The 230686-nt window shown below is 65.6% G+C and carries 192 protein-coding genes, 5 tRNA genes and 3 pseudogenes (1 of these 200 cut by a window edge); 140 read left to right on the top strand and 60 right to left on the bottom strand.

Annotation, left to right across the window (positions count from 1 at the left end):
* Positions 1-612, bottom strand: a 612-nt coding sequence (locus BLIN9172_RS00005; RefSeq protein ID WP_145997904.1) for a transposase, incomplete at its 3' end; no start/stop codon positions are given.
* A gap of 152 nt (positions 613-764) precedes the next feature.
* Here BLIN9172_RS00005 and BLIN9172_RS00010 point away from each other — a divergent pair.
* Positions 765-2570: a BCCT family transporter gene (locus BLIN9172_RS00010; protein WP_101553301.1), complete on the top strand. Its 1806-nt coding sequence runs from the start codon at positions 765-767 to the stop codon at positions 2568-2570.
* 124 nt (positions 2571-2694) lie between these two features.
* Here BLIN9172_RS00010 and BLIN9172_RS00015 read toward each other — a convergent pair whose 3' ends face one another.
* The 3 genes from BLIN9172_RS00015 to BLIN9172_RS00025 all read right to left on the bottom strand — a co-directional run bounded on the left by BLIN9172_RS00015 (position 2695) and on the right by BLIN9172_RS00025 (position 7166).
* Positions 2695-4257 (bottom strand): GMC family oxidoreductase, encoded by a 1563-nt coding sequence (locus BLIN9172_RS00015; RefSeq protein ID WP_101553302.1) that lies wholly within the window; start codon positions 4255-4257, stop codon positions 2695-2697.
* Between the two features lie 46 nt (positions 4258-4303).
* The gene (locus BLIN9172_RS00020) at positions 4304-5782 is read right to left on the bottom strand and encodes an aldehyde dehydrogenase family protein (RefSeq protein WP_101553303.1); all 1479 of its coding nucleotides are present in this window, start codon (positions 5780-5782) and stop codon (positions 4304-4306) included.
* A gap of 682 nt (positions 5783-6464) precedes the next feature.
* Positions 6465-7166: a hypothetical protein gene (locus BLIN9172_RS00025; RefSeq protein ID WP_101553304.1), complete on the bottom strand. Its 702-nt coding sequence runs from the start codon at positions 7164-7166 to the stop codon at positions 6465-6467.
* On the opposite strand from BLIN9172_RS00025, the gene BLIN9172_RS00030 reads away from it, so the two are divergent.
* From BLIN9172_RS00030 to BLIN9172_RS00145, 24 genes are all read left to right on the top strand, one after another.
* Complete coding sequence (locus BLIN9172_RS00030) at positions 7152-8162, top strand: hypothetical protein (RefSeq protein WP_145997905.1); 1011 nt, start codon at positions 7152-7154, stop codon at positions 8160-8162. The two genes, BLIN9172_RS00025 and BLIN9172_RS00030, sit on opposite strands and share 15 nt — an antisense overlap.
* On the top strand, positions 8159-9136 hold the full coding sequence (locus BLIN9172_RS00035; RefSeq protein WP_101553305.1) for an HAD-IIA family hydrolase: 978 nt from the start codon (positions 8159-8161) through the stop codon (positions 9134-9136). The genes BLIN9172_RS00030 and BLIN9172_RS00035 overlap by 4 nt, the downstream gene beginning before the upstream one ends.
* The gene (locus BLIN9172_RS00040; protein WP_101553540.1) at positions 9133-9351 is read left to right on the top strand and encodes a hypothetical protein; all 219 of its coding nucleotides are present in this window, start codon (positions 9133-9135) and stop codon (positions 9349-9351) included. Before BLIN9172_RS00035 ends, BLIN9172_RS00040 begins: the two co-directional genes overlap by 4 nt.
* Positions 9348-10154: a TlyA family RNA methyltransferase gene (locus BLIN9172_RS00045; protein ID WP_240811938.1), complete on the top strand. Its 807-nt coding sequence runs from the start codon at positions 9348-9350 to the stop codon at positions 10152-10154. Before BLIN9172_RS00040 ends, BLIN9172_RS00045 begins: the two co-directional genes overlap by 4 nt.
* Positions 10151-11092: an NAD kinase gene (locus tag BLIN9172_RS00050; RefSeq protein ID WP_174521230.1), complete on the top strand. Its 942-nt coding sequence runs from the start codon at positions 10151-10153 to the stop codon at positions 11090-11092. The genes BLIN9172_RS00045 and BLIN9172_RS00050 overlap by 4 nt, the downstream gene beginning before the upstream one ends.
* Complete coding sequence (gene recN / locus BLIN9172_RS00055) at positions 11093-12796, top strand: DNA repair protein RecN (RefSeq protein WP_101553306.1); 1704 nt, start codon at positions 11093-11095, stop codon at positions 12794-12796.
* Between the two features lie 15 nt (positions 12797-12811).
* A complete protein-coding gene (gene steA, locus BLIN9172_RS00060; RefSeq protein WP_101553307.1) occupies positions 12812-14047 on the top strand; it encodes a putative cytokinetic ring protein SteA in 1236 nt (411 codons plus the stop codon).
* A complete protein-coding gene (locus BLIN9172_RS00065; protein ID WP_101553308.1) occupies positions 14044-15036 on the top strand; it encodes a copper transporter in 993 nt (330 codons plus the stop codon). The genes steA and BLIN9172_RS00065 overlap by 4 nt, the downstream gene beginning before the upstream one ends.
* Positions 15033-15899, top strand: a complete 867-nt coding sequence (locus BLIN9172_RS00070) for a hypothetical protein (protein ID WP_101553309.1) — start codon at positions 15033-15035, stop codon at positions 15897-15899. The genes BLIN9172_RS00065 and BLIN9172_RS00070 overlap by 4 nt, the downstream gene beginning before the upstream one ends.
* Complete coding sequence (gene murJ / locus BLIN9172_RS00075) at positions 15896-17677, top strand: murein biosynthesis integral membrane protein MurJ (protein WP_101553310.1); 1782 nt, start codon at positions 15896-15898, stop codon at positions 17675-17677. Before BLIN9172_RS00070 ends, murJ begins: the two co-directional genes overlap by 4 nt.
* Positions 17674-18822, top strand: coding sequence for a glycosyltransferase family 4 protein (locus BLIN9172_RS00080; RefSeq protein ID WP_101553311.1), 1149 nt, complete (start codon positions 17674-17676; stop codon positions 18820-18822). Before murJ ends, BLIN9172_RS00080 begins: the two co-directional genes overlap by 4 nt.
* A gap of 33 nt (positions 18823-18855) precedes the next feature.
* Positions 18856-19992 (top strand): glycosyltransferase family protein, encoded by a 1137-nt coding sequence (locus BLIN9172_RS00085; protein ID WP_101553312.1) that lies wholly within the window; start codon positions 18856-18858, stop codon positions 19990-19992.
* Positions 19989-21680 carry a CTP synthase gene (pyrG, locus tag BLIN9172_RS00090; RefSeq protein ID WP_101553313.1) on the top strand — a complete coding sequence of 564 codons (1692 nt, stop codon included), beginning with the start codon at positions 19989-19991 and terminating at the stop codon, positions 21678-21680. Before BLIN9172_RS00085 ends, pyrG begins: the two co-directional genes overlap by 4 nt.
* Before the next feature lie 118 nt (positions 21681-21798).
* Entirely contained in the window at positions 21799-22581 is a 783-nt protein-coding gene (locus BLIN9172_RS00095; RefSeq protein WP_240811939.1) for an NUDIX domain-containing protein, read from the top strand.
* Between the two features lie 6 nt (positions 22582-22587).
* Positions 22588-23538 carry a site-specific tyrosine recombinase XerD gene (gene xerD / locus BLIN9172_RS00100; protein ID WP_101553315.1) on the top strand — a complete coding sequence of 317 codons (951 nt, stop codon included), beginning with the start codon at positions 22588-22590 and terminating at the stop codon, positions 23536-23538.
* A gap of 38 nt (positions 23539-23576) precedes the next feature.
* The gene (locus BLIN9172_RS00105) at positions 23577-24446 is read left to right on the top strand and encodes a ParA family protein (RefSeq protein ID WP_025780119.1); all 870 of its coding nucleotides are present in this window, start codon (positions 23577-23579) and stop codon (positions 24444-24446) included.
* A gap of 83 nt (positions 24447-24529) precedes the next feature.
* Positions 24530-25333, top strand: coding sequence for a segregation and condensation protein A (locus BLIN9172_RS00110; RefSeq protein WP_101553316.1), 804 nt, complete (start codon positions 24530-24532; stop codon positions 25331-25333).
* The gene (gene scpB / locus BLIN9172_RS00115; protein ID WP_101553317.1) at positions 25330-25995 is read left to right on the top strand and encodes an SMC-Scp complex subunit ScpB; all 666 of its coding nucleotides are present in this window, start codon (positions 25330-25332) and stop codon (positions 25993-25995) included. The genes BLIN9172_RS00110 and scpB overlap by 4 nt, the downstream gene beginning before the upstream one ends.
* Before the next feature lie 17 nt (positions 25996-26012).
* On the top strand, positions 26013-26873 hold the full coding sequence (locus BLIN9172_RS00120) for a pseudouridine synthase (protein WP_101553318.1): 861 nt from the start codon (positions 26013-26015) through the stop codon (positions 26871-26873).
* Positions 26870-27958, top strand: coding sequence for a prephenate dehydrogenase (locus BLIN9172_RS00125; RefSeq protein ID WP_101553319.1), 1089 nt, complete (start codon positions 26870-26872; stop codon positions 27956-27958). The genes BLIN9172_RS00120 and BLIN9172_RS00125 overlap by 4 nt, the downstream gene beginning before the upstream one ends.
* Complete coding sequence (gene cmk / locus BLIN9172_RS00130) at positions 27955-28614, top strand: (d)CMP kinase (protein ID WP_101553320.1); 660 nt, start codon at positions 27955-27957, stop codon at positions 28612-28614. The genes BLIN9172_RS00125 and cmk overlap by 4 nt, the downstream gene beginning before the upstream one ends.
* On the top strand, positions 28611-30122 hold the full coding sequence (gene der, locus BLIN9172_RS00135) for a ribosome biogenesis GTPase Der (protein ID WP_101553321.1): 1512 nt from the start codon (positions 28611-28613) through the stop codon (positions 30120-30122). The genes cmk and der overlap by 4 nt, the downstream gene beginning before the upstream one ends.
* Positions 30123-31574: an AI-2E family transporter gene (locus BLIN9172_RS00140; protein ID WP_257904144.1), complete on the top strand. Its 1452-nt coding sequence runs from the start codon at positions 30123-30125 to the stop codon at positions 31572-31574.
* 141 nt (positions 31575-31715) lie between these two features.
* Positions 31716-32342 (top strand): L-threonylcarbamoyladenylate synthase, encoded by a 627-nt coding sequence (locus tag BLIN9172_RS00145; RefSeq protein ID WP_101553322.1) that lies wholly within the window; start codon positions 31716-31718, stop codon positions 32340-32342.
* 184 nt (positions 32343-32526) lie between these two features.
* Here the strand turns inward: BLIN9172_RS00145 and BLIN9172_RS00150 are convergent, their stop codons facing one another.
* Together BLIN9172_RS00150 and BLIN9172_RS00155 are read right to left on the bottom strand one after the other, a co-directional pair.
* On the bottom strand, positions 32527-32874 hold the full coding sequence (locus BLIN9172_RS00150) for an ABC transporter ATP-binding protein (protein WP_276608123.1): 348 nt from the start codon (positions 32872-32874) through the stop codon (positions 32527-32529).
* A 16-nt stretch (positions 32875-32890) separates the two neighbouring features.
* A pseudogene (locus tag BLIN9172_RS00155) lies at positions 32891-34193 on the bottom strand (ISL3 family transposase).
* A gap of 116 nt (positions 34194-34309) precedes the next feature.
* Between BLIN9172_RS00155 and BLIN9172_RS00160 the strand changes: the two are divergent.
* From BLIN9172_RS00160 to BLIN9172_RS00185, 6 genes are all read left to right on the top strand, one after another.
* Entirely contained in the window at positions 34310-35341 is a 1032-nt protein-coding gene (locus BLIN9172_RS00160; RefSeq protein WP_101553323.1) for a recombinase zinc beta ribbon domain-containing protein, read from the top strand.
* A gap of 30 nt (positions 35342-35371) precedes the next feature.
* The gene (locus BLIN9172_RS00165; RefSeq protein ID WP_101553324.1) at positions 35372-35746 is read left to right on the top strand and encodes an Lsr2 family DNA-binding protein; all 375 of its coding nucleotides are present in this window, start codon (positions 35372-35374) and stop codon (positions 35744-35746) included.
* A gap of 161 nt (positions 35747-35907) precedes the next feature.
* The gene (locus tag BLIN9172_RS00170) at positions 35908-36429 is read left to right on the top strand and encodes a phospholipase A2 (RefSeq protein WP_101553325.1); all 522 of its coding nucleotides are present in this window, start codon (positions 35908-35910) and stop codon (positions 36427-36429) included.
* Between the two features lie 473 nt (positions 36430-36902).
* Complete coding sequence (locus BLIN9172_RS00175) at positions 36903-37319, top strand: hypothetical protein (RefSeq protein ID WP_101553326.1); 417 nt, start codon at positions 36903-36905, stop codon at positions 37317-37319.
* A 263-nt stretch (positions 37320-37582) separates the two neighbouring features.
* Positions 37583-38002, top strand: coding sequence for a transposase (locus BLIN9172_RS00180; RefSeq protein ID WP_164742806.1), 420 nt, complete (start codon positions 37583-37585; stop codon positions 38000-38002).
* The gene (locus tag BLIN9172_RS00185; RefSeq protein WP_101553328.1) at positions 37999-38430 is read left to right on the top strand and encodes an IS3 family transposase; all 432 of its coding nucleotides are present in this window, start codon (positions 37999-38001) and stop codon (positions 38428-38430) included. Before BLIN9172_RS00180 ends, BLIN9172_RS00185 begins: the two co-directional genes overlap by 4 nt.
* Here BLIN9172_RS00185 and BLIN9172_RS00190 read toward each other — a convergent pair.
* The 7 genes and pseudogenes from BLIN9172_RS00190 to BLIN9172_RS18390 form a co-directional block, all read right to left on the bottom strand.
* A pseudogene (locus BLIN9172_RS00190) lies at positions 38399-39708 on the bottom strand (ISL3 family transposase). The gene BLIN9172_RS00185 and the pseudogene BLIN9172_RS00190 sit on opposite strands and share 32 nt — an antisense overlap.
* Positions 39709-39797: 89 nt before the next feature.
* The gene (locus BLIN9172_RS00195) at positions 39798-40190 is read right to left on the bottom strand and encodes an ATP-binding cassette domain-containing protein (RefSeq protein WP_101553329.1); all 393 of its coding nucleotides are present in this window, start codon (positions 40188-40190) and stop codon (positions 39798-39800) included.
* Complete coding sequence (locus BLIN9172_RS00200) at positions 40190-40963, bottom strand: ABC transporter ATP-binding protein (RefSeq protein ID WP_197021774.1); 774 nt, start codon at positions 40961-40963, stop codon at positions 40190-40192. The genes BLIN9172_RS00195 and BLIN9172_RS00200 overlap by 1 nt, the downstream gene beginning before the upstream one ends.
* On the bottom strand, positions 40960-42066 hold the full coding sequence (locus tag BLIN9172_RS00205) for a branched-chain amino acid ABC transporter permease (protein WP_240811940.1): 1107 nt from the start codon (positions 42064-42066) through the stop codon (positions 40960-40962). The genes BLIN9172_RS00200 and BLIN9172_RS00205 overlap by 4 nt, the downstream gene beginning before the upstream one ends.
* Before the next feature lie 5 nt (positions 42067-42071).
* Positions 42072-42938 (bottom strand): branched-chain amino acid ABC transporter permease, encoded by an 867-nt coding sequence (locus tag BLIN9172_RS00210; RefSeq protein WP_025780096.1) that lies wholly within the window; start codon positions 42936-42938, stop codon positions 42072-42074.
* A gap of 87 nt (positions 42939-43025) precedes the next feature.
* On the bottom strand, positions 43026-43586 hold the full coding sequence (locus BLIN9172_RS18385; protein ID WP_257904145.1) for an ABC transporter substrate-binding protein: 561 nt from the start codon (positions 43584-43586) through the stop codon (positions 43026-43028).
* Positions 43496-44167, bottom strand: coding sequence for an ABC transporter substrate-binding protein (locus BLIN9172_RS18390; RefSeq protein WP_257904146.1), 672 nt, complete (start codon positions 44165-44167; stop codon positions 43496-43498). Before BLIN9172_RS18390 ends, BLIN9172_RS18385 begins: the two co-directional genes overlap by 91 nt.
* A 447-nt stretch (positions 44168-44614) precedes the next feature.
* On the opposite strand from BLIN9172_RS18390, the gene BLIN9172_RS00220 reads away from it, so the two are divergent.
* Together BLIN9172_RS00220 and BLIN9172_RS00225 are read left to right on the top strand one after the other, a co-directional pair.
* Positions 44615-45358, top strand: coding sequence for an SDR family oxidoreductase (locus tag BLIN9172_RS00220; protein ID WP_101553332.1), 744 nt, complete (start codon positions 44615-44617; stop codon positions 45356-45358).
* A gap of 51 nt (positions 45359-45409) precedes the next feature.
* A complete protein-coding gene (locus BLIN9172_RS00225; protein ID WP_101553333.1) occupies positions 45410-46609 on the top strand; it encodes an acetyl-CoA C-acyltransferase in 1200 nt (399 codons plus the stop codon).
* A gap of 200 nt (positions 46610-46809) precedes the next feature.
* Here BLIN9172_RS00225 and BLIN9172_RS00230 read toward each other — a convergent pair whose 3' ends face one another.
* Positions 46810-49761 (bottom strand): HNH endonuclease, encoded by a 2952-nt coding sequence (locus BLIN9172_RS00230; protein ID WP_101553334.1) that lies wholly within the window; start codon positions 49759-49761, stop codon positions 46810-46812.
* A 370-nt stretch (positions 49762-50131) separates the two neighbouring features.
* Between BLIN9172_RS00230 and BLIN9172_RS00235 the strand changes: the two genes are divergently transcribed.
* Together BLIN9172_RS00235 and BLIN9172_RS00240 are read left to right on the top strand one after the other, a co-directional pair.
* A complete protein-coding gene (locus BLIN9172_RS00235; protein ID WP_101553335.1) occupies positions 50132-51448 on the top strand; it encodes an MATE family efflux transporter in 1317 nt (438 codons plus the stop codon).
* The gene (locus tag BLIN9172_RS00240) at positions 51445-52287 is read left to right on the top strand and encodes a GNAT family N-acetyltransferase (protein WP_101553336.1); all 843 of its coding nucleotides are present in this window, start codon (positions 51445-51447) and stop codon (positions 52285-52287) included. The genes BLIN9172_RS00235 and BLIN9172_RS00240 overlap by 4 nt, the downstream gene beginning before the upstream one ends.
* 45 nt (positions 52288-52332) lie before the next feature.
* On the opposite strand, the gene BLIN9172_RS18395 is transcribed toward BLIN9172_RS00240, so the two are convergent.
* Together BLIN9172_RS18395 and BLIN9172_RS00255 are read right to left on the bottom strand one after the other, a co-directional pair.
* Entirely contained in the window at positions 52333-53787 is a 1455-nt protein-coding gene (locus BLIN9172_RS18395; RefSeq protein ID WP_257904147.1) for a M1 family metallopeptidase, read from the bottom strand.
* Positions 53780-57718, bottom strand: coding sequence for a Pls/PosA family non-ribosomal peptide synthetase (locus BLIN9172_RS00255; RefSeq protein WP_101553337.1), 3939 nt, complete (start codon positions 57716-57718; stop codon positions 53780-53782). The genes BLIN9172_RS18395 and BLIN9172_RS00255 overlap by 8 nt, the downstream gene beginning before the upstream one ends.
* Before the next feature lie 257 nt (positions 57719-57975).
* On the opposite strand from BLIN9172_RS00255, the gene BLIN9172_RS00260 reads away from it, so the two are divergent.
* From BLIN9172_RS00260 to BLIN9172_RS00275, 4 genes are all read left to right on the top strand, one after another.
* Entirely contained in the window at positions 57976-59190 is a 1215-nt protein-coding gene (locus tag BLIN9172_RS00260) for a metal-dependent hydrolase family protein (protein WP_101553338.1), read from the top strand.
* A 249-nt stretch (positions 59191-59439) separates the two neighbouring features.
* Positions 59440-59943 carry a DedA family protein gene (locus BLIN9172_RS00265; RefSeq protein WP_101553339.1) on the top strand — a complete coding sequence of 168 codons (504 nt, stop codon included), beginning with the start codon at positions 59440-59442 and terminating at the stop codon, positions 59941-59943.
* A gap of 219 nt (positions 59944-60162) precedes the next feature.
* The gene (locus BLIN9172_RS00270) at positions 60163-61554 is read left to right on the top strand and encodes a sodium:proton antiporter (protein WP_101553340.1); all 1392 of its coding nucleotides are present in this window, start codon (positions 60163-60165) and stop codon (positions 61552-61554) included.
* Positions 61551-62789 (top strand): MFS transporter, encoded by a 1239-nt coding sequence (locus BLIN9172_RS00275; protein ID WP_101553341.1) that lies wholly within the window; start codon positions 61551-61553, stop codon positions 62787-62789. Before BLIN9172_RS00270 ends, BLIN9172_RS00275 begins: the two co-directional genes overlap by 4 nt.
* A gap of 84 nt (positions 62790-62873) precedes the next feature.
* Here BLIN9172_RS00275 and BLIN9172_RS00280 read toward each other — a convergent pair.
* Positions 62874-62950: transfer RNA gene (locus tag BLIN9172_RS00280), tRNA-Pro, on the bottom strand.
* A 230-nt stretch (positions 62951-63180) separates the two neighbouring features.
* Here BLIN9172_RS00280 and gcvH point away from each other — a divergent pair.
* Genes gcvH through BLIN9172_RS00300 form a run of 4 tightly spaced genes read left to right on the top strand, consistent with a single transcriptional unit; the run spans position 63181 to position 66550 of the window.
* The gene (gene gcvH, locus BLIN9172_RS00285; protein ID WP_101553342.1) at positions 63181-63585 is read left to right on the top strand and encodes a glycine cleavage system protein GcvH; all 405 of its coding nucleotides are present in this window, start codon (positions 63181-63183) and stop codon (positions 63583-63585) included.
* On the top strand, positions 63585-64649 hold the full coding sequence (locus tag BLIN9172_RS18710; RefSeq protein ID WP_101553343.1) for an FHA domain-containing protein: 1065 nt from the start codon (positions 63585-63587) through the stop codon (positions 64647-64649). The genes gcvH and BLIN9172_RS18710 overlap by 1 nt, the downstream gene beginning before the upstream one ends.
* 10 nt (positions 64650-64659) lie before the next feature.
* A complete protein-coding gene (locus tag BLIN9172_RS00295) occupies positions 64660-65145 on the top strand; it encodes a bifunctional nuclease family protein (protein WP_025780069.1) in 486 nt (161 codons plus the stop codon).
* Between the two features lie 10 nt (positions 65146-65155).
* Positions 65156-66550: a class II 3-deoxy-7-phosphoheptulonate synthase gene (locus tag BLIN9172_RS00300; RefSeq protein WP_025780067.1), complete on the top strand. Its 1395-nt coding sequence runs from the start codon at positions 65156-65158 to the stop codon at positions 66548-66550.
* 135 nt (positions 66551-66685) lie between these two features.
* On the opposite strand, the gene BLIN9172_RS00305 is transcribed toward BLIN9172_RS00300, so the two are convergent.
* Complete coding sequence (locus BLIN9172_RS00305; RefSeq protein ID WP_101553344.1) at positions 66686-68788, bottom strand: protein kinase domain-containing protein; 2103 nt, start codon at positions 68786-68788, stop codon at positions 66686-66688.
* Positions 68785-69885 (bottom strand): lytic transglycosylase, encoded by a 1101-nt coding sequence (locus BLIN9172_RS00310; RefSeq protein ID WP_101553345.1) that lies wholly within the window; start codon positions 69883-69885, stop codon positions 68785-68787. The genes BLIN9172_RS00305 and BLIN9172_RS00310 overlap by 4 nt, the downstream gene beginning before the upstream one ends.
* A 130-nt stretch (positions 69886-70015) precedes the next feature.
* Here BLIN9172_RS00310 and BLIN9172_RS00315 point away from each other — a divergent pair, with 130 nt between their 5' ends.
* Positions 70016-70366 (top strand): Rv2175c family DNA-binding protein, encoded by a 351-nt coding sequence (locus BLIN9172_RS00315; RefSeq protein WP_025780061.1) that lies wholly within the window; start codon positions 70016-70018, stop codon positions 70364-70366.
* A 42-nt stretch (positions 70367-70408) separates the two neighbouring features.
* Here the strand turns inward: BLIN9172_RS00315 and BLIN9172_RS00320 are convergent, their stop codons facing one another.
* Together BLIN9172_RS00320 and BLIN9172_RS00325 are read right to left on the bottom strand one after the other, a co-directional pair.
* Positions 70409-71692 (bottom strand): polyprenyl synthetase family protein, encoded by a 1284-nt coding sequence (locus BLIN9172_RS00320; protein ID WP_101553346.1) that lies wholly within the window; start codon positions 71690-71692, stop codon positions 70409-70411.
* Positions 71692-72258, bottom strand: coding sequence for a hypothetical protein (locus tag BLIN9172_RS00325; protein ID WP_101553347.1), 567 nt, complete (start codon positions 72256-72258; stop codon positions 71692-71694). Before BLIN9172_RS00325 ends, BLIN9172_RS00320 begins: the two co-directional genes overlap by 1 nt.
* Positions 72259-72318: 60 nt before the next feature.
* On the opposite strand from BLIN9172_RS00325, the gene dinB reads away from it, so the two are divergent.
* The 3 genes from dinB to BLIN9172_RS00340 all read left to right on the top strand — a co-directional run bounded on the left by dinB (position 72319) and on the right by BLIN9172_RS00340 (position 74841).
* Positions 72319-73554 carry a DNA polymerase IV gene (gene dinB, locus BLIN9172_RS00330; protein WP_101553348.1) on the top strand — a complete coding sequence of 412 codons (1236 nt, stop codon included), beginning with the start codon at positions 72319-72321 and terminating at the stop codon, positions 73552-73554.
* A 131-nt stretch (positions 73555-73685) separates the two neighbouring features.
* Positions 73686-74093: a DUF3040 domain-containing protein gene (locus BLIN9172_RS00335; protein WP_101553349.1), complete on the top strand. Its 408-nt coding sequence runs from the start codon at positions 73686-73688 to the stop codon at positions 74091-74093.
* A gap of 31 nt (positions 74094-74124) precedes the next feature.
* Entirely contained in the window at positions 74125-74841 is a 717-nt protein-coding gene (locus BLIN9172_RS00340; RefSeq protein ID WP_240811942.1) for a YdcF family protein, read from the top strand.
* A 169-nt stretch (positions 74842-75010) separates the two neighbouring features.
* On the opposite strand, the gene BLIN9172_RS00345 is transcribed toward BLIN9172_RS00340, so the two are convergent.
* The 3 genes from BLIN9172_RS00345 to BLIN9172_RS00355 are packed head-to-tail and all read right to left on the bottom strand — an operon-like array spanning position 75011 to position 79804.
* Positions 75011-77533 (bottom strand): transglutaminase TgpA family protein, encoded by a 2523-nt coding sequence (locus BLIN9172_RS00345; protein WP_101553351.1) that lies wholly within the window; start codon positions 77531-77533, stop codon positions 75011-75013.
* Complete coding sequence (locus BLIN9172_RS00350) at positions 77530-78810, bottom strand: DUF58 domain-containing protein (RefSeq protein ID WP_101553352.1); 1281 nt, start codon at positions 78808-78810, stop codon at positions 77530-77532. Before BLIN9172_RS00350 ends, BLIN9172_RS00345 begins: the two co-directional genes overlap by 4 nt.
* A gap of 4 nt (positions 78811-78814) precedes the next feature.
* Positions 78815-79804 carry an AAA family ATPase gene (locus BLIN9172_RS00355; RefSeq protein WP_025777976.1) on the bottom strand — a complete coding sequence of 330 codons (990 nt, stop codon included), beginning with the start codon at positions 79802-79804 and terminating at the stop codon, positions 78815-78817.
* Positions 79805-80266: 462 nt separating this feature from the next.
* Between BLIN9172_RS00355 and mraZ the strand changes: the two genes are divergently transcribed.
* From mraZ to nrdR, 22 genes are all read left to right on the top strand, one after another.
* Complete coding sequence (gene mraZ, locus BLIN9172_RS00360; RefSeq protein WP_101553353.1) at positions 80267-80698, top strand: division/cell wall cluster transcriptional repressor MraZ; 432 nt, start codon at positions 80267-80269, stop codon at positions 80696-80698.
* Positions 80699-80870: 172 nt separating this feature from the next.
* Positions 80871-81836 (top strand): 16S rRNA (cytosine(1402)-N(4))-methyltransferase RsmH, encoded by a 966-nt coding sequence (gene rsmH / locus BLIN9172_RS00365; protein WP_101553354.1) that lies wholly within the window; start codon positions 80871-80873, stop codon positions 81834-81836.
* Positions 81833-82399, top strand: a complete 567-nt coding sequence (gene ftsL / locus BLIN9172_RS00370; protein ID WP_101553355.1) for a cell division protein FtsL — start codon at positions 81833-81835, stop codon at positions 82397-82399. The genes rsmH and ftsL overlap by 4 nt, the downstream gene beginning before the upstream one ends.
* A gap of 75 nt (positions 82400-82474) precedes the next feature.
* On the top strand, positions 82475-84256 hold the full coding sequence (locus BLIN9172_RS00375; protein ID WP_025777972.1) for a peptidoglycan D,D-transpeptidase FtsI family protein: 1782 nt from the start codon (positions 82475-82477) through the stop codon (positions 84254-84256).
* Entirely contained in the window at positions 84256-85827 is a 1572-nt protein-coding gene (locus BLIN9172_RS00380; RefSeq protein WP_101553356.1) for a UDP-N-acetylmuramoyl-L-alanyl-D-glutamate--2,6-diaminopimelate ligase, read from the top strand. The genes BLIN9172_RS00375 and BLIN9172_RS00380 overlap by 1 nt, the downstream gene beginning before the upstream one ends.
* Before the next feature lies 1 nt (position 85828).
* On the top strand, positions 85829-87292 hold the full coding sequence (locus tag BLIN9172_RS00385; RefSeq protein ID WP_101553357.1) for a UDP-N-acetylmuramoyl-tripeptide--D-alanyl-D-alanine ligase: 1464 nt from the start codon (positions 85829-85831) through the stop codon (positions 87290-87292).
* Positions 87292-88380 carry a phospho-N-acetylmuramoyl-pentapeptide-transferase gene (mraY, locus tag BLIN9172_RS00390; protein WP_101553358.1) on the top strand — a complete coding sequence of 363 codons (1089 nt, stop codon included), beginning with the start codon at positions 87292-87294 and terminating at the stop codon, positions 88378-88380. Before BLIN9172_RS00385 ends, mraY begins: the two co-directional genes overlap by 1 nt.
* Before the next feature lie 10 nt (positions 88381-88390).
* Positions 88391-89893: a UDP-N-acetylmuramoyl-L-alanine--D-glutamate ligase gene (murD, locus tag BLIN9172_RS00395; RefSeq protein WP_101553359.1), complete on the top strand. Its 1503-nt coding sequence runs from the start codon at positions 88391-88393 to the stop codon at positions 89891-89893.
* Position 89894: 1 nt separating this feature from the next.
* Positions 89895-91475, top strand: a complete 1581-nt coding sequence (gene ftsW, locus BLIN9172_RS00400) for a putative lipid II flippase FtsW (protein WP_101553360.1) — start codon at positions 89895-89897, stop codon at positions 91473-91475.
* Between the two features lies 1 nt (position 91476).
* On the top strand, positions 91477-92577 hold the full coding sequence (murG, locus tag BLIN9172_RS00405) for an undecaprenyldiphospho-muramoylpentapeptide beta-N-acetylglucosaminyltransferase (RefSeq protein WP_101553361.1): 1101 nt from the start codon (positions 91477-91479) through the stop codon (positions 92575-92577).
* Positions 92578-92579: 2 nt separating this feature from the next.
* Positions 92580-93995 carry a UDP-N-acetylmuramate--L-alanine ligase gene (murC, locus tag BLIN9172_RS00410; protein ID WP_101553362.1) on the top strand — a complete coding sequence of 472 codons (1416 nt, stop codon included), beginning with the start codon at positions 92580-92582 and terminating at the stop codon, positions 93993-93995.
* Between the two features lie 5 nt (positions 93996-94000).
* On the top strand, positions 94001-94756 hold the full coding sequence (locus BLIN9172_RS00415) for a cell division protein FtsQ/DivIB (protein ID WP_025777964.1): 756 nt from the start codon (positions 94001-94003) through the stop codon (positions 94754-94756).
* A gap of 235 nt (positions 94757-94991) precedes the next feature.
* On the top strand, positions 94992-96179 hold the full coding sequence (gene ftsZ, locus BLIN9172_RS00420; RefSeq protein WP_101553363.1) for a cell division protein FtsZ: 1188 nt from the start codon (positions 94992-94994) through the stop codon (positions 96177-96179).
* Position 96180: 1 nt separating this feature from the next.
* The gene (gene pgeF, locus BLIN9172_RS00425) at positions 96181-96939 is read left to right on the top strand and encodes a peptidoglycan editing factor PgeF (RefSeq protein ID WP_101553364.1); all 759 of its coding nucleotides are present in this window, start codon (positions 96181-96183) and stop codon (positions 96937-96939) included.
* Positions 96940-97017: 78 nt separating this feature from the next.
* Positions 97018-97539 carry a cell division protein SepF gene (locus tag BLIN9172_RS00430; RefSeq protein ID WP_101553365.1) on the top strand — a complete coding sequence of 174 codons (522 nt, stop codon included), beginning with the start codon at positions 97018-97020 and terminating at the stop codon, positions 97537-97539.
* Between the two features lie 95 nt (positions 97540-97634).
* Complete coding sequence (locus BLIN9172_RS00435; protein ID WP_101553366.1) at positions 97635-97931, top strand: YggT family protein; 297 nt, start codon at positions 97635-97637, stop codon at positions 97929-97931.
* A 329-nt stretch (positions 97932-98260) separates the two neighbouring features.
* Positions 98261-99058 (top strand): DivIVA domain-containing protein, encoded by a 798-nt coding sequence (locus tag BLIN9172_RS00440; RefSeq protein ID WP_101553367.1) that lies wholly within the window; start codon positions 98261-98263, stop codon positions 99056-99058.
* A 124-nt stretch (positions 99059-99182) separates the two neighbouring features.
* A complete protein-coding gene (locus BLIN9172_RS00445; protein ID WP_101553368.1) occupies positions 99183-99719 on the top strand; it encodes a signal peptidase II in 537 nt (178 codons plus the stop codon).
* The gene (locus BLIN9172_RS00450; protein WP_101553369.1) at positions 99712-100635 is read left to right on the top strand and encodes an RluA family pseudouridine synthase; all 924 of its coding nucleotides are present in this window, start codon (positions 99712-99714) and stop codon (positions 100633-100635) included. The genes BLIN9172_RS00445 and BLIN9172_RS00450 overlap by 8 nt, the downstream gene beginning before the upstream one ends.
* Before the next feature lie 239 nt (positions 100636-100874).
* The gene (gene dnaE, locus BLIN9172_RS00455; RefSeq protein ID WP_240811962.1) at positions 100875-104384 is read left to right on the top strand and encodes a DNA polymerase III subunit alpha; all 3510 of its coding nucleotides are present in this window, start codon (positions 100875-100877) and stop codon (positions 104382-104384) included.
* Between the two features lie 71 nt (positions 104385-104455).
* Positions 104456-105766, top strand: a complete 1311-nt coding sequence (hisD, locus tag BLIN9172_RS00460) for a histidinol dehydrogenase (RefSeq protein ID WP_101553371.1) — start codon at positions 104456-104458, stop codon at positions 105764-105766.
* A 2-nt stretch (positions 105767-105768) separates the two neighbouring features.
* Entirely contained in the window at positions 105769-106266 is a 498-nt protein-coding gene (nrdR, locus tag BLIN9172_RS00465; RefSeq protein WP_025777954.1) for a transcriptional regulator NrdR, read from the top strand.
* Positions 106267-106517: 251 nt separating this feature from the next.
* On the opposite strand, the gene BLIN9172_RS00470 is transcribed toward nrdR, so the two are convergent.
* The gene (locus BLIN9172_RS00470) at positions 106518-108749 is read right to left on the bottom strand and encodes a HelD family protein (RefSeq protein ID WP_101553372.1); all 2232 of its coding nucleotides are present in this window, start codon (positions 108747-108749) and stop codon (positions 106518-106520) included.
* 115 nt (positions 108750-108864) lie between these two features.
* On the bottom strand, positions 108865-109617 hold the full coding sequence (locus BLIN9172_RS00475; protein WP_240811943.1) for a spermidine synthase: 753 nt from the start codon (positions 109615-109617) through the stop codon (positions 108865-108867).
* Between the two features lie 293 nt (positions 109618-109910).
* Between BLIN9172_RS00475 and BLIN9172_RS00480 the strand changes: the two genes are divergently transcribed.
* Positions 109911-111083, top strand: a complete 1173-nt coding sequence (locus BLIN9172_RS00480) for a DUF4192 family protein (protein WP_164742803.1) — start codon at positions 109911-109913, stop codon at positions 111081-111083.
* Between the two features lie 198 nt (positions 111084-111281).
* Entirely contained in the window at positions 111282-112787 is a 1506-nt protein-coding gene (locus tag BLIN9172_RS00485; protein WP_240811944.1) for an RNA polymerase sigma factor, read from the top strand.
* A gap of 72 nt (positions 112788-112859) precedes the next feature.
* Here BLIN9172_RS00485 and BLIN9172_RS00490 read toward each other — a convergent pair whose 3' ends face one another.
* Positions 112860-113705, bottom strand: coding sequence for an N-acetylmuramoyl-L-alanine amidase (locus tag BLIN9172_RS00490; RefSeq protein WP_101553376.1), 846 nt, complete (start codon positions 113703-113705; stop codon positions 112860-112862).
* A 126-nt stretch (positions 113706-113831) separates the two neighbouring features.
* Here BLIN9172_RS00490 and BLIN9172_RS00495 point away from each other — a divergent pair, with 126 nt between their 5' ends.
* Complete coding sequence (locus BLIN9172_RS00495) at positions 113832-115943, top strand: DNA gyrase/topoisomerase IV subunit B (protein WP_101553377.1); 2112 nt, start codon at positions 113832-113834, stop codon at positions 115941-115943.
* A 76-nt stretch (positions 115944-116019) separates the two neighbouring features.
* On the opposite strand, the gene BLIN9172_RS00500 is transcribed toward BLIN9172_RS00495, so the two are convergent.
* Together BLIN9172_RS00500 and BLIN9172_RS00505 are read right to left on the bottom strand one after the other, a co-directional pair.
* The gene (locus BLIN9172_RS00500) at positions 116020-116913 is read right to left on the bottom strand and encodes a M56 family metallopeptidase (RefSeq protein ID WP_101553378.1); all 894 of its coding nucleotides are present in this window, start codon (positions 116911-116913) and stop codon (positions 116020-116022) included.
* Positions 116914-116931: 18 nt separating this feature from the next.
* The gene (locus BLIN9172_RS00505) at positions 116932-117294 is read right to left on the bottom strand and encodes a BlaI/MecI/CopY family transcriptional regulator (RefSeq protein WP_101553379.1); all 363 of its coding nucleotides are present in this window, start codon (positions 117292-117294) and stop codon (positions 116932-116934) included.
* A 243-nt stretch (positions 117295-117537) separates the two neighbouring features.
* On the opposite strand from BLIN9172_RS00505, the gene BLIN9172_RS00510 reads away from it, so the two are divergent.
* Genes BLIN9172_RS00510 through cydC form a run of 3 tightly spaced genes read left to right on the top strand, consistent with a single transcriptional unit; the run spans position 117538 to position 123776 of the window.
* On the top strand, positions 117538-119109 hold the full coding sequence (locus tag BLIN9172_RS00510) for a cytochrome ubiquinol oxidase subunit I (RefSeq protein WP_180956925.1): 1572 nt from the start codon (positions 117538-117540) through the stop codon (positions 119107-119109).
* A 12-nt stretch (positions 119110-119121) separates the two neighbouring features.
* Positions 119122-120144 carry a cytochrome d ubiquinol oxidase subunit II gene (gene cydB, locus BLIN9172_RS00515; RefSeq protein ID WP_101553380.1) on the top strand — a complete coding sequence of 341 codons (1023 nt, stop codon included), beginning with the start codon at positions 119122-119124 and terminating at the stop codon, positions 120142-120144.
* Positions 120141-123776 (top strand): thiol reductant ABC exporter subunit CydC, encoded by a 3636-nt coding sequence (gene cydC / locus BLIN9172_RS00520; protein ID WP_101553381.1) that lies wholly within the window; start codon positions 120141-120143, stop codon positions 123774-123776. The genes cydB and cydC overlap by 4 nt, the downstream gene beginning before the upstream one ends.
* A gap of 2 nt (positions 123777-123778) precedes the next feature.
* Here the strand turns inward: cydC and sepH are convergent, their stop codons facing one another.
* Positions 123779-124900 carry a septation protein SepH gene (gene sepH, locus BLIN9172_RS00525; RefSeq protein WP_051504960.1) on the bottom strand — a complete coding sequence of 374 codons (1122 nt, stop codon included), beginning with the start codon at positions 124898-124900 and terminating at the stop codon, positions 123779-123781.
* Between the two features lie 241 nt (positions 124901-125141).
* On the opposite strand from sepH, the gene BLIN9172_RS00530 reads away from it, so the two are divergent.
* Positions 125142-126254 (top strand): ferrochelatase, encoded by a 1113-nt coding sequence (locus BLIN9172_RS00530; protein WP_101553382.1) that lies wholly within the window; start codon positions 125142-125144, stop codon positions 126252-126254.
* Positions 126255-126321: 67 nt separating this feature from the next.
* On the opposite strand, the gene BLIN9172_RS00535 is transcribed toward BLIN9172_RS00530, so the two are convergent.
* Positions 126322-126549: a hypothetical protein gene (locus BLIN9172_RS00535; protein ID WP_025779696.1), complete on the bottom strand. Its 228-nt coding sequence runs from the start codon at positions 126547-126549 to the stop codon at positions 126322-126324.
* Positions 126550-126835: 286 nt separating this feature from the next.
* On the opposite strand from BLIN9172_RS00535, the gene BLIN9172_RS00540 reads away from it, so the two are divergent.
* Positions 126836-127135 carry a DUF4193 domain-containing protein gene (locus BLIN9172_RS00540; protein WP_025779694.1) on the top strand — a complete coding sequence of 100 codons (300 nt, stop codon included), beginning with the start codon at positions 126836-126838 and terminating at the stop codon, positions 127133-127135.
* A gap of 147 nt (positions 127136-127282) precedes the next feature.
* Here the strand turns inward: BLIN9172_RS00540 and BLIN9172_RS00545 are convergent, their stop codons facing one another.
* Positions 127283-127738: a DUF3093 family protein gene (locus BLIN9172_RS00545; protein WP_101553383.1), complete on the bottom strand. Its 456-nt coding sequence runs from the start codon at positions 127736-127738 to the stop codon at positions 127283-127285.
* Positions 127739-127802: 64 nt separating this feature from the next.
* Here BLIN9172_RS00545 and dut point away from each other — a divergent pair, with 64 nt between their 5' ends.
* The 3 genes from dut to BLIN9172_RS00560 are packed head-to-tail and all read left to right on the top strand — an operon-like array spanning position 127803 to position 129518.
* A complete protein-coding gene (gene dut, locus BLIN9172_RS00550; RefSeq protein WP_240811945.1) occupies positions 127803-128276 on the top strand; it encodes a dUTP diphosphatase in 474 nt (157 codons plus the stop codon).
* A 6-nt stretch (positions 128277-128282) separates the two neighbouring features.
* The gene (locus BLIN9172_RS00555; RefSeq protein WP_101553385.1) at positions 128283-129134 is read left to right on the top strand and encodes a DUF3710 domain-containing protein; all 852 of its coding nucleotides are present in this window, start codon (positions 128283-128285) and stop codon (positions 129132-129134) included.
* Positions 129135-129140: 6 nt separating this feature from the next.
* Positions 129141-129518 carry an OB-fold nucleic acid binding domain-containing protein gene (locus tag BLIN9172_RS00560; RefSeq protein ID WP_025780737.1) on the top strand — a complete coding sequence of 126 codons (378 nt, stop codon included), beginning with the start codon at positions 129141-129143 and terminating at the stop codon, positions 129516-129518.
* 87 nt (positions 129519-129605) lie between these two features.
* On the opposite strand, the gene BLIN9172_RS00565 is transcribed toward BLIN9172_RS00560, so the two are convergent.
* On the bottom strand, positions 129606-130292 hold the full coding sequence (locus BLIN9172_RS00565; protein ID WP_101553386.1) for a potassium channel family protein: 687 nt from the start codon (positions 130290-130292) through the stop codon (positions 129606-129608).
* On the bottom strand, positions 130289-130963 hold the full coding sequence (locus BLIN9172_RS00570) for a potassium channel family protein (RefSeq protein WP_101553387.1): 675 nt from the start codon (positions 130961-130963) through the stop codon (positions 130289-130291). The genes BLIN9172_RS00565 and BLIN9172_RS00570 overlap by 4 nt, the downstream gene beginning before the upstream one ends.
* A 136-nt stretch (positions 130964-131099) precedes the next feature.
* Here BLIN9172_RS00570 and BLIN9172_RS00575 point away from each other — a divergent pair, with 136 nt between their 5' ends.
* Positions 131100-133010, top strand: coding sequence for an APC family permease (locus BLIN9172_RS00575; RefSeq protein ID WP_025780732.1), 1911 nt, complete (start codon positions 131100-131102; stop codon positions 133008-133010).
* A gap of 7 nt (positions 133011-133017) precedes the next feature.
* Positions 133018-134403: a class I SAM-dependent RNA methyltransferase gene (locus BLIN9172_RS00580; RefSeq protein ID WP_101553388.1), complete on the top strand. Its 1386-nt coding sequence runs from the start codon at positions 133018-133020 to the stop codon at positions 134401-134403.
* 13 nt (positions 134404-134416) lie between these two features.
* On the opposite strand, the gene BLIN9172_RS00585 is transcribed toward BLIN9172_RS00580, so the two are convergent.
* A complete protein-coding gene (locus BLIN9172_RS00585) occupies positions 134417-134611 on the bottom strand; it encodes a hypothetical protein (protein WP_101553389.1) in 195 nt (64 codons plus the stop codon).
* Between the two features lie 308 nt (positions 134612-134919).
* On the opposite strand from BLIN9172_RS00585, the gene acnA reads away from it, so the two are divergent.
* Together acnA and dxs are read left to right on the top strand one after the other, a co-directional pair.
* A complete protein-coding gene (acnA, locus tag BLIN9172_RS00590; protein WP_101553390.1) occupies positions 134920-137604 on the top strand; it encodes an aconitate hydratase AcnA in 2685 nt (894 codons plus the stop codon).
* A 301-nt stretch (positions 137605-137905) separates the two neighbouring features.
* Entirely contained in the window at positions 137906-139846 is a 1941-nt protein-coding gene (dxs, locus tag BLIN9172_RS00595) for a 1-deoxy-D-xylulose-5-phosphate synthase (RefSeq protein ID WP_101553391.1), read from the top strand.
* Between the two features lie 60 nt (positions 139847-139906).
* Here the strand turns inward: dxs and BLIN9172_RS00600 are convergent, their stop codons facing one another.
* A complete protein-coding gene (locus BLIN9172_RS00600; protein WP_240811946.1) occupies positions 139907-141058 on the bottom strand; it encodes an HRDC domain-containing protein in 1152 nt (383 codons plus the stop codon).
* 17 nt (positions 141059-141075) lie between these two features.
* The gene (locus BLIN9172_RS00605) at positions 141076-141690 is read right to left on the bottom strand and encodes a DUF3000 domain-containing protein (RefSeq protein ID WP_025780724.1); all 615 of its coding nucleotides are present in this window, start codon (positions 141688-141690) and stop codon (positions 141076-141078) included.
* Positions 141691-141858: 168 nt separating this feature from the next.
* Here BLIN9172_RS00605 and hemE point away from each other — a divergent pair, with 168 nt between their 5' ends.
* From hemE to hemQ, 3 genes are read left to right on the top strand one after another with little or no spacing between them, the layout of a single operon-like run.
* Positions 141859-142905, top strand: coding sequence for a uroporphyrinogen decarboxylase (gene hemE, locus BLIN9172_RS00610; protein ID WP_101553393.1), 1047 nt, complete (start codon positions 141859-141861; stop codon positions 142903-142905).
* A 4-nt stretch (positions 142906-142909) separates the two neighbouring features.
* Positions 142910-144325, top strand: a complete 1416-nt coding sequence (gene hemG, locus BLIN9172_RS00615; protein WP_101553394.1) for a protoporphyrinogen oxidase — start codon at positions 142910-142912, stop codon at positions 144323-144325.
* 22 nt (positions 144326-144347) lie between these two features.
* Positions 144348-145058: a hydrogen peroxide-dependent heme synthase gene (gene hemQ, locus BLIN9172_RS00620; RefSeq protein WP_101553395.1), complete on the top strand. Its 711-nt coding sequence runs from the start codon at positions 144348-144350 to the stop codon at positions 145056-145058.
* Positions 145059-145204: 146 nt separating this feature from the next.
* Here the strand turns inward: hemQ and BLIN9172_RS00625 are convergent, their stop codons facing one another.
* The gene (locus BLIN9172_RS00625) at positions 145205-145480 is read right to left on the bottom strand and encodes a hypothetical protein (RefSeq protein ID WP_240811947.1); all 276 of its coding nucleotides are present in this window, start codon (positions 145478-145480) and stop codon (positions 145205-145207) included.
* Positions 145481-145622: 142 nt separating this feature from the next.
* Between BLIN9172_RS00625 and BLIN9172_RS00630 the strand changes: the two genes are divergently transcribed.
* Complete coding sequence (locus BLIN9172_RS00630; protein WP_101553396.1) at positions 145623-146099, top strand: MarR family winged helix-turn-helix transcriptional regulator; 477 nt, start codon at positions 145623-145625, stop codon at positions 146097-146099.
* Between the two features lie 4 nt (positions 146100-146103).
* On the opposite strand, the gene BLIN9172_RS00635 is transcribed toward BLIN9172_RS00630, so the two are convergent.
* Both BLIN9172_RS00635 and msrB read right to left on the bottom strand, forming a co-directional pair.
* A complete protein-coding gene (locus BLIN9172_RS00635; protein WP_240811948.1) occupies positions 146104-146646 on the bottom strand; it encodes a GNAT family N-acetyltransferase in 543 nt (180 codons plus the stop codon).
* A 1-nt stretch (position 146647) separates the two neighbouring features.
* Positions 146648-147097, bottom strand: a complete 450-nt coding sequence (msrB, locus tag BLIN9172_RS00640) for a peptide-methionine (R)-S-oxide reductase MsrB (RefSeq protein WP_101553398.1) — start codon at positions 147095-147097, stop codon at positions 146648-146650.
* A 156-nt stretch (positions 147098-147253) separates the two neighbouring features.
* Between msrB and BLIN9172_RS00645 the strand changes: the two genes are divergently transcribed.
* Positions 147254-148453: an alpha/beta hydrolase family protein gene (locus BLIN9172_RS00645; RefSeq protein ID WP_101553399.1), complete on the top strand. Its 1200-nt coding sequence runs from the start codon at positions 147254-147256 to the stop codon at positions 148451-148453.
* A 21-nt stretch (positions 148454-148474) separates the two neighbouring features.
* On the opposite strand, the gene BLIN9172_RS00650 is transcribed toward BLIN9172_RS00645, so the two are convergent.
* Both BLIN9172_RS00650 and BLIN9172_RS00655 read right to left on the bottom strand, forming a co-directional pair.
* The gene (locus tag BLIN9172_RS00650; RefSeq protein WP_101553400.1) at positions 148475-151180 is read right to left on the bottom strand and encodes a penicillin acylase family protein; all 2706 of its coding nucleotides are present in this window, start codon (positions 151178-151180) and stop codon (positions 148475-148477) included.
* A gap of 34 nt (positions 151181-151214) precedes the next feature.
* The gene (locus BLIN9172_RS00655; protein WP_101553401.1) at positions 151215-152093 is read right to left on the bottom strand and encodes a DUF817 domain-containing protein; all 879 of its coding nucleotides are present in this window, start codon (positions 152091-152093) and stop codon (positions 151215-151217) included.
* A 137-nt stretch (positions 152094-152230) separates the two neighbouring features.
* Between BLIN9172_RS00655 and BLIN9172_RS00660 the strand changes: the two genes are divergently transcribed.
* Both BLIN9172_RS00660 and BLIN9172_RS00665 read left to right on the top strand, forming a co-directional pair.
* Entirely contained in the window at positions 152231-153955 is a 1725-nt protein-coding gene (locus BLIN9172_RS00660) for an N-acetylmuramoyl-L-alanine amidase (RefSeq protein ID WP_101553402.1), read from the top strand.
* Positions 153956-154028: 73 nt separating this feature from the next.
* Positions 154029-154703 carry an NAD(P)-dependent oxidoreductase gene (locus BLIN9172_RS00665; protein WP_101553403.1) on the top strand — a complete coding sequence of 225 codons (675 nt, stop codon included), beginning with the start codon at positions 154029-154031 and terminating at the stop codon, positions 154701-154703.
* Between the two features lie 9 nt (positions 154704-154712).
* On the opposite strand, the gene BLIN9172_RS00670 is transcribed toward BLIN9172_RS00665, so the two are convergent.
* Together BLIN9172_RS00670 and BLIN9172_RS00675 are read right to left on the bottom strand one after the other, a co-directional pair.
* A complete protein-coding gene (locus BLIN9172_RS00670; protein WP_101553404.1) occupies positions 154713-155288 on the bottom strand; it encodes a hypothetical protein in 576 nt (191 codons plus the stop codon).
* A gap of 31 nt (positions 155289-155319) precedes the next feature.
* Positions 155320-156162 (bottom strand): L,D-transpeptidase family protein, encoded by an 843-nt coding sequence (locus BLIN9172_RS00675; protein ID WP_101553405.1) that lies wholly within the window; start codon positions 156160-156162, stop codon positions 155320-155322.
* A gap of 60 nt (positions 156163-156222) precedes the next feature.
* Here BLIN9172_RS00675 and BLIN9172_RS00680 point away from each other — a divergent pair, with 60 nt between their 5' ends.
* The 4 genes from BLIN9172_RS00680 (at position 156223) to BLIN9172_RS00695 (ending at position 161052) form a co-directional block, all read left to right on the top strand.
* Positions 156223-157467, top strand: coding sequence for a DUF6636 domain-containing protein (locus BLIN9172_RS00680; RefSeq protein WP_101553406.1), 1245 nt, complete (start codon positions 156223-156225; stop codon positions 157465-157467).
* 220 nt (positions 157468-157687) lie between these two features.
* On the top strand, positions 157688-159463 hold the full coding sequence (gene leuA, locus BLIN9172_RS00685; protein ID WP_101553407.1) for a 2-isopropylmalate synthase: 1776 nt from the start codon (positions 157688-157690) through the stop codon (positions 159461-159463).
* Positions 159464-159550: 87 nt separating this feature from the next.
* Positions 159551-160279, top strand: a complete 729-nt coding sequence (gene recO / locus BLIN9172_RS00690) for a DNA repair protein RecO (protein ID WP_101553408.1) — start codon at positions 159551-159553, stop codon at positions 160277-160279.
* Positions 160276-161052 (top strand): isoprenyl transferase, encoded by a 777-nt coding sequence (locus BLIN9172_RS00695; protein WP_101553409.1) that lies wholly within the window; start codon positions 160276-160278, stop codon positions 161050-161052. The genes recO and BLIN9172_RS00695 overlap by 4 nt, the downstream gene beginning before the upstream one ends.
* Positions 161053-161242: 190 nt before the next feature.
* Here the strand turns inward: BLIN9172_RS00695 and BLIN9172_RS00700 are convergent, their stop codons facing one another.
* Positions 161243-163039 carry a DEAD/DEAH box helicase gene (locus tag BLIN9172_RS00700; RefSeq protein ID WP_101553410.1) on the bottom strand — a complete coding sequence of 599 codons (1797 nt, stop codon included), beginning with the start codon at positions 163037-163039 and terminating at the stop codon, positions 161243-161245.
* Between the two features lie 383 nt (positions 163040-163422).
* Between BLIN9172_RS00700 and BLIN9172_RS00705 the strand changes: the two genes are divergently transcribed.
* Entirely contained in the window at positions 163423-164805 is a 1383-nt protein-coding gene (locus BLIN9172_RS00705) for a glycine--tRNA ligase (protein WP_101553411.1), read from the top strand.
* 100 nt (positions 164806-164905) lie between these two features.
* A complete protein-coding gene (locus tag BLIN9172_RS00710; RefSeq protein WP_101553412.1) occupies positions 164906-166201 on the top strand; it encodes a YibE/F family protein in 1296 nt (431 codons plus the stop codon).
* A 79-nt stretch (positions 166202-166280) separates the two neighbouring features.
* Here BLIN9172_RS00710 and BLIN9172_RS00715 read toward each other — a convergent pair whose 3' ends face one another.
* Complete coding sequence (locus tag BLIN9172_RS00715) at positions 166281-167675, bottom strand: aspartate aminotransferase family protein (RefSeq protein ID WP_101553413.1); 1395 nt, start codon at positions 167673-167675, stop codon at positions 166281-166283.
* Entirely contained in the window at positions 167672-168157 is a 486-nt protein-coding gene (locus BLIN9172_RS00720) for an Lrp/AsnC family transcriptional regulator (protein WP_025780565.1), read from the bottom strand. The genes BLIN9172_RS00715 and BLIN9172_RS00720 overlap by 4 nt, the downstream gene beginning before the upstream one ends.
* Before the next feature lie 427 nt (positions 168158-168584).
* Between BLIN9172_RS00720 and BLIN9172_RS00725 the strand changes: the two genes are divergently transcribed.
* Complete coding sequence (locus BLIN9172_RS00725; protein ID WP_180956927.1) at positions 168585-169913, top strand: M24 family metallopeptidase; 1329 nt, start codon at positions 168585-168587, stop codon at positions 169911-169913.
* 19 nt (positions 169914-169932) lie between these two features.
* Here BLIN9172_RS00725 and BLIN9172_RS00730 read toward each other — a convergent pair whose 3' ends face one another.
* The gene (locus BLIN9172_RS00730; protein WP_101553414.1) at positions 169933-171321 is read right to left on the bottom strand and encodes an L-lactate permease; all 1389 of its coding nucleotides are present in this window, start codon (positions 171319-171321) and stop codon (positions 169933-169935) included.
* Positions 171322-171382: 61 nt separating this feature from the next.
* Between BLIN9172_RS00730 and BLIN9172_RS00735 the strand changes: the two genes are divergently transcribed.
* The 10 genes from BLIN9172_RS00735 (at position 171383) to BLIN9172_RS00775 (ending at position 182526) form a co-directional block, all read left to right on the top strand.
* Positions 171383-171931 carry a helix-turn-helix domain-containing protein gene (locus BLIN9172_RS00735; protein WP_101553415.1) on the top strand — a complete coding sequence of 183 codons (549 nt, stop codon included), beginning with the start codon at positions 171383-171385 and terminating at the stop codon, positions 171929-171931.
* A 234-nt stretch (positions 171932-172165) separates the two neighbouring features.
* Positions 172166-172708, top strand: coding sequence for an ATP-binding cassette domain-containing protein (locus BLIN9172_RS18405; protein ID WP_240811949.1), 543 nt, complete (start codon positions 172166-172168; stop codon positions 172706-172708).
* A gap of 68 nt (positions 172709-172776) precedes the next feature.
* A complete protein-coding gene (locus BLIN9172_RS18410) occupies positions 172777-173838 on the top strand; it encodes an ATP-binding cassette domain-containing protein (RefSeq protein ID WP_240811950.1) in 1062 nt (353 codons plus the stop codon).
* Positions 173839-173948: 110 nt separating this feature from the next.
* Entirely contained in the window at positions 173949-175136 is a 1188-nt protein-coding gene (gene dusB / locus BLIN9172_RS00745; RefSeq protein ID WP_101553416.1) for a tRNA dihydrouridine synthase DusB, read from the top strand.
* Between the two features lie 2 nt (positions 175137-175138).
* A complete protein-coding gene (locus BLIN9172_RS00750; protein ID WP_101553417.1) occupies positions 175139-176446 on the top strand; it encodes a deoxyguanosinetriphosphate triphosphohydrolase in 1308 nt (435 codons plus the stop codon).
* A 3-nt stretch (positions 176447-176449) separates the two neighbouring features.
* Positions 176450-178504: a DNA primase gene (dnaG, locus tag BLIN9172_RS00755; RefSeq protein WP_101553418.1), complete on the top strand. Its 2055-nt coding sequence runs from the start codon at positions 176450-176452 to the stop codon at positions 178502-178504.
* Positions 178505-178582: 78 nt separating this feature from the next.
* Positions 178583-179227 (top strand): TetR/AcrR family transcriptional regulator, encoded by a 645-nt coding sequence (locus tag BLIN9172_RS00760; RefSeq protein WP_101553419.1) that lies wholly within the window; start codon positions 178583-178585, stop codon positions 179225-179227.
* An 11-nt stretch (positions 179228-179238) separates the two neighbouring features.
* Positions 179239-181035, top strand: coding sequence for an MDR family MFS transporter (locus BLIN9172_RS00765; RefSeq protein WP_240811951.1), 1797 nt, complete (start codon positions 179239-179241; stop codon positions 181033-181035).
* Positions 180977-181942, top strand: a complete 966-nt coding sequence (locus tag BLIN9172_RS00770; protein ID WP_101553420.1) for a D-2-hydroxyacid dehydrogenase — start codon at positions 180977-180979, stop codon at positions 181940-181942. The genes BLIN9172_RS00765 and BLIN9172_RS00770 overlap by 59 nt, the downstream gene beginning before the upstream one ends.
* Positions 181939-182526, top strand: coding sequence for a hypothetical protein (locus tag BLIN9172_RS00775; RefSeq protein WP_240811952.1), 588 nt, complete (start codon positions 181939-181941; stop codon positions 182524-182526). The genes BLIN9172_RS00770 and BLIN9172_RS00775 overlap by 4 nt, the downstream gene beginning before the upstream one ends.
* Positions 182527-182813: 287 nt before the next feature.
* Here BLIN9172_RS00775 and BLIN9172_RS00780 read toward each other — a convergent pair whose 3' ends face one another.
* The 4 genes from BLIN9172_RS00780 to BLIN9172_RS00795 form a co-directional block, all read right to left on the bottom strand.
* The gene (locus BLIN9172_RS00780) at positions 182814-184241 is read right to left on the bottom strand and encodes a glyceraldehyde-3-phosphate dehydrogenase (RefSeq protein WP_101553421.1); all 1428 of its coding nucleotides are present in this window, start codon (positions 184239-184241) and stop codon (positions 182814-182816) included.
* A 55-nt stretch (positions 184242-184296) separates the two neighbouring features.
* Positions 184297-185334: a YhjD/YihY/BrkB family envelope integrity protein gene (locus BLIN9172_RS00785; RefSeq protein WP_101553422.1), complete on the bottom strand. Its 1038-nt coding sequence runs from the start codon at positions 185332-185334 to the stop codon at positions 184297-184299.
* Positions 185335-185675: 341 nt separating this feature from the next.
* Positions 185676-186719 carry a glutathione S-transferase C-terminal domain-containing protein gene (locus BLIN9172_RS00790; protein WP_101553548.1) on the bottom strand — a complete coding sequence of 348 codons (1044 nt, stop codon included), beginning with the start codon at positions 186717-186719 and terminating at the stop codon, positions 185676-185678.
* Between the two features lie 254 nt (positions 186720-186973).
* Entirely contained in the window at positions 186974-188782 is a 1809-nt protein-coding gene (locus tag BLIN9172_RS00795; protein WP_101553423.1) for an AMP-dependent synthetase/ligase, read from the bottom strand.
* A gap of 189 nt (positions 188783-188971) precedes the next feature.
* Between BLIN9172_RS00795 and leuS the strand changes: the two genes are divergently transcribed.
* Both leuS and nadE read left to right on the top strand, forming a co-directional pair.
* Positions 188972-191887 carry a leucine--tRNA ligase gene (gene leuS, locus BLIN9172_RS00800; RefSeq protein WP_101553424.1) on the top strand — a complete coding sequence of 972 codons (2916 nt, stop codon included), beginning with the start codon at positions 188972-188974 and terminating at the stop codon, positions 191885-191887.
* 99 nt (positions 191888-191986) lie between these two features.
* Positions 191987-192820, top strand: coding sequence for an NAD(+) synthase (gene nadE / locus BLIN9172_RS00805; RefSeq protein WP_101553425.1), 834 nt, complete (start codon positions 191987-191989; stop codon positions 192818-192820).
* Between the two features lie 65 nt (positions 192821-192885).
* Here the strand turns inward: nadE and BLIN9172_RS00810 are convergent, their stop codons facing one another.
* A complete protein-coding gene (locus tag BLIN9172_RS00810; protein ID WP_101553426.1) occupies positions 192886-193602 on the bottom strand; it encodes a hypothetical protein in 717 nt (238 codons plus the stop codon).
* 95 nt (positions 193603-193697) lie between these two features.
* Between BLIN9172_RS00810 and BLIN9172_RS00815 the strand changes: the two genes are divergently transcribed.
* From BLIN9172_RS00815 to holA, 5 genes are all read left to right on the top strand, one after another.
* The gene (locus BLIN9172_RS00815; RefSeq protein WP_101553427.1) at positions 193698-195005 is read left to right on the top strand and encodes a UDP-glucose dehydrogenase family protein; all 1308 of its coding nucleotides are present in this window, start codon (positions 193698-193700) and stop codon (positions 195003-195005) included.
* A complete protein-coding gene (locus BLIN9172_RS00820; protein WP_170286860.1) occupies positions 195002-195877 on the top strand; it encodes a DegV family protein in 876 nt (291 codons plus the stop codon). Before BLIN9172_RS00815 ends, BLIN9172_RS00820 begins: the two co-directional genes overlap by 4 nt.
* A gap of 139 nt (positions 195878-196016) precedes the next feature.
* Positions 196017-196853: a ComEA family DNA-binding protein gene (locus tag BLIN9172_RS00825; RefSeq protein ID WP_101553429.1), complete on the top strand. Its 837-nt coding sequence runs from the start codon at positions 196017-196019 to the stop codon at positions 196851-196853.
* 61 nt (positions 196854-196914) lie between these two features.
* A complete protein-coding gene (locus BLIN9172_RS00830) occupies positions 196915-199170 on the top strand; it encodes a ComEC/Rec2 family competence protein (RefSeq protein ID WP_240811953.1) in 2256 nt (751 codons plus the stop codon).
* Between the two features lie 60 nt (positions 199171-199230).
* The gene (gene holA / locus BLIN9172_RS00835; RefSeq protein WP_101553550.1) at positions 199231-200214 is read left to right on the top strand and encodes a DNA polymerase III subunit delta; all 984 of its coding nucleotides are present in this window, start codon (positions 199231-199233) and stop codon (positions 200212-200214) included.
* A gap of 130 nt (positions 200215-200344) precedes the next feature.
* Here the strand turns inward: holA and rpsT are convergent, their stop codons facing one another.
* The 3 genes from rpsT to BLIN9172_RS00850 all read right to left on the bottom strand — a co-directional run bounded on the left by rpsT (position 200345) and on the right by BLIN9172_RS00850 (position 202297).
* Complete coding sequence (gene rpsT / locus BLIN9172_RS00840; RefSeq protein WP_101553430.1) at positions 200345-200605, bottom strand: 30S ribosomal protein S20; 261 nt, start codon at positions 200603-200605, stop codon at positions 200345-200347.
* 244 nt (positions 200606-200849) lie between these two features.
* Complete coding sequence (locus BLIN9172_RS00845; protein ID WP_101553431.1) at positions 200850-201455, bottom strand: type II toxin-antitoxin system PemK/MazF family toxin; 606 nt, start codon at positions 201453-201455, stop codon at positions 200850-200852.
* A gap of 77 nt (positions 201456-201532) precedes the next feature.
* Positions 201533-202297, bottom strand: coding sequence for an endonuclease/exonuclease/phosphatase family protein (locus BLIN9172_RS00850; protein ID WP_101553432.1), 765 nt, complete (start codon positions 202295-202297; stop codon positions 201533-201535).
* Positions 202298-202502: 205 nt separating this feature from the next.
* Here BLIN9172_RS00850 and lepA point away from each other — a divergent pair, with 205 nt between their 5' ends.
* On the top strand, positions 202503-204371 hold the full coding sequence (gene lepA, locus BLIN9172_RS00855; protein ID WP_101553433.1) for a translation elongation factor 4: 1869 nt from the start codon (positions 202503-202505) through the stop codon (positions 204369-204371).
* Positions 204372-205601 (top strand): radical SAM family heme chaperone HemW, encoded by a 1230-nt coding sequence (hemW, locus tag BLIN9172_RS00860; protein WP_101553434.1) that lies wholly within the window; start codon positions 204372-204374, stop codon positions 205599-205601. It begins immediately after the preceding gene.
* A gap of 86 nt (positions 205602-205687) precedes the next feature.
* Here hemW and BLIN9172_RS00865 read toward each other — a convergent pair whose 3' ends face one another.
* From BLIN9172_RS00865 to BLIN9172_RS00875, 3 genes are all read right to left on the bottom strand, one after another.
* On the bottom strand, positions 205688-206461 hold the full coding sequence (locus BLIN9172_RS00865; protein ID WP_101553435.1) for a DUF4870 domain-containing protein: 774 nt from the start codon (positions 206459-206461) through the stop codon (positions 205688-205690).
* Positions 206462-206546: 85 nt separating this feature from the next.
* Positions 206547-207239, bottom strand: coding sequence for a DUF4870 domain-containing protein (locus BLIN9172_RS00870; RefSeq protein WP_101553436.1), 693 nt, complete (start codon positions 207237-207239; stop codon positions 206547-206549).
* A 149-nt stretch (positions 207240-207388) separates the two neighbouring features.
* Positions 207389-208252: a DUF3097 family protein gene (locus BLIN9172_RS00875; protein ID WP_081770366.1), complete on the bottom strand. Its 864-nt coding sequence runs from the start codon at positions 208250-208252 to the stop codon at positions 207389-207391.
* Between the two features lie 161 nt (positions 208253-208413).
* On the opposite strand from BLIN9172_RS00875, the pseudogene hrcA reads away from it, so the two are divergent.
* The 8 genes and pseudogenes from hrcA to zapE all read left to right on the top strand — a co-directional run bounded on the left by hrcA (position 208414) and on the right by zapE (position 216494).
* Positions 208414-209455 (top strand): annotated as a pseudogene (hrcA, locus tag BLIN9172_RS00880) (heat-inducible transcriptional repressor HrcA).
* 127 nt (positions 209456-209582) lie between these two features.
* The gene (gene dnaJ, locus BLIN9172_RS00885) at positions 209583-210698 is read left to right on the top strand and encodes a molecular chaperone DnaJ (RefSeq protein ID WP_101553437.1); all 1116 of its coding nucleotides are present in this window, start codon (positions 209583-209585) and stop codon (positions 210696-210698) included.
* Positions 210695-211456, top strand: coding sequence for a 16S rRNA (uracil(1498)-N(3))-methyltransferase (locus BLIN9172_RS00890; protein WP_101553438.1), 762 nt, complete (start codon positions 210695-210697; stop codon positions 211454-211456). The genes dnaJ and BLIN9172_RS00890 overlap by 4 nt, the downstream gene beginning before the upstream one ends.
* Before the next feature lie 100 nt (positions 211457-211556).
* The gene (locus BLIN9172_RS00895) at positions 211557-212591 is read left to right on the top strand and encodes a PhoH family protein (protein ID WP_101553439.1); all 1035 of its coding nucleotides are present in this window, start codon (positions 211557-211559) and stop codon (positions 212589-212591) included.
* Entirely contained in the window at positions 212588-213076 is a 489-nt protein-coding gene (gene ybeY / locus BLIN9172_RS00900; protein ID WP_101553440.1) for an rRNA maturation RNase YbeY, read from the top strand. The genes BLIN9172_RS00895 and ybeY overlap by 4 nt, the downstream gene beginning before the upstream one ends.
* Positions 213077-213084: 8 nt before the next feature.
* Complete coding sequence (locus BLIN9172_RS00905; RefSeq protein WP_240811963.1) at positions 213085-214392, top strand: hemolysin family protein; 1308 nt, start codon at positions 213085-213087, stop codon at positions 214390-214392.
* 1 nt (position 214393) lies between these two features.
* Positions 214394-215332, top strand: a complete 939-nt coding sequence (gene era, locus BLIN9172_RS00910; protein ID WP_025777866.1) for a GTPase Era — start codon at positions 214394-214396, stop codon at positions 215330-215332.
* 154 nt (positions 215333-215486) lie between these two features.
* On the top strand, positions 215487-216494 hold the full coding sequence (zapE, locus tag BLIN9172_RS00915) for a cell division protein ZapE (protein WP_035320155.1): 1008 nt from the start codon (positions 215487-215489) through the stop codon (positions 216492-216494).
* A 97-nt stretch (positions 216495-216591) separates the two neighbouring features.
* Here zapE and BLIN9172_RS00920 read toward each other — a convergent pair whose 3' ends face one another.
* Positions 216592-217068: a TIGR02611 family protein gene (locus tag BLIN9172_RS00920; protein ID WP_240811954.1), complete on the bottom strand. Its 477-nt coding sequence runs from the start codon at positions 217066-217068 to the stop codon at positions 216592-216594.
* Positions 217069-217204: 136 nt separating this feature from the next.
* Between BLIN9172_RS00920 and BLIN9172_RS00925 the strand changes: the two genes are divergently transcribed.
* The 15 genes from BLIN9172_RS00925 to secD form a co-directional block, all read left to right on the top strand.
* Positions 217205-217277: transfer RNA gene (locus BLIN9172_RS00925), tRNA-Gly, on the top strand.
* A gap of 26 nt (positions 217278-217303) precedes the next feature.
* Positions 217304-217374 (top strand) — tRNA-Cys (locus BLIN9172_RS00930).
* Between the two features lie 30 nt (positions 217375-217404).
* Positions 217405-217476, top strand: a tRNA-Val gene (locus BLIN9172_RS00935).
* A 37-nt stretch (positions 217477-217513) separates the two neighbouring features.
* Positions 217514-217585, top strand: a tRNA-Val gene (locus BLIN9172_RS00940).
* Between the two features lie 356 nt (positions 217586-217941).
* Complete coding sequence (locus BLIN9172_RS00945; RefSeq protein ID WP_145997908.1) at positions 217942-219294, top strand: DUF4190 domain-containing protein; 1353 nt, start codon at positions 217942-217944, stop codon at positions 219292-219294.
* Between the two features lie 195 nt (positions 219295-219489).
* Complete coding sequence (gene thrS / locus BLIN9172_RS00950) at positions 219490-221496, top strand: threonine--tRNA ligase (protein WP_101553553.1); 2007 nt, start codon at positions 219490-219492, stop codon at positions 221494-221496.
* Positions 221493-222098 (top strand): HIT family protein, encoded by a 606-nt coding sequence (locus BLIN9172_RS00955; protein WP_025777862.1) that lies wholly within the window; start codon positions 221493-221495, stop codon positions 222096-222098. The genes thrS and BLIN9172_RS00955 overlap by 4 nt, the downstream gene beginning before the upstream one ends.
* A complete protein-coding gene (locus BLIN9172_RS00960) occupies positions 222095-224137 on the top strand; it encodes an alpha/beta hydrolase family protein (protein WP_101553442.1) in 2043 nt (680 codons plus the stop codon). The genes BLIN9172_RS00955 and BLIN9172_RS00960 overlap by 4 nt, the downstream gene beginning before the upstream one ends.
* Positions 224138-224267: 130 nt before the next feature.
* Positions 224268-224747, top strand: a complete 480-nt coding sequence (locus BLIN9172_RS00965) for an NUDIX hydrolase (RefSeq protein WP_101553443.1) — start codon at positions 224268-224270, stop codon at positions 224745-224747.
* 137 nt (positions 224748-224884) lie between these two features.
* Positions 224885-225637, top strand: a complete 753-nt coding sequence (locus BLIN9172_RS00970) for a YebC/PmpR family DNA-binding transcriptional regulator (RefSeq protein WP_101553444.1) — start codon at positions 224885-224887, stop codon at positions 225635-225637.
* A complete protein-coding gene (ruvC, locus tag BLIN9172_RS00975; protein WP_101553445.1) occupies positions 225637-226233 on the top strand; it encodes a crossover junction endodeoxyribonuclease RuvC in 597 nt (198 codons plus the stop codon). The genes BLIN9172_RS00970 and ruvC overlap by 1 nt, the downstream gene beginning before the upstream one ends.
* A 65-nt stretch (positions 226234-226298) precedes the next feature.
* A complete protein-coding gene (gene ruvA, locus BLIN9172_RS00980) occupies positions 226299-226895 on the top strand; it encodes a Holliday junction branch migration protein RuvA (RefSeq protein ID WP_101553446.1) in 597 nt (198 codons plus the stop codon).
* Positions 226892-227968, top strand: coding sequence for a Holliday junction branch migration DNA helicase RuvB (gene ruvB, locus BLIN9172_RS00985; RefSeq protein WP_101553447.1), 1077 nt, complete (start codon positions 226892-226894; stop codon positions 227966-227968). Before ruvA ends, ruvB begins: the two co-directional genes overlap by 4 nt.
* A gap of 81 nt (positions 227969-228049) precedes the next feature.
* Positions 228050-228604, top strand: coding sequence for a preprotein translocase subunit YajC (yajC, locus tag BLIN9172_RS00990; RefSeq protein ID WP_240811955.1), 555 nt, complete (start codon positions 228050-228052; stop codon positions 228602-228604).
* A 38-nt stretch (positions 228605-228642) separates the two neighbouring features.
* Positions 228643-230686, top strand: partial view of a protein translocase subunit SecD gene (secD, locus tag BLIN9172_RS00995; RefSeq protein ID WP_240811956.1) — the 5' portion only. The gene runs 92 nt beyond the window's last position; 2044 of the gene's 2136 nt are visible here — the first part of the coding sequence; its start codon is at positions 228643-228645; its stop codon lies beyond the right edge, outside the window.

The following is a 230686-nucleotide window of genomic DNA, read 5'->3' on the forward strand; positions in this document are numbered from 1 at the left end:
GGCGAAGACGTCGGCGGAGCGGCCGGGGGCGATGTCGAGCAGGCGTGCTGGCCGGTGGGTGAGGTCGACGATGACAGTCACCCACCTGTCGATGCCGCGGTGGGACCAGCAGTGCTCATCGACACCGATTGTGGATACACCCTCGAACCGGGTGGCATCAGCGATGAGCAGAGATCGGCCGAGGTCGAGTACAGCCGTGCACACAGTGTTCCAGGAGGTGGAGAGGTTCTTAGCGATGACGTGGATGCTCATCTTGTCGATGACCACGGACTTCAATGCCCACAAGCGTGCTGTCGTCGAGAGTTTCGATCTGCCGGCGCAGGCTCGCTGGGGTGTTTGGGACCAGCGCTGGTGGCAGGAAGGGCAGGTGTAGGTGCGGATGCGAATAGCCAAGGTCACCGCGGTCAGGCCGATCGGGGGATGAACGAGTTTGCGGATCCTGGTGGCCCGGACGAGTCCGCGTTGACGGCAGACAGGGCAGGACCTGTCGTTGTCGGTGATCAGGCACAGCACGGTCAGATGCCGACCAGTGTGGTGTTGCCCGATCGCGGTGAGTCCGAGTTCCGGCAGGGAGAGTGTGGTATCGAGGCAGGGCGGGGTAAAGTCGTACACGAGGGACCTTGGGTCGTGATGGAGTCTTGAACACCTACATCATTGCACCCAGGGTCCCGTTGTCATCGACGCCGGATTCAACTCTTCCCCACCGCCCTATCTATGAAGAGCCTCTGTAGTGTGGGCGGCAACAACCCTACGGAAGGTACGCCATGCTCGACAAACTGCACGATGCATTGAGACTCCGCACCAACCCGGCCATCTTCTTCTCCTCAGCGGCCGTGATCATCATCTTCGTCCTCGGGACGATCTTCTTCACCGATCAGATCGACGCCGGCGTCTCGGTCGCCTCCGACTGGCTGCTGACGAACCTCGGCTGGTTCTACATCCTCGGCGTCACCGTCTTCGTCGTCTTTCTCATCTACATCGCCGCCTCCCGCTATGGACGCGCGAAGCTCGGCCCCGACGACGAACCACCGGAGCACTCCAACGGCGCCTGGTTCGCCATGCTCTTCGCCGCCGGAATCGGCTCGATCCTCATGTTCTGGGGCGTGGCCGAACCCGTCAGCCACTTCGGCGACCCACCACGCGCATCCCTCGGCGTCGAACCGGGCACACCGGCCGCAGCGGTCGATGCCATGAATTTCACGTACTACCACTTCACCCTGCACACGTGGGCGATCTTCACTCTGCCCGCACTGTGCTTCGCCTACTTCATCCACAAGCGGAACCTGCCGCCGCGCGTGAGCTCGATCTTCCAGCCCATCCTCGGTGAGAAGATCCACGGACCCATCGGCAAGACAATCGATGTCGTCGCCATCATCGGCACCGTCTTCGGCATCGCCGTCTCGATCGGCCTGGGAACACTGCAGATCAACGGCGGTCTCGCCCAGGTCATCGGCATCCCCGAGAACGCCCTGTGGCAGCTGATCATCATCGGCGTCGTCTGCGGACTGGCTACGATCTCGGTGTCGCTCGGCCTCGACAAAGGCATCAAGGTCCTGTCGAACCTCAACATCGTCGTGGCGGTGCTGCTGCTCGTCTTCATCATCGCCTTCGGACCGACCCTGTTCATGGCCAAAGGCGTCTTCGAATCCCTCGGCACATACATCCAGCAGCTGCCCGAACTCGCACTGTGGAACGACACGTTCGCCGACACCGGATGGCAGAACACCTGGACGGTCTTCTATTGGGCGTGGACGATCACCTGGTCGCCGTTCGTCGGCATCTTCATCGCCCGCATCTCCCGCGGACGCACCATCCGCCAGTTCGTCATCGGCGTCCTCGCCATTCCCTCGGCGTTCTCGATCCTGTGGTTCGGCATCTTCGGCTACGCCTCATTCGACATCGAGCTCAACCAAGGCGGGGGACTGGTCGACCGAGTCGTCGACCAAGGCGACATCCCCGGTGCGCTGTTCGCGTTCCTCGACCACTACCCGCTGGCCGCACCCGTCTCGGTGGTTGCGATCGTGCTCGTGGTCATCTTCTTCGTCACCTCGGTCGACTCCGCAGCGCTCGTCGTCGACACCATGAACAACGGCCACGAAGACTTCAACCCGCTGCCGCAGCGGATCTTCTGGGCCCTTGCCGTCGCCGTCGTCACGGCGGCACTGCTTGTCTTCTCCGGCACCGGCGGACTCGAAGCCCTGCAGTCGACGATCATCCTCGTCGGGCTGCCGTTCTTCATCATCGCCTACTTCCAGATCTACGCCCTCTTGCGCGCCCTGCGTGAGGACGCCGGCATCCTGCCGCGCGTGCGCATGCGCCGCTGGAAGAAGGTCCTGCCGCCCGAAGAGGTCGAACGCCGACAGGGCGACGACGAACAGTTCGGACACGAATACGACGACGATGAGGAAGTCGTCACCGAACCCGAAGCGGTCGAACCGGCACCGAAGTTCCGGGACCCCTACGTCGAAATCGGTCGAGAGAAGAAAGGTCGGCGCGAGGGGACACTCGCCAGCCGCACCGGCAGCCGCTCGAGCAGTCGCGGACAGGGAAAGGGCGACGACACCGACTGAGGCTGACCGGTCCGGAAGCGAGCCCTGACCGTCGCGGCCGGACATGACGAAGGGGGCGCTGCACTGGCAGCGCCCCCTTCTCGTGGGCCGAGGTCAGGCGACCTGGTCGACCGACCGGCTCAGATCACTGACCGGTCTTGATCATCTCTGCGCACTTCTCACCCATCATCATCACGGTGATGTTGGGGTTGACCGTGGTGATCTCCGGCATCGCCGAGGCGTCGACGACGCGCAGACGGTTCACACCCTTGACCCGCAGCTGCGGATCCAGAGGCGACATCTCGTCATCAGGTGCTCCCATGCGCACCGTGCCGACCGGGTGGTAGACGGTGTTGTGGGTGCGGGTGATGTAATCGGCGATCTGCTCGTCGGTCTGGACGTCCTTGCCGGGGAACAGCTCCTCGCCGGCCCATTCGGACATGGCGTCCTGGGCGACGATCTCACGGGCCTTCTTGATGCCGGCGACCATGACGCGCATGTCGTGGCCCTCCGGATCGGTGAAGTAGCGGGGATCGACCTTCGGCTTGTCACGGAAGTCCTTCGAGCGCAGACGCACGGTGCCGCGCGACTTCGCATGCGTGACATTCGGAGTCAGGCAGAAGGAGTTCTCCGAGGTGTTGTAGCCCTGGCGCAGGGTGTGCATGTCGAAGGGCACCGAACCGTAGTGCATCATCAGATCGGGACGGTCGAGCCCCTCCTCGGTGGGGGAGAAGATGCCGATCTCCCACCACTGCGTGGAGTCCTCGACCATCGGCTTCTTGGCCTCCCACGAGATGACACCCTCCGGGTGATCGCCCAGGTGCTCGCCGACTCCCGGCGAGTCGACGCGGGCCTCGATGCCGACCTCGACGAGGTGGTCCTTCGGGCCGATGCCCGAGAGCATGAGCAGCTGCGGGGTGTTGATGGCGCCGGAGGAGACGATGACTTCCTTCTTCGCCTCGATCCGGTTGGTCCTGCCGAAGGCGTTGTTGACCACGAGCACTGCCGTGCAGTTGTCGTTCTCGTCGAACTCGAGCTCCTTGGCCTGAGTGTCGGTGAGGATCGTGAGGTTCTCACGGTCGAGGATCGGGTGGAGGTAGGACACCGAGGACGACGACCGGGTGCCGTCGTCCTTGCGGTTGACCTGGAAGAAGTTCGCACCGTTGATGACGGTCTGACCCTCGTTGAACTGCACGCGGGGGATGCCGGCCTGCTCGCAGGCGTCGAGGAGAGCGATGCCGCAGGGGTCGACCGGGGGCACGTTCATCAGGCTGACCGGGCCGTCGTGGCCGTGGTGGTCACCGGGCAGCTCATTGTTCTCGAGCTTCTTGTACAGGCCGAAGGTGTCCTTCGAACCCCACCCGGCTGCGCCGTGCTTCTCTTCCCACTCGTCGAGATCCTCGCGCGGGGCCCAGAAGGCGATGCACGAGTTGTGGGAGGAGCAGCCGCCGAGCACCTTGGCGCGGGCGTGGCGCATGTGCGAGTTGCCGTTCTCCTGCTCTTCGATCGGGTAGTCCCAGTCGTAGCCGGACTCGAGGAGCTCCATCCAGCGGTTGAGCTGAAGGACGACGTCCTTGTCCGTGTCGGTGGGGCCGGCTTCGAGGAGTCCGACGGTGACCTCGGGGTCCTCGCTCAGTCGGGCTGCGACCGCGGCACCGGCGGAGCCGCCGCCGACGACGACGTAGTCAAAGCTATGAGTAGTCTTCACTGTTCATCTCTCCTTGTTGAGGTAGGCGTCTTCGGAATGCGACTGATCACTTGGTGTGGTCGGGGAACCAACCGGTGACTGCCGGTTCGAGGTTCTGGTAGATGTGCTTGGCTTCCTGGTACTCGGCGAGACCCGTGGGGCCGAGCTCGCGACCGAACCCGGACTGCTTGTAGCCGCCCCATTCGGCCTGCGGCAGGTAGGGGTGGAAGTCGTTGATCCAGATGGTGCCGTGGCGCAGACGCTGAGCGACCAGCTGGGTCTTACCCGCGTCCTGACTCCACACGGCTCCGGCCAGACCGTAGTAGGTGTCGTTGGCGATCTCGACGGCCTCGTCGACGGTGGAGAAAGTCTCGACGGTGACGACCGGACCGAAGGCCTCGTCGGAGACGACGGACATTCCGCGCTTGACCTGGTCGAGCACGGTCGGCAGGTAGTAGAAGCCGTCGGCCAGATCGCCTTCGCCGAACTTGCCGCCGCAGCGCAGACGCGCACCTTCGGCCACACCCTTCTCGACATAGGCATGCACCTTGTCGCGGTGTGCCGCGGAGATCAGGGGACCGGTCTCGGCGTTGTCATCGAAGGGACCGCCGAGGCGGATCTGCTCGGCACGTTCGACGAGGCGGTTGACGAACTCCTCGGCGATGGATTCCTCGACGATGAGTCGAGCTCCGGCCGAGCACACCTGACCGGAGTGGACGAACGCGGCGTTGAGCGCATTGTCCAGGGCCGCCTCGAAGTCGGCGTCGGCGAAGACGACGTTCGGGTTCTTGCCGCCGAGTTCCAAGGCGATCTTCTTGATCGAGTCGGCAGCGTTGCGGAAAAGCAGGCGACCGGTGACGAGTCCGCCGGTGAACGAGACCATGTCGATGTCCTCGTGAGTCGACAGCGGGGCACCGGCATCGGCACCCGCACCGAGGATGAGGTTGCCGACTCCGGCCGGCAGCCCGAGCTCCTCAAGTACCTGCATGGTGAGGATCGCGGTGTGCGGGGTGAGCTCGGCGGGCTTGAGGACGAAGGCGTTGCCGGCGGCAATGGCCGGAGCGATCTTCCATGCCGCCTGCAGCAGCGGGTAGTTCCATGGGGTGATGAGCGCGCAGACGCCGAGGGGTTCGTGCACGATCTTCGAGGCCACGGTGTCGGTTCCGGCGTCGACGACGCGACCGGCATCGTTTGCGGCGAGCTTGCCGAAGTAGTCGAAGCAGTTCGCGATGTCGTCCATGTCGATCTGCGATTCGACGAAGCGCTTGCCGGTGTCCAGGGACTCGGCGCGCGCGAATTCGTCCTTGCGCTCACGCAGCACGGCGGCGAACTTCAGCAGCAGATCGCCGCGTTCGCTGGCGGGAACGGACGACCAGACGCCGGAGTCGAAGGCGCGACGAGCGGCCCTGATCGCCAGCTCGGTATCTTCGGGGCTGGCTTCGTCCACCTCGGCGACGAAGCTGCCGTCGGCCGGGTTGTGGATCTTCCGGGTTCCACCGTTGACGGCTGAAACCCACTGTCCGTCGATGAAGAGTGTGTTTGGCACGATTTCTCCTTTTCCTAGCGGGTGAACGAGTTGCAGTTCTGTGGAGTCGAGTGGTCTACGGGCCGTCTGACCTGCACGGCGACTGAGCTCTGCGGCGTCGACTCGCGTGCTTCCGGCAATCACAATAGGCGAAGTCAGGGGCCGAATGCGCAATCCGATGATGCTGGTCACATAGGCAAGTGATATTGCTCATGGCGCGGCAGGGGACTGCGGCTGAAGGGGCTGTGCTGTCGTTCGCAGAAAGCGCGACGGGCAGGTCGGTCGCAGCGGGGGAGAAGCGGGCGGTGCAGCCCGAAATTCTGATCGTGGAAAAGCGGAGACGTCCGTCATCCGCACAATGGGCTTCCACGTCAGGTGTCATTCATCTCCTGGTGTCGAGGCGGCGCGGATCTCCGCTGCCGCCGAACCTCTTCGATTGCCGTCGGCCTTTCCACTGGATTCGCCTTGATTCTAACAGAGTGCTGAGGCGGTGACCTGGGCCTCGGCGCTCACCGCAGCGAGTACGACGATGACGCGACGGCGAGCGTGAACGGAGCGCTGACGTGTTCCCGCCCACACGGCGACGAAGCAGTGAGTGGACTAGACTGGAGCGGAACACCGAAAAGACTTCATAGGGAGAATCGTGGCCCAAGGGGATTCGCGAGACAGCCAGGACAACCGCCGCGCAGATGGCGGTCGCCGCTCAGATCGCGACAACAATCGCAACCGTCGACCGGACAACCGGGACGGCCGCGAGCCACGCCAGTCCGACCGCCGAGGCGGCTACCAGGGCAATCGCCGCAATGACGACGATCGTCGGGGCGGCTTCAACCGTGACCGTCGCAATGACGATGATCGTCGAGGCGGCTTCAATCGCGATCGTCGCGACGGGGACGACCGTCGTGGCGGATACCAGGGCAACCGCCGCAACAACGATGATCGCCGAGGCGGTTACCAGGGCAATCGCCGGAACGACGAGGATCGCCGAGGCGGTTACCAGGGCAATCGCCGGAACGACGAGGATCGTCGAGGCGGCTTCAATCGCGACCGTCGCGACGGGGACGACCGTCGTGGCGGATACCAGGGCAACCGTCGCAACGACGATGACCGCCGGGGCGGCTTCAACCGTGACCGCCGTGACGGTGACGACCGTCGCGGTGGCTACCGCGGAAATCGACGGGACGACAACCGTGGAGGACGCGGCGGCCACGGTCGGGGCGACAATGATCGTCGTGCCTCTCGCAAGACCGACACCGGCGACTACGCACGCGAACAGCGCGCCCGCCGCCCACGGATCCAGGAACCCGAGATTCCCGACGGCGTCACCGGTCGCGAGCTCGACAAAGAGATCTCGTCTCAGCTGCGCACCCTCGACAAAGAGAACGCCGATATGGTCGCCAAGCACCTCGTCGCCGCCGGCGGGCTGCTCGACCTCGACCCGGAACGCGCCCACGAGCATGCCAAGGCCGCCATGGCCCGCGCCGGTCGTGTTGCCGTCGTCCGCGAAGCACTCGGCATCGCCGCGTACTACGTGGAGAACTACGACGAAGCCGTCCGCGAACTGCGCACCCACCGTCGCATCTCCGGCTCGAACGACAACATCGCGCTGATCGCCGACGCAGAACGCGGCCGCGGCAAGCCAGAGAAGGCCCTCGAGCTGCTGAAGACCTCCGCGGAGCTCGACCTCGACACGGACACCCGCACCGAACTCGTCATCGTCGCGGCCGGCGCCAAATCCGACCTCGATGACATCGTCGGTGCGCGCCGACTCATCGAAGCCGAGGACTTCACTCAGAAGCCCAGCGGCGGTCTCGTCCGACTCATGGCCGCCTACGCCGAGGTGCTGCGCATCGACGGCGAAACCGAACTCGCCGACAAATACGAAGAGCTCTCCCGCCGCACCGCCAAGGCGACCGGCACCCTGTTCGGCGACGAGATGCCGGACCTCAATGCGGGAGTCGAAATCGAAACCGTCGACGAGGTCGACGACGAACCCGCAGCTGCCGAAGCCCAGACTCCCGAAGACGCCGACGGTGACGCGGCCGCCTCCGAGGAAGCCGCCGAAGAGGCAGCAGAGGCCGAGACCGCTGAAGCTGCGACCGATTCGACGCCCGAAGCCGATGTGACCGCAGAGGCTGAGACCTCCGAAGTCGCCCACGGTGAAGCCGCTGCCGCGGACGCCGAGCCGGAGACCGACGCTCCGGCCGCAGCACCGAAGTCGAAGACGCATGTCTCGGCGAAGGAGCTGAAGTCGGTCACAGTCACCGACGATGAGATCGAAGCCGAACTCGACGAGATCCTCGCCGACGCCGACGCCGACGCCGACGCCGACGCCGACGCCGATTCCGACGCAGACACCGCGTCTGAGACAACAGCAGCCGAGGCCGACGGAGACCAGTGACACTGACCGCCGAACAGGACAGCACAGCAGATGGGCGCCCGCCCGAGTCCCCCGGCTCGCCCATCGACTGCGTACTGTTCGACCTCGACGGAGTCGTCTACCACGGCACCCACGCCATCGACGGAGCCGCCGACGGCATCAACTGGCTCCATTCCCAGTCGATCCCGGTCAGCTACGTCACGAACAACGCCACCCGCACCGCCGCCGCCACCGCCGAGAAGATCACCGGAATGGGTGTCGACGCCTCCGCGGACGAGGTGACCACCTCGGCGCAGGTGCTCGCCGAACGCCTGGCCGAACGCTTCGGACCCGGTGCGCGCGTCCACCTCCTCGGCACCACCGGACTGCGCATCGCACTCGAAGACGCCGGCCTCGACATCACGGACTCGCTCGACGCGGACCCCGTCGCCGTCGCCCAAGGACTCGACCCGGAGATCGACTACGCGAAGATCGTCCGCACCTGCGAGATCATCCGCTCCGGCGCCGAATGGTGGGCGAGCAACCCCGACTTCTCCCTCCTCACGGAGACCGGGAAGGTCCCCGGCAACGGTGCCTTCGTCGATCTCATCGCCCGACTCACCGACTCCACCCCCGTCATCGTCGGCAAACCCGCCCCGCACATGATGGACTTCGCGGCCGGCCGCCTCGGTGCGCACCGCCCGCTCATGGTCGGCGACCGCCTCAACACCGACATCGAAGGCGGCTGTGCCGCCGGAATCGACACGGCCCTCGTCCTCACCGGAATCCACGACATCCACGATGCCCTGAGCGCGGGCCCCGAGAGCCGACCGACCTTCATCTTGCCGAATCTGCGCGGACTCGAAGCCCTCATCACCGGAACCGACCGCGGTGAGTCCGCCCGGATCGAAGCCGAACTCCGGCGTGCATGGGCAGCCATCGATGCAGGGGAGACCGACGCCGAGGCGGTCCTGGCCGACGGTCGCCTGCCGCGCCGGATCGGTCAGGACTCATGAGCGAAACCCCGCGACCGACCCCGACACCCGGCACGAACTCCGGCCCGAATCCCGGCACGACTTCCGCGCCGACCCCCGCCTCGGTGAGTGGGGACGTCCCGGTGGAGACATGGCGGGCCGGCCTCGCCGCAGCCAGAGAGGCACCGGCAGCCGAGCGCCACGGACAGCTGAACTCCCTGCTCGACGACCTCGACGCCCAGGTGGGCTCCTTGTGAGCAGACTCGACCGGGCACTCGTCGACCGCGGGCTGGTGAACTCCCGCTCCCGCGCCGCCCGCGAAATCGCCGCCGGCCGCGTCAGCGTCAACGGCCGCAACGCGACCAAAGCCTCCCAGGACGTGAGAGACACCGACGACGTCACCGTCACCGAACCTGACCCCTGGGTCGCCCGCAGCGCCCACAAACTCCTCGGCGCCCTCGAGGCTTTCGACCTCACCGACCGACTTCAGGGTCTGACGGCCCTCGACGCGGGAGCCTCCACCGGCGGCTTCACCCAAGTCCTCCTCACCCACGAAGTCGCGCACGTCTGGGCCGTCGACGTCGGCCACGACCAACTCGCGCCCATCCTCCGCGACGACCCGCGCGTCCACGTCCGCGAGGGACTCAATCTGCGCGAACTCGCCGACTCCGACGTGCCCACCGTCGACCTCGTCGTCGCCGACGTCTCCTTCATCTCCCTGCGCCTGCTCATCGACCCGCTGCTGGCCGCCACCGCCGCGGGCGGGGAACTCCTCCTCATGGTCAAACCCCAGTTCGAACTCGCCCGTGCGTCGCTGGACAAACACGGCGTCGTCACCAGCCGGGACAGACGCCGCCGCGCCATCGACTCCGTCCTCGAGGCGGTGACCGACAACGGCGCCCGCGTCACCGACATCGCCCCCTCACCGCTGCCGGGCCCGAGCGGGAATCGAGAGTACTTCCTGCGTGTTCGCCCAGGCCGAACACATCACCAGTCCGATAGGCTCGACAAAGCAGACATCCCCGCCCACCTGGACGAAATGATGAGAGGAGAGTCGTGACCAGACACATCATGGTGCTGCTGCACCCCCAACGTGATGAGTCGGCCGTGGCCGCCGTCAGCGTGTTCAAGGCCCTCCTCGACGACGGCGTCACCCCCGTCGTCCTCTCCGACGAGATCGTCGGCATCCGCGCCCGCCAGGCCGAGGCCGTCGACGACGAACCCATCCTCAACCACTGCATCATCATCGATCCCTCCGAGCTGGGGGAGTGGAAGAACGCCTGCGAACTCGTCATCGTCTTAGGCGGCGACGGCACGATCCTGCGCGCCGCCGAACGCTTCCACGGCTCCGGCGCCCCGCTCATGGGCGTCAACCTCGGCCATGTCGGATTCCTCGCCGAAAGCGAGAAGGAAGACCTCGCCGAGGCGGTCCACCGCGCCTCCCAACGTGACTACTCCGTCGAGGAGAGGCTCGCCCTCGACGTGTCCGTGTGGCACGAAGGCGAGAACATCTTCAACGCCTGGGCGCTCAACGAGGCGACCATCGAGAAGACCTCGAAATCCCGGATGATCGACGTCGTCCTCGGCGTCGACGCCCGCCCCGTATCCTCCTTCGGCTGCGACGGTGTCATCCTCGCCACCCCCACCGGCTCGACCGCGTACTCGTTCTCCGCCGGCGGGCCCATCGTCTGGCCCGAGGTCGAAGCGCTCATCCTCGTGCCGATCTCCGCCCACGCCCTGTTCTCCAAACCTCTGGTCGTCAACCCGACCTCCCGCCTCGGCGTGGAGATCTCCCAGTCGAATCCCGAGTTCTCCGCCGTGCTGTGGTGCGACGGTCGCCGCGCCCTCGAACTGCCGTCCGGAGCGCGTGTGGAAGCCACGCGTTCGAAATCGCCGATCCGCCTCGCTCGCCTGCACACCGGCCCGTTCACCGACCGACTCGTCGCGAAGTTCCGCCTGCCCGTCTCCGGCTGGCGAGGACCGATCAAGGAGGCCTGAATGATCTCCGAACTGCGCATCTCCCACCTCGGCGTCATCGCCGAGGCCGCCGTCGAACTCGACACCGGCTTCACCGTCGTCACCGGTGAGACCGGTGCGGGCAAGACCATGTTCGTCTCTGCTCTGTCCCTGCTCATGGGCCGCAAGGTCGGCTCCGGAGTCGTGCGCAAAGGCGCGGAGAAGGCCGAGGTCGAAGGCATCTTCACCGGAGTTGCCGAACCCGTGCGCGAGCGCATCGAGGAAGCCGGCGGCAGCGCCGACGACGAGGCGATCATCTCCCGCACCGTGGCGCTGAAAGGCCGCGCCCGGGCGACGGCCGGCGGACGGACCGTGCCGATCTCCGTGCTCACCGACATCTCCTCGGACCTCATCACCCTCCACGGCCAGTCCGAACAGCTGCGCCTCAAGGGCGCCGCCCAACAGCGGCAGCTCCTCGACGCCGCCGGTGGTACAGCTCTGGCCGAGGTGGCCGAGCGTTACCGTGCCGCCTTCGAGACCTGGCGCGAGACCGAAGCCCGCGTCAGCCGCATCAAGGACTCCACGGCCGCCCGCCGCGAACGCATCCTGTGGCTGCGCGGCTGCCTCGAGGCCATCGACAAGGTCCGCCCCGAACCCGGCGAAGACGAGACCCTGGCCGCACAGTCGGCGAAGCTCGGCGCCGCCGCCGAGATCACCCGCGCCGTCGGCGCCGCCCACGACCTGCTGCTCGGTTCGGAGATCGACGATGCCGGAGCCGCCGTCGACCTCGTCCACCAGGCCATCAGCGCGATCACCGATGTCGAAGGCTCCGACAAGGACCTCGTCACCATCCGCGAAGCCCTCGGCGACGCCGTGCTGCGGCTGTCCGACTCCGCCGCGGAACTGTCGAACTACCTCTCCGGATTCGACGAACTCGGCGAGACCTCCCTGGAGGAGACCGAGGCCAGGCGCGCGGAACTCGGGACTCTGGCCCCCTATGGTCAGGACGTCGCCGAAGTCCTCGACTTCGAAACCCGATCGGCCGCGGAACTCGCCGAACTCGAAGCCGAGGACCGTGACCTCGACGGACTCGACGCCGAACTCGATCAGGCCCGCGAGACCATGGAGGCGGCCGCCTCGGCGCTCACCGAGATCCGCAAGTCCACCGCAGACGAATTCTCCGCCGCCGTCAGCGAGGAACTCGCCGCCCTGTCGATGCCGAAAGCATCGGTGGCCTTCGAGATCTCCGAACGCGAACCCACCACCCACGGGGCCGACGAGGTCCGACTGACCTTCGCCGCCCACGAATCCTCCCTCCCCGACGACATCGCGAAGATCGCCAGCGGCGGTGAGCTCTCCCGCGTCATGCTCGCCATCGAAGTCGTCCGCGCCGCCAGCGAATCCATCCCCACCTACGTCTTCGACGAAGTCGACGCCGGAGTCGGCGGCAAGGCGGCCGTGGAGATCGGACGCCGCCTGGCCAAGCTCGCCCGCAATGCCCAGGTCATCGTCGTCACCCACCTGCCGCAGGTCGCAGCGTGGGCCGACACCCATGTGACCATCGTCAAGGACGACGAGGCCGAGACCGTGCGTTCGGGTGTGGCGGAACTGACCGATTCCGAACGCGTCGTCGAGCTCTCCCGCATGCTGGCAGGCATGGACGACTCCGCCTCGGCGAAGGCCCACGCGGCCGAACTGCTCGACAATGCACGGCAGGTCAAGGAGGCCGGCGTTGGCAGCAGATGAGAGAATGAGCGGATCATGAAAGTGCGCAGACACCGTGAGAACCTCCCCGCACCGACCCGGTCCGGGCCCGCCCCTGCCCGTCTGGACCGACGCACAAAGGATCTGACGAAGCGCCTGCAGGCCGGCGACATCGCCGTCATCAAACACTCCGACATCGACCGCATCTCCGCCGAAGCCCTCGTCGCGTGCCGGCCGGCAGCGGTGATCAACGCCGACAAATCGATCTCCGGCCGCTACCCGAACCTGGGACCGGGCATCATCGTCGACGCCGGCATTCCCCTCATCGACGCCGCCGGAGCCGAGATCTTCGACACGGTCGACGAGAACGCCGAGATCTCCATCGACGGTGCCACCGTCTACGCGGGTGAGACCGAGGTGGCCACGGGCGTCCTGCAGACGGCCGAGACGATCGCCGAGGACATGCACGCCGCCGAGGCGGGAATGAACTCCGTGCTCGTGGACTTCATCGACAACACGGTCGAATACATCCGCAAGGACTCCGACCTGCTCTCGGCCGAACTCGTCGTGCCCGAGGTGAAGACGACGTTCACCGACCGGCATGTGCTCATCGTCGTCCGCGGATACCACTACAAGGAGGATCTGGCGATGCTGGCCTCCTATATCCGCGAATACCGGCCGCTGCTCATCGGCGTCGACGGCGGAGCCGACGCCATCATCGAAGCCGGCCACCGGCCGAACATGATCGTCGGCGACATGGACTCCGTGTCCGACACCGCCCTGACCTCGGGCGCCGAGATCGTCGTCCACGCCTACCGTGACGGCACGGCACCGGGCACCGAACGCGTCGACGCCCTCGGAGTCGACTGCGTGGCCTTCGCGGCCTCGGGCACGAGCGAAGACATCGCCATGCTCCTCGCCGATGACAAAGGGGCCGAACTCATCGTCGCCGTCGGCACCCACGACACCGTCATGGAGTTCCTCGACAAGGGCCGCAAGGGCATGGCCTCGACCTTCATCACCCGCCTGCGCGTGGGATCGAAGCTCATCGACGCCAAGGGCGTGTCCCTGCTCTATCGGCAGCGCATCTCCAGCCTGCAGCTGGCCGTGCTCGTCGTCGCCGGGCTCGTCGCCCTCGGAGTGGCGATGACCGCGACCTCGGCCGGGCAGACCTTCCTCGGCCTCATCGGCGCCCAACTCGACGGCCTCTTCGGCTGGATCGGCTCCCTCTTCGGCGGCGACCCCGCAGCATCAACCGACTCCGTCGGCCTCATCCAAGGAATAGACCCGTGATTGATTTCCGCTACCACCTCGTCTCCCTCGTCTCGGTGTTCCTGGCGCTGGCCGTCGGCATCGTCCTCGGCGCGGGACCGCTGAAGGAACCGATCGGGGAGTCCCTGCAGAGCCAGGTCGACGCCCTGCGCACCGACCGCGACAACCTGCGTTCGGACCTCGACGCGGCCAAGGGCAATATCGACAAGCAGAACGAGTTCGTCACGGCCGCGGCCCCGGAACTCATCGGCGGCATCCTCGACGGGCGGGAAGTGAGCATCATCGCCGCCCCCGACGCGGACTCCGAACAGGTCGAAGAGGTCAGCAACCGGGTCAAGGAAGCCGACGGCACCATCGCCGGTGACGTCTCGTTCGTGCCGAACACGCTCAGCCTCGAAGACTCCGCTGCGTTCCTCGAGACGCTGCGGACCCTCGTGCCCAGCCTGCCGAAGGACGATTCGACCGCGATCCGCGCCGCCCTCGTCATCGCCCTGACCGGTGATGCCTCGATGCTCGAGGACGAGGACAACCAGGCGGATGCGGGGAAGCAGGCGGCGAAGCTCTACGACGCCTTCGTCGAAGCCGACCGACTGCGCACCGACACGGACCACAAGACGACCTCGCTGTTCATCGTCATCGACGATGAGAACTCGACCCTGGCCGAGGACACCGAGCCCAGCCCGCAGAACTCCGATGACAAGGGCACCCGCACCCTCGTCACCGACTTCATCACCGCACTCACCGCCGAAGCCACCTCGGTGGTCGTCGCCGGCGACGCCGGATCGGCACAGAACGGACTCGTCAACGTGCTGCGGACGGAGAAGTCCCGCGCCAGCACGGTCGACGGACTCGGCCTCGGCGCCGGCCCCGTCATCACCGTCCGGGCCCTGGCCTCCGGAGAGGCCGGAAGCCACGGACACTTCGGATTCGCCGAGGACGCCGAAGGCATCCTGCCGGCCAAGACCGAAGAGACGTCGTCGAAGGACACGCAGAAGGGAGACGAGGAATGATCCGCTCCATCGTCAGCACCGCCGTCGCCGGGCTCGCCGGCTTCACCGCGACGAAGGCGTTGCTCGGATCGCGGCTCCGCACCCACGACTCCGTGGTGCGCACCAACCACGCCGGACACGACGTCTCACTCGCCGAAGGCCCCGCCGTCGCGACGGGACTGCTGGCCGGCAGCCTGCTCATCGAAGACGCCCGCCAGAAGGCGGCGACCCTGCTGGCCACGGCCGCGGCCGGCGGCCTCGGGGCGGTTGACGACTTCTGCGAATCCGGGTCCTCGAAGGGACTGCGCGGGCACCTGTCCGCGCTGGCCCGCGGTCAGATCACGACCGGGACGTTGAAGATCACCGGCATCCCGCTCGCGTCGATCGCGGCCGCCGCGATCCTGCGCAGCCGCACCCGCCCGACTGGGATCTTCGGGATCAGCCATAAGGACGACCGGCCCTGGTACGCGGCCGCCGCGGATGTCATCGTCACCGGGGGAGTGATCGCCGGATCGGCCAACCTGTTCAACCTCCTCGATCTGCGTCCCGGCCGGGCACTCAAGGTCGGAGCACTCACGCTGGCCTTCACCGACCACGAACGCCGCGTGTCCTGGGCACCCTCAGGTGCGATCGCCGGAGTCACGGCCGCCGCCTGGCCCGATGACCTGGCCGGTGATGCGATGCTCGGCGACACCGGAGCCAATGCCCTGGGCGCGGCGATCGGCGTGGTCCTCGCCGAAACCGCCACACCGGCGCAGCGACGCCTCATCCTTGCCGCCCTGGCCGGGCTCACCCTGGCCAGTGAGAAAGTGTCCTTCACCTCCGTCATCGAATCGACCCCGGGTCTGCGGGAGATCGACTCGTTCGGCCGCGAGGTTCAGTGAACAAGCTCGTTCGAGTCCTCGCCGCCACGGCGCTGCTCGTATCGATCATCACCCTGCTGACCCGACTGGTCGGCTTCCTACGCTGGCTGGTGTTCTCGGCGACCGTCGGCGCCGGCACCGTCGGCACCGCTTACCAGAGCGCGAACCAGGTCCCGAACATCCTCTTCGAGGTCGTCGCCGGCGGCGCCCTGGCCGGAGCGGTCATTCCGCTGCTCGCCGTCCCCCTGGCCAGATCGGACCGAGAGACCGCCGGTCGCATCGCCTCGGGGCTGCTGACCTGGGCGGTCAGCGTGACCCTGCCGCTGTCGATCCTGCTGGCCGTCTTCGCCCCGCAGATCGCGAGGATCCTCGTCGATGAGCAGACGAGCGCCGCGGGAGTGCAGGCGACCGTGGAGCTGCTGCTCATGTTCTCCCCGCAGCTCGTCCTCTACGGAATCGGCGCCGTGCTCACCGGAGTCCTGCAGGCCCACCGCAAGTTCCTGTGGCCGGCATTCGCCCCGTTGCTGTCCAGCCTCGTCGTCATCGGCAGCTATATCGCCTACAGCGTCGTGGGCGGCAGCGACGACACCTGGCAGTCCCACCTCGGCTGGCTCGGCTGGGGCACCACCGGCGGCGTCGCCGCCCTCGCCCTGCCGCTGGCACTGCCGATGGCCTCGACCGGGCTGAAGCTGCGCCCCACCTTCTCCTTCCCACCCGGCGTCGCCCACCGTGCGCTGCGCCTGGCCGGAGCCGGAATGTCCGCCCTGCTCGCCCAGCAGGCCGCGGTGCTCGCGACCCTGAGCCTGGCGAACCATTCGGGCGGGGACGGCACGCTCGTGCTCTTCAGCTACATCAACGCCGTCTACCTCCTGCCCTACGCCGTGCTCGCCGTGACCGTGGCGACCGTGATCTTCCCGACCCTGTCGACCTGGGTGGGACGATCCACCGACCCCGAGGCGTCCGCTGAGCGACGTGGACAGGCCGGGGTGCGTCTGCGCTCGGTGACCTCGACGACGACGGCTCTCATCATCGCCATCGGCGGACTCGGCGCCGTCATCCTGCTCTCGGCGGCAGGGCCGCTGCAGACCTTCTTCATCGCCATCGACGCCGAAAGCGAATCCGCCGCCCCCTTCGACTCGATGGCCACGGCGATCATGGTCATGGCCTTGGCCGTGCCGGGCTGGTCCTTCGTCGCCTGGGGCACTCGCGTCTTCTACGCCCTCGAACGCTCCCGCCACTCGGCCGCCGCCACGACGACGGGGTGGATCCTCGTCATCGTCGGCATGTGTGGCGCCATCCTGGTCGCGGGTGCGAACGGGAACCCCGGGCTGACCCTCATCTGCATCTGCAGCGGCTATGTGCTGGGCATGACCGTGGCCGGAGCGTTCCTTCTCGTGAACATGCGCCGCGTCCTCGGTCCCACCGGACTCGCCTTCGTCGGGCGGCGGTCGCTGCTCGCGCTCGGGGCCGCCGTCGTCGCCGGCACCGCCGGAGTCGTGACCTCGCAGTGGCTCGGGGGACTCTTCGACAACTCCGCGAGCTCGGCCGTCATCGCGGGAATCATCGCCGCCCTCCTCGGCTGCGTGGTCTTCGGACTCATCGTGCTCGTCATCGACCGCGGATTCCTCGGCGAAGTCCGCCGTCTGCTGGCCGACCGCAATCGGGCCGGCGTCAACGACGAGACGACCGCGCACGCGACCGGTACGCTCACCACCGACCACGGACTCAGCAGCAGCGACCATGGATCCAGCCGCAGTGACTGTGGACCCCACGACACCGACAGGGAGGAAGACTCATGAGGATCGTCTTCGCCATCGGCACCTCGACCGGGGGAGTCGGCACCCATGTGCACGCACTCGCCCGTGACCTCGCCGCCGCCGGCCACGAGATCGGCGTCATCGGACCGGCCGCCACCGACGAGCACTTCGGCTTCTCCCTGCTGCCCGGAGTCCGGTTCGGCGTCCTCGAACTCGGCACCGGAATCGGCGCCTCCGACGCCGCCCTCGTCCGCCGGCAGCGCACACTCCTGCGCAGCTTCGCCCCGCAGATCGTCCACGCCCACGGCTTCCGGGCCGGGCTCATCACCCTGCTGACCCTGCGCACACTGAAGACCCGCCCGAAGTTCGTCCTCAGCCTGCACAACCAGGCCAGCGGACAGGGACTGCGCGGTCGGGTCGAAACCCGGGTCGAGACGATGCTCGCCCGCGGAGCCGACCTCGTCCTCGGCGCCAGCACCGACCTCGTCGACCGTGCCCGCGAACTCGGCGCGCAGACCGCACGCTTCCTCCCGGCCGCCGCTCCCGAGGTGACTCAGGTGTCCGCCGAGGCGGCCGCCGCCACCCGTGCGGGACTGGCCGAGGAATTCGACTTCGACCCCGGGGCCCTCATCGTCCTCGCCGTCGGTCGCGTCGCCAGACAGAAGAACTACCCGATGCTCGTGCGTGCACTCGCCCGCCTCGGGGCGGCGGACCGGCAGGGTGAGATCGTCGCCCTCATCGCCGGTGCCGCCGACGATCAGGTGCTCGCCGACGTCCGCGCTCAGTACGCCGAGGCGGCAGCCGCCTCGGCGATTCCGGCCCTGCATTTCCTCGGACCCCGCGACAACGTCGCCGAACTCGCGGCCGCAGCGGACATCTACGCGCTCACCAGCGTCTGGGAGGCCCGGGCGCTGGTGCTCCAGGAGGCACTGATGACCGGCAAGGCGATCGTGGCCACCGCCACCGGCGGCACCGCCGAACTCGTCGGCGACGCGGGGATGCTCATCGATGATGATGACGACGCCGCCTTCGCCGCAGCCGTGGCCGAACTCGCTGTCGATCCCGCCCGCCGCGCCGAACTCGGGACGAGAGCCCGGGCACGCGGAGCGGAGCTTCCCGCTGAGAGGGAAGTCGCCGAAGAACTCGCAGGTCTTTACACGGAACTCGTGTCTGCCCAGGTAGGCTAGAACCAGCGTCGAACGAAAGAAGAGGATGAGGAAATGAGCGAATCCGGCGAGGTCAACCCACTGAGCGCAGACACCAGGATTCTGCACGTGCTCGCCGACACCACCGGTCCCGTCGTCGAAGTGGCGAAGCTCGCCGTGCTCGGTCACCTCCGGGCCGGTTTCAAGGTCGCCGTCGCCGCACACCGGTCTCTGCTGGGGACCTTTGGGGTCCCGGAGGAGCTGGCCGGCGAATTCCGCGAGATCGAGCTCACCGCCCGTCGTCGACTCACGACCGCTGACCCCGGTTCCGCCTTCACCCTTCACAAGTACTACCAGCACGTCGACATCGTCCACGCACACGGACTGCATGCGGCGACGCTCGCCGGGCTGGCCTTCACCGGTCTGCCGGCACGACTGCACCCGAAGGTCGTCGCCACCGTCGAATCCTTCGACTCCGCGAACGTCATCGAGAAGACCGGAGCCGAGATCGTCGGCCGCACGGCCACCGCGGTCCTCGGCACGACCGAACCCGTCGTCGACTACTACGGCGGCCGCGTTCCGGTCGTCGAACGCGCCGAACTCGTCCACCCGGACATCGACGTCGACCTCACCGTGCGCACACCGCGGGCCGAGGTCCGCCGCGAACTCGGGCTGAGCGAAGGCACCTGGATGGTCGCCAGCCCCATCGCGCTGCGTGACCACACGGCCCTGGCGACCGTCCTCGACGCCGCCGACCAGATCAACCAGCGCCGCCGCGACCGCAAGGTCGTCTTCGTCCTCACCGGCACCGGCAAGGACCGCTCGACGATCTCGCGGGAATTCTCCGATCGCGGAGTCCTCGTGGCGCCGGCCGGCGACCTCGTCGATGTGGCCGCCGCCGCTGATGTCGTCATCGCCAGCGAAACCATGACGGGTCTGTCCCACGAAGACCTCATGCAGCTGTCGAAGCCGGCGGTCTTCATCGGCAGCGAACGCCGCGCCGGCATCTGGGGAGAGGCCGCGCAGGCCGTTCCCGCCGACGACACGGAAGCGCTGCTGCGTGAGATCAATCATCTTCTCGATGACCCGGCCGGACGCGGAACCTCCGCCGTGGCGGCGAAGAAGCGGGTCATCGACGTCAGCAACGGGGCGGCGATCTCGGAGACGCTGCTCGATCTGTACGCCGAGGTCGACGCAGTCTCGGATTCATGAGCCGGACTTTGATAGAATCAAATTCCGTGGTGAATCGAACTGGCCCTGGCGGCACACATACGGCAAAGCACATCTTCGTCACGGGAGGCGTCGCCTCCTCGTTGGGCAAGGGTCTGACGGCATCGAGCCTCGGCCATCTGCTCACTCAGCGCGGCCTCACCGTGGCCATGCAGAAGCTGGATCCCTACCTCAACGTGGATCCCGGCACCATGAACCCCTTCCAGCACGGTGAAGTCTTCGTCACCGAAGACGGCGCCGAGACCGACCTCGACATCGGCCACTACGAGCGCTTCCTCGACAATGACCTCGACGGTGCGGCGAATGTGACCACCGGGCAGGTCTACTCCTCGGTCATCGCGAAGGAACGCCGCGGCGCATACCTCGGCGACACCGTCCAGGTCATCCCGCACATCACCGACGAGATCAAGGCGCGGATGCGTGCTCAGGCCGAACGCCCCGAGGCGGACCGTCCCGATGTCATCATCACCGAGATCGGCGGTACCGTCGGCGATATCGAATCCCAGCCCTTCCTCGAGGCGGCCCGCCAGGTCCGTCACGACATCGGCCGGGACAACGTGTTCTTCATCCATGTTTCCCTCGTGCCCTACCTCGGGCCCTCCGGAGAGCTGAAGACGAAGCCGACCCAGCATTCGGTGGCCACCCTGCGCTCCATCGGCATCCAGCCCGATGCGATCGTGCTCCGCTCCGACCGTGAGCTGCCGGATTCGATCCGGGCGAAGATCGCCGGAGCCTGCGACGTCGAGACCGACGCGGTCGTGTCCTGCGTCGACGCCCCGAGCATCTACGACATCCCGAAGGTCCTCCACGACGGCGGCCTCGACGTGTTCGTCATCCGCAGCCTCAACCTGCCCTTCCGCGACGTCGACTGGACGAAGTGGGACTGGGTACTCGAACGCGTGCACAACCCGTCCCGGGACGTCACCATCGGCATCGTCGGCAAGTACATCGACCTGCCCGACGCCTACCTCTCCGTCACCGAGGCGCTGCGCCACGGCGGCTTCGCCAACGACGCGAAGGTCAGGATCAAATGGATCCAGTCCGATGACTGCTCCACCGAAGCCGGCGCGGAAGCGGCCCTGTCCGGCCTCGACGCGATCTGCGTGCCCGGCGGCTTCGGCATCCGCGGCATCGAAGGCAAGCTCGGCGCGCTCGAGTACACCCGCACCCACGGCATTCCGACCCTGGGTCTGTGCCTGGGTCTGCAGTGCATGGTCATCGAATACGCACGCAATGTCGCCGGACTCGAGGCCGCGTCGTCGTCCGAGTTCGATCCCGAGACCACGGTTCCGGTCATCGCGACCATGGCCGAGCAGCTCTCGATCGTCGAAGGCGAAGGCGACCTGGGCGGCACCATGCGCCTGGGCACCTACGAGGCGAAGCTCACCGAAGGCAGCGTCGTGGCCGGCGTGTACGGGGAGACGACGATCAGCGAACGGCACCGTCACCGCTACGAGGTCAACAACACCTACCGCGAGCAGATCGCCGAGGCGGGGCTCGAGTTCTCCGGAACCTCACCGAACGGTGAGCTCGTCGAATTCGTCGAGCTCCCGCACGATAAGCACCCGTTCTACGTCTCCACCCAGGCGCACCCCGAGCTGAAGTCGCGGCCGACCTCACCGCACCCGCTGTTCGCGGGTCTGGTCGCCGCCGCACTCGAGCGTCAGTGACCCTTGTCCATCCTCACAGCGAATGCCGTCGGCGCCAGCGCCGGCGGCATTCGCCGTTCCACCACCGTCGAGTTCAGCACCAGTGAGTTCAGCACCGTCGATTTCAGGGAGGGCGCCGATGAGCACAGACCATGAGATGAGCACAGACCATGAACAGCCCCTCGCCGACGAACCGGTGATCCCGCCGATCACCTCCTCCGAGGTCGTCTACGAAGGCGCGGTGTGGGACATCCGCAAGGAGACCTTCGACCTGCCCGAGGCCTCCGGGCTCGTCCGCGATCTCATGGCGCACACCGGGGCCGTCGGCATCGCCGTCGTCGACGACCACCAGCGGATCCTGCTGGCCCAGCAGTACCGGCACCCCGTCCGCGCCCGACTGTGGGAGGTGCCTGCCGGTCTGCTCGACATCCCCGGCGAGGACCCGCTCGACGCGGCGAAGAGGGAACTTATTGAGGAAGCTGACCTCACGGCCGCACACTGGGACGTGCTCAGCGACTCCTGCCTGACCCCGGGCGGCAGCTCCGAGACGATGCGTCTCTACCTCGCCCGCGGGCTGTCCTCCGTGCCCGAAGCCGACCGTCACGAACGGGGCGAGGAAGAAGCGGGGTTCCGCTTCGCCTGGGTCGGCATGGACGAGGCACTCGAGGCCGTGGCCGACGGGCGGATCACCAACGCGATCGCCCAACTGGCGATCTTTCAGGTCGACCGCGTGCTGCGCGCCGAAGCAGCGGGAGCACCGGTCAAACGGCGGGCCGTCGATGCGCCGAGGCGACTCGTCGACGGTCGCCCCGACTTCGGCCGCGGTGCCACCGTCGAGACCACCGATTCGGCCACGGCGGAGACGACCGGTACCGGTGACGGGATTTCACCGTCGACACAGACCGGCGCGGGCGAGGACTGAGACCCTATGGCTCGGCACGGCGCCGAACTGCTGCCGGAGGACCTTCCCGAGGACCTGCGGAGCGCATTCGGGTCCTATCTCGCCTCCCTGCGTTTCGAACGGGGACTGTCGATGAACTCGATCGACGCCTACGCCCGTGACCTCGCCCGGTACGGCACCTGGCTGACCGACGACGGGGTGAGCCGCCTCGGCGAGGTCGATCGACAGCAGGTGGAGAACTTCGCCCTCCACCTGCTCGATTCGGGACTGGCACCGCGGACCCGGGCACGCGCACTCGTCGCGGTGCGCCGATTCCACACCTTCGCACTGGGGGAGAACCTCGCGCCCACGGATCCGGCCTCCGAGGTCAGCCCACCGCAGGAAGGACTGCGGCTGCCCAAGGCCCTGGCGCTCGACGAGATCGAAGCGATGATCGCGACCACCGACGGTGACGAACCCGTCCAGATCCGGGCCGCGGCCCTTCTCGAACTCCTCTACGCCACGGGGGCGCGCATCTCCGAAGCCGTGGGCGTCGACCTCGACGATCTCGACCTCGACTCCGGGCTCGTCCGGCTCTACGGAAAGGGCGGGAAGGAGAGGATCGTGCCCGTCGGATCCCACGCCGCCCGAGCCCTGGGGGCCTGGGTGTCGCGGGTGCGGCCGTCGATGGCGGCGAGAGCGAGATCCTCGGCTCCAGCCGGGGCCCTGTTCCTCAACGCCCGAGGCACTCGACTCTCCCGGGTCTCGGCATGGCAGATCGTCAAGGACGCCGGTGAAGCGGCGGCCATCGGTACCGAGGTGTCTCCGCATACCTTCCGGCACTCATTCGCCACGCATCTGCTCGAAGGCGGAGCGGACATCCGCGTCGTCCAGGAGCTGCTCGGCCATGCCTCGGTGACGACGACGCAGATCTATACGAAAGTCTCCGAGGACACACTGCGGGAAGTGTACGCGACCTCGCACCCTCGGGCGCGGTAGGGTTGGACGCAGAGCAACGAAAGGTGGCCATCCGAGAGATGAATACGCAAGAGGCGTTGGATATCCCCCAGCAGAAGTCGGCAGCAGGCGAGCCCCAGGACTTCCCGGAGCCGGCACCCCTGGCGTCGCACGGACCCGCCCGCATCATCGCGATGGTCAACCAGAAGGGCGGGGTCGGCAAGACCACCTCGTCGATCAACCTCGGTGCGGCCCTGGCCGCGTACGGCCGCAAGATGCTGCTCGTCGACTTCGACCCGCAGGGCGCCCTGTCCGTCGGACTGGGACTCAACCCCTATGAACTCGACATCAGCATCTACAACCTGCTGATGAACCCGCGACTGGACCCGCACGAAGTCATCGTCGGAACGGACTTCGACAACATCGACATCCTGCCGGCCAATATCGACCTCTCCGCCGCCGAAGTCCAGCTCGTCGGCGAGGTCGCCCGCGAGCAGGTGCTCGCCCGTGCCCTGTCGAAGGTCGCCGACGAATACGATGTCATCCTCATCGACTGCCAGCCCTCGCTGGGACTGCTCACCGTCAACGCTCTGACCGCCGCCCACGGCGTCGTCATCCCGCTCGAGACCGAGTTCTTCGCCCTGCGCGGTGTCGCCCTGCTCGTCGAGACCATCGAGAAGGTCCAGGACCGACTCAACCCCTCACTCGAGGTCGACGGCATCCTCGCCACGATGTTCGACTCGCGGACCCTGCACTCGAAGGAAGTCATGTCGCGCGTCACCGAAGCCTTCGGCGACAAGGTCTTCGAGACCGTCATCAACCGCACCGTGAAGTTCCCCGACGCCTCCGTGGCCGCCGAACCGATCACGAGCTTCGCCCCGAAGCACGCCGGATCCGAAGCCTACCGTCGACTGGCCCGGGAGCTCATCGCCCGCGGAGGCGCACCCTGAGCGACTCCGCAGTCCACGAGGAGGAGGCGGCCGGCGTACCGACCGAGGCCGACTCCGGCGATGACGCCGCGCAGGGTTTCCAGGTGCGGTTGGAGAACTTCACCGGCCCCTTCGATCTGCTGCTCGGTCTGATCTCGAAACGTCGCCTCGACGTCACGGAGATCGCGCTGGCCGAGGTGACCGATGAGTTCATCGCCTACACCACCGAGCTCAAGGATCAGGCGAACCTCGCCGAGATCTCCCAGTTCCTCCTCGTCGCCGCGACCCTGCTCGACCTCAAGACGGCCCGGCTGCTGCCGCACGAAGACGGTGACGAGGTCCTCGACCTCGAGCTGCTCGAGGCCCGAGACCTCCTCTTCGCCCGGCTGCTGCAATACAAGGCATACAAGTCCGTATCCGGGTATCTGGCCGAGGCGATGGCCGCCGGCTCCATCCGCGCCCCCCGCGATGTCGACCTCGAGCCCCAGTTCCAAGACGTGCTGCCGCCGCTGGAGCTGAACATCGGACCCGGCGAACTGGCCGGAATCTTCGCCACCGTGCTCCAACGCGATCACACCCCGCCCAGCGTCGCCGTCGACCATATCCACTTGCCGCTCGTGAGCGTCTCCGAGCAGCGCGGGCATATCCTGTCCCTGCTGCGCGTCGGAGACGTCGACTTCCAGGACCTGCTCGAAACGGCCGAGAACACCCTGGTCGTCGTCGCGAGATTCCTCGCCCTGCTCGAACTGTTCAAGGTCGGCCTCTGCGACTTCGACCAGCCCGAACCTCTGGGGCGGTTGCTCATCCACCGGACCGAGATGAACGAAGACGGAGTCGACCTGCGCACCGAAGGCGACTGGAGCGGCGACGAAGAAGAAGTCGAAGAAGAAGAGGGGAGTGCGGAATGATCGATGACGAGATCCTCGCCGGCATCGAGGCCGTGCTCATGATCACCGATTCGGCCGTGACCGCCGAAGACCTCGCCGGCTCCCTCGGCCTCAACGAAGACACCGTCCTCGAAGCCATCCGCATCCTCAAAGCCGACTACGACGGGGATGAGGACCACCGCCAGCGCGGGTTCGAGATCCGTCACGTCGCCGGGGGTTTCCGCATCTTCTCCCGCGGCGACTACCACGAAGTCGTCAAGGACTTCCTCACCGCCGGGCAGAGTGCGAAACTCTCCCAAGCCGCACTCGAGACGCTTGCGGTCATCGCCTACCGGCAGCCGATCTCCCGGCCCCGCATCGCCGCCATCCGCGGAGTCAGCGTCGACGGTGTCATCCGCACTCTGCTGCTGCGCGGACTCATCGTCGAAGCCGGCAAGGAGGCGACCACCTCGGCGCTGCTCTATGCCACCACACGTACGTTCCTCGACACGATGGGCATGAACGCGATCGACGATCTGCCGGACATCGCCCCTTATCTGCCCGAAGACGCCGACGTCGCCGAACTCGGCGCGCAGGACACCGAGGTGCTCGCCGAGATCGACGGCGCCCTCGACGACGATTCCGACGACGATCTCGACGCCGATTCCGATTCGACCGCTGAGATGTCACGAGTGGCTGATTGATTTGAGAGAATGGATGTATGAGTCCCTACCGTGATCACCGCGCCCCCGGCGGGCGCCAGAACCGACCCAGCCGAAAACAACGCGCAGCGACGGCCAATCACGCCTCCAGCAGCGGCGGGTCGGGTGCCGGTCAGACATCGGACGCGCACGTCAGCGGGGGTGTGCGGCTGCAGAAGGTGCTCGCCGAGGCGGGTCTGGGATCACGTCGTGCCTGTGAGCAGCTCATCGTCGACGGTCGCGTCGAGGTCGATGGCAGCATCGTCACCGAGCTGGGCACCCGGATCGACCCGGAAACGCAGTCCGTGTACGTGGACACAGTGAGAATTTCGACACAGACCAAGAAGGTCTACCTCGTGCTCAACAAGCCCGCGGGTGTCGTGTCGACCATGAGCGACCCCGAGGGCCGGCCCTGCCTGGCCGACTATGTGCGCAACAACAACGAGCGCCTCTTCCATGTCGGCCGTCTCGACACGGAGACCGAAGGCATCATCCTGCTCACCAATGACGGGGAGCTGAGCAACCGGCTGGCCCACCCGCGCTACGAGATCCCGAAGACCTACCTCGCGAAGGTCAAGGGCCAGCTGGCGAAGGACGCCGGAGCTATCCTCAAGGCGGGAATCGACCTCGAGGACGGCTTCGTCAAGGTCGATGATTTCAAGCTCGTCGATTCGACCCCCGGCAAGTCCGTCGTCGAACTCACTCTTCACTCCGGCCGCAACCGCGTCGTGCGCCGCCTGCTGGCCGAGATCGGACACCCGGTGGAGCGCCTCGTCCGGCTGAAGTTCGGACCGATCGTCCTCGACGAGCAGAAGCAGGGCAAGATCCGCCCGCTGCGCTCCGATGAGGTCGGCGCACTGTTCGAGGCCGTCGGTCTGTGAGAGTCCATATCATCGGCACCGGCCTGCTCGGTGCCAGCCTGGGGTTGGCGCTGAGCGCGCAGGGCCATCAGGTGAGTCTCGAAGACACGTCGCCGACCGCGCAGCAGCTCGCCGCGGACCTCGGTGCCGGTCAGGTCGGTGCACCCGAACACCCGGACATCGTCGTCGTGGCCACCCCGCCCGACGTCGCCGCCCGCGTCATCGCCGCAGCGCTCGGGGACTTCCCGAACGCCACGGTCACCGACGTCGCCAGCGTCAAGACCCGCCTGCTCGAAGCGGTGCGCGAACTGGTCACGGGCACTCAGCTCGATCGCTACATCGGATGCCACCCGATGGCCGGACGCGAGAAGTCCGGGGCGATCGCCGCCCAATCGGACCTGTTCACGGCCCGACCCTGGGTGATCTGCTCGGACGAGGACACCCCGGCCGACCGCCTCGGCGAGGTCATCGCCATGGCCGAGGACACCGGCGCCTCCGTGCTCCACCTGGATCCGCGCATCCACGATGCCGCGGTCGCGAAGGTCTCGCACGTGCCGCAGATCGTCTCCTCCCTGGTCGCCTCGCAGCTGCGGCATGCGCCCTTGGAGGAGATCTCGCTGGCCGGGCAGGGACTGCGCGATGTCACGCGCATCGCCGCTTCGGACCCGGGGCTGTGGACGCAGATCCTGACCGGCAACGCCGAGGAGGTCCGTTCCGTGCTCGTCGCTCTGCGCACCGAGCTCGACGAGGTCATCGGCGCTCTCGAACTCGGCCCCGGGTCGACGGGTCTGCTCGCCAAGGCGATCGCTTTGGGCAACGAAGGCCACGACCGGATTCCCGGCAAGCACGGGCAGCCGCCGACCACCTATGCTGTTGTCACGATCCTGGTTCCGGATACGCCCGGAATGCTGGCCCGGCTGTTCAAGGACATCGGCGACCTCGGCGTCAATGTCGAGGATTTCCGGATGGATCACGCCTCCGGTCGGAAACTGGGCATGGTCGACGTGTCCGTGGTCCCGGCCATCCAGCAGGAGCTGGAGATCGGATTGCTGTCGAAGGGATGGCAGATCCCCGAATCCGCCATCGAGAAAGAAGGAACTGCATGAGCGTCGTAGCCATTGACGGACCGTCCGGAGTGGGCAAGTCGAGCACCGCCAAGGAGGTGGCGCGTCGGCTGGGCTTCCAGTACCTGGACACCGGTGCGATGTACCGGGCGATGGCGTGGCTGTGCCTCAACCGCGGGGTCACCGACCCCGTCGACGTGCTCGAGCAGGTGCGCGGTGCGGATCTGGAGATCTCGCTGAGCCCCGACGAATTCTTCGTCTCCGTCGACGACATCGATGTCACCGAGGACATCCGCGGTGCGGACGTGTCCGCGAACGTGCAGACGGTCTCCGGCGTCGTCGACGCCCGCGAGGAGCTCATCGACATGCAGCGGGCCTATATCGCCGCCGCGCCCGAGGGCATCGTCGTCGAAGGCCGGGACATCACGACCGTGGTAGCCCCCGACGCCGATGTGCGCATCCTCATGACCGCCCGCGACGAGGTCCGTGTGGCCCGCCGGGCGAAGGAAGTGCACGGCAATGCCGACGCCGAGGCGATCGCCGCCACCCAAGACCTCGTCACGGGCCGTGACGCCAAGGACTCCGCCACGACGAGCTTCCTCGAGGCCGCCGACGGAGTGTACACACTCGATACCAGCGACATCGACTTCGACCAGGTGGTCGAGACGGTGCTGCAGCTGGTGAAGGACTCACAATGAGCGAATCCGGATTCCATGAGACACCCGACGACGACCTCGTCGACCGTGTCGAGAGCATCAGCGACGAGGAGGCCGAGCAGCGGGCGACCGCGCTCGAGGCCGGACTCGAAAGCTATGAGCTCGAAGACGAGGACCGGGCGCTGCTGCGCGCCTACGGCTTCGACGACGACGAAGACGAGGCCCTCGGCGCCGCACCGGTGCTGGCCGTCGTCGGTCGCCCCAACGTCGGCAAGTCGACGCTGGTCAACCGCATCCTCGGCCGCCGCGAAGCCGTCGTCGAGGACGTTCCGGGCGTCACCCGTGACCGGGTGAGCTACCGGGCGGAATGGAACACGAAGGAGTTCACCCTCGTCGACACCGGCGGGTGGGATCAGGACTCGAAGGGTATGGCCTCGCGGATTGCGATCCAGTCCGAGGTCGCCGTGGACATGGCCGATGCCGTCCTCCTCGTCGTCGATGCCACGACCGGTCCGACCTCGACCGATGAGATGGTCGTGAAGATGCTGCGCCGGAAGAAGAAGCCGGTCCTGCTGGCCGCGAACAAGGTCGACGACGAACGCGGCGAACTCATGGCCGCCGAACTCTGGGGCTTGGGCCTCGGCCAGCCGTGGACCGTCTCGGCTCTGCACGGTCGGGGAGTCGCCGACCTGCTCGACGAAGTGCTGACGATCCTGCCCGAGGTCTCGGCCGTCGACACCCGTGTCGAAGAGGGCGGACCGCGTCGGGTGGCCCTCGTCGGTCGTCCGAATGTCGGCAAATCCTCCCTGCTCAACCAGCTCATCGGTTCCGACCGGGTGCTCGTGGACAACGTCGCCGGCACCACGCGTGATCCCGTCGACGAGCTCATCGAGCTCGGTGGGAAGCAGTGGCGCTTCGTCGACACCGCCGGCATCCGTCGTCGAGCCCATCAGGCCAGCGGCGCCGACTTCTATGCCGCGCTGCGGACACAGACCGCACTGGAACGCGCCGAGGTGGCCCTCGTCCTCATGGAGGTCCAGGACCCGCTGAGTGAGCAGGACGTCCGCATCGTCACGACCGCCGTCGAGGCGGGACGCGCCGTGGTGCTGGCGTTCAACAAGTGGGATCTGCTCGATGACGAACGTCGCTTCTACCTCGAGCGGGAGATCGAACGGGACCTCGGCCATGTGGCGTGGGCGCCTCGCGTGAACATCTCGGCGAAGACCGGACGTCACGCGGAGAAGCTCGTTCCGGCGATGGAGACCGCTCTCGACGGCTGGGACACTCGCATTCCGACGGGACGGCTCAATGCGTTCCTCGGTGAGCTCGTCGCAGCCAACCCGCACCCGGTGCGCGGTGGTAAGCAGCCGCGCATCCTCTTCGGCACTCAGGCGCAGTCGCGTCCGCCGAAGTTCGTGCTCTTCACCACCGGTTTCCTCGATCCCGGTTATCGTCGGTTCATCATCCGTCGTCTGCGCGAGACCTTCGGCTTCAAGGGCACCCCCATCGAGGTGTCGATGCGCATCCGTGAGAAGCGTCGGGGACGCTGAATGAACGAGGACGAGCAGACGAGTTCGTCGGGCTCCGCTGACGGTGCGGCCGGATCGCCCGGCGATGCCGCACGCCCGGCCGAGTCTGCGCCGTCCTCACGACCGGTGCCCGGCGCAAATTCCGAGCCCGCGGGCCCTGCGGCGACCTCTGCGTCGGCCTCGAAGCCCGCAGGCGCGGACCCTGCGTCGGGGACGGCCGCACCGGCCGCCTCGGTGAGGAACGCTCCCGGTTCGGCCGCCTCGGTGGGGAACGCTCCCGGTCCGGCTGCCTCGGTGGGGAACGCTCCCGGTCCGGCCGCCTCGGTGACGGTGGGACCTGGCTTCGCACCCGGCTCCGAACCCGGCATGGCAGGCGAGCCACGACCCTGGCATGCGCGGCCGCCGGCGCGAGCGCTGATGATCGCGGTGACGCTGGCGGGGCTGGCCTATGCGCTGATGTTCTTCCGCGGACTCCAGGACATCGTGGCCCCGGTGTTCCTCGCCCTGAACTTCTATATCGTCGTCTACCCGGTGCAGCGGCTGCTCACTCGGATCAAGGTGCCGCGGGCGATCGGGGCGTGTATCTCGGTCGTACTCGTGCTGTGCATGATCTTCGCGTTCTTCGGCCTCACCGCGTGGTCGGTCGCCGAGCTCGTCATCCTCATCCCCAGCTACAGCTACGAACTCGCCGCCACGTACCAGAACGCGCTGGCGCTGCTGTCGGACATCGGAGTGACGTCCTCGGTGATCCAGCAGCAGCTCTCCGGTTTCGATGTCCGTTCCGTGCTCGACGCCATCTACCCGCTGCTGACGAATCTGTCGTCGGTGGCAGGCCTGCTGACCACGGTCATCATGGCGGTGTTCTTCGTGGCGATGGATTCGATGGGCATCGACAAGCGGATGGCGATGCTGCTCGACGTCAAGCCGTCACTGTCGGCGTCGATCGGCGACTTCGCCAGCGGCGTCCGCCGCTACTGGGTGGTGGCGACGGTCTTCGGCCTCATCGTCGCATTCCTCGACGTCATCGCCCTGGCGATCATCGACGTCCCGCTCATCTGGGTGTGGGGTGTGCTCGCGTTCCTGACGAACTACATTCCGAACATCGGTTTCGTCATCGGTCTCATCCCGCCCGCTCTGCTGGCGCTGGTCGACAGCGGTTGGCAGTCGGCGCTGTGGGTGGTCATCGCCTACAGCGTGCTCAACTTCGTCATCCAGGCGATCATCCAACCGAAGTTCACCGGCGAGTCGGTGGGTGTGACCCCGCTGATCTCGTTCCTGTCCCTGCTGTTCTGGGTGTGGATCCTCGGCTGGCTCGGCGCCCTGCTGGCGCTGCCGGCGACCCTGCTGATCAAGGCCCTGCTGGTCGACGCTGACCCGAAGGCCAGGTGGGTCAATATCCTTCTCGCCTCCGATCCGGACACCGGACGCGCCGAACTGGTCAAGGGCCTGAAGAAGCATCAGGCTGCGCACTGATGAGTCAGCGGGAGCGGCGGAAGCGCTCGGCGGCTTCGGTCTGAGACTGCCCGCGGTCCGGTGAATCCCACATTCTCGCTTTTCCGGCCGCTTGTCGCCTCGAGCCCTCGCACTGTGACGGCAGAGTGGTTAGCATGAAGTATGGCGACACTACTGAATATCCATCCGGAGAACCCGCAGGACCGACTGATCGAGAAGGCCGCTGAGTCACTCAGGAACGGTGGCCTGATCGCCTATCCCACGGATTCCTGTTATGCCCTCGGCTGCGCCTTGGACAACAAGGACGGCATCGAGCGGATCACTCGCATCCGACAACTCGGTTCGAAGCACCATTTCACACTCATGTGCCACGACTTCGCCCAGCTGGGTCAGTTCGTCATCGTCGACAATTCCGACTTCCGTGCCATCAAGTCGATGACGCCGGGACCGTACACGTTCATCATGAAGGCGACGAAGGAAGTTCCGCGCCGGATGATGCACCCGAAGAAGCATTCGGTCGGAGCTCGGATCCCGCAGAACGTCACGGCACTCGCACTCGTCGAGGCGATGGGGGAGCCGATCCTGTCCTCGACGCTGCTGCTGCCCGACGATGAGGATCCGCTGACCCACGCCGAGGATGTCATGAACCAGCTCGGCAATGACCTCGACATCGTCATCGAGTCCGGAGTCCCCGGAGTCGTGCCGACCTCGGTCATCGACTTCACCGGCAAGTACCCAGAGGTGGCTCGCGTCGGAGCCGGGGACGTCTCGCGGTTCCTCGACGAGTGAACCGGTAAGGTCGGTCGCACTGAGCTGGCTGGACTGCCGATTCACGGCTGATCACACGCCGGACCGACAGACCGGAACGAACCGGCAGACGAACTCAGCGAAATCTCGCCGAGGTGGCCGAGCCGCCTCGGCGAGATCTCATCCGCACCGGTGTCCTTCTCAACGGGTGGGCCCCGTGCGCCCGTCAGAGTCCGAGGTAGGCCGCCTGCACGTCAGGATTGTCGAGCAGCCGGGAGGCATCATCGGCGAGGACGATCCGCCCCTCGGCAAGGACGTATCCCCTGTGGGCGATTGCCAGTGATGCGTTCGCGTTCTGCTCACTGAGCAGAACTGCGATGCCGTTGCGATTGATCTGGGCGACCGACTCGAGGACCTGCCCGACGATGATGGGCGCCAGGCCCATCGACGGCTCATCCAGGATCAGCAGACTCGGATCCGACATCAGTGCTCGGCCGATCGCGACCATCTGCTGCTGCCCGCCCGACAGCGAGCCTGCCGGCTGTCTGGCCTTCTCCTTGAGGATCGGAAACATATCGGGCTCTTCGCGTTTAAGGGTGTAGCCGGGGCCTGAATCCTCCGGCTTCGAGCAGGCTCCTGGCGATGTAGTGCGTCAGATTCCGAAACCCCAACGCCGAGCCCCACAGATGCTCCAGACGCCCATTTAAAGCCTCGGTGGGGCCGTTCGAGGTTCCCGGCCGATCGAAGTACGCCACCACATCTCCTACCCTTTTCTTCAACGTGCGGCCCAACTTCCGCAACTCAATCAGACCTGCAGGTACTCCCGACGAGATCGATGCGATTACCGACTCCAGCATCCGTTTGGCCACCGTGCGGTCCGGATTCCGGTAAGCGCTCATGATGTCTTGATACACACTCCACGTCACCTCCACATCGGCATGGTCAGGGTTTGTGAACAATTCAGCGATCCTCTTCTGCTGCTTCTCGGTGAGGAACTCACACCCCGTATGCAAGGTGCGACGGGCTTGATACAACGGGTCACCCTTCTTCCCCCCGATGATCCAGTGTTTCCTGCTGGACTCGGCGGCGCACATCATCCAAACCATCGCCGGCGAGCTTGACGACGTGGAACGGATCCATCACTTCGACTGCGGTCGGCAGCTCCTCGGCGGCCGCGGTTTTGAACCCGGTGAACCCGTCCATCGCCACGACCTCGATCCCGTCCCGCCATTCCTGCGATCGCTCCGCCAGCCAGGTCTTGAACTCCGCTTTCGACCGTCCCTCGATCATGTCGAGCAACCGGGCGGGGCCCGTTTTGTCCCTGACAGGGGTGAGATCGATGATCACGGTGACGTACTTGTCCCCGCGTTGCGTGTGCCGCCACACGTGCTCGTCGACTCCGATGACGGTCACGCCGTCGAACCGGGTGGGGTCGTCGATGAGGACACGGTGACCTTCGGCCAGGATCGCGTCGTTGGCGGTGTGCCAGGACACGGCGAGCTTCTTCGCGATCACGGACACGGTGGCGTGGTCGACGACGAGGGCTCGTAGTGCCCAGGCCAGTCCGGTGCGGGAGATCTTCGCTCGGGCCGGTGCCGCGGCTGCGGTGTCGTGGCGCCAGACGTGCCCGCACTCGAGGCATTTGTAGCGGCGGAGCCGAATGTGGAGGGTGGTGGGTCGGTGGCCGAAGGGTTCGTGGGCCAGGCGGCGGGTGACGGTGTCTCGGGGCGCGCCGTGGCCGCCGCATTTTCGGCACCAGTCGTCGGTGTTCGTCGGTGTGCACAGGAGGAGCGCTTCGTGTTCGGTGAGCTGCTGGCCGACGCAGGAGAGGTTCAGTGTGTCGAGGTGGCAGAAGGTGGTGAGGTCAGGGGCGGAGAAAGTAGGCTGATCCAAGTCGAGGTCTTCCGGTTGGAGAGTGTAGGAACTTCCATCTTCGGAAGACCTCGACCTGTTTCCGGGTAGCGACGCGCACCCGGTTTTACACCCTCAACTGCGAAGAGCCGGATTACGTGGGCGGGAAATCGTTTGGTGCGATTACGGCTGAATGGAATGAGGCCGGTGTTCCGACGATTACAGACCGAACTGATGCCTGGGCATTCCCTACTCTGATCGGTCTCATGCGGAAGAAATTCCAGACCGGAGTTATCGAGTTCAAGGGAGAAGAATTCCCTGGTTCTCATGAACCGATTATCTCCAAGGAGCTATACACAGCTTTTGAGGCGCGGAGGAATCAGAATTCCAAAGCACCGGCTAGGAACAAATACCCTGAGTGGCCGCTCTCGGGTCTCATGGTCTGCGGATCGTGTGGAGGTCCGGTAGGGATGATCCAGCGAAACAAAGACGGAGCTACGCGGTTAGGTTGCCTACATCGGCGCAACAAAGGCACATGCAAACAGAAGGCAATCTATCGGCTCCAAGCGGATCATGCCTTCATGCTGTTTGTCTCTCAGTACATGGACCAGATCGTAGCGGCTCTCCCGGACGCGGAAACACAGTCACAGCTCAAGGAGGACGTAAAAGAAGCTGAGTACGCTCTCACAGCGGCTAAGAGCAAGCTTCAGGAGTTCCTTGAGACGGTCACCGTACTAGGCCTGAGTCTGGAGGAGAGCAAGGAGATTCTTGAGGCTAGACGCGAAGATGTGAAAACCGCTGAGATCAAACTGAGTGAGGCGGAAGGGGAGCTAGCTCTAGCAACTCCTCTGGAAGTCGATCAGCAAGCCTTGGAGCACAAGGAGGACACGTCTCCTTCTGAGTGGGCTTTGTACGTGCGTACCAAGCTTGTAGAGAAGTGCACGCTCAATCCGGATCAGTCCTTCTCCATCATTGGCAAAGCCGGTTACACACTGACTCAGGAAAAAATGAGTTATGACGGTTCTGCAAAGGTGGAGAAGGCAAACACTCAGGGTTTGAGTAGTGAGAAGACCAAACAGGCGAGAGCTTGGCTGAGGGCAAACGGCTATGAGGAGAAGGTCTCCGTAAGAGGAAATATTAAGTTCGAGTACCTGAAGCTTTGGATTAAAGAGGGTAAGCCTGTAGCCTGATCATGTTAGACCCCCTATTAAGGAGTACTCATGGCAATCATCACCAAGACCATTTACGTCTCAGACGTTTCCGGGGACCAGATTGAAGAGAAAGACCTGGCTCGCGCGGAGGTCACTTGGAAGGGCCGTAGCTACAACTTGGCTCTGACCAAGGACGAATACAAGCGCGTTGAAGAGTACCTGGATGATCTCGTGCAAGAGGCCGAGGTGGATGAACCTCAGGTATCGGTCACGCGCCGTTCTCGGGCCGCCAGCTCCTCAGGCTCGGGCCTGTCCTCAGAAGAGCTTGCACAGTGCCGCGCTTGGCTACAGGAGCAGGGTGAGAAGGTTGCGGACCGTGGGCGTATCGCGGCTGACCTGATTAAGAAGTGGACCGATGCCGGTAAGCCTGAAGCTCGCGGCTGAAACCAACCCGGCGAGTTCCCCGTCTCCCAGTAGGAGGCGGGGAATTTCAATTGAAAAAGAAACTACCAAATTTCATCCTTTTGTGGGATGCGGGTTCTTTGGTAGTGATGCAACCCTAGAGAAGCAACTACTTTTGATTCGCCGGAAGGAACCCCATCCCCATGAAAGTTGTAGCCCTGACCACGCGGTATCTGGTCGCACTTGTCGCTGTGTTGACGCTGACGATGACTGTCGGTGTCACCGCGTCATCAGCGACGGAGAGCGAAGACATAGACCGCGAAGCGGTCAGCCGTCTTCACGATGCTCTTGTAAAGGCTAGGGCAGACGGAATCGAAGTCGAAGGCGATATCTCGGAAGAAGCCCTAATCAGTGAGTTTGAGAACAGTGGTCTTACGGCACAGGCCGCACCAAACGGCTGTTCGACACCGAAGGCTCTTAAAAAGGCCGCGAGTAAGTGGAATAAGCTCTTTAAACCAGCTTGTGACAAGCATGATCGGTGTTACAGTAAAGATTCCAAAAAGGATCGTATTCGTTGCGATACTGATTTTCGCGCGAACATGAAGGGAATATGTAAAAAGAAGAAGAGCGGAAAAGCCTCATGCTACACAGTGGCCGTGATCTACTTTGAGGCTGTTCGAGCTGGCGGAAAGAGTCACTACAAAGGGAAAGGAAGCCCCAGGTGATGCCAAGAAATATTTTCGTTAGAGTGCTGTACATCCTACTGGTAGTCATTGCTGTGTTACTGCTGATTGCGTGCATTGGTGCATCAGTATGGGCTGGAACTGCCGAAGATGGTTGGATTACCGTCAATGCGTTCATGCTTATAGGTTGGGTAGTCAGTTCACCCTTCATTCTGGGAGCAATCGCTTGGACGATCATCCTCTTTGTTGGTGGACGCAATTCTTCAACCTCTGACAAGATGAATGTATAAAACCCGTCAATAACCGAAAGGGCCGGTCTCCTACTAAGTAGGGGGCTGGTCCTCATTTCCGGTAGAGCCGGTTAGATTTTGATATAATAGATATAGATGCATTACTTCTCGCCCTCCAGACTGGACACCTGGAGGGTTTTTTCTTTGCCAAAATCTTTCAAAACAGATTTATGTTAGAATAGTGTATGTCCGATAAACTTAGCAAAGGAAATGAATGGAGAAATAATGTCAAACGAAGAACTTGATTTCGTGAAGGTGGAATGGCGATACGAATACAAAGGAATGTTCGTCACCGTGCCGAAGAGGAGGGGAGTCTTCTCAGAGGACTACTTCATCAGGCAGACCATGATTGATCACGCCGGATACACCAATCCCCGCGTATTCGTGACCGACAGAGACCGCTTCAATCCAAGATCGTTCATCATCCCTTTTGCGTACTTTGACGTACTCCTGGAGCACTACTTCATCCCTGAGTTCGGGAAGTGCCTACTGATGAAGGAAACCAAGGTGACCGGGAAGAAGTGTACTGAGTCATGTCAGGGAGCCGATATGAGTAGCAAATGCACCTGTGCATGTGGGCGCACCAATCACGGAGGGGCCGTAGATAGGTGGCTCTTCGTAATTGAGAGTGTAGATCGGTGATTCCAGGACACGGCGAGTCGCTGCGCGGATAGACGTCGAGGTCTTCCGATGATGGAAGTTCTCACACAATCCATCCGAAAGACCTCGACGTGGCCAAGCCTACTTACTCGACCCCTGACCTCACGACATTCTGCCGACTCGACACCCTCGACCTCACCTGCACCGGCCAAGACATCACCGGGCACAAGGCCATCTTGGAATGCTGAATCGCCCCGGGGATAATAGAGGCAGGGAGATTGGAAGAAGGAGATTCTCTCTTGCCAGTGAAATACACCGACGAACTCAAGGCTCGTGCCGTCGAGCTCGTCATCCACGCCCAGGCCGACCCCGACACCGCGAACGGAGCGATCACCCGTGTCGCGAACGAACTCGGTCTGAGCAAAGAGACCTTGCGGGTCTGGGTGCGAAAGCACAAGGATTCCGGCAAAGCCACACCGGCCGAGTCGGTCGACCTGGAAGCGGAGAACCGTCGGCTCCGGGCTGAGTTGGCCGAAGCGAAGCGGGCCAACGAGATTCTGAAGAGAGCGTCGGCTTTCTTCGCGGCGGAGCTCGACCGCCCATCGAAGAGGGGGTACCTCCCGCTTGCGCGGGAATCGTCGCCTTCATCGACGACAATCGCGACGAGTTCGGAGTCGAGCCAATCGTGCGCGCCCTGTCCGGGACTGCGGCACGGATTGCTGTGAGCTCGTATTACGCCTACAAGAAGCGTCAACCATCAGCCCGGGCCCGCCGGGACCAAGCACTGATGGTGGTCATCCAGGATGTCTATGAGGCGAACTATTCCTGCTATGGAGTGCGGAAGATGTGGAAGGCGATCAACCGCGAGTACGCCGATCAATTTGGTCCGGTGGCCCGCTGCACGGTGGAACGGTTGATGCGCCAGTTGGGTATCGACGGAATCCGGCGGAAGCGGAAGCGTCCGAAGACGGCCTCAGCACGTGCTGAGGAATGTCCGGATGATCTCGTCGAACGCGAGTTCGCAGCACCGGCACCCAACTGTTTGTGGGTTGCGGACATCACGTATGTTCCGACGTCTGCTGGGTGGGTGTACACGACGTTCATCCTTGATGTTTTCCGGCTCATCGTAATTGAGAGTGTAGAACCGGCCTGAAGCCACCGGACTCGAGCAGACACCTCGCGATGTAATGCGTGAGGTTGCGGAATCCCAGCGCGGACCCACGTAGATGCTCGAGCCTGCCGTTGATCGCTTCAGTGGGACCGTTCGACGTTCCCGGTCGGGTGAAGAACGCGAGCACATCAACAGCTCGACGCTTCAACGTTCGTCCTAACCGTTTGAGCTCGACAAGTTCGGATGGCAGATTCGTTGTCAGGGCGTCGATGACCGTTTGCAAGAGTCTCTTGCCCTCTTTGCGGTCCGCGGTTCGGTAGGCGCCGACAATGTCTTGGTAGACGGCCCAGGTGACTTCGACTTCGGTGAAGTTCGGGTCAGCGAAGAGGTTCGCGATTCTTTCCTGCTGCTTGGTCGTGAGTAAGCTGCTGCCCGTGTGCAGAGTTCTTCTTGCCCGGTACAACGGGTCCTTTGCTCGTCCGCGATGGCCGGTTGTCTCTTGCTGAACTCGGCGACGTACCTCGTCGAGGGCATCACCGGCGAGTTTGACGACGTGGAAGGGGTCCATGACTTCGACAGCGTCGGGCAGTTCCTCAGCTGAGGCTGTTTTGAAGCCGGAGAATCCGTCCATCGCGACGACGTCGATGCCCTCACGCCAGTCTTTCGGTCGGGCTTTCAACCATTGTTTGAACACCTGCTTCGAACGGCCAGCCACCATGTCGAGCAGGCGTGCCGGGCCTGTTCCCTCGCTGATCGGGGTGAGGTCGATGTGACGGTGACGTACTTGTCACCACGCCGGGTATGCCGCCATACATGCTCGTCGACACCAATGACGCTGACCGCGTCGAAACGAGTCGGGTCGTTGATCAACAACCGCTGACCTTCAGCGAGGACAGCGGAGTTCGCGGTGTGCCAGGACACGGCGAGCTTGCGTGCAATGACGGACACGGTGTCGTGATCGATGACGAGGGCACGCAGCGCCCAGTCGAGGCCGGTTCGCGAGATCTTCGCTCGTGGTGGTGCCGCGGCTGTGGCGTCTTGGCGCCAGACGCGGCCACACTCGATGCATTTGTAACGGCGGAGGCGAAGATGAAGCGTAGTTGGTCGGTGGCCGAAAGGTTCGTGGGCCAGCTGGCGGACGACGGTGTCGCGAATGATCCCGTGGCCACCGCACCGTCGGCACCAGTCATCAGCAGTGTTGGGCTGGCATTCCAAGATGGCCTTGTGCCCGGTGATGTCTTGGCCGGTGCAGGTGAGGTCGAGGGTGTCGAGTCGGCAGAATGTCGTGAGGTCAGGGGTCGAGTAAGTAGGCTTGGCCACGTCGAGGTCTTTCGGATGGATTGTGTGAGAACTTCCATCATCGGAAGACCTCGACGTCTATCCGCGCAGCGACTCGCCGTGTCCTGGAATCACCGATCTACACTCTCAATTACGAAGAGCCACATATCGAGCACGTCAGAGTAGATCTCTTCGGTTCGAGAACCGTTCCGGTGAGGATATGACCCCAGACGCAGATTCTTCTCCACCGACATCTTCCCGAACAGGTGACGGCCCTCGGGGCAGTGCGCGATACCGGCCTTGACGATGGCATTCGCGCGTGCTCGATGCAGCGGCCGTCCCTCATAGGTGATCGAACCGGTACGGACCCGCATCAGTCCGCTGATGGTCTTGAAGAGAGTCGTCTTGCCTGATCCGTTCGCGCCGAGGACCACGGTGAGCTCTCCGGGCCGCGCAGTGATGCTCACGCCGTGGAGCACATCGGCGGCATCGTATCCGGTGCTGACATTGTCGAGAGTGAGCATCAGTCCTCCTCCTGTGCTGTCGAACCGAGATAGGCACGGATGACATCCGGATTCGACTGGATCTCCGCCGGTGCACCGAGCGCCAGCTTCTGCCCGTGATCGAGGACGAGGATCGTGTCCGCGAGGTCCATGATCATCGTCATCTTGTGTTCGACGAGCAGGACGGAGACCCCTCGCTGCGGCAGGGAGCGGATGAGGTTGCCGAAGTCGACGGTCTCCTCTTCGGGGATGCCGCCGGCCGGTTCGTCGAGCAGCAGCAGCTCAGGCTCCGTGGCCAGGGCCATGGCCACTGCGGTGCGCTTCTGAACCTCCTGCGGAACATTGGACGCCAGATCGTGCCGATAGTCCGCGACTCCGCAGAACTCGAGAGCTTCCATCGCCTTGTCCTCGTTGATCCGTGATTCACGACGGTGGCGAGGAGTGTGGAAGACAGCGTCGAAGACAGTGGACTTCGAACGGACGATCCGACCGGCCAGGACGTTCTCCAACAGGGTGCTGTCGTCGAACAGATTCGTCGTCTGGAATGTGCGCGCGATACCGCCGGCCACCGTACGGTGCGGGGACGAATGAGTGATGTCGTCACCCTTGAAAGTGATGGTCCCCGCGGTGGGTCGATAGAAGCCATGGACGAGGTTGAACAGCGTCGACTTGCCTGCTCCGTTGGGACCGATGACAGCGGTGATCTGGCCCGCCTCGACGTCCAGGTCGACGTCCTTGACCGCATCGAGTCCGCCGAAGCGCTTACCGAGGTCTCGTATTTCCAGCATTGTCATTTCGTCTCCTCGGACGACGGGGTGCTTCCGGTCCGGCCGACACTCGAGTCGACTCCGTCGGCGACGTTCCGTGCGCGGTGGTCGCCCGTTCCGCCGGAGGTCGAAGCATCTGTCGATTCATGATCATCATCGGCACCGCGGGCAGATTCGGCCCTGCGTCGTCGATTGCGTCTGTCGACGATACCGCCGAGGTAACCGACGATTCCCCGCGGTGCGAAGATCACGAGGGCGACGATGATGGGGCCCAGAACGATGAATCGATACGCCTGGAAGTCCTGGAACAGTTCGAACAGGAATGTCACGATCATGCTCCCGAGCAGGGGACCTGCGACAGTGCCCATTCCTCCGACGAGGATGAACATGAGGAATTCGAAGGTCTTGTCGATCGTCGCCGAATCGGGTCCGATGAAGCCGACCACGGATGCGTAGAGACCTCCGCCCATCCCTCCGAAGACAGCGGATGCCGCGAAGGCGAGCTGTTTGCTGAAGCCGACACGCACACCGATCGCATCCGCGAGATCTTCACTCGTTCTGATGGTCAGCAGCGTGCGGCCCACGCTTGAGCGCCGAATCGCGTACGTCGTGTAGACACAGACGAGCAGAACGGCGAAGACGAGGTAGAACATCGCAGTGGGGGATTCGAAGTCGATGAGTCCTCCGCCTTCGGGGAACTTCACATTGTTGACTCCGGAATGTGCATGAGTGACGGACTCCCAGCGGCTGATGACGAGGAAGATGATGAAGCCGATGGCCATGGTGAAGATGGCGAAGTATTCGTCCCTGGTCCGCAGCGCAATCAGCCCGCAGAGGTAGCCGATGACCGCGGTGCCGATCACGGACACGCAGAAGGCAGCCCAGAAGGACCAGTCGTAGTCGGTGGTGAGCAGCCCCACCCCGTAGGCGCCGATGCCGAAGAATCCGCCTTGAGCCAGATTCAGCTGACCGGTGAAGCCGAGGATGATGTTGAGACCATAGACGGCGATCGCCGCACACATGCCTACGGTGATCACCCGCATCGTGTAGTTCTCCTGCCCGAACGCCAGGGGCGTGAGGCCGAGCAGGATGATGACGGCGATGGTGCCGATGATTCGAGGATTCTTCATGGAGTTCATCGCTGCACCGCCTTCGTGAACAGTCCGTTGGGCTTGATGGCCAGCACCGCCACGAGAACGACGAATGCCACGGCCTCGCCGACCGCTGAGGAGATGTAGGTCGCTGTCATCGTCTCGGCGATCGCGAGTGCGAATCCGCCGACGATGGCCCCCGGAAGAGATCCGAGCCCGCCGAGGATGATGATGGCGAACACCTTGAGGTTGAGTGCGTCTCCCATCGTCGGTGACAGAAGATTGATCGGTGCGACGAGTCCCGCCGCGATGGTCGCGAGCACGGCGGACAGACCCAGCGTCAGCATCGCGACCATCGACGGGTTGATGCCGACGAGCGATGCACCGACGCGATCCTGTTCGATCGCTTCGATCGTCTGACCGTGGATGGATCGTTTGATGAACCACGCCAGCAGCGCCAGCACGATCACAGCGGTGACGATGATGACGATGCGCTGCGCAGAGATCTCGGCGCCGAGTATTCGCAGCTCGCCGGTGATCGGAGTGTCCATGCGGCGGAAGTCGGCGCCCCAGATCGCTTGAGCCAGAGCCTGGAAGAAGAACATCGCACCGACTGCCGCAATCATGTGGTGAGTGTGCGGGGAGTTGCGCAGGGGGTGGAACACGAGACGTTCGAGCCCGACGCCGACGACGAAGAGCACGAGCGCCGCGATGCCGATCGCCGCGATATAGGGAACACCGACAGTTGTGAGGAAGAAGTAGGTGATGTAGGCGCCGAGCATATACAGCGCACCGTGAGCCAGGTTGGGAATGCGCAGCACTCCGAACACCAAGGTCAGACCGATCGCGGCCAGGCAGTAGACGCCGCCCAGCGCAAGGCCGTTGAAGAGCTGTTGGATGAAGAGGGTCATGGTGAATCGGGTCCTCTGCAGGCATGAGTGCGGCCCGGGTGAGGCGCACGGACGCGCCTCACCCCTGGGAGATGCCGCTGACGGAGATTACTTGTCGTCGGATGCCTGTTCGATCGGCACCTTCGTGTATTCGCCGTCCTCATCGAGGAAAGTTGCCTCCAGGTCGGGGTTGAGGAGGTGCCCCTGCTCCGTGATCTCATCGGGGAAGCCATTGACTTTGTATTTGTCATCGACCTCCGGCAGTGCTTCACCGATGGCTTCCCTGATCTTCTCGGGGTCGTCCGTCGTTCCCGCAACCTCCATCGCCTTGGCGATGATCGCTATTCCTTGGTAGTTCAGTGCCGTTTCGCTGGTCGGGACCTTCTTCTCACCGGCCTTCTCGGCGAACTTCTTCAGGAAGTCTTCGGTGCCCGGATCCTGATATTCGGAGACGGGCAGAACTCCGACCGAGTTCTTGAGATTGTCGAGCTCCGTCACCGTCGCCATCTCATCCAGTTTCGCCTGGTCCATGACGAGGAAGCTGCCTTCGAAGCCCTGCTTGCGAGCTTCTTCCATGATCAGAGCGGTCGGTTGGGATGGTCCGCCGACGAAGATCGCGTCGGGCTTCTCGGCCAGGGCTTTCGAGACGGGCCCCGCGAAATCGGACACGGTGGCATAGTCGATGCTGTTGTCTCCGCCGACCTTTCCGCCGGCGTCGCTCCGTGTTCCATGGCGGTTTCGGAGAACTCCGTCGCGTAGGATTCGAAATTCGGGGGAATCATCATCGTCAGAGGATTGTCCGCCTGCACGATCGCCGGATCCGAGGTGTATGCGGAGATGAGGAAGTTCGATCTGCCGCTGTTGATCTGCTGAATCGCCTTGATCGCTCCGGCATTCGGGGAGACGACCACCGGGGCCTTGTCCTGGTCGGCCAGTCGTTGAGCATTGCTGGCGGCAGTCGACGGTGCGTATTTGTCGTCGAGGGACTTCAGCTCCAGAGTCACGGGTTCGCCATCGACCTCGACACCGTCCGCATTGAGATCGGCGATGGCCATTTCGAGGCCGATCTTCACGTTCTCACCGTACGCGGCGCCTCCTCCGCTGAGGGGTCCGGTGTAGCCGATGACGACTGAGTCGCCCTCACCCGAGCCACTACCACCGCCGCCGCACGCGGTGGCGGTCAAGGCGATGGCACCCATGATTGCGGCTGCCGATAGTCTGCGGCGGCGACTTCGCGAGACAGAGTTCATCTTTTCTCCTTTGAAAAGCTCTTGGAACACGTTTGCTCCACACGTTTCCCGAGCCGTCGTCAGTGACCGTGCTCGGAGTCGTCGTCAATCCGTAGTGGACTTCGACTGATGTGAACACTTCCAAATCACTCTGGTGAAGTCAATGGTTTTGAGCTAGATTTTTGAACGTTCGATAATCTTCGGGATCGGATGTGGCCCGGAGGGCATAAGACGAGGTCGGGCGACATGTGCGCAGAAACGTCGGGAGATGTTTCGGGTCGCTGACGCGTTCGAGGCGGCTCTCTGTCTGAAAGGTGAGCAAACAATCGTTCAGTGGCGGATCTGGTCTACAGTGGGCATAACTGCATGCGAGATCTGTGTCACATCAGGTCCGATGCGGACGCGAACCGCAGTTGATGACTCGGTTCCCTTCGGCAATGACGCAACATCATCTTTAGGAGCGTGTTCATGACTCGTACTGCAATCGTCACCGGTGGAGGCCGCGGCATCGGAGCCGCCATCGCCAAGCGGCTCGGAGCCGACGGACTCAAGGTCGCCGTCCTCGATATGGGTCCGACCGACGATACCGTCGCCGCCATCAAGGGCGCCGGCGGCGAAGCTCTCGGACTCGAGGCCGACGTCTCCGACGAGAACTCGGTCGATGCCGCGGTCAAGCAGGTCGCCGAGACCCTCGGTGCGCCGACCGTTCTGGTCAACAACGCCGGTATTCTGCGCGACAACCTCCTGTTCAAGATGACGTACGAGGAGTTCAACAAGGTCCTCTCCGTCCATCTCGGCGGAGCTTTCCTCATGGCGCGGGCCGTCCAGTCCTACATGGTCGACGAGAAGTTCGGCCGCATCATTTCGATGTCGTCGACCTCGGCGCAGGGCAATCGCGGACAGACGAACTACTCCGCCGCCAAGGCCGGTATCCAGGGCATCACGAAGACCTGGGCGATCGAGCTCGGCAAGTTCGGCATCACCGCGAACGCCATTGCCCCCGGCTTCATCGAAACCGACATGACCAAGGCCACTGCCGAGCGCGTGGGGATGGGGTTCGACGACTTCGTCGAAGCTTCGGTCAAGCAGATCCCCGTGGCCCGTTCCGGAAAGCCCGAGGATATCGCTCACACGGCATCGTTCCTCGCCTCCGAAGGCGCCGGTTTCGTCTCCGGTCAGGTCATCTACGTTGCCGGCGGTCCGAAGGACTGATCGCCGCCGTCCTCGCGACGGGTTCACGAACATCTTCGAAAGGTGAGAACTATGAGAGAAGCAGTCATTGTGTCGACGGCCCGCACGCCGATCGGCAAGGCCTACCGTGGTGCCTTCAATGACACCCAGGCTCAGGAGCTGGCCGGCCACGCGATCAAACACGCCGTGGAACGGGCCGGCCTCGAAGGAGGCGAGGTCGAAGACGTCGTCTTCGGTGCCGCTCTGCAGCAGGGCAGCCAAGGTACGAATGTCGCTCGGCAGGCGGCACTGCGAGCCGGACTTCCTGTCACGGTCCCCGGAATGTCGATCGACCGGCAGTGCTCGTCCGGGCTGATGGGCATCACCACCGCGGCGAAGCAGGTGCTCTTCGACGGCCAGGAGATCGCTGTCGGCGGTGGCGTGGAGTCGGTGTCGCTGGTCCAGAACGACAAGATGAACATGTTCCGGGCCAAGGATCCGTGGCTCGAAGAGCGCGTCCCGGGCATCTACTACCCGATGCTGGCGACCGCCGAGGTCGTTGCCGAACGCTACGGTGTCAGCCGTGAGGCTCAGGACGAGTATTCTCTGTCCTCGCAGCAGCGCACCGCCGCCGCTCAGGAAGCCGGTCGGTTCGACGACGAGATCGTGCCTCTGCCGACGACGAAGGTCGTCGTCGACAAGGAGACGAAGGAGACCTCGCGTCAGGATGTGCTGCTCGAAGCCGACGAGGGCAATCGGCCGTCGACGACGCTCGACAGCCTCGCCGGACTCAACCCGGTTCTCGAGCCCGGTGTGGCATCGAAGGTTCCGAGCATCACCGCCGGCAACGCCTCTCAGCTCTCTGATGGAGCCTCCGCTTCGGTGGTCATGTCGAGCGAAGAGGCCAGCCGTCGCGGGCTCGAACCGTTGGGGGTCTATCGCGGCATGGCCGTGGCCGGGTGCGAGCCGGACGAGATGGGCATCGGACCTGTGTTCGCCATTCCGAAGCTGCTGAAGACCCATGGTCTGTCGATCGATGACATCGGGCTGTGGGAGCTCAACGAGGCGTTCGCTGTTCAGGCGCTGTACTGCCGCGACCGGCTCGGCATCGACCCGGAGAAATACAACGTCGACGGCGGCGGCATCTCTGTGGGACACCCCTACGGAATGACCGGTGCCCGGCTTGTCGGGCACGCCCTCATCGAGGGACGTCGCCGCGGAGTGAAGTACGTCGTCGTCACGATGTGCATCGGCGGGGGACAGGGAGCTGCCGGACTGTTCGAAGTCTGCTGAGGCATTCCCTCGGCAGCTGCGCAAGAGCGAAGGGCCGACGATATTCGAGTCGATTCTGACCCGATGTCGTCGGCCCTTTCTGCGTCGACGAGCGGTGTGGATGCCGACTTCTCGCCGGTGGTGTGCCGACAGTGAGCCGTCAGCGGTGATGAAGTCGTCGTAGTCGGACGTCAACGGAGGCTCGTTGCGCAGTACACCTTTCAGAATGGTGGAGGTTCGCCGGAGTCCCAGAACCAATCGCGCAGCTCCGGGCCGTCCTCGTCGTCTGGCAGGGCGCCGGACGGTCCGCCGGTTCTGCTCGGCGAAGACACCGGTGTGAATGCGCAGAGATCCCCGGCAACGAGTTCCCTCCAGCCGGGGGTGCCTTCGGCTGCCGCTGGTTCAGGGCATTCCCGCGCCCGTTTCCGATCGCCGGGAGCCGGGTGCTTCGCATCTGCACCGCCGCTCTGGGCCGTCGATGGCTCAGTGCCAGATCCCCGCTCAGAGTCAGATCCCCGGTCAGTGTCAGATCCCCGCTCAACGTCAGAGTCACGCTCAGCGCCAGTATCACTTTCGGGCGCTCGCGCATGGCCGTGGGCGGATGGATCCTCTGTGCTCGACTGCTCCACTGTGACCGCTCGGCACTGTCGTGCGAGGCCACTGCCGAATCGTTCGAGGAACAGCCGGGCATGCTCGACGCTGATGGGGTTGTCCGGTGAGACGACCTCCACGGTCACACCCTTGCGGAAGACATACTCCAAGTGGCCGGGTTCGGTCATCCGCACGTCGAAACTGCCGTTGGTCTTCTGCTGGTGATGCGCCTTGCAGAGACAGTGGAGGTTGCCGAAGCGAGTGAGTCCGCCCTGGGTAGGGTCGGAGTGATTGAACGGGTCAATGTGATCGACCTCTGTCACCTCAGCTGGTTGAGTGCAGCCGGGGAATGTGCACGTCGCAAACTGAGCAACAAGTGTCTTGCGCACGCTGTTGGGAATCGCGTAGGACGCTGCCTTCGCGTCGACAGGTGTCCCGGTCGCCGGGTCGGTGAGCAGCCTGGTCCATGTGGTGGAGTAGCCGGCGACCCGTCGTGCCATGTCGGCAGGGATCGGCGACCCGCTTGGAAGCATACCCGCCAGATCGCACACCTCACTTGAGGTCAGCGGTACGTCAGGGCCTGTGGGCTCTGCTCTTGGAGTGATCGGGGGCGTTGGTGACTCCGTGGGAAGCGGAGGAGCTGAGGCGTCCGTCGTCGGTGGCGGTGCCGCGACGGCTGGCGGAGGAGCTGAGGATTCCCCGGTCAGTGGTAGTGCACCCGGGGGATCCGTGGGCGACAGCGGAGGACTGCCGTCTTCCGACTGGAATTGGCTGAGCAGCGTCAGCAGAGGAACGGTGATGAATGTGCTCGCCTGATTCGCCAGCCAATACTCACTGGTCGGCATATCCAGGAGGAATTCGAAGCTGATGCGGCGCTCGCCGGCATCGAGGATGGGATTGCCGAATGCGTCGACAGCGCCTGCTGATGCCGACTCGGAGCCCTCGGCGGCGGGGCGAGCTCCACTGGCACGCGAGCCGATGAGAGTCGAGAGTGATTCGGCCGCGTCAGGATCGGTCGTGCTGTTGCTGCTGAGGACGGCTTCGAGCAGCTGGGACTCGAACGTGCGTCCTGCCGGAGTGATCGGCGCATTGGGGCGGGATTCGCTCTGTGCTGAGGCTCCCGAATCGGCCGACGCGGCTTGCGTCGGTGCCTCGTAACCATTCTTGTCCATGTCGTCGAATACCCGCTCGATGTAGTCGAGCAGGGCCTCGCCTTCGTGCATCGGGGTGCCGTCGGGGCCGGCGAAGAGGCCGTCGAGAGAGAAATCGGAACTCGTCGACGAGCCGTCTGCGTCATTGGTGCTGATGATGCGCAGCTTCAGCTGAGGACGCGTGCGCGTGAGGATGTCGAACATCAGGGCAGAGATCGACCGTTCCTCATCGAAGCAGTCGCCTGCCTTGAGCTGGCTCGTGAACGCACTCGTATTGTTCTTATGCACTGCCCGGCAGAAGGTATCGAGCCTCCTGAAGCAGGCCTGAAGTTCTGGGGCGGGACCGGTCAGTGTGAGGTAGGCAGTTCCGTCGTCGCCGGTGCTGAAGTCGACCCGACGCCGCAGCGATACGCTCTTCACCGTATCCTCGGCCGGCTGAAGCGCGGCGATCTTCAGCGCGACCGAACGTTTGAACGTCTCGATCGTGATGTCGGCGCGCCTGTGAGCCAGATAGTCGTCGAGCGCAGGCAGATGCTCGAAGTGCAGGTCTCGGCACGCGCGGGTCACACAATCGACATGCTCGATCGTGAAGTCTCCATCCAGACAGCGTTTGAGGAACCGCGGAAGCCCGTGCGCCAGCGTCATCGACGACGTCATGTGCTGGAGCGATCTGCTCGTGGTCGCACCGAGCAGGGTCGAGTACACGCCCGCCTCAGTCGGCTCGATATTGCTGCGCAGCCATGCGAAGAAAGTCATTTCCGGGTCAAAGCCTGGAAAGTCAGGCAGCAGAGCAGGATCGGACAGGAACTCCTCGGCCAACTTCCGGACTCGACGGAGACGGCGACCGGCGGCACGGTCCTTCTTCGGCCCAGCGCTGATGCCGATCTTCGTACCCGATTCGGCTTCGACCTGAGCCACAGCTCGTGTCCACGCCAGATTCTCTCGGTTGGTCCAGGTCCTGCGCGTGGAGAAGAGGTCGTCGGAAGGGAGGTCGACTGCGCAGATCTTCTGGTCGATGGCATCGCAGTCGCGGCTTCGGTGCGAGCCGACGGCACCGTCGGCTGCTTGGGTCTGAGCCTTCTTCTCGCCGAGGCCGGCAAGTGTTCTGCCGGTTTCAGCCGAGGAGTGACGGGTACAGGTCTCGGTGAATGATGCGAATTCATAGACTGCGTCGGGATGGCATCCCAGGAGCCCGAGAGCATAGGCAACATCCTGTGCAACGGCACGACTGGTGGCGACCATGGAGTTGATCTGCGCGAGACTGCTCTGCGTATAGGCATCCAGCAGGTCGACGAGGTCACTGTCTTCGGCCTCTTCCATGCGACGCCCGTGCGCACGACGGAACTGGGACAGGGTCCGACTGTCTGCCTCTGCTGAGGGAGCGGCAGGCAGGAGCGACGTCCGTCCGTCGTTGTCTCCGATGTTCTTCATCGGTGTCTCACCTCTCCACGCCTCTGTGGAAGTCGCTCGTCGGGAAATCGCCTATCTCAATTATATGATCTGCAGGCATATATTAATGTCACAATACGATTACAAATAGAACAAAAGACGATTATTGATCGATCATGACTTATTCATTCTCATCCTCGGCGATGATGCTCTGTTTGTCCTCCGACTCTACAGTTCGGCACTGACACGACAGTGCGATCGAGGTGAGCCCGCCTTCCCGCAGGGGCGCTCCTCGGAACGTGTAGGCCGGCCTTCGCACAGGGGCGGTCCTCGGAACCAGTCGGCCCACCTTCGCGCAGGGGCGATCCGCGGCACTCGGGCCCAGCGAAACCGGTTCGCTAGAATCGGGGACGTGGCAGCGATCGACAAAGACATTCTCCGTTTGGCTCTTCCCGCACTCGGAGCCCTGATCGCCGAACCCATCTTCCTGCTCACGGACACGGCCATGGTCGGCCACCTCGGTGCCGGTGCATTGGGATCGCTGGCGATCGCCTCCACAATCCTGCAGACGGTGCTCGGTCTGATGATCTTCCTCGCCTATGCCACCACACCGCGTGTGGCCAAACGGATGGGATCGGGGGACCGACCGGGCGCGATCACGGCCGGGTTCGACGGAATCTGGCTGGCACTGGGCACGTCCATCCTGCTCATCATCGTCGGGCTGCCCCTGCTGAAAACTGCGATCGAGGCGTTCGACCCGGATCCGGCGATCACGGAGGGCGCACACTCCTACCTGGCGATCTCGTGGTGGGGGCTGCCATTCATGCTCATGGTCATCGCGGCCACCGGACTGCTGCGCGGACTCCAAGACACGAAGACCCCGCTGGTCGTCGCCGCTGCCGGGTGCATCGCCAATATCGGCCTCAACGCCTTCTTCATCTACGGGGTCGGTATGGGGGTCGCGGGATCGGCGATGGGCACGGTTCTTGCGCAGGCCGGAATGTGCGCGGTCTACCTCACCATCTCCGTCCACGCGGCCCGCCGCCTCCACGCCGGCATCCGCCCCGACTGGACCGGCGTGTTCACTTCGGCGAAGACGTCCGGGTGGCTGCTGGTGCGCAATGCCTCGCTGCGTGCCGCACTCATCCTGCTCGTCTTCCTGGCCACGGCGATGGGCACGACGGACCTCGCGGCGATCCAGGTCGCTCAGAGCATCTTCTTCGCGCTTGCGCTCGCCCTCGACTCGTTGGCCATCGCCGGCCAGGCGATGATCGGCCTCGAGCTGGGCGCCAAGAACACCGAGGCGGTCGCCGCGATCAACCGCCGCCTGTGCCTGTGGGGGATCGTCTTCGGCATCGTCGTCGGCGTCGTCCTGTTCGCCGGCTCCGGAGTCATCCCCCGTGCCTTCGCCTCCGACCCCGCCGTGGTGTCGGCGCTGGCCGCCCTCCTGCCGATCCTGGCACTGAGCATGCCGATCGCGGGCTTTGTCTTCGTCCTCGACGGCGTGCTGATGGGAGCCGAAGACGCGAGATACCTGGCTCTGGCACAATTGGTCGCTGTGATCGGATACGCGATTCTGCTCATTCCGATCATCAGCATCTGGCCGGGAGCACCCGGGCTCTGGGCCGGATTCTGCATCGGATTCGTCGGTTTCCGCGCCCTGACCCTGGGCTGGCGAGTACGCAACCGGGCGTGGATCGATCGCGCCGTCGAGAAAGGAATCTCATGAACGCTGCCCACACTGACGCTCATGATTCGCCGAACACCTCCGCCGAGGCGGCCGGCGCCTTGCTGCGCGGACGGATCCGTCCGCTTCCCGCCGAGACCGATGACGAGACCTTCCTGCCGTTCCTCGATCTGTGCTTCAACTGGTCGATGGACAGACCCCGGATCGAGCTCGAGGACCTCCGATACCGCAGCGATGCCGTCTTCTACTACCGCGGCTGGGGACGCGAGGGAGATATCGCCGTCGCCGCGCACGCCGAAGCCGATGCGCAGTCGCCGATCGTCGGACTTGCGTGGGTGCGTCTGGCCGATATCGACGACGTCGTCGGCAAAGCCGATGAGCGGGTGGGCGGAGACTTCGCCTCTGCCCTGGACAAGACCGGCACCGAGGTGGTCCGCAGCGAGGTCGTGCCCGACGGTGGTGCCGGGGCGACGGCTGAGGGCCAGCGCGATCCAGAGGCCCAGAACGATGCGGAGGCCGGGGCCGGCCCCGAACCCGGTCAGGGCGGTCAGGCCGACGACTCAACTGCCGAGCCGACTGGCTCCGAGCCGGCAGCCGCCGATTTGACGCCGTCGGATGAACAGACGCCGTTCACCGGCTACGGCTGGGTGGCGGCGGACATCCCCGAACTCTCGATGGCAGTGCTGCCCGACCACCAGGGGCAGGGCATCGGCGGAGCCCTCCTCGACACGGTCTGCGCGCTGGCCCGGATAAGCGGCTTCCCTGCGGTGAGTCTGTCCGTCGAAGACGGCAATGGGGCGGCGAAGCTCTACGCCGACCACGGATTCGAGCCCGTCGGACGCAACGGGGACTCGGACGTGCTCGTCCGCAAGCTCGGCTGAGGCGCAGTCGGCCCCTGACCTTTCTACGGAAGCTCCGGAACCCCTCTACGGAAGCTCGGGAAGTTCGAGCTCCTCGAGCCAAGGACGGACCACCTCGGCGATGTCACGCACTGTCGACTCGGAGAAGCAGCGGATGAACTCCTCGGTGCTCACCGACGAATGACGGTACCGCTTCGTCCACTCGCCGACGGCGGCGAAGAAGTCCGCATCGCCGAGCTCGCGGCGCAGAGCGTGCAGGCACAGGGCGCCGCGCTTGTACACGCGGTCGTCGAACATGTCCGGCCCGCCCGGGTCGCCGAGCAGAATATCCTGCGGCTGAGCGGACAGCTCCTCCCACCACTGCCTGGCACGTTCATCGGCACTCGCCCGCCCGGACTCCTCCGACCACAGCCATTCCGCGTAGCAGGCGAAGCCCTCGTTGAGCCAGATGTCGCGCCAGCGTGACGGGGTGAGCGAGTTTCCGAACCACTGGTGCGCCATCTCGTGGGCGACGAGGCGCTCGGCCTCCCACTCGGGACCCAGATGATTGGGCCCGAGCACTGACAGGGGCTGCGACTCGAGCGGAATCTCGAGCACGTCATCGGTCACGACCACGTCGTAGACGTCGAACGGGTAGGGGCCGAAGCGTTCGATGAACAGGTTCATCATTCCGTGCTGGACACCGAGGCGCTCGACGGCCACGTCCCAATGATCGTCGGCGTAGACGCCGAGGGGAACGGGGGACTCGGTCCGGCTGTGAGTCGTGCGCCTGCCCGAGGAATCGTGAACGGACACGTCCTTGCCGGCAGCACCGGCGACTCCTCGGGCGGCGCTCGACAGGGCATCGCCGGCCGATCCCGCGACGGCGTCCTTCGCAGCGCCGAGGATTGCGGCGCCGACCCCGGTGGCTCCGGAGCTCAGCGGGATCTGCCCGTACCTGTACCGGCCGATCTGCACCGTCGCCAGGTAGGTCGCCAGGGGAGTCGTCGACTCATGCGTCCACCGCGTCCGCCCGGCCTTGCGGGTCTTCTTCGTCAGGGACCCATTGGACACCACCGTGTACTCGGACTCGACGAGCACCGAGATGCGGTACTGGGATTTGTTCGAAGGATGGTCATTGCACGGGAACCATGTCGATGCGCCGACGGGCTGTCCGGCCACGAGCACTCCGTCTTCGAGCTCCTCCCAGCCGATGTCACCCCAGGTGCCGATCGCCGGTTCCGGATTGCCCGTATAGCTGATGTCGATGACCACCGGCTGGTCGCTGCCCAGCGCAGGGGTCGTCAACCGCAGCTTCTTCCCGCGGGCGGAGAAGCGGACCTTCTTGCCGTTGACGCTGGCCTTCGTCACCCGCAGCCCCGTGAGGTCGAGAACGATCGATGAGGTGTCGGAGAGCACCCGGCCCTTGAGCACCGCCCGGGCGGAGAGCCGATTCGGGCCGATGCGGTAGTCGAGGTCGAGATCGTAGTGGTCGATGCGAAGGTCAGCGTTGCCGACGCCCTGGGTATAGGAATCAAGCATGCGATCGGCCTGTCTCTTCGAGTGAGGGAAGTTCTGGGGCATCCACCCAGGGTATGACAGGATTGCCGCTGAAGTAGGCATGCGCCGGCACGAACTCACCGCGCATGACCAGAGACGTCGCTCCCACCGTGGCGTTCTCACCGAGCGTGGATGCCGGGAGGATGACGCTGTTGGGTCCCAAGGTGGCGCCGGGATCGAACTGCACGGCATCGAGGCTCATCACCCGATCATGGAACAGGTGAGTCTGGACCACACAGCCGCGGTTGACCGTCGAGTTGTCCCCGAGTTCGACGAGGTCGGCCTCCGGCAGCCAGTAGCTCTCACACCACACGCCGTGCCCGATGCTGGCGCCCATCGCCCGCAGGTACCACACGATCGCCGGCGTGCCCACGGCGTTCCTGGTGAACCAGGGGGCGGCCACGAGTTCGACGAAGCAGTCGGCGACCTCGTTGCGCCAGATGAATGACGACCACAGCGGATGCTCCCCGGGGCGGATGGGGCCGACGAGGATCCACTTCGCCGCCACGGCCAGTCCCGCCGCCACAGCACCTGCGGCCATCATCACGATGCCCGAGGTGAGCAGGGCCAGCAGCACCGAGGCGAGGAACGTCGTCGACTCTGCAGCCACCCCGCCCGACAGTCCCAGGAAGAACCAGATGGTGAGGACGACTCCGGTGATGAGCAGACCGCCGGCGATGATCGATGAGATCCGCAGCGTCTCCCAGAAGGCACGTGCGGCCCTGACCCCGAAGGTCGGGGCATAGGTGAGCGACTCGTCGGACTCCACGGCCGCGCGGCGCAGCTGCACCGGGGGAGAACCGAGCCACGACGACCCCTTCTTCGCCTTCGCCGGCGCTGCCGAGAGCACCGCGACGAGGGAGTTCTTCGGCACCCTGCGGCCGGGGGAGGCGATCCCCGAGTTGCCGAGGAAGGCGCGTTTACCGACCTTCGCCCGCCCGGCCCGCATCCAGCCGTGGCCGAGTTCGTAGCTGGCGACCATGGTGTCATCGGCGAGGAAGGCGCCGGCGGCGATCGTCGTCATCTTCGGAACGAAGACGACCGTCGAGATCTCCGTGCCCGGCCCGACCTTCGCACCGAGGAGGCGCAGCCACCACGGGGTGAGCATCGACGCGTAGAGGGGGAACAGCAGGTCCCGGGCCATGTCGAGCAGACGCTCGGTCGCCCACACCCGATAACCTCTGGCCGAACGGACGGGGAACTCGCCCTCGTCCATGCCGATCGCCAGAATCCGCACCGCGATGAGGACCAACAGGGCCGTGGTGACGAACCACAGGCACGCGACCACGGGCGACCATGCCGCCAACAGCCAGGGAGACTCGACGACCTCGATCCCGGAGACCCCGAGCATGAGGGCGATGCCCGGCACCACCGCCAGGTACGGCAGGAGCGCATTGATCTGGGAACCGACGGCATAGAACAGGAACGGCAGCCGTCGCCTCGGCGGGGGAGCCGGCCAGGACTTCTTCGCCTTCCCGACGCGCACCACCGGTGAACCCGAGTAGATCTGGTTCTTCCGCACCCGCCCGGTCACCGCCGATCCGGCTTCGACGAGGGCCCCGACCCCCACCTCGGCGCCGGGCATGAGCGTCGACCGGGCACCGATCGTGGCATTGCGACTGATGTCGATGCGTCCGATGCGCAGCAGATCACCGTCGACCCACCAGCCCTTGAGATCGACCTCGGGTTCGATCGCCGCACCCTCGCCGAGGGTGAGGAGACCGGTCACCGGCGGCACCGAATGCAGATCGGCATCGGGCCCGATCCGGTTGCCCAGCAGCTTCGCGTACCAGGTCACCCAGGGAGCGCTCGCCACCGAGACCGCCGCGGCGAGATCCGCGATGTGTTCGGCCAGCCACAGCCGCTTGTGCACCCAGCCCGAGCGCGGATAGACCCCGGGCCGGATCCCGATCATGAGCAGCCGTGCCGCTCCTGCCGAGATGAGCATCCGCCCCCATGCGGTGACGAAGACGAGGAAGAGGACGGCGACGACCGGCCACGGAGTCAGCGGCAGATCCGCGCCCAGACTCACGCCGAGGTTCGCCGCCACCATCGCCAGCACCACCCACCGGACCCCTCCGAGGATGTGCACCGGAATCCCGAGCAGCACCTGGAAGGCCTGCATCCCTCGGGAGGTCCGGGTGATCGTGCGCTTGGGTCCCGTCGGTCCGATCCCGGATCCTTCCTCGCCGAGGCAGAGCCCTGCCAGGGCGCCGAAGCGCGGATGGGCGTAGATATCGCCGACGGTGACGCTGGGATGGCGGGTGCGCAGACGGGACACGAGCTGTGCCGCACCCAGGGAGCCGCCGCCGGCCGTGAAGAAGTCCGTATCGCTGCCCGGACGGGCGCCGAGGACCGCGGCCCACTGCTGCCCCACCCACTCCGTGTCGTGGTCGAAGACCTCATCGGATCCGGCCGCCTCGGTGCCGGCGTCGAGCGGCCAGGGCAGGGCATTGCGGTCGACCTTGCCGGAGGTCTTCGTGGGCAGGTCCGCGACGAGAGCCAGACGGGGAACGAGCGCGGCAGGCAGTTCGTCGCGCAGCCGCGCCTCCCAATCGGGAAGGTCGGCCTCGCCCGCACCGGCACCGGGGGCGAGATAGCCGATGAGGACGTCCGTGCCGGCCGCGGTCTTCTTCACCGCGGCCGCGGCACCTTCGACACCGGGCAGGGCCTGCAGGGCGGCATCGATCTCGCCGAGTTCGATGCGCCTGCCGCCGAGCTTGATCTGCTCATCGGCACGGCCGACGAAGATGAGCCCGGCCGGATCGTTGACGACGAGGTCGCCGGACCGGTACGCCCGGTCCCAGCCGAGGCTCGGCATGGGGGCGAACTTCTCGGCGTCCTTCGCCGGATCGAGGTAGCGGGCCAGTCCGACCCCGCCGATGATGAGTTCGCCGGTCTCGCCTGCGGCGACGGGTACTCCCGCGGCATCGACGACGGCGAGGTCCCAGCCCTTGAGGGGCAGGCCGATGCGCACCGGCTCGGACCCGTCGAGCATGGCCGCACAGGCGACGACGGTCGCCTCGGTGGGGCCATAGGTGTTCCACACCTCGCGGTCGTCGTCGCGCAGCCGGCGGCCGAGCTCGGGCGGGCAGGCCTCTCCGCCGAAGATGAGGAGGCGGACGTTGTCGAGACTCTCTGCCGGCCACAGTGCGGCCAGGGTCGGCACGGTCGAGACGACGGTGATCTGCCGCGATGACAGCCACGGACCCAGATCCATCCCGGACTTCACCAGTGCACGCGGGGCCGGGACCAAGCACGCGCCGTGCCTCCACGCCAGCCACATCTCCTCACAGCTGGCGTCGAAGGCCACGGACAGTCCGGCCAGCACGCGATCGCCGGATCCCAGCGGCTCCTCGACACAGAACAGGGCCGCCTCCGCGTCGACGAAGGCCGCCGCCGAACGGTGAGTGACGGCAACGCCCTTCGGGGTGCCCGTCGATCCGGAGGTGAAGATCACCCAGCAGTCGTCATCGGGAGTGGGCGACCGCAGCTCCGAGCGATCGAGGGGCCCGCGGTCGGTGCGGGATTCGATGTGTGGTCCGGCGGTGATCACCCCGGTCACGGCCGCCTCGGCGAAGACGGTGCGCGCGCGTTCATCCGGGTCGTCGACATCGACGGGAACGTAGGCCGCGCCGAGCATGAGCGTGGACAGGATCGCCAGGTACAGGTCCACCGATCCCGAGGGGACACGGATGCCGACCTTGTCCCCGGGCCCGATTCCGGCAGCGGCCATCTCCAGGGCGAGATCGCGGATCGCGGTGATGAGCTCAGAGTAGCTGAGCACCCGAGCGCCGTCGTCGAGGGCAGGCTGATCGGGATGAGCAGCGGCCGACTCGAGGAGGACGTCGATGAGGGTGCGGTCCTCACGGGGACGTACGGGGGATGGGAACTGCGGTGCGTATTCTCTCACGTGTCTTCCGGGTCGATCGGGAGCTGACTGGTGCCGGGGCGACCGGCACCGCCGGTGAACGTAGCCGACGAAGGTGTCGCGGACGTGAACTCGGGTCGGGACGCCTCATGTGCGCGTTCCGGGTCCACGGCCCCATCGTATCGTCAGCGCTGTCCTGATCAGCGCGCGGATCGTCACGGCGGGGGCGTCCGTGATAGATGTGAGTAGACGACCGTCCACGGTCGACCAGCTGACTTTCAACGATGAGGAGCACGCCCATGGTCACAGTACTCACCCACGCCACAGTCTTCGACGGAACCCGCTTCCTGCCCGGCACCCGGGACGTCGTCGTCGACGGAGGTCGGATCGCCGCGGTGACCGAAGGAGGGCAGGGCTCGCACAACGCCGGAGACAACCACATCGACTGCACGGGACAGACGATCATTCCCGGAGTCATCGACTGCCACGTCCACCTCACGAGCTCCGGCGCGGCAGCCACCTCGAACTTCCACGATCCGTTCTCGCTGCAGTTCTATAACTCGGTGAAGAATATGGAAGCCACCCTCAAGGGCGGAGTGACGACCGTGCGCGACGCCGGCGGCACCGACCTCGGCGCGAAAGTCGCCGTCGAGACCGGTGTGGTGCGCGGTCCGCGACTGACGATCGCCGTGAACATCATGTCCCAGACCGGCGGGCACGGGGACTTCCACCTCGTCTCCGGAGCCGAATCCCCGTTCCTGGCCCCGCACCCGGGCCGGCCGTCGGGAGTCGCCGACGGACTCGAAGAGGTGCAGAAGAAGGCCCGGGAGCTGCTGCGGGCCGGGGCCGACCACATCAAGATCTGTTCGACCGGGGGAGTGCTGTCCCCGCGGGACGACCCGCGGCACTCGCAGTTCACAGAAGCCGAGATCTCCGTCATCGTCGCCGAGGCGGCCGCCCAAGGTGCCCATGTCATGTCCCATGCCCAGGGCGCACCGGGAATCAAGAACGCCGTGCGCGCCGGGGTGCGGTCGATCGAACACGGCATCTACCTCGACGACGAAGCCATCGACCTCATGCGTGAGCACGGCACCTACCTCGTCCCGACCCTGCAGGCTCCGCAGGCCGTCATCAAGGCCGCCGATGCCGGGGCCGGTCTGCCCGCCTCCGTCGTGGACAAGGCCCGGCGCGTCGTCGACGCCCACCAGGAGTCGATCGCCCGGGCCCACGAGGCGGGAGTCCCGATCGCCCTGGGCACCGATGCCGGAGTCGGCCCACACGGGCAGAACCTCGAAGAGATCAGCCTGCTGGCCGAGGTGGGACTGTCCACAACGGAGGCGCTCGCCGCCGGAACTTCCGTGGCCGCCCGGCTGCTCGATGACGATCGGGTTGGGCGGATCAGCGAGGGCGGGCTGGCCGACCTCGTCGTCGTGGACGGTGACCTGCGCACAGCCGACGTCCGCGGAATCGAGGACCGGGTCAACTCCGTCTACCTCGACGGTGCGCTCGTCTGAGCGGTTGACCGACGAGCCACGCCGCCGAGCCACGCCGCCGAGGAACGCCGCCGAGCAACGTCGCCGAGGCGGTACGCCCGGCTCGTCCGTCGGCGAGGGCACAGCCGCCTCGGCGAGTGAGATCGGTCTCGACCGAATGTTCAGTGAGGCAAACCTAACCTCATGAGGCTATGATGGGAGCGACCGATCCATCAGTCCGCAGCGCGCCACTGCGGCGAGAATGCCCGGAGGGAGGAGTGGCCCGCACCGATGAATCCGCTCGACTGGTCGTTCCCGATCGCCGTGACCTGGCTGATCATGTTCGGCATCATCATCTGCCGCGCCGGCGGCACCTTCCTGCTCGGTCGCTTCGCACGCAGGGGAATCCGCCGATTCGCCCGGGTCGAGAGGATCATGGCCGGGCCCAAATACCGCCGCGCCGAGGACACGATCGACCGCTTCGGGGCTCCCGTCGTGGCACTGAGCTTCCTCACCATCGGGCTGCAGACGGTGGTCAACCTCGCGGCCGGAACCACGGGGATGCGTTACCGCCGCTACATCCCGGCGCTCGTCGTGGGCGGATCGCTGTGGGCGCTCATCTACTCGACCGTCGGGTTCCTCGGCTTCACAGCGGTGGCGCGGGCCTACCGGGCCGAACCTGGACTGACCGTCGGGCTGGGACTCGTGTTCGTCATCGCGATCATCGGTCTGCTCATCGGACTGCGCAGGGACCGCGACCCCGCCGAAGAGTCGACCACCGCCTCGGCGAACTGACGGGCCTTCGCCCGCAGCCGGCGGCGAACTGGCAGGCCTTCGCCGGCAGCCGGCGGCCGACCGAAGGCCCTTGGTCCGACTGAAGGTCCGTGGTCCGCAGTTCTCGGTGTCCGTGTGGCAGGCCGTGATCCGAAACAGTGTACGAATTCAGTAAAGTGGGACAGCGTCAGGGTCGATGGGACGAGTCTGCTCGTCGACAGTGAGTGAAGGAGTCCCCGGATGGTCGTGGCCTGGTGGAGCATCATTCCGTTCGTTCTGCTTCTCGGATGCATCGCGGTGCTCCCGCTCATCCCGGCTACGGAGACGATCTGGGACCGCAACCTCGTCAAGCTCATCGTCGCCCTCGTCCTCGGCGTGCCGATCGCCGTGTGGTTCCTGCTCAGCGGGGAGTCGGCGACCGTCATCCACGCGCTGCTCGAGTACTTCCAATTCATCATGCTCATCGGCAGCCTCTTCGTCGCCTCGGGCGGGATCTTCCTCGTCGGCGACATCAAGGCGACACCGCGGAACAACACGATCTTCCTCGCCGTCGGCTGTGTGCTCGCCTCGTTCATCGGCACCACGGGCGCGGCGATGCTGCTCATCCGCCCGATCCTCAACACGAACCAGGACCGCAGGCACCGCACCCACACGGTCATCTTTACGATCTTCATCGTCGCGAACTGCGGTGGTCTGCTCACACCGCTGGGCGATCCGCCGCTGTTCCTCGGCATGCTGCGTGGGGTCCCCTTCGAATGGACGTTCGGGCTGTGGCCGTACTGGCTGTTCGTCAATGCTCTGCTGCTCATCAGCTACTTCGCCCTCGATACGAAGATGTATGCGAAGGAACCGGTCGAGGCCCTGGCCAAGGACGCCGAGCATGCGACGAAAATCGGCCTGCGCGGTGCCAGCGGTCTGCTGTTCCTGGCGATCATCATCGTCGCCGTCGCGTTCATCCCCTCGGTCGACCTGCACGCGATCGACACGGGACATGCGAGTGCTTCGGACTTCGTGCCGTGGCGCGAGCTCGTCATGCTCGTGTCCGCGGCGACATCGTTCCTCGTCGGTGATCGCGGTGCCCGGTTCAACCTCAACAAGTTCACGTGGACGCCGATCCTCGAGGTCGGAGCGCTCTTCATCGGCATCTTCCTCACGATGATGCCGGCCCTGGCCTACCTCGGCCAGGTCGCCCACAAGATCCCGCTGGGCGAGATCTCCCTATTCGTCTTCACCGGCGGTCTCTCCTCCGTCCTCGACAACGCCCCGACCTATGTCACCTTCTTCGAGATGGCCGCTCAGGTGCCGGGCGAACCGCGAGTGGCGGGAGTGTCCGAGACGCTGCTCATCGCGGTCTCGCTCGGTGCCGTCATGGGCGGGGCCATCACCTACATCGGCAACGGGCCGAACTTCATGGTCAAATCCGTCACGGATTCGGCGAACGTGGCGATGCCGAGCTTCGGCGGCTATGTGTGGTGGTCGCTGCGCCGCCTCGTCCCGATCCTCGCCTCGATGGTGCTCGTCTTCATGACCGACTCGCTGTGGTGGAGCCTGCTCGGAGTCCTTCTCGCGCTCGTGATCCTCGGACAGGCCGGGCGAGACCTGCGCGCAGCGACAATCGTCGAGACAGAATGAGGGCCGCGGCCGGAGTCGGGCTCTACTTCACCGGCAACGGGGCCGTCTTCGCGGCTCTCCTGCCGTGGTATCCGCTGCTGGTCGACCGACTCGGGCTGAGTTCCTGGCAGTTCGGCCTTGTCGTCGCCTGCTTCGCCGTCGGGTCGCTGCTGTCCTCGGCCCTGCCTGCCGCGCTCATCACCCGGTTCGGAGCCCATCGAGTCGTCATCGTCGGGACGGTGATGCTCGGTGCGGCCGCCTGCGCGACGGCATGGTCGGTCAACGGCGTGATGATGGCAATCTGCCTGCTCCTGCTGGGGTGCTGCGATGCGATCGTCGACGTCGCGCAGAACGTCGTCGGCATCTCCGTCCAGGAGCGGGCCGGCCGCTCGATCCTGTCATCGATGCATGCGCTGTGGAGCCTCGGCGGACTGCTCAGCGGAGCCGCCGCGACCGCGGCCGCCAGCGCAGGTGCCGACATGCGGGTGTGGCTGGCGATCATCGGCACCGCAGCCGTGCTCATCACGATCGTGGGTCGGCGCCTCATCGGCGGATATGCCTCGCCGAGGCGGATCGCCGGCTCCGATGCCGATTCGGCGAGTGGGAGCGAAACGGACTCCCGTACTGCCGAGCAGAGCGGCTCCGGTCCCGACGGTGGGAGACGCGGCGGAGACGGGGCGGCGGGCCGCTCGAAGCGAGCGATCATGGCGGCGGTGCTGCCCTTGGCGATCGTGGCGATCTGCGGCGCCGTGGTCGAAGACGTCGCGAACAACTGGGCAGGGCTGGCCGCGGTCGATTTCGCTGACGTTCCGGCCGCCTCGGCGGGGATCGCCTTCAGCATCGTCATCGGCAGCCAATGTCTCGGACGGTTCAGCGGGGACGTGCTCGTGACGAGGTTCGGGGCCGGTCGGGTCGCACGCCTCGGTGGCGGACTCATCGCTCTCGGCGGGATCGGGGCCATCACGGCCCAGGAGCCGATCCTGCTGCTCATCTCGATGGGAGCGTTCGGATTCGGGTCTGCGACGCTCGTGCCCGGTGCACTCGGCGCTGCTGGCCGTCTGCCCGGAGTGGGCCGGGCCGGGGGAGTGACGCTGGTGAACTGGCTGATGCGGGTCGGCTACCTCGGGACGAGCCCGCTGATCGGGGTCGTCGCCACCGGAGCCGGACTGCGATGGGGTCTGGGCATCCTCGTGCTCATCGGCATCCTGACGATGGTCTTCGCGCACCGCCTGGGCGTGAGAAGCGATGAACGATGATCTTCTCAGGCAACGAAAAATGTGCCGCTCCTTCGTATGGACGAAGTGGCGACACATTCTCTCAGAAGCGGGTGGTGACCCTGGTGGTCGGGCTAGCGGGATTTGAACCCACGACCTCTTCACCCCCAGTGAAGCGCGCTACCAAGCTGCGCCATAGCCCGTTACCGTACTCCCTCGTGGGCAACGAGAACTAGCTTATACCGATCGGGGGTCAACTGCCAAAACCGCGTTCCGTGACCTTCGAAAAACAGGTATCATCCCAGGTGGATACCGAAGAAGCGGGACATGCAGTGGCCTGTCAGGGTGACTCGGTACCATTTCCGTTTCGTGATTGTTATGAACGTGGCTCAGGCGGCTATGCTTGGTACACCGACAAACTAGAGGAGTCGACATGGCAGATCTGGATTATCCAGTATCTTTGCGGTACTCACGCGACCACGAGTGGGTTGCGACCACGGAAGACAACGCAGTAGTCCGTGTGGGTATCACTGATTTCGCCCAGGAACAGCTGGGTGACGTCGTCTATGTCGACCTGCCTGAAGCCGGGGACTCGGTCACCGCAGGGGAGTCCTGTGGCGAAGTCGAGAGCACGAAGAGCGTCTCTGACCTGATCGCACCTGTGTCGGGGACCGTCACCGAGGTCAACGACTCACTCGACGACTCACCAGAGACCGTGAACTCGTCGCCTTTCGAAGACGGGTGGATGTATCTCGTCGAACTCAGTGACCCCGCACAGCTCGAATCGCTGATGGACAGCGAGGCGTACAAAGAGCTCATTCAGAGCGAGGAGGCGTAATGTCGCAGAATCACGATCAGAATCGTCCGACCCCCTCGCAGCCCTGGTATGACAACGGACAGGTCCCGCAGTCGAAGAAGTTCCCATTCGGGGCCGGTAACGGCAACGGCGGCGACGAGTCGGCGACTCGGATGAACCCTCAGGTCGACCAGAACAGCCAGGGGAACACCCCTCCCTACGGACAGCAGCCGGCCAACGGCGCCCCACAGGCACTGCAGTACGGCAACGGCCAGAATCACGGCGGGACCCCGCAGGGCGGCCAGAATTATGGTGCGTCGCAGCCGGCCGACCAGCCCTACGCCGGAAACGGTCAGGGCGGCCAGAGCCAGCAGCAGTATCAGCCTCAGCAGAGTCAGTATCCACCGCAGAACTTCGGCCAGCCGCAGAGCGGCCAGCCTCAGTCCGGTCAGCCTCAGGGCAGCCAGGGTCAGCAGCAGTATGGTTCCAATGGCGCCGGCCAGTTTGCGCAGCCCCAGGGCAACCAAGGTCAGCAGCAGTACGGAAACCAGCCGCAGCAGGGTGGCCAGCCGCAGTACGGGTCGAACGGCGCCGGCCAGGACGATCAGTTCGATCCCAACCAGCAGCAGGGCAGCCAGCCCGGCCCCGGCCAGTACGGTCAGCCCCAGTCCGGTCAGCCACAGGGTGCGCCGGCGAGCGGCGGTCAGGATCCGATGAATGATTCGGGCAGCCAGCAGTTCCAGGGAATCCTGGACCCGCACACCGGTGAGATCCACCCGGTGCCCGACCTCGAAGGTCTGCAGGACGCCGATGCTCTGCTCGTCGTCGTCTCCGGGCCGGACTCCGGTTCGCAGATCCTGCTCGACACCGACGTGGTCACGGTGGGCCGCAGCCCGAACGCCGACATCTTCCTCGATGACGTCACCGTCTCGCGCAAGCATGCCGAGTTCATCCGTACGCCCAGCGGTTTCACGCTGCGCGACACGGGCTCGCTCAACGGCACCTATGTGGGGCGTCAGCTCATCGACTCCATCGACCTGCAGAACGGAGCCGATGTGCAGATCGGCAAGTTCCGAATGATCTTCCAGCAGCGTCCGCGCTCCTGACCGGGGGATGATGTCAAAAGTCGAAGTCGAGGTTGTCGGCGTCCGCATCGAAATGCCAGCCAACCAACCGATTCTGCTGCTCAAGGCCAGCGAACCTGCCTACTACCTGCCGATCTGGGTCGGTGCGATCGAGGCCAATGCGCTGTCGATCGCGCAGCGGGGGCTGACCCCGCCGCGCCCCATGTCGCATGCTCTGCTGCTCGACGTCCTCGAGAAGTACGACGCCGAGCTGCAGGATGTGACGATCACCGGCAAGGACGGTCAGATCTTCCTGGCCGAGCTGCACACGAACGACGGGAAGTCGATCTCCGCGCGCCCCTCGGACGCGGTGACTCTGGCGCTGACAGCGCACTGCCCCGTCTTCGTCGAAACACAACTGCTTGAAGAGTCCGGAATCGAAGCCCCCGAGGCCGATGAAGAGGAAGTCGCACAGTTCAGAGACTTCCTCGACAACGTCTCGGCCGAGGATTTCGAGACCGGTACCGAAAACCCATGAAAGTGAAACAGTGAGTCTCCACACCGATCCGGTCCTGTCCAACAGAGAAATCGCCGCTGCCGGCCACGACAATCTCCGCGGTCTCGACGACTGGCGAGAGATGGATCCGAAGCAGCAGCCGACGTATCTCGACAGTGCCGCACTCGACGAGGTGCTCACCGACCTGCGCAGCTCTCCTCCGCTGGTCTTCGCCGGTGAGGCCGATGTGCTCAAGCAGCGTATCGCCGCCGCCTCACGCGGTGAGGCATTCGTGCTGGCTGGAGGAGACTGCGCCGAATCCTTCGACGGCGCCCAGGCGGACAAGATCCGGGCCCGAGTCCAGACGGTTCTGCAGATGGCGGCCGTTCTCACCTACGGCGGTTCGATGCCCGTGGTGAAGATCGGCCGGATGGCCGGTCAGTTCGCGAAGCCGCGTTCGGCCGATACGGAGACCCGCGAGGGGGTCACCCTGCCGTCGTTCCGCGGCGATATCGTCAACGGCTACGAGTTCACCGAGGAATCCCGCCGTCACGATCCGGAGCGTCTGCTCAAGGCGTACCACATCTCCGCCTCCACGCTGAATCTCATCCGTGCGTTCACCCAGGGCGGCTTCGCCGATCTGCGGTTCGTCCACGATTGGAACCGCGGTTTCCTCGCCTCGAATCCCGGCTACCAGCGCTACGAGCAGACCGCTGCCGAGATCGATCGTGCCATCCGCTTCATGGATGCCTGCGGAGCCGACTTCGACGCGCTCAAGACCACCGAGTTCTACGCCGCCCACGAGGCGCTGCTGCTCGAATACGAGCGGGCACTGACCCGTATCGACTCGCGCACCGGTGAAGCCTACGACGTCTCCGGCCACTTCCTGTGGATCGGTGAGCGCACCCGCGAGATCGACGGTGCCCACGTCGACTTCCTGTCGAAGGTGCGCAACCCCATCGGCGTCAAACTCGGGCCGACGGCCACGGCAGACGACGCTCTGGCGCTGGCGGAGAAGCTCGATCCGGACGCCGAGCCGGGTCGCCTGACCTTCGTCACCCGCATGGGTGCCGGCCAGATCGGTGAGTCGCTGCCGGCTCTGCTGTCGGGAATCGGCGACCGCCTGCCGCACGTGACCTGGGTCTGCGACCCGATGCACGGCAATACGATCACTTCGAACACCGGGTACAAGACCCGTCGCTTCGAAGACGTCATGGCCGAGGTCGAGGGATTCTTCACCGCCCATGCCGATGCGGGCACGATCCCCGGTGGTCTGCACATCGAACTCACCGGTGATGACGTCACCGAGATCATGGGCGGAGCCACGGAGATCGACGACGAAGGTCTGCGTCGCCGCTATGAGACCCTCGTCGACCCGCGTCTCAACCACGATCAGTCGCTGGAGATGGCCTTCCAGGTCGCCGAATACCTGACTCGCCGGAAGTAACGGCCACAGCTGACACAATGCCGGGGGCTGCGCAGAGATTCTGCGCAGCCCCCGGCATCTCTGTGGCCACGCGTTCGGCCGACGGGAATCGTCGTCCGACTGATCGTCGTGCCTGACCGACGAGTCCGATGTGGCTCAGTCGTCCTTCTTCTCGTCCTCGGACTTCGTGTCCGCCGAATCGTCCTTCTTGTCATCCTTCGAATCGGAGTCGTCCGTCTTCTCCTTGCCCTTGGAAACGCGGACGATGATGAGCGAATTCGCCGGCTTCGCCTCGGTGCTCTTCGGGTACTGAGAGACGACCTTGCCCTTGGGCACGTCGTCGGAGAACACCTCGTCCTTGCCGACGCGGAATCCGCGCTTGGCCAAGGTCGCATAGGCGGCGTCGAAGGTCAGCCCCTCGACGTTGGGAACCGGGATCGGAGCGACGCCCTTGGACACGACCAGGTCGATCTTCTCGCCCTTCGACAGCTTCGTCCCGGCTTTCTGCGACGCCGAGATGACGGTGTCCTCGGCGACCGTGTCGCTGTACTCCTCCTCGACCTTGCCGACGGCGAGGTTGACCTTCTGCAGCGCGTCCTCCGCTTCGTCGCGGCTCATGCCTGGGAGCTTCGGCACAGCGAACTTCTCCTCACCTTTGGACACGACGACCGTGACGGATGAGTCGGGGGCGAGCTCTGCACCGCTGACGGGTTCTGTGCCGATGACCGTACCGGCGGGCACCTTGTCGTCGAAGACCTCCTTGGGCTCGGCCCTGAGGTCGTTGTCCTCCAACCGCGAGGTGACCTCGTCCACGGGTTTGCCGGCGAGTTCGCCGGGGACGATGGAGGTCGGTGCCGGCAGGTTCGCGATGACGAACCAGGCGACCAGAGCGAGAACCGCGACGACGGCGACGAGTCCCGTGAGCACGCGACGTCGGCGACGTCGGACAGGGGACTGACTCGCCGAGGCGGCCGCGGAGCCGGCGACGACCGCAGCCGGGCCACGCCGATCGGATTCCGAATCCTCCGATTCCTGCTCGGCCTCGGAGTCGTCTCGATCACCGGAATCGTCCGAGTCGGCAGGCTCGTCGGCAACGGCGGAGTCCGCAGAATCGGAGTCGGGGGAGTCGGCGGTGGCGCCGACTCCGGCTGCTGCCGCTGCGGCACCGCCACCGACGGCTCCGGCCGCAGTCGTGGCAGGCGCTGCGGCGGCATCGTCCGGGTCGTCGTCTCCTTCGTCGGGATCGGTGTCACCGGTGTCCGCCTCGGCGTCGTCCTCTTCTTCGCCTTCGAGATACGGGATCTCGTCGGTGCGGGAGCGCCTCTCCTTCGGCACTTCCTCGCCGAGATCGATGCTCGCGGTGAGCATGGGAGAATGCTCACCGGCCGAGACCTGCGGATCTCCGAGGTCGAGTTCGGCCTCGGTCATCTCCGCACGTGCTTCGGCCAACGCCAGTCGGAACTCGGCGGCATCGGCAGGGCGGTCCTCGGGATCTTTCGACGTCGCCCACAGCACGAGCGCGTCCAGGCGCGGGCTCAGGCGGGCAACGACCTCCGACGGCGGCGGAACCGTGTCGTGGACGTGCCGGTAGGCGACCTGGATCGGCACATCGTCGGTGTAGGGCTGAGCGCCGGTGAGCATCTCGTAGAACATGATGCCGACCGTGTACAGGTCGGTGCGGGCATCGGCTCCGGCCCGGGTGACGAGCTCAGGTGCAACATAGCCGACGGTGCCGATGAGGGTCTTCGTCGTCGTCGCCGTGGTCACGGCGCGCGCCAGACCGAAGTCGGCGAGCTTGACCTGTCCATCGGTGCCCAGCAGCACATTGTCGGGTTTGAGGTCACGGTGGATGATGCCCGTCGAGTGCACAGCCTCGAGTGCGGCGAGGATCGCGTCGAGAACGACGATCGCCTGTCTGGGGGTGAAGCTGCCGCGGTGCTTGAGCTCACGGCGCAGCGTCACCGACGGCAGGTACTCCATGACGAGGTAGACGATATCGCCGTCACGGGCCTGATCATGGATGGCCACGAGGTTCGGGTGGGTGAGACGACCGGCGTTGATGGCCTCCCGGCGGAAGCGTTCGACGAAGGTCTCATCGGAGATGAGGTGTTCGTGCATGACCTTGATCGCGATCTCACGGTCGAGACGCAGGTCGGTGCCGCGGTAGACCATGGCCATGCCGCCGCGGGCGATCTTGGCATCGATGCGGTATCGGTCGTTGAGCACCGTGCCGATGAGGGGATCTCGGCGGGCTGTCACAGGGCCTCCTGCAGACGTGCACGCTGCAGCTGGACACCGCGGACGAAGGCCTTCGTCTCCGGCAGCAGTCCGTCGGCGCGAACCGAGCGCAGGTCCTGGTAGTAGCCGGCGATGGCTTCGTTCTCCGACTCGGCGGTTTCCATCAGCCAGCCGAGGATGACGGTGCCGGCGACGATATTGTCTTCGATGTCGAGCAGATCGAGTCCGCGGCCGACGATATCGGACGCCCAGCGACCGGAACGGGGAGTGATCTGCATGATGCCGATCGCATTGCCGGCCGAGACGGTCGTGTGCTGGAACCCGGATTCGGCAGCGGCGACGGCCTGCATGAGGGCAGGATCGGCACCGAGCTCGGCGGCCAGGGAGGCGACGAGCAGCTTCGCCTGCGCCGGTGCCGGATGGCGACGGTGCAGCAGGGTGTATTTGTTCAGCCGTGCCGCGTGGAGCACCGCGGGGCGGATGCCCTCGACCTGCGCGCCGGCGGCGACGCGTGGGATGTCACGCGGGGCTTCGGGCGCGGTGCGACGCGGGCGGGCCGTCGACGGACGCAGCAGGAGGAGTTCACCGACCGTGATGAGCGAGTCATCGCCCATGGCGTTTGCCCGCCGCAGGGTCGCCGGAGAGATTCCGTGGCGCGCGGCGATTCCCTGCAGGGTCTCACCGGGGGCGACGATGTGCGAGGGATCATCATCGGGCAGATCGTTCTTCTCCGGCAGAGACAGAACCTGCCCTTGGTGAAGGTTCTGACGCGGCGAGATGCGGTTGAGTTCGGCCAGTGCGGGTACGGAGACGCCGTGTTTGCTGGCCACCGCGTAGAGGGTGTCGCCCTGCTTGACCTTGTAGGTGCGGCCGCCGTGGGTGACGGGCACGGTCGCACTCGCGGTCCCCGAGATCCACTGTGGGCCGGTGCTCGCAGCGGCTGCGTCCTCGTCAGCGGAGTCGTGGTCGGATTCGGTGGTGGGGGCCACCTCGGTGGGGGATTCGTTTTCGGGGTCGACCCGTTCGGCTCCTGGGATCGGACCGGTCGAATTCACCTTCGATGCGGCGCGGATGTCAGGAGCGGCGGTGACGGGCCTGTGCCGTCGCGGTCGTGTCATCTGTCACCTGTTGACTTCATGTCGAATGGGGGAAGCTGCGATTCCCAGCCTAACGAGTGGGCGGGCTCGACCCGAGCATTCGGCACCGCATGGCGGGGTGTTTCTGCCGAATATTGCTACGCTTGGGGGCGTGAATACCGAAGAACTCGTTCAGGACTGGGCCCCGCTGCCCGACATCGCAGAACTCACCGGGCTCGGCATCTCCCAGGTGCGGAGGCTGCTCGAAGACGGCGCCATCTGCGGAATCAAGATCGGCGATCCGAAGGTTCTGCGGGTCCCGTTGGCCTTCTTCGTCGACGGTGAGGTCGTCAAACCGCTCAAGGGCACTCTGCATACCCTCTACGACGCCGGATTCGACTACGAGGAAGCCATCGTGTGGCTCTTCACCCACGACGATTCCCTGCCGGGCCGGCCCATCGACCTGCTTCGCGCCGGCAACAAGAAGGAAGTCCGCCGCCGCGCTCAGGCGCTGGCGTTCTGATCTGCGCCGCCCGCTCGAGGTGAGCAGGCCCGTTCGTCGGGTTCAGCTGGAGCGGTAGCTCAGCGCCCTCGCGAATGCCTTGAGCCGCTCCTGTGCGGCCGGACCGATGCGCACTGGCGCCGAGGCGGCCGCCCCGGTCGCTGAATCGGTCGCCGCGCCGTCTCCTGCCCACGTATCGACGATCGTCGCCGTGTGGGCATGTTTGTCCGCGATGAAGGATTCGACGGCGGCGAGACCGCCCGAGTCCGTGATCATGCCGACGCATTCGGCCACCTCGGCGTCGGTGAGATCCGGATCGCCCAACCGTGCGGCGAGGACCTCGAGCCGGTCCGCTGGGATCCGAGAGGCCGTCTCGGCGATGAGCACGGTCCGCTTGCCCTCGCGGATGTCGTCGCCGGCGGGTTTGCCCGTGGCCTCGGGGTCACCGGCGATGCCGAGGACATCGTCGCGCAGCTGGAACGCCTGACCGAGGGGAAGACCGAAAGCGGAGATCTCCGCCAGCTGCCGATCGTCCGCTCCCGCCAGGGCCGCGCCGAGCAGGAGCGGCTGCTCGACCGAATACTTCGCGGACTTGAAGCTGAGCACCTCCCACGCGCGATCGGCGATCCGGGCGTCGCCGAGGGGGATGACCTCGGCGAGCACATCGAGGTACTGGCCGACCATGACGTCGCGGCGCACGATTCCGCGCAGTTCGCGTGCCGAGGCGCTGTCGCCCAGGCACTCCTGCGAGCGTTCGAAGAGCTCCTCGCTCAGGGCCAGGCAGATATCGCCGATGACGATGGAGGCGGAGACCCCGAAGGAGGCGCCGTCGCCGTGGAAGCCGGAGCGCTGATGGCGGGCCTCGAACTGACGGTGCAGGGCGGGCCGGCCGCGCCGGGTGTCCGAATTGTCGATGACGTCATCATGGATGAGCGCGGCGGCATGGAGCAGCTCGAGCGACCCTGCCGCCTGGGCCAGGCCCGCGATGACGTCGGCGGAGGGGCCGGTGTCCGCGCCGGCGCGGACGTCTCCGCCGGCGAGCTGGAAGCCCCACCACAGCAGGACGGGACGGATCCTCTTGCCGCCGCGGGTGAACTCGATGAGAGCGTCGCCGATCGCAGCCGCATCGGGTGAGATCGCCTCGAACTCTGCGGCCTTCTCAGCGAGGAAGGCCTCGAGCTGGGCGGACACCTCGGCGGCGATGGATTCCGGAGAGTCGAGGGACTCGACGAGGGCGGGAGGGGCACCCGTCGCCGCGGACGACGAGGGCGCGGCCGTCGACGAGGGCGCAGCGGACGGAGCGGACTCGGGGGAGTCTCCGGGCGTCACAGAACGATGTGAGGTCATCAACCGATGTTTCCGCCGACGGTGACGATCGAATTCGCCTTGTCCTCGGAATCCTCGGCGACCGTGACGACGAGGACGCTGTCATTGTCCTTGTGTTTGAAGTTGACCACACGGGCGCTCTTCGTCTTCACCTCATCCCCGAGGCGTTCGAAGTCGGCCTTGCCGAGCTCCTTCTCGTAGAACGCGAAGACGTCCTTGGCATCGGCCTCGGCGCGGAGGGTGAGGCTGACCTGTTCGGGCAGCTTCTTGTCCTTGTCGTTGTGGGCCTTGACGATCGACGCGGAGAGCACCTCGGAATCCGGGTACGGCTTGATGTACTCGGGCAGATCCTTGACATCGTTCGATGTATCAGGATCCGAACCCGTGGCCTCGGTCGACGCTTTGGCCGAAGCGGTCTCGGACTCGGACTTTGCCGAGGCTGTGGTCTCGGCCGAGGCTGCGGAGGTCGAGGTCTCCGGGGAGGCCGAAGCGGTTGATTCGGCCGTGTCTCCATCGGTTCCCGAACAGCCCGCAAGAGCGAGAGCGGCGACGATGGGCAGTGTCATGACAGCGGTGCGCGATACCATGCTTCAAGAGTACCTGGACTGTTCGGCGGAGCCGAAAGGAACGAACGCGAGGGGCAGGCGATGAGTCGGAAGCAGCTGGCACGATCCGGAGGTGATCTGAGCCGATTGGGCACGGACGACGCCGGTGCCACCATGCTCCACCTCGACATGGACTCGTTCTTCGTCTCCGTCGAGCTGCTCAGCCGTCCGCACCTCGTCGGCCGTCCCGTCATCGTCGGCGGGCGCAGCGGCCGCGGAGTCGTCGTCTCGGCCAGCTATGAAGCGCGCGAGTTCGGGGTGCACGCGGCGATGCCGATGTCGCGGGCCATGAATCTGTGTCCCATCGCCGAGGTGATCCCACCCTCCCACGGCCTGTATTCCTCCTACTCCCGTCAGGTCTTCGATCTCGTCGCCGAGGTCACTCCCGATGTTCGTCAGGTCAGTGTCGACGAAGCCTATATCGACGTCTCCGGAGCTGTGCGACGACTCGGCTCTCCGGTCGAGATCACCACCCAGCTGCGTGCCCGGATCCGGGAGCGGACGGGGCTGAGCGCCTCGGTCGGCATCGCCGTCAGCCGGGTCGTGGCCAAGCTCGCCTCGACCAGGGCGAAACCGAACGGTCAGCTGCTCGTGCCCGTGGCTGCGACCCGGGAATTCCTCGACCCGATGCCGATCGAAGCTCTGCCGGGAGTGGGGGAGAAGACCCAGGCAGGCTTCTCCCGCTACGGAATCCGTCTCATCGGCGACCTCGCCGCCGTGGACGAGGACTGGGCCGCACGCGTCTTCGGTGCCCACGGCCATCAGCTGTGGCGGGCCGCCCACGGACAGGACTCCTCCGGTTTCGACCAGCAGGCCAGAGAACACTCGATCAGTGCGGAGAACACCTTCGGCGAGGACATCTGGGACATCGCTGTGCTCGAACACGAACTGCTGCGTCTGGCCGACAAGGTCGCCTATCGGGTCCGTGCGGAGGGGAAGGTGGCCACGAGCCTCGGACTGAAGTACCGCCTCGGCGATTTCACCACCCTGTCGAGGTCGGTGACCCTGACGGCTCCGACGGATCTGGCCAGGGAGATGTACGAGGCCCTTCGCCCCGCTCTGCGCACGCTGCGCGAGCAGCGCTCTCAGGGCGTCAGACTGCTCGGGGTCAGGGCTGCCGGACTCAGCGATTTCGCCGTCACGGGACGACAGGCCACCTTGGACGAACCAGTTCATTCCGGACGCGACGCCGAGGTCGCCCTCGACGAGGTGAGACGCCGGTTCGGCAGCGAAGCGATCTCCCAGGCTTCGCTTCTGCGCAAGCCTCCCGAGGCCTGAGAGCGGGTGAGCGGGAGCACAGTCTGAAGACCCCGTGGGAATCCGGCTCCTGACAGCCTGCGGAGATGTTTTTTCGGGCCTCAGAGACTATGATTGAGTGAAAGACTTGAGAAGCGAAACGGGGGTTCGAGATGCCACTCTCCGATCACGAACAGCAGCTGTTGGATCAACTGGAGAAGCAGCTGCGCAGTGAAGACCCTCGTTTTGCGCGGAATATCTCGGAAACCCAGGCCGCTGCCACGGGTCCCGGGTTCTCCGCCAAGCGCTTCGTCCTCGGCATCATCGTCGCGCTCGCCGGGCTGGCCGCGACGATCCTCGCGATCTCGCTCGTCTCCAGCTCCGTCTGGTGGATCGCCCTCGGCGTCGTCGGGTTCGGCCTCATGGTCGCCGGGATGTACTGGGCGTTCAGCCGTCCCGGTCATGTCCACACGACTCAGACGGACTCTCGGAATTCCGGAGGCAAGGCCGGCGCCAAGGGCAGCTCCGGATTCATGAGCCGGATGGAAGACCGGTGGGAGAAGCGCCAGCGCGGCGAATGATCCCGGTCTCGGCGATCAAGGCATTCTCGATATGAGGGTGCCTTTTTCCATGCCGGTCCGCGTGCTCGTGAGTGCCGGTTCAGTCCTCGCCGTCTGTGCCGGTGTCTTCGTCTTCGCCGAGGCGGCCCACTGGCGATCGAGTCACCGCCGACTGGGAGACTGTGACGTCGCCGATCCCCGCAGGCGCCGCAGCGGTCGGTGCGCGAGTCGCCACACAGCGACCTTGCGGACGGCGGGCAGCGACCAGATCATCGTGGTCCTCGGATATGCCAACCGCGGGCAGCGGCCGAACGGAATCAATCGATTCCGGGTCCGCGCGGGTCTGCGGTCGATCGATCCGAGGGCGCGGTCGACCCTCCTCATCTTCTGCGGGGGAGCCGTCGCGGGCAGAACGTCGGAGGCGCTCATCGTGGAGAGCTTCGCCCGTGAGGAACTCGGCTTCACCGGTCGAACGGTGCGGGAGGGGCAGAGCACAACGACGTGGGAGAACATCGCCAACGCGATCCCCATCATCGATCGCGAACTCACCCCGGCCACAACGATCAGCATCGTCTCGAACTCCCATCATGCCGAGAAGGCGCGCGACCACCTGTGGCAGATGCGCCCGGACCTGGCACGACGACTGGTCCGCGGGGGAGACTACCGATTCGGAGAACATCCGCTGGTGAAGCCCATCGCCGCCGTGCGCGGCCTGCTCGCGTTGCGTGCACTCGATCGAGAGGACGCGAAACACGCGGCAGGGCACTGAGGTGCCACGCTCACGCACTGAGCTCCCAGGCTGTTAGAGCCTGCGACGAGCCGCCTCGCGGGGCGAGCCTGTCGTGGAGGATGCGGAAGCGAAGAGGCGGCCCCGCAGGACCGCCTCTTCGTTCACCGGCCAGGATCGTCAGGTATCGGCCAGGATCGTCAGCTCATCGTCATTTGGGACGACTGAACAAGCTGGCCGGCCAGATCTTCGCGGAGATCCGACCGCCCGGCGTGGCTCGCTCCGACAGGTCCGTCTTCACCTCGTCGACGAGCGCGCGCACCTCGGAGTCGTCGAGAGACTCGGTCGCGGCACCGTAGCGCTGGGCTTCGAGAGCATCGACGAACGCTCCCAGGGCCGAATCATCACGGCCCGTCTCGGTCGGCGTCGACGGAGCCGGACTGCTCAAACGTCGCAGCCGTTCATCCGAACGATCAAACGTCGAGGAGCCGGCGCCTTCTGCGCTCTGGGCGGCGGCACCGGAACCGGCGGCCGCCTCGGCGGCGGACTTTCGCGTCGGTTCGCCGGTGTCCGGATCGACCTCCGGTGCCGTGGTGCCCGCGTCTGCCTCGGTCGAGCTCGTGGCGCCCGCAGTCCCGGAGCCACCGGCAGCACCGGTTGCAGGGACTGCACCGGAGAGCACGAGCTCGTTGAAGCGCAGCGTCCGACTCGAATCCAAACTCTGCCCGTAGTCGGTCGCCAGAGCGCGGACCTCGGTCCACACCGCTTCGAGGTCGTTCGGATCCTTCGTCCGGCGCGAACGCAGGATCGAACGCCAGATCGCCGGCAGTGCGGCGAGCAGCAGCAGGACGAGCACGATCGCTGCGATGCCGAAGACCGTGCCGAGATCCGAACCGGCCGGCTCTGCGGCCTCCGTGCTCGTCTCCTCCTCGGTGGGCCCTTCGGAGCCACCGGTCGGTGAGGCGGACTCGGTCGGCTCTTCGCTCGGGCTCGCCGATTCTGTCTCGTCGCTCTCCTCCTGCTGGTCGGCGCCATTGGCGAGAGTCCACTTCGGCGGATCGCCGGCCGGCCCGCCGGGGGTGGGTTCGAAGCGCACCCAACCGGCGCCTTCGAAGTACAGCTCCGGCCAGGCATGCGAATCCTGCATGCTCACGTCGTAGCCGTCCTCGCCCTCATCCGCCCCGGCGTAGCCGACGCCGATGCGCGCCGGGATGCCCATCGTGCGGGCCATGATCGTCATGGCCGAGGAGAACTGGACGCAGTAGCCCTGTTTATCGGCCAGGAAGTCCGAGATCGCATCGCCGCTGGCGCGTTCGGGAGCATCGAGCGAATACTCGAAATCGCCGCCGCGGAAATACGCCTGCAGCATGACTGCGGCCTCCCACTGATTCTCGGCATCGGCGGTGACTCGCTCCGCCGTCTCCTTCACGCTCGTGGGCAGAGAATCGGGGACTGCGAGTTCGGTCTCGAAATCGCTCTCGGACACCGGAGTCGCCGACTGCAGATCCGCGACATCGGGATTCGGGGACAGATAGTCCATCGAATACTGCAGTCCGCCGGTCTTCTCACCGTTGCCGACGATCGTCAGCGTCTTCTCGTCGAAGATCCACCGGCGACCCAGATCCTTCGGCTGCTGCGGAGCATACGGAGACGGCAGGTACTGCTGATCGTAGTTGTCGCCGACGGCGACGCTGATCGTCTCTTCCGTGAAGTTCTTGTCCCGCGGCAGCCCTGCCGGCCACGGCATGCCGTCGCTGGCGATCGCGAAGGGATCGAGGCTGAATGGACTCGGTGCCCAGTTCTCGCCGTCGAAGTCATCGATCGAGGTCAACCGGATCGGATCCGATTCCTCGGCCGTCGTCTGATAGCGGAACAGCGTCGTGTCATCGCGATCGCCGAGGTTCTGGCGCAGGTTGAGGAACGGATTCGTCACCGTCAGATCTCCCTGGCCCTTCGATGCCCGATCGGGCAGGGTCGGCACCGGCGGCAGCAGAAGGGGCAGGCCGATGCCGATCGCCAGAGCCAGAGCGCCGGCCAGGATCGCCGTCATCCCGCCCCGCCATCGGGTCGCGGGCAGATAGGGGCTGAGCATGAGCAGCAGGAATGCCGCGAGGATGGCGACCACATGCCACCACTGCACCTCCTGAGCGGCGAAGTAGACGGGGATCATCCACAGCACGAGCAGCAGCACGCCACCGACCTTCGGCGCCTGCAGATCCGAGACGAGACCGTCGATGAGGATCGTGATGAGGGTGAAGGCGATCGTGAGCATCGCGATGAAGCCCGGTGTGCTCGCCGCCGGGGGAGCGGTCGCATAGAGGTCGCTGACCCCTTCGGAGAGCAGATCGATCACCGTCCCGAAGGACGCACCGGTCGGGATGAACCCGAGCAGCAGCGAATCCCCGGCGCAGACGACGAAGACCGCGAGGAGGCCGGCCACGCACTGGGCGATGACCGCGGTGCCGGTCGACCGCAGCACCGGCACGGTGCGGAAGACGGCACCGACGATGACGACGACTGCGACGGAGATCAGCACGGGCGACAGCCAGGCGAAGTCCTTGAACACGGCCGACACGGCGACCGCCGTCAGCGCCATGGACACGAAGACGACGATCGCTTCGAGCCAGCCTGTGCTCGGCCGCTCATCGCTCGTCGACACCGGCGCCGAGTGATCCTGTGCCGGGGGTCCGGAATCGGCTCCGCGCGGACGGGCGTCAGGAGTGTTGAGACTCATCGGCGCACCCCCTGCGGTGCCGAACTCGCGCCACCGGGAGGCGAACTCGCGCTTCCGGGCGTCGAAGAGGCGCCGCCGGCACCGGCTGTGCCCGGTCCGGGTTCGGCCGACATCCGATCGGTGCCGCTGCGAGAGCGCTTGGACTCGAAGGTCGTCCACGACTCCGGCAGATCTTCGCTGAGACCGAGCATCGTCAGATCGTCGATCTCGCTGAGCGTGCGCAGAGTCACCGGCACACGACGGGAGAAGTGCGCGGCGAGCTCCTGGCCCCGCTGATCGCCGACGGAGCAGATGACGATGTGATTCGGGTTGTCGTGCGAGGGCAGTTCGACCCTGCCCGGACGCACAAGGGCGGTCAGCAGACGCAGCTTGTCGATCTCGCGGGCTCCTTTGAATCTGATCTGGTGCCCGGGGGCGACGACATTGACCTCGTAATCGGACTTGAGGAACGCGGTTCCGGCCGCGGTCGCCGCGGCCAGCAGGAACTCGATCTCGAGATCGCTCGGCTCCTCAGCGCCTTCATCGGCGACGAGGTCGATGAGGATGAGCGCATAGAGCGTCTCCTCATCGGCTTCATGCCGGACCATGAGCTCGCCGGACTTCGCCGTCGAGGGCCAATGCACATGCCGCAGGTCATCGCCGGGCACGTACTCACGTGTGTGGAAGTCCCGGGTGGTGTGTCCGGTGCGGACCTTGCCGTCATCGAGGCGGGCGGGCCGGATCGACGAATCCTGCGGAATGCGGGCGGGCAGAATCGGCACGGACACGGCCACGGGGAAGGCCCCGTGGACCTTCTTCTTCATCGTCACCAGGCCGAAGGGCCCGAACACGGTGATGAGGACCGCGTCGATCCCGGTCACGCCGCGGCGGTTGGGGGTGAACGACGTCAGCACCGTCTGCGAAGTCCCATGGGCCAGAGCCGGAACGTCACCGGAGGTGGAGTCGCCGAAGCCCTCGGCCGGAACGAAGTCGATCGTCGCAGCCGGAATCGCGAGCTGACCGATGTTGGTCACGCGCGCCTGCACTTCGACCTCTTTGCCCTCGGCGGCCAACGGGTAGCGGTCCGACGACGGCGACAGCGCCACCTCGTGGAGGTTGGTGCTCATCGTGATCGACACCCGCCGGGTGCCCCACAGGATGAGCAGCGCCGAGAGCAGGACCAGGCCGAGCAGCAGCAGACCGGCCGGAAGCAGACCGGGCAGCGCGAAGCGGTAGGCCGTGATGATGAGGGCCGCCCCGGCCAGGACGAAGATGATTCCCGAAGTGCTCAGTCGCATGTGGTCACTGGTTCGTCGAGACGGGCACGCGGGAGAGCACCCGACCGATGAGGTCGGCAGCCAGCTCCGCGTCGTCTCCGTCGCGGGGGATGATGCGGTGAGCGAGGATGTACGGAGCCAGAGCCTGCACATCGTCGGGAGTGACGAAGGTGCGACCCGACAGGGCTGCGCGCGCCTTCGCCGCACGCAGCAGGTGGACACCGCCGCGCGGGGAGCTGCCGAGCAGGATCGCCGGATCGTTGCGGGTGGCATGGAGGATCGCCACGATGTACTCGCGCAGCGCCCGGCTCGCCGAGACGTGGCGGACGATCGTGCGCGCCTGAGTGATCTGCTCGAGGTTCGTCACCGCTGCGGCGGCCTCGAGGGGATCGTTCTGGATCTGGTTGTCCAAGAGGTCGACCTCATCGGACGTCGCCGGGTATCCCAGGGAGATGCGGGTGAGGAAGCGGTCGCGCTGCGCCTCGGGCAGAGCGTAGGTGCCCTCCATGTCGATCGGGTTCTGAGTGGCGACGACGATGAACGGAGTGGGCATCGGATAGGTCTGCCCGTCGATCGTCGCCTGGCCCTCCGCCATGCACTCGAGCATCGCCGACTGCGTCTTCGGGGACGCACGGTTGATCTCGTCGGCGATGACGATGTTCGCGAACACCGGGCCCTGCCGGAACTCGAAGTGGCGAGTCTCCTGGTTGAACAGGTTCACGCCCACGACGTCGGTGGGCAGCAGGTCCGGCGTGAACTGGATACGGCGCACGGAGCCGTCGACGACCTTGCCCATGGCACGGGCCAACAGGGTCTTGCCGACGCCGGGGACGTCTTCGAGGAGGACGTGTCCGCCGGCGAGCAGAGCGATGAGCGAGAGCCCGACGGCCTCATCCTTGCCCTCGAGGACCGCGTTCATCGCTGTGCGTGCCCGCGAGGTCAGATTCTGCACCCACTCGATGTGCTCGGCGCCGATCACGGAATTGGTCTGTGTACCTTCTTGGCTGGTCGACATACCTTCCATTGTCCCTGAAAGGCGGCACCCCAGCCACACGAGTTTCTTTCAGCTTCGCCGCTGCCCATCCCTCCGCGCCTCCATCCGCTCCCCGAGGCGACCCCCACTCCACTCCCCACCCTGCTCCCCACTTTCCTCCACGCGGACCCTCCACTTTCCTCCCCATTCGCCTCCACCTCGGTGCGGGGAAGCATCCGTGATCCGCGGATTCTCGCGGATCTCTGCCGCTTTCGCTGCTCTCGCCGAGGCGGACCACCCCTGTGCGTGAACGTACTGATTCCCGTCTGCCCGACACCCCCGCGACGCGCCTGAGGGAAATTTTCCCCACTTTCCTCCACCTATCTGACCTGGGAAAACGTTAGGTTCGACGTATCGTTGGGATCAAAAGCTGGAATCTGTGGAGGGAAGTGGAGTACTGTGGTTGCTATCGGAGCCGATTGGTTTCGAAAGGGGTGAGACGACATGTTCTTGGGCACTCATATGCAGAAGCTCGACGACAAAGGTCGCCTCATCCTGCCCGCAAAGTTCCGCGAGGAGCTGTCGCCCGGACTCGTTCTGACCCGTGGCCAGGAGAACTGCCTCACCCTGTTCCCCACCACGGAGTTCGAAGCCGAGCACGCGCGAATCCAGAACGCGCCGAAGACGAACAAGGAAGCCCGCGATTACCAGCGTGTGTTCCTGTCGGCGGCATTTGCGGACCAGCCGGACAAACAGGGGCGCATCACGGTCCCGAACATATTGCGGCAGTACGCATCACTGACCAGGGAAGTCGCAGTGATCGGCATGGGAAACCGAGTCGAGATCTGGGATGCACCGACCTGGGAGGACTACCTCGTCGGCGCTCAGCAGGCCTTCGCCGAACGCGAAGAGGAGGTGATCCCCGGAGTGATCTGATTCTGCTCGGGTTTGATCCTTGCCCGCCGTGCTCGAGTTTCGGGGAACTTCCCCGTTTCCGAAGCTCGGACGTCCTGACACACTTCCCCGGTGGCAGGGCCTCGGCGGTCAAGGTTCTGGCTCCAGCAGCGCACACGCCCCCGACACTCACACCCACACGAAGGACTCGCGCATGACATCTCAGCAGCACGTACCGGTGCTCCTGGAGCGCGTGGTCGAACTCATCGGCGTCGGCGTCGAAGCCGCTCGGACCGCCGGACTCACCCCGGTCGTCGTCGACGGCACCCTGGGGATGGGCGGGCACGCAGAAGCCGTGCTCACGGCCTTCGACGATGTCCACCTCGTCGGCATCGACCGTGACCTGCAGGCCATCGACATCGCCGGCGAACGTCTGGCCCCCTTCGCCGATCGCACCGATATCGTCCACGCCGTCGACGATGAGCTGCCCGACGTCCTCGCCGACCTCGGCATCGAAGCGATCAGCGCGATCCTGCTCGACCTGGGAGTCTCCTCCCTCCAGCTCGACGAAGACGAACGCGGCTTCTCCTATTCCCGACCGGCACCCCTGGACATGCGCATGGACCGCACTCAGGAACTCACCGCCGCGACGGTGCTGGCGACCTACTCCGAATCCGAGCTGCGCCGGATCCTGCGCGAATACGGCGAGGAGAAGCTGGCCGGCAGGATCGCGAAGATCATCGTCACCGACCGGGCCCACACCCCGTGGGAGACCTCGGACCAGCTCGCGGCCATGCTCTCGCGAGTGATTCCGCAGACGAAGAAGCGCTCCCACCCCGCCAAACGCACCTTCCAGGCCCTGCGCATCGAGGTCAACGACGAACTCGCAGTGCTGCGGACCGCGCTGCCTGCGGCCCTGGAGGCGCTGCACGTCGGGGGAGTGGCCGTCATCGAGTCCTACCAATCGCTGGAGGACACGATCGTGAAGAAGACCTTCCGGGCGGCCACGACCTCCTCGGCGCCGCCGGACCTGCCGGTCGTCCCCGAGGAGCACCAGCCCTGGCTGACAGAGATCATCAGGGGCGCCGAAATGGCCGATGAACACGAAGCAGAGACCAACCCGCGGGCGGCGAGCGTCCGCCTGCGGGCAGTGCAGAAGATCAGGGAGGCACGATCGTGAGGAATTCTCAGGCGACCGCGGGTCAGCCCCACTTCACCGAACGCTTCCGCCGGCTCGAAGAGGCCGGTGGCCAGCAGGGCGGAGCGAAGCTGCGGCTGCTCAAGTTCGAACTGCCGAAGTCTCGTCTGCCCTTCTCGATGCTGTGCGTGGGGATCCTCCTGGCCACCGTCGTGGCCGTGCTGCTGCTCAACATCTTCGTGGCCAACACCTCCTACAAGGTCGACCAGCTGACGAGTCAGAAGGAAGACCTGGCCGAACAGAAGGACCGCCTCGTCGAGGACAACTCGTACCGCGAGTCCCCGCAGAACATCGCCCTGGCCGCCGAGGAACTCGGCCTCGTCAGGGATTCCTCACCGGAATTCCTCGATGCGAAGACCGGAAAGCTCATCGACGCCCCCGGCATCGATGTCAGCGGTGAGAAAGAGCCCGCAGTCGTGCCCGGCCCGCGCGCCGATACACGTGATGACATCCGACCCAATCTACGATCGGATGAGAAGCTCCCGGTCGTCGGGGGCAGCCCGAGCCAGGACGTGGCGGCTCCGAGCCAGGAGGCACCGAAGTAGTCCGAGCTCACCGGGACCGGGGAACGGCCTGACCGAAACCTTCGCCGACCACACCAAGGACCGAGGACTCAAGCAATGGGCTCAACCACAACCCGACTGAAGAGGAAGCGCAAGGGCGATGGCCCCAATCTGCGTCTGCGGATGGGCTTCATCGCCGCAGTCTCGGTCCTCGTCCTCCTCATCACCTCCGTCCGGCTGGTGTCGATCCAGGGCATGGACTCGATGAAGCTGGCGGAGAAGGCACTGTCGAACCGGCTGGTCACCCGGACGCTGCCGGCCGAACGCGGACAGATCCTGGCCGCCGACGGCACCGTGCTCGCCGACAGCGTCTCCCGCTACCAGCTCGTCGTCGACCAGCAGAACGTCGCCCAGTACGAAGTCGACGGCGAACTCGTCGGGGCGTGGGGAGCGGCCGAAGCCCTGTCGAAACCGCTGAAGACCGATCCCGGTGTGCTCTACCCCAAACTCGTCGGCGACAAACGCTGGAACCCTGTCGCAAAGGGTCTGACCGCAGAGACCTGGCGTGAGGTCAAGAAGCTCGGAGTCCTCGGCATCTCCGCCGAGGAATACGCGGTGCGGTCGTACCCCGCCGGCGGCGTCGCAGGCAACCTCGTCGGCTTCCTCAGCTCCGACGGCACGGCCCAGGCCGGGCTCGAGATGGCCTACGACGAAGAGCTGTCGGGCACGGACGGCCAGCAGCAGTACGAGCGCGGTGCACGGGGAGAGATCATCCCGCTCGGCGACAACAATATGAAGGACGCCGTCGACGGCCAGGGTCTGCAGACGACCATCGATCCGGACCTGCAGTATTACGCACAGCAGGCGATCGAGGAGCAGCGGAAGAAGCACAAGGCCGAATCGGCATCCATCGTGATCAAGGAGGTCAAGACCGGACGCATCATCACCGCCGCGGATGCTCCCACGGTCGACCCGAACTCACCGGGCAAGGTCGACGGCGACGACCGCGGCTCACGTATCTTCACCGACATCTTCGAACCGGGTTCGACCGCGAAGATGGTCACCGCCGCGGCACTGCTCGATCAGGGGCTCGTCACGCCCGAACAGGAATTCACCGTCCCGGACACGTGGACGGCGCCGAACGACGAAGAGTTCCGCGACTCCCACGACCACCCCGATGAGAAGCTCACCTTCGCCGGGATCCTCGCCGAATCCTCGAACACCGGCACCATCCTCGCCGGAAAAGAGCTCACCGAGGCCCAGCGCTACGCATACATGAAGAAGTTCGGCTTCGGCTCCAGCTCTGGCATCGGCTTCCCCGCCGAGACCGCAGGCATCCTCCACCCGTACGAGGAATGGGACGGACGCACGAAGTACACCGTGATGTTCGGTCAGGGTGTGGCCGCGAACGCACTGCAGACCACCGACGTCATCTCCACCATCGCCAACGGGGGAGTCCACGTGCCCTCCCGACTCGTCGACGGGATGATCACCCCGAACGGCCGGACCATCTCCACCCCGGCCGGTGAGAAGGAACGGGTCGTGAGCGAGAAGGCCGCCGACGAGACCCTGCGGATGCTCGAAGGCGTCGTCGCCGAAGGCACGGGCAAGTCCGCCCAGGTCTCGGGCTACCGGGTCGCCGGAAAGACCGGTACCGCGCAGGCGCCGGCGGCCGAGGGCGGAGGCTACGACGGGTACACCGCCTCCTTCGTCGGAGTGCTGCCGGCAGAAGACCCCCAGTTGGCGATCTCCGTGACTTTGCAGCGGCCCCGAAAGGGCTACTACGGTGGGCAGGCCGCAGCCCCCGTGTTCTCCGACGTCGCGGGCTTCGCGATGCGGCACCTGAAGATTCCCCCGTCGACCGAGAAACCCGAGCTGCCTGCACGAGAATGGAAATGATGCGTCTTTCACAGCTGCTGCCGATCGCCCCCGGCACCCTCCACGGCGACCCCGAGACAGAGGTCACCGGAGTCTCCCATGACTCGCGAGCGGTCTCACCCGGCCAGCTCTACGCGGCACTGCCGGGCGCGAACGTCCACGGTGCGAAATTCGCCCCCGAACTCATCCGCGGCGGGGTCGACGCCGTCCTCACCGACGACGCGGGGTGGCAGCTCATCACCGAGGCGCTGAGCGCGGACGAGGCCGGCAGGCAGCTGCTCGGAGGCTTCACCGCTCTCATCGTCGAAAACCCTCGCGCCGTGCTCGGGTTCGTCTCCGCCGCCGTCTACGGGACCACCTCGGCGCCCGAGCTCATCGGTGTCACCGGCACGAACGGAAAGACCACGACGACCTACCTCGCCGATGGGATGCTCGAGGCGCTGGGGCACCGCACCGCCGTCATCGGCACCGTCGCCATCCTCATCGCCGGTGACACCGTGCCCAGTGTGCGCACCACACCGGAAGCTCCCGAACTGCACGCCCTGTTTTCGAAGATGCGCGCGGCCGAGGTCGACACCTGTGCGATGGAGGTCTCGTCCCACGCGCTCAGTCAGCATCGCGTCGATGGGGCGCACTTCCGGGTCGCCGGGTTCACGAACCTCTCGCAGGACCACCTCGACTTCCACAACACGATGGAGGAGTACTTCGAGGCCAAAGCGCAGCTGTTCACCCGGACCTTCTCCGATCAGGCCGTGATCGTCGTCGAGGACGAATGGGGTGAGCGGATGGTCGAGGCTGCGCAGGTGCCGGTGCGCACCCTGGGGCGCGACAACCGCAGCCAGTGGCGCATCGAACACACCCCCGGCGTTTCCGACTTCGTGCTCCACCTCGACGACGGACGAAGCATCCGTCTGCGCTCACCGCTGCCCGGTGACTTCAACGTCACGAACACGGCCCTGGCCGCTTCGATGCTCATCGAAGCCGGCGTCAGCGCCGCGGACGTCGATGCGATCGGCCGCAGCTTCGCGGCCACGGTGCCGGGACGGATGGAGGTCATCGACGTCTCCGGACCGCGGGCCCAGCGCGAATCCCACCCGGAGCTCCTGCCGCGGGCCATCGTCGACTACTCCCACACCCCTGATGCGATCGCGAAGGCGCTTGCGACCCTGCACGCCGACTCCGACGAACTCATCATCGTCTTCGGCGCCGGAGGCGACCGTGACCGCGGAAAGCGCTTCGGCATGGGACAGGCGGCGGCACGCGAGGCCGATGTGATCGTTCTCACCGACGACAATCCCCGCACCGAGGATCCCGACACGATCCGCGCCGCCATCAGGCAGGGGATCGACGCCGAGGTGGATGCGGGCCGGGCCCGTGTGAAAAAGATCATCGAGGTCCCCGACCGCGGTGCCGCCATCGACGAGGCGATCGCAGGAGCAGACGCCCGCGCGACCGTGCTGATCGCGGGGAAGGGGCACGAGACAGGCCAGACCGTGGGCACCACGGTCACCGATTTCGACGACCGGGCCAGGACACGCTCAGCGCTGTCCATGCGACTGGGCGGCGCACAACCAGGTAAAGTTCACAGATGATATGAAGCGACTGACTGCAGCCGAAATCGCAACCGCCGTGAGCGGCGAGTTGTACGGCATCGACCCCGAGACCCCATTGACCGCCGGCGTGGTGACCGACTCGAGAGAAGTCGGACCCGGCGATATCTACGTCGCCCGCCGAGGCGAGAGCTTCGACGGCATCGAATTCGCCGCCGCCGCCGTCGAGGCGGGAGCGGCCCTGATCATCGGCGAATCCGTCCCCACCATCGATGATGAGCCGCTGCCCGTCGTCGTCGTCGCCGATGCCACCGAGGCGCTCGGCCAGCTGGCCAAGCACAGCATCGAGGGCCTGCGCGCAGACGGCGAGATCACCGTCATCGCGATCACCGGCTCCGTCGGCAAGACCACCGTGAAGGACCTCGCCGCCGATCTTCTCGCGGGCGCCGCCGAGACCGTCTGGCCGCCGAACTCCTACAACAACGAGGTCGGCGTTCCGCTGACAGCTCTGCGGGCAGTCGAATCAACCCGTTTCCTCGTCCTCGAGATGGGAGCCCGGTCGATCGGCAACCTCGCCTATCTGACCAGCCTCATCCGGCCCGATATCGCCGTCGAACTCGCTGTGGGCACTGCGCATTCCGGAGTCTTCGGGTCGATCGAGAACACCGCTCGGGCCAAGGCCGAACTCGTCGAGTCTCTGACGGCCGGATCCACCGCCGTGCTCAACGCCGATGACACCCGCGTGTCCGCGATGCGCGAGGTGCTTGCTCCCGACGTGTCCACCCTGTGGTTCTCACAGCGTGAGTCCCTGCCCGAATGGGTCGGAGCCGACGACCAGGTCGTGCGCGGCACCTCCGTGTCCCCGGATTCCTCCGGCCACCCGACGTTCACCCTCACCCTGCCCGGTGAAGAGCCGCGCGATGTGCGTCTGGCGCTGATCGGCGAACACCACGTCGGCAACGCTCTGGCGGCTGCCGCCATCGCCCACGCCTGCGCAGTGCCGACGAAGTCGATCGTCACGACCCTGGCGACCTCCTCGGCGGCCAGCCGCTGGCGGATGGAGCTCATCGATTCGCCGACGGGCGTGACCGTGCTCAACGACGCCTACAACGCGAACCCCGAATCCATGCGAGCCTCCCTGAAGACCCTGGCCTCGATGGGCCGCGGTGACGAGGAGACGAGTCCGCGTCGCACCTTCGCCGTCCTCGGCGAGATGCTCGAGCTCGGTGACGAATCGGTGTCGGCGCACTCGGACATCGGCGAACTCGTCGTGCGTCTCAACATCACTCGCACCATCGTCGTCGGCGACGGCGCCAAGCCGATCTTCAACGCCGCGAACCTCGAGGGTTCCTGGGGCAACGAGGCGGCCTGGGTCGCGACCGCGGCCGAGGCGAGGGATCTCCTGAACGCCGAACTCGCACCCGGCGACATCGTCCTGTTCAAATCCTCCCGTGACGCCGGTCTGCGCTATCTGGGAGACGAAATCGCCGGAGTATCGGGGACCTGATGATTGCCGTACTGCTCGCAGCCTGCCTGGCTCTCATCTTCGCCCTGGTCGGCACCCCGCTGTTCATCCGGGTGCTCGTGAGAAAGGGGTACGGCCAGTTCGTCCGCGATGACGGTCCGACCTCGCACGCGACGAAGCGCGGGACCCCGACCATGGGCGGCGTCGTCATCATCGGCGCCGCAGTGCTCGCCTACCTGCTCGGGCATCTGTTCACCGGTTCCGTGCCCACGGCGTCGGGTCTGCTCGTGCTGTGGCTGGCTGCGGGACTGGCGGTCGTCGGGTTCCTCGACGACTTCATCAAGATCAAGAGGCAGCGGTCGTTGGGCCTGCGCCCGATGCCGAAGCTCATCGGCCAGGCCTTCGTCGGAATCTCCTTCGCCGTCCTCGCCCTGCAGTTCCCGAACTCCTTCGGCGAGACCCCGGCGTCGACGAAGGTCTCGTTCATCCGCGACACGAACCTCGACCTCGCCTTCGGCTCCGCGATCCTCGGACTCATCCTGTTCGTCATCTGGGCGAACCTCATCGTCACCGCAGTCTCGAACGCGGTCAACCTCACCGACGGTCTCGACGGTCTGGCCGCCGGTGCCTCGGTGGTCGTCTTCGCCGCCTATGTCGTCATCGGCACCTGGCAGTCGACCCAGAACTGCAACCTCATGTCCGAGGCCACGAACGCCTGCTACTACATGCGCGACCCCCGGGACCTCGCGATGGTCGCCGGGGCCATGGCCGCGGCCTGTTTCGGCTTCCTGTGGTTCAACACCTCACCGGCGAAGATCTTCATGGGCGACACCGGTTCGCTGGCCATCGGCGGCGCCTTCGCCGGACTGGCGATCATGTCGCGCACCGAGCTGCTGCTCATCGTGCTCGGCGGACTCTTCGTCATCATCACGCTGTCGGTGATCATCCAGGTCGCTTCCTTCAAGACCACCGGCAAACGTGTGTTCCGCATGGCACCGCTCCAGCACCACTTCGAGCTCAAGGGGTGGGCGGAAGTGACGATCGTGGTGAGATTCTGGATCATCGCAGCCCTGTTCGTCATCGCCGGAATCTGCCTGTTCTACGCTGACTGGGTGGCCCGCATTGGCTGATGAACCCACCATGAAGGCGATCCCGGCCGCGCTGAGCGGTCCGAGCTCATCCCTGGCCGGACTGCGCATCCTCGTCACCGGTCTCGGCGTGACGGGATTCCCCGCCGCCGTCCACCTCGGCGAACGCGGCGCCGACGTCATCGTCATCGACGGCGATGACACGGCCGATGTCAGCGAGAAGGCGCAGATCCTCGAGGTCTTCGACGTCGACATCCGACGGGGACCCGACCATGTCGAGACTCTGCCCGAGGGTGATCTCGACCTCGTCGTCACCTCACCCGGGTGGCGTCCCGACCAGCCCGTGCTGGCAGCCGCAGCCGAGGCCGGCATCCCCGTCATCGGCGAGGTCGAACTCGCCTGGCGGATCCGCGGGACGAACGATGCCAAATGGCTGGCCATCACCGGCACCAACGGCAAGACGACGACCACGACGATGCTCGAATCGATGCTGCTGGCCGCCGGGCTCAAGGCCAAGGCCTGCGGCAACATCGGCACTCCGCTGCTCGAAGCCGTGCTCGAACCCGGACTCGAGGTCCTCGCGATCGAACTCTCGAGCTTCCAGCTGCACTGGCAGGAGTCGATGAGCGCCGACGCCGCGGCCGTGCTCAACATCGCCCCCGACCACCTCGACTGGCACGGCAGCGCCGACGCCTATGCCCGGGACAAAGCGAAGATCTTCCACAATGCGAAGCTCGCCTGCGTCTACAGCTGTGCCGACGAGGCGACCCTGCACATGGTCGAGGACGCCGACGTCATCGAAGGGGCCAAGGCCATCGGCTTCACCACCGGCGTGCCGCGCCCCGGCGAACTCGGGGTCGTCGACGATCTGCTGGTCGACCGGGCCTTCATCCCGCAGCGGTACTCCTCGGCCGCCGAACTCGCCTCCCTCGACGATGTGGCGGCCGCCACCGGAGTCGCGGGGTCGCAGCCTGCCCCGCACCAGATCGCCAACGCCCTGGCCGCCGCCTGCCTGGCCCGCGCCATCGACGTGCCCGGTCAGGCGATCGCCGCGGGACTGCAGAACCATTCGCTCGGAGCTCACCGCATGGTCACCGTCGCCGAAGCGGACGGCATCCGCTGGGTCGACGATTCGAAGGCGACGAACACTCACGCCGCGAATGCCTCACTGGCAGCCTTCGACTCGATCATCTGGATCGCCGGGGGACTGCCCAAAGGTGCGGACTTCACGTCTCTCTTCGCCGACCACCGCGAACGGCTCAAGGCACTCGTGCTCATCGGCTCAGATGATTCGGCCTATCGCGAGGCCATCGCCGCGACCATCCCCGACCTCGACGTCGTCCGGATCGAACCCGCCCTGGCAGTGGACTCGGGAGTCCCGAAGCGCCGCGGCGAGGCCGTCGCCGCTGCCGCCGTCGACGCCGCCGCACGCTTGGCCGAAGCCGGCGACACCGTTCTGTTGGCCCCGGCGGCCGCGAGCATGGACCAGTTCCTCAACTACAACACGCGCGGCGAACTGTTCACCGAGGCCGTCAACACGCACCTGGAGCGCTGAGATGGGACGGCAGGCCACCGCGAAGGCGGATGAACGTCGCCGCCGCAAGCTTGCGAAGACGACTGTTGCCGCCACGGCTCCGCCGACATCGAAGCGGTCCGCAGCGTCGACCGCGACGAAGTCCCCGGACGCGACGTCCGCTGCGAAAGCCCGCGCGGGGAAGTCCGCCGCCGCGAAACCTGCCTCGAAGACCGCTGCGAGGGAAGCCTCCGGTGTGAAGAAGACGGCGAAGGCCGGCACGAAGAAGCCGGCACAGGCCCCCGGCGGGAAGGGACCTGCGAAGGCCGGCGGGAAGAAGCCGGCGCAGGCTGTCGGCGGGAAGAGCTCCGCGAAGACCGCCTCGGCGATCCGGAACGCATGGGATCATGTGCGCGGTGACGTCTCCGGCCTCTCCGCCCATCCGCTGACGACCTACTTCCTCATTCTCGTCTCCGTCGTGCTGCTCACGGGACTGGGCCTGGTCATGGTGCTCTCCGCCTCATCGATCACCTCCTACGACGGGGGAGCAGGCTCATCGTTCGCTTATTTCAACAAGCAGGCGATATTCGCCGGAGTCGGCCTCGTCCTCATGGCCATCGCGAGCCGGATGTCGCTGCAGTTCTGGAAGCGGACGGCCTGGGCCGCGATCATCGGCGGCCTCGCCATGCAGGCAGCCGTCTTCGCCCCGGGCCTCGGCAAGGAGACGAAGGGCAATGCGAACTGGATCGGCTTCAGCGGATTCCAGATCCAGCCCTCGGAGTTCCTCAAGGTCGCCCTCGCCCTGTGGCTCGGCTTCATCCTGGCCCAGAAGACCGGGAAGATGACCACCTTCGGCCACGCCATGATCCCCGTCGTTCCCGGAGTCCTCGCCGCCGCCGGACTCGTCGTCGCCGGCAACGACCTCGGCACCGGGCTGGTCATCATGGCCATGGCGATCGTCTGCCTGTGGGTCGGCGGATTCCCGATGAAGTACTTCCTGCTCCTGGGCAGTGTGCTCGCCGCGGCCGTCACCTTCTTCGTCCTCAGCTCCCAGAACCGCCTCAACCGCATCGAGGCGCTGCTCACCGGACATGCCGATCAGTCCGCAGCGGACACCATGGGACAGGCGTGGCAGTCCAACCACGGACTGTTCTCCCTGGCCTCGGGCGGATGGCTGGGAGTCGGACTCGGCGCCAGCCGTGAGAAATGGTCCTGGCTGCCCGAAGCCCACAACGACTTCATCTTCGCCATCATCGGAGAGGAACTCGGCCTCGTCGGCACCCTCGTCGTCGTCCTCATCTTCGCCGTCCTCGGATTCGGGATGGTCCGCGTGGTGATGCGCTCGAACAGCGTCATGGTCCAGGTCGCCACCGCCGGCTTCTTCGCCCTCATCATCGGACAGGCCGGAATCAATATCGGCGTCGTCACCGGAATGCTGCCGGTCATCGGTCTGCCGCTGCCGTTCGTGTCCTACGGCGGCTCCTCGATCATCGCCTCGCTGCTGGCCGTCGGTGTGGTGCTGTCGTTCGCTCGCACCGAGCCGGGCGCCGAGGCGGCCATCGCCGCCAACAGGGATCGCCTGCGATCCTCACTCGCCGTGCTCGTCCGCAAGAAAAGGAAATGAGATGACGAACATCCTCCTCGCCGGTGGAGGCACCACCGGCCATATCTCGCCGATGCTGGCGATCGGCCGTGAGCTGGCCCGGCAGCACCCCGATTGGGATGTCGTGGCGCTGGGCACCCCCGACGGGCTCGAAGCCGAGATCGTTCCCCGCGCCGGATTCGAGCTGCTCACGATCGACAAGGTGCCCATGCCTCGGTCGATCAGTCCCGCCCTGCTGAGATTCCCGTTTCGCTTCCGCGACAACATCTCCGCCGTCAAGCAGATCATCTCCACTCGCGGCATCGACGCCGTCGTCGGCGTCGGGGGCTACGTGTGCCCACCGGCGTTCCTCGCCGCCAAGCAGGCGAAGATCCCGCTGATCGTCCACGAAGCCAATGCGAAACCGGGAATGGCCAACCGCCTCGGCGCCCGACTGACGACCACCGGTCGCGTCGGCATCACGTTCCCCGACACGAAGCTGCCGGGTTCGACTCTCGTCGGCATGCCCATGCCCGCCGAGATCACCGATCTCGACCGCAGCGACGCAGGACAGCGGGCAGGATTCCGTGCCGAACTCGGGCTGCGCGATGACCGTCCTGTCCTCGTCGTGACCGGCGGCTCCTCCGGGGCCCAGAAGATCAACGAGGCCTTCCTCGCCACCGCGACCGCCTGCCAGGAGGCCGGCATCCAGGTCCTCCACATCACGGGAGCCGGAAAGGGCGAGGCTCTGCGCGAGGTCGCAGCCGAACTGAGCGACTACCACGCCGTCGACTATGTCGACGGAATGCATCGGGCCTATGCGGTGGCCGATCTGCTCGTCGCCCGCTCCGGCGCGGCCACGGTCTCCGAAGCCACGGTCGCCGGTGTCCCCGCTCTCTACGTGCCGCTGGCCATCGGCAACGGCGAACAGCGCCTCAACGCCTCCGGCAGCGTGAGCGCCGGTGCCTCCCTCATGGTCGACAATGCCGACTTCTCACCGTCGACGGTCGTCGAGACCATCCTGCCGCTGCTCGCAGACGAATCGCGACTCGCGCAGATGAGCCGAGCGGCGCTGAACCTCAACTACCCCACCGATGCCGCGGCCCGCATGGCCGCCATCGTCAACCGCGCGCTGGAAGGCTGACTATGACCTCTGCGAACACGAGTCCTGCGAACATCGTTCCCGTCGGCGAACTCGGAGCCGTCCACTTCATCGGCATCGGCGGTTCGGGAATGTCCGGAATCGCCCGGAACATGGTCATGAACGGAGTTGACGTCTCCGGCTCCGACGCGAAGGAATCCAACGTCGTCGATGTGCTCCGGACCCTGGGGGCCACGGTCACGATCGGGCACTCGGCCGACAACCTCGGTGAGGCCGACACCCTCGTCATCTCCTCGGCCATCCGCAAGGACAATCCCGAACTCGTCGAAGCACAGCGACGCGGGCTGCGGATCCTCCACCGCTCCGGGGCTCTCGCCTCGCTCATGGTCGACCGGCGAGCCGTGGCCGTGGCGGGCACCCATGGAAAGACCACAACCACCTCGATGACCACCGTGGCTCTGCAGGCGTGCGGAGTCGACCCGTCCTTCGTCATCGGGGGAGTCCTGGCGACGACGGGCACGAACGCCCACCTGGGCACCGGAGACGTCTTCGTGGCCGAGGCCGACGAATCCGACGGGTCGTTCCTCCTCTACGAACCGGCCATCGGCATCCTCACGAACGTCGAAGCCGACCACCTCGACCACTACGGGACTCCGGAGAAGGTGCGCGAAGCCTTCATCGAGTTCTGCGACGGCATCCAGACACGGGGCGGGACGATCATCGCCTGCGCCGACGACCCGGGTTCCCGGGATGTCGCCCTGCACTCCCGCAGCCAAGGCGCCGACGTCATCCTCTACGGCACCTCCGTCGATGCCGATCTCGTGCTGCGCGACCTCGACTCCGGAATCGCCTCGACCTTCGTCCTCGACCTGCCCGGCCGCGACGACGAGCTGCAGGTCGAACTGCGGCAGCCGGGGATGCACAACGCGCTCAACGCCACCGCCGCGATCGCCGTGGCCCTCAGCCTCGGCGCCGATGTCGAACGCGCGGCCGCCGGGCTCGCCGGCTACGGGGGCACCCGCCGGCGCTTCGAAGAACGCGGCATCGCGGCCGGAGTGCGCGTCATCGACGACTACGCCCACCACCCGACCGAGGTCCGCGCGGTGCTCAGCGCCGCCCGCGGAGTCGTCACCGACGGCGGACGGGTGTGGGCGATCTTCCAGCCGCACCTGTATTCGCGGACGATGGAATTCCGGGAGGAGTTCGGACAGGCCCTCGGACTGGCCGATGAGGTCGTCGTCCTCGACGTCTTCCCCGCCCGCGAAGATCCCGTGCCCGGAGTCACAGGCGCGCTCATCGCCGATCGGGTCCCGCACGGGAACGTGACCTTCTTGGAGTCCTTCGCCGAGGCGGTCCCGTTCGTGGCGGCACGTGTGCAGCCCGGTGATCTGGTGCTCACAGTCGGAGCCGGCGACGTGACGATCCTCGGGCCCGAGCTGCTGAGCGCGCTGGAGGGCTGAGGCCCATGGTGCCGCTTCCCCCGGCCCGGTCCGGTGACAACTCCACAGCCGACCTCACCGGAGTCATCCGGGCCCGCCGCCTCAAGACCTGGCGTCGACGGCTCATCGCCATCGGCATCGTGGCCGCGCTGATCGCCCTCGCCGCCGTCGCCTGGTTCTCACCCCTGCTGACACTTAAGAAGGTGCAGGTGAGCGGCAGCGAACTGATCGACACCGACACGGTGAGCGAGTTCGTGCTCGAGCGTCAGGGCGACAGGCCTCTGCCGCAGGTGCGCCCGGGTGCGGTCGAGGACTCGGTGCTGGGGGAGTTCCCGAAGGCCGAAGCGGCCTCCGTCCACTATGCCGGCCCACGCGCGCTGAAGATCGACATCACGGACCGCACCCCCGTCATCGCGATCGAAGACGATTCCGGCTTTCGTCTCTACGACTCCGAGGCCGTTGATCTCGGCACGGTCGACACAGCCCCCAAGAAGCTCACCGTGCTCAACGGAGGCGCACACCAGCCGGACAGAGAGACCGTCGCCGCGGTGATCCGCTTCATGGGCGATCTGCGACCGGAGCTGCGCCGTCAGCTGGTGACGATCGAGGCCGAGGATGCCATGAGCCTCAAGGGTCGACTCGACACCGGCAAGCAGACAGCCACGGTCGTCTTCGGCGATTCGTCCGACTCCAGCCTCAAGGTGCGCACCGCCGCCCAGCTCGCTGCCGAAGGCCGCACGGAGATCGACGTCTCAGTGCCCTCGGTGCCCGTGACCGACTGAGCCGCGGTGCGACCGAGTGCCGGCCCGCGGCGCCGTCGAGCCCCGCACGGGGCAGCCGCTGCGATTGCCTCCGTTTGGCCCCGACACACCGGGTGTGAAGTTTGGCCGAACCCCGACACTCCGGCGAGAATGGTTGCAGTGATATTGCCCCGCCCAATAGCCTCAGGGCAGAGAACACAGACCGAATGCGCACGCAGACCCTGCGGAGCGCAAGCGCTTGAGACGAGGAACCGACTTGGCTGAATTCCCACAATCCGGAGCGGACATCAAAGTTGCCGGAACCGGCGGCGGCGGTGTCAACGCTGTACAGAGGATGATCGACGTCGGCCTGCGCGGCGTGGAGTTCATCGCAATCAACACCGACGCCCAGGCTCTCGTCCTGTCCGACGCCGATGTCAAGCTCGAGATCGGCCGCGACCAGACCCGCGGACTCGGCGCCGGCGCGGATCCGGAGATCGGCAAGAAGGCAGCCGAATCCTCCGAGGACGCCATCCGCGATGCTCTCGAGGGTGCAGACATGGTCTTCGTCACCGCCGGCGAAGGCGGCGGCACGGGAACCGGTGCCGCCCCCGTCGTGGCCCGCGTGGCCCGCTCGCTCGGGGCACTGACGATCGGCGTCGTCACCCGACCGTTCACCTTCGAAGGACGCCGTCGTTCCGCGCAGGCAGAGGCCGGAATCGCGGCCCTGCGCGAAGAGGTCGACACCCTCATCGTCATCCCCAACGACCGACTGCTCTCGATCTCCGATCGCAGCGTCTCCGTCGTCGAAGCCTTCCGGTCGGCCGATGAGGTCCTGCGCTCCGGTGTGCAGGGCATCACCGACCTCATCTCGGTCCCGGGTCTGATCAACCTCGACTTCGCCGACGTCAAGTCGGTCATGCAGGACGCCGGAACCGCGCTCATGGGCATCGGTGCGGCAACCGGCGACGACCGCGCCGTGCAGGCGGCCGAATCAGCCATCGCCTCCCCGCTGCTGGAAGCCAGCATCGACGGAGCACACGGAGTGCTCTTCTGCATCACCGGCGGCGGCGACCTCGGTCTCTTCGAGGTCAACGAAGCCGCACGCCTGGTCCAGGAGGCCGCGCACCCCGAAGCGAACATCATCTTCGGCGCTGTCATCGACGACAACATCGGCGACGAATGCCGCGTGACCGTCATCGCCGCCGGGTTCGACAACACCTCGCCGAACGCGGAGACCGCCGGATCCGACCAGATTCCGACTCCGATCCCAGCGGCCGCACCAGCGGAGACCGAGACCGAGTCGCCCGTCGTCGCAGAACCCGAGACCGAGGCTCCGGAGGCCGATGAGCCGGCCGCCGCACCACGCCGCAGCGAGGAACACCAGATTCCTGCCTCCCTGCCGGGCGAACGGAGCAGCTCGAACGTCGACTCCGACCTCGATATCCCGGATTTCCTCAAGTAATATGCTGCGCTCGAGGTTCGTCATCCCGGGCGGACGCACCGCCCACGTCGCCTTCACCGATCGGCACGGCGGCTATTCGAGCGGGGACTTCTCCTCGTTCAACCTCGCCCGCCACGTCGGAGACGATGACGAACTCGTCGCAGCCAACAGGGCCGCTCTCGCTCAGGTCATCGGCCTGAGCGGAGAGCGGCTCTCGTTCGTCTCCCAAGTGCACGGCACCGACGTGCACATCATCAGCGACGAGACGCAGCTGCGGCAGGAACCGGTCGTCGCCGATGCCCAGTTGACGACGGTGGCCGGGGTAGGGCTGGCGATCATGGTCGCCGACTGCACCCCGGTCATGCTCGCCGACGCCGAAGCGGGCGTCATCGCCGCCGTCCATGCGGGACGCCCGGGAATGGCCGCGGGAGTGATCGGCACGACGATCGCCGCAATGCGCGACGCGGGCGCTCGGGACATCCATGCAGTCATCGGACCGTCCGTCTGCCCGCGCTGCTACGAGGTCCCACCGGAGCTGAGGAGCGAGGTCGCGGCGATCGAGCCGACCGCCGCCTCGGTGTCGGTGACCGGCACACCGGCCCTCGACGTCGCCGGAGCGGTGGCCGAACAGCTGCGCCGGGCGGATGTGGCCATCGATCATTTCTCACGCACCTGCACGAAGGAATCCGAAGACCTCTTCTCCTATCGCCGGCAGAAGCGGACGGGGAGGTTCGCCGGGATCATCTGGCTGCAGCAAGAAAAGACCGCGACACACCCATAGGACTCACCGGCCCGGATGCTCGCGTGCGATAGTTTGGGCGACAGGTGAGCAAGTGCCGAAGTCCGAGGAGCTTTAGACATGTCTGCAATCAAGAAGACGCTGGAATACCTGGGTTTCGTCGAAGAAGAGGACGAGACGACCACCCAGCACACCGACCGCCGTGAACCCGCTCGCCGGGACCGCGAGGTCGTCGAGACCTTCGACGACGCCGACGAGGTCGACGATCGGGCGGCAGTCGAAGAGCGGACTCCGGCCCCGGTGACACCGATCCATCCGTCACCGATCCGTCCCGTAGACACCCCGGCGCCAGGAACTTCAATGAATCGCATCAGGACCATCCACCCCCGCAGCTACAATGACGCCATGGTCATCGGCGCTGCCTTCCGCGAGGGCACCCCTGTGATCATGAATCTCTCTGAGATGGACGAGAACAACTCCAAGCGTCTCGTCGACTTCTCCGCAGGCCTGATCTTCGGCCTGCACGGGTCGATCGAACGGGTCACGAACAAGGTGTTCCTGCTCACTCCCGAGAACATCGAAGTCGCCGGCGAGAACGAAGCCGACTCTGACACCCAGGCCAGCTTCTTCAACCAGAGCTGAACGTCGCAGCGGTTCTCTCAACTCGTCCTCAGCCGGAGCCGGTAGGCTGAAGCCTCAGAACTCTCAAGCAACAACGAAAGGCGCGGGGGACCCACGTGGATATTTTGTTCGGTCTGATCAGTGTGGCGCTGAGCATCTACGTCTACGTGCTCCTGGCGCGCGTCGTACTCGACCTGGTCCAGGTGTTCTCTCGTGACTGGCGGCCCACCGGGTTCCTCCTCGTCCTCGCCGAGATCGTGTACACACTCACCGATCCGCCAGTAAGGTTGCTACGCAGGATCATTCCGCCGCTGCGCCTGGGACAGGTCTCGCTCGATCTGGGATTCATTGTTCTGCTTATTGGTGTCCAGATCCTTGCTTACGGCTTTCGTAGCCTTGCGATTGCTAGCTAAGTCGCCTTCGCACACCGCCGCCTGAAGCCCTCCGCTGCGGCGATCTCGACTGACGAATCACTGTGGATGGGCACCCGGATTCGCCTCCGGATCTGCTCGGCCGACGATCGTGAATTCCTTTCATGATCACCGAGGGAATGGTGAATGTGCTCACCATGATTGGCCGTTCGTGTGCCCGGCTTGTTAGCCTCTGATGCGGAAAACTTCGTCATTGAATGCGTGACACGCCATTACTGCGGGACAAAACTGCAGGTGTTACGCTAATGTGACGTTGAAGCCGTCCTTCGGGGCGGCAGCGTAATGAATGTAGATCGACTGAAGGTGACCTCATGGCGCTCACGCCTGAAGACGTAGTAAACAAGCGGTTCCAGCATGTGAAGTTCCGCGACGGGTACGACCAGGACGAAGTCGACGATTTCCTTGACGAGGTCGTCGTTGAGATTCGCCGTCTCTACCAGGAGAACGACGAACTGCGTCAGAAGCTCTCCACCGCCGAACAGCGTGTGAAGGAACTCGAAGCAGGCGGCGCCTCGGCAGCTCCTGCAGAGGACATCGACGCTACTCAGGCGATGCCCGCAACCGTTCCTGCAGCCGAAGAGAAGGAAGAGGCTCCGGCTCCGGCCGAAGAGCCTGCCGCTCCGGCACCGGTCGAAGAGGCCCCGGCCCCGGTCGTCAAGGATGCCGCTCCGGCCCCGGCCCCCAAGGACAGCTCTGCTGCACCTGCTGCGGCAGCCGGTGGAGCCGCGGGGGCCGGTCTCGGCGCTGCCGCAGCAGGCGACGGAGACGCTCATGGTCTCATCGCTCTGGCTCAGCGCGTCCACGACGAGCATGTTGCCGAAGGTGAGCGCAAGCGCGACGAGCTCATCAAGGGCGCCGAGAAGGAAGCCGCCGACATCGTCGGCAAAGCCGAGACCAAGCGCGACGAGACGCTCTCGGCCCTCGAATCGCAGAAGGCGGCCCTCGAGCGTTCGATCGACCAGCTCTCGAACTTCGAGCGCCAGTACCGCACTCGCCTCAAGAGCTACCTCAACGATCAGCTGCGTGAACTCGAGAACTCCACGAGCCTGGCTCCGGAGACTCTCGACGGAAACGGCCCGCTGGGCGGTTCCTCGAACCACAAGCTCTGATCTCACAGCTCGATCGACCGAGGTCCGGGAACTCTGCGGAGTGCCCGGGCCTTCGTCGTGTCCGGGCGCTTCATTGCCGGGCGCCTGGACCCTGCAGCGTCGGCAGTGGTCTAGAATGAACCAAATGAACGATCCAGCCTCACGGGTGAAACGACCTCGCGCCGCCATGATGGTCCTGCTGTTCGCAATCGCCGCATCAGTGCTCGTGATCGATCAGTTCACCAAGTTCCTCGCCGTCACCTTCCTCGAAGACCGGCCTCCGGTTCCGGTGATCGGCTCCCTGGCCGGATTCACCTTCTACCGCAACCCCGGTGCCGCGCTCGGCCTCGGGTCGAACGTGACGTGGATCTTCCCGATCATCGCCGTCGGCGTCTTCATCGCCATCCTCGTGATCTCTCGCAAGCTCGGGTCGCGGGTCTGGGCGATCGGCCTCGGTCTGCTCTTGGGCGGACTCTTCGGCAACCTCGTCGACAGGCTCTTCCGTGAACCGTCGTTCCTGCACGGCGCGGTCGTCGACTTCATCGATCTGTCGCTGTTCATCTGCAATGTCGCGGACATCGCGATCTCCGCGGCCGCAGTGACCCTCGTCATCGTCAGCCTCCGGGGCATCGACATCGACGGATCGGACTCCACACGTGTGAAAGAAGACTCTCATGACTGAACGTTCCATCCTCGTCCCCGAGGGACTCGACGGCCAGCGCGTGGATGCTGCGATGTCGAAGCTGCTCGGCCTCTCCCGCACCGCGGCCGCCGATATCTGTGCCGACGGGGGAGTGGAGATGTCCGGGCGTCCGGTCATCAAATCCGATCGCGTCGTCGCCGGTGAGCGCCTCGACATCATGATGCCCGAACCGAAGAGGCCGCTCGAGGTCGTGCCCGACCCCGTGCCGGGAATGCGCATCGTCCACGACGAGGACGCATTCGTCGTCGTCGACAAGCCCGTCGGTGTGGCAGCACACCCGGCTCTCGGCTGGACCGGACGCACCGTCGTCGGCGGTCTCGCCGCAGCGGGATTCCGCATCGCCACCTCCGGTGCACCCGAACGTCAGGGCATAGTCCAGCGCCTCGACGTCGGCACGTCGGGGCTCATGGTCGTGGCGAAGAGCGAATACGCCTACAGCGTGCTCAAACGTGCCTTCAAGGAGCGCACGGTGGCCAAGACCTACCACGCGGTCGTGCAGGGACTGCCCGATCCCGTGCTCGGCACCATCGATGCCCCGATCGCCCGGCATCCCAAGCACGACGGACTCTACGCCGTGCGCAGCGAAGGCAAGAACGCGATCACCCACTACGAGGTGATCGAAGCCCACCGTCGTGCCGCGCTCGTCGAAGTCCATCTGGAGACCGGACGCACCCATCAGATCCGCGTCCACTTCTCCGCCACCAAACATCCCTGCGTCGGCGACCTTCCCTACGGCGCCGATCCGGTGCTGGCGAAGGAACTCGGTCTGGAACGCCAATGGCTGCACGCGGTCAAACTCGGCTTCCACCACCCCGATACGCAGAAGTGGGTCGAATTCGAAAGCGGGTATCCCGAGGACCTGCAGACCGCGCTCGACCGCATCCGTCCGAACTGACGCCGGCGGTCGGCCCGGCCGTGCCCTGACTGGCCCGGAAACCGAGCGCTGAGCGACGCGCCGGCGGGACCTGCGCGAGCAGGAGCCCGGGTGCCGCGTGCCGGGAACACCATTCCCGGTGCCCCTCCTCGGAGAGTTCGATGGACTAAGCTGGAACGGCAACACCGGCAACTTCAGGAAGGCGGCGCCCAGTGCCGAACGAGGACTTCGTCCACCTCCACGTCCATACCGAATACTCCATGTTGGACGGTGCGGCGCGCCTCGCCGATCTGATGGCGGCGACGAAGGCATCGGGAATGTCCGCGATCGCCACGACCGACCACGGATACCTGTTCGGCGCCTTCGACTTCTGGTCTCAGGCGACCGCCGCCGGAATCAAACCCATCATCGGCGTCGAAGCCTATGTCACGCCCGGCACCGACCGCCGGGACAAGACGCGCGTGAAGTGGCGCACCGACGAATCGCAGAAGAGCGACGACCTCTCCGGTGGTGGTCTCTACACGCACATGACGCTGCTGTCTCGGAACAATACGGGCATGCGCAACCTGTTCAAGGCGTCGTCCTATGCCTCTCTGGACTCGGTGACCGCGAAATGGCCCCGACTGGACCAGGATCTGCTCGAGAGCTATTCCGACGGACTCATCGCCACCACCGGCTGCCCCTCGGGGGAGGTGCAGGTGCGGCTGCGGCTGGGACAGTACGAAGAGGCCAAAGCGGCTGCCGGGAAATACCGTGAAATCTTCGGCAAGGACAACTACTACGTCGAACTCATGGACCACGGCCTGTCCATCGAGAAAAGAGTGACGAAGGACCTCATCCGGCTGTCGAAGGAACTCGACATTCCGCTGGTCGCCACGAACGACCTCCACTACACGCACGAATCCGATGCGAAGGCGCACGAAGCGCTGCTGGCCATCCAATCCGGTTCCAAACTCATCGAACCGACCTACGATCAGGGCGGATCGCGCTTCGCCTTCTCCGGCTCCGGATACTATCTCAAGACCCCTGCAGAGATGCGGTCCCTGTTCCGGGAATTCCCCGAGGCCTGCGACAACACCCTCGAGATCGCCGAGAAGTGCGAAGTCTCCTTCGACACCTCGGCGAACTACATGCCGAAGTTCCCCTGCCCTCCCGGCGAGGACGAGACCTCGTGGCTGATCAAGGAAGTCGCGAAGGGACTCGACTACCGGTACCCCGACGGTGTTCCCGATGACGTCCGCAGGCAGGCCGACTACGAACTCGACATCATCATCTCGATGGGCTTCCCCGGCTACTTCCTCGTCGTCGCCGACTTCATCAACTGGTCGAAGGACAACGGCATCCGCGTCGGGCCCGGCCGTGGTTCGGGTGCCGGCTCCATGGTCGCCTACGCGATGCGCATCACCGATCTCGATCCGCTCCAGCACGGACTGTTCTTCGAGCGCTTCCTCAACCCGGACCGCGTGTCCATGCCCGACTTCGACGTCGACTTCGATGATCGTCGCCGCAGCGAGGTCATCGACTATGTGACCGAGAAGTACGGCGATGAGCGTGTGGCGATGATCGTCACCTACGGCACGATCAAGACGAAGATGGCGCTGAAGGACTCCGCTCGTGTGCTCGGCAAACCCTTCTCGATGGGTGAGCGGCTGACGAAGGCCCTGCCGCCTGCGGAGATGGCCAAGGACATTCCGCTCAAGGACATCGAGGACCCGGAGTCCAAGCGCTTCAAGGAAGCCGGGGAGTTCCGCGAACTCGTCGACACCGATCCGGAGGCCCGGGAGACCTTCGAGACCGCCAAGGGCCTGGAAGGGCTGAAGCGGCAGTGGGGCGTCCACGCCGCCGGTGTCATCATGTCCTCGGACCCGATCATCGACGTCATCCCGATCATGCGGCGGTTCCAGGACGGGCAGGTCATCACCCAGTTCGACTATCCGACCTCTGAGGGCCTTGGGCTCATCAAGATGGACTTCCTGGGGCTGCGGAATCTCACGATCATCTCCGACGCAGTGGAGAACATCAAAGCCAACCGGGACTACGAGCTCGACCTCGAGCACCTCGCCCTTGACGATCCTGCCGCGTATGAGCTGCTCACCCGGGGCGACACCCTCGGTGTGTTCCAGCTCGACGGCGGCGGCCTGCGTGCGCTGCTGCGGATGATGAAGCCGGACAACTTCGAGGATATCTCCGCGACCCTGGCGCTCTACCGACCCGGTCCGATGGGCGCCGATTCGCATACGAACTATGCCCTGCGCAAGAACGGTCTGCAGGAGGTCACTCCGATCCACCCAGAGCTCGCGGAGCCGCTCAAGGAGATCCTCGACACCACCTACGGTCTCATCATCTACCAGGAGCAGGTGATGGCGATCGCGCAGAAGGTCGCCGGCTACTCGCTGGGACAGGCAGACATCCTCCGCCGTGCGATGGGCAAGAAGAAGAAATCCGAGCTCGACAAGCAGCAGGTCGGATTCTTCGGGGGAATGAAGGAGCGCGGCTACTCCGAGGCCGCCGCTCAGGCGCTGTGGGACATCCTGCTGCCGTTCTCGGACTACGCGTTCAACAAGGCGCACTCGGCCGCCTACGGCGTCGTGTCGTACTGGACCGCCTATCTCAAGGCTCACTACACCGCCGAATACATGGCGGCCCTGCTGACCTCGGTCGGTGACAACAAGGACAAGCTCGCGATCTACCTCAACGAGTGCCGCCGGCTGGGCATCACCGTGCTGCCTCCGGACGTCAATGACTCCGCGCTCCACTTCACGCCGGTCGGCACCGATATCCGCTTCGGCATGGGGGCGGTCCGCAACGTCGGCGCACACGTCGTCGAGGGTATCGTCGAGGCCCGCGGTGAGAAGGGCGCCTACACCTCGTTCACGGACTTCCTCGACAAGGTGCCCAGCCACGTGTGCAACAAGCGCACGATCGAATCGCTCATCAAGGCCGGCGGCTTCGACTCGCTCGGCCACAGCCGTCGCTCACTCGTCGAAGTCCACGAGGAGGCCGTGGACTCGGTCATCGGCGTCAAGAGGCAGGAAGCCAACGGACAGTTCGATCTCTTCGCCGGGCTCGGCGGGGGAGACGACTCGCCGGGCTTCTCCGTGACCATCCCGGACCGTCCGGAGTGGGAGAAGAAGGAGAAGCTGTCCTTCGAGCGCGACATGATCGGCCTCTACGTCTCCGACCACCCGCTCAATGGGCTCGAAGGTGTGCTGGCCGCCGAGTCCGACGCCTCCATCGCCGAGGTGGTCGATCCGGAGTCGCACCGCCACGACGGATCCCAGATCAAGGTCTGCGGAATGATCACCCAGGTCACCCGCAAGGTGTCGAAGAACTCCGGGCGTCCCTATGCGATCGTGACCGTGGAGGATCTCGAAGCCGAGATCGAAGTGATGTTCTTCGGCGACACCTACGAGCCCGTGGCGAGCCTGTTGGCGACCGACCTCGTGATCTCCCTGACCGGTCGCATCCGCACCTCCGATGACCGTCCGACCTCGCTGATGGCGATGTCGATGACGATTCCCGATGTCACCGACCCCAACGATCGGCCGCTCAACCTCATCATGCCGATGGAGAAGGCAACCGAGGAGATGGCGTCGAAGCTCAAGCAGATCCTCGAATCGAACAAGGGGCAGACCGACGTGCACATCACCCTGTCTCAGCCGGGACGGCAGACGGTCATGCGTCTGGACAGGTCGATCCGAGTCGATCCGAATCCGAGCCTCTACGGAGACCTCAAGGCGCTGCTGGGCTCCCGCTGCTTCAGCGTCTGAGGCGCGAACGCGGAGCCTGCCCTCGTCCGCACTGCGGGCCGGGGGCCTGCGGTGCTGCCGTGGAGACTAGAATGGTGCGGGTGAACATTCTGGACTTCCGTGGTGAGACCCTCAACAAGCGATTCCTGGCACAGAAGCTGCCTCGGGCCGCCGAGACCCATGCCGACATCGAACGACGAGTCGCCGAACTGCTCGACACCGTCGCCGGCGGGGGAGCGGCCGTGGTGAAGGACTTCACCGAGCGCTTCGACGGGGTCCGTCCCGAGACGCTGCGCGTGCCGGCCTCGGCGCTGGCCGAAGCCGCAGCCGGCCTCGATCCCGCGGTCAGGGCCGCTCTCGTCGAATCCATCGCCCGAGCCCGGAAGGTCGCGGCCGATCAGCGTCCCGACGACGTCCGCACCGAACTGGCCTCCGGCGCCTACGTCACCACCCGCCACCTGCCGGTCGAACGCGTCGGACTCTACGTCCCCGGCGGACTGGCTGTGTACCCGTCGACGGTGATCATGAACGTCGTGCCCGCGCAGACAGCGGGTGCACACTCACTGGCGATCGCCAGTCCGCCGCAGAGCAATGGCCTGCCGCACCCGATCGTCCTCGCCACCGCACACATCCTCGGCGTCGACGAAGTCTGGGCGATGGGCGGAGCACAGGCGATCGGCGCCCTGGCGTACGGCTTCGACGACGGTGAGGAACTCGAGCCCGTCGATCTCATCACCGGTCCCGGAAACGCCTATGTGGCTGCGGCGAAGTCCCTGGTCCGCTCCCGCGTCGGCATCGACGCGGTCGCCGGCCCGACGGAGATCATCATTCTCGCCGACGACCAGGCCGATCCGCGCTTCGTCGCCGCCGACCTCATCAGCCAGGCCGAACACGACGAACTGGCCGCCTCGGTGCTGGTCACGGACTCCGTCGACCTCGCCGAGGCGGTGCAGAAGGAGCTGGACGTGCAGGTGCCCGACGCCTTGCACACCGAACGGATCGGGACGGCTCTGGCCGGACGGCAGTCGGCGATCGTCCTCGTCGACGATCTCGACGCCGGGATCACCGTGGTCAACGGCTATGCCGGTGAGCACGTCGAGGTCCACACTGCCGAGGCGGCAGCGGTCGGGTCACGGATCACGAACGGGGGAGCGGTCTTCCTCGGCGATTGGGCACCGGTGTCACTCGGCGACTACTGCGCCGGATCGAACCACGTGCTGCCCACGATGGGCACCGCCGCCCACGGTTCGGGTCTGGGAGTCCATTCATTCATCAAGGTCAGCCAGGTCATCGACTATGATCGACAGGCCCTGTCCGAGGTCGCCGGACACATCGGTGTACTCGCCGACGGCGAACAGCTGCCGGCGCACGGCCGCGCTGTCGACATCAGGTTCGAGGAGTAGAGATGCGCTGTCCGTTCTGCCGCGAGTCCGATTCGCGGGTCGTCGACTCGAGGACCAGCGAAGACGGCGCCGCGATCCGCCGGCGCCGGCAGTGCCGTCACTGCGGTCGCCGCTTCACCACGATGGAGGCCACGAGCCTGTCGGTGATCAAACGCTCCGGAGTCACCGAGGAGTTCTCCCGTCAGAAGATCATGTCGGGTGTGCGCAAGGCCTGCCAGGGACGTCCGGTCAGCGACGATGATCTCGCGAAGCTCGCACAGCGGGTGGAGGAGAACATCCGGTCGCGCGGAATCGCGGAGATCGACGCCGATGAAGTGGGTCTGTCGATCCTCGAACCGCTGCGGGAGCTCGACCAGGTTGCGTACCTGCGCTTCGCCAGCGTCTACCAGGGATTCGACTCGCTCGAAGACTTCGAGGCCGCGATCGACTCGCTGCGTGCCGATGCGCTGCTGCAGTCCGGTCAGACCCGCGAACCCACCCCCGACGACTTCGCCGACTGAGCGACTGACGTCGGCGCGTGACCGGATCCTGAGACTGTTGAGATTTCTGTCGGAAATCTCCGTTTCGAGTACCGCGGTCCAGAAATAGTTGTGTAGTATTGAACGTGCGCGCTACGGCGCGCGGCCGCTTGCGGTTCGGAGGGGAAGCCGAACCCAAGCGGCCTTTCACATTCACCCCTATTGCTACCTGACGGCGGCCCAGCAACCTCGCGCGAGGTTGCTGGGCCGCCGTCAGGTAGCAATAGGGGTGGTCAGCCGGCTCGGCGGACCGCCTCGGCGGAGAGGAGCTCGGTCAGTTCCGTGGACACGGACGCCAGCACACGCAGACGTTCCGTCGTCCGAGTCAACGCCACATAGAGACCGCCGACGCCTTCCTCACCGCCGACCGGGGCGATGCGGCCGGGCTCGACGATGATCACCGCATCGAACTCGAGGCCCTTGGCCTGCCGCGGGGTGATGAGGGCGATCTGATGGTCCAAGCCCGTGACCGACCGTCCGAAATCGAAGTCCGCGAGCGCCTCGGCGATGGGATCGATGAGCGCCTCATCAGCGATGACCGCGATCTTCCCACCTTCGGCGGCGGACACTTCGGCCGCGACCGCGGAAGGGAGGGCGGCAAGCAGCTCGGATTCGTCGGCGAAGGAGTCCAGCTGCGGATCCGAACCTCCCTGCCGCACCGACTCGACGAGCTCGAGCTGCGGGAAGTGCCGATGCAGGTAGCGGTTGGCCAGATCCATCACCGACTGCGGGGTGCGGTAGGAGACCGTGAGCACCTGCAGGGCGAAACGGTCGCCGACGAACTCGGTGAGGATCGATGACCACGTGCGGGCGTTGTCGACCTGCGAAGACTGGGCGAGGTCGCCGACGACGGTGGCCGACTTCGACGGCACGCGGCGGAAGAGGACCCGCCACTGCATCGGGGACAGCTCCTGGGCTTCATCGACGACGAGGTGGCCGTACGTCCACTCCCGGTCCTCGAGGGCGCGTTCGGCCAGGGTCATCGCCGGGCCCTGCTCCTCCCAGCGGGACGCGAGTGTCTCGGCCGAGACCATTCCGCCGGTCTCGGTCATATCGACGACGGCCTCGGCATATTCGCGAGCCGAGTCATCCCGTGCCTGAGTCTGCTGGGGCGCGGAACCGAGAAGCTCGGCCAGTTCGTCGAGCAGGGGCACATCGTCGACCGTGAACTCGTCCCGACGCTGCTCGAGCAGAATCGACTGTTCGGCGGGTGTGAGGAGCTTGCGAGCCGCGGCCTGGAGCTTGTGCGGTCTGCCCAGCAGTGAACGCAGAGCAGCGGCTGGGCCGATGGGGAACCACGCGAGGTTGAGGGCACGCCGGACGTCGACGGAGGACCGCAGATCCTCAAGCAGTTCGGGCAGCCGCTCGCCGGCCGCATCCATCCCCATCTCACGGGCGAGATCCTCGGCGAGGATCTTCAGCAGTCCGGTGACGAAACCGGTGCGGGCGGCATTGTGCGGATCTCCGCTGCGACGAGCCCGATCGCGCGCCGACTGCACATCCTTGCGACGCAGCACGATCGTATGCGAGCGCACCCGCATCTCGACGTCGTGGTCGGGGATGCGCTGATAGTTCGCAATATGGTTCTTCAGCACCCGAGCCATGACGGAGCGGCCCTTGATCTCGGCTGCTGCCGGTGCATCAGCGGCATCCGTGTCGAGACCCGGATACAGCTGACCCGGGGTGAGCAGGACGGCCCCTGTCTCGCCGAGGCTGGGCAGAACCTTCTCGATGTACTTGAGGAACACCGTCGACGGGCCGACGAGGAGGACACCGGACTTCGCGATGCGCTCCCGATGACGGTAGAGCAGGAACGCGGCACGGTGGAGGGCGACGGCGGTCTTGCCGGTGCCCGGCCCGCCCTGGACGACGAGGACGCCGGAGAGCGGACGGCGGATGATCGCGTCCTGTTCGGCCTGGATGGTCGCGACGATATCGCCCATCCGGCCGGTGCGGTGGGTGGTCAGTGCTGCGAGCAGAGCGCCTTCACCCTGGAGGTTCGACCGCTGAGTGTCATCGAGTGCGTCGATGTCGAGCACATCGTCTTCGATGCCGGTGACCAACCGGTTGGCGGTGACGAGGTGACGGCGGCGGGCGATGCCGTCGGGATTGGCGGCCGTCGACTGGTAGAAGCGTTCGGCGGCCGGAGCCCTCCAGTCGATGAGGATCTGCTGACGCTGATCGTCGGTGAGTCCGATGCGGCCGATATAGGTGGGGTCGTCCTCATCGACGATGTCGAGGCGACCGAAGCACAGTCCCTCCTCGGCGCCGTCGAGACGGATGAGCTGATCTTCGTACAGCGTCGCGAAGGCATCACGTTCGGTGCGGTGCTGGTGATTGCCTCCGACCTCGGAGATCCTCACCGTCCCCAGGCGGGCTGTCGTCTCCTCCCGGAGCGCATCGAGGCGGGCATAGAGCTCGTCGAGCTTGGTCTGCTCGACACGAATTTCTGAAGTTTCGGTCATCTCACCTTCTTGGGTCGGCATTCAATTATGCCGAACTTTGCCCGGTGTCTGTAGTCGCAGCGTCATTTCGGACCGGGGCGTACCTCACATTCGGACCGAGGACACGCGCGCGGCGTCACAGGCCCAGGCGGGAGCGCAGGTCGGTTCCGGCCAGGAAGGTCGCGGAGGAGGCGGCGGTGCGCAGACTCCGGTCTAGGCCGGCCGTGTCGAGTTCGGAGTGGGAGGCGAGGACGACGACGTTTCCGCGTCGACGTCCTTTGAGGATCGCCGGTTCCGTGGCGGCGGCAAGATGGGCGAAGTGCTCGCCGAGGCCGCGGAGTTCGGCCTTGAGAAGTCGGTGGTCGCCGGGGTCGGGCACATTGGCGAGGTAGATGCCGGAGTCCTTGACCGCCGCGGCGCAGGAGGCGAAGAACTTGGTCGTCTGCAGGGTTGTGGGAACCGAGTCGTGGTCGAAGGCATCCCGGACGAGAACGTCGAGGGTGTCGGCTCTGAACTTCCCGATCTCCACAGCTCCGTCGCCGGCGCGCAGGGCCAGGGCGGGGGAGCGGGGCAGATCGAACCAGTCACGGGCGAAGTCGAGCAGCTTGGCGTCGATGTCGATCGCCGTCTGCTTCGACCCCGGTCGTGCGGAGTCCAGCGCTCGGGCGAGAGCGCAGCCGGCGGCACCGATATGTGCGACCCGGAGAGTGCGGTGCGGGAGCTCGACGTCGATCATGCGTCGCATCCAGTCCAGGTACTCGAAGTCCAGACGCTGCGGATCGGACAGCGTGATCGACGACGACGGGACCCCATTGACATGGAGCACATAGGAATCGGCCTCGCCGTCGAGCTTCTCCAGCCGGGCCTGACCCGTCGAGATGTCGACCACTTGAGAACCAGGTGCTGTGTATATCCGTCGCTTCGCCACTCCTCACTTGTATGCCAGTGAGGCGATTGAGGCAATTCGGCGCAGATTCTCGTGGGGACAGCGGTCGTGACTCATCCATCTGCGGCCTGTGGACAGGATCGTCCCGTCCACAGGCGCAGGACGAGACCTGGAGGAACGGCCTCGGGATCGGGTGGAGTGGGGGTCGGACAGGAGGCCCTCTCACGGCATGGGCCTCACCGCAGCCACCGGAACCGCCGCAGCCGGCAGGTTCCGACCCCGTCAAGGAGGACGCAGTGAAGACACCGGCCCGCACGCCCGAGGACATCATCGGGATCATCCCTCACACTCTCGGCTACACCCCGCAACGCAGCCTCGTCGCCGTCATCGTCGGCACCGAGGGCAACGGGTCTCAGACCAGTTCGACGACGCTGCGCATCGACTTCGACCGGGAGAGCGCGGCACAGACGCTGTCCGAAGGCGGCGGCTGGTACGCCGACCTCATCATGCGCGCGGGTACGGTCAGCGGTGTCTTCCTCGTTCTCTACGATGACGACTACCAGCCGGTCAGCGCCTTCGGCCTCGGCGCCGACGCCGAATACGCCGAGGTCCACCGTGGTCTCATCCGGGCGGCGATCGACGAGTTGGCCATGACCTTCGCCGCCAGAGGCGTCGACACTCTCAGCGCCTGGTGGGTCAACCAGGAACACTTCGGACGCATCGACGAGGACGGCTTTGACTGCACGCCGCTGATCGACGCAACCACCTCGGCGTGTGCCACGGAGCTCGTCGCCGGCGGATCCAATCCCGTCGCCGATCCGGTGGATCTCGTCATCTCACCCATGCCCGCCGAGGCCTTCGCCGACAGCCGCCGCGGACACGCCGAGGAGTGGATGGGCACGGACGAGGCCTTCGTGGTCCTTGCCGAGGTCTATCCGCGCTTGGACGTGATGCGGTGCGAGGAGGAGGCGATCGACGAGGCGCGCATCCACGAACTGATGGACCTGCCGACCGTGATGGCGCTCGACACTCTGCTCGTCGAGATCTGGTCACGCGACGCCCTGGAGATGATCCTGAGCTTCGACCACCCGGACTTCCCGCCGTCGGTGGTCAACGGTCTCGACGGGGAGGAGCTGTGCACGATGAGTCGCCGCGTCGTCACCCATGCGCAGGCCGCGCAGCAGCTCGTCGGACTCTCCTCGCGTGCGCCGCGGCCGCGAGACATCATGCTCACCATCGCTTTCCTCAAGGACTACCTGCAGGCCGGGCACCCGCAGGCGAGAGCCAACGCCTATGCCGTCATCGCCTGGTTCGAATGGGCGCTGGGCGGGTCGACGATGGCGCTGAACTATGCTCAAGCCGCGATCGAGCTCGAGCCCGAACACGGACTGGCCGAACTCATCCTCGGCGCGGTCGACATGGGGTGCCTGCCTCGTTGGCTGACGGAGACGCAGCGCACGACCACCTGAACGAAGCTGTTTGATCGCCGCGGTCACCGAGTGAACGGCCCGGACGGATCGCCGCGGAGCCTTCGAGGTCCGATTCGCAAAGCAGGGAATAACGTGAGAAAATTAAGCGTTGACCCAGTCATTGCATGATGGGCGAGCTATGCGTGCTCGCCCCGGACCGTACGCGGACCACTTGACTTGGGTCTTCGTACTGTCCGAATGCATGGGGAAGTTTCAACGCTCGCGAAAGGTGAACACGTGCCCAGAGTCGACAAGGAATCCACAACGGTGACGGAGAAGTCGGAGGGAGCGGCCGACACGACCTCGACCGGTGGATCCAAGACCACTGCGGCGTCGAAGTCCACTGCGAAGAAGACGACCGCTGCCGGAGCCAAGAAGTCCGCGACCGCGAAGTCGACGACCGCGAAGTCGGCTGCCGCAAAGACCGAGGCGGCTGCGTCGAAGAAGACGACTGCTGCGAAGAAGACGACTGCTGCGAAATCGACGGCCGCAGCGAAGAAGACGACCGCAGCGAAATCGACGGCCGCGGCGAAGACGACCACGACGGAGTCCACCGCCGCCAAGGAAGCCACGAAGGCGACCAAGGCGAAGAAAGCCGACGACGTCATCGACACCACCGAGGAAGTCGAACCGGCCGCGGACGCTCTGGCCACAGAGGAGAGCCCCGCCGAGGCGACCGAGACGAAGAACTCGGAAGAGAAGGAGAAGAACGCCGCCGTGGCCGAGGCCGGAGGCTTCATCGTCTCCGACGCCGACGAAGAGGATGCACCTGCCCAGCAGGTCGTCTCCGCCGGTGCGACCGCGGACCCGGTCAAGGACTACCTCAAGCAGATCGGCAAGGTGGCGCTGCTCAACGCCGCCGAGGAGGTCGACCTCGCCAAGCGCATCGAGGCCGGAATGTACGCCGAGCACCTGCTCGACGGCGGAGAGGTCACCGACCCGCGCGAGACGATGGACTACAAGTGGATCATCCATGACGGTCGCATCGCGAAGAACCACCTGCTGGAGGCCAACCTCCGCCTCGTCGTGTCCCTGGCCAAGCGCTACACCGGCCGCGGAATGCTCTTCCTCGACCTCATCCAGGAAGGCAACCTCGGCCTCATCCGCGCCGTCGAGAAGTTCGACTACACGAAGGGCTTCAAGTTCTCGACCTACGCCACGTGGTGGATTCGCCAGGCCATCACCCGCGCGATGGCCGACCAGGCTCGAACGATCCGCATCCCGGTGCACATGGTCGAGGTCATCAACAAGCTCGCCCGCGTGCAGCGCCAGATGCTGCAGGACCTCGGTCGCGAACCGGCCCCGGAGGAGCTTGCGAAGGAGCTCGACATGACACCCGAGCGTGTCGTCGAGGTCCAGAAGTACGGTCGCGAGCCCATCTCGCTGCACACCCCGCTGGGTGAAGACGGCGACTCGGAATTCGGCGACCTCATCGAGGACTCCGAGGCAGTTGTGCCCTCGGACTCGGTGAGCTTCACACTCCTCCAAGAGCAGCTGCACTCCGTGCTCGACACGCTCTCGGAGCGTGAGGCGGGAGTGGTGTCCATGCGCTTCGGACTCAATGACGGTCAGCCGAAGACCCTCGACGAGATCGGCAAGGTCTACGGCGTCACCCGTGAGCGCATCCGCCAGATCGAGTCGAAGACGATGGCCAAGCTGCGTCACCCGTCTCGTTCGCAGGTACTGCGCGATTACCTGGACTGAGGCCAGTCTCGAGGTCTGCTCGAGGTGAGAAGAGCGGAACGCCCCTGGGAATTTCCCAGGGGCGTATCCGAGTCAGAACCAGTCGACGACGCCGTCGAACAGGGCATCGGCGTACTTCTCCTGCCCGGATTTCGACTCCATGAGCTTCGCCTCAGACGGGTTGCGCATCTCTCCGCATTCGACGATGACGGCGGGCACCGAAGCATTGTTCAGACCGGCCAGGTCCGGCCTCCGGCTGATCGCGTCCTGTCCATAGGCCCTGTTCGGGGTGAACTCCTCACCCATCGACTTCCCCACCGATTTCGCCAGATCCACGGAAGCCCTCTCTGTCTTCTCGTTCTCACCGGGATCGGCGACGATGATGTGGAAGCCCTTCACCGCACTGGACTCGCTGCCGTTGGCGTGAATGCTCACGAGCAGATCCGCATCGTCGGCGAATGTCCCGCGCTCGTCCACACACGGTCCGACTCCTGTGTTGTCCTCGCGGCTGAGCACGACTTCGGCCCCGGCATCCGTCAGCGACTTCTCCAGCTTCCTCGCCACGGCCCACGTGAAATCGGCTTCCGGATAGTCGGAGCTCGTCGACGTGCCCGTGGTGTTGCACGCCTTCGTGCCTCCGCGACCGTCGGGCACCTGCCGATTGATCGTCTCCGGATGGTCCGCATTGCCGCCGTTGTGCCCGGGATCGACCGCGATGACCTTCCCTGTCAGGCCCACATCGTCGGCCCGCGCCGAGGCGGTCTCCGACGTCGCGCGGTCGTCGCCGTCTGCGGCGTCGGCAGATGCGGATCGACCGGGTGTCTCGGCCGCCTGAGTGGTCCGCTCGGGAGCGGCCGAATCCTGAGAGCAGGCCGCCAGGCCGGGGAGGCAGAGAGCGGCAGAGGCGAGGAGGCTCGGCACGAGGAGACGATGGCGCATGGCTCCATTCTTCCAGCTGCGGGGCGCCCATGGCCGAGCCCGCTCGGACGGATTCCCGACACGAGGCGCAGAGAATAGGGTCCTGCGCGCGCAGCGATTAGAGTTTAATCGAACGAGAGGAATTGTGTGGAAGACGAAAGCTACGGCGCCAGGCACCTGTCCGTCCTGTCCGGTCTTGAAGCGGTACGCAAGCGACCCGGCATGTACATCGGCACGACCGACTCCCGCGGTCTCATGCACTGTCTGTGGGAGGTCATCGACAATTCCGTCGACGAGGCCCTCGGCGGGTACGGTTCCGAGATCCTCATCGAGCTCGCTGCCGACGGCTCGGTGGCGGTCACCGACAAGGGCCGCGGGATCCCCGTCGACATCGAACCGAAGACCGGACTGACCGGCGTCGAGGTCGTCATGACCAAGCTCCACGCCGGCGGCAAGTTCGGCGGCACGTCCTACGCCGCTTCGGGCGGACTGCACGGAGTCGGCGCCTCGGTCGTCAACGCCCTGTCCGCTCGCCTCGACGTCGAGGTCACCCGCGGATCGAAGGTGCACAAGATGTCCTTCCGCCGAGGCGTGCCCGGACGCTTCGACGACTCCTCCGGCACTCCGAGCCCGGACAACCCCTTCGAAGCCTTCGAGGAACCGACCGGTCTCGACATCGTCGGCAAGGCCAAGCGCGGAGCCACCGGCACCCGTGTCCAGTACTGGGCGGATCCGCAGATCTTCCTGTCCAAGGCCCAGTTCGACTACCCGCACCTGGTCGAACGTGCCCGTCAGACCGCCTTCCTCGTTCCCGGCCTCGAACTGCGCATCGTCGACCGGCGCGGCGTCGTCCGAGACGAGACCGGCGCCGTCATCGCCGAGCGCGAAGAGGTCTTCAAATTCGACGGCGGAATCACCGAATTCGTCGACCATCTCTCCATCGATCCTCCGATCACCGATACCTGGCGTCTGCAGAACACAGGGACCTTCAAGGAGACCGTCCCGGTCCTCAACTCCTCGGGTCACCTCGAATCCAAGGAAGTCGAACGCGAGGTCGGCGTCGATATCGCTCTGCGCTGGGGGACCGGTTACGACACGAAGCTGAAGTCCTTCGTCAACGTGGTCGCCACCCCGCAGGGCGGCACCCACCTCGCCGGGTTCGAGCAGGCCTGCCTGAAGGCGATGCGCAAGGCCGTCGACGCCAACGCGCGCAAACTCAAGGTCGGCAAGGACAAACTCGAGAAGGACGATGTGCTCGCCGGCATCACCGCAGTCGTCACCGTCCAGCTGGCCGAACCCCAGTTCGAGGGGCAGACGAAGGAGGTCCTCGGCACCGCCGCAGTGCGCCAGATCGTGGCGAAGACCGTCGAGACTCAGCTCGGCGAGGTGCTCGCGTCGACCAAGCGCGCGCAGAAGCAGCAGGCAGCCGTGCTCATGGAGAAGGTCGTGGCCGAGATGAAATCGCGCATCTCTGCCCGCACCCACAAGGAGAACCAGCGACGCAAGACCGCGTTGGAAGCCTCCTCGCTGCCGGCGAAACTCTACGACTGCCGCGACAACGGAGTGGAGAACACGGAGCTGTTCATCGTCGAGGGTGACTCGGCGATGGGCACGGCAAAGGCCGCCCGCAACTCCGATCACCAGGCGCTGTTCCCCATCCGCGGGAAGATCCTCAACGTCCAGAAGGCGACCTTGGCCGACATGCTCGCCAACGTCGAATGTTCGGCGCTCATCCAGGTCATCGGCGCCGGTTCGGGTCGCAGCTTCGATATCGACGCCGCCCGCTACGGGCGCGTCGTCATCATGACCGACGCCGATGTCGACGGCGCGCATATCCGCACCCTGCTGCTGACTCTGTTCTTCCGGTATATGAAACCGCTGGTCGAGGCCGGTCGCGTGTTCGCCGCCGTGCCTCCGCTGCACCGGGTCGAGGTCGTGACGAAGCGCGGAACGCCCAACGACATCATCTACACCTACACAGAAGCCGAGCTCCATACTCTGCTGAAGAAGCTCGAGAAGCAGAAGAAGACCTACAAGGAACCGATCCAGCGGTACAAGGGCCTCGGCGAGATGGACGCCGACCAGCTGGCCGAGACGACCATGGATCCGAGCATGCGCACCCTGCGTCGGGTGACGATGGCCGATGCCGAGATGGCGGAGAACACCTTCGAGCTCCTCATGGGATCATCGGTCGGACCGCGCAAGGAGTTCATCGTCTCCGGCGCCGCCGTCCTCGATGCCGAACGCATCGACAGCTGAAAGCGACTGCTGAGTCAGCACCGATGCTGAGTCAGCACCGACTCATCTGAGCCCGGGCCGAGATTCGCGCCCGGGCTCAGATGCCGAATGCCGAGGGTGTGACGATGAGCAGGGTCGGCAGGAGCAGAAGCAGAACGGCCAGTCCGATCGACATCAGGCGCACGGGGATCCGCGCCGGATCCAAGGGGCGTGACAGGCGCAGGATGCGCTGAGCGGACAAATCACTGCGATGCTCGGGGCTGATCGCTGCGGCTGATCCGACCGCCCGGGCCAGGATCTGCGGATCGACATGGTCACGCGCCTGATCATCGGCCATGAGCTCGATGAGTCGATTCACCGAGTTCAGCCCGATGGCCGTGGCCGAGAAGTAGGGCAGGGCCCGATGCCAGGCGGCAAACGGGATGACGAGCACATCGTGCCGGAAATCCAGATGGGCCCGCTCATGGGCGATGACGGCGGTGCGTTCGTCCTCGTCGAGGGCCTTGAGCAGACCGGTGGACAGGACCGCGGTGCCTTTCCGCGGTCCTTTGGGCAGACAGTAGGCGACGGCTTCATCGGTGGTGATGATGCGGGTGTCCGGGTAGGCGATCGACGGTTCGCTGAGCAGATGGAGGATCTCGTCGTGGCGCAGGCGGGTCTTCCGCGCCGAATAGAACGTGAGGACCAGGCAGCCGAGCAGCCGAGCGATGAGGACTACGGCGATGACGAGGAAGATCCACGCCAGGAGCGACAGCTGGGTGTGGTCCTTGCCCCGCATGAGATCGAAGAGTCCCTGGGGGAGGCTCGTCGTGCCCGGGGCGACGGCGAAAGCGAGAGCGGCGCCGATGAGCGACAGTCCTCCCGAGAGTCCGACGGCCTGCCACAGGACGACCTCGGAGATCGGGTCACCGCGGAATCGAGCGAGTGCCGCAGGTACAGGCCATGCCAGCAGAAAAGCCAGCACGGCCAGAATGATTCCCACGATGGTCATTGAGGTGACCGGCCTGGGTCAGGACTGCGTCGAGTGATTGCGCCCGAGCAGGTTGCGCAGCGCCTTGGTGTCGGCCTCCGAGACGGTGCCGAGGAAGCGAGCGAGCACAGCCTGACGGTCCGGTGCCTGAGACAGCATCTCGGTCATCAGCTCCGCCACGTGATCCTCACGGGTCGAGACCGCGATGTAGCGGTGCGGACGGATGCTGCGATCGCGAGTGACGAATCCCTTCTTATCGAGCCGAGACAGAACCGTATGGACCGTCGTCAGCGCGAGCTCGCGGTCCGAGAGGACTTCGCGGAGTTCGGCGGCACTCAGCCCGTCATCGTGGACCCAGATGGCGTCCATGACGCTGCGTTCGAGTTCACCCAGTGTTCCCACAGTTCTTTCGCCCTCAATTTCTTTGTCGGTCTGATCGCCCCAGTATATCTCTACAGTCTGTCGAATTCCACACAGACACCTGACCTTCGGCCCAGTCGCGGCCCTGGCCAGGTGCGCTTGACCCAGCGCATAATTGGAAGCGGGAGTCTTGAATGATGAAACCGTGACGGCGGCGTTTCTACGACCTGTAGAATTCTACGTGACGTAGAAACACTGCTCGCGTGAAACCTGAATGGAGCACCCATGGAGCTGGACCCGGTCCTCATCGGACGGTGGCAATTCGGAATCACAACGGTCTACCACTTCTGGATGGTGCCGTTGACCCTGGGGCTGGGCATGCTCGTGGCGATCCTGCAGACGATCTACCACCGCACCGGCAACGAGGTGTATCTGCGCAGCACGAAATTCTTCGGCAAGCTCTTCCTCATCAACTTCATCATGGGAGTGGCCACCGGCCTGGTCCAGGAATTCCAGTTCGGCATGGCGTGGAGCGAATACTCCCGCTTCGTCGGCGACGTCTTCGGTGCGCCCCTGGCGTTGGAGGCCCTGCTGGCCTTCTTCCTCGAATCGACGTTCCTCGGCCTGTGGATCTTCGGTTGGGGCCGACTGCCTCGCGCCGTCCACCTCGGTTCACTGTGGTTGGCCGTCATCGGCACATGGATCTCGGCCTACTTCATCATCGTCGCGAACTCCTGGATGCAGCATCCCGTCGGCGTCGAGATGGTCGACGGCCGGCCCGTGATGACCGACGTCTGGGCGGTGCTCGGCAACAACACCGCCATCGCCGCCTTCACGCACACGATCTTCGGCGCCCTGGCCGTCGGCGGTTCCTTCCTCCTCGGCATCTCCTGGTACCACCTCTACCACCGGCGCAAGGACGGAATCGACACCGTCGGAGCCGACGGCAGGGTCATCGTCGGTTCCTCGATGAAGATTCCCGGACGGGACAAGACAGACCATGCGGTGTGGATCAAGTCCCTGCGCATCGGTGCGATCGTCGGCGTCCTCGCCTTCGCCGGCGTCTCGATCACCGGTGACGTCCAAGCCAAGCTGATGTTCGAACAGCAGCCCATGAAGATGGCCTCCGCCGAGGCGGCCTGCCACGACGGCACCCAATTCTCCGTTCTCACAGTCGCCGATCCCTCGTCGAATGACTGCGACGGCGTGGAGAACATCTTCGAGATCCCCGGTCTGCTGTCGTTCCTGGCCAACGGGGACTTCGACACCCCCGTCCACGGTGTGACGACGCTGCTGCCCGAATACCAGGAGCGCTACGGCACCCACATCCCCGACGACCCGCGCTACGGCGAGCACGCCGGTGAACCGATCGACTACCAGCCGATCATGATCGTCACCTACTGGGGCTTCCGGATGATGATCGGCTTCGGCGCCCTGGCCGCCGGGGTCTGCGTCATCGGACTGTGGCTGGCCCGCAAGGGCACGGTGCCCGAGTCGAAATGGCTCAGCCGCGGCTTCGTCCTGGCCATCACGGCACCGTTCCTCGCGAACTCGGCCGGATGGATCTTCACCGAGATGGGCCGTCAGCCCTTCGTCGTCGCCCCGAACCCGGCTCAGCTCGACGGGGTGTATATGTACACCCAAGCGGCGCTGTCACCCGAGGTGACACCGGCCATGCTGCTGTTCTCACTGATCAGCCTGGCTACCGTCTACGGAATCCTGATGGTCGTCGAACTGCGATTGATCACGAAGTACGTCAAGGGCGGAGTCGCCTCGGCGATGCCCGAACTCGACCAGACGAATACGAAACCCACGATCACCGACAACGGCGACGACGTCCTGTCGTTCGCGTACTGAGGGAAGGTCACGATGGAAATCCTCGCCACAATCTGGTTCGTCCTCATCGTCGTGCTCTGGATGGGATACCTCTTCCTCGACGGCTTCGATCTCGGTGTGGGCATGATGATGCCCTTCCTCAGTCGCAGCGAACGCAGCAAACGCGTTCTGCTCAACTCGATCGGCCCGGTCTGGGAGGGCAACGAAGTCTGGCTGATCACCGCGGCCGGAGCGATGTTCGCCGCGTTCCCGCACTGGTACGCCTCACTGTTCTCCGCGCTCTACATTCCCCTGACGATCTGCCTGCTCGCACTGATCTTGCGCGCCGTGGCCATCGAATACCGCGGCAAGGGGCACTCGCAGCGGTGGAAGTCCTTCTGGACCTGGGCCGTGGCCGTGGGCTCGGCCGGAACTGCCGTCTGCATCGGAGCGATGCTGGCGCTGACGACAATCGGGCTGCCGCTCAATGATCACGGCGATATGATCGGCGGACCCTTCGCCTGGATGTCGTGGCCGGCGCTCGTCGGCGGCCTCGGCGGGCTCGGCTTCTCCCTGGCCCACGGGCTCATCTTCCTCGGACTCAAGACCCAGGGCGAAGTCCGGGCGCGGTCGCGGCGCTGGGCCGGGAGGCTCATGCTGCCGGCGGCGGTCCCGTTCCTCATCTGGTTCGCCTCCTCGATCACTCAGCGGACCTGGCTCGTCGTTCCGGTGCTCATTGCGATTGCCGCGCTCATCGCCGCGTACTTCGCGGTGCGCGCCGGAGCCGAGAAGAGAGCGTTCATTCTGCACGGGATCTATCTCATCGCAGGACTGGCAGCGGTCTTCGCCGGTGCCTTCCCGAACGTTCTGCCCTCGACGCTCGACCCGTCGAACTCGCTGACGATCGGTGCCGCCTCGTCGTCGGACTACACCCTGAACGTCATGCTCATCGTGACGATCGTGATCCTGCCGATCATCATCGCCTACCAGATCTTCAGCTACCGGATGTTTCTCGGCCGCATCGCCGAGACCCACATCCCCGAAGCGCACAAGCTGCCGGTGGCGATCCGATCGTGAGCTCGCCCCTGTCGATCCTGCTCGAACTGCCGACCGGTCGGCGGGGGCTGGCACTCTCGGTGTTCTCCGCCCTGTGCCGGGCGGTGGGGATCGTCCTCATCGCCGAAGCGCTGGTGCGCGCCATCACCGGCCATAGTGCACCCGGGGTGTGGGTGGTCATCGGCGCCCTCGGCGCACTGCTGCGCGGCGGCGGTCTCTGGCTCGACCGCAGTCTGGGCACCTCCTTGGCCGCTGAATCGAAACAGGGGCTGCGTCGCTCGATCCTTTCGGGTCTGCTCCGCGGGCGGGGACGCCCGCGGACGAATGCGGCGGTCACGGTCACCCGCGGAATCGACGATCTCGATGACTACTTCACCACGGTGGTGCCGGCCCTGACCGCGGCCGCCGTGGTGCCCATCGTCCTGCTGGTGCGCATCGTCTTCAGCGACGTCCTCTCCGCGGTCATCATCACGGTATGTCTGCCGCTGGTTCCGGTGTTCATGGTGCTGATCGGCCGCTATACGGCGGAGTCGACCTCGGCGACGCTGGCGGCTCTGGAGCGGCTGTCGGATCATCTGGCCGAACTCGCCGAAGGGCTTCCCGTGCTCATCGGCCTCGGGCGTTCACGTGATCATGCGGCTCGGCTGCGGGAACTGGGGCAGCGCTACCATGCGGCGAACCTGTCGACGCTGCGCATCGCGTTCCTCTCGAGTCTGGCGCTCGAGCTCATCGCCACGATCTCGGTGGCACTCGTCGCCGTGGTCATCGGTCTGCGCCTGGTCAACGGGACGATGGACCTCGCCGACGGCCTGCTGGTCCTGCTCATCGCACCCGAATGCTTCATCCCCCTGCGGGAGCTCGGGGCCGGATACCACGCGAGTGAGAACGGTCGCGAAGCGCGGGGGAGAGCCCAGGCGCTGGTTTCACAGACTCAGCCGGCAGCCGCCGCGCCGACGGCTGCCACCGAGGCGACGGCTGCCGCCGGGGCGACGGCCGACACCGAGGCGACGGCCGACACCGAGGCGACGGCCGCCACCGAGGCGACGGCCGACCGGGGACATGCGCTCAATACTCCCGGTCGGCCGGGTGAGCAGCACGTTCTCTATGCCGACGGCACGCTCATCACCTGGTCGGGCACCATCGACGCTCGGCCGGGCGTGACGACGATCAGCGGCCGGTCTGGGACAGGCAAGACGACTGTGCTCGGGGCGCTGGTCGGCAGCCTGCCGGCCGATGCGCACTCCACCGTCGCTCCCGTTGCCGCAGCCTATATGCCGCAGGCTCCGCGGATGTTCGCCGAGACCATCGGTGCCGAACTCGCCCTCTTCGGACTCGACGAGGACGGAGCGCGGTCGGCCCTGGCCGCCGCCGGCCTGCCCACCGATCTGCGTGTGCAGACCGCGGCACTGAGCCCCGGCCAGCAGCGCCGGCTGGCGCTGGCGCGTGTGCGGCATCGCCTCGGTGACGGGGGCGGGCTGCTCGTCCTCGACGAACCCACCGCCCACCTCGATGCCGACAATGCCGACATCGTCATCGCCATGATCGCCGAGGCGGCCGCCACCAACCGTGTGTTCCTCGCCAGCCATGACGAACAGGTTCGTGCCCTGGCCGACACCGAGATCCGCCCGGAGAAGACGCGAATCGACGGGGCCCAGGCCGCGGACATTGCGGCTGCGGCGGAGACCGCAGCCGCGGGTCAGCACTGGAACGACGCGGCCGAGGCTCCCGCCACACGGACCAGGGACGACTCCGGTCCGAAGAGTCTGCTGGGTTCGGGCAGTGGGCATCGGGATCGGATGCGTGCCGAGCCGCAGTCGCGAGACCGAACCGATGCCGAGTGGCAGTCGGGCACAGAAGCACGGACGGGAACCGCAGCCCGGACAGCCGCACTGCGCCGGCGTTGGTCTGTTCTCAACTCGAGTCTTCCGCTCTTCACTCCGACCATGCTGGTGGCAGCCCTGACCGCGTGCGCGTCCAGTCTCGCGGCCATCGCCTTGACCGCGGTTTCTGCATGGCTCATCGTCGAAGCCTCCTACCAGCCGCCCATCATGCTGCTCATGGTCGCCATCGTCGGCGTGCGCTTCTTCGGGCTCAGCCGGTCCGTGCTCCTCTATGCCAGCCGACTGAAGCTGCACTCGGCGATCTTCGCCGCCCTCACGCGACTGCGCACTCGACTGTGGGAGCACTTCGAGCGTGTGGGGATGAGTGATCGGCGGCTGCTCACCTCGGACTCGGCGCTGCGCGCCATGGTCGCCGACGCCGATGACGTCCGCGACCTGGTGCCCCGGACTCTGTTCCCGCCGCTCGTCTCCGTCCTGGTCGTCATGGGTGTGAGCATCACGGCGGCACTTCTCCATGTGGAGTCTCTGGTCTGGTTCGTCCTGCTGGGCGCTGTCAACCTCATCATCGTCCCGATCCTCGTGATCCGGGCAGAGAGCCGCCTGGCGCACGGAATCCGGGAGGGCCGCAGCCGGATTCTGTCCGTCCTCACCCGCGCTCTCAACGCGAAGGACGATCTGGCCACGAACCGTGTCGACACTGAGGTGATCGGCCTGTTGGCCGGTCTGGAGTCCGACCTCGAGAAGAAGCAGAAGGCGTCGGCCCGCAATTACGGCCTCGCCCAACTGTGGCTGCAACTGAGCACCTTCGCCACCGCAGTGATCCTGGCGGCAACCGCAGACGCTCCGACCGAGATCGTCGCCGTGCTTTCGCTCATGGCCCTGGGGCTGGGAGAGGTGTTCGCCTCGGCACTCGAGGCATTCCGCCAACTGCCGGGTTTGGCAGCGGCACTGGACTGCCTGCCCGATCCAGACAATGCGGAGGACCGCGAAGCCGAGGTGTCGGGACCCGACGCCGAGGAATCGGCTCCTGCCGCCGGAACGACGGTCGAAGAGAACGACGATTCGTCGCGCCATTCTGACCCCGCGGCCGAGCTCGTCGGCGTCGACGCCCTCGAATTCGATGAGATCACCGTCGGATGGGACGACCGGGCGGTCGTGACAGGGCTCGACCTGCGGGCCGAACGCGGACGCTGGACCGTGCTGTGCGGCGACAGCGGAACCGGAAAGACGACGAGCCTGAGCGTGCTCCTGCGGTTCCTCGATCCTTGGTCCGGAAGCTACCACGTCCGTGACCGGACCGGGGTCGGCCACGATATGCTCACGCGCTCACCGGCAGACCTGGTCGGCCGCATCGCCTGGTGCCCTCAGGAGGCACACGTCTTCCGGTCCACCGTGCGCGGCAATCTCGCCCTCGCGAGGCAGACGGTGCCCGGAGACGACGAGATGGTCAGCGCGCTGAGAGCGGCAGGGCTGGGCGACTGGGCCGACATCGCGGGTCTCGACCGGTGGGTCGGAGACCACGGTACGGAGATCTCCGGTGGTCAGCGCCAGCGATTGGCAGTGGCGAGAACTCTGCTGACCGGCGCCGATGTGATCGTCCTCGACGAGCCGACGGCACATTTGGACGATGAGACGGCACGGCTGCTCGTCGACGACCTGCGCGGGAACCTCCGCGATCGCACGGTCGTCATGGTCACTCACGACAGGCGCCTGATCGCGGATGGCGATGAGGTCGTCGACCTCGGCACAGTCCAACCGGGTGCGGCAGACCTCGGCCCACAGGTTCCCGAGGGCGCACACTCGGCAGTCTGAGGTCAGTCCCGCTTCGACCCGAACATGATCTCGTCCCAGCTCGGGATCGAGGCTCGCGAATTCTTCTTCGACTTCGGCTTCGAGTCCTTCGCCGACGCGGAGTCCTTGAAATCATCGGAGTGATCGCTCACCCCGGGCTCATTGAGCAGCGAGAGCTGATTCTCATCGTCGAAGACACCGACCTTCTCGGTCGGCTCCTGCGGCTCCTCGGCAGGGGCAGCCGCATCCTCGAAGGCGAAGACCTCGTCATCGGCGGCGGCTTCGGGCCGACCGGGAGCAGTGTGCGCTCCCTGCGGGTGAGTCTCGGGATCCTCGGTGACCGCACGCAGACGGGTCCGCGGCTCCTCTTCGGTGTGGCGACGCTTGCGCAGGTTCTCCAGAATCCGGCCGGTCTCGGCCTGGTGATCGCGGGCCTGCTGCGACGGAGCCGAACCGGCGGTGGGGCGGACCGGTCCGTCCGCGGCGATCGACGCGGACGACCGATCGGTGCGCGGGAGGACATCGACCTCCTCGGTGTTCCTCTGTCGCTCGGCACCGCTGCCGTAGTTCGGGATCGGTCCGGTGTCGGTGGGGCCAGAATCGGCGAGCCACTTCGCCTCGTCATCGATCGGGGTCAGCGAACGGCGGTAGTAGTGCCAGCTGGCGGTGCGAACACGGTCGGCGGCAGTGAAGCTGAGCTGGATGTACCAGTTGCCGTCCTGCTGCTTCCAGGAATCCCATTCCATCGTCTCGATATCGACATCGCGCATCGCCAGACGTTCCTGGCACAGCTCGATGAGCGGAGTCGGCTCACCGTTGGGATCGTGGTCGGAATAGATGGGATGACGGCTGGCGAGGTAAGCGGTGCGTTCGCGTTCGGCCATCGCCGGACCTTCATAGGTGCGCACATATTCGAGATCGGCGCCGGTGGTGGCCACGACCTCCTCGGCGTCCATGCCGCCGCGGATCATGGCCTGGATCTCCTTCGGGCGCACGGGAGCCTCGGACTTGGACTGGGAGCGGTCCCTGCGGACCGCGGCGATGAGCGCCTCATCGAGGCCGACTCGGTACTGAAGCCCGTTCTCGTCGTTCAACAGCAGATGGGTCCCGTCTGCGTTGACTCCGTTCAAGATCAGTTCACGCATTGCCTTAAGCTCCTTTGTCGCGTCTCCTGAAGATCGTGTCACGTTCGGCGCGTCGTGCCGGGCAGATTTCCGCGCGAGTCGCGAAATCACGGGCCGAATCGACCGCCGGCAGAGAGCGACTGTGAGACCGGCCACGGATGCGGCCGGCGCAGCCCGGGCCGATCCGTCTGCACCATGAGTGAGTGCGGCTCACTCTGCGGACAGCGAGCCGAGTCGAGGCGCAGTCTGTAAGATCGAAACCGTGAATACGACTGCACCCATCGACGCCCTGGTCCTCATGTCATTCGGCGGACCGGAGGCTCCAGAAGAAGTGGTTCCATTCCTGCGCAACGTCACCGCCGGACGAGGGATTCCCGAGGAGCGGCTCGAGGAGGTGGGAGAGCACTATTTCGGTTTCGGAGGCAAATCTCCGATCAACGATCAGAACAAAGCGCTGCTGGCCGCGCTGCGCGACGAACTCGATCGTCGCGGGATCGAGACTCCGCTGATCTGGGGCAACCGCAACTGGGACCCCTATCTCACCGATGAGGTCCGCACCCTGGCGGAGGACGGTGCCACACGGTTCCTCTCGATCGACACCTCCGCCTACTCGTCCTACTCGTCGTGCCGCCAATACCGTGAGGACTTCGCGAAGACGATCGACACACTCAAGGACGAAGGCTTCACCGTCGCGATCGACAAGATCCGACAGTACTACAACCACCCCGGCTACGCCGACGCCTGTGCGGACTGTCTGAACGAAGGCCTCACCGACTTCCGGAGCAGGGTCGGACAGATGGACTCGGCCAAGCACCGGATCCTCTTCGTCACCCACTCGATCCCCAACGTCATGCAGGACGCCTCCGAGGCGACGACCAACGGCTACCGTGCCCAGCACGAGGAGCTCATCGACCATCTCATGGGGCGCATCGATGAGGCCGACCGCGTTCCGGCCGAACTCGTGTACTGCTCGCGTTCCGGCTCGCCCGAGGTGCCGTGGCTCGAACCCGATGTCAACGATCGGATGACCGAACTCGCCGAGGAGGGGGTGACCGGTGTCGTGCTCGTGCCCATCGGCTTCATCTCCGATCATATGGAGGTCGCCTTCGACCTCGACACCGAGGCGAAGGAGACCGCAGCAGAGCTCGGCCTCGACTTCACCCGGGTGGCGACTGTGGGCACCCACGACGCGTTCGTCAAGGGCCTCGTCGATCTCGTGGAGGAGCGGGTCGCTCAGCTGCGTGGAGACGACATCGACGCTCCTGCCCTGCCCGGGACGAAGGCCCTGGTGCCCGGCAGCGGAGCGTGCAGCATCGATTGCTGCCGGGGCCGCATCGAGCGGGCGACCCATCCGAACTGGGCCGTGGCGAACTGAGTCCGAGAAACGAAAGAACCCTCCCTCACCGCAGCGGTGAGGGAGGGTTCTTTCTCTCGGTGTTCTCTCAGTTGTCGTCGGGGGCCGGGATGACCGGCAAGGCACCTGTCTCGGCCTGGATCACCTCGGCGATAGGGCCGGTGTCGACATCGTTGCGACCGGCGAGTTCCATGAGGTTCTGCAGGTCGTCGATGAGATTTTCGACGAGGAAGTCGTCACCGGCAGACCGGGCCTCGTGAATGCGATGACGGACATCATCGATTCGGGTGTCGAGCTGATCAGCGAATTCACTCATTGTGGATCCGTCCTTCCTCGGGCCGCCTCCACAGGGGACGAGCCCGGTAATCTACCGACAGGCAGTGCTGTCGGTGCTGTCCATCACAAGCATTCTTGCAGAGCTCTTCGTGAACTCTATGTGTGCTCTGTCCATGCAGACAAGCTGGTGACGAGAATCACCGTATCGGGTCTTCATTCCATCTTGCCAACGGCAAGCATACAGTGCACAATGCTGGGGACACATCTCGGAAGAGGAGAAAAGTTCCTCTTCGGCACCCCCTTCGGACAGAGAGCGATGAGGCCATATGGCAACAGACTACGACGCACCTCGCAAGCAAGACGATGAGATCAAAAGCGATTCGATCGAGCAGCTCAAGGCCCAGCGTTCCCAGGATCAGGCGAGCAAGATCGACGAAGACGAGACTGCGGTAGCCGAAGGCTTCGAACTCCCGGGTGCGGACCTGTCGAACGAAGAGCTCTCCGTTCGGGTTCTGCCCAAGCAGAACGATGAGTTCACCTGCATGGAGTGCTTCTTGGTCCGCCATCGTTCGCAGCTTGCGACGGAAGAGGGCGGGATCCCCATCTGCACGGACTGTGCAGGCTGAATCGCTTCTCTTCGCGAAATCCCGAAAACGGACCGCACCCTCGAAAGGGCTGCGGTCCGCTTTTATCCTCCAATTGCTACCTGACGGCGGCGCAGCAACCTCGCGCGAGGTTGCTGCGCCGCCGTCAGGTAGCAATAAGGGGAGGGGTTAGGGGGTGAGGGCGGCTGCGAGTTCGTGGGGGCGGCGTGATGAGACGAGCCAGTACGGGGTGGGGTCCGTATCATCGTCGAGATCGATGCGGACGACGGATTTCGCCCACGGGCGGATCTTGAGGAAAGCGCGCGCATCGAGATCGACACCGCGGGCCCGGCGGGCCTCCTCGCCGACGAAGGCGACCGCGCCCGGAACGAACCTGCGGTCGATATGCGCTTCGCCCACGAACAGCTGACGTTCGGTGACGATGATCGAGACCGTCAGCGAGTTGAGCCACCAGGCGAAGAGGACGAAGCTGACGACGGGAAGGACGACGGTGCCGAGCTGCCAGACGGGCATGACCATGAGCGCCGTCGATAGAGCGGCCACCACGACGAGGATCCACATGCCGATCGAGGGACGGACCTTCTCCTGAAAGACCACATGGGTTCCGGATTGAGTTGCTGCCATGGGGCCATTGTCCCATAGCGAGAAGATTGGCCACGCTCAGGCTGGAGCGTTAGAGTGCTTCTTTGTGACGGAAACCGTGAAGATCAACCTCCAGCTCCTCGACGCGGGCATGAGCGCACCCACCTACGCGCATGCGGACGATGCCGGGGCGGACCTGCGTTCGACGATCGACTTCGTCCTCGAACCCTTCGAGCGTCGTGTTGTGCCGACCGGAATCGCGATCGCCCTGCCGGAGGGCTATGCGGCCTTCGTCCACCCGCGTTCGGGGCTGTCGAGCAAGCACGGGGTCACCGTCGTCAACGCTCCTGGCACCATCGACGCCGGATATCGCGGCGAGATCAAGGTGCCGCTGATCAACCTCGATGCGAAGACCCCGCTGCGCGTCGTCCGCGGCGACCGCATCGCCCAACTCGTGATCCAATCGATCGCCCACGCCGACTTCGACATCGTCGAATCCCTTGATGACAGCGCCCGCGGCGCCGGGGGATTCGGATCCACCGGCGGAATCGACGCCGGCCTCAGCGAAAAGGAGAAGTGAGGACTCATGGGACTGTTCTCCCGGTTCAAGAAATCCACACCGACGACCGATGACGACGTCCGCACCGACGACGAACTCACCGACGACGATGAGCTCGACGCCCAGGATGCAGACACCGACACCGAGGCTGCCGAACGCGCAGACGATGACGTCGATATCGACGCGGCCGAGTCCGATGACGAGGCGACCGAGTCCGACGACATCGACGAGGAAGAGGCGCTGCTGGAGAAGTCAGCGCCCTTCGACCGGTCCGACAAGGGCCCGTTCGACATCTCCGAGGAGTATCCCGAACACGACCGCCTCGACCTCGGCGCACTCAAGGTGCCCGTCGTCGACGGAATGCAGGTGCGCCTGGACACGGACGACGATTCCCAGCGCGTGCTGGCAGTGACCCTCATCCACGACGGCGGAGGCATCCAGCTGCAGGCGTTCGCGACCCCACGGTCCGAAGGCCTGTGGAACACGGTGCGCAGCCAGCTCGCCGAATCCGTGACCAAACAGGGCGGGGAATCGACCGAGTTGCACACCTCCCTCGGCAAGGAACTGGCCATCGAAGTTCCGGCGAAGACGGAATCCGGCCGTCCCGGCAAACGCGCCATGCGCTTCGCCGGCATCGACGGACCACGCTGGTTCGTCCGCGCCGTGTTCTCCGGCAAGGCCGTGACCGATGACGAGGTGCGCGCCGAACTCTCCGCACTCTTCCGCGGAGTCGTCGTCGACCGCGGTCAGGAGGCCATGGCTCCCCGCGAACTCATCGCCCTGACCGCCCCGCAGGTCGACCAGAGCAAGACGGAGGAGAAGGACGAGGACGAGCTCAACCCCTTCGAACGCGGGCCCGAGATCACAGAGGTCCGCTGAGCGGCGATGCGGAACCTCATTCCCCGGCTCGTGCGTGAGTTCGGATCCCGTGAGGCCGAGGCACGGGCCGATCTGCGTCTGGTCAGTCAGATTCCCGGGGTCATCCCGGTCGAAGAGCTAGAGGCGCGAAAGACCTCACGCATCGCGGGAGTCGTCTCGGCGACGACCCAGTCGTGCAGCGCCGACAGCCCCAGGCTCGATGTCACCGTGGCCGACGGCACCGGCGAAGCCCGCGCCCAATTCCTCGGACGTCGGGAGATCAGCGGCATCCGTCCCGGATCCCTCATCGTCTTGGAAGGACGATTCTGCGGCAAGGACGGAGTGCTCACCGCACACAATCCCGTCTACGAACTCCTGCAGACGCGCGACGACTCCGAGGACTGACCGGTCCTCAGACACCGGTCAGTCTCCACCGCCGAGTTGCCGAGAGCTGCCGAGTCGTTCCGCACGCCCGCCGATGACTGAGCCGCCTCAGCCCTCGGCGTTTCCGTCGGCCGTCGCGGTCTCCTGCAGCAGTGCGAGCAGCGCCGGCTCCTGATCGGGGGAGGAGAGGAAGAACAGCTCGTCTCCGGCTTCGATGACGTCATCGGCGCTCGGGGCGAACGCCCGCGAATTGCGGATGATCGCCACCAGCACAGTATCGAGCGGGAAGGTGATCCCGCCGACGCGTTCGGCCACGAGCTCGGCATTCTCGTGCACGGTGAACTCGAGCAGCCCTGCCTGACCGCGTTCGAAGCTCATGAGGTGGACCAGACCGCCGACCTCCACGGCTTCCTCCACGAGCGCGGTCATCAGGCGCGGAGTCGACACCGCGACGTCGACGCCCCAGTTATCGTCGAAGAGCCATTCGTTCTTCGGGTTGTTCACGCGCGAGACGGTCCGCGGCACCCCGAATTCGGTCTTCGCCAGCAGCGAGAGCACGAGATTGGTCTTGTCGTCGCCCGTCGCGGCCACGACGACATCGGCCTCCTCCAGCCCAGCCTCGGCGAGACCGGCGAGCTCACACGCATCGGAGAGCAGCCATTCGGCGCCCGGAATGCGCTCATGACCCAGCGCCTCCTTGCTCTGATCGATGAGGAGGACCGTATGGTCCTTGTCCAGCAGCTCCCGGGCTACCGAGCGTCCGACGGAACCGGCACCGGCGATGATGACTCTCATTCTTCTTCCTCCACGGTTCGCACGGGCTGATCGAGGATCCGTTCGATCTCGCCGAGGCGGTCGACCGGAGCCATGAGATGAACGAGATCCCCGTCCTGGAGGAGCAGATCATCATGGGCGACGATGCCCTCTGACAGACGGGTGACATAGGCGACCCGCGCCTTGGTCCGTGCTTCGATCTCCTTGATCGGCCGCGCCACCCACCCCGGATCCAGATGCACCTCCGCCAGGACGAGTCTGCCCGAGGGCTCACGGTATTCGGTGATCGAGCCCTGCGGGACGAGCTTGCGCATCACCTGCTCGGCCGTCCACCGCACGGTGGGCACGGTGGGGATGCCGAGCCGTTCGAAGACCTGCGCCCGGTTCGGATCGTAGATGCGCGCGGCGACATTGCTCACGCCGAAGGTTTCGCGAGCGACACGCGCGGCGAGGATATTCGAATTGTCACCGCTCGAGACGGCGGCGAAGGCGAAGGCCTCGGCGGTCTTCGCCTGGGACAGGGTCTCCCGGTCGAATCCGACCCCAGTGATCGTCGAGCCGCTGAAATCCCGACCGAGCTTGAGGAACGAGTCGGGATTCCGGTCGACGACTGCGACGGAGTGCCCATTCGCGTCAAGGGTCTTGGCCAGGGACGCCCCGACTCGGCCGCAGCCCATAATCACGAAGTGCATGGGTAATCCTTCCCGCAGTGATCTACCATTGGTTGCCGTGGCCAGCAGTTTTTCTGATGCCGTCAAAAGACTACTCGTTGGACGGCCCTTCCGCAGTGAGGACAGGCGTGCGCCTGCGCTGAAGAAGCGCATCGCGATGCCCGTCTTCGCCTCCGACATGCTCTCATCGGTGGCCTATGCGCCCGATGAGATCCTGCTGGCACTGTCACTGACCTCACTCGTGGCCCTGACCGTGGCCCCCTGGATCGGTGTGGCCGTCGGCATCGTCATCCTCGTGATCGTCGCCTGCTACCGCATCAACGTGCGTGCCTATCCCTCCGGCGGGGGCGACTACGAGGTGGCCTCGAAGAATCTCGGCTCCGGGGCCGGTCTCGTGGTGGCCGCGGCTCTCCTCGTCGACTACGTGCTCACCCTGGCTGTGTCGATGACGGTCTTCGCCGCCTATATCACCACTGCCTTCCCGATGCTCGCGCCCTACCGTGTGCCCGTGGCCATCGTCGGCATCCTGCTCATCTGCTTCGCCGGTCTGCGCGGCTCACGAGCCACTCCGATGCTGCTGGCCGTGCCGACCTACCTGTTCCTGGGCGCGGTGTTCCTGACGATGTCGGTCGGTCTCATCCGGGTCGGACTCGGCGACACCCCGCACGCCGAGACCGCGGACTACACGGTCGTGCACAGCAATATCGGCGATCAGGCGACTCTCGGCCTGGCCACCGTCCTCATCGTCCTCCGCGCCTTCTCCTCCGGAGCAGTCGCCCTGGCCGGAGTGCAGACCGTGGCCACAGCGGTACCGGCATTCAAGAAGCCGCGCGGCAAGAATGCCGGCAACACCCTGCTGCTGTCGGGACTGCTCGCGGCTCTCATGCTCACGGGGCTGACCTATCTGGCATCGGTCACCGGCATCAAATACGTCGACGACCCGCATATCTACCTCGTCCGCGCAGACGGCAGCCCGGTCAGCGCCGAATACGAACAGGAACCCGTCCTCGCGCAGCTCGCACACGCGATCTTCGACAACGCGCCGGCGATGTTCTTCATCGTCGTGCTCATCACCGCGCTCGTGCTCATCGCTGCGGCGAACACCGCAGTCGAGGGCTTCCCCGGACTGGCCTCCCGACTGGCCCGCGACGAATTCCTGCCGCGGCAGCTGGCGACGAAGGGCGACCGCCTCACCTTCTCCAACGGCATCCTGCTGCTGGCCGCAGCCGCGATCGTCCTCGTCATCGCCACCTCCGCCTCGGCGACGGTGCTCATCCAGCTCTACCTCGTCGGAGTCTTCGTCAGCTTCGTCCTCGGCCAAGCGGGAATGGTCCTGCACTGGCGCAAACGCCTGCGCCTGGTCATCGACTCGAAGACCCGGATGCGGATGCATGTCAACCGGGTCGTCAACGCCGTCGGCTGTGTGCTCGCCGCCGGTGTCCTCATCGTCGTCATCGTCTCGAAGTTCCTCGCCGGAGCCTGGCTGGCCGTCGCCGCCATGGCCGGGCTCTACCTCGTCATGGGGGCCATCCACCGTCACTATTCGCGAGTGGCCCGCGAGCTCGCCCCCGATGCGGATGTGAACTCACGGACGATCCCGTCGAACACCCACGCCATCGTCGTCGTCAGCGAAATCGACAAACCGACGATGCGGGCCCTGTCCTACGCGCGAGTGACCCGGTCGAGCCAGCTCGAAGCCGTCACCGTGGCCGTGGACGAAGAGGCCGCGGCCGGTCTGCAGAAGAGGTGGAACGAGATGGAGCTGCCGGTGCCGCTGACCGTGCTCGGCTCGCCGTACCGCGAACTCGTCCGCCCGATGCTCGCCCATATCCTCGCCATCCGCCGCAGATCGCCCAGAGACCTCGTCATCGTCTACATCCCGCAGTTCGTCGTCGGCCGCTGGTGGGAGCACATCCTGCACAACCAGGTGGCTCTCAAACTGCGCACCCGACTGCTGCTGGTGCCCAACGTCGTCGTGGTCTCCGTGCCCTGGCGATTGAAATCCTTCTCCCGACAGTACGGCGGAGACGGCCCCGACGCCGACACCCAGCTGTACAGACAGGCATAGAACACGCATGAGCGACACCTCGGTTCCCGCCCGGGAACTCACCCTCGACATCGAGGCACCGGCGGCCGGCGGCGCCACCATCGCCCGACACGACGGCCAGGTCGTCTTCGTCACCGGAGCCCTGCCCGGTGAGAAGGTCCGAGTCCGCACCGAGGCGGGACCGCCCGCCCGATTCCTCCGCGCGACCGTCACCGAGGTGGTCGAGGCCTCTGCCCATCGCGTGCCCGACCGTCGCCTCGACTATGTCTCCACCGGACCGGCCGACGGCTCCGGTGCGGGATCCGCTGGCGGCAACGGTGGACGGCCCGTGCCGGGGCCGGCCGGATTCGGCGGCATGGAATTCGCCCATGTCGACCTCGCCCACTCCCGCACTCTCAAAGCCGAGGTGCTTCGTGACCAGCTCAAGCGCATCGGCCACATCGACGCCGACCCCGAGGTGCTGCCCGCGCCGGGCGAGACCGACGGCACCGACTGGCGCACACGTGTGCAGCTGGCCGTCGACGATGCCGGCCGGGCCGGAATGCTCGCCCCCAGATCCCACGAGGTCATCCCCGTGACCACGCCGCCCCTGGCCGCCGGGCCCCTGCACGAGCTCGACATCGCGGGGCTGCGTGCGCCGGGGGTGCGCCGGCTCGAATTCGCGTGGGCCGGTGACCGCGGTGCGCTCATCGTCCGCGGTCGGCCCACCGCGCAGGTCCTCGACGCAATCGAAGCCTGGTTGCCGACCTCCTTCTCACTCCTCGCCGAGGCGGCCGAACCGGAGAACGGCCGTGGCCGTGGCCGCGGTGGCCGTCCCCATGGGCGCAGGCGCGCCCAAGCGTCTGCGCGTCCGCTGCGAGTCCTCCGCGGTGAGCCCACCCTGACCGAAACGGTCGACGGTCGTGACTTCGCCGTCGGCGCAGACGGCTTCTGGCAGGTCCACCGGAGCGCGGCCGCACTGCTCAGCTCGGAGGTCGTCACAGCACTGCCTGCCGATGTCGATGCGATCACCGACCTCTACTGCGGGGTCGGACTCCTCGGCATTGCTGCGGCCCGGGCCACCGGTGCACCCCTGTTCGGGGTCGAAGGGGTGGAGGCGGCCATCGCGCATGCGCGCGAGAACGCCGCCGATCTCGAGGCCCGCTTCCTCGCGCTCGGCGTCGACCGGGCCCGACTGCCCGATTCGGACGTGATCATCCTCGACCCGCCGCGGGCGGGCGCCGGGAGGAAGGTCGCCTCGGCGATCATCGAATCCTCCGCCCGCACCGTCGTCTACGTCTCCTGCGACCCGGCCACGCTGGCCCGGGATCTCGCGGCTCTCACGGATGGGGGATTCGCGATCGAGAGCCTCACCGGATTCGACCTCTTCCCGCTGACCGCGCACCTGGAGACCGTCACAGTCCTCAGGCGGTGACCGGGCGGCGATCTCAGGCGGTGACCGGGCGGCGGGGGAGGAGGACGAGCGCAATGAGGGCGATGAACGTCGTGAGGAAGCCCCACAGCCCCCACCAGCCGCCCGACCGGCCCTTCTCCTTCGCGAACGAGCTGCAGACGACGGCGAAGATGATGCCGACGAGCAGTGCGCCGAAACCGAATCCGGCGCCTAGGGTGAACGGGTCCATGAGAACTCCTCGGTGGTGACACGCTGGTGCGATGCGTTCGACTGTGCGTCTCACGCTAGGCCGTCAGGCCCGGCCGCGGCCCTGGTGATGCCCGCACGAGGACGTGCGGAAAACCCGATCGACGGGCGCCGTTCGTCCGTGTGCCATGGTGGTCAAAGCCCCTCAAATACGATAGAATTTATCTTGACGTCAAGATACTTTTGGAAACATATGTGTCGCGTAAATCGGTGCGCGATGCAAGGGTGCGACCGTCGAGTCGGACGGGCCCGGTTTCGTGGATGAGTATCGGATGAAACAGGAGAATCACGATGAGCAACGTCGATACGTTCAAATCGAAGAGCACCCTGACCGTCGGCGATAAGGATTATGAGATCTATCGCCTGGATCAGGTCAAAGGGTCGGAGAAGCTTCCCTTCAGCCTCAAGGTGCTGTTGGAGAACCTGCTGCGCACGGAAGACGGCGCCAACATCACTTCGGAACATATTGAAGCCCTCGGCAGCTGGGACCCCAATGCCGAACCGGATACGGAGATCCAGTTCACTCCGGCCCGCGTGGTGATGCAGGACTTCACCGGCGTGCCCTGCATCGTCGACCTCGCCACCATGCGTGAGAAGGTCGTCGAGCTCGGCGGCAGCCCGGACCAGGTCAACCCGCTGGCTCCGGCCGAGCTGGTCATCGACCACTCGGTGCAGATCGACCGCTTCGGCACCGCCGACGCCGTCGAACTCAACATGGACATCGAATACCAGCGCAACGGTGAGCGCTACCAGTTCCTGCGCTGGGGCCAGACCGCATTCGAAGACTTCAAGGTCGTGCCTCCGGGCATGGGCATCGTCCACCAGGTCAACATCGAGCACCTGGCTCGCGTGGTCATGCCGCGCGAGGTCGACGGAGTCCTCCGGGCCTACCCGGACACCCTTGTCGGCACCGACTCGCACACCACGATGGTCAACGGCCTCGGTGTGCTCGGTTGGGGCGTCGGCGGCATCGAGGCAGAGGCCGCCATGCTCGGCCAGCCCGTGTCGATGCTCATCCCGCGCGTCGTCGGCTTCAAGCTCACCGGTGAGATCCCCTCCGGTGTCACGGCCACGGATGTTGTGCTCACGATCACCGATATGCTCCGTCAGCACGGCGCCGTCGGCAAGTTCGTCGAGTTCTACGGCAAGGGCGTCGCCGAGGTGCCGCTGGCCAACCGTGCGACCATCGGCAACATGAGCCCCGAGTTCGGTTCGACCGCCGCGATCTTCCCGATCGACGAAGTCACCATCGACTACCTCAAGCTCACCGGCCGCTCGGACGAGCAGATCCAGCTCGTCGAGGACTACGCCAAGACGCAGGGACTCTGGCACGATCCGGACAACGAAGTCGAGTACTCCGAGTACCTCGAACTCGACCTGTCCACCGTGGTGCCCTCGATCTCCGGACCGAAGCGCCCGCAGGACCGCATCGAGCTCTCCGACGCCAAGAACCAGTTCGCCAAGGACATCCACAACTACGCCGCTCCCGGCGAGGAGTCGAAGTCCGTGGACGTCAGCACCGCCGACGGACGCAACTTCGAGCTGGCCAACGGCGCTGTGGCGATCGCCTCGATCACCTCCTGCACCAACACCTCGAACCCCTCGGTGATGATGGCCGCCGGCCTGCTGGCACGCAACGCCCGCAAGCGCGGACTCAACTCGAAGCCGTGGGTCAAGACATCGATCGCACCGGGCTCGAAGGTCGTCACCGAGTACTACAACAAGGCCGGCCTCATCGAGGACCTCGAAGCGCTGAACTTCTACATCGTCGGCTACGGCTGCACCACCTGCATCGGCAACTCCGGTCCGCTGGACGCGGAGATCTCCGACAGCATCCAGGACAACGACCTCTCGGTCACCGCAGTCCTGTCGGGCAACCGCAACTTCGAGGGCCGCATCAGCCCGGACGTGAAGATGAACTACCTCGCTTCGCCTCCGCTGGTCATCGCCTACGCCCTGGCCGGAACCATGGACTTCGACTTCGAGAACCAGCCGCTGGGCAAGGACGCGCAAGGCGTCGACGTCTACCTGGCCGACCTGTGGCCCACGCCCGACGAGGTCGAGTCCGTCATCGCCGATTCGATCTCGACGGACATGTTCGACAACGAATACGGTCGCATCTTCGACGGTGACGAGCGCTGGCAGCAGCTCGACACCCCCGAAGGCAAGGTCTTCGAGTGGGACGACGAGTCGACCTACGTGCGCAAGCCCACCTTCTTCGACGGCATGGGTCTCAAGCCCGAAGCCGTCAAGGACATCAAGGGCGCCCGCGTGCTCGCGAAGCTCGGCGACTCGGTGACCACCGACCACATCTCGCCCGCAGGTTCCTTCAAGGCCGACACCCCGGCCGGCAAGTACCTCGTCGAGCACGGCGTCGAGCGCAAGGACTTCAACTCCTACGGCTCGCGTCGCGGCAACCACGAAGTGATGATCCGCGGAACGTTCGCGAACATCCGTCTGCAGAACCAGCTCCTCGACGGAGTCCAGGGTGGTTTCACCCGCGACTTCTCCCAGGAGGGCGGACCGCAGACGACGATCTACGACGCCTCCGTGAACTACCAGGCCGCCGGCACCCCGCTGGTCGTCCTCGGTGGCAAGGAGTACGGCTCGGGATCCTCACGTGACTGGGCCGCCAAGGGCACGAAGCTGCTCGGCGTCGAGGCCGTCATCACCGAGAGCTTCGAGCGCATCCACCGCTCGAACCTCATCGGCATGGGTGTTCTGCCGCTGCAGTTCCCCGCCGGCGAATCCGCTGATTCGCTCGGACTCGACGGCACCGAGACCTTCTCCATCGAAGGCGTCACGGAGCTCAACGAGGGCACGACCCCGGCGACCGTCAAGGTCACCGCCGAGAAGGAAGACGGCACGACGGTCGAATTCGACGCCGTCGTCCGCATCGACACCCCGGGCGAAGCCGACTACTACCGCAACGGCGGCATCCTGCAGTACGTTCTGCGTCAGCTCGCAGAAGCCTGATCACAGGAGACGCCGAGGCGCTGTGAGTCCCCGACTCGCGGCAGTCGGTCCGCGCTGAGGCGCTGAACCGGAACACTTCGAAGGCCGGTGGGATACGTCCCACCGGCCTTCGTCGTCCCCGGATGCATCGAGCCTGCCGTTCGCTCGACACCCGGCACCGTCCGCGGGAATCCGTGCGCTGGTGGTCGGCCGCCTCGGCGAGGGTCGGCACGCGCCCAATGGGGTGAGCGACGCGCCTGTGAGCGATAGGATGGGGCGAATGGAATCTGTCCGCCGACGATGACGTCAGAACTGAGGCCGCATGACCTTTCTCGAATCCCTCGGCTCGCCGGCCGATCTGCGTCGACTCGACGCGTCGGAATGCGACGTGCTGGCCAAAGAGATCCGCGACTACCTCATCACGACCGTGTCCGGCACGGGCGGGCATCTGGGCCCCAACCTCGGCGTCGTCGAACTGACCATGGGCATCCACCGCACCTTCGACTCGCCGCGCGACACCATCATCTTCGACGTCGGCCACCAGACATATGTGCACAAGCTGCTCACCGGCCGCCGGGAGGAATTCGCCACCCTGCGGCAGCGTGACGGACTCTCCGGCTATCCGAGCCGGTCCGAGAGCGATCATGACGTCGTCGAGAACTCCCACGCCTCGGCCTCGCTGTCCTGGGCCGACGGCATCGCCAAGGCCCGTCAGCTGAAGGGTGAGGACGACCGCCACGTCGTCGCCGTCATCGGCGACGGAGCCCTGACCGGGGGAATGGCTTGGGAAGCGCTCAACACCATCGCCGCCGACACCTCCACCCCGCCGAGGCGGCTGGTCATCATCGTCAACGACAACGGCCGCTCCTATGCCCCGACCGTCGGTGGATTCGCCGCCCACCTCGACGAACTGCGCACCACCTCGAGCTACGAGAGGCTCCTGACCTGGGGCAAGGAGACACTGCGCCAATCCGGTCGACCCGGCCGCGCCGCCTACAGTGCCATCCACGGCGTCAAACGTGGGCTCAAGGACATGGTCAGCCCACCCGAGACCGGCATGTTCGACGAACTCGGCATCAAATACCTGGGCCCCGTCGACGGACACGATCAGTCCTCGGTCGACAAGGCCCTCCAGCTGGCCAAGCAGTTCGACGGCGGTCCCATCATCGTCCACATGATCACGCAGAAGGGCCACGGATTCGACCCGGCCCTCAACGATGACGCCGACCAATTCCACTCCGTCGGCGTCATCGACCCCGTCACCGGGAGATCGACACCGTCGAAATCGACATCATGGACCTCCGTGTTCGGCACCGAGATCTGCGAACTCGCCGAAGAGCGCGAGGACATCGTCGCCATCACCGCGGCCATGCTCCTGCCCGTGGGACTGGCGAAATTCGCCGAAGAGTTTCCCGACCGCGTCTTCGACGTCGGCATCGCCGAACAGCATGCGGTCGCCTCCGCCGCAGGCCTGTCCTACGGCGGACTCCACCCCGTCGTGTGCATCTACTCCACGTTCCTCTCCCGCGCCTTCGACCAGGTGCTCATGGACGTCGCCCTCCACCGCCAGGGCGTGACCTTCGTCCTCGACCGCGCCGGAATCACCGGCCCCGACGGAGCCAGCCACCACGGAATCTGGGACATCGCGATGCTGCGCGTCGTCCCCGGACTGCGCCTGGCCGCACCCCGCGACGCCGCCCGGCTGACCGAAGAGCTGCGCGAAGCCGTCACCGTCTCGGATGCCCCGACCGTGGTGAGATTTCCCCGCGGCAGCGTCGGGGCCGACATCCCCGCGCTGAGGCGGCTCGACGACGGCGTCGACATCCTCCGTGAAGAGCCGGCCGGGTCGAGGCCCCATGTGCTCATCGTCTCCGTCGGACCCTTCGCCACGTTGGCCGGGGACGTCGCCGACCGTCTGGGCGAGCAGGGACTGAGCGCGACGATCATCGATCCCAGATGGGTGCTGCCCGTGCCCGGATCCGTCGTCGACCTCGCCGCCGACCACAGCCTCGTGGCGGTCATCGAAGACGGGGTGAAGATCGGCGGTGTGGGTTCGCAGATCCAGCACGACCTGCGCGACGCCGATTCGCGGATCGGGGTGCTCGAGCTCGGCGTGCCCGATGAGTTCCTGCCGCAGGGAACACGCGACGAGATCCTCACCGAGGTGGGCCTCGACGTCGACACGATCGTGGCCGATATTCTCAGGGCCCTGCCCGCCGAGGTGGCCGATCGAGCCGACCAGAGTTCCCGCCGCGCGGTGTGAGTCCATGCCCTCAGGGGCGACGGAGGCCCGACGCTCGACCCGCGGAACTTGAGCGTGAGTTCAGGACTGGGGGAGTCCGGCCAAGGCCTTCTGCAGCACGGGAGCACTGAGCTCGACCTGCCAGGGCCGTGCCCCCGCCTCGGCGAGGTAATCCTCGACATCGACGTTCGACTCCGCAGCCAGCGATTTCACGATTGCCGGCTGGAGGAGAATATCGTGGGGGATGGTCAGCTCCTCGGAGAGCTGTGACATCTCGGACTTGAGAGCGGCCACCCGCTCCTTGAGTTCCGCTGGATTGAACTCGCTGCGCTTCGACCGTCCGCGCTCTGACCGTCCCGGCAGCTCGTCGGCGCCCAACCGGGATGCCTTGCGGTAGGCACGGAAGAGTCGGGCCGCCTGGGCGCGGGAGAGCCTGCGCCGCTGAGCCAGGATGTCATCGCTGGACTTCACCCCTGACTGAGCGAGGGCGACGAGCTCACGGTCGCGCAGGATCTTCGTGGGAGCCAGATCGGCCTCACGCGCCATGGAATCCCGGGCCTGCCAGAGCTCACGGACCCGGGCGATGTCGCGGCGTGACCTGATCTTCGACAGTCCGTGCGTGCGTCGCCACGGCTCATCGAAATGCTTCGGCGTGAAATCGAGCAGGTGGGTGAACTCCTGCTGCGCAAACTCCCACCGGTCGGAGTCGAGAAGCTGCTGGTGGAGGATATCGCGGATCGGCAGGAGCACTTCGACGTCGAGGGCGGCATAGTTCAGCCACTCCTTCGGCAGCGGACGTGTCGACCAATCGGCGGCCGAATGCTCCTTCGCCAGCCGCACACCCAGGGTGCGTTCGGCGACCGCGGCCAGACCGAACTTCTCCCACCCGAGCAGCCTCGCGGCCAGTTCGGTGTCGAACAGAGCGGCCGGGCGCATCCCGCGCTCCTGCAGGCACGGCAGGTCCTGCGTCACCGAATGGATGACCCACTCATCGGTTCCGAGGGCCGGGTTGAGGCCGCTGAGATCCCCGAGCGTCTCGGAATCGAGGAGGAAGGTGCCCGCACCCTCACGGCGCAGCTGAACGAGGAACGCGCGCTGACCGTATCTGATCCCGGACGCGCGTTCGGCATCGATGGCGACGGGACCCTGACCGGCGGCCAGACCGGCGATCGAGGAGGAGAGGTCCTCTGGGGTGTCGACGACGTCGGGAATGCCGTTCGCGGGTGTTTCCAAAAGCGGTAGTTCAGTTGTCATCGACGGCGCCCGGGCAGGGCTGTGACTCCTTCAGGAAGTGGTGGCAGTCCGGCGACTGTGCTGAGCAGATCGATCCAGGCCTCGAAGTGATTGCCGATCAGATCCGGCTCGTCAATCACGGGTGTCCATGAGGCGCGCAGCTCCAAGTCTATCGTGGCCGGGCGATCGGCCAAGGTGCCGAAGCTCTCGGACAGCACCCGAGTGGTCGTCCCACCGGCGGCGAGCACCTGGCAGTCGTTGGCGTCGAGGGCATCTTCGAGCCAGCTCCACGCGACGTGCCCGAGCATCGTCTCATTGCCGAGTTCGTGTTCGAGCTCGGCGCGGATATAGGAGACCACCCTGAACGACCCTTCCCATTCCTCCGGGGCGGCGGGATCGAAGAGGACGACGATGCGGCCGGTCGCGAGTTCGTCGATGGTCTCGCCGCTGGCCCGCAGGAACGTCTCATCGGCGCTGACCTCGGCCCCGAGAGCATAGGAGTAGGGGGCCAGTCTGGCCGGAGCGGGAATCTCGGAGATCGACACGTTGTTCGTGCTGCGCGCCTGACGCAGCACCGACGTCACGGCGGAGAACTCCGCCGGAATGCGATTGAGAGGTGAGGTATTGACCACAGTCGCCACGATAGATCAGCCATGCGGGCAGGGGAATCATCCACGCCGAGGCGGCCGGGGACAATCCGTCGGCCCGTGTCCTCGGCCGCATGCTGAGACGGCAAGACGAGCCGTCTTGAAACCGCAGCCGAGTGGGCATGAGCGATCGAAGAATGGGAAGATGACCCCATGACATCACCCCTGTTGGCCGCCCTGCGTTCGGAGCCGGTTTCACACACTCCCGTCTGGTTCATGCGGCAGGCCGGCCGCTCCCTGCCCGAGTACCGTAAGCTGCGCGAAGGCACACAGATGCTCGACGCCTGCCGCGACCCCGAGATGGTCTCCGAGATCACTCTCCAGCCGGTCCGCCGCCACGGCGTCGACGCGGCCATCTTCTTCTCCGATATCGTCGTCCCGCTCCAGGCCGCCGGTGTCGATGTGGAGATCGTTCCCGGCGTCGGGCCGGTCATCGCCTCCCCGGTGCGCTCCCGCGCCGATATCGACGCCCTGCCCGAACTCGACGCCGCCGATATCCCCGATATCGCCGAATCGGTCCAGCGGGTGACCGCCGAACTCGGCGAGGCCACCCCGCTCATCGGATTCGCCGGCGCTCCGTTCACGCTGGCCAGCTACCTCATCGAAGGCGGGCCGAGCAAGAACCACGAGAAGACGAAATCACTCATGGTCTCCGACCCCGAGGCGTTCTCGACGCTGCTGAACAAGCTTGCGCAGATGTCGGCGACCTTCATCGACGTGCAGCTGAACGCCGGTGCCAAGGCTTTCCAGCTCTTCGACTCCTGGGCCGGCTACCTCGCTCGGGAGGACTACGAGAACCAGGTCCTCGAACACTCGACCGAGGTCTTCGACGCACTGTCCGGACACGATGTGCCCAGCATCCATTTCGGCGTGCAGACCGGTGAGCTGCTCGGCTCCATGGCTCGTGCCGGGTCCACCGCCGTCGGCGTCGACTTCCGCGTCGACCTCGCCGATGCCGCGACGCGGGTCAACCCCGGTCAGGCGCTCCAGGGCAACCTCGACCCGGCCCTGCTCTTCGCCCCGTGGGAGGCGCTGGCCGCCCGCGTCGAGGCGATCGTGCGCACGGGACTCGAACTCGATCGCGGATTCGTCTTCAACCTCGGCCACGGGGTCCTGCCCGACACCGACCCCGAGGTGCCCGGTCGCGTCGTCGACCTCGTCCACCGCATCTCGGCAGAGATCCTCGGCGGCCGCGGCTGATCCGATGAGTGAGATCACCGTCGTCGGAGGAGGGATCTCCGGCCTCGTCGCCGCCTACCGGCTCTCCGGCGACCACCGAGTCACCGTGCTGGAAGCCGGCGACCGCCTCGGCGGCTGTCTGAAAGCAACCACGCTCGATGGTGCCGTGCCGGTGGGCATCGACACCGGAGCCGAAGCGAGTCTCAACCGTCGTCCGGAGACCAAGGGGCTGGCCGCCGAACTCGGCCTCCACTCCGTGTTCCCCTCGACTCAGCACAGTTCGCAGGTGCTCAGCAGGGGAGACCTGCACGCGATTCCCAAACGCACGATCATGGGGGTGCCCGCCGAGGCGTCCGAGGTCGAAGCCCTCATCGGCGCCGAGGCGGCCGCTCGCTTGGCGGCCGAACGGATCACCCCGCCGATCGAGGGTGATGACGTCTCACTCGGGGACTTCCTGTCCGCGCGCCTCGGCGGCGCCATCGTCGACGCACTCGTCGATCCTCTGCTCGGTGGGGTGTACGCAGGCCGCTGCCGGGACCTGTCCTTGGCCGAAACGGTGCCCGCACTGCTGCCCGCCGCGGTCGAGGGCACCTCGGTGCTCGATCTCGTCGCGCAGCTCCTGAACGCCCGCGACGCCAAGACCGCGTCGGCCGGGAGCCCGGAACCGGTGTTCATGAGCTTCGAAGGCGGAATCAACAGCCTCATCCCGGCCCTGCATCAGGCGATCGTGCTGGGCGGCGGGACGGTCCGCCTCGGTGCCGGTGTCACCGGGATCGACCGCGACGGTGAGAAGTGGATCGTCCGCGGTGAGGGGGGCGACATCGAATCCGATGGGCTCGTCCTCGCCACGCCCGCGCATGTGACCGCCGGGCTGCTGAGGCCGGTGGCCCCGGAATCGGCGGGTCGCCTCGGCGAGATTCCCTCTGCCTCCACTGCGCTGGTTGCCGCTCTCGTCGACCTCGGGGGAATCGAGCTGGAGGGGTCGGGGTTCCTCGTGCCCGCGACCGAGGGCACATTCATCAAGGCTTCGACATTCGTGTCGAACAAGTGGCCGTGGACGGCTGACCACATCCCCGCGGGGACGGCCCTGGTGCGGATGAGCATCGGACGCTTCGGCGACGGGCCCGAGGTGTGGAGCAGTCTGTCCGATGAGGAGATCATCCAACGAGCCTTCGCCGACTGGCAGACGATCACCTCCCGCCCGGAGTCGCAGCTGCTCGGTTCGGAAGTTCAGCGCTGGGACTCCGCACTGCCGCAGTACCTGCCCGGCCATGCCGGACGCATCGCCGCCGTCGACGCGGAGATCGCGGGCCTGCCCGGCCTCGAACTCGCCGGATCCGCCTTCGGCGGAGTCGGCATTCCCGCCTGCACTGCCCGCGCGGACGCAGCTGCCCAGAGACTGAACCGACCCGCCGATGACGACCGTGACACTTCAGAATGAAGATAAGACAGAAGGAGCAGATATGAGCGAATACACTCAGCCCACCGACGGCCAGATCGACGAAGCGAACGAGCAGACACGGTATATCGCCTACTCCGTCTTCGCGTCAGCGGCAGAGCTCGGCGATGCCGATCGCAGGGAACTCGCCGATGAGCTGCATGCGGCTCTGGCGCCCCTGGCCGAACGCGGCCTCGTCGTGCGCGGAATCTACGACGTCTCGGCTCTGCGCGCCGATGCCGACGTCATGTTCTGGTACCACGCCCCCGAGATCGAGGTCGTCCAGGCCGCGTACTCGGCGATCCGTCGCAGCCTCATCGGCGGAGTGCTCGAACCCGTCTGGTCCGTCGTCGGAATCCACCGTCCTGCGGAGTTCAACAAGGCACACTTGCCGGCTCTGCTGACCGATCCGGAACCCGGCGACTACATCTGCGTGTACCCGTTCGTGCGGTCATACGACTGGTACCTCCTCGACCCCGCCGAACGGGCGACGATGCTGCGCGACCACGGTATGGCCGCCGCCGGCTACAAGGACATCAAGGCGAACACGATCGCGTCCTTCGCTCTCGGCGACTACGAATGGCTGCTGGCCTTCGAAGCCGCCGAGCTCCACCGCATCGTCGACCTCATGCGCGACCTGCGCAACACCGAGGCGCGTCTGCACGTGCGTGAAGAGGTTCCGTTCTACACCGGACCGCGTCGCGAACTCGTCGACATCATCTCCGACTGGCGCTGACCGACCGTCGTTCGCCCCGCCGGGTCCGAGAGCGGGCCTGAGGCCGGCAGAATCTGTGGCAGCGAGAGGGCCGCCGCACCGATCCGGTGCGGCGGCCCTTCGCGTGGTCGGGGAGTGACCGGCGGCTATCTGCTGCCCTTCGTCGGCTACTTGCTGCCCTTCTTGACCACATAGGAGTGACCGTTGGCGTCGGTGCGCATCTGAAGCCCCATGGCATCGAGCTGCTGATGCCGCAGAGTCTCGTCCTCGAAGTATCCGCCCGGACGCGTGTTGTCGACCTGGGCCGGGCCGACGATCTTGCGGAAGAAGTTGTTGAGCCAGCCCACCCCACGCTGAGACCCCGGATACTGACCGCCCTTCCGCGCCGAACGGTCCTGCCTGCGTTCGGAACCATCGGCGGAAGGCTGCGAGGAGGACGACATAGAGGGGATCCTATCGACGTGGTGCCGCATGGGCTCGGACGGTCATACTTCATCAACAGTGTACACTAATCATTAGTGCACTAAGTAATTCCTGAAGAGGGTGCACGCCCTGTTTGCCGAGGCGGAGGATCGACGACGCACGATGCTGGAATCTCAACGTTCGACAGAGCAGCTGGACAATCCGCTCGCGCTCGAGGCCCAGATCTGCTTCGCACTGGCGGTGGCCTCTCGCGGGGTGATCGGTGCCTATCGGTCCGTGCTCGAACCGCTGGGCCTGACCCATCCGCAGTATCTGGTCATGCTCGCGCTGTGGCAGCGCGAGAGGCTGCCGGTGCGTGAGATCGCCCGGCTGCTGCGCCTCGAACCTGCCACTGTGTCTCCGCTGGTCAAACGCCTCGAAGCGCTGGACTATGTGACGAAGACGCGCAGTGGCAGCGACGAGCGGATCGTCGAGGTCACGCTCACCGCCACCGGCCGTGAGCTGCGCAGGACCGCCGAGGCGATTCCCGGGACGATGATGGCCAAGCTCGGCATGGACGTCGACGGAGTGCGCGAACTGCACGCGGTGATGCAGAAGATCATCGCCTCCGTCGACGCTGCGGCCGAGGCCGACGACTGAACGATCAGCCCGCCGGGCGCTCCATCGGGGTGTGTTCGATCCCGTCCTCGTCGAAGCGGGAACCATTCGGGACGAAGCCGAAGGACGAGTACAGCCGGCCGAGGTGCGACTGCGCATTGAGCGTCAGCGGTGTGGCCGACCAGGCGTCGACGATGTCGCCGAGCAGTCGCCGGCCCCAGCCCTGACCGCGGGCGTCGGGGTGGGTGGCAACGCGACTGATGCTGCGCGCCCCGGGCCGGGCGGCCGGTCCGTCGGGAACGTCTGCCGGAAGCAGCCGGGCGTAGGCCCATGGCGAGAGATCGCGTCCGTGCTCGGCACCGTGAGTGTCCGACATCGCTGTGGCCGGTCGCGGGTAGAAGAAGTGCAGCGTCTCCGGCAGGGTGTCGACTCCATCGGCGTCGAGGAAGACGCATTCCTGTTCGACGACGAAGGCGAGGGAGCGCAGCTGCAGGATTCCGTAGAGCTCTGCGGGCAGGAGCTGGTCGAAGGTCTTCACGACCGGTTCGGTCGCCTCGGTCGCCTCGGTGATGCGAGGAGCAGCTGTCACCTCAGCTGTCCGCAGCGTCGGTGTTGAGCTTGAGGGAGATCGAGTTGATGCAGTAGCGCTGGTCGGTGGGAGTGCCGTAGCCCTCGCCGGAGAAGACATGGCCCATGTGCGAATCGCAGTTCGCGCAGCGGACCTCGACGCGTTCCATACCCATTGAGGTGTCGCGGATGTAGCGGACCCGGTCTTCGGCCAGAGGCGCGTAGAACGACGGCCAGCCGCAGTGTGAGGCGAACTTCTTCTCCGACGGGAACAGGTCGGCTCCGCAGGCCCGACATTGGTACATCCCCGCTGCCGTCTCATCGTTGTACTCACCGGTGAAGGGGCGTTCGGTTCCGCCCTGGCGCAGCACTGCGAACTCCTCGGGCGTGAGCACGTCCTGCCAGCGGATCTCCTCGGCAGCGGCCCCCTCGTTCGTCGACGTTCCAGCGTTGATATCTGATGACTGAGTCATCGTGACCTCCGGTCTCTGTCCTTCACGGTGATTGCGGTGCGGGGGAGATGGTCTCCGCCCCTGGTGAGTGCAACCGCGAGCAGCACTCGCCCATTCCGCACAACAGCGTTTGGTGCCTGATCATTCCGTAGGCAACAATGAACACAGGAGGTTTTCATGGTCCGCGACACGAAGTTCCCCGCCCGCCTGCTTGCCGCCGGTATCGGCGTCGGCGCAGGACTCGGTGCCCTGATCTCTGTGGCGTCGTCGGGCTTGGCTGCCTACTTCGCCCGGAAGATCATCGTTCCGGAGAATGCGCCCGAAGAACTCGACATCCTGCACATCGACGGTTTCCCGCCGAATATGCGCATCCACCTGCCCGCCGATGAGGAGACCACGGTGCCCGGCACCTATGGGCTCTACTTCAATCAGGGCTCGGGACACGCGGTGATCGGCGACATCGTCGAATACGATCCGCGCTCGCGCACCGTCTCCCGGGAGATCCTGTCCGTCACCCGCGGTGATATCCGCCGGGCCTGGCGGGGACGCTGGACCGGCATCGTCTATCCCGATCCGATCGCGGCCGGCGTGAACTTCGAGGACATCGAGATCCGCTCCGATGCCGGGAGCCTGCCCGCATGGCTGCTGCCGACCGATCACCCGGAGCCGCAGGACACCTGGGCGATCCTCATCCACGGTCGTGGGAGCACCCGCGCCGAAGGCCTGCGTGCCGCCCCCGTGCTCAACACCCTCGGAGTGCCGGCGATCGCCATGTCCTACCGAAACGACGCCGAGGTGCGAGTGGAGACCACATCACGCTACGGACTCGGCGACACCGAATGGATCGACGTCGACGCGGCCATCGACTTCGCCGTCTCACACGGGGCGAAGAACATCGTGCTATTCGGCTGGTCGATGGGCGGTGCCATCGCCCTGCAGGCGGCCTCCCGCGGACGCAACCGCAGATTCGTGACCTCACTGGTCCTCGACGGGCCCGTCGTCGACTGGGTGAATGTGCTCGACGGGCAGGCGAAGAAGAACCTGCTGCCGACGCCGATCGCCAAACTCACACTCGAGATGATCACCCAGCCGTGGGCCCGTCCGATCACCGGGCTGGAGACCCCGCTCGACCTCGATCGCATGGACTGGGTGACCCGCGCCGCCGAACTCGATGTGCCCGTGCTGCTCATCCACTCCGATGACGACGAATTCGTCCCCTCCGGACCGTCTCACGCTCTGGCCGGGGTCAGGCGGGACCTGGTGACGATGCCCGCATACAGCAAGGCTCATCACACGAAGGAATGGAACATCGACCCGGTGCGCTGGGAAGACGATGTCGCGAACTTCCTCGAGGCGAAGATCCTGCCCAAGGACTGAGGCTCTGCCCTCACGGTGCCCTCACGGTTCGAGCGTGATCGTGTCCTCAGCCGCCGCGGCCACCGCCTGCTTCGAATACGGCCAAGGGCGATTGACATTGGCGGCCCAATCATTCGTCTGATCGTCGTAATGGCGGTGGAAGGCATGCCCGGATGCTCCCGTGAGGTTGATCCAGTTCGACGCGTCGAAGTTCGACAGATCGACCGTCTGACGCATCGACGGCACCCAGTTCGTCTCATAGCCGACCGAGGCGTCCCAGCCGGTGGCATGGACGACTCCCGAGCCGCCCGAGACCTCATAGGGGCCGCGGTTGAACAGCTTCTCCACCGGTGTGATCCCGGATTCGCCGAGGCTGGCGTTGCGGATCGTCAGCCGGTGCAGGATTCCCCACCGCCACGTCACGGGCTCCGGTCCCAGCAGGTCCTCCGTCTCCGCCCACGCCGTCTTCATGGCCTTGCGCAGAGCCTCGTCCCGACCTTCGACGCCCTTGCTCGTCCACCACGTCGAATCCGGATCTTCGAGCAGCTCCGCGAGCACGAGGTGCCACCGTGAACCGCCCGAGGGGGACACCCCGTCGGGCAGCTTCGAGCTGATCGTCTGCTCGAGCAGCGTCTTCGTGAGCACATTGAAGTAGGCGGCGCCCGCGCTGTTCGCGGAGTCGAAGCCGTTCCAGCTCTTCAGCAGCTTCTTCGCCTCGAGGATGTCCTCGTCACCATGGGAGTGGATCTTCACCGCTTCGGGGACGAGTTTCGCGGCGAACGGATTCTGGTCGTCGTCCTGGATCTCCGCCATGTCCATCGGCCGCAGCTTCCGGCCCTCGTCGACCGCGTCCTTGATGCGTTTTGTGATGCGTCGGGCACGATCTCCGTAGTCGAAGTCCCCGCCCAGCTGCACGGTCTCGCCGGGGGCGGCGACCGGGTTGTTCGCGGTGACGATCCATCCGCGATCGGGGTTGTACAGGTGTGGGAGGTCCTCGAAGTCGACCCAGCCCTGCCAATCCTCGTCGGATTTCCACCCGCGGCGGGGCACGGTGCCGTCGGCCTTGCCTCGGCGTGGGATCATCCCGGGGGCCTGATAGCCGATGTTCCCGGCGACATCGGCGTAGACGAGGTTCTGGGAGGGCACGTCGAACAGGGACGCCGCGTGCCGGAATTCCTGCCAGTTCGTGGCCTTGTTGATGGCGAACACCGCCGAGGCGGTCGTGCCCGGACGCAGAGCCGTCCAATCGAGGGCGAGACCATAGTGCTCCTCGGCCGGTCCCGACTTCGGGTCCTGCGAATCCACCCCGGTCGTCGCATCGAGTGCTTTGCGATACGTGCCGTCGAGCTTCGACACGAGTGGGCCGTTGCGGGTGGAGCGGATGGTGATCTCGCGCGGCTCCTCGCCCGCGACCTCGATCGTCTCCTTGCGCACCTGCAGCGGTTCGTCACCGTCGTCGTGGATGACCTTACCGTCGCGGATCTTCTCCACCACGAGGTCGGTGACATCTGCGCCGAGGTTCGTCAGTCCCCAGGCGATCGACTGGTTGTGGCCGATGACGACTCCCGGCAGTCCGGAGAAGGAGAAACCGGTGACGTCGAAGGGGCATTCGTCGGTGACCTTCTTGCATCGCAGTCCCACCTGGTACCACACCGAGGGCATCGCCGGGGCGAGGTGCGGGTCATTGGACAGCAGCGGTCGACCGGTGTTCGTGTGCTCCCCGGAGATCACCCACGAGTTCGACCCGATATCGTCGCTGTTCTGTCCCAGCATCGGCGGCAGCGATATGAGCGTATTCCGCAGTTCGAGGAGAGCAGCGGTCGGGACGGCCGCCTCGGTGGCGGTGTTCCCCGTTCGGGGTGCCTCGGTGACGGTGCCTCCGGCCCGTGCCTCATCGTCCCCCCGTGCACGGTCGCCGACTCGCGGCTTCTGTTCGACGTCGTCGCCGCTGCGGTCTTTCGGTGCCTTGTCGCCGGCTCTGCCGCCGAGGATCGTCGGACGCGTGGCATATGGGTAGTCCGGATAGAGGTCGCTCATCTGCTCGTCGGTGAGCTCCGAGCTGAGGATCGACCGGTCGATCTCGTCTTCGAGGTTCGATCGCAGATCCCAGGCCATGGCCTTGAGCCAGGCGACGCTGTCGACCGGGGTCCACTTCTCGACCTCGGTGCTGCCGGTCTCGAGGCCGAGGACGGCGTATTCGAGGGACAGCTCGGTGGGGGATTTGTCCTTGAGGTAGGCGTTGACCCCGTCCGCGTAGGCCTCGTAGTAGCCCAGACTCGTCTTGTCGAGCTTCTTCACCTCCTGCTCGGCGACCTTCCGCCAGCCGAGTGTGCGGATGAAGGTGTCGGTGCCCAGCTGGGATTCGCCGAAGAGTTCGGAGAGTCGTCCCGAGGTGACGTGTCGGCGGAAGTCCATCTCCCAGAACCGGTCCTGAGCGTGGACGTACCCCTGAGCCAGGAACAGGTCATGGGCGGTTTCGGCCTCGATGGTCGGCACACCCGATTCGTCACGGTGGACGGTGACCGGCGCGTCGAGCCCCGGCAGCGAGATCTCGCCGTCGGTGGTCGGGAAGGAGCGGCGGACGAGGAACAGCCCGACGAGGGCGAGGATGACAGCGAGGATCAGGACTCCGGCGATGATGCGCAGCAGCACACGAGCGCTGACCGACAGGGTGGATCCACTGGTTGGGCGGAGCACCTTGAGCAATGCGCTCGATTCGTTCTCATCCTGCGCATCGGGTGCCGCCATGAGTCTCCTTCGGCCGTCCTGGAAGTTTCGGTTCTCAGCAAGTATAGGTGTCAGGAGGCTCGGGGCTGTGGACCTCAGGCGGCCCGGGTCTGTGGACGAAGGTCACGAGAACGACGGAGATCATCATGAGCAGGAACCACGCCACCAGCTTCGTCAGCGGCACCAGATGCCAGCCGTCGTCCTGACTCGGGTACAGCCAGGCCCCGGCAGCGGTCCCGATGTTCTCAGCGACCCAGATGAAGAAGGCGACGAGGAGGAAGGCCAGCAGCACGGGCATCGTCAGTGTCCTGCGATGGATATGGAAGTACATGCGGCAGCGGAAGAAGACGATGACGGTGGCCAAGACGAGGAGCAGTCGGAGGTCGACGATGAAGTGGTGGGTGAAGAAGTTGACGTAGACGGCGGCGGCGATGATCACGGTCAGCCACCTCGGCGGGTAATGGCTGAACCGCAAGTCGAAGAGACGGTACACGCGGACGATATAGGAGCCGACGGCGGCGTACATGAACCCGGTGAACAGCGGTACTGCGCCGATGTGGAGGACCCCGCCGGGGGCGTAGTTCCATGAACCCACTGCGGTCTTGAAGATCTCCATGCCGGTGCCGACGATGTGGAAGACGATGATGACGATGAGCTCGCGACCGGTCTCGAGTCGAGCGACGAGCATGCCGATCTGGATGAGCACGGCGAGGACGACGAGGAAGTCGTTGCGGGCGATGGCCGCGTCATCGGGGTAGAGCCACGCGGTGAGGATGATCGCGGCCAGCATGAGAGCACCGAAGAGACACGCCCACGCCTGTTTGATTCCGAAGGCGAGGAACTCCCGTATTCCGGCGGGGACGCGGGGGAGAACGCGGTCGGCGAAGGCGTCGAGGACTGCCTCGAGTCGAGTGAGTTCGCGGCGATCAGCCATCTGCTGAAGTACCCACTTCCGAAAATCTGAGAATAATCTTAAGATAATCCTGCGGTCACACTGGGTGCCCGTAATTCGGCCCCATCCAGTGAGAAGAACGCTCACTTGGTCATGGACGACCTCAAGGACCATAACTGATGAAACCGTTGCCATTCCTCGCCTCGGCACTCACCGGAATTCTCCTCACTGCGACCCTATCGGGACCGGCGCTCGCCGCCACACCGGAAACACACACGAACACGCCCGGCGCTTCTGCCGCCGACGGCACTCCCTCCGAGAGGACCGTCGATGCCCAGACTGATGAGGTCACGACTCTGCCAGTCGATTCCTCCGACGTCACGATCATCGGTGCCACGTGGGAAGGGGAAGATCCCGAACTCGAAATCCGCACTCGTGACGGCAACAGCTGGTCGGCGTGGGAGAGCCTGCCGACCGATGACGAGGGAGGCCCCGACGCCGTTTCCGCAGAGGCCGCTCAGCTTCCCGCTGCCTCACACCAGTCGCAATCCGTTGCCCTTCCGGTGCTCGATTCGGACACTGTCGAGGTGCGCGCCGCAGACAAGCAGGCTGATACCGATGATCTGCAGATCACCCAGGTGTCCACTGCAGTCACCAAGGCTGACGCACAGGTCGCGAAGTCCGCTGGGGGAGTGAGCACGCATTCGGCCACCGGACCGGCAGTCGACGCGCAGATCTCGGCCAAGGATCTGCGGGCCAAGATCGTCACCCGCAAACAGTGGGGTGCCGATGAGAAGCTCGTCCGCTGCGCCACGGACAAGACGTCATCGGCCAAAGGCGTGTTCATCCACCACACAGCGGGTTCGAACTCGTACTCGAAAGCACAGGCACCGGCGATCATCCGCGGTTACCTCGCCTTCCACACGCAGAACCGCGGGTGGTGCGACCTCGGGTACAACTTCCTCGTCGACAAATACGGCACCATGTACGAGGGCCGTGCCGGCAGCCTGGACAAGGCAGTGACCGGAGCACACGCCTCCGGGTTCAATTCATGGACCATCGGCATCAGCGTGCTCGGCACCTATTCGTCGGCGGCTCCGAGTTCGGCAGCACAGACCTCGGTCAAGCGCCTCGTCGCGTGGAAAGCAGGGCAGTACGGCTTCAACCCCACCGGGAAGATGACCTTGACCTCCGGTGGGGGCGGCACGAGCAAGTACGCCCTCGGCAAGAAGGTCAGCCTCAACGTCGTCGCCGGACACCGGGACACGAGCTACACCGAATGCCCGGGACTCGCGTTCTACAACAAGCTCGGCAGCATCCGCACGGGAGCCAAAGCACTGGTGCCTGAGCTGACCCCGCCACCGACGAAGGCGCCCACCAAGAGTCCGGCACCGAAGCCGAAGACGTACCCGACGAAGGGCGCAATCGGTTCGTACTATCAGAAGAACGCGGGAAAGACCGGCAAACCGGTCGGCTCGGAGAAGAAGCTGAAGAATCCGAACGGTGCCTACCAGTCGTTCGCCAAGGGCACCGTGTATTGGTCGAAATCGACCGGTGCGCACTTCCTCACCAAGGGCCAGATCCGTGTCGCTTACAAGCGAGTGAAGTATGAGAAAGGCGTCCTCGGGTTCCCCAGCAGCGATAAGCAGACCTTCAAATATCGGAAGAGCGCTCGATACCAGAGATTCCACTCCGGAATGATCACCTGGTCACCGCAGACAGGCAGCGATGTCATCTACGGAGGCTTCCTCACGAAGTGGAAGAAGCTGGGCTATGAACGAAGCAAGCTCGGTCTGCCCACCGCTGACCGGACCGTGAAGAACGGTGTCAAACGCCAGAACTTCGAACGCGGCTATATGACCTATACGAAGAAGACCGGCATCAAGGTCCATACCCGCAGATAGCGCTGTCCTCCGTGGAGGCGGCCGGGGGCCGAAGAGGGAGGAACCTGAAGAGCAAGGGACATAGACTCGCCTCATGCACATCCTCCTCTTCGGCGCCTCCGGCCACGTCGGAACCGGACTCGCCCAGCTGCTCGGTCCGCACCACACGGTCACCGGGATCGTCCGCCGCCCTCCGGATACGAAGACGGCCTACACTCCGGTGACCGTGCCGGACTGGGTGGACGAACCGGAGGCGGTCACCTCGGCGCTCGCCTCCGCCGGCCTGCCTCCGGTCGATGCCGTCATCGCCGCCATCGGCGGGTGGTACATCGACGAACCGGTGCTCGACCGAGGTCTGGCGAAATTCGATGCGGACTACGACTCCTATCTGCGCGGGCACTTCACCGCGTGTGCGCTCTCGCAGTCCCTGGCGTCGGCGCGGAGGAGCGGAGACCAGGGTTTCGTCCACCTGGCCCTCAACGGCGTCGCCAGCGTCGAGGCGCTCGCCGGGTCCGGGGCAATCAGCGTCTTCGGTGCCGCGCAGAAGATGCTCATCGAGGTCGCTGCGGCGGAATCGACGGGCGTGGCCTTCCGCGAACTGCGGATCATGGCCCCCATCGGCGGTGATGACCGCAATGACCTGTCCGGGGGAGTCGACACCGTCCCCCTCGCCGAGGTGGCCGAGGGGATCACCGCGATCCTCGACTCACCCGATCGCTTCGACGTGAGCACGGAGATCCGCGCGAACGAGGGAACCTCGGCCGGCTGAGCCTCCGGCTCAGCCGCGTTCGTAGCGGAGGAAGACCTGGTCGTCCTCCGTGCGGACATCGATGAGGTGCAGGTCGATCGCGGCCTCGAGCCCGGAGAAATGGCTGCCGGGAGTGCGCAGATAGCGCGGACTCACGCTCAGATGCAGTTCCGCGCCCGGATAGTGCTCGAGCAGCCGGAACGCGAGATTCGGGCCCGACTCGCACAGCAGCACCGCCTCGTCGGTCGGTGCCGATTCGGCCGACGGTGCCGTCGGCAGTGAGGCAGCCACCTCGGTGATGGTGGCCGGACTGAAATGCCGGGCACGATAGTCGAGACCGCGGGCATCGAGCTCGGCCTGCAGGGACATCGGATCGGACTCGGTGAGCACATGCACGGGCGTGTGCTCCAGGGTTTTGCCGGCGGCGTTGATGACAGGCAGCTGCGGATTGAGCGCAGTGCGCCGGTCGATGATGATCGCGTTCGCGCTGCGGCGCAGGGCGAGGAAACGTCGGAAGTCAGCGTCCGTGGACACCCCGGTCGACCAGCCGTCCTCGGCGAACGACCCGTTGATCGACTGGACGAGAGAGATGATGAGACGGCGCACGGGATCCTGCTCTCCTGCTTCTTCGGCTCTGCTAGTTCTTCAGTTCGGGTGCCGGCCCCATGGCGATGCGCGGATGGGCCTCGGGATCGAGGGTGCGCATGATCCACTTGAGGTCCGCCTCATCGAGGGTGACACAGCCGTTCGTGCCCGAATCGTGGTCGAGGTGCAGCCAGATTCCGCCGCCCTTGTCCCAGCCCATCGGTCGCGTCTTGTCCGTCGGCGGAGTGCCGGGCGTGCGGTTGTAGTCGATGGCGATGATGTAGTCGAAGACCGATGCGTAGTCGGCCCCATAGGCCACCGTCGCCGAGGAGGGCAGCCGATCGTCCTGGGTGTAGGGAAGGTCGGTGCCCGGGTCGGCCTTGAACCCGCCCGCGTCGCTGAGCGTGAACACACCGATCGGAGTGGTCTTATCGCCCTCATGGCGGTCCTTCAGCCACCCGTTCGAACCGTTGTGGGTGTCGAAGGTCTTGAGCTTCTTCCACGTCGTGTCAGTGAGCTCATAGAAGCTCAGGCTCGACGTCTCCGCATCGGCCGTCGGCGAGGTCGCGACGAGGACCTGCGAGGTCTCTGCCGGGATCTGGTCGGTGTACTCCTGCGCCAGACCCGGGACTGGAACGGGATTCACCGGGCCGGTCGCCTCGGCGTCCGACTTGTCGGATGCGGGCGATGTGGGCCCGGTCCCGCTGGGCGAATCCTGGGCCGGGGCTGCGAAATCACCGACGTTCGTCTGCTGCGCGGGAGCGGCGAATCCGGCGGATTCGGCAGCTGCGGAATCGTCCGTGCCGCCGTCGGCATCGGCGCCGCAGGCGATCACGAGCAGAGCGCAGGCGACAAGCGCGGGAACCGCCGCGCGTCGTAAGGCTCCATCGGACATAAGGCCATCATCTCATGAGGGATGCGAACTCCCCGGCAGCGACTATGCGAAAATGACCTCATGAGCATTCCACCTGTGCCGAACCATCCTCCGCGCCCCGGGCGTCGGAAACCGGCCGAGGAGTCTCCCGAGTCGATCACAACCCAGTTGTTCATCGGCAAGGATGATTCCGCGGCCGATGGCTCCACCCAAGCGCTGACGCCCGCAGAACTTCAGAGGCTGCGGTCGATGGTCGAGTCCGATGGCACCGATGCCACCGAGGTTCTCAGCCTCGAAGAGCTGCGCGGACTCGCCGCCGCCGAAGGGTATGAGACCGGCGGACTGCCCGCCGCGCCGCGCAGAGTGAATTCCGATGACATCGCCGCGGCTGAGGCGCCCTCGGCTCCGAAGCAGTGGAACCCGCAGCCCGCACCCCATCCCCAGCAGGGACAGTGGGGCGGCGAATTCGGTGCCGCAGCGCAGGCCGCAGCGTCGCAGCCGCAGGCCGTCGGGCCGGTGCAGTCGCCGACGGGGTCCGACTCCGCCCGGTCCGGAAACAGCCACCCCGGTGGACCCGGTTACGGGCAGCCCGGCCGCGGTCCCGCGTATGCCGCCGCACCCGCCGGCTATGCCGCCGCACCCGCCGGCTATGCCGCCGGATATGGGCCGGGCGGACCTGCCGGTCCCGGAGGCACCGGGGGACCGGGTGGGCCCGGCGGTCCGAGTGGGCCGGGCGGCCCGGGGAATCCCGGCGGACCGCACGACCCCTATGGTCGGCGCAATGATACGAGGAAAGTTCCCGTATGGCTGTGGGTGCTCGCGGCCATCGCGCTCATCCTCGCCCTCGGCATCGTCGGCTATATCGTCTGGGACTCCACTCAGGGGGAAGACACCACCACGGTCGGGCCCACGGACGAACCCTCGATCGGTCAGACCGATGAGCCCGAGCCGTCCGATTCGGGCAGCTCGACGGCTCCCGTCGCCGAGGAGAGCTTCGCTTCTCCGTCGGGCAACATCGCCTGCACCATCGACTCCGAACGGGCGCGCTGCGTGATCAAGGACTACGAGTACTCACCACCGGACAGGCCCGACGACTGCGAACTCGACGATTGGGGCTCCATCGTCGTAGCGAACAGGGACGGCGCGGGATTCTCCTGCCTCGACGCTCCCGAGAGCAACGGCCCGGCACGTGTCCTCGGCTACGGGGACTCGATCTCCGCTGAGGGCATGACCTGCACCTCCAGCAAGGAGGGCATGACCTGCAAGTCCGACGACACCGGAGTCGGCTTCAACGTCCGCCGCGCCTCGGCCGACTTCCTCAAATAGGGCGGCCTCAGACAGGGCGGCGGAGGATCGGGCGGTGTCGCCTCGGCGTTCTCAGGATGTGGACCGGATTCGGACGCAACGAGGGAGGGGGACTACGGTGGCCGTGTGGCTCACAGGATCCTCCTCCTTCCTTGCCGCGACGAGTCCTGAACGTACAGCACGCTCGTCGCGGAGTCCTCGTATGCTGGTCAAGCGCTGAGAAACTCAAGTTAGAGGAACAATGAAACTGCAGAAGCCCACTCCGATGCCGTTCGGCAAGTACAAGTCGTTCCAGGACCGCATCGCGCTGGATATGCGCGATCGCACCTGGCCGGATCAGATCATCAGCAAGGCGCCTCGCTGGCTGAGCACCGACCTGCGCGACGGCAACCAGGCGCTCATCGACCCGATGACGCCCGACCGCAAACGCAAGATGTTCGATCTGCTCGTACGGCTCGGGTTCAAGGAGATCGAGGTCGGATTCCCGGCGGCCAGCCAGGTCGACTTCGACTTCGTCCGCGAGATCATCGAACAGGATGCGATCCCCGATGACGTCCGCATCTCCGTGCTCACGCAGGCTCGAGAGGACCTCATCGAACGCACCGTCGAATCCCTCGTCGGCGCGAAGATGCCCACCGTGCACCTCTACAACGCGACGGCTCCGGTCTTCCGCAAAGTCGTCTTCGGCTTCGACGGTGACGGCTTCGACCAGACTCGCGATATCGCACTGCAGGGCACTCAGGCCGTGATGAAGCACGCCGAGACGCTGCTGTCCGATGCGGACTTCGGCTACCAGTACTCGCCGGAGATCTTCGTCGACACCGAACCCGAGTTCGCCCTCGACATCGTCGGCAGCGTCCTCGACATGTGGCAGCCCGCCGATGGTCGCGAAACCGTCGTCAACCTGCCTGCCACCGTCGAACGCGGAACCCCGAACACGTATGCGGACCAGATCGAATGGTTCTGCCGTAATATGCCCTACCGCGACGAGGTGGCCGTGTCCCTGCACCCGCACAACGACCGGGGCACCGGCGTGGCCGCGGCGGAGATGGGGATGATGGCCGGCGCCGACCGGATCGAAGGCTGCCTGTTCGGCAACGGTGAGCGCACCGGAAACCTCGACCTCGTCACAGTCGCCCTCAACCTGTACACCCAGGGCATCGATCCGGAGCTCGACTTCTCCGACATCGACGAAGTCATCCACACCGTCACCGAATGCAACCAGATCGGCGTCCACGAACGCCACCCCTACGGCGGCGACCTCGTCTTCACCTCGTTCTCCGGTTCGCACCAGGACGCGATCAACAAGGCCTTCGCCGATCGAGAGAAGAAAGCGAACGCCCAGGGCACCCCGGTCGACCTCATGGAATGGGACATGCCCTACCTGCCCGTCGACCCGAAGGACCTGGGCCGGTCCTACGAGGCGATCATCCGAGTGAACTCGCAGTCCGGCAAGGGCGGAGTGACCTACCTGCTCAAGAGCGAGCACGGACTCGACCTGCCGCGTCGCATGCAGGTCGAATTCTCCCGCGCCGTGCAGCAGCACACCGAGGCCGGCGGTGAGGTCACCGCCGAGGAGATCCGCCGCATCTTCAACTACGAATACCTGCCCGCCGACGACCCCGAGAAGGCCTGGGGCCGCTTCCAGATCGTCGGTCTGCGCACTGAGTCGGGCAACGTCGACGCTGCCGGCTCGTCGGCCGAGCGCATCGAGGTCGATCTCATCGTCGATGGTCAGGAACGCACTTACGAAGGACGCGGCAACGGACCGATCGACGCGCTCGTGAAGATCCTCATCGACCAGTTCGACGTCGACGTCCGTCTCCAGGACTACTCCGAGCACGCCATCGGCTCCGGCGCCGACACCAACGCCGCCGCCTATGTCGAACTCGCCGTCGAAGACCGCGTCGTCTGGGGCGCCGGACTGCACCCGAACATCACGAAGGCCTCGCTCAAGGCCGTCGTCTCGGCCGTCAACCGCGCCGCCCGTGACCGGGACCGGGACCGCCAGGCCTGAGTTACTGCCGCCTCGGCGGCCGATCTCACAGCAGTCGCCCAAGCGCGGCGGGATGATTCCCCGCCGCGCTTGAGCGATAATGGGCGAGTGCACAACTATCGTGATGAAGGCATCGTGCTCGGCGGGCACAAGCTCGGCGAAGCCGACCGCATCGTCACCGTGCTCACTCGCAGCCGCGGCCTCGTCCGTGCCGTTGCGAAGGGGGTGCGACGGACGAAATCACGGTTCGGCTCCCGCCTCGAACCCTTTATGCTCATCGATCTGCAATGCCATGTCGGGCGCAGCCTCGACATCGTCACCCAGGTCGAACTCATCGAACCCTTCGCCCGCGGAATCGCCACGGACTTCGATGTCTATTCGGCCGCCTCGGTGATGGCGGAGACGGCACGCAGCATCACCGAAGCCGAACCCCAGTCGCGCACGCATTTCCTCCTCCTCGTGTCCGCGATCCGCTCGCTGTGCAACCGTGAACACCCGCCGAGGCTGTCGCTGGATGCGTACCTGCTGCGCGCGATGTCCGTGGCCGGGTGGGCACCGAGCCTGCTCGACTGCGCCCAGTGCGGGAGCCCCGGACCCCACCGCGCGTTCTCCGCAGCACTGGGCGGGGCCGTGTGCACGAACTGCCGACCCTCGGGTGCGGCACTGCCCGACACCGATGCGCTCGAACATATGGCCGCGCTTCTGTCCGGAGACTGGGAGCGGGCCGAGGCCTCAGACTTACACGATCAGATCGACGGGTCGAAGCTGGTCTCGGACTGGGTGTCGTGGCACCTCGAACGCAATATCCGATCCTTAAGAGTTCTGGAGAGCACATGAGCTACCCTGCACCACCGGCCCACCCCAGCGGAGCGAGACCTCCGCACATCGACGCGAAGTTCGTGCCCAGGCACGTCGCGATCGTCATGGACGGCAACGGGCGGTGGGCGAACCAGCGGGGGCTGCCGCGCACGGACGGGCACAAGGCCGGTGAGGCGTCGCTGCTCGACGTCATCCACGGCGCGATCGAGATCGGCGTGGACTATCTGTCGGCGTATGCGTTCTCGACCGAGAACTGGAAGCGCTCACCCGAAGAGGTGCGTTTCCTCATGGGCTTCAATCGCGACGTCATCCGTCGCCGACGCGACGAGCTCAACGCACTCGGCGTGCGCATCGTGTGGTCCGGGCGGCGCGGTCGTCTGTGGCGCTCGGTCATCGACGAGCTCGAGACCGCCGCCGAGATGACGAAGCACAACACGGGCCTGGTGCTCCAGTTCTGCGTCAACTACGGCGGACGGTCCGAGATCGTCGATGCGATCAATGAGATCACCGCCGAGGTGGCCGCCGGGAAACTCAAGCCCGGCAAGGTCTCGGAGAAGACCGTCCGCTCCCGCCTCTACGCACCCCTCGTGCCCGACGTCGACCTGTTCATGCGGTCATCGGGGGAGCAGCGGACCTCGAACTTCCTGCTCTGGCAGTCCGCCTATGCCGAGATGGTCTTCCAGGACGTGCTGTGGCCCGATGTCGATCGCCGCACCCTGTGGGCCGCGATCGAGGAGTACGCGCGCCGCGACCGTCGCTTCGGCGGCGCAGTCGACACACCCTCGGCCTGACGCGAAGGCCCGGTCCGTCACGAGGGCCCCGGTCTGTGACGTGGGCCCCAGTCTGTGACGAGGGCCCGGGCCGCCGAAACGTCCGACGGGGACGATAACGGCCCCGCAGCGTCACCGCTGCGGGGCCGTTGTCATGATCTCACTGCTGCGCCGGCACCTCGGTCGAGTGCGTCAGCGTGACGACCTCCGATCAGTAGCGGTCGCGGGGACGGTCGCCCCGCCCGCCGAACTTCTTGCCACCTCGGCGATCACCGCGGAAGTTGCGGCCGTCACCGGGCTGCTTGTCGAAGTTGCGCTTCTTGAACGGGCGTCCCGGGCGACCCGAATCCGGACGGATGTCGATGGGACGGCCCTGGATCTCGGTGTGGGAGAGCTTGCGCAGCACCGACGGATCGAGGTCCTTGGGCAGGTCGACGAGCGTATGGTTCGAACGGATGTCAATATGGCCGATCTGCTTCGAGGTGATTCCGCCTTCGTTCGCGATTGCTCCGACCACGGCTCCCGGCTGGAGACGCTCGTTGCGGCCCAGGGCCAGTCGGTAGGTCGTCATGTTCTCATCGCGGGCGCGTCCGCCGCGGCCCGGACGGCCGCCGTCCCGACCACCGTCGCGGTCACGGCCCTGACGGCGCGCCGGCTCGGGCATCGGCTCGGCCTTGAGCGTGTTCGACTCGAGGACGAGGGAGGCGAGAGCGGCCGCGATGTTCGAGGCCGGCACGTCGCGGGAGAGCGAGTACGCCTCGATGACCTCGGTGAGTTCGGACAGTTCGGTGGTCGCGAGCACATCGTCGATGCGCTTCGTGAACTTCTCGACGCGAGTGTTCGTCAGCTCCTCGACGCTGGGCAGGGTCAGCGGTTCGACCTTCTGCTTCGTGGCGCGCTCGATCGAGCCGAGCATGCGCTGCTCGCGCGGGGTGACGAAGAGGATCGCCTCACCGGAACGTCCGGCACGACCGGTGCGGCCGATGCGGTGGACGTAGGACTCGGTGTCGTGCGGGATGTCGTAGTTGACGACCAACGTAATGCGTTCGACGTCGAGACCGCGGGCGGCCACGTCGGTGGCGACGAGGATGTCGATCTTGCCTTCACGCAGCATGTCGATCGTGCGCTCACGTGTCTGCTGGGGGATGTCGCCGTTGATCGCGGCGGTCTTGAAGCCGCGGGCGCGCAGCTTCTCGGCCAGCTCCTCGGTGGCCTGCTTCGTACGCACGAACATGATGATGCCCTCGTACTCCTCGACCTCGAGGATGCGGGTCAGAGCGTCGAGCTTGTGCGAATGCTGGACCATGAAGTAGCGCTGGCGGATATTCGCGCCGGTCTGCGACTTCGCGGCGACCCGAACTTCCTGCGGATCGTCCAGGTACTTGCCGGTGATCCGGTGGATCGAGGTCGGCATGGTGGCCGAGAACAGAGCGACCTGACGGTCCTCACCCACCTGGCTGAAGATCTCTTCGATGTCTTCGGCGAAGCCCATCTTGAGCATCTCGTCGGCCTCGTCGAGGATGAGGTGACGCAGGCTGCCGAGCTTGAGCGACCCCTTCTTCAGGTGGTCGATGACACGACCCGGGGTGCCCACGACGACCTGCGCACCACGGCGCAGACCCGCCAGCTGCGGGCCGTAGGCCTGTCCGCCGTAGATCGGGAGCACGGAGAAGTCGGGAAGTTCAGTGGCATAGGAGGTGAACGCCTCGGCGACCTGGATCGCGAGTTCGCGAGTGGGGGTGAGGACGAGAGCGAACGGGCCGTCGTCGGCGCGCCCTGCCTCGGCGAGGTCGGACAGAGCCGGCAGGGCGAAGGCCGCGGTCTTGCCGGTTCCGGTCTGGGCGAGACCGATGACGTCACGGCCCGACAGGAGGGTCGGGATCGTCTCGGCCTGGATGGGTGTGGGGATCTCGTAGCCCTGCGCCTCTACGGCCTTGAGCACGAGCGGGTGGAGCCCCAGTTCGGAGAATCTCGGAGTGGTTTCGTCGGTTGCGGACACATCGGTCATGAGTGATCTCTCTCACGTCGGCACACACTTGATCGCAGATGACTGTAGTGGCGATCTACCCTGCGGCCGCTTGTGCAATCATCGTGAGCAATCCGGGCCGAAACCGTAGAGATCCAAGAACTCGCTTGGACAGACGTGAAGACGTCGGTACGGAGAAAGGTTTGGGTGTACCCCAAGTCTACATGCCGTGCCCTCGCCGAGGCGGCCCCGCAGTGGGAAACCGAGTGTGAGATCAGTCGCCTCCGGCGGTCTCCTTCCGTCGGTGCGGGCGGGTGTCAGGGTGGGGCAGGCCGATGTTGGGGACACGGCGACACGACCGGTTAGGCTGGTACCTGCGAGCCACGGCAGCCGGCCGTCGGCGAACTGAAACAAGGAGAGAACTAGTGGCACAGTCCAAGTTGGATGCCGTCATCGCCCTGGCCAAGCGCAGAGGATTCGTCTTCCAAGCAGGAGAGATCTACGGCGGTTCCCGCTCGGCATGGGACTACGGGCCCTTGGGCGTGGAGCTCAAAGACAACATCAAGACCCAGTGGTGGCAGCAGTTCGTGCGCGGACGCGAAGACGTCGTCGGCCTCGACTCCTCCATCATCCTGCCCAAGCGCGTCTGGGAAGCCTCCGGCCACGTCGCCACCTTCGTCGATCCGCTCGTCGAATGCCTCAACTGCCACAAGCGCCACCGCGAGGACCACCTCGTCGAGGCGTATGAGGCGAAGAACAAGAAGGCCCCGGAGAACGGAATGGCCGATATCGTCTGCCCCGACTGCGGCACTCGTGGTCAGTGGACCGAACCGCAGGAGTTCTCCGGTCTGGTCAAGACCTTCCTGGGGCCCGTCGACTCCGAAGCCGGACTCCACTACCTGCGTCCGGAGACCGCGCAGGGCATCTTCGTCAACTTCAACAATGTGCTCACCGCTGCCCGAAAGAAGCCGCCGTTCGGCATCGGCCAGATCGGCAAGGCCTTCCGCAACGAGATCACTCCCGGCAACTTCATCTTCCGCACGCGTGAGTTCGAGCAGATGGAGATCGAGTACTTCGTCCACCCGGACGAGGCCGATGACTACTACAAGCAGTGGGTCGAAGACTGCTGGTCCTGGTTCCTCGACCTCGGCATCTCCGAGGACAACGTGCGTCGCCTCGACGTTCCCGCCGAGGACCGTGCGCACTACTCGGCCGGCACCATCGACATCGAATACCGCTTCGGCTTCCAGGGTTCCGAATGGGGCGAGCTGATGGGTGTGGCCAACCGCACCGACTACGACCTCGGCACTCACACCGAGGTCTCGGGAGCGAAGCTGCAGTACTTCGATCAGGCCAGCGGCGACCGCTACACCCCGTATGTCATCGAACCCTCCTTCGGTCTGACCCGGTCGATGATGGCATTCCTCGTCGAGGCCTACAGCGAGGACGAGGCGCCGAACACGAAGGGCGGAGTCGACAAGCGCGTCGTCCTCAAGCTCGATCCGCGCCTGGCTCCGGTCAAGGCCGCGGTGCTGCCGCTGAGCCGCAACGAGAAGCTCACCCCTGCGGCCAAGGATCTGGCTGCCCGCCTGCGTCGACGCTGGAACATCGACTTCGACGATGCCGGCGCCATCGGACGCCGCTACCGTCGCCAGGACGAGATCGGCACCCCACTGTGCATCACCGTCGACTTCGACACTCTCGATGACCAGGCCGTGACGATCCGCAAGCGTGATGATATGAGCCAGGAACGCGTGAGCATCGACCAGGTGGAGAACTACCTGGCCGAAAACCTCGCCGGTGCCTGACCCCAATTACTACCTGACGGCGGCCCAGCAACCTGGCGCGAGGTTGCTGGGCCGCCGTCAGGTAGTCCTGAGAACGGCCAACCGCGCCTGAAGGACCGCCATGCATATGACGTCCCATCGCGAACCGAAGGCCTCGCCGAGGGTTCGTCTGATCATGCTCGCCTGCCTCATCCCGCTCATCGTGGCCACGATCGCCGGACTGTTCGTGCTGTGGCCATCAGGACCGGACAAGGAGCTGCCCGGAGGTGGGCCGACGACGAACACGGCCGAGGGCACCACCGATACGAAGGTCACCGTCACCGCCGTCGACGCCTCGGACTGCGACCCCGGGGAGACGGACCCGATGGTGCAGGCCGACTGCACGACCTACACCGTCGAAGCGAACGGGCGCCAAGGCAGCCTGTACGTCACCCCAGACGCGGTCGAAGCCGGCGTCGACGTCGGGGACACGATCAAGGTCCTCGACTTCACGCAGTCGCCGGACCGGGAGGAGATGGGCACCGACTACGTGTTCATCGATTTCGACCGCAACGTTCCGATGCTGGCCGTGGCGATCCTCTACGCGGTCGTCGTCCTCCTCGTCGCCGGTCTGCGGGGCCTGCGCGCACTGATCGGACTCGGGTTCGCCGGTGCTGTGCTGTTCGTTTTCATGCTCCCGGCCATGCTCGACGGCAAACCCCCGTTGCTGGTGGCGATGATCTCGGCGAGCCTGATCATGGTCATCGCCCTCTACCTTGCGCACGGAATCTCGACGCGGACGTCGACGGCGCTGTTCGGAACGGTGCTCGGCATCGTCATCACGGGCATCCTCGGCGCGTGGATGACGTCGTGGGCGAATCTGGGCATCGCCTATTCGGAGGACGGGTATCTGCTGGTCGACACGACCGATCTGGGGATGACCGACATCATCGTGTGTGCGATCCTCATCACCGGACTCGGGGTGCTCAACGACGTCACGATCACACAGGCCTCGGCGGTGTGGGAGCTGGCAGCCGCCGCTCCTGAGATGAAGCCTGCGCAGCTGTTCGCTCGGGCGATGCGCATCGGCCGGGACCATATCGCCTCGACCGTCTATACGATCACGTTCGCGTATGTGGGTTCGGCGCTGATGACGCTCATCATCGTCTCCGCTCACGATCAGCCGCTGATCGACACGTTCACGCTCGGGGACATGTCGGTGGAGGTGGTGAGCATCCTCGTGTGTTCGATCGGGCTGGTCGTCGCGATTCCACTGACGACCGGTCTCGGCGTCCTCGTCGTGAAATCGGGAGTTCGCCCGCCGAGGCGGCCCACAGGATCCGTTGCCGCGTCCGGCGCGATCACGGCCGACGGCGTCGCGGGGGACCGGCCCCCGCTGACTCGTCGCGAGACCCGTGAGCGCGACCAGAACCGCTGAACTTCGCCCTAGAACTACCTGACGGCGGCTCAGCAACCTCGCGCGAGGTTGCTGAGCCGCCGTCAGGTAGCAATTGGGGTCAGAACATTGTCCAGGCTTCCTGGAGGACGCCGCGGATGATCTGCTCCATCTCGTCGAACTCGTTCTGACCGACGGTCAGCGGAGGCGAGAGCTGGATGACCGGGTCGCCGCGGTCGTCGGCGCGGCAGTACAGACCGCTGTCGTACATCTTCGCCGAGACGAAGTTCTTGAGAATCCGCTCGGACTCCTCCTCCTCGGTGAACGACTCCTTCGTGTCCTTGTCCTTGACGAGTTCGATTCCGTAGAAGAATCCCTCACCGCGGACGTCACCGACGATCGGCAGGTCCTTGAGCTTCTCGAGCGTGAACTTGAACGCCGCAGCGTTCTCGTGCACGTGGTCGCCCAGCTTCTCCTCTTCGAAGACGTCGAAGTTCGCCATCGCGGCGGCACAGGCGACGGGATGACCGCCGAAGGTGTAGCCGTGGTAGAAGGTCTCATCGCCGCCGGGACCGAAGGGCTCGAAGAGACGATCGGAGGCGATCATCGCGCCCAGCGGTGCATAGCCGGAGGTGATGCCCTTGGCCGAGGTGATGATGTCGGGAACATAGCCGAAGTCGTTGCAGGCGAACATGTCGCCGATGCGACCATAGGCGCAGATCGTCTCGTCCGAGACCATCAGCACATCGTACTCGTCGCAGATCTCGCGGACCCGTTCGAAGTATCCGGGAGGCGGCGGGAAGCAGCCGCCGGAGTTCTGCACGGGCTCGAGGAAGACGGCGGCCACGGAGTCGGCACCTTCGAACTCGATGGCCTCACCGATGCGGTCGGCGGCCCAGCGGCCGAAGGCCTTCTCATCGTGGGCGAGGTGCTCCGGTGCCCGGTAGAAGTTCGTGTTCGGCACCTTGTGCGCCCCGGGGACCAGCGGAGCGAACTGCTCACGCAGACCCGGCAGCGAGGTCACCGACAGCGCGCCGTGCGGGGTGCCGTGGTAGGCGGTGGCCCGCGAGATGATCTTGTGCTTGCCGGGCTTGCCGACGAGCTTGAAGTAGTTCTTCGCCAGCTTCATCGCCGACTCGACCGAATCGCCGCCGCCGGAGGTGAGGAAGACCCGGTTGAGATCGCCCGGCGCATAGCTGGCCAAACGCTCCGAGACCTCGATCGCCTGCGGGTGGGCATACGACCACAGCGGCATGAACGGCAGCTTCAGTGTCTGGTCGTACATCGCCTTCGCGATCTGCTCACGACCGTGACCCACCTGGACGGTGAACAGGCCGGCGAGACCGTCGAGGTACTTCTTGCCCTTGTCGTCGAAGATGTGGTGGCCCTCGCCGCGTACGATGACCGGCGCCTCACCACCGTTGAACAGTGCTTGGTGTGGTGACATGTGCATCCACACGTTGTTGCGGATGGCATCCTGATAAGGAGTGCCGGCCCTGGTGACATTCTCTGTCATCGCGTCCCCCAGTTGTATTTCTGCTTTTCGAGTGAGAGGTACATGAAGAGCTCCGTATCCACGACGGCATCGATCGAGCGGAGCTCCTCATTGACGAACTCGATCAGATGCCGATCCGATTCACACACGATCTCGACCAGCAGGTCGAACGAACCGGCGGTGACGACGAGGTAGTCGATCTCGTCGTAGTCGTGCAGCTGCTCGGCGACCGCGGAGATGTCCCCGCGGACCTTCAGCCCCACCATCGCCTGCCGGGCGAATCCCAGACTCAGCGGGTCGGTCACGGCGACGATCTCCATGACACCCGACTCGATGAGCCGTGACACCCGCTGGCGCACGGCGGCCTCGGACAGGCCGACGGACTTGCCGATGGCCGAATAGGACTTCCGTCCGTCGTGCTGCAGTTCGACGATGATCGCCTTGGACTTCTCGTCGAGGTTCCCCAGTCGGGAACCGCTGCCGTTCGGCAGGAGCGGGTCCATTCTTCACCTCCGTGATGTGCGTCTCAGGACAATCTATCACCGAATCTGCTGAAATGCGCTGTTTCGCTTGCGGATTCCGTCGAAACTGAAATTGTTTGGTTCTGGATTCGTCAGAGATCGCCGAGGTGGCCGACGGGTATCCGTGCCGAGTGCCGTTTCCGCGGCCGCCCGGATCCGCCGGTGGTGACCGTTCGAATCGGCTGTGCGCCGAGCGCCCGGGTCCGCCGTGCGCGGACCGACCGGGTCGGTCGTTCGGGGATCGCTGGGGCCCGCTGTCGGCGGCCATCCGAATCCCGGTTGAGGAGCACTGCGAATCGTCGTTGCGAGAGCGCGCGGATCCGCGCCGACGCGCGGATCGGCGGACCGTCGGCAACACGCGCGGCGGCAGTGATTGACAGTATGTGAGCGGGGTCACCACACTGGGATCATGAATGAGGGTGAGCTGTTCTACGGCGGCGAGGATAATCGCCCGGATGTGTACGGGATGCGTCCCGGAGCCGAGCAGGGGCAGGCCGGCAAAGAGGTCAAAGCCCGCCCGCAGCCCGTTCCCGGCGAGGTCGACACGATCGGCGCGAACGAACTGTCGTTCAGCGCCGAGGAATACCTCGGTCGGATCGCCTCGGTGCGCAATCGCATGCTCGACCAGGGCCTGGCCGCGCTCATCGTCACCGACCCGGCGAACATCTACTACCTCACCGGATACAACGCGTGGTCCTTCTACACCCCGCAGCTGCTCTTCGTGCCCTCCTCGGGGCCCATGACGCTGTTCATGCGCGATATGGACGCCCGCGGAGCCTCGCACACCTCATGGCTGCCGCCCGAAGACATCGTCGGCTACCCCGAACGCTATGTGCAGAGGCCCCATATCCACCCCTTCGACTGGGTCGCCTTCGCCCTGCGCCAGCGGTGGGAGGTCGCCCGTGCCTCGACCATGCCCGTCGGCGTCGAGATGGACTCGCACTTCTTCTCCCCGCGAGGCTTCCGAGCACTCGTCAACGGGGTGCCCGAATGGCGCCTCGTCGACTGCTTCGAACTCGTCAACTGGATCCGCGCGGTCAAATCCCCGGCCGAGATCGAGCTCATGCGCAAGGCCGCAAAAGTGACCACCGCGGCCATGGATGCGGCGCTGGGCACAATCGGCGTCGGTGTCGGCCAGAACGAGGTGGCCGCGGCGATCTCCGAGGCCCAGACCGGAGGCGGTGACGGAATCTGGGGTGACTATCCCTCGATCGTGCCGCTCATGCCCACCGGCGAAAGTGCGGACACACCGCACCTGAGTTGGACCGACCGGACGTTCGAGCGCGATGAATCGGTGAGCATCGAACTCGCCGGAGTCCACCGCCGCTACCATGTCCCCCTGGCCAGGACGGCTGTGACCGGTAAGCCGAAGCAGGAGCTCGTCCGCCTCGAGGGGGTCGTCGCCGAGGCGTTGTCGGCAGTCCTCGACGCTGCCGCTCCCGAGGTGCCCACCGCGGAACTCGCCCGCACCTGGAATCGGGTGCTGGCTCTGTCAGGGCTCGAAAAACCCAGCCGCCTGGGGTACTCGATCGGGATCGGCTACCCGCCCGACTGGGGCGAGCGGACGATCTCGATCCGCACCGAGGACGACCAGATCCTCGAAGCGGGAATGACCTTCCACCTCATCGGCGGAATGTGGATGAACGGCTACGGAATCGAACTGTCCGAACCGGTGCTCATCACCGACACCGGCTGCGAGCCGTTCACGAACTTCCCCCGTGAGATCATCCGCGTCTGAGACGCGCACCGAACGACCCTCAGGCGAAGAACTGGATCCACAGGCCGAGGGCCAGGGCGTTGATCCCGGCCACCGCGAGCGCCCGGCCCTGCACCCAGGAGATGTCCCGCGCCGAGGCGGCCGCCGACGAATCCGCGATCTGCACGGCCATGGCCACCCGGGGAGGAGCAGCGAGGGCCGCCAATGAACCGGCCGCGTTTCCGGCCGCGACCACCGGCAGTGCCGAGACGTGAGACGAAGCGGCGACGGCGGTCAGGGTGCCGGTGAACATCGAGTTCGCCCCCGTGTTCGACCCGGTGAGCACCGCGCCGATGGAGTTCAGCCACGGAGTGAGCAGAACGAGCCCTGCCGGCAGCAGTCCGCCGATCGCCTCGCTCATTCCCGTCGTCGTCATGATCCAGCCCATGAGCATGAACGCGGCCGTGCCCACCCCGATGGGAACCCAGGAGCGCACGGCCGCGATGGAGACGGTGCGCCTGCCCTCGACAGTGATCGCGGCGATGAGGCAGGCGGCCGCCAGCCAGAACGGGGGAGAGGCGATGATCTGCGTGACAGCCGAGGGCAGTGCCGAATGCAGGGTGCGAGCCAACAGCAGTCCGATCGTGAGCACCCCGTAGGGCAGAACCGCCACGCCGAGGCTGCGCGTCAGCCCCGTGGTCCGTTTGCGGATCATGAACAGCGCACCGACGACGAGGATGACGATGAGTGATCCGATGATCCCCGAGGGGGCCATACCGATGACGTAGCTGGAGGCGAGGATCCCCGCCCACATGAGTGCGCCGGCACCGATGATCCCCAGCGCCGAGGCGGCGGACGGTCGCATGATCGCGACCACGGCGATCGCGACGATGATCACCGGAATCGCATTGATCCACGCCGTGGCCAGACCGAGCTCGTCGACGTCGAGTCCCGCCAGCGCCGCCGCGACGGTAGTGCCCGGACCCAGGGCGCCCCACGGAACGGCGATGAGGCCGAGGAGGCCGAGGATCGCCGACTGCCGCAGAGTGCACCCGAGGTGGGTGAGGATCGGCACCCCGACGGTGACGCCGATGCCGAAGCCGGTGACCGACTCCGCGAAGGGCACGATCCCGAACACGACGAGCGCGACCCCGAGCGGTCGCCCCGGCGACAGGGATTCGACCCAGGACGAGATCTGCGACATCGAGCCGGCGGACTCGAGCAGCCGGGCGAGCAGCATGCCGAAGAGCAGGATGAGCGCGACCTCGAAGATGAGCGGAAAGTAGCCGATCCCCGATTCCACCAGCACCGAGGCGGGGGTGGGGAAGGCGACGGCGACGAGGCCGGCCGCGAGCACCGTTCCGGCCAGGGCCGCGACCCAGGAACTCTGCTTGAACAGGAGCAGGAGGATGGCAATGAGGATCGGGGTGAGAGCCAGCACTGCCGCCATGGAGTCAAGTTTCCTTTGTGAGATGCGATTCTATGATCCAAGAATAGAATATGATGCTCCAATGGTGAAAGAAGAGGATCTCGGCGCACGTGTCTTCGGCGTCCGCATCAGAGCACGGCGCAAGTTCAACAACCTCACCCTCAACGAACTCGCGGTTCGGGCCGGACTGTCCCGCGCCGCTCTGTCGAAGATCGAACGAGGAGAGCAGGACACATCGGTCTCGAATGCCATGGGACTCTCCCGTGCCCTGGGCGTCGACGTCGGCGAACTGCTGGCCGCGCCGGAAGTCACCATCACCCGCAGCGAGGCGATCCCCACGTCCTCGACCTTCGGGAAAGGGGTCTGGCGCCGGGATCTGCCGTCGGCGATCGAGAACATGGACGTCGTCCACTACCGCCTCGACCCGCGCAGCGAGACCTCGGCTTTCGCCGCGCACCGCAGCGGATCGCGGGAGAGCTTCTTCGTCCTCAAGGGCAGCATCGAGATCGTCACCATCGACCGTCGTACGACCCTGCATGCCGGCGACTGCGCCCAAGCTCCCGGCGACGTGCCGCATCAATTGGCCAACCCCCACGACGAACCCGCCGAACTCATGCTCATCATCGTCTGAACCCGCCCCACCCCTTATTGCTACCTGACGGCGGCCCAACAACCTCGCGCCAGGTTGCTGGGCCGCCGTCAGGTAGCAAGAAGGGGTGGGGTTGACCGGACGTATCGCCTCGGCAATCATGGGAATGTCTCATTTCCGATCAAGGACGTCGCTCAAGTGAAGTGAATCCTCATACCGTGACTTGCGGGTGCCACGGGCCCGCAGCGCTTCTGCGTACACGAAATGAGGACCCTCATGCCCACAGCCATCACTGTCTCCGAACTGGACTACCGCCTCGGCGACGATACCGAGATCTTCTCCGGACTCACCGCCACCATCCCTGCTGACCTCGTCGGATTGGTCGGCGACAACGGAATCGGCAAATCCACCTTCGCCCGCATCCTCGCCGGTCGACTGCGAGCCTCGTCAGGAACCGTCACGGGTGCCGATGGCGCCGTCTACATCGACCAGCTGCTGCCGCATTCCACGCAGCGGGTCGATTCCGCATTGGACATCGCCTCCGTTCGACAAGCGCTGGGCCGCGCCCTGGCCGGAGAAGCGACTGGCGCCGACTTCGACCTCATCGGCGATGACTGGGACATCGAAGCGCGAGCCCTGGCGGCGCTGTCCGAACTCGGGCTGCAGCTGAATGTGAGCGATCTCGACCGGAGTCTGAGCAGCTTCTCCGGCGGACAGGCCACACGCATCGGACTGACCCGAGCGGCACTGGTCGGCGACGCCTGGCTGATCCTCGACGAACCGAGCAACAACCTCGACGAGGATGGGCGGCGCTGCTGACGACGCTGCTCACGGAACGCCGCGGACCGACCCTCGTCATCTCCCACGACCGAACTCTGCTGACCCAGATGAACTCGATCATCGAGATGACCGACCGGCTGCGCGTCTACGGAGGGAACTTCGATGACTACGAAGCCATGGTCGCCGCTGAAGAGGAAGCCAAGCAGCAGAAGGTCACCGATGCGAAGAAGTCCCACGAGGTCGAAAAGCTACAGCGGATCGAACTGGAGACGAAGCTCGCACGAGCCGACCGGAAAGCCAAGAGGGATAAGGAGAGCAAACGTCGACCGAAGATCGTCATGAACGGGCTGACGAACTTCGCCGAGAAGTCAGCGGCCAAACGGCGTGGCGACAAAGCCGCCGACGAGGCGGCGGCCTGGGACGAACTCACCGCTGCCAAGGATGCCCTGCGTCGGACATCGAGCGTCCGCCTCGACCTGCCCGACACCCAGGTCCATTCGACCAAGCGGGTCCTCGAGATCTCCACAGCCGCCTCGGCGAAGTCCGAGCGACCACAGACGATCGTCGGGCCGGAACGGATCCGACTGACCGGACCGAACGGGGCCGGGAAATCGACCCTGCTGGCGGCGATCCTGGCGGCCGCGGACGGCCGTGCCTCAGACGGTGGCGCCGCGGATGACCGTGCTGCGGACAGCGGCGGCCCGCCGGTCGCCGAACTCTTCGGCGACCTCGACATCACCGTCGCCGCCCCGACAGCCCACCTCGACCAGCAGTACCGACTGCCGGGAGAGCTGACGGTGATGGAAGCGGTGCGATCGGGCAATCCGCAGCTCGACCCGCACCGCGTCCGCGAAGTGCTCGCGGCCATGGGACTGCGCGCCGGACGCACCGGCCAGATCTGTTCGACCCTGTCGGGTGGGGAGCGCTTCCGCGTCGCCTTGGCTTCAGGACTCCTCCAGGATCCGGCGCCGCAGCTGCTCATCCTCGACGAACCGGGCAACAATCTCGACCTGTCATCGCTCGAAGCGCTGGTGACCGCTCTCGAAGGATTCGGCGGTGCGATGGTGATCGTCACCCACGACGACCGACTCGCCTCCGAACTCTCCGTCGACACCGAATGGGACGTGCGGGAATTTCTGCGCTCCGAATCAGTTGATGTGAACATATGAGTCGACGCTACGGGGGAGGAGCGCGTCCGCAGCGGCACGGATTCCGGGCGTGAACAGGTGAGGAGAAGCAGGCGAATGTGCGATTTTGACTTGACTGGGATAATGGTTGCGTGAGTGTCATCAGCCCTGCCCCAGAAACCGCATCCCCGACGCCCGAAACAGCCCTGCGCATCGGGCCGATCGAGCTGTCCTCGCCCGTCGTGCTCGCGCCCATGGCCGGAATCACGAACACCGCCTTCCGCCGCCTGTGCCGCGAATACGGAGCCGGCCTGTACGTGACCGAAATGGTCACCACCCGGGCGCTGGTCGAGCGCAATCCGAAGACGCTGCGCATCATCCACCACGAACCGTATGAGACCCCGCGCTCCGTCCAGCTCTACGGAGTCGACCCGGTGACCATGGGCCAGGCCGTGCGGATGCTCGTCGAGGAGGACCGGGCCGATCACATCGACCTCAACTTCGGCTGCCCCGTACCCAAGGTCACCCGCAAGGGCGGCGGCTCCGCGCTGCCGTGGAAACAGGACCTGTTCACCTCCATCGTCACCACGGCCGTCACCGAGGCGGCCCGCCGGGACGTGCCCGTGACGGTGAAGATGCGCAAGGGCATCGACGCCGACCACACGACCTTCCTCGACGCCGCCGAAACCGCTCGCAACGCCGGCGTCGCCGCCGTCGCCCTGCACGGCCGCACCGCCGCGGACCTCTACTCGGGGACCGCGGACTGGGACGCGATCGCCCGGCTCAAGGACCACCTCGGCGACACCGTACCGGTGCTCGGCAACGGGGATATCTTCGCCGCCGAGGATGCCCTGGACATGATGGCCAAGACCGGCTGCGACGGCGTCGTCATCGGGCGCGGCTGTCAGGGGCGGCCGTGGCTGTTCGGTGACCTCGCGAACGCGCTGAACGGCAGCGACGAACGCCACCGTCCCGGTCTCGCCGAGGTGGCGCGCGCGGTGTACAAACACGGCGAATACCTCGTCGATCACTTCGAGGACGAATTCCTCGGCGTCCGTGACCTGCGCAAACACATCGCCTGGTACTTCAAGGGCTACCCCGTCGGAGGAGAGCTGCGCAGTCAGCTGGCCATGGTCTCCTTCCTCGAGGAACTTGCCGGACTGCTCGACCAGCTCGACAAGGACGCCCCCTATCCGGGAGCAGCCGCCGAAGGGTCCCGCGGCCGCACCACCCGGCCGAAGAAGCCGCACCTGCCCGAAGGCTGGCTGGACTCCCGCATCTTCGATCCCAGCGGGAAGTCGCTGCTGTCGGAGGCCGAACTCGACATCTCAGGAGGATGAGAATGCCCTTCGACACTCACCCGCACACCTCGGTGCGGACGGGTACCGTGGCGGTCTACTCGCCCTGGGACGAGGAGCGGTGGGTGAGCGAACCGGCGAAGAATCCACGACGTTCGGCCTTCCAGCGCGACCGTGCCCGCGTCCTCCATTCCTCGGGCCTGCGCCGCCTCGGCGCGAAGACCCAGGTCGTGTCCCCGGGCACGGACGATTTCGTCCGCACCCGCCTCACCCACTCCCTCGAGGTGGCCCAGGTCGGACGCGAACTCGCCCGCTACCTCGGGTGCGATCCCGATATCGTCGACACCGCCTGCCTGTCCCACGACCTCGGACACCCGCCCTTCGGCCACCACGGAGAGACGATCCTCGATGCCCTGTGCGCCGACATCGGCGGCTTCGAAGGCAACGCCCAGACCCTGCGCCTGGTCACGCGCATCGAACCGAAGGTCATCGCCGACGACGGCCGACCGGCCGGTCTCAACCTGTCCCGCGCCAGCCTCGACGCACTGACGAAGTACCCGTGGCCGCGGGCCGAAGCCACGGCCGGTCGCCGTGACTCCGGAGTGCGCAAATTCGGTGTCTACGATGACGACCGTGCTGTCTTCGACTTCTACCGCGACGGCATCGACAACGGCCAGAGATGCATCGAAGCCCAGGTCATGGACTTGGCCGACGACATCTCGTACTCCGTCCACGACGTCGAGGATGCCATCGTCGCGGGCCACCTCGACCTCGCCTACTTCACCGCCGACGACCGTCGGACCGAACTCTTCGACATCACCCGTCAGTGGTATCTGCCGGAGACCACCGATGCGGAGATGGACAAGGCGCTCGGCCGCCTGCAGGCGGCCGCCTACTGGCCCAAGGAGGCCTTCGACGGATCCCGTCGGGCCCAGGCCGGTCTCAAGCACATGACCAGTCAGCTCATCGGGCGCTTCGTCGGGGCCGCGGAATCCGCGACCCGTGAGGAATTCGGGTGGGAACCCCTCGCCCGGTACTCCGCCTCACTCGTCGTGCCCGAGACGACCACCGTCGAGATCGCCGTGCTCAAGGGCATGGCGACGCTGACGGTGATGGTCGCCGAGGATCGACTGCGACTCCATGACATCCAGGCGGCAGTCATCAACGAACTCGCCGAATGGTACTCGCAGTCACCGGACAAACTCGATCCGATGTTCCGCGCCGACCACGCCGAGGCCGCCGACGACTCCGCACGGCGGCGCGTCATCGTCGACCAGATCGCCTCCCTGACCGACCATTCCGCCTGGGCCCTCTACCATCACCTCAACGCCGGAGCGGGGGATCGGCTCTAGACCATGGCCGGACTCATCAAGCGCGAGGACATCGACGAACTGCGCAGCCGCACCCGCATCGACGAGGTGATCGGGGAATTCGTCACCCTCAAGACCGCAGGCATCGGATCGCTCAAGGGCCTGTGCCCGTTCCACGACGAGAAGACTCCCTCGTTCACGGTGCGCCCCCAGGTCGGGATGTACCACTGCTTCGGCTGCGGTGAATCCGGCGACGTATTCACCTTCCTGCAGAAGGTCGAACAGCTCAGCTTCGTCGAAGCCGTCGAGACCCTGGCCGGCAAGGCCGGAATGCACCTGCGCTACGAGGACGGGAAGGGCCCCGACCGGGAACAGGCCAGCCGCAGGCAGCGACTGCTGGAGATGCACGAAGTCGCCGGGCGCTTCTTCGCCCAGGCGCTGGAATCCGAAGCCGGGCAGATCGGTCGCGAATTCCTCACTGGCCGCGGCTTCCCCGCGGAGTCGAGCCGAGTCTTCGGCATCGGCTTCGCCCCGAAATCCTGGGATGGACTGACGACACACCTGCGCAGGGCCGGATTCACCGATGAGGAGATCCTCGCCGGCGGCCTGGCCAGCGAGGGCGGACGCGGAATCTACGACCGGTTCCGCGGTCGGGTGATCTGGCCGATCAAGGACATGACCGCCCGGACCATCGGCTTCGGCGCCCGCCGACTCTATGACGATGACAAGGGGCCGAAGTACCTCAATACTCCGGAGACCGCGCTGTACCACAAGAACCAGGTCCTCTACGGCCTCGATCTGGCGAAGAAGTCGATCGCGAAGACCAAGCGCGTCGTCGTCGTCGAGGGCTACACCGATGTCATGGCCGCCCACCTCGCCGGAGTCGACCAGGCCGTGGCCACCTGCGGTACGGCCTTCGGCGCCGAACACGTGAAGATCATCCGCCGCCTCCTCGGCGACGACCCGACCGGGCAGGTGATCTTCACCTTCGACGGCGACGCCGCCGGTCAGAAGGCTGCGCTCAAGGCCTTCGAATTCGAGAGCCTGTTCAGCGCCCAGACCTTCGTCGCCGTCGAACCCGACGGCCTCGACCCCTGTGACCTGCGGATGAGGAAGGGCGACGCGGCCCTGCGCGAACTCATCGACGGGTGCAAGCCGCTCTTCGAATTCGTCATCACCACCGCGATCGCCCGCTTCGACCTCGACACCGTCGAAGGTCGGATCTCCGCGGTCCGCGCCGCCGCCGAGGTGCTCACCGACGTCCGCGACCGAAACAGTCTTTCGCATTACTACCGGTTCGTCGCCGGCCGCATCGGCGTCGACATCGATGAGGTGGAGGCGGCGGTCCGCACCGCCGCTCGCCAGCCGAAGCAGAACAGACGGCCCGCCGAGGCGCCCGCCCGTCAGTCGTCATATCGCGACGGTCCGCCGCCGACGCCGACCGCGCCCGCACCCTCGACGTCAGCCGTACCCGGTTCGGGGTCAGGGTCCGGTGCCGGAACCGGACCGGGGCACGCCCCGTCCGGGGGCGCACGCGAGCCCGGGCCCGCCTCGGCGGGCGAGGCCTCCGACGAACGCGGCCTGGAATACGTCTACGAGGAACGCCCCGACGTCTCGAACCTCTCGGCCCCGATCAGCCCTGCCCGGCTGAAGACGGAGAAGGGCGCCCTCATGGTCGCCCTTCAACATCCGGAAGTGGTGAATGCGAAGCTCTTCGACTCGCTGTCCGCGAAGGCCTTCGAACACCCCGGCTACCGGCGGATCCAGGACGCGATCGGACAAGCCGGGGGACTGGGTGCCGCCGGCCCCGCCCAGTCGAAATGGGCCGAGCGCGTCCTCGACGCCGCTGCCGAGGACCTCAGACCCTATGTGGCTCAGCTGCTCGTGACCCCGCTGCCGGTGATCGAAGGGGACGGGATCGACCGGTTCGCCCGCGGCATCGTCGCCCGCCTCTTCGACTACGACCTCGAACGCATCGCCAAGGAACTCCACTCTCGCCTGCAGCGCCAGGACACGGCCGACGGAGCAGGCCAGGCTGCACTGCTCGGCCAGCTGCAGACCCTCGAGCAGCACCGGGCGAGGCTGAGGACGCTGATGTAGAACACTGCACACAGTGAAATAGTGCACAATTGCAGATTTGCATTTGGTGAAAGTTTGCACCTGGTGCAAAATGGACGTATGCCCGTTGATGAATCCCTGCGCTCGAAAAAGGCGCGGCTGACCCGCAGCGCCCTCCACGAGGCGGCGATCACCCGCGTCCTCGAAGACGGCCTGGCCTGTGCCACCGTGGCGACGATCGCCGCCGACGCGGGGGTGTCCACACGCACCTTCTTCAACTACTTCGAGACGAAAGAGGACGCGATCGTCGGCCTCGGATCCGAGGTCAGCGTCGATGAGGGCCTCGCCTTCGACTACGTCCACAGCCCTGCCGGGCTCGACACGCTGGCCGAGGACACGGCGCGCTTCGTCCGCGAAGCGCTGCTCGTCGGCTCCGTCGATCCCAAACTTCCGGCTCGGCGCCGCCGCCTCTTCGCTCTCTACCCGGAACTCGTGAGCAAGAGCTTCGACCGGGCAGAAGAACTCGAAGAGATCGTCACCTCTCACGTGCTTGAGCGACTGCGCCACCTCGGCCAGGAGTTCTCCTCCGAGGAGTCCGCCTGGCGCAGCGCGCGGATGCTCACCCAGCTCTGCCGCGTCCCGCTCAACCATGCGGGACAGACGATCAAAGCCGATCCCGAAGCGGTCGAGGGCAAAGGCGGAACCCAAGCGATCTTCGAAGACTCCCTGAGCCTGTTCCGCAAGGTACTGGACCGACTGCAATGACGAAAGCTGTGATGAGAAGCAACCACGAAACCGATGAGAAGGCGATGACGGCAACCACCTCGAAGAACTCAGCACCCGCGGGACCCGACGCACAGACCGAGCCGATGGCCACCTCGGCGATCATTCTGCTCTTCGTGGGCCTGATGATCGCGATGTTCATGTTCTCCCTCAACCAGACGGTGCTGGCGACCGCGCTGCCGACCATCGTCGGCGAACTCGACGGCGTCGACCAGATGCTGTGGGTCTCCACCGCGTTCATGCTCGCCTCGACGATCATGATGCCCGTCTACGGCAAGGTCGGTGACCTGTTCGGACGCAAACCGCTGTTCATGTTCGCCATCTGCTGCTTCCTGCTGGGATCGGTCTTCGCCCTGATCGCGAACGAGATGTCGACGCTGATCCTCGGCCGCGTGCTCCAGGGCATCGGCGGCGGCGGAATGATGATCCTCTCACAGTCGATCATCGCCTCCGTCGTCCCCGCCCGCGAACGCGGCAAGTACATGGGCATCATGGGCTCGGCCTTCGCCGTGTCGTCCGTGGCCGGACCGCTCATCGGCGGCTGGCTGACCGAAGGACCCGGCTGGCGCTGGGCGTTTGCCATCAACTTCCCTCTGGGCATCATCGCCCTCATCGCCGCCGCCGTGTTCCTCAAGGTGCCCAAGCATGACAAGGGCGCAGGCAAGCGTCCGAAGATCGATGTCATCGGCATGGCGCTCGTGTCCATCGTGACTTCCTGCATCGTGCTCACCTCCGCTTGGGGCGGACACGACTACGAATGGGGATCATGGCAGATCAACGGGCTTATCGTCACCGGAATCATCGCCGCAGTCGCCTTCGTCTTCGTCGAACTCAAGGTCAGCGAGCCGGTCATTCCGATGCACCTGTTCGCCAATCGCGACTTCCTTTTGTGCACGATCGCCGGTCTCTTCGTCGGCATCGGCATGTTCGGTGTGCTCTCCTACATGCCCACCTACCTGCAGATGGTCCACGGCATCGATGCCACCGTCGCGGGACTGATGATGGTGCCGATGATGGGCACCATGCTCGTGTCGTCGACGCTCGTCGGATTCATCGTCTCCCGCACCGGCAAGTACAAGAAGTACCCGCTGACCGGCATCCTCATCATGGCCGCCGCACTCGTCCTGCTCTCCCAGCTCAAGGCCGAGAGCTCGGCCTGGGAGACCATCGGCTGCCTGGCGCTGCTCGGACTCGGACTGGGCTTGAGCATGCAGACTCTCGTCCTCGTCGTCCAGAACGCCTTCCCGGTGTCCATGGTCGGCACCGCGACCGCCTCGAACAACTACTTCCGACAGGTCGGCGCCACCTTGGGCATGGCCTTCATCGGTTCCGTGTTCACCCAGCGGCTGATGGACAACATCAAGTCCGGAATCACGGAGATCGCCAAGGCCTCCCCGCAGGGTCACATGCCCAAGGTCTCCTCGACCGGGCTGACCCCGGAGATCGTGTCGAAGCTGCCGGAGCCGATGCATTCGCTCATCATCACCTCCTACAACGATGCCCTCGTGCCCCTGTTCCTGTGGGTGGCTCCGCTGGCGGTCCTCGGTTTCGTCTTCCTCTGCTTCCTGCCCAACACTCCGCTGGCGCAGACGCTGAAGAACGAACCGGCGAAGCGGGAGAACCTCGACGTCGCAGCAGAGAATGCGGGGGCCGTGTCCGCGTCGGTTTCCACCCCGGTCGAGGCTTCATCGGTTAGTGTGGCAGAAAGCCCACTGTCCAAGGAGCCGAGGAATGACGGTACTGACCATACTCAACGCACCCGGGACCGAGATCCCCGAGCTGATCACTGATCTGGGGGAGCGGGACGGGATCGAACTGCGCATCGCCGAGGCGTCGACCCTGTCCCAGGCGCTGCCCGGCACCGATGTGCTGCTGATGTGGGATTTCTTCTCCACCGCACTCAAGGATGCCTATGCACATGCCGACCGGCTCGACTGGGTCCATGCCGCCGCGGCGGGCGTCGATTCGCTCCTCTTCGATGAGCTCGTCGACTCGCCGGTGACGGTGACGAACGCCCGGGGGATCTTCGACCGCCCGATCGCCGAGTTCGTCCTCAGCTACATCCTCATGCATGCGAAGAGCTCGATCGGCTCGCTGAACGACCAAGCGGAGGGGAAGTGGAACCGCCGGTCGACCCGCGATATCGCCGGCACCAAGGCGCTCATCGTCGGCACCGGTGCGATCGGCCGGGGCATCGCCCGCCTGCTGACGGCCGTCGACATCGAGGTCACCGGAGCCGGGTCGCGCGCCCGCAGCGGCGACCCCGACTTCGGTGAGGTCATCGACTCCGCCGCCCTGCCCCAGCATGTGGCCGGATTCGACTGGGTCATCGACATCGCACCGCTGACGGAGAAGACCGAGAGGCTCATCGGCGCCGAGGCATTCGCCGCCATGGATGACACCGCCGTGTTCATCAATGTCGGACGCGGAGACACCGTCGACACCGACGCGCTCGTCACTGCGTTGCGCGACGGGCAGATCGCCGGGGCCGGGCTCGACGTCTTCGACGAAGAGCCGCTGCCGGCCGACCATCCTCTGTGGGCGATGGACGATGTCATCATCACCCCGCATATGAGCGGAGACACGAACGGGTGGAGAATGCGGCTGGCCGAGCAGTTCCATCGCCTGTTCGAGGCGTATCTGGCCGGAGAGCGGTTCCCGCACACCGTGGACAAGAAGCTCGGGTACGTGCGGTGAGCCTGGCCGACGACCCTGCGGCGCAGCGGGCGTTCCTGGCCAGGGTGATCGCCGAACTCATCGCTGTGCGCCGTGCCCGTCTGCTGAGCATGCTGGTGCTCGCCCTGGCGATGCTCGTCGCCGGACTCGGTGCCGCCGTCCAGGCTCAAGGCGATCACATCGATGCGGTGCTGCTGTTCTCGGCATTCAGCCTCATCATGATCGGCATCGTCTGTGCGCTGGGCGCGATCATCGCCTGGACGCGGATCAACCGGGACGTGCTCGATTCGATCGCGGCCACCCGTCCGGCTCGAGCCAAGGCGCCGCGGACGCGGAACGCCGGACTCGCCGTGGCCCTCGGCTTCGCCATCATCGGGATCCTGTTCGGCATCCTGCTGTGGGCTCAGACGCCGGTCCTGGCCGGCGCCGTCGTCATCGCCTGCCTGCTGCTGTCCTGCCTGGGACCCATCTGGGCGAATGAGCTGGCCAACGCCGATGACCGACTCGCCGTCATCCTCGACAGCGACGACGAACTGGCTGACCGATTCGCCAGTTTCACGCCGATCTGGCTGCATGAAGCCATGGAGTCCGATGCCGCGGAGTGATTGACACTTCCCGCTGCTGACCAGACGTCCCGAAACCGGCAGAACCTCCCGTTCCTGCGGGAGGTTCTGCCGTTCCCACGGGGTTGCGGCACGAAGCGGAGGGCATGCGGCCCAGGGTGCGGGATGGCGCCGAGCATGTGCTGAACCACTGGCGCAAGGCCCGGCGGGGACGGCGACGGACGTGAATGACGAAGGTGCCCGGAGTCGTGAGACTCCGGGCACCTGTCTCAGCCAGTTATCGAACGCTCATCCGAGCGTTGCGGTGGGCCGCCTCGGCGATATCGATATCAGGGAAAAGCCGGGACGTCGACGTCGGCCATCTTGGCCACGCAGCGCACGACCTGGCAGGAGTAGCCGAATTCGTTGTCGTACCAGACGTAGACGACGACGCGGTCCTCGTCGACGATCGTGGCCAGACCGTCGACGACACCGGCTCGCTTGGACCCGACGAGGTCGGTGGACACGAGCTCGGGGGAGGTGACGTAGTCGACCTGGTTGCGCAGCGGCGAATGCATCGACACTTCGCGTAGGAACGTGTTGAGCTCGTCGACCGAGGTGGCCGTGTCCAGGTTGAGGTTGAGGATCGCCATCGACACATTCGGGGTGGGCACGCGGATCGCGTTGCCCGAGAGCTTCCCGGCCAGCTCCGGCAGAGCCTTGGCCACGGCCTTGGCGGCACCGGTCTCGGTCAGCACCATGTTGAGGCCGGCCGCGCGTCCCCGGCGGGAGCCCTTGTGGAAGTTGTCGATGAGGTTCTGGTCGTTCGTGAACGAGTGGACCGTCTCGACGTGGCCGTTGCGGACACCGAACTTGTCGTTGATGGCCTTGAGCACCGGGGTGATCGCGTTCGTCGTGCACGAAGCGGCCGAGACGATGGTGTCCGTGTCGAGGATCGCGTCGTCGTTGACTCCGAAGACGATGTTCTTCACATCGCCCTTGCCGGGAGCAGTGAGCAGGACCTTCGACGCACCGGGGCACGCGAGGTGCTTGGACAGGCCCTCTTCGTCGCGCCACTTTCCGGTGTTGTCGACGATGATGGCGTCATCGATTCCGTAGGCGGTGTAGTCGACTTCCGACGGGTCATTCGAGTAGATGACCTGGATGAGGGTGCCGTTGGCCTGGATGGTGCTGTTCTCCTCGTCGACGACGATGCTGCCGTCGAAGGCTCCGTGGACCGAGTCGCGGCGCAGCAGGGAGGCGCGCTTGACGATGTCGTTCTCCCCATTGCGGCGCACGACGATCGCACGCAGACGCATACCGGTGCCGCCGGCGCGATCGATGAGGATGCGGGCGAGCAGACGACCGATGCGACCGAAGCCGTAGAGGACGATATCGCGGACCTCGCCCTTGCCGGACTGAGATTCGACGACATCGGCGAGCTCGGAGGCGAGGAAGGCATCGACATCGGCGTTGGGATCATCGAGCTTCTCGATGAGGCGGCCCAGATCGATGCGGGCCGGTGCCAGGTTGAGCCCCGACAGCGCCTTGACGATGCGGTGGGTGATCTGGATGTCGAGCTCTTCGCCGAGGAAGTGGCGAGCATAGCGGTGCGCCTTGATCATGCCCGTCACCGACTTATTCAGCAGCGACCGCCCGAACAGGGTGAGCAGCACGTCGTTCTCACGGTACAGGCGTCCGACTAGCGGAATGAGTTCTTCGGCGGCGGTCTGCTTCTTCGCCCAATCGTTCAGGCGAGCAGTCGTAGCGTCAGTCAAAGGTCGTGTCCCCTCGGTCAGTTGAAACGGATGCGCCCACAGTCTACCGTCTCGCCTACTCGCGATCGGACCGGCGTTCCTCGAATCGTTTGAAGCCCAGCAGGGTCAGCGCCACGATTCCCGCACCGGTGATGAGCGCGCCGAGGCTCTGCGCCTGCACCTTCGGTTCGACGAACCGGTATTCCGGCTCCTCTTCGCGCGGCCGAGGCGGTTTCGCCGTGCCGATCCAGGCGGCGATGAACAGGATGATGCGGGCGAAGACGTTGAGCGTGAGCATGATCGCGATGATCGATCCGAACACGCCGGCGGCCTTGTTCCCGGAGAAGAGATTGACGAGCACGGTGGAGAAGTTGATGAGGATGAGGAACGCGGTCGCGCCGATGAGGGAGCCGCGGTTCTTCGCCTGCTTGTCGACCGGCTTCTCCGGCAGCATCGTGAACAGGAACCAGAAGATCAGCCAGGCGGCGCCGAAGGTGAGGATGACCGGAACGATGAACAGCAGACTGCCGGCGAATCCGCCGAGCCCGAGGAAGTCGGCGATCATCGAGCGCAGACCGGTGCCGACGACCGTGAGCGCCACGGCCAGGAGGAGGCCGATGATGAGGCCGATGAGGGTGACCACGTTGTTGATGACCTTGCTGACGAAGGACTTCTCCGGCACGGCATCGTCGAAGTCGTCGTGCAGCTGAGCTCTCACCGCGGCACCGAGGTTGCCGATGAATCCCTGACCTGTGTAGAGGCCGGTGAGAATACCGATGATTCCCACTCCCTGCCAGTCGAGGAGGAAGCTCTCGAGCTGCTCGGTCAGCGAGGAGTTGCCGGCGGTGAAGGTCTCGATCTGCTTCGTGACCTCGGGAAGGAGCTCGGGGCGTGCGACGTCGAGGACGAATCCGATGCTCGCGAGGCTGACCATGGCGATGGGCATGACCGCGAGAACGAGGAAGTAGGTGATCGCGGCACCGAACTGATTGCCCAGACGCTGTCCGAAACGCTGGACTGCGCGCACGAGGTGGGCGGGCCCGGGTCTGTTGACGGCATTGTGGCCGACCTCAGCGACGGTGTTGCGTGAGGCCAGTACTTTGGCAGGTGCCACGTGTGTGCTCCTTCGATGAGTATCCGCACGGTGCGTTCGTAATCCGGTCTGAGGTGTTCGTTTCCACACTAACCGCTGTGAGCGCACTGTGAGCGGCGGGCCGCGCCCTTATCCGGACTTTTGGCCATGCCGAACCCTGATCCGGACTCTCTCGCCGCTGCTGTCGCCGCTGCTGTCGCCGCTGTAGCCGCCGCTGTAGCCGCCGCTGTCGCGACCGCTGCCACAGGTGGGCTCACCGGCAGTCTGCCTTCCGGCTCAGCTGTGGCGGATGTCCTCTCGGCCGGGGTGGGCGCCGGGACCAGCAGTGCATCGGCTCCTCGAGGGAGCGGCTCGCCCGTGAGTCAGCTCACCCAAGCAGATGCCGTATAAGCGGGATCGACCTCTTCACCGGGCTTGACCGGTCCGGGAGCCGTCCCGTCGCCGAACGGCGATCCGCCGAACTTCCGGTCACGGCCGTGATCGCTGAGCCAACCCGAGAGATCGGGGCCCTTGGGCACGATCTGTGTCGGGTTCACATCCTGGTGGACGATGTAGTAGTGCTGTTTGATCTGCTCGAAGTCGACCGTGTCTCCGAAGCCCGGGGTCTGATAGAGGTCGCGGGCGTAACCCCACAGGTTCTCGAACGCCGTGAGCGGCTGCCGATTGCACTTGAAGTGACCGAAATAGACGGGATCGAAGCGCACGAGCGTGGTGAACAGTCGGACATCCGCCTCGGTGATGGTCTCACCCATGAGGAACCGTGACCGGCCGAGCCGATCCTCGACGATGTCGAGCGCGTTGAAGAGGCGATCGAAAGCGGCATCGTAGGCGTCCTGGGAACCGGCGAAGCCGCAGCGGTAGACCCCGTTGTTGATCTCCGTATAGATATGGCGCATCACCTTCCCCATCTCCTCCCGGGATTCTTCGGGCCAGAGATTCGGGGCGCCTGCGCGGTGGTAGTCGGTCCACTGAGTGGAGAAGTCCTCCGTGATCTGCGGGAAGTCGTTGGTCACGACGACGCCGGTGGGCACGTCGACGACGGCAGGCACGGTGATTCCGCGCGGATAGTCCGGAAAGCGCGCGAAGAACGCCTGCTGCAGCCGTTCGATGCCGAGCACCGGATCCACCCCGCCCGGATCGAGGTCGAACGTCCATGACCGCGCATCATGGGTGGGACCGGGCATCCCGAGGGAGATGACGTCCTCGAGCCCGAGGAGGCGACGGACGATGATCGTCCGGTTCGCCCAGGGGCAGGCGCGGGCGGCGATGAGGCGATACCGGCCCGGTTCGACGGGCCACTGAGCGTTCGGATCGTTGAGGATGCGATCGTCGATGTAGTTCGTATCGCGGTTGAATTCCGCACCTTCGGTCACGTAGCTGGGGGTGTGATCGGTGGACTCGGACATGACGCTGCCTCCCATGGGATCGACGAGTTCGACTTCTGTCCTCAGCTTACGACGTTGAGGCAAGCCCTCGCCGAGGCGGGACGACGTTCCCGCCCCGCCGTCCTCCCGGACGGCAGGCATTCATCCTCGCCGAGGTGGGACGACGACGGCCCGGGACGGACCGTTCGAGTCCGTGCCCGGGCCGTGCCCGCACGCTGTGCTCAGCGACTGTCCGTTGTCGGCGGCGATCGACCGTCGCCGGCGGCGTGTGTGCCTCAGCCGGCGTAGAGCGCGTCGATCTCGGCGGCGAAGTCTTTATTGATGAAGTGACGCTTGACCGACTGCTTGGCAGAGAGGTAGCCGTTCTCCTCGCTGAGCTCGATCGGCAGGATTGTGAATTTCTTGACTCCTTCGGCCCGCGAGACGGTCCTGTTCATCTGTTCGACGGCTTTGGCCACTTCGGCCTGGACCGCATCGTCCTCGGCGGCTTCGCGCAGATCCATCTGCGGCAGATCGTGGTTCTTCAGCCAGCCCGGCAGCATCTCCGAATCGAGGAAGATCAGCGCCGAGACGAACTTGCGGTTCTCGCCGACGAGCACCGGCTGGCCGATGATCGGGTGGCGACGCAGCACATCCTCGAGCGGAGCCGGGGCGACGTTCTTGCCGCTGGAAGTCACGATGATCTCCTTCTTGCGGCCGTTGATCGTGAGATACCCGTCGTCATCGAGTGAGCCGAGGTCACCGGTGCCGAACCAGCCGTCGTGGAACTCCTTGGCCGTGGCCTCGGGGTTGTTCCAGTACTCGCGGAAGACCGGCGCGCCCTTGGCCAGGATCTCACCGTCGGGAGCGATCGCCACAGAGGCGCCCGGCAGCGGAACGCCGACAGTTCCGATCTTCGACTTCTCCGGAATATTGACGGTGATCGGTGCCGTGGTCTCAGTGAGTCCGTAGCCTTCGAGAACGATGATGCCGAGTCCGCGGAAGAAGTGTCCGAGATGAGAGCCGAGTGCGCCACCGCCGGAGACCGCGTGAGTGACGTTGCCGCCCATAACTGCGCGCAGCTTCGAATAGACGAGCTTGTCGAACAAGGCATGCTGGAGCTTGAGGGCGGTCGGCACCTTGCCGGTGTCGAGTGCCTTCGAGTAGGCGACTGCGACCTGCTCGGCACGGCGGAAGATCTTCTCCTTGCCGCCTGTTTGAGCGGTCGCCAGCGCGGAATTGAACACCTTTTCGAAGACACGGGGCACACCGAGGATGAACGAGGGGCGGAAGCTGCCCATGGCGTCGGTGAGCTTCGTCAGATCCGACTGATGGGCGAGCAGAGCACCGTTGCTGATGGCCAGGACCTCGATGAACCGGGCGAAGACGTGAGCCTGCGGCAGGAACAGCAGGCAGCGCATATTCGTGTCGAGAACGCTGGGGATCTGGTGGCGAGCGGCCTGGGCGGTCTGCACGAAGTTCGCGTGGGTGAGCACACAGCCCTTGGGCTTTCCGGTGGTGCCGGAAGTGTAGATGATCGTCGCCACGGAATCGGAGCCGACCTGCGAGCGAGCGGCTTCGAGCTCTTCATCGGTGACGGCCTTGCCGGCTTCGGCGAGATCGGCGAAAGCGCCGTCGTCCCAGACCCGCAGCGCTGGCTCGTCGCGTCCGGCGGCCTTGGCTGCAGCACGCACCCGATCGGCATGCTCGCGTGATGCGACGAGCCCACGAGTGACATCGACGTCGGTGAGCATCCAGCTGAGCTGACTCTCCGAAGAGGTGTCGTAGAACGGCACGGAGATTCCGCCGGCGTACCAGATGGCGTAGTCGCTGAGCGTCCACTCATAGGAGGTGGGGCCGAAGATCGCGATCCGGTCACCGACTTCCACGCCCAGAGCGATGAGCCCCTTAGCGACCGCCTTGACCTCTGCGAGGAATTCGGCCGCGGTCAGTTCGTTCCAACCGTCGCCGTCGGGCTTGGCTACCAGAGGACGGCCGGGGTTCTCAGCGACGGTGCTGAGGAAGATATCAGTGGTCGACGAGGTGGTATCGACCTCGAAACCGACAACGGGTGTTGACGACTGCGGCATGGTCGTTGAGCTCATGAGTCTCCTTCGAGGACGTAAGTTACTGCTCGGTTATCTTACAGTTCGGCCGGGTCTCAGTGAAATCGATCACGTTTGCCGAGATAACCGGCGTCCGCTGACCTGTGAGCAGTCTAACCAAGTCGAATCAGGGGGCGTTCAGAGTACGATGGTCAGAACCCGCTCACGTCTGTTCTGCGAAGGAAGGTAATGACGACGAACCCTGAGGAGACCGGTTTCCGCTATGATGCGGCGCTGGCCGAAAAGATCGAGAAGTCTTGGCAGCGCACATGGGAGGAATCGGGCACGTTCCACACCCCGAACCCCACCGGAGACCTCGGCGAGCTCGACTCCCAGGATGCTTCGTCGCCCTACGGTCCGCCGGCCGACCTGAGTGAGCGCGAATCCCTGTACATCATGGACATGTTCCCGTACCCCTCCGGTGTGGGACTGCACGTCGGCCACCCGCTGGGCTACCTCGGCACCGACGTCTACGGCCGCTACCAGCGGATGCGCGGACACAACGTCATGCACGCCCTGTCCTACGACGCCTTCGGACTGCCCGCCGATCTCTACGCGGTGCAGACCGGGCAACACCCGCGCATCACCACCGATGCCAATATCGCGAACATGACCGAGCAGCTGCGCCGCCTGGGGCTGGCCCACGATGTGCGCCGTCGCTTCGCCACGACCGACGACAAATTCGTCAAATGGACGCAGTGGATCTTCCTGCAGATCTTCAACTCCTGGTACGACACCGAGGCGACCACCCCCGACGGTGAAGCCAAAGGCGCGGCTCGTCCGATCGACACGCTCATCGAGCAGTTCGCCTCCGGTGCCCGCCCCACACCCGACGGTCGCGCCTGGTCGGAGCTGAGCTCGACGGAGCGCGAGAACGTCCTGCAGGGCTACCGCCTCGCCTACGTCTCCGAATCCCCGGTCAACTGGTGCCCAGGGCTGGGCACCGTGCTGGCCAATGAAGAGGTCACCGCCGAGGGGCTGTCCGAGCGCGGAAACTACCCGGTCTTCACCCGCCGGCTGCGCCAGTGGAACATGCGCATCACGGCCTACGCCGACCGCCTCATCGACGACCTCGACGCACTCGACTGGCCGCATGCCATCCACGCGATGCAGGTCAATTGGATCGGCCGCTCGAAGGGCGCCCTGCTGCGCCTGCCCATCGCCGGTGACGATGCTTCCGACATCGAGGTCTACACCACACGCCCGGACACCCTGTTCGGCGCCACCTACCTCGTCCTCAGCCCCGAACACCCGCAGGTCGCCGACCTGACCGCTGAATCCTGGGATGAGACGACCCCCGAGTCCTGGCGCGGGGGAGAGGCCACCCCCGCCGAGGCGATCGCCGCCTACCAGCGCGCCGCTGCGGCCAAGACCGACGCCGACCGGCAGCAGAGCCGGGAGAAGACCGGCATCTTCACCGGCTCCTATGCGCTCAACCCGGCCACCGGGGCACAGGTTCCGATCTTCATCGCCGACTATGTGCTCATGGGATACGGCACCGGAGCGATCATGGCCGTGCCGGCCGAAGACGCCCGTGACTGGGACTTCGCAAAGGCGTTCGGACTGCCCTATATCCGCACCGTGCAGCCTCCGGCCGACCACGACGAGGACGCGCCGTTCACCGGCACCGGGGTGATGATCAACTCGGCCAATGCCGAGATCGACATCAACGGCCTCGAGATCGACGCGGCGAAGGCCCAGGTCACCGAATGGCTGGCGGGAAAGGGACTGGCCACCGAGTCCACCCAGTACCGCCTGCGCGACTGGCTGTTCTCTCGCCAGCGCTACTGGGGCGAACCGTTCCCGATCGTCTACGACGAGAACGGCACCCCGATCGCTCTGCCCGACGAGATGCTGCCCGTCCAGCTGCCCGAAGTCGACGACTTCGCCCCGCGGACCTACGCGCCCGACGATGCCGACAGCCGTCCCGAACCGGCACTGAGCCGGAATCAGGAATGGACGAGCATCGAACTCGACCTCGGCGACGGTCCGAAGACCTACCAGCGTGAGACGAACACGATGCCCAACTGGGCCGGATCCTCGTGGTACCAGCTGCGCTACGCGGACCCGCACAACGACGAACGCCTCGTCGACCCCGCCAACGAGAAGTACTGGCTGGGACCGCGGGCCTCGAAACCGCGCGGTGGCGCCGACCTCTACGTCGGCGGACAGGAACACGCTGTGCTCCACCTGCTCTATGCCCGCTTCTGGCACAAGATCCTCTTCGACCTCGGGCACATCTCCTCGTCCGAGCCGTTCCACCGTCTGGTCAACCAGGGATACATCCAGGCCTATGCCTACACCGATTCCCGCGGCGTCTACGTCCCCGCCGCCGAGGTGGAGGAGAAGACCGAATCGAACGGTGAGCTGACGTTCTGGTACAACGGCGAACAGGTCAACCGGGAGTACGGAAAGATCGGCAAATCGCTGAAGAACTCCGTCATGCCCGACGAAATGTACGACGCCTTCGGCGCCGACACCTTCCGCGTCTACGAGATGTCGATGGGCCCGCTGGAACAGGACCGCCCCTGGGACACCCGCGCCGTCGTCGGTGCCCAGCGGTTCCTGCAGCGCGTGTGGCGACTCTTCGTCGACGAGGCCACCGGCGAGTCCGTGGTCGCAGACGGCGAGGCCGACGCCGAATCGCTCAAGGTCCTCCACCAGGTCATCGACGGTGTGCGCGAGGACATGGACCATCTGCGGTTCAACACCGCGATCTCCAAGCTCATCGTGCTCACCAACCACGCCACCAAACAGGGCGGCGCGACCCGGGATGTCCTCGAACCGCTGACGATCATGCTCGCGCCCTTCGCACCGCACCTGGCCGAAGAGCTGTGGTCACGTCTCGGTCACGAGTCGACTCTCACCTACGCGGCCTTCCCCGAGGCGGACCCGAACCACCTCGTCGCCGAGACCGTGACCTGCGTGGTCCAGGTCAAGGGCAAGGTGCGCGCACGGCTCGAAGTCGCCCCGGACATCTCCGCAGAGGAATTGGAGACGCTGGCGCTCGAATCTCCGAACGCCCTCAAGGCCCTCGGCGGTGCCGGAGTGCGCAAGGTGATCGTGCGTGCACCGAAGCTGGTCAACATCGTTCCCGACGCCTGAAGGCACGGCGATACTTTGCCGTAACACAGCATCTGGGAGACTGCATGGGTACGGGCGCCGGACGGCGGCACCCCTTCTTCGACTACGACTGGTGAGAGCATGACGAACGACAGAGTCCAAGACGAGATCCGACACGCCCTCGGCGTGCGACCGCAGATCGACCCGGCGACGGAGATCGCCCGCCGGGTCGAGTTCCTCGTCGACTATGTGCTCACCACCGGGGTCAGAGGACTCGTGCTCGGCATCAGCGGCGGACAGGACTCCACACTGGCCGGCAGGCTCTGCCAACTGGCGGTGGAGGACCTGCGCCGTCGCGGTGCCGAGGCCGAGTTCTGGGCCGTGCGTCTGCCTCATCATGTGCAGACCGATGAGTCTGACGCTCAGGATGCTCTGTCCTTCATTGCCGCCGACCATGAGCTGGCGATCAATATCGGCGCCGCCACGGATGCGGCCGCCGAGGAATACGAGAAGGCCACAGGAGAGCCGATCACCGACTTCGGCAAGGGCAACGTCAAGGCCCGGATGCGGATGATCGCCCAGTTCGAGCTGGCAGGGGAGAAGAAGGCGCTCGTCGTCGGCACCGATCACGCCGCCGAGGCGGTCACCGGGTTCTTCACGAAGTTCGGTGACGGTGCGGCCGACGTCATCCCTCTGGCGGGTCTGAACAAACGGCAGGGACGGGAACTGCTGCGCCACCTCGGTGCTCCCGACCATCTCATCGTCAAGGTTCCGACCGCGGATCTGCTCGATGACGAACCGGGGCAGACGGACGAATCCTCGCTGGGTCTGAGCTACGACCAGATCGATGACTTCCTCGAGGGGAAGGAGATCGAGCCCGCGGCCGCCTCGGCGCTCATCGAGAAGTACCGCCGTTCGGAGCACAAACGGCGGACCCCTGTGGCTCCGACGGATACCTGGTGGATCCGGCACTGAGCCCGACAGACGAAAACAGGTGAGGGCCCTCAATCTCTGAGGGCCCTCACCTGTTGATCGGTACTTCAGTCGTTGAACGGCGGGGTGCCCGAGACGAGTCCGAGTTCGAGAGCCGTCTGGTTGAACTCCCACCGGGAGGAGACGAAATCGTCGCTGAGGCGTTCGCCGCGGCTCTGGGCTTCGGTGTAGCCGCGCCAGCCGTCTTTCCGTGCGTCACCGGGGCGGATCTCACGGATCCCGGAATCATCGGGAGAGACCTGAGTCTCCTCCTTCACCCAGAGCGACAGCCCCTCGGCAGCCCGATAGAGGTTCATGAACGCGGTGTGCGAGCGCGGATTGTCGAAGCTGGCCTTCTTGAACTCGGCACAGAAGGTGGTGAGCGGTTCGAGCTCATCGACGGCGACGGTCGCGAAGGTCGCATCCAGTCGCAGGGACTGGACGAGACCCGACGAGTCCGGGATGAGTTCGAGGATGCGGCGGGCGCGACGCTCATCGGGAAGCAGTTCGACCGCGTCCTCCACCGGGGTCAGCCCGAGCGTGTCCATCCGCCCGCGCTCGACACTGAGCTGCTGCCGCAGCGCATCGATCTGCTGCTGGGCGCGGCGCCATTCGCCGTGGAACATCAGCAGTGCGGCGATCACGCCGAGGCACAGCACGAGTCCGATGATCCAGGCTGCGGAGTGCAGTCCGGGAATGGCGAAGGCGATGATGCCGAGCACGGTGAGCACAGCAAACGTCACGGCGGCCGGTGAGTTGGTGAGGAAATCAAGGAAACGCTTCACAATTCCAAGCCTACTGTTTCAACCTCCACATATCGTGGAACCGGGTGGCATATAGTGTGGTCGAAAACGCATGCCAACTGCCAGGAGAGCTCGGTTTGAAGATTTCAGTCATCGGTTGCGGATATCTGGGCGCGGTCCATGCGGCGGCCATGGCGTCCCTGGGTCATGAGGTCACGGGAGTCGACGTCGACACCGAGAAGGTCGAGGCGCTGATGTCGGGCCGTCCGCCGTTCTTCGAACCGGGGCTGAGTGAACTCCTCGTGAAGGCTCAGGAACGCGGAAAGCTCGAGTTCACCACCGACGTCTCCCGCGCCGCCGATGCGGTGGTGCACTTCGTGTGCGTGGGCACCCCGCAGAAGCCCGGCGAGTTCGCCGCCGATGTCACCTATGTCGATGCGGCCGTGGAATCGCTGCACCCGCACCTGACTGCCACGTCGGTGGTTGTGGGAAAGTCGACCGTTCCCGTGGGCACCGCCGAGCGTCTGGCCGGAATCATCGCCGACACCGGAGCCGCGATGATGTGGAACCCGGAGTTCCTCCGTGAAGGCCATGCCGTCGAAGACACTCTCCACCCGAACCGTCTGGTCTACGGAGTCGCCGACGGGGAGCCCGGGCAGGCTGCGGCCGCGACTCTCGACGAGGTGTACGCGTCGATCCTCGCCGACGACACCCCGCGGATGATCACGGACTTCGCGACCGCCGAGCTCGTCAAGACTGCGGCGAACTCGTTCCTGGCCACGAAGATCTCGTTCATCAATGCCATGGCCGAACTCTGCGAAGCCTCGGGCGCCGATGTCACTCAGCTCGCCGATGCGATCGGCATGGATGACCGGATCGGACGCAAGTTCCTCAACGCCGGACTCGGCTTCGGCGGCGGCTGCCTGCCCAAGGACATCCGCGCCTTCATGGCCCGGGCCGGCGAGCTCGGCGCCGATCAGGCGGTGGCCTTCCTCAAGGAGATCGACTCGATCAACATGCGCCGGCGTGTCCGGATGGTCGACATCGCCCGCGACGCCCTGGGCGGGTCGTTCATCGGCAAGAAGATCACCATCCTCGGTGCCGCTTTCAAGCCCGACAGCGACGATGTCCGTGACTCCCCGGCACTGGCCGTGGCCCGACTCATCGCCACCCAGGGCGGGCTGGTCACGGTCACCGACCCGCAGGCGATCGGCAATGCGCAGAAGTCGTTCCCCGAACTCGACTACGTCGCTGACACCGCCGAGGCGATCACCGGGGCCGAAGCCGTGCTGCTGCTGACGGAATGGCGCGAATACCGCGACCTCGACCCAGCGGCGGCCGCTGAGCTCGCGACCGGGAAGGTGCTCGTCGACGGTCGCAATGTGCTCACTCCCGAACTGTGGCGTGCAGCGGGCTGGACCTACCGGGCCCTGGGCCGTCCATGAGAATCGGGCTGGTCACCGACTCCACGGCGCAGCTCTCAGCAAGCGAACGCGAAGAGCTGGGCGAGGCCACCGGCGGCCTCTTCGCCGTGGTGCCGCTGACCGTGCTCATCGGCGGAGTCGCTTTCGCCGACGGTGAGGTCGATGCCGGGCATCTGTGCGCGACGATGACCGAGGGTGTCGAGGTCACGACCTCCATGGCCACCCCGACCCAATTCTCCGAGGCCTACGGGCGGCTGCGGGAGGACGGGGCCGATGCCATCATCGTCGTGACGATGTCCGCGGAGCTTTCCGGCACCCGCGATTCCGCGGTCGCAGCCGCAGAGGCCGAGGACATCCTCGTTGATGTCGTCGACTCGAGGACCACCTCGGCGGGATTGGCCGGGGCGCTGTCCGTGGCCGTGGCCGGGATCCGGCAGGGGCACGACGCCGAATCGATCGCCGGAACCATCGCCGACTGGTGCGCGGCAGAGACCCGTACCGTGTTCGCCCCCGGCAACCTCGAATTCCTGCGCCGAGGCGGCCGGATCGGTGCCGCATCATCGCTGCTTGGCAGGGCCCTGCAGATCGTTCCCGTGCTCGGCCTCAACGCCGGAGTCGTCGTTCCGCTCGCTCGGGTGCGCACTCGCGCGAAAGCGCTGGAGAAGATCGTCACTCTCGCCGTTCAGGCCGCCGCCGAGGTGGCCGACCCGGAGGACACCGTGCACGTGGAGGTGCAGAACGCCGAAGGGGAGATGGACGCAGCCGACGCCGAGCTGCTGAGCTCACGGCTCCGCGAACTCGGATTCGAGCCCTCGTTCAGGACGCTGTCGACGATCATCACCGCGCATGTGGGGCCCGGCACGGTCGGAGTGACCGTGCAGACGAAACCCTGACTCACACACCCGGGCCTGCATCCGGGCCTGGGGACGATCGTGTGACTTGACCACCTCAGCCCTGTGGACGCCGAACCCGTGTCCACAGGCCGGGGCGCTGTCATGGCCGTCGTGTGCCAGCAGCGCCTATCGTCGGGTCATGGCTGTGTCTCCGGATGATCGTTTCGCGGGCCTCCTGGGTGCCAGTGCCGAGCGCGGTGGTTGGGTGCCGGGCGACATCTATACCGCCGACACCGCTGGTGACGAGGCACCCGTCGAGCCGCGACGGGTGCGGCTGCCCGTTGTGGTGGCCCTGGGCATCGCCACGGTCGGCATCCTCGTCCTCGCCTTCTTCCTCTTCCGGCCCGCGCCACAGCATTCGCCTGTGGGCAGCGGTGGCGACCCCGGCGACGGTGCAGAAGCCGGTCAGTCGCCTGCTGTGACCGAGGATGGAGCCGAATCAGGCACAACCGCCTCGGCGACGTCCGGCGAGGCGAACGGGAAGGTGATCGTCCACATCACCGGGGCGGTGAACGATCCCTCTGTGGTCACCCTGAAGGCGGGCGCCCGGGTTCAGGACGCCGTCGAAGCCGCCGGAGGACTGAGCCCCGGAGCCGACGGCGAAGCGGTGAATCTGGCGCGCGTGCTCGCCGACGGTGAGCAGATCCATATCCCGACAGAAGGCGAAGCACCGGCAGCCGGCGTCGATGGTGCGGGGGCGGACGGCGTCGGCGCGGGAGGAGGCAGCGGTTCACCGGGAACCGCGGATTCTTCCGCAGCCGCGAACAGCGGAGCACCCGGGACCGGGAAAGTCGATCTCAACACCGCCGATGCCACGACTCTCGAGACGCTGCCCGGAGTCGGGCCGGTGACCGCACAGGCGATCATCAGCCACCGCAGCCAGCAGCCGTTCGCGAGCGTCGAGGATCTGCTGCTCGTCAAAGGCATCGGGCCGAAGACCTTCGAGAGCCTCAAAGACCTTGTCACCGTCGGCTGAATCGGACCGTCCCGGTTCGCGGTCTCGAGCGCGAGGGTCTGGGACGCGGGCGTGGGATCGCATGCGCGCCGGACTGGCACGGATGTCCGGGGCCGTGGTCGCCTCGATGCGGGAGCACGCGGCGCTGTGGCCGGGCTCCGTCCGTCTCCTCTGCTGTTCCGCGGGCCTGTGGGCCTGCGCACTCCTGGCACCGGGACCGTGGGCGCTGTTCGGCATTCCCGTGCTCGGGCTGGCCGGGATCGTGATCCTGCGACGGCACCACCACCTCGGTGTCGGGATCCTCGTCTTCACCTGTCTGCTGACCATCCAGATCACCGCCCTGGCCGCCGCACACGGCCCCGATGAAGAGGTCGAGACCACGGGGCTCGTCGTCGGCCACAGCGAACCCGGAGCGTCCGGATGGACGCGACTGACGCTGGTCACACCCATCGGGTTCACCCACGTGCTCAGCCCCGAAGCCGCCGCGGACGGAGCGAGAGTGCGGATGCGCACGACCCGCCTCGACGACATCCGCGCCACCGATGCAGACCCACACGTGCTGGCAGAACCGAACACACTGTGGCAGTGGCGAGAGACGCTTCGCACCGAACTGCGCGAGGATTCGGTGGCCGCCGGCAACGACGGCGGACGGCTGCTGCCCGGGCTCGTCGTCGGCGACACCTCACCGCAGGACGACCGGATGGTCGACGATATGCGAGTCGTCTCCCTCACCCACGTCTCGGCGGTATCCGGCAGCAACGTCACGATCGTCAGCCTCGGTGCCGGACTGCTCGCCGGAGCCTGCCGAGCCGGACCGCGGCTGCGAGTGAGCATCGGGGTGCTCACCTGCCTCGGCTACGTCTTCATCGTCGGCTTCGAACCCAGCGCCATCCGTGCCGCCGGAATGGCGATCGCGGCGGCACTCGTGTTCCTGCGCGGCGGCGGGATCTCCCCGGTCGCGGTCATGTGCTCGACAGCGAGCCTGCTTCTGGCCTTCGTCCCCGTGCTGGCCACCTCAGTGGGGTTCGTCCTGTCCGTGGTCTCCACGGCCGCGATCATGTTCGTCGTCCCGGTCCTGCTGCGCCGCCTCGCCGTGCACCTGCCTCTGCTGCCCACGGTGCTCGTGACCGCACTCATCGTGCCCTTCGTCGCCCAACTCGCGTGCACCCCGGTGCTCGTGGCGATCGATCCGCGCATCGGACTCTGGTCGGTCGCCGCGAACGCACTGGCCGCACCCGCGGTCATGCCGGCGACGGTGGCAGGATTTTTCAGCCTCGTGGCCACCGGCATCGCGACGACGGGACTGCCCGGAGGCGACTTCGCCCCGGCCCTGTTGGCCTGGATCGGATCGTTTCCGGCCTGGTGGATCGTTCTCATCGCCCGAATCTGCGCCGCCCTGCCCGGTGCGGGCCTCGACTGGCCGGTGCCGCCGGTCGGAACGCTGTTGGCACTCGGGCTGCTCGGCCTGGCCGTGGTCGGAACCGGGATGCTCGTGCGTCGCAGGCTCTGGGGCCTGCCCGTGCTCGTTCTGTGCTGTGTGCTCACCGCCGCCGTCATCGTTTCGGTGAGGGCGAAGCCGCCGGCCGCGGACTGGCTGGTGCTCGTCTGCGATGTCGGTCAGGGGTCGGCCGCGGTGATCAACCTCGGTGGCGGTCGCGGTCTCGTCGTCGACACGGGGCGCGAGCCGAAACCCATCGACACCTGCCTCGACTCATCCGGGATCGAAGAGTTGGATCTGCTCATCTCCCACTTCGATGCCGACCACTTCGCCGGTTACGCGGGCACGACGTGGGGGCGCAGGGTCGTCCGTCTGTACGTCTCCGCGAATGTCGCTGCCTCGCCCGAATCAGAGCGGGTGAGCGCTGACACCGGCGCGGAGGTGGTCCCCACCCACCGTGGCCAGACGCTCGACTTCGACTCGGCCAGTCTTGAGGTGCTGTGGCCTCCGGTGCGGTCGGTGCCCGCGGCGGAGGATGAAGAGCTGCGCAACGACGACTCCCTGGTGGTGCGGGTCGAGCAGGAGGGGCTGAGCACCCTGCTGCCCGGCGACGTCGGAGCCGAGGAGCAGTACGTGCTGGCCCAGCAGGTCCAGCCGGTCGATGTGCTCGTCGCGCCGCACCACGGCTCCTCCGATCTGGCTCCCGAATTCTTCGCCGCCGCGGCACCCGGTCTCGGTGTCGTCTCGGTGGGGGAGAACAGCTATGGACATCCGAGCGAGAAGTCTCTGCGGGCCTTCGGCCCCATGCCCGTGCTGCGCACCGATCACTGCGGTTCGGTCGCTCTCTACGCGCAGAGTCGCTTCAGCACCGGACACGACTGTCCCGAGGACAAGGGGTGAGCCCGTGAGTGAGGGTCCGTCATGTCGGTCGTGTCGGACGGCCGCGATAGGCTGGGGTCCATGGCAGTGAAGAAGACCCTGATCCCGTGGAGCTCGGCGAAACCGGCCCCTGTCGTCATGATCTCCGGTGGCGAATCGGTGCTCGTGCGCATGGCTAAGGACCGCATCGTATCGGCTGCACGGAAGCAGGATCCCGAGGAGATCGAGTTCGATGCTGCCGGATACCAGGCCGGTGAGCTGGCGATGGCGGCGTCACCGTCCTTGTTCTCCTCCTCGAAGCTCATCGTCGTCGATGCCGTCGAGAAGTGCTCGGAAGATTTCCTCAACGACGCGCTGGCTTATCTCGATGCCCCGAACGATGACGCCGTCGTGGTGCTGCTGCACGCCGGCGGCAACCGGGGAGCGAAACTCGTCAAGAAGATCGACTCCGTCGGCTTCCCACGTATCGACGCGGCTGTGGTGAAGAACGAAAGCGATCGGGCGAAGTTCGCTCAGACCCGGTTCAAGACCGCGAAGCGACGCATCGACGAAGCGGGAATGGCCGCGCTCATGTCGGCGCTGGGCTCCGATCTGGCCGAACTCAATGCCGGGGTCGACCAGCTCATCGAAGACACCGAAGGCACGATCACCGCCGAGGTCGTCGATCAGTACTACGGTGGACGAGTCGAGGCCACCGGCTTCAAGGTCGCCGATGCGGCAGTGGCCGGGGACGCGAAGAACGCGCTGAGTCTGCTCAGGCATGCGCTGTCGACCGGGTCCGATCCGGTCCCGCTCGTGGCGGCAGTGGCGATGAAGCTGCGCGGCATGGCGAAGGTGCAGGGATTCGCCGGCACCAGCGGGGAGCTGGCCTCGGAGCTGAAGATGGCGCCATGGCAGGTCGACCGTGCCCGCCGGGAAGTGCGGCGGTGGAATGAGGTGGCGCTGGGCCAGTCGCTCATCGCCGCGGCCGAAGCCGATGCGGCCGTCAAGGGCGGCGGACGCGACCCCGTCTATGCGGTCGAGTGGTTCGTCTCCGAAGTAGCCCGCCTAGCCCGCCAACGCTAATTGCTACCTGACGGCGGCCCAGCAACCTCGCGCGAGGTTGCTGGGCCGCCGTCAGGTAGCAATAAGGGAAGAGAACGGGGTCCGAACCGTGTGGTTCGGACCCCGTGAAGCTATAGCCTCAGTCGTGCGCTCAGAGAGTGTTGATCTGCGTGGACAGGCGCGACTTGCGGTTCGCAGCGTTGTTCTTGTGCAGAACACCCTTCGAAACAGCTTTGTCGAGCTTGCGGGCAGCCACAGCATAAGCCTGCTGTGCCTCTTCCTTGTTGCCGGCAGCAATGTTCTCGCGAACGACGCGGACGTAGGACCGAACCTCGGACCGGACAGCCTTGTTGCGCTGACGAGCCTTCTCGTTGGTCTTGATCCGCTTGATCTGGGACTTGATATTAGCCAATTTCAACACTCTTTCGTGTTAGTGGTACATGGTCGTGAGGGCGCATCGAACCGACATGATCATCTCCGCGGGGAAACACATCGACGACTTCGAATCCGACGGCATCTTCACCCGACCTCGGCGAGACACACGCCTTGATGAAGACACAATTACCTATGATACAGCCTCGAACACCGGGCCGGAAATCCCGTGCAGCCTCGTCGCGCAGTGCACACAATGGTCCGTCCGGGCTGTCAGGCGGGTCTCAGCCGGAGATGTGCTCGGCGACGCGGTCGAAAACGTCGCGGGGGATGACCGCACCTTCCCGGCGGATCGAATCCGGGTCGAGGCGGATGATCCGATCAAGGCGGAGTTCAGAGGGCCTTCCCTGCGAATCCCAGTCCCCGGTGCCGATGTTCATCCACTTGGCGTGCCGGTCCTCGCGGACCTCGCCGACGCCGCCGGGGATGTGATCCTTGCTCGTGAGCATGAGCGCGAGCACCCACCTGCCGTCACGGCCGACAACCAGCGACGGGCGATCCTTTCCCTGTGAGTGATCCTCCTCGAAGGGGACCCACCCCCAGACGACCTCGCCCGGATCGGCATCGCCGTCGAGATCGGGGGAGTAGCTGACCTTGATCGACCCCGTGAAATCACCGGGGTACGAACCCGAACCGCCTGAGCCGGCACGGTCATCAGGCCTCGCCGAGGTGGCACCTCCACCGCCCGGCCGCGGAGGATCCTGCCGGCGGGCATCCGTGGGCTGCGAGGAGCCTCCGGAGTTCTTCTTCGACTGCGACTGTCGCAGGTAGCGCAGGCCCTCACGGACTCCGATTCTCGCGGCCCGATTGACCAGTGATTTCCAATTCATATGTCCAGCCTAAACGAGTCGACTGCCGCAGGTCGCGCAGAACAGCGAACCGACGCAGACATATGAAACCGACACGGTCACGAGAATTCGAGGACAGCCTCGACTGGGAAATGGTCGGAGGGGTACGTCCCGTCGATCTCGAACGTGTCGATGCGCGTGGACACCGTGCGCAGGCCCGGGGTCGTCAGGATCCAGTCGATGCGCGGCTCACCGGCTTTCGGGCCCGTGTAGCGATGGAAGGTGCCGATATCCTCCCCGGGGATCTCCGCGGCGGTGTCGGTGAGGCCGAGTTCGGTGCAGAAGAAGTCGTAGACCGGGGAGCCGGTGGCGACATTGAAGTCACCGGTGACCACGCAGGGATGGGCCGCCTCGGCGATGGACTCGGCCATGATCCGACCGGACTCGAGACGGGCGCGCTCGGACTTGTGGTCGAGGTGGGTGTTGAGCACACGCAGCCGTCGGTCGGAGTCGAGGTCGCGGACATCGACCGTCGTCAGGGTGCGTGCATGCGAGACTCCCCATGACTCCGATGCCACGGTGTCGGGCTGTTCGGACAGCCAGCTGATGTCGACGGCGTCGACGTCGAAGCGCTTCGAATCGAGCATCACGGCCGTGAACTCTCCGGAATTGCCGCCGGAGTGGCCCTCTCCGAGCCAGATGTACTCCTCGGGCAGCAGGCTGATGAGCGTCTCGAGCTGGTCGAGTTCGCCCTCCTGGGTGCCGATGAGGTGCGGACGTGCGCGCCGGATGAGCTCGGCGGCGATCGGCAGCCGCTCGGCCACCGGATGTCCGTCCATGGCGGGATAGCGGAGGTTGAAGCTCATGACCCGGAATTCGCTCATGCCACCATCTTCCCCGATCGGCACGGTCCGGCACATGCATCGGCCCCGTTCGGCGCGGACGAATCGCATCCGACAGCTGACGAACCGCGAAAGTCCCCGACGATGACGACGTGCACGTCTGTGGATTCCAGGTCCGTGCACAAGTCATGAAACAATGGGAGATCGGGTCTGACCGGGGACCCGGTCTGTCAACGAAAGGGCGTTCATGTCACCTCAGGTGAATCAGGAAGCTGCACAGCGGATCTCACCGTCTGCCACCTCACCCGAGCTGATTCGCAATTTCTGCATCATCGCTCATATCGACCATGGCAAATCGACCCTGGCCGACCGCATGCTCCAGATGACCGGTGTCGTCGAGAACCGCGATATGCGCGCCCAGTACCTCGACCGGATGGACATCGAACGCGAACGCGGAATCACCATCAAGTCCCAGGCCGTGCGCATGCCGTGGGAACACGGGGACACTCCGTACGCGCTCAACATGATCGACACTCCCGGCCACGTCGACTTCAGCTACGAGGTCTCGCGGTCCCTGGCCGCCTGTGAAGGCGCGCTGCTGCTCGTCGACTCCGCTCAGGGCATCGAAGCCCAGACGCTGGCCAACCTGTACCTGGCCATGGAGAACGATCTGACGATCATCCCCGTGCTCAACAAGATCGACCTGCCGGCCGCACAGCCGGAGAAGTACGCGGACGAGCTCGCCAACCTCATCGGCTGCGAACCCGAGGACTGCCTGCTCGTGTCCGGCAAGACCGGTGAAGGCGTCGAAGAGGTCCTCGACCGCATCATCACCGATATCCCCGCTCCTGTCGGCGACGCCGACGCCCCGGCCCGCGCCATGATCTTCGACTCCGTCTACGACACCTACCGCGGTGTGGTCACCTATGTTCGGCTCGTCGACGGTTCCCTCAAGCCGCGTGAGAAGATCGAGATGATGTCGACCGGCAGCACTCACGAACTGCTCGAGATCGGTGCCTCCTCACCCGAGCCGAAGGCGACGAAGGGCCTCGGCGTCGGTGAGGTCGGCTATCTCATCACCGGGGTGAAAGATGTCCGGCTGTCGAAGGTCGGCGACACCGTCACGCTGGCCGCGTCTCCCGCATCGGAACCGCTCGAGGGGTACAAGGAGCCGCAGCCGATGGTGTATTCGGGCCTGTTCCCGATCGACGGCTCGGACTACCCGGTGCTGCGTGACGCGCTGGACAAGATCAAACTCAACGATGCCTCCCTGGCATACGAGCCCGAGACGTCCACGGCGCTGGGCTTCGGCTTCCGCTGCGGCTTCCTCGGCCTCCTGCACCTCGAGGTCCTCCGCGATCGGCTCGAGCGCGAATACGACCTCGACCTCATCTCGACGGCACCGAGCGTGATCTACGACGTGACCATGGAGGACGGGACCGAGACGACGGTGACGAACCCGAGCGAATTCCCCACGGGCAAGGTCAAGGAAGTCAGAGAACCCATGGTCCGGGCGACGATCCTCACTCCGAGCGACTACATCGGTGCGGTGATGGAGCTGTGCCAGACCCGTCGGGGCAACCTGCAGGGCATGGACTACCTGTCCTCGGACCGCGTGGAGATCCGCTACCGCCTGCCGCTGGCAGAGATCGTCTTCGACTTCTTCGACCAGCTCAAATCACGGACCAAGGGCTATGCGACGCTCGACTATTCCGATGACGGGGAGGATCCGTCGGATCTCGTCAAGGTCGATATCCTGCTGCACGGCGACCAGGTCGATGCGTTCTCGGCGATCGTCCACCGCGACAATGCCTACTCCTACGGTGTGGCGATGGCAGGCAAGCTGCGCAAGCTCATTCCGCGCCAGCAGTTCGAGGTGCCCATCCAGGCGGCCATCGGCTCTCGCATCATCGCCCGTGAGACCATCCGTGCCATCCGCAAGGACGTGCTGTCGAAGTGCTACGGCGGCGATATCAGCCGTAAGCGCAAGCTGCTCGAGAAGCAGAAGGAGGGCAAGAAGAGGATGAAGGTGGTCGGCACCGTCGAGGTCCCGCAGGAAGCCTTCATCGCGGCCCTGTCCTCCGACGAGCCGGAGACGAAGGACAGCAAGAAGTAAGTGCCCGCACAACCGACCGGTGAGGTCCCTCCGCGCGACGGTTCGCTGCCGACTTCGGCGGGGATCGGGGCCGCTGAGCGAGGGCTGAGCCTCTACATCCACGTCCCGTACTGCCGGGTCCGCTGCGGCTACTGCGACTTCAACACCTACACCGCCGACGACCTCGGCCCGGGCGCGTCCCGTGAGGACTACCGCGGAAACCTCGCCCGTGAGCTCGATCTGTCCGTGTCCACCCTCGCCGAGGCTGGGGCGGGCGACCGTGAGGTCTCGACGATCTTCTTCGGCGGGGGCACCCCGACGCTGCTCGCAGCCGACGTGCTCGCCGGGGTGATGGACGATGTCCGCGCCCGCTTCCGCCTGGCCGAGACCGTCGAAGTCACCACCGAAGCCAACCCCGACACCCTGGATCCTGCCTATATCGCGACTCTCGCCGGAGCCGGTGTCAACCGGATCTCCATGGGTATGCAGTCGGCCGTGCCGCATGTGCTCGCGACCTTGGACCGCACCCATGATCCGGAGAAGATCCCCGAGGTGGCTCGCTGGGTCAAGGACGCCGGACTCGAACTCAGCCTCGACCTCATCTACGGCACCCCGGGGGAGTCGTTCGCCGATTGGCGTCGCTCGCTGGAGGTTGCCCTGTCCAACGAGGTCGATCACATCTCGGCGTATTCCCTCATCGTCGAACCGGGAACGAAGATGGGCGCGATGGTGCGCCGCGGCGAACTGCCGATGCCCGATGAGGACGACTTGGCCGACAAATACGAGATCGCCGACGCCGCGATCTCCGCCGCCGGTCTGCATTGGTACGAGGTGAGCAATTGGTCGACCGGTCCCGATACGCGCTGTGAACACAATCTGGCCTATTGGCGCAATGCCGACTGGTGGGGCTTCGGGCCGGGCGCCCACTCCCATGTCGGGGGTGTGAGGTTCTGGAACGCCAAACATCCGCGTGCCTGGGCCGACCGGCTCGTGGCAGGGCAGTCCCCGTCGATCGGTCGGGAGGTCCTCGATGATCGGACCCGGGAGATCGAGCGGATCATGCTCGCCGCTCGGATCGACCGTGAGCTGCGCCTGGACTCTCTGGCTCCGGGCAGCCAGCAGGCGATCAGAACCTTCGTCGGACAGGGTCTGCTCGACGCGGATGGCGCCGCGGCCGGCTGGTTCCAGCCGACTCTGCAGGGACGTCTCATGGCCGACTATATGGTGCGCATCCTCACCGAATACGTGTGAACGAGTCTCGCCCCGCCATCCGGATCGGGCGGCGGGGCGAGCTGCTCAGCGAATCTGCGCCGGTGGGACTCTCGGGCTGCGTCAGCTCACTTGATCCAGTTCGGAGTCATCGGCATTCGGTAGCCCTCACCGCGGTTGGCTGCCATTCCGGCGATGATCTCGATGACGATCATGTAGATCGAGAGCACCGGCAGGAGCAGCAGGATGAGGAAGCCGATGCCGACGATCGTGAGGATTCCGCCGATCAGTCCGATGCCGAATCCGGCGATGACACCGATGATCAGCAGGTTGAGCGACTGTGCGCCATGATGACGCAGGAACGGCGACTTGTCCTTGTTGATGATGAAGAGGATGAGGGTGACGATCCAGCCGACGCCGACGACGTAGGTGGCGGCGTGTGCGAGGTGTGACCACAGTGCGGTGGTGCGTTCGCTCTGGTCGGCGTTCCAGAATCCGAGTGAGTTCGGACCGTAGGCGGCATCCGGAAGTTCTGCTCCCATGGGAACACCGGCGGCAGCCGACTGCGCCGAGGATGCTCCCTGGAATCCGTATCCCGCCTGCGGCTGTCCCTGGGGAGCGCCGAAAGGCTGCTGGGAGCCGTAGCCGGGCTGCGAGCCGTAGGCCGGATTCTGCTGCGGGGAGCCGTGCCCGGCGTGGGGCTGCTGAGAGCCGAAGCCGGGCTGAGATCCCTGCTGAGGGTTCTGCGGCTGCGAGCCGTACTGGGTCTGACCATTCTGCTGCGGCTGCGAACCCTGCTGCGGCTGCTGCGCTTGCGGCTGCTGTGAGCCCGACTGCGGGGAATAGTTCGGGGGCATCGGCTGTGACTGTCCGTTGTTCGGCTGCTGCGGGTTGTCCGACATGAGAGTCCCTTCAGAGTGTGCGATCACTCCACATTAACCCAGGGAGTGCGGGCTGTCCCAGAGTGCGCGGGGTGACGGGGGATGGTCACTTCACGAAGTTGATGGTGAGCGGAAACCTATACCCCTCGCCCCTGTTCGCTGCGACGGCGGCAATGATGTAGAGGACGCAGTAGACGAGTGGGACGATGACCGCGGCGTACATGATGATGATGCCGATCCCGAAGGTCACCAATGCGAGGATGAAACCGAGGATGCCGAAGACGAAGAGGGCTGCGAAGGTGACGATCGTGTTCGTGATCATCGCGTTGAGTCCCTGACGCGAATGCTCGCGGACGAACGGCGACTCGTCCTTCTTCACGAGGAACATGATGAGCGGCATGAACCCGAACAGAAGCGCGCCGAGGTGGGTCCACAGAGCCGTGGTCCGGTCAGGTTCGGGGGCCATCCAGAACTGTTCGGAGCCGGGTCCGTACGCCTGCTCGGGCAGGGAGCGGGAGTCGAACATCGCCGGGTTGTGCATCTGCGGCATGCCGTAACCCGGCTGCGCGCCAAATCCAGTCTGCCCACCGTACCCCGGCTGACCACCGTACCCCGGCTGACCGCCGTAACCAGGCTGCGCGCCGAACGACTGTTGTGAGCCGTAGCCCGTCTGACCACTGTGCGTCTGCGGCCGAGAATACTGCTGGCCCTGCGGCGTGTAGGGCTGCTGCGGGCCCGACGCCTGAGAGTAGTTCGGCGGCATCGGTCGGCTGCCCGGCTGCTCGGGGTGGTGCGACATGGGGATCCTTTCGAAGAACGTCTGCCATTCACACTATCCGAGCCGGGTGTCCCGAGGATGTCGGGAAAGCCTCACTCCTGTGACAGTTTCGGCACACGCCGACAGCTCGCCGTGACCACCACGGGCCACCGACGCACCACCGAAGTCAATCAGCCGACGGTGACGAAGTCGATGAGCTCCTCGACCCGACCCGACAGCGTCGGTTCGACATCGGCGATCGTGCTCACCTTCCCGAGGATGCGCACCCACCCGCGAGCGACATCTCGATGGTCGGCGTGCGGCCATCCGATGCGCCGGAGGATTCCCGTCTTCCAGTCCTCACCGCGGGGGACGACCGGCCATTGCCGGATGCCGACGACATGGGGCTTCACCGCCTGCCAGATATCGACGTAGGGGTGGCCGATGATGTGGACGACGTCGCGGTAGCGCGGATCGGCACGGACCGCCTCGGCGATCTTCGATTCCTTCGTCCCGGTCACCAGGTGATCGGCGAGGACACCGACCCGATGGTCCCGATCCGGACCGAAGGCTGCGAGCTTGTCGGCGACATCATCGAGACCGCCCAAGGGTTCGACGACGACGCCTTCGATGCGCAGATCATCGCCCCAGATCTTCTCGACGAGTTCGGCATCGTGCTTGCCCTCCACCCAGATCCGCGACCCGCGGGCCACTCGAGCCTTCGCACCGACCACGGCGCGAGACCCGGAAGCCGTCCGCCCGGGCTGCTGCGCCTTCTTCTTCGGCAGCTGCACATCGACGGGCTGTCCTTCGAGGAGGAAACCCGGTCCCAGCGGAAAGGCACGGACCTTGCCGACGCGGTCCTCGAGCTTGACGACGACACCGGCCGTGGTCTTCTCCGCGCCGACGACAGCACCGACATAGCCGCTCATCGCATCCTCGAGAACCATGCCCAGGCCGAGCTCGACCTGACGGGACTTCTGCGGACGGTGCGACGACGGCGAGGAACCGGAGAGCACATCGGGGCCATAGCGATCAAAAGCATTCACGGGCACCCACCATAATCAAGGACGGTCCCGCAGGCGCGCAGACCCGCAGGTCACCCCCAGAAATGAATTCCGGGGACGAGAAGCGTAGAATTGGCACTCAGGCTCAAGGAGTGCCAAGTATCGGCACGGGACCGTGATCGGCTGAAGAGACGGAGAGGAGAACCGCGATGAACGACAGCAGACGTGCACAGGTGCTGCGCGCCATCGTCGAGGACTTCGTCGCCACCAACGAACCCGTGGGATCGAAGGCGATCGTCCAGCGCCACACCCTCGGCGTCTCCCCGGCCACGATCCGCAACGATATGGCCCAGCTCGAGCACGAAGGCTATATCGCCCAACCCCACACCTCGGCCGGTCGGATCCCCACCGACCTCGGCTACCGGATGTTCGTCGACCGCATCGACGAGTTCAAACCGCTGACCACCGCCGAGCGCCGCGCGATCTTCCAGCTCATCGACGGCGATGTCGACCTCGACGAGATGCTCGACCGCACCGTCCGCGTGCTCTCCGGCCTCACCCGCCAGGTGGCGCTCATCCAATACCCGACGGTGTCGCGGGCGCGCATCAAACACGTCGAGATCGTCGGCCTCGGCCCCGGCCGGATCCTCGTCGTCCTCATCACCGACGCCGGTCAGGTCGAGCAGAAGTCCGTGATCACCCCGACCCCGCTCGACGAGGATGCCGTCCGCGGGCTGCGCGACCAGATCAATGCCGATTTCGCCGGACGCACGCTCGCGCAGGTCTTCGGTTCGTCCCCCACCGCCGAGGCGGTCGCCGCCGAATCGAGCGAGTCGGCGGGACGTGACGAGTCCGGACTCACACAGGTCAGGGCCGCCGTCGTCGACCTCGTCGCCGCGACCCGCGAAGAGCGCATCATCATGGCCGGGACTGCGAACCTCGCCCGTTCCGGCAGCGAATTCGGAGAGAAGATGGCCCCGATCCTCGAAGCCTTCGAGGAGCAGGTGGTCCTGCTCCGGCTGCTCACCTCGATGGCAGAGGACCATGGGGGGGATCAGCGTGCGCATCGGGCGTGAGAATACTCACGAATCGTTCAGTTCGACTTCCGTCGTCGCCGCCGAATATGGTCATGACGCGGGTTCGTCGGCCAGACTGGCGGTGCTCGGCCCGACCCGGATGGACTATCCGACGACGATCTCGGCAGTCCGTGCCGTCGCGAAGTACGTGTCCTCGATCCTCGACCGAGGGTAGGGCCGGTGCAGTGACGACGACCAGGGGTGCCCGCAGTCGGGCAGCACGCAACCGGTGAGTACCGCGCAGGAGCGCAGCCACCACCACGAACAGAGAAGACCACTACGTCAGGGAGAGAGAAGTTTCTGTGGCCGATCACTATGAAACACTCGGAGTGTCCAAAGACGCTTCCGCGGCTGAGATCAAGTCGTCGTACCGGAAGCTGGCACGCAAGTACCACCCGGACGTCAATCCCGGTCACGAAGACGAATTCAAAGCCATCTCACTGGCCTACGACGTGCTCTCGGATCCGGAGAAGCGCCGCAACTACGATATGGGCGGCGGCGAGAACGGTCAGGGCTTCCCCGCCGGCGGCGGCTTCGGCGGATTCGGCGACATCTTCGAGACCTTCTTCGGCGGTGGCGGCGGACAGGCCGGAGGCCCCATCCCGCGCACACAGCGCGGCAAGGACGCCCTCGTCGGCGTCAACATCGACTTGAAGACCGCGGCCTTCGGCGGCACCGTCGATCTCGACGTGACCACTGCGGTCGTCTGCGACACCTGTTCGGGTGCCGGCACGCAGGAGGGCACGAAGATCGAGACCTGCTCGCTGTGCCACGGCGCCGGCAGCGTCCAGCGCATGACGCGGACCCTGCTGGGCCAGATGGTCACGAACCAGACCTGCAACTCCTGCCACGGCTTCGGCACCGTCATCCCCAACCCCTGCCTCAACTGCCAGGGCGACGGACGCGTGCGCAAGCAGCGGACCATGAAGATCCGCATCCCCGCCGGAGTCTCCGACGGCACCCGCATCCAGCTGTCCAGCCAGGGAGAGGTCGGTCCCGGCGGCGGACCCGCCGGTGATCTCTTCGTCGAGGTCATGGTCACCCGCCACGAGGTCTTCCAGCGCGACGGCGACAACCTCCGGGCCGCCGTCTCGGTGCCGATGACCGCAGCGACCCTGGGAGCGACCATCCCGTTCGAGACCTTCGACGGCACCCAGGACCTCACCATCGCCGCCGGCACCCAGTCCGGCACCGTCGTCAAACTCCCCGGACTCGGCGCCTCCCGCCTGCGCTCGGAGACTCGCGGCGACCTGCTCATCACCGTCGACGTCCTCACCCCGGACACCCTCGACGACGAACAGCGCGAACTGCTCGAGAAGCTCGCCGAACTGCGCGGAGAGGAAGCACCGCGGGCCCAGATCTCGACGGAGAACCGCGGAATGTTCTCCCGCATGCGTGAGAGGTTCGCCGGTCGGTGAGTCTTCCCGTATTCCGCTCCGCCACCGCCGCCGAGGCGGTCGTCGGGTCCGCTCTCACCCTCGGTGAGGACGTGGCCGGGCACGCGGTGCGGGTGCGTCGGATCGGTCCCGGCGAGGACATCGACATCGTCGACGGGGACGGCACACGGGTGCGCGGAACCGTCACGGCCGCCTCGACGAGCGAGCTGACGATCGACGTCACCGCGGTGACGCACGAGGACAGCACCGGCCCACGCCTCGTGCTCGTCCAGGCCCTGGCCAAGGGCGACCGAGACCTGCAGGCGATCGAAACGGCCACGGAGATCGGCGTCGACGACGTCATTCCCTGGGCCGCCGAACGTTCGATCGCCGACTGGCCGGCGAAGAAGCGGGAGAAGATGGCCGCGAAATGGGAGAACCTGCTGAATGCGGCCTCCCTGCAGGCCAGACGCTCCCGGTTTCCGGTGCTGCGCGAACTCGTCCGCGGGGCCTCCCTGGCCACAGCCTTCGACGAGTCCGATGCGGTCTTCGTCCTCCACGAGACCGCTCAGCGCAGACTCTCCGCAGCGCTGGCCGATCTGATCGCGGAGGGCAATTCGCCGCTGCCGGAGCGCATCGTCTTCGTCGTCGGGCCCGAAGGCGGCATCAGCGACGGCGAACTCGCAGCCTTGACCGGCCGTGGAGCGAGACCGGTGCTGCTGGGACCGACGATCCTGCGTTCGTCATCGGCAGGACCCGCCGGTCTCGTCCTGGCCCAGAATTCATTGGGCCGTTGGTGAGACACCGGACTAGGATGGAAGCACACTCTGGCGCCGCCGGTGACGGTGCGCCCACTTGCAAAGGAACATTCTGGACATCACTCCACCGAACCCGAACGCCATGAACCCCACCGACTCGGACGCCGCCGCACCCGGCGACGGTGCCGCGGGCAATGATGCCGTGACGGACACACGCGACGCCGAACGCGACACCGTGCGGCTGGTCATCCCGGACTCCATCGACCTCGTCGCCTTCTTCGGCCCCGGAGAGTCGAATCTGCGCGCCCTGGAGAAGACCTTCGACGACCTCGACATCCACGTCCGGGCCAATCAGGTCCAGGTCACCGGTGACCCCCAGCGTGTCGAAGCCTTCGTCAGCGTCATCGGGGAACTCAAGAAGCTGCACACGGCCGGCCATCGCATCAACGAAGAGACGATCGAGAGGGTCACGACGTTCTCCTCCGAGGGAGCGGCCGCCTCGGCGGTGCTCGGCACGGACATCCTCTCCACCAGGGGAAAGTCGATCCGTCCGAAGACGATGGGCCAGCACGACTACGTCAGGGCCATCCGCAACCACACGATCACCTTCGGCATCGGTCCGGCCGGAACCGGCAAGACCTACCTGGCGATGGCGATGGCCGTCAACGCCCTCCAGCACAAAGAGGTCTCGCGGATCATCCTCACCCGGCCTGCCGTCGAAGCCGGCGAATCCCTGGGCTATCTGCCCGGCACGCTCAACGACAAGATCGACCCGTATGTGCGTCCGCTCTATGACGCCCTCCACGACATGGTCGATCCCGAATCGATCCCGCTGCTCATCGAGACCGGCACGATCGAGGTCGCTCCCTTGGCCTATATGCGCGGGCGCACCCTCAACGACGCGTTCATCATCCTCGACGAAGCCCAGAACACGACGGCCGAGCAGATGAAGATGTTCCTCACCCGCCTCGGCTTCGGATCGCGCATGGTCGTCACCGGTGACATCTCCCAGATCGACCTGCCGGGCAAGACCCGCAGCGGACTCAAGGTCGTCCGCGACATCCTCGACGGCATCGATGACCTGCAGTTCTGCGAACTGGGCAGCAAGGACGTCGTCCGGCATTCGCTGGTGACGAAGATCGTCGAAGCCTACGACCTGTGGGGGAGTGCCGAATGAACACCGAGATCCTCAATGAGACCGACGCCGAGGTGGACCTCGACGAAGTCGTGGCCCTGACCGAATACTTGGGCTCTGCCCTGCACATGCACCCGGGGGCGGAGCTGGCCGTGACGATGGTCGATTCGGCGGCGATGTCCGAACTCCACGTCACCTGGATGGATCTCGAGGGCCCGACCGACGTCATGTCCTTTCCCATGGATCAGCTCCACCGTGGTGAGCCGGGGACGCCGACCGAAGGTCAGATGGGCGATATCATCATCTGCCCCGAGGTCGCCGGGGCTCAGGCTCGGGCGGCCGGTCATTCGACGATGGACGAGATCCTGCTGCTGACCGTCCACGGTTTCCTCCACCTGCTCGGCTACGACCATGGTCAGCCCGAGGAGCGCGAGGAGATGTTCGCCCTCCAGCGGCATCTGCTGCTGACTTTCTTCGCAGCCCGCTACGACGGTCGCACCGACATCCCCACCCCCACCGAGGTCTGATCGTGTTCATGTTCTTCCTCGGTGCGGCGCTGTGCCTCATCATCGCGGCCACCCTGTCTGCCGTGGATGCCGCTCTGCTCAACGTCTCCCACCATGCGGTCGAGGAGGCGAAGGAGGACGGCAAACGCTCTGCTGTGCGGGTGGAGCGGATCCTCGCGGACCTGCCGACGAACATCAACGTCATCATCTTCGTCCGCAACTTCCTCGAAGCACTCGCCACGGTCTTCATCGCGCTGGCCTATGACTCCTACTACTCCGTGGGCCCGCTCATGGTCTTCCTCACGGTGATCACCGCCTCGGTGGCGGTCTTCATCATCGCCGGAGTCTCCCCGCGCACGATCGGCAAACGCCGGTCCCTGGCCGTGAGCCTCAACCTCAGCTGGGTCGTGCGCATCGTCCTCGTCGCGCTCAAACCGCTGGCCCGCATCCTCGTCGTGCTCGGCAATCTGCTCACTCCGGACAAGGTGTACAAGGACGGTCCGTTCGTGACCTCCGAACAGCTGCGCGACCTCGTCGAACGTGCCAGCGAATCCGACATCATCGAAGACGGCGAACGCGAGATGATCCAGTCCGTGTTCAACCTCTCGGACACCTCGGCGAACGAGGTCATGGTGCCGCGCACCGACCTCATCACCGTCGACGCCGACGTCAGCCTGCAGAAGACGATGAATCTGTTCTTCCGCTCCGGCTTCTCCCGGATCCCCGTCTGCGGGGAGGATCTCGACGACGTCCGCGGAGTCGCCTACCTCAAGGACGTCGCCCGGCGCCTCCACCTCCATCCCGAGGAGGCCGAACGGCCCGTGGGCAAGCTGGCCCGCACCGTCCTGTTCGTCCCGGAGACGAAGCCGGCCGATGACCTGCTGCGGCAGATGCAGCTGGACTCGACGCATCTGGCGATCCTCATCGACGAATACGGCGGCACCGCCGGGCTCGTGACCATCGAAGACATCGTCGAGGAGATCGTCGGCGAGATCGAAGACGAATACGACAACGGCGATGACGAACTCGTTGAAGGCGACGATGGATCATTCATCATCAGCACCCGCATGTCGATCTCCGACTTCGCCGACTATTTCGATGTGCGCATCGACGAGGATGACGTCAACAGCGTCGGCGGACTGCTCTCGAAGCTCATCGACCGGGTGCCCATCGACGGCTCGCACGCGTCGATCGAAGGCCTCGAGATCGAAGCCATGGAGGGTCAGGGCCGCCGCCACCGGATCACCCACGTGCGGGTCACCCGCACCCACGAGGACAGCAGAGACGACGCACAGACCGCCGCAGCCGGTGGTTCGGGGACGCAGGAAGAGGACTGAGATGGAATTTCGCACCGACTACCCCGAGGACTACCGGGCGGGCTTCGCCTGCTTCGTGGGACGGCCCAATACGGGCAAATCGACGCTGACGAACGCCCTGGTGGGCGAGAAGGTCGCGATCACCTCGGCCAAACCTCAGACGACCCGTCACACGATCCGCGGAGTCGTTCACAAGGACGATCACCAGCTCATCCTCATCGACACCCCCGGACTGCACAAACCGCGCACCCTCCTCGGGTCACGACTCAATGATCTTGTGGCGTCCACGCTGGGGGAGGTCGACGTCATCGGCTTCTGCCTGCCCGCCGATGAGCCGATCGGTCCCGGTGACCGCTATATCGCCTCCCAGCTGGCGCTGCTGGACGGGCGGACCCCGATCGTGGCGCTCGTGACGAAGGTCGACCGGGTGCCCAAGGACAAGATCGCCGAGGCGCTGCTGGCCGTCGGCGAGCTCGCCGACTTCGCCGATGTCGTGCCCGTCTCCGCCGTCGAGGACTTCCAGGTCGACACCGTCGATTCGGTGCTCGCGGCACACCTGCCGAAATCTCCTCCGCTCTATCCCGACGGTGACCTCACGGATGAGCCGGAGGAGAAGATGATCGCCGAGCTCGTCCGCGAGGCCGCCCTCGAAGGTGTGCGGGACGAACTGCCGCATTCCCTGGCTGTGCAGGTCGAGGAGATGTACCCGCGGGAAGGCCGCAGCGAGGACAATCCGCTGTGGAACGTCCACGTCAACCTCTATGTCGAACGTCCCAGCCAGAAGGCCATCATCATCGGCAAGGGCGGCAGCCGGCTCAAGGCGATCGGCTCGGAGTCCCGCCAGGGCATCGAACGGCTGCTCGGCACGAAGGTCTACCTCGACCTGCACGTCAAGGTGGCCAAGGACTGGCAGCGCGATCCGAAGCAGCTCGGCCGCCTGGGCTTCGACTTCAACAACTGAGCCTGTCAAGCCTGTCGCCGATGGCGGGGTGTACCGCGCGTTGTCCGTCAGTTGTCAGGTGGCGGAATCCGCGCCGATCCGCGCTCTGTGATGGACGCCACCTCGTGTCGGCCGAGTTGAACCGGGTGCTCGAGCCTGCCTTAGACTAGGCCGAGTGAATGCCGAGCAGACTCTGGTCGCACTGAGCGACCGATCCCCACAGGTTGCCCCCGAAGAGCTCATCGCAGGTCTCGTGCCGCCGCCGCAGTTCGAAGACGTGTCCTTCGACAGCTACCGCACCGACCCGGCCGAGCCGTCGCAGGAAGAGGCGAGGAACAAGCTGCGGGAATTCACCGAGCGCTCGACCGGCCAGGGATTCTTCGGCAAGCTGTTCTCGAAGGGCAAGTCCGGCGCCAAGGGCGTCTACCTCGACGGCGGCTACGGCGTCGGCAAGACTCATCTGCTGGCTTCTGCCTGGCACGCCAATGACAAGCCTGCAACCTTCGGCACCTTCGTCGAATACACGAATCTCGTCGGAGCCTTGGGCTTCGCTCGGGCCCGCGACGATCTGTCGACGATGAAGCTCGTCTGCGTCGACGAATTCGAACTCGACGACCCCGGCGACACCGTGCTCATGTCACGGCTGATGCGCGAGCTCACCGACGCCGGGGTGAAGATCATCGCGACGTCGAACACTCTGCCCGGATCTCTGGGGGAGGGGCGCTTCGCCGCTCAGGACTTCCTGCGCGAGATCCAGGCGCTGGCCGATCAGTTCGAGGTCTACCGCATCGACGGCAAGGACTACCGTGCCCGTGAGCTCACCGCTCCGGCCGATCCGCTGTCGGAGTCCGAACTCGACGCGGCTGCGAGCCGGCTCGACGGGGTCGTCGCCCGCGACGACTTCTCTCAGCTGCTCAGCCACCTGTCCACCGTCCATCCCTCGCGCTACGGGCGGATGGTCGACGGCGTCGACGCGGCTGTGTGGGAAAACGTTCGCACCATCGACAACGAGAGCGTGGCACTGCGATTCGTCGCGCTCGTCGACCGGCTCTACGATCGCAATGTGCCGATCCTCAACTCCGGTGCGGCCCTCGACAAGGTCTTCACCGACGAGTCGCTGGCCGGCGGGTACAAGAAGAAGTACATGCGCTGCCTCTCACGCCTGACCGCACTGTCGTCCTGAGCCCGTATCGGGGTCCTTCCCCGAACCGGACCGGGGTCCGGCCCGACGAGCCACGCCCGTGAGACCTCCGAACGAGGTCTCACGGGCGTCGTTGTCATCAGCTCAGGCCGATCACATCGAAGATGCGCAGGTCCGGGACCCAATCGGGCAGACCGGTGAGTCGGAGGGTCAACCACACGACGGCGGTCACGAACGCTGCCGTCACCGCGCCGACGGTCCAGCGCACCCACAGACTCTGCGCCATGATCCAGTGGGTCCACCGTTCGACGTTCACGCGCACGAAGTGCAGCAGCCGCCGAGCCCAGTGGAACTCGCTGGAGATGATGAACAGGCCGATGATGACGATGAGCCAGCCCGGCCCGGGCAGCGGAACGAGAACGAGTCCGATGAGCACGATGAGTGTGCCGAGGCCACCGACGATGCTGCGATACAGCCGTGCCGTGTGCGGATTGGCCAGCACTGTGCGGCGCCACCGGAGGAAGCCCAAACGCAGCTTGCGCCACGGTCGGGGACCTTGCCGGTGGTGGCGTGACAACCAGCCTTTGGGGCGGGTCTGCGGACTCTCTGCGTTCACCCCACCACTATAGGATGGCGACCCTGAAAGCTTGATCGACGGGTGTGACCACGATCACCCGATTCTGATTTTGCGTAAGCCGCCACCTGCGTATAGAGTTATATCTCGTTGCCAGGGAAACCGGGCAGCGAGAAATGCGGATGTGGCTCAGTTGGTAGAGCATCACCTTGCCAAGGTGAGGGTCGCGGGTTCGAGTCCCGTCATCCGCTCGGAGGCGTCATGGCACTGCCTTGGCGGTGGCGTGGCCGAGAGGCGAGGCAGCGGCCTGCAAAGCCGTATACACGGGTTCGAATCCCGTCGCCACCTCGGATGACCGGCAGAAATGTCGGTTGACCAGCGCGATTGGCGCAGCGGTAGCGCGCTTCCTTCACACGGAAGAGGTCACTGGTTCGATCCCAGTATCGCGCACAGGGACCCTCGGGTTCCGGTGCAACAAATGAATAGAGCGCGATTGGCGCAGCGGTAGCGCGCTTCCCTGACACGGAAGAGGTCACTGGTTCGATCCCAGTATCGCGCACGGAAGAAGCCCCGAGTGATCCACTCGGGGCTTCGTGCATTCACGCTCGGGCAGGTGTCTGTCTATGAGGCGCTCTTTCGCAATAGCTCACTTTTGGGTGAATAGCCCATGTTTGAAACAGGGCTGTTCACTCTAAAGTGGGCTGAACCCGCGAGGTATGGCTGCGGCCGCCAGCGGCGGGGAAGCGCGATGGTGGGCACGGCGAGGCAGTGGCTCCCGAGGTTCATGGTGCTGATGTGGATAGTGTGCGTTTCGTTCACCATGTTCCAGGACTGAAACGCGGTCAGCATGCGGTAACAAAGGGGTTTGCTAGTACGCTGGGTGTTGTACTAAACGACGATGACTTCGGAGCACCTATGTCTACTCCTCAGAACCCGTACGGTTCGGGTGACGGTTCGCCCAACGACCCCAACGGGCAGAACCCGAACACCCAGCCGCCGAACGCCCCCAACTACGGCAATGATCAGAATTCCGGCCAGCAGCCGGGCCAGTCGGGCTCGGGGCAGTCCGGGCAGCAGTACGGCTCGGCGGGCAGCCAGCCCTACGGCTCGCAGCCGAACTACGGCCAGGGCGGCAACGACGGCTCGCAGCAGTACGGGCAGCAGGCTCCCCAGTACGGTTCGCAGCCCAACTACGGTGCGTCGAACGACCAGAACCAGTACGGGCAGAACCAGTACGGGCAGAACCCGAACAACCAGTACGGCCAGGGTCATGGCGACCAGAACCCGTACGGAGACAACCAGTACGGGCAGAACCCCTATGACGCCAACGCGCAGTACGATGCCAACCAGTACGGTCAGCAGCCGGCCTACGCAGGTGCAGACGGTTCCTCCGATCAGTTCATCCCGGCCAACCCGAACGCCTCCTACGGTCAGTACCCGCCGGGCGGCGGCGGGAACACGTCGAAGAACATCTGGGGCATCCTCGCTCTCATCGGCGGCATCGTCGGCGTCCTCGGCGCCTTCGTGTTCGGCGGCGGCGCGCTCTTCGGCATCGCCGCGGTGATCTTCGGCTTTGTCGGACTCTCCGCTGTCAAGAAGGGCCTCGCCAGCAACAAGGGCCTCAACATCACCGGCATCATCCTCGGTGGGCTGTCGATTCTCATCTCCATCGTCGTGGTGATCTTCACCATTCTCGGACTCGGAATGCTCGGCAAAGCCATTGACGAGGCCGCCAGCTCGGCAGCACCCGCCGATCCCAGTCAGGGGGCCGGACAGGATCCCAGCCAGGGGGCCGGACAGGATCCCAGCCAGGGGGCCGGACAGGATCCCAGCCAGGGCTCCGATGGCTCGGATGGAGGCGACGCCGCACCCGCTCAGGCCGGAGAGGTCGAGATCGGCACCGACGTCACTGCACAGATCAACGTCCGCGAGGGCACCGCAGGCGAGTACGCCTCAGGCGCCGAATCGACCAATGGCGAGATCGCCATCGTGACGATGACCGTGAAGAACAACTCGAATTCCGACCTGGAGATGACTCTCACGAACCTGTCCGCCAACGACGGCGGCAGCACGGAATACGACGACGTCTTCGACGGCGGAAACTACAAGGGCTCCCTGGCCTTCACCGATCCGGTTCCCGCCGGCGGCGAAACGACATATGAATTCGCCTTCGCTGCCCCCACGGCCGAAATCGATGGGATGCACCTCAAGCTCGAACTCGTCGACGACCTCGGCAAGGGCAAGGACTTCGAGTTCTACAAGCAGTGACACTCTGTTTCCCGAGGTGACAGGGCCCAGACGGTCCTGAACGCTCGGCTGCAGGGGTCGCCGGACTCAGTATGGGTGGCAGTCTTCGGACTGTCACCCAACTGATTTGTCGCAACCGAATTGGTACTAGAATCTGAGGGTGAGTCGCCCACCGAACGGGCTGCTCGAATGAACACGGAACGAACGGAGAAATCAGTGGCAGACAGCATTGACTGCGCGGGCGAAAGCATTCCTTTCACAGAGGGGCTGACCGGAACGGAGATCTTCTCCACCGACCGCACGGTCGTTGCCATGTGGCTGAACGGCGAACCCGCCGACCTCAGCCGCGAGCTGCAGGCAGGCGATCGGATCGCCCCGATCACCATCGACTCCGATGCCGGACTCGATATCCTGCGCCACTCGACCGGTCACGTCACCGCTCAGGCCGTTCAGGAGCTCTTCCCGGGAACCAAACTCGGCATCGGTCCCTACATCACCGACGGCTACTACTTCGACTTCGACGTCGCCGAGCCCTTCACCCCTGAGGATCTCAAGGCGATCCAGAAGAAGGCCGCCCAGATCGTCAAGTCCGGCCAGACCTTCAACCGCGTCGTCGTCACCGAGGACGAGGCACGGGAGCGGATGGCGAACGAACCGTTCAAGCTCGAGCTCATCGACGACAAAGGCAAAGGCGGCGACGAAGAGACCTCCGTGGAGGTCGGCGGCGGTGAACTCACCGTCTACGAGAACGTCGACCGCAAGGGGGAAGTCGTGTGGCAGGACCTGTGCCGCGGTCCCCACCTGCCCAACACCAAGCTCATCGGCAACGGCTTCGCCATCACCCGATCCTCGGCCGCCTACTGGCGCGGCGACCAGGCGAATGCGAGCCTGCAGCGCGTCTACGGCACCGCCTGGGCTTCGAAGGACGACCTCAAGGCCTACCAGGACCGCATTGCCGAGGCCGAACGTCGCGACCATCGCAAACTCGGTGCCGAAATGGACCTGTTCTCCTTCCCCGAGGAGCTCGGCTCCGGTCTGCCCGTCTTCCACCCCAAGGGCGGCGTCATCAAACGGGAGATGGAGGACTACGTCCGCGCCCGTCACATCGCTGAGGGCTTCGAATACGTCGGCACCCCGCACATCTCGAAAGAGACCCTCTACTACACGTCGGGCCACCTGCCTTACTACGGCGAGAACATGTTCCCGGCGATGTCGGTCGACGAGGTCCGCGACGAGTCCGACCAGGTCGTCAAGGAGGGCACACCGTACCGGCTCAAGGCCATGAACTGCCCGATGCACAACCTCATCTACCGGTCCCGCGGCCGGTCCTATCGAGACCTGCCCCTGCGCCTGTTCGAGTTCGGCACCGTCTACCGCGATGAGGCCTCCGGTGTCATCCACGGCCTCACTCGCGTCCGCGCCCTGACCCAGGACGATTCGCACTCCTACGTCGCCCAGGAAGACGCCGGGAAGGAGATCCGCCATCTGCTGGGCTTCGTGCTCAGCCTCCTGCGCGACTTCGGCCTCGACGACTTCTACCTCGAGCTCTCCACCCGCGATGAGGACGGGAAGAAGGCGGATAAGTTCATCGGCTCCGACGAACAGTGGGCCGAAGCCACCAGCGTGCTCGAGGAGGTCGCCCAGGAGACCGGACTCGAACTCGTCCCCGATCCGGGCGGCGCGGCCTTCTACGGCCCGAAGATCTCCGTCCAGGCCCGCGACGCCATCGGCCGCACCTGGCAGATGTCGACCGTCCAGCTCGACTTCAACCAGCCCGAGCGCTTCGGCCTCGAATACGTCGCCGCCGACGGCTCCCGCAAACAGCCGGTGATGATCCACTCCGCGAAGTTCGGGTCCATCGAACGCTTCCTCGGCGTGCTCACCGAACACTACGCCGGAGCCTTCCCCGTGTGGCTGGCGCCCGTGCAGGTGACCTGCATCCCCGTGGCCGATGAGTTCAACGACTACCTCGCCGAGGTGGCCGACCAGCTGCGTGCCGCCGGAGTCCGCGTCGAGATCGACGACAGCGACGACCGGTTCCCGAAGAAGATCCGCAACGCGTCGAAGTCGAAGGTGCCCTTCACTCTCATCGCCGGAGGAGAGGACCGCGACGCCGGTGCCGTGTCCTTCCGCTTCCGCAGCGGTGAACAGGAGAACGGCGTGCCCGTCGCCGAGGCGGTGCGACGGATCCTCGACACGATCGAGACCAAGGCCCAGGTATGAGCGGAGGCGACGAGGACCGAACCGCTCAGGATCACTCGGGCGGCCGCCTCGGTGAGGGAATTCCCTGCGCCGAGGCCGCCGCCGGGTTCCCCGGGGAACCCGACGGATTCCAACGCCTGTGGACCCCGCACCGGATGGTCTACATCGACGGTCAGGACAAACCCAAGGACGATCGAGCCGACGAATGTCCGTTCTGCACGGCACCGTCGAAGACCGACGCGGACGGACTCATCGTCGCCCGCGGTCAGCACGTGTACGCGGTGCTCAACCTCTACCCGTACAACCCGGGCCATCTGCTCATCTGCCCCTACCGTCACGTCGCCGACTACACGGACCTGAGCCAAGACGAGACCGTCGAACTCGCCGGTTTCACGCAGCAGGCGATGCGCGTGATCCGGGCCGTGTCCGGACCCCACGGTTTCAACCTGGGCATGAATCAGGGACCGGTGGCCGGCGCGGGAATCGCCGCCCACCTGCACCAGCACGTCGTCCCGCGCTGGGGCGGAGACGCGAACTTCCTGCCCGTGATCGCTCAGACCAAGGCCCTGCCGCAGGTGCACGCCGATGTGCAGGCACGGCTGCAAAAGGAATGGAACAGATGAATCCTGAAGACCTCGGCACCCTCGCCGAGTACTCCTCGCCCATGCTGCGCGGCAGCGACACCGTCATCACGATCCGGCGACCCGACCTCGAGACCAACAGCTACCTCGGCCAGCTGTTCGCCTTGAGTGGCGACCGCTCCAGACGGCTGACACACTCTTGGTCGGACTCGGACCCGCAGTGCGGCCCGAACTGGTCGGGATATCTGAGCGCGGAGAAGAAGGCCGCCCCGCAGCTCTACGTCGGCGACAGCCTGGAGACGGCACACCAGATCACGGACAACCACCTCGGGGTGTCCGAATTCGCTCTCGACGACTCCAGCGCCAGGGCGCTCTACGTCGCCCGTGTCGCCGAACCCGGCCGCTACGGCCTCGACGAGGCCGTTCCGGCGTCCGAAGAGGCCCCACGCCGGATCACCACGGCGTCCTACCTGGCCAACGGACTCGGCTATACGAACGACCGCCCGGCCCGTGCCTTCCTCGTCGACCTCGCCGAACCCGGACTCGGCACCGTCGGCCTGCGGGGGGCCTCCGAGGTCCCGCTGTCGACGCTGCTGACCACTCCGGACACCGACGTCCACGACCCCCAGTTCTCCCCGGGCGGTCACTGGGCGAGCGTGATCGCGGCAGCCGAACCCGATCGGGGCCGACCCGACCTGCGCAGCACCGTGTGGCTGCTCGGCCGCGAGGAGTCGCACCCGCTCGACCTGCCGCCGATGAGTCTGAGTCTGCACGTGTGGATCGACACCGAACGGGTGCTGCTGCTCGGCAACGCTCTGAGCCGGGACGAACTCGACTTCGTCGGGCAGATGCCCGGACTCTTCCTCCACGACATGACGACCGGCTCCACGAGGCGGCCGACCGACCCGGAGACCGTGGCCCTGGCACCGATCCGGCCGCAGATCCACGGGGGAGCGGTCGTCGCCGCCGTCGACACCGACGGAGCCACCCGGATCGTTCGCATCGGCCTCGACGCCGCACAGGTCGCCCTCGACGACCTCGACTTCCTCACCGACGACACCACCGTCGTCAACGGCTTCGACCTCGACGAGGAGACCCTCGTCTTCACCGGATCGACTCCACACTCTCCGGCCGTCCTCGGCCGGATCGGTCTCGACGCCCGCGCGGACTCCGGGGCCGCCTCGGTGACGGGTGAGACGGTCATCGTCAAGGAGCATCCGGCACCGGCGAACTCCGTCGAACCCCAGGTGCTGCGGGTGCCAGGCGTTTCCGGGACGATCACCGGCTGGCTGGCCAAACCGCACGGGGAGGGACCCTTCCCCGTCATCCTCAACATCCACGGCGGGCCCTTCGCCCAGTACACGCATTCGTGGTTCGACGAGACCCAGGTGCTCACCTCCGCAGGATATGCCGTCGTGTATTCGAACCCGCGCGGATCCGGCGGCCGCACCCGCAGCTGGGGGACCGCCGTCCAAGGCGATATGGCGGCTCCGGCGATGGCCGATGTGCTCGCCGTCCTCGACCACGCCCTCGAATCCGATCCCACCCTCGACCGCAGCCGGCTGGGCATCCAGGGCGGATCGTATGGGGGATATCTCACAGCCATGACGATCGCCGCGGACCATCGCTTCGACGCAGCCATCGTCGAACGCGGCTACCTCGATCCCGACAGCTTCGTCGGGACCTCCGACATCGGGCGCTTCTTCACCGAGGAGTACACGAGCCGCAGCCGAGAGGCCATCGCGGCCCAATCGCCCCTGGCCCACGCCCCACAGGTCGGCACACCGACTCTGGTGATGCATTCGGAACTCGATCTGCGCTGCCCGCTGGAACAGGCACAGCAGTACTACGCGGCCCTGCAGCGAGCCGGAGTCGACACCGAGATGCTCATCTTCCCCGGCGAGAACCACGAGCTCTCCCGGGCCGGGCAGCCCCGCCACCGCCGGCAGCGTTTCGAAGCCATCCTCGACTGGTGGGACCGGTACCTCAGCGGCGGGGAGCGGACCCGGCCGGAGGGTGAGCGACATCGCTCGGGCGAGGCTGAACCTGGTGCCGTCTCCGCGGCCGACTCCGCCTCGTGAACGTCGAGTTGGTGGGGAACGCGCAGAGCCGATATCGTTCTCAGGGCCGCTGTCGTGCTCTTGCCGAAATCCCCCAGCGTCATTATTCTGCAAACACTTGCCTCCCTTCGCCGCCGACCACTGGAGAAACATGAAACCTCGTAAAGCCTCACGGGTCGTTTTACTCAATGAGCGCGACGAGGTCCTCCTGATCCGGGCCCAAGACCTGCTGACCCCCAGCCACCAGTGGTGGATGACCTGCGGCGGAGGTTCCGAACTCGGCGAATCGGCCGCGCAGACGGCGGCCCGGGAACTGGCCGAGGAGACCGGGATCGAATGCGAACCCCACGAACTCATCGGCCCCTTGGCCACTCGTGACGAGGTCTTCGAATTCACGGAGAAGTCACTGCGCCAGGTCGAAACCTATTTCGCCTTCCGCACCACCGAGGACATCGAACTCGAAGACGCGGTCTGGACGGACATCGAGAAACGCAGCCTGCTCGAATTCCGCTGGTGGACCCGGGAGGAGCTCCTGGCCACGACGGAGACGATCTATCCGAAGAATCTGCTCGGCCTCATCGACCTGTCCACCGCCGGGTCCATTCCCGACGTGCCGCTGGTCATCGACTGAACCCGCGACTGCGCACCGAGGCGAGTCCGCACGGAGTCGCCGACGTGAGGCCGCACGGAATCGCCCACAGCCGTCTGCATGGGTCCCGGCGATCAGCGTATAGACTTGAGAGGCTGTAACTACAGGAAGGAACACCAGTGTCAGGTCATTCCAAATGGGCAACGACTAAACACAAGAAGGCTGCCATCGATGCCAAGCGCGGCAAACTCTTCGCCAAGCTGATCAAGAACATCGAGGTTGCCGCTCGCAACGGTGGACCCGACCCCGACGGCAACCCGACGCTGTTCGACGCGATCCAGAAGGCGAAGAAGAACTCCGTTCCCGCCGACAACATCACCCGCGCGGTCAAGCGCGGCGGCGGCCTTGACGGCTCCGGAGTCAACTACGAGACGATCATGTACGAAGGCTACGCCGCCGGCGGTGTGGCTCTGCTCATCGAGTGTCTCACCGACAACCGCAACCGGGCCGCCTCCGAGGTGCGCGTGGCCGTGACCCGCAACGGCGGGTCGATGGCCGACCCCGGTTCGGTGACGTACAACTTCAACCGCAAGGGCGTCATCACCGTGGGCGCCGAGGAGACCGACGAAGAGGCCATCCTGCTGGCGACCATGGACGCCGGGGCCGAAGAGGTCAAGGAAGTCGGCGAGAAGTTCGAGATCATCTGCGAGGCCACCGACCTCGTGGCCGTGCGCACCGCTCTCGTCGACGCCGGGATCGACTACGATTCGGCCGAAGCCTCTTTCGTACCCGAACTCGAGGTCAGCCTCGACGCAGAGACCGCGCAGAAGGTCTTCACCCTCATCGACGCGCTCGAAGACAGCGACGAGGTCCAGAACGTCTACTCGAACGCCGATGTCAGCGATGAGGTCCTCGCCGAACTCGATGCCTGATGCGCATCCTCGGCGTTGACCCCGGACTGACCCGGTGCGGGCTCGGTGTCATCGACACCCTGCCCGCCCGGAAGGCGACGATGGTCGCCGTCGACGTCCTGCGGACCCCCTCGGCCGATTCCGTCGACCTGCGCCTCGGCGCCATCGCCGAGGCGTTCGACACCTGGTTGGACACGTACCGTCCCGATGTCGTCGCCATCGAACGCGTCTTCGCCCGCAACGATGTCTCCACGATCATGGGCACCGCCCAGGCATCGGGACTGACGATGGGGCTGGCGGCCCGCCGCGGACTGCCCGTGGCCATGCACACCCCGTCGGAGGTCAAGGCCGCGATCACCGGTTCGGGACGTGCGGACAAGAAGCAGGTCACCTCGATGGTGACACGGATCCTCGGGCTCGAGGCACCGCCGAAGCCCGCCGACGCCGCGGACGCTCTGGCGATCGCGATCTGCCATTCCTGGCGCGGGGCTCTGTCGGCCCAATCGACGCCGGGGCAGAACAAGGACCTCACCGAACGCAAGGCCGGTGGCCGGCAGGGCAGCGGACTGACGAAGGCCCAGAAGCAGTGGGCCGAGGCTATGCGGCGCGCCAAGTGAGCATGGGGCAGAGGGCGCCTGCTAACCTGGATTCGTACACGTGTTCCCCTTAAGAAAGGCTGTCCGTGATCAGTTTCCTCAGCGGTACGGTGCATCGGATCGCAGCTGACCACCTCGTCGTTCTCACCTATGGTGTCGGCCGCAAGGTCCACGTCACCCCCGACACCCTGGCAGGCACCCGGCACGGCGCCGAGATCGAACTGGTCACCAGCCTCGTGGTGCGCGAAGACTCGATGACGCTGTTCGGCTTCACCACCGAAGACGAGAACCATACCTTCGAAGTGCTGCTGTCGATCTCCGGAATCGGCCCGCGCCTGGCGATGGCGATCCTGTCGGTGATGGGACCCGACGAGCTCGCTGCCGCGATCACGACTCAGGACGCCAATGCGCTCACCCGCGTGCCCGGAATCGGGAAGAAGGGCGCCTCACGCATCATCCTCGAACTCGAGAACAAGCTGCCGAAGCTCACCGCTGCCGCTCCCGGGCCGACCCTGTCATTCGGCGGTGGGAACCAGCAGGTCGTCGACGCCCTCGTGGGACTGGGGTGGAAGGAAGCGCAGGCCGAGGAGGTCGTCGCCGAGGTCGTCAAGGAGACCGATGCTGACGCCGGCACCTCCGTGATCCTCAAGGCCGCACTGAAGGTCCTGGGTGCGAAGAAATGACGAGCTCCTTCGACCGTGACTCCTACGAGGTTGACTTCGGCGACCAAGACTTGACCGGAGCCGAACAGGACAGGCTCGTCTCCGGACGCGCCGAGACGGCCGAACGCGATGCCGAGGCGGCGCTGCGCCCGAAGGGCCTGGCCGACTTCATCGGCCAGCCGCAGGTGCGTGAGCAGCTCTCCCTCGTCCTCGACGCCGCGAAGGCCAGGCAGAAGGCTCCCGACCATGTGCTGCTCTCCGGTCCTCCCGGGCTCGGCAAGACCACTCTGGCAATGATCATCGCCCATGAGATGAACGCGAGCCTGCGGGTGACCTCCGGCCCTGCCGTCCAGCATGCCGGCGACCTCGCAGCGATCCTGTCCTCCCTCGAGGAAGGCGAAGTCCTCTTCATCGATGAGATCCACCGGATGGCCCGTGCCGCGGAGGAGATGCTCTATGTGGCGATGGAGGACTTCCGAGTCGATGTCATCGTCGGCAAAGGACCCGGCGCGACCGCCATTCCGCTCGATCTCCCGCAGTTCACTCTCGTCGGCGCCACGACCCGGTCCGGTCTGCTTCCGGCGCCGCTGCGCGACCGCTTCGGCTTCACCGCCCTGCTCGACTTCTATTCGAGCGCCGACCTGCTCACGGTTCTCAGGCGTTCGGCCCGGATGCTCGGCATCGAATCCGAGCTCGCCGGGCTCGAAGAGATCTCCACACGTTCGCGGGGCACCCCGCGAATCGCGAATCGACTGCTGCGCCGCGTCCGCGACTGGGCACAGGTGCGCGGGAGCGGAATCATCGACGAGGAAGCCGCCACCAACGCCCTGCGCGTCTACGAGGTCGACGAACTCGGTCTCGACCGACTCGACCGCTCGGTTCTGCAGGTGCTGTGCCAGCGCTTCGGCGGAGGCCCGGTCGGGCTGGGAACCCTCGCTGTCTCCGTGGGCGAAGAAGCCGACACCGTCGAAACCGTGTCCGAGCCGTACCTCGTGCGGGAAGGGCTGATCAGCCGCACCCCACGGGGACGGGTGGCCACCTCGGCCGCCTGGAATCACCTGAAAATGCAGATCCCAGCAAACTATGAGTTCTGAACCGCGCATTTGAGTTCGCTATGAGAGGTGAGGACGAACTAAGCTGGTTCACTGATTCATTCATATGAAAGGCTGATATCTGTGGATTTGCTGATCCCTCTTGCGCTTGCCGCGCTGCTGATCTTTTTCCTGTTCAATTCTCGGCGTAAGCAGAAAGCGCGTGCGGAGCAGATCAAATCGGGTCTCGTGCCCGGCGCAACCGTGATGACGACCTTCGGTGTCTTCGGCACCGTGCTCTCCATCGACGAAGAGAACAACCAGGTGACCATCGAATCGGGACCAGGTACGGTCCTGCGCGTGCACCGCCAGGCGATCGGCCAGATCGAGAACAACCAGGCCGCAGCGCCGGTCGACGCGCCCGCCGCCGACACGCCCGCCGCTGATGCCGATGTCGATGCCGCCGCCGATGACGAGAAGCCGGCCATCACCGATGCTGAGCTCGACGCCATGAACGAACGCAAGCGCGCCGAGAAGGACACGGCGGATGACGAGGCTGCTGAGGACATCAGCACTGAGGAATCTGCTGCGGAGACCGAGGACGTCGACGCTGAGGCCGCAGAGACCGATGCCGATTCCGCCGCTGCGGATGACGCTTCCACGGATTCGACGGACTCGGATACCGACAAGAAGAACTGATCCGTTCTCGCCCTCTGCTCCCGACTGAAAGCTGAAACGTGTCCGATATCGAAGAAAAACCACGCCCTGGTTTGCGCTTCCTGTGGCTGGCCATCATCACTGTGGCCCTGGCCGCAATCATCGCCGGCGGGGTCATCTGGTCGAATGCCACGACGACTCCGAAGCTCGCGCTCGACCTCGAGGGCGGAACCTCGATCATCCTGGAACCACAGGTGTCCGAGGGCACGGACATCAGCAAGGAGCAGCTCGACCAGGCCGTGGCGATCATCCGTCAGCGCGTCGACTCGACCGGTGTCTCCGAAGCCGAGATCTCGACGCAGGGTGACCGCAACATCGTCGTCAACCTCCCGGGCAACCCCGACGAGGAGACACGCAACCTCGTGCGTTCGTCGGCTCAGCTCGTGTTCCGTCGTGTGGCGCTGGTCGGTGACCCGCGTTCACAGGAGCAGATCCAGAAGGAGCAGGAGAGCAGCGGCGAGGAGTCGGGCGCCGATGACGGGCTGAGCGACGAAGAGCGCAAACGCCTCGAGGACCTCACCGGCGCCGATTCGCAGGGCGACGGAGACGGTGAGGATCAGGCTCCGTCCGGCGGCGGCGATGTCGTCGATGCCGGCGGCTCGGCCACAGAGACGGACGAGGCCTCAGAGACGTCGAAGCCGTCGGAATCGGAGAGCAGCGACGCGGAGGAATCCGACGAGACCAGCGGCTCGAGCGAGGGTTCGAAGGTCACCGACTCGACACCGCGGCCTCTCTTCGATCCCGAGAAGGACGCCTCCGAATGGCAGACAGAAAAGATCATCAAGGAATACTCGGAGCTCGACTGTACGAACAAGAAGAACCGAACGGGCGGCCAACAGCAGCCCTCGGACGAACCGGTCGTCTCGTGCTCGGAAGACGGACAGGCGAAGTACATTCTCGGCCCCGTCGAACTCTCCGGTGATCATCTTGCCGATGCGAACGCAGGCTATGCCGCGGGAGCCAACGGCGTGCAGACCAACACCCCTGCCGTCAACCTCTCCTTCGATTCGACCGGGCGTGAGATCTTCAAGCAGATCACCTCGGACATCACCGGCAAGCAGCAGCCGTACAACCAGTTCGCGATCGAGCTCGACGGCCTCGTGCTCTCGGCTCCGTCCTCGAACGCGGTGATCACAGACGGCAACGCTCAGATCACCGGCAATTTCACCCTCGACTCGGCACAGACTCTGGCCAATCAGCTCAAGAACGGTTCGCTGCCTCTGAGCTTCCAGGTCCAGAGCGAGAACCAGATCTCACCCACCCTGGGATCGAACTACCTCAAGATCGGTCTGCTCACCGGTTTCGTCGGACTCCTGCTCGTCGTCGTCTACTCGCTGCTGCAGTACCGAGTGCTCGGCCTCGTCACGGTCTCGAGCCTCGTCGTCGCCGGTGTGCTCACCTACCTGCTGCTGTTGCTGGCATCGTGGAGATACGGCTATCGACTGTCACTGGCAGGTGTCGCCGGTATCATCATCGGCATCGGAATGGCCGCGGACTCGTTCATCGTCTACTTCGAACGTGTGCGAGACGAACTGCGCAGCGGGCGCAATCTGCTCTCCGCCGTCGAGGTCGGCTGGAACCGTGCCAAGCGCACGATCTACGCCTCCAAGGCCGTGAACATGCTCGCCGCGGTCATCCTCTACATCCTGGCCGTCGGCTCGGTGCGAGGCTTCGCGTTCACCCTGGGCCTGACCGTGATCATCGACGTGCTCATCGTCTTCCTGTTCACCCACCCGATGCTGCAGTTCCTGGCACGCACGAAGTTCTTCGGCGAGGGGCACCCGATGTCGGGCATGGATCCGCGTCTGCTCGGGGTCAAACCCGCCGCATACCGCGGGGCGCTCAACCTGTCCATCGACGACGAGGACAAGTCGCCCGAAGCCAAACGGCGGGAGAAGGCGCGGCTGCGCAAGGCCGGGATGACGGCCGAAGACGGGTCCGATACAACCGCCGCGGCAGCAGCCGCGTCCGAATCGGAGGAGACCTCGTCCGACACGACGAAGGCCGCCAAGCCGAAGACGGCCAAACCGAAAGCGGCGAAGACCGCGGTGGGCGGGATGACTA

Source organism: Brevibacterium linens ATCC 9172 (assembly GCF_900169165.1).
Lineage (GTDB): Bacteria > Actinomycetota > Actinomycetes > Actinomycetales > Brevibacteriaceae > Brevibacterium > Brevibacterium linens.

Bases quoted from the DNA above. Each gene is read 5' to 3' on its own strand.
- dnaG (WP_101553418.1), top strand. From the start codon at position 176,450: ATGGCCGGACTCATCAAGCGCGAGGACATCGACGAACTGCGCAGCCGC.
- BLIN9172_RS00555 (WP_101553385.1), top strand. From the start codon at position 128,283: ATGGGACTGTTCTCCCGGTTCAAGAAATCCACACCGACGACCGATGAC.
- BLIN9172_RS00345 (WP_101553351.1), bottom strand. From the start codon at position 77,533: ATGAGTCTCAACACTCCTGACGCCCGTCCGCGCGGAGCCGATTCCGGA.
- recN (WP_101553306.1), top strand. From the start codon at position 11,093: ATGATCTCCGAACTGCGCATCTCCCACCTCGGCGTCATCGCCGAGGCC.
- BLIN9172_RS00335 (WP_101553349.1), top strand. From the start codon at position 73,686: ATGCCACTCTCCGATCACGAACAGCAGCTGTTGGATCAACTGGAGAAG.
- BLIN9172_RS00760 (WP_101553419.1), top strand. From the start codon at position 178,583: ATGCCCGTTGATGAATCCCTGCGCTCGAAAAAGGCGCGGCTGACCCGC.
- BLIN9172_RS00540 (WP_025779694.1), top strand. From the start codon at position 126,836: ATGGCAACAGACTACGACGCACCTCGCAAGCAAGACGATGAGATCAAA.
- hemG (WP_101553394.1), top strand. From the start codon at position 142,910: ATGAGTGAGATCACCGTCGTCGGAGGAGGGATCTCCGGCCTCGTCGCC.
- BLIN9172_RS00625 (WP_240811947.1), bottom strand. From the start codon at position 145,480: ATGTCGTCCTCCTCGCAGCCTTCCGCCGATGGTTCCGAACGCAGGCAG.
- BLIN9172_RS00850 (WP_101553432.1), bottom strand. From the start codon at position 202,297: ATGAGCGAATTCCGGGTCATGAGCTTCAACCTCCGCTATCCCGCCATG.
- BLIN9172_RS00715 (WP_101553413.1), bottom strand. From the start codon at position 167,675: ATGACAGAGAATGTCACCAGGGCCGGCACTCCTTATCAGGATGCCATC.
- leuA (WP_101553407.1), top strand. From the start codon at position 157,688: ATGAAACTGCAGAAGCCCACTCCGATGCCGTTCGGCAAGTACAAGTCG.
- BLIN9172_RS00070 (WP_101553309.1), top strand. From the start codon at position 15,033: ATGATCCGCTCCATCGTCAGCACCGCCGTCGCCGGGCTCGCCGGCTTC.
- murD (WP_101553359.1), top strand. From the start codon at position 88,391: ATGAAGGCGATCCCGGCCGCGCTGAGCGGTCCGAGCTCATCCCTGGCC.
- der (WP_101553321.1), top strand. From the start codon at position 28,611: ATGAGCGAATCCGGATTCCATGAGACACCCGACGACGACCTCGTCGAC.
- sepH (WP_051504960.1), bottom strand. From the start codon at position 124,900: ATGCGTGAACTGATCTTGAACGGAGTCAACGCAGACGGGACCCATCTG.
- BLIN9172_RS00750 (WP_101553417.1), top strand. From the start codon at position 175,139: ATGCCCTTCGACACTCACCCGCACACCTCGGTGCGGACGGGTACCGTG.
- BLIN9172_RS00450 (WP_101553369.1), top strand. From the start codon at position 99,712: ATGACTGAACGTTCCATCCTCGTCCCCGAGGGACTCGACGGCCAGCGC.
- BLIN9172_RS18395 (WP_257904147.1), bottom strand. From the start codon at position 53,787: ATGCTTGATTCCTATACCCAGGGCGTCGGCAACGCTGACCTTCGCATC.
- BLIN9172_RS00030 (WP_145997905.1), top strand. From the start codon at position 7,152: ATGGTCGCCAAGCACCTCGTCGCCGCCGGCGGGCTGCTCGACCTCGAC.
- msrB (WP_101553398.1), bottom strand. From the start codon at position 147,097: ATGACTCAGTCATCAGATATCAACGCTGGAACGTCGACGAACGAGGGG.
- BLIN9172_RS00380 (WP_101553356.1), top strand. From the start codon at position 84,256: ATGCGTCTTTCACAGCTGCTGCCGATCGCCCCCGGCACCCTCCACGGC.
- BLIN9172_RS00870 (WP_101553436.1), bottom strand. From the start codon at position 207,239: ATGTCGCACCACCCCGAGCAGCCGGGCAGCCGACCGATGCCGCCGAAC.
- BLIN9172_RS00565 (WP_101553386.1), bottom strand. From the start codon at position 130,292: ATGAGAGTCATCATCGCCGGTGCCGGTTCCGTCGGACGCTCGGTAGCC.
- BLIN9172_RS00865 (WP_101553435.1), bottom strand. From the start codon at position 206,461: ATGTCGGACAACCCGCAGCAGCCGAACAACGGACAGTCACAGCCGATG.
- BLIN9172_RS00260 (WP_101553338.1), top strand. From the start codon at position 57,976: ATGGTCACAGTACTCACCCACGCCACAGTCTTCGACGGAACCCGCTTC.
- BLIN9172_RS00820 (WP_170286860.1), top strand. From the start codon at position 195,002: ATGAGAATCGGGCTGGTCACCGACTCCACGGCGCAGCTCTCAGCAAGC.
- holA (WP_101553550.1), top strand. From the start codon at position 199,231: ATGGCAGTGAAGAAGACCCTGATCCCGTGGAGCTCGGCGAAACCGGCC.
- acnA (WP_101553390.1), top strand. From the start codon at position 134,920: ATGAGCAACGTCGATACGTTCAAATCGAAGAGCACCCTGACCGTCGGC.
- BLIN9172_RS00210 (WP_025780096.1), bottom strand. From the start codon at position 42,938: ATGACCCTCTTCATCCAACAGCTCTTCAACGGCCTTGCGCTGGGCGGC.
- BLIN9172_RS00510 (WP_180956925.1), top strand. From the start codon at position 117,538: ATGGAGCTGGACCCGGTCCTCATCGGACGGTGGCAATTCGGAATCACA.
- hisD (WP_101553371.1), top strand. From the start codon at position 104,456: ATGGTGCGGGTGAACATTCTGGACTTCCGTGGTGAGACCCTCAACAAG.
- BLIN9172_RS00735 (WP_101553415.1), top strand. From the start codon at position 171,383: ATGGTGAAAGAAGAGGATCTCGGCGCACGTGTCTTCGGCGTCCGCATC.
- ruvC (WP_101553445.1), top strand. From the start codon at position 225,637: ATGCGCATCCTCGGCGTTGACCCCGGACTGACCCGGTGCGGGCTCGGT.
- rsmH (WP_101553354.1), top strand. From the start codon at position 80,871: ATGACATCTCAGCAGCACGTACCGGTGCTCCTGGAGCGCGTGGTCGAA.
- BLIN9172_RS00195 (WP_101553329.1), bottom strand. From the start codon at position 40,190: ATGCTCACTCTCGACAATGTCAGCACCGGATACGATGCCGCCGATGTG.
- BLIN9172_RS00240 (WP_101553336.1), top strand. From the start codon at position 51,445: ATGAACGCTGCCCACACTGACGCTCATGATTCGCCGAACACCTCCGCC.
- BLIN9172_RS00790 (WP_101553548.1), bottom strand. From the start codon at position 186,719: ATGTCCGAGTCCACCGATCACACCCCCAGCTACGTGACCGAAGGTGCG.
- BLIN9172_RS00375 (WP_025777972.1), top strand. From the start codon at position 82,475: ATGGGCTCAACCACAACCCGACTGAAGAGGAAGCGCAAGGGCGATGGC.
- BLIN9172_RS00200 (WP_197021774.1), bottom strand. From the start codon at position 40,963: ATGACAATGCTGGAAATACGAGACCTCGGTAAGCGCTTCGGCGGACTC.
- leuS (WP_101553424.1), top strand. From the start codon at position 188,972: ATGACGACGAACCCTGAGGAGACCGGTTTCCGCTATGATGCGGCGCTG.
- BLIN9172_RS00220 (WP_101553332.1), top strand. From the start codon at position 44,615: ATGACTCGTACTGCAATCGTCACCGGTGGAGGCCGCGGCATCGGAGCC.
- BLIN9172_RS00580 (WP_101553388.1), top strand. From the start codon at position 133,018: ATGAGCGACACCTCGGTTCCCGCCCGGGAACTCACCCTCGACATCGAG.
- BLIN9172_RS00350 (WP_101553352.1), bottom strand. From the start codon at position 78,810: ATGCGACTGAGCACTTCGGGAATCATCTTCGTCCTGGCCGGGGCGGCC.
- BLIN9172_RS00310 (WP_101553345.1), bottom strand. From the start codon at position 69,885: ATGACACGACCGCGACGGCACAGGCCCGTCACCGCCGCTCCTGACATC.
- BLIN9172_RS00695 (WP_101553409.1), top strand. From the start codon at position 160,276: ATGAGCTACCCTGCACCACCGGCCCACCCCAGCGGAGCGAGACCTCCG.
- BLIN9172_RS18390 (WP_257904146.1), bottom strand. From the start codon at position 44,167: ATGAACTCTGTCTCGCGAAGTCGCCGCCGCAGACTATCGGCAGCCGCA.
- pyrG (WP_101553313.1), top strand. From the start codon at position 19,989: ATGAGCCGGACTTTGATAGAATCAAATTCCGTGGTGAATCGAACTGGC.
- BLIN9172_RS00905 (WP_240811963.1), top strand. From the start codon at position 213,085: ATGTTCTTCCTCGGTGCGGCGCTGTGCCTCATCATCGCGGCCACCCTG.
- BLIN9172_RS00270 (WP_101553340.1), top strand. From the start codon at position 60,163: ATGGTCGTGGCCTGGTGGAGCATCATTCCGTTCGTTCTGCTTCTCGGA.
- BLIN9172_RS18410 (WP_240811950.1), top strand. From the start codon at position 172,777: ATGAACTCGATCATCGAGATGACCGACCGGCTGCGCGTCTACGGAGGG.
- mraZ (WP_101553353.1), top strand. From the start codon at position 80,267: ATGTTCTTGGGCACTCATATGCAGAAGCTCGACGACAAAGGTCGCCTC.
- dinB (WP_101553348.1), top strand. From the start codon at position 72,319: ATGAGTCGGAAGCAGCTGGCACGATCCGGAGGTGATCTGAGCCGATTG.
- BLIN9172_RS00080 (WP_101553311.1), top strand. From the start codon at position 17,674: ATGAGGATCGTCTTCGCCATCGGCACCTCGACCGGGGGAGTCGGCACC.
- BLIN9172_RS00085 (WP_101553312.1), top strand. From the start codon at position 18,856: ATGAGCGAATCCGGCGAGGTCAACCCACTGAGCGCAGACACCAGGATT.
- nadE (WP_101553425.1), top strand. From the start codon at position 191,987: ATGACGAACGACAGAGTCCAAGACGAGATCCGACACGCCCTCGGCGTG.
- BLIN9172_RS00960 (WP_101553442.1), top strand. From the start codon at position 222,095: ATGAATCCTGAAGACCTCGGCACCCTCGCCGAGTACTCCTCGCCCATG.
- BLIN9172_RS00700 (WP_101553410.1), bottom strand. From the start codon at position 163,039: ATGACCGATGTGTCCGCAACCGACGAAACCACTCCGAGATTCTCCGAA.
- BLIN9172_RS00265 (WP_101553339.1), top strand. From the start codon at position 59,440: ATGAATCCGCTCGACTGGTCGTTCCCGATCGCCGTGACCTGGCTGATC.
- BLIN9172_RS18710 (WP_101553343.1), top strand. From the start codon at position 63,585: ATGTCGCAGAATCACGATCAGAATCGTCCGACCCCCTCGCAGCCCTGG.
- gcvH (WP_101553342.1), top strand. From the start codon at position 63,181: ATGGCAGATCTGGATTATCCAGTATCTTTGCGGTACTCACGCGACCAC.
- BLIN9172_RS00770 (WP_101553420.1), top strand. From the start codon at position 180,977: ATGACGGTACTGACCATACTCAACGCACCCGGGACCGAGATCCCCGAG.
- BLIN9172_RS00145 (WP_101553322.1), top strand. From the start codon at position 31,716: ATGGCGACACTACTGAATATCCATCCGGAGAACCCGCAGGACCGACTG.
- BLIN9172_RS00470 (WP_101553372.1), bottom strand. From the start codon at position 108,749: ATGACCGAAACTTCAGAAATTCGTGTCGAGCAGACCAAGCTCGACGAG.
- BLIN9172_RS00010 (WP_101553301.1), top strand. From the start codon at position 765: ATGCTCGACAAACTGCACGATGCATTGAGACTCCGCACCAACCCGGCC.
- BLIN9172_RS00040 (WP_101553540.1), top strand. From the start codon at position 9,133: ATGAGCGAAACCCCGCGACCGACCCCGACACCCGGCACGAACTCCGGC.
- BLIN9172_RS00440 (WP_101553367.1), top strand. From the start codon at position 98,261: ATGGCGCTCACGCCTGAAGACGTAGTAAACAAGCGGTTCCAGCATGTG.
- BLIN9172_RS00895 (WP_101553439.1), top strand. From the start codon at position 211,557: ATGAACCCCACCGACTCGGACGCCGCCGCACCCGGCGACGGTGCCGCG.
- BLIN9172_RS00325 (WP_101553347.1), bottom strand. From the start codon at position 72,258: ATGGTATCGCGCACCGCTGTCATGACACTGCCCATCGTCGCCGCTCTC.
- BLIN9172_RS00560 (WP_025780737.1), top strand. From the start codon at position 129,141: ATGCGGAACCTCATTCCCCGGCTCGTGCGTGAGTTCGGATCCCGTGAG.
- BLIN9172_RS00945 (WP_145997908.1), top strand. From the start codon at position 217,942: ATGTCTACTCCTCAGAACCCGTACGGTTCGGGTGACGGTTCGCCCAAC.
- cmk (WP_101553320.1), top strand. From the start codon at position 27,955: ATGAGCGTCGTAGCCATTGACGGACCGTCCGGAGTGGGCAAGTCGAGC.
- cydB (WP_101553380.1), top strand. From the start codon at position 119,122: ATGGAAATCCTCGCCACAATCTGGTTCGTCCTCATCGTCGTGCTCTGG.
- ybeY (WP_101553440.1), top strand. From the start codon at position 212,588: ATGAACACCGAGATCCTCAATGAGACCGACGCCGAGGTGGACCTCGAC.
- steA (WP_101553307.1), top strand. From the start codon at position 12,812: ATGAAAGTGCGCAGACACCGTGAGAACCTCCCCGCACCGACCCGGTCC.
- BLIN9172_RS00355 (WP_025777976.1), bottom strand. From the start codon at position 79,804: ATGTCGACCAGCCAAGAAGGTACACAGACCAATTCCGTGATCGGCGCC.
- BLIN9172_RS00320 (WP_101553346.1), bottom strand. From the start codon at position 71,692: ATGACCTCACATCGTTCTGTGACGCCCGGAGACTCCCCCGAGTCCGCT.
- BLIN9172_RS00830 (WP_240811953.1), top strand. From the start codon at position 196,915: ATGCGCGCCGGACTGGCACGGATGTCCGGGGCCGTGGTCGCCTCGATG.
- BLIN9172_RS00415 (WP_025777964.1), top strand. From the start codon at position 94,001: ATGGTGCCGCTTCCCCCGGCCCGGTCCGGTGACAACTCCACAGCCGAC.
- BLIN9172_RS00275 (WP_101553341.1), top strand. From the start codon at position 61,551: ATGAGGGCCGCGGCCGGAGTCGGGCTCTACTTCACCGGCAACGGGGCC.
- BLIN9172_RS00445 (WP_101553368.1), top strand. From the start codon at position 99,183: ATGAACGATCCAGCCTCACGGGTGAAACGACCTCGCGCCGCCATGATG.
- BLIN9172_RS00765 (WP_240811951.1), top strand. From the start codon at position 179,239: ATGAGAAGCAACCACGAAACCGATGAGAAGGCGATGACGGCAACCACC.
- BLIN9172_RS00095 (WP_240811939.1), top strand. From the start codon at position 21,799: ATGAGCACAGACCATGAGATGAGCACAGACCATGAACAGCCCCTCGCC.
- BLIN9172_RS00845 (WP_101553431.1), bottom strand. From the start codon at position 201,455: ATGAATTGGAAATCACTGGTCAATCGGGCCGCGAGAATCGGAGTCCGT.
- BLIN9172_RS00630 (WP_101553396.1), top strand. From the start codon at position 145,623: ATGCTGGAATCTCAACGTTCGACAGAGCAGCTGGACAATCCGCTCGCG.
- BLIN9172_RS00340 (WP_240811942.1), top strand. From the start codon at position 74,125: ATGAGGGTGCCTTTTTCCATGCCGGTCCGCGTGCTCGTGAGTGCCGGT.
- dnaE (WP_240811962.1), top strand. From the start codon at position 100,875: ATGTTGGACGGTGCGGCGCGCCTCGCCGATCTGATGGCGGCGACGAAG.
- ftsW (WP_101553360.1), top strand. From the start codon at position 89,895: ATGGGACGGCAGGCCACCGCGAAGGCGGATGAACGTCGCCGCCGCAAG.
- BLIN9172_RS00655 (WP_101553401.1), bottom strand. From the start codon at position 152,093: ATGGCTGATCGCCGCGAACTCACTCGACTCGAGGCAGTCCTCGACGCC.
- BLIN9172_RS00225 (WP_101553333.1), top strand. From the start codon at position 45,410: ATGAGAGAAGCAGTCATTGTGTCGACGGCCCGCACGCCGATCGGCAAG.
- BLIN9172_RS00650 (WP_101553400.1), bottom strand. From the start codon at position 151,180: ATGGCGGCACCCGATGCGCAGGATGAGAACGAATCGAGCGCATTGCTC.
- nrdR (WP_025777954.1), top strand. From the start codon at position 105,769: ATGCGCTGTCCGTTCTGCCGCGAGTCCGATTCGCGGGTCGTCGACTCG.
- BLIN9172_RS00680 (WP_101553406.1), top strand. From the start codon at position 156,223: ATGAGCATTCCACCTGTGCCGAACCATCCTCCGCGCCCCGGGCGTCGG.
- hemQ (WP_101553395.1), top strand. From the start codon at position 144,348: ATGAGCGAATACACTCAGCCCACCGACGGCCAGATCGACGAAGCGAAC.
- BLIN9172_RS00485 (WP_240811944.1), top strand. From the start codon at position 111,282: ATGCATGGGGAAGTTTCAACGCTCGCGAAAGGTGAACACGTGCCCAGA.
- BLIN9172_RS00710 (WP_101553412.1), top strand. From the start codon at position 164,906: ATGCATATGACGTCCCATCGCGAACCGAAGGCCTCGCCGAGGGTTCGT.
- BLIN9172_RS00575 (WP_025780732.1), top strand. From the start codon at position 131,100: ATGCCCGTCTTCGCCTCCGACATGCTCTCATCGGTGGCCTATGCGCCC.
- BLIN9172_RS00430 (WP_101553365.1), top strand. From the start codon at position 97,018: ATGTCTGCAATCAAGAAGACGCTGGAATACCTGGGTTTCGTCGAAGAA.
- scpB (WP_101553317.1), top strand. From the start codon at position 25,330: ATGATCGATGACGAGATCCTCGCCGGCATCGAGGCCGTGCTCATGATC.
- BLIN9172_RS00295 (WP_025780069.1), top strand. From the start codon at position 64,660: ATGTCAAAAGTCGAAGTCGAGGTTGTCGGCGTCCGCATCGAAATGCCA.
- BLIN9172_RS00230 (WP_101553334.1), bottom strand. From the start codon at position 49,761: ATGAAGAACATCGGAGACAACGACGGACGGACGTCGCTCCTGCCTGCC.
- BLIN9172_RS00825 (WP_101553429.1), top strand. From the start codon at position 196,017: ATGGCTGTGTCTCCGGATGATCGTTTCGCGGGCCTCCTGGGTGCCAGT.
- BLIN9172_RS00720 (WP_025780565.1), bottom strand. From the start codon at position 168,157: ATGGACCCGCTCCTGCCGAACGGCAGCGGTTCCCGACTGGGGAACCTC.
- BLIN9172_RS00490 (WP_101553376.1), bottom strand. From the start codon at position 113,705: ATGCGCCATCGTCTCCTCGTGCCGAGCCTCCTCGCCTCTGCCGCTCTC.
- pgeF (WP_101553364.1), top strand. From the start codon at position 96,181: ATGCTGCGCTCGAGGTTCGTCATCCCGGGCGGACGCACCGCCCACGTC.
- BLIN9172_RS00585 (WP_101553389.1), bottom strand. From the start codon at position 134,611: ATGGACCCGTTCACCCTAGGCGCCGGATTCGGTTTCGGCGCACTGCTC.
- BLIN9172_RS00570 (WP_101553387.1), bottom strand. From the start codon at position 130,963: ATGCACTTCGTGATTATGGGCTGCGGCCGAGTCGGGGCGTCCCTGGCC.
- BLIN9172_RS00105 (WP_025780119.1), top strand. From the start codon at position 23,577: ATGAATACGCAAGAGGCGTTGGATATCCCCCAGCAGAAGTCGGCAGCA.
- BLIN9172_RS00120 (WP_101553318.1), top strand. From the start codon at position 26,013: ATGAGTCCCTACCGTGATCACCGCGCCCCCGGCGGGCGCCAGAACCGA.
- BLIN9172_RS00965 (WP_101553443.1), top strand. From the start codon at position 224,268: ATGAAACCTCGTAAAGCCTCACGGGTCGTTTTACTCAATGAGCGCGAC.
- BLIN9172_RS00795 (WP_101553423.1), bottom strand. From the start codon at position 188,782: ATGAGCTCAACGACCATGCCGCAGTCGTCAACACCCGTTGTCGGTTTC.
- BLIN9172_RS00150 (WP_276608123.1), bottom strand. From the start codon at position 32,874: ATGTTTCCGATCCTCAAGGAGAAGGCCAGACAGCCGGCAGGCTCGCTG.
- BLIN9172_RS00205 (WP_240811940.1), bottom strand. From the start codon at position 42,066: ATGAAGAATCCTCGAATCATCGGCACCATCGCCGTCATCATCCTGCTC.
- ruvB (WP_101553447.1), top strand. From the start codon at position 226,892: ATGACGAGCTCCTTCGACCGTGACTCCTACGAGGTTGACTTCGGCGAC.
- lepA (WP_101553433.1), top strand. From the start codon at position 202,503: ATGTCACCTCAGGTGAATCAGGAAGCTGCACAGCGGATCTCACCGTCT.
- BLIN9172_RS00725 (WP_180956927.1), top strand. From the start codon at position 168,585: ATGAATGAGGGTGAGCTGTTCTACGGCGGCGAGGATAATCGCCCGGAT.
- BLIN9172_RS00165 (WP_101553324.1), top strand. From the start codon at position 35,372: ATGGCAATCATCACCAAGACCATTTACGTCTCAGACGTTTCCGGGGAC.
- BLIN9172_RS00140 (WP_257904144.1), top strand. From the start codon at position 30,123: ATGAACGAGGACGAGCAGACGAGTTCGTCGGGCTCCGCTGACGGTGCG.
- dxs (WP_101553391.1), top strand. From the start codon at position 137,906: ATGACCTTTCTCGAATCCCTCGGCTCGCCGGCCGATCTGCGTCGACTC.
- BLIN9172_RS00500 (WP_101553378.1), bottom strand. From the start codon at position 116,913: ATGACCATCGTGGGAATCATTCTGGCCGTGCTGGCTTTTCTGCTGGCA.
- BLIN9172_RS00385 (WP_101553357.1), top strand. From the start codon at position 85,829: ATGAAGCGACTGACTGCAGCCGAAATCGCAACCGCCGTGAGCGGCGAG.
- mraY (WP_101553358.1), top strand. From the start codon at position 87,292: ATGATTGCCGTACTGCTCGCAGCCTGCCTGGCTCTCATCTTCGCCCTG.
- BLIN9172_RS00545 (WP_101553383.1), bottom strand. From the start codon at position 127,738: ATGGCAGCAACTCAATCCGGAACCCATGTGGTCTTTCAGGAGAAGGTC.
- murC (WP_101553362.1), top strand. From the start codon at position 92,580: ATGACCTCTGCGAACACGAGTCCTGCGAACATCGTTCCCGTCGGCGAA.
- BLIN9172_RS00170 (WP_101553325.1), top strand. From the start codon at position 35,908: ATGAAAGTTGTAGCCCTGACCACGCGGTATCTGGTCGCACTTGTCGCT.
- BLIN9172_RS00665 (WP_101553403.1), top strand. From the start codon at position 154,029: ATGCACATCCTCCTCTTCGGCGCCTCCGGCCACGTCGGAACCGGACTC.
- murG (WP_101553361.1), top strand. From the start codon at position 91,477: ATGACGAACATCCTCCTCGCCGGTGGAGGCACCACCGGCCATATCTCG.
- BLIN9172_RS00645 (WP_101553399.1), top strand. From the start codon at position 147,254: ATGGTCCGCGACACGAAGTTCCCCGCCCGCCTGCTTGCCGCCGGTATC.
- BLIN9172_RS00730 (WP_101553414.1), bottom strand. From the start codon at position 171,321: ATGGCGGCAGTGCTGGCTCTCACCCCGATCCTCATTGCCATCCTCCTG.
- BLIN9172_RS00535 (WP_025779696.1), bottom strand. From the start codon at position 126,549: ATGAGTGAATTCGCTGATCAGCTCGACACCCGAATCGATGATGTCCGT.
- BLIN9172_RS00955 (WP_025777862.1), top strand. From the start codon at position 221,493: ATGAGCGGAGGCGACGAGGACCGAACCGCTCAGGATCACTCGGGCGGC.
- BLIN9172_RS00175 (WP_101553326.1), top strand. From the start codon at position 36,903: ATGTCAAACGAAGAACTTGATTTCGTGAAGGTGGAATGGCGATACGAA.
- BLIN9172_RS00660 (WP_101553402.1), top strand. From the start codon at position 152,231: ATGAAACCGTTGCCATTCCTCGCCTCGGCACTCACCGGAATTCTCCTC.
- hemE (WP_101553393.1), top strand. From the start codon at position 141,859: ATGACATCACCCCTGTTGGCCGCCCTGCGTTCGGAGCCGGTTTCACAC.
- xerD (WP_101553315.1), top strand. From the start codon at position 22,588: ATGGCTCGGCACGGCGCCGAACTGCTGCCGGAGGACCTTCCCGAGGAC.
- BLIN9172_RS00675 (WP_101553405.1), bottom strand. From the start codon at position 156,162: ATGTCCGATGGAGCCTTACGACGCGCGGCGGTTCCCGCGCTTGTCGCC.
- era (WP_025777866.1), top strand. From the start codon at position 214,394: ATGGAATTTCGCACCGACTACCCCGAGGACTACCGGGCGGGCTTCGCC.
- BLIN9172_RS18405 (WP_240811949.1), top strand. From the start codon at position 172,166: ATGCCCACAGCCATCACTGTCTCCGAACTGGACTACCGCCTCGGCGAC.